The organism is Acidovorax sp. SUPP3434 (assembly GCF_030159015.1).
GTDB lineage: Bacteria > Pseudomonadota > Gammaproteobacteria > Burkholderiales > Burkholderiaceae_C > Paracidovorax.
On the sequence record NZ_BQXL01000001.1, the window covers coordinates 1 to 225202 of the forward strand.

Genomic DNA, 225202 nt, shown 5'->3' on the forward strand with positions numbered 1-225202 from the left:
ACGAGCAGCGGCCCCACCTGTCCCTAGAATACAAAACGCCCGATGCGGTGCACCGGGCGTCTCTTGCAAGCCAATTACGGCTAGGGTTCAGTCCCGCATAGGTGTCAACCTATTCCAGGACGGGTCAAAAGCCACTAACGCAACGTCGCCGCAGAACTTGGTGTATGGCGGGGGAGATTTTCCAGGTGAAGCCGTGCGCAAGAGCCTTCTTGCAGAGCAGTTCCATCTGTGCGCCTACACCATGCGGCAACTCAAAAGCTCAGCCGATTGCGATTCGCAGGGCCAAGACACGCGCGCCTCGTGCCACATCGAGCATCTCCTTCCACAATGCCGAAAGGTCCAGGGTGAGGATATTGACTACCAGAACATGGTGGCCTGCTACCCACCGAGTCAATCCCAAATTGCTTGCGACTTTGGAGCTCAGGTCAAGGCCGACTTTGACCCGAGCGCAGGTGGCTTAGTGTCGCCACTCTCTCCCGCCGTTGAATGCCACTTTCAGTTTGATGAGCGGGGCGGCATCACCGGTCTGACTGCCGATGGCGTGTCATCAATCAAGGTGTTAAAGCTCGACCACAAGACATTGGTTCACGACCGAGCAGCAGTGATTAAGGGCTACCTGCAACCAAAAGGCAAGAAGGTGTCTGCCCAGGCGGCGCGTCGCATAGCTCAGGAGATATTGAAGGCTGACGCGCAAAAGCGCCTTAGTGCTTATTGCGTGGCTGTCGCTCAGACGGCATTGCAGTTTGCGTATCGCGAAGAGCGCCGCTCAGCCAGGCTGCAGAAGAAAGGTGCACCGTGAGTTCGAGCAGTATGAATCTTTCCGTCAGTCGTGATGTGGGGCATGCGCTGGTGGATGCTGTGCAATCGGCAGCCAAAGGCAATTCGCACACGGCCGATAAGGCTGCTGCAGTTCTGTGGCCCGACGAGGAGAGGCAATGGCAGGCCGCCTTACCCGCCTTGAAGAAGCTGATTCCGAGCCTATGCGAGCTAGGCATCTACGCCCCTGACGAGCGTCGTGGTCCGGCTGTCTGGCTCAAATGCGCCATTGCGGGCGCACTTCCCGACGTTGAGGTTCGGGGCATTCCGGTGATCTATATGCCGGGCGTCAGCCGAGCTGAGCTGCGAGCCATTGAGAGCTGCAGCCAAATCCGGCGCTAAGACTAGCGTCTCTGCCCTTATTGTCTTGTCCAGTGCTTTGCTCAAGAAGTCCGTCAGAGGCGGCTTGGTCGTGGCCGGTGAAGTGACCCTAGGCGGTACCATCGAGCTCATCCACAACGCGGTGACGCTCGCTGAAATCGCCGTCGAGAAGGGCGCAAAGTCTCTGCTGCTGCCGGTTTCCTGCCGTCGGCAGCTGTTCGATCTTTCGGATGACATGGCAACCAAGCTCGACATCGAGTTTTACCAGGATGGTCGGGACGCGCTACTGAAAGCACTTTCAGATTGATCGCGAAGAATGGCAACCCGGGGACAACCCTGGGGCGCTGCTGGGGCAGTAGGGGGTTGTCCAAGGGCATCTCCCTGGGGCGGAGGGTTGAGAAAGTCCCCGGAAAGCCCCTTGAAATCCCTCATTTCCGGTTCGAGCCCCATCAACCGATGCAGGTGGTGCTTTATTTAAGCGATGTCGGCTGCTGTCCATATGTGGACTCTTTTCACTGGTCGGTGGGCGCCTACGTGGGGTTTTATTTGGGGTTTTACTGACTTCTCCAGGCGGTCACTGGCGGGTGGTTACCGAGGCGCCCCACAGTGAAGCTCTAGGAGCCCACACATTCGAGTCCAATCGCGCCTACCAACTAACCATTGGTAAAAGCCTTTCAAATCATCGATTTGGAAGGCTTTTTTTATTTCCGAAAAGGTTTGGGCTTTCGGCTACCCAATGGCTGCAATAGCGGCCCCTTATGGAGTGGGCCCTAGGTCCCTGAGGCGTCCACAAAGGTCGTCTGCCGCAGCCTGATATCGCTGTGATGCGTCTCTGCTGGGTCGCCAGAGACGGTGCATGAACCACCATGAAAAATGCCAGTCAGCATGGCTGACTGGCATTTGATGTCGCCCGTTGCATTCTGGAGAAAGGGTGCTGCATCGCAGGCCCCCTCCAGAAGCGCGGATTCGGCTCAGCGCTTGTCCAGCGGCTGCACGTCGCGGCGCTCTGCGCCCACGAACAGCTGGCGGGGGCGGCCGATCTTGTACTCGGGGTCGCCGATCATCTCGTTCAGCTGGGCAATCCAGCCCACGGTGCGGGCCAGCGCGAAGATGCCGGTGAACAGGTTCACCGGGATGCCGATCGCGCGTTGCACGATGCCGGAGTAGAAGTCCACATTCGGGTAGAGCTTGCGCTGCACGAAGTAGTCGTCTTCCAGGGCGATCTTTTCCAGCTCCTTGGCCAGGGCGAACAGCGGATCCTTTTCGAGGCCCAGTTCGGCCAGCACTTCGTTGCAGGTTTCCTGCATGAGCTTGGCGCGCGGGTCGTAGTTCTTGTACACGCGGTGACCGAAGCCCATCAGCTTCACACCGGAGTTCTTGTCCTTGACCTGCTTGATGAACTCGCCGATCTTCTCCACGCCGCCCTGCGCCTGGATGTCGTGCAGCATGTTCAATGCGGCTTCGTTGGCGCCACCGTGGGCGGGGCCCCAGAGGCAGGCCACGCCCGCGGCGATGGCGGCGAACGGGTTGGTGCCGGAGGAGCCGCACAGGCGCACCGTGGAGGTGGATGCGTTCTGCTCGTGGTCGGCGTGCAGGATGAAGATGCGGTCGAGCGCGCGTTCGAGCACCGGATTGACCTTGTACTCTTCGCACGGCGTGCCGAACATCATGCGCAGGAAGTTGCCGGCATAGCTCAGGTCATTCTGCGGGTACATGTAGGGCTGGCCCACGCCGTACTTGTATGCCATCGACACCAGCGTCGGCATCTTGGCGATCAGGCGGATGGCCGAGATCTCGCGGTGCTGCGGATTGTTGATGTCCGTGCTGTCATGGTAGAAGGCCGAAAGCGCACCCACCAGGCCCGTCAGCACGGCCATCGGGTGGGCGTCGCGGCGGAAGCCGCGCAGGAAGAACTGCATCTGCTCGTTGACCATCGTGTGCTTGGTTACGCTGTCGCTGAACTCGGTCTTCTGTGCGGGGTTGGGCAGTTCGCCCTTGAGCAGCAGGTAGCAGGTTTCCAGGAAGTCGCACTGCGTGGCCAGCTGCTCAATGGGGTAGCCGCGGTAGAGCAGCTCGCCCTTGTCGCCGTCGATGTACGTGATCGAGGACTGGCATGCCGCGGTGGAAAGGAAACCGGGGTCATAGGTGAACATGCCCGTCTGCGCGTATAGCTTGCGGATGTCGACCACGTCGGGGCCGATGCTGCCTTGGTACACGGGAAGTTCCACGCTGGGGCTGCCGTTGCTGAACGATAGCGTTGCCTTGTTGTCTGCCAGTTTCATTTCCAGTTTCCTTCTGTTGTTAGCCCGCAAGCGGTGGAGGGGGTGCTGACGCTCTGCGGCGCAGCTGTTCAAGCACTTCCTTGACGTCCCTGGTATCGATCTCGCCCGTGGGTTCCTTGCGCCGCAGCAGCAGGTCCAGCAGGTCGTTGTCGGAAAGGTCCATCAAGGTCGTGAGACCTTGTGCCTGGCGCTGGGTCAGGCGCGAGCCGTAGGTGGCGAAGAACTGCTCGATGAACAGATCGTTCTCCACCAGGCCGCGGCGGCTGCGCCACTTCAGCTTGGCGGCCTCGCGTTCGTCGAGCAATTCGTCGTCGGCCATGGGGGTCAGATGGCGCGACGCACCATCAGTTCCTTGATCTTGCCGATGGCCTTGGTGGGGTTGAGACCCTTGGGGCACACGTCCACGCAGTTCATGATGGTGTGGCAGCGGAACAGGCGATAGGGATCTTCGAGGTTGTCCAGACGAGCGCCCGTGGCCTCGTCGCGGCTGTCCGCAATGAAACGGTACGCCTGCAGCAGGCCGGCGGGGCCCACGAACTTGTCGGGGTTCCACCAGAAGCTGGGGCAGCTCGTCGAGCAGCTCGCGCACAGAATGCACTCGTACAGGCCGTTGAGCTCATCGCGCTCTTCCGGGCTCTGCAGGCGTTCCTTCTCGGGCGTGATGCCTTCGGTGATGAGGTACGGCTTGATCGAGTTGTACTGCTTGAAGAACTGCGTCATGTCCACGATCAGGTCGCGGATCACGGGCAGGCCGGGCAGGGGCTTGAGCACGATGGTGCCCTTGAGCGTGTTCATGTTGGTGAGGCACGCCAGGCCGTTCTTGCCGTTGATGTTCATCGCGTCGGAGCCGCAGACGCCTTCGCGGCACGAACGGCGGAACGAGATGGACGGGTCCTGCGCCTTGAGCTTCACCAGGGCGTCCAGCAGCATGCGCTCGTGGCCGTCGAGTTCGATCTCCACGGTCTGCATGTAGGGCTTGGCGTCCTTGTCCGGATCGTAGCGGTAGATTTGAAAGGTGCGCTTCATGGTGTTCTTTCTCGTGGGCTTGTAGGGTCAGAACGTACGGACCTTGGGAGGCACGCTGTCGACCGTCAAAGGCTTCAGGTTCACGGGCTTGTAGGTCAGGTTGTTGCCTGCGCTGTGCCACAAGGTGTGCTTCATCCACTCTTTGTCGTTGCGGCCCAGCGGGAATTCCGCGTGGTCGGCCGGATGCTCGTAGTCATACACGGTGTGGGCGCCGCGGCATTCCTTGCGGGCGGCGGCGGAGGTCATCGTGGCCTGGGCCACTTCGATGAGGTTGTCCACTTCCAGCGCTTCCATGCGCGCGGTGTTCCAGACCTTGGACTTGTCCTTGAGCGTGACGGAACCCACGCGCTCGCGGATGGCGTTGATCTTGACCACGCCTTCATCCATGCCTTCTTGCGTGCGGAACACGCCGGCGTGCTGCTGCATCGACGCGCGGATGTCGTTGGCGACGTCCTGGGCGTAGGTGCCTTCGTTCGAATCCTGCAGCTGGTTCAGGCGCGCCAGGGTGCGGTCGGCGGCGTCGGCCGGCAGGGGCTTGTGCTCGCCGCTGCCCTTGATCATGTCCACGATGTGGCGGCCTGCGGACTTGCCGAAGACCAGCAGGTCGAGCAGCGAGTTCGTGCCCAGGCGGTTGGCACCGTGCACCGACACGCACGAGCATTCGCCCACGGCGTACAGGCCGTTGACGACCTGGTTGTGCACGTCGCCGTTCTGGATCACGACCTGGCCGTTGATGTTGGTCGGAATGCCGCCCATCTGGTAGTGGATGGTGGGCACCACGGGGATCGGTTCCTTCGTGATGTCGACGTTGGCGAAGTTGACGCCGATCTCATACACCGAAGGCAGACGCTTGTGGATCGTCTCGGCACCGAGGTGGTCGAGCTTGAGCAGCACGTAGTCCTTGTTGGGACCGCAGCCGCGGCCTTCCTTGATTTCCTGGTCCATGGAACGCGAGACGAAGTCGCGCGGCGCCAGGTCCTTCAGCGTGGGCGCGTAGCGCTCCATGAAGCGTTCGCCGTTGCTATTGAGCAAGATGGCGCCTTCGCCGCGGCAGCCTTCGGTCAGCAGCACGCCGGCACCGGCCACGCCGGTGGGGTGGAACTGCCAGAACTCCATGTCTTGCAGCGGGATGCCGGCGCGTGCCGCCATGCCCAGGCCGTCGCCGGTGTTGATGAACGCGTTGGTCGATGCCGCGAAGATGCGGCCCGCGCCGCCGGTGGCCAGCAGCACGGCCTTGGCCTGCAGGGCATACAGCTCGCCGGTTTCGAGTTCCAGGGCGGTCACGCCGACCACGTCGCCAGAGGCGTCGCGGATCAGGTCGAGCGCCATCCACTCCACGAAGAAGTTGGTCTTGGCCTTGACGTTCTGCTGGTACAGCGTGTGCAGCATGGCGTGGCCGGTGCGGTCGGCCGCGGCGCAGGCGCGCTGCACCGGCTTTTCACCGTAATTGGCCGTGTGGCCACCGAAAGGGCGCTGGTAGATGGTGCCGTCGGGATTGCGGTCGAACGGCATGCCGAAGTGTTCGAGCTCGTACACGACCTTGGGGGCTTCGCGGCACATGAACTCGATAGCGTCCTGATCGCCCAGCCAGTCGGAGCCCTTGATGGTGTCGTAGAAGTGGTAGTGCCAGTTGTCCTCGCTCATGTTGCCGAGCGACGCGCTCACGCCGCCCTGCGCCGCCACGGTGTGCGAGCGGGTGGGGAACACTTTGGACAGCGAGGCCACGTTCAGGCCAGCGCGGGAGAGTTCGAGGGCGGCGCGCATGCCGGAGCCGCCGGCGCCGACGATGACGACATCGAACTTGCGCGTGGTGATGTTCGCTTTGGTGTAGCTCATTGTTATTTGCCTTCAGTCGCGGGGGATTGGATCAGAGACGCCAGAGGATCTGGATACCCCAGCCGGCGCAGCCGACGAGCCAGAAGATCGCGATGGCTTGCAGGGCGAGGCGCAAGCCCACGGGCTTCACGTAGTCCATCAGCACATCGCGCGTGCCCACCCAGACGTGCCAGGCGAGGGCCACGATGACGGAGAAGGTCAGCACCTTCATCCATTGCGCCGAGAAGATCGAGGCCCAGCGGTCGTAGCCGATGGGACCTTTGGTCAGCAGCACCTGGGCGAGCAGCACCACGGTGAAGAGCGCCATTAGGGCGGCGGTCACGCGCTGGCTCAGCCAGTCGCGCACTCCGTAGTGGGCACCGACGACGATGCGCTTGGAGCCGTAGTTCACGGACATAGGAGATCCTTTTTTTGTGGGGTTCGTGGGATGGCCGGCGCGGCTCAGTACAGGCCGAACAGCTTGGCGCCGAGCACGACGGTGAGGGCGATGCTGATGACGAGGGTGGCGGTGGCGGATTTGCTGCTGAAGTCCTTGTTCACCGCGTCATGGCTCACGTCCATCCACAGGTGGCGCAGGCCGGCGGTGAAGTGGTGCAGGTACGACCAGATGAGGGCCAGCACGACGAGCTTGAGGAACCAGCCCGGCACGAAGCCCAGGCCCACCGTGAAAGCGGCCTTGAATTTGCCGAAGGAGATTTCGGAGGACACCGAAGTGTCGAACATCCACAGGATGAAGGGGAGCAGCACCAGCATGATCACACCGCTGACGCGGTGCAGGATCGACACCCATCCTGCGGCAGGAAGGCGGTAGGTGGGCAGGTCCGTGAGGGCATTGATGTTGCGGAATTCAGGCCGCTTTTTGGCGATCTCGGTCATGGCGGTGCTTTCGTGGATGTAACTGCTTTGTAATTTCGCGCGAACGAAACAACCCAAAATTCTATTGCAATGCAACAACCGCAGTGTTTCGGTACGGCGTAATTTCACCGCGCGGTATCGGCATGGTCGGGCAGCCTCAGCTCAGTTCGTTGTGGTAGTGATGCGTATCGGTGCGATACAGGCCTTTGCGTAACTCCATCGGAACTTCGTTGTAGGTGTAGGCGATGCGCTCCACGCTGAGCAGCGGCGTACCGGGTGCCACCTGCAGCAGCCGCGCCTGCTCTCCATCGGGCTGCACGGCCCGCAGCTTCTCGTCGGCGCGCACCATTCTCACGCCGAAATCGATTTCGAACATGGCGTAGGTGGGGCCCTGGTAGCTGGACATCTGCTCGGCGGTCAGCCCCTTGAAGGCCTGCCCGGGCAGCCAGATGTCTTCCAGGATGGTGGGAACGTCGCCGAACGACAGGATGCGCCGGGCATGCACCACGGCGTCGCCGCTGCGCAGCGCCAGAGCGCGAGCGATCTCGGCGCTGGCACGGATGCGGCGGCATTCGATGATGTGGCGCTGGGCCGGCCCCTCGACCCGGGCGTCGCCCGAGTCGGGCATGAGCTTGAGGAACCGGTATTGCACGTGCCGCTCGGCATGCGTGGCGACGAAGGTGCCCTTGCCCTGGCGGCGAACGACGAGGTTCTCCGCCGCCAGTTCATCGATGGCCTTGCGCACCGTGCCCTGGCTCACGCGGAAGCGGGCGGCCAGTTCCATCTCGCTCGGGATCGATTCGCCCGGCTTCCATTCGCCATGCTGCAGGCTGTGCAGGATGAGTCCCTTGATCTGCTGGTACAGCGGGCTGAAGGCCGGCGTGGGTGCGCCCGCGCTTCCTGCGGGGAGCGCAGGGCTGTCGGAGGCGGCAACCGGAAGGGTGGACATGGCGGCGGATCGAGGGGCGGCTGGCGCGCGGGGCAAAGGTGGGGTGTTTTCGCGCGTCGGCGAGGTCGGATCATATCTTATATAAGACATAAGACAAATTGACCGGATCCGGATTTCAGCGGTACACTCGGGAGCTGTTCTGCAGGGCACGGGCTGCTTGGTTTGACTGGCGCTGGTGCATCGACTGCACCGACACCCGTTTTTCCACTTTCTGGAGTTTTTCATGAGCAAGAAGCCCGTCCGCGTTGCTGTTACCGGCGCCGCCGGTCAAATCGGTTACGCCCTGCTGTTCCGCATTGCCTCCGGCGAAATGCTGGGCAAGGACCAGCCCGTCATCCTGCAATTGCTCGAAGTGCCCGTCGAAGGCCCGCAAAAGGCGCTCAAGGGCGTGATGATGGAACTCGACGACTGCGCCTTCCCGCTGCTGGTCGGCATGGAAGCCCACAGCGACCCCATGACGGCATTCAAGGACGCGGATTACGCCCTGCTGGTGGGCTCGCGCCCCCGCGGCCCGGGCATGGAGCGTGCCGAGCTGCTGGCCGTCAACGGCGCCATCTTCACGGCCCAGGGCAAGGCGCTGAACGCCGTGGCCAGCCGCAACGTGAAGGTGCTGGTCGTGGGCAACCCTGCCAACACCAACGCCTACATCGCCATGAAGAGCGCGCCGGACCTGCCGCGCAAGAACTTCACCGCCATGCTGCGCCTGGACCACAACCGTGCTGCCAGCCAGATCGCCGCCAAGACCGGCAAGCCCGTGGCCGCCATCGAAAAGCTGGCCGTGTGGGGCAACCACTCGCCCACGATGTATGCCGACTACCGCTTCGCCACCATCGATGGCGAAAGCGTCGCCAAGACGATCAACGACCAGGAATGGAACGCCAACACTTTCCTGCCCACGGTGGGCAAGCGCGGTGCCGCCATCATCGAGGCGCGCGGTTCCTCCTCGGCCGCTTCGGCAGCCAACGCCGCCATTGACCACATGCGCGACTGGGCCCTGGGCACCAATGGCAAGTGGGTCACCATGGGTGTTCCTTCGGATGGCCAATACGGCATTCCCAAGGATGTGATGTTCGGTTTCCCTGTCACCTGCGAAAACGGCGAGTACAAGGTCGTCGAAGGCCTGGAAATCGACGCTTTCAGCCAAGAACGCATCGACAAGACGCTGGCCGAGCTGCAAGGCGAGCAAGACGGCGTGAAGCACCTGCTGTAATTTTTTCGGGTTCCGTTTTTTCATGCTCGACTGGAATCCCGCGCTCTACCGCCGCTACGAGGACGAGCGCACGCGCCCGGCCCAGGAGCTGCTCGCGCGGGTGCCCCATCCCGCGCCGGTCCACGTGGTGGACCTGGGCTGCGGGCCGGGCAATTCCACCGAGCTGCTGGTCCGGCGCTTCCCGCAGGCGCAGGTGACCGGCATCGACAATTCCGAAGCCATGCTGGCCAGCGCGCGCGAGCGCCTGCCCGGCGTGTCCTTCGTGCTGGGCGACATCGCCCGCTGGGTGCCCGACACGGCGCCCGACCTCATTTACGCCAATGCCTCCCTGCAATGGGTGGGAGGGCATGGCGACCTCTTTCCGCGCCTGTTCGACAGCCTCGCCCCCGGCGGCGTGCTGGCGATCCAGATGCCCGACAACCGCCAGGAGCCCACGCACCGCCTGATGCGCGAAGTGGCGGCCGAAGCCCTGTGGCGCGAGCCCATCGGCGATGCCGACGCGCTGCGCACCGAGCTCCTGAACATCGGCGGCTACTACGACCTGCTGGCCACGCGCGCCGAGCGCATCGACGTGTGGCACACCGTCTACCAGCATGTGATGGCGTCGCCCGCGGCCATCGTCGAATGGGTGCGCGCCACGGGCCTCAAGCCCTTCATCGACCCGTTGGGCGATGCGTTGCGTGAGGGCTTCCTGGCCGAGTACGAGCGCCGCATCGCCGCGGCCTATGCCGTGCGCAGCGATGGCCGCCGTTTGCTGGCGTTCCCGCGCATGTTCATCGTGGCGCAGCGCCCGTCATGAGCGCGACTGGTGCCCACCCCGCGGCGGTGCTCATGGGCGCCCAGGCCAGTGCCATGCGCTTGCCGGTCTGCGACCATTACAGCGGCGTGGAAGCGCGCATGCGCAAGAGCCTGGAACTGCAAGCCGCCATGGCGGCCGAGCTGGGCCGCTGCGTGTTCGATGTGACCCTCGATTGCGAAGACGGTGCCCCCGTGGGCCGCGAGCGCGAGCATGCCGCCCTCGTGGCGCATTTGGCTCGCACCGCATCCCCCGGTGCCCGGGTGGCCGCGCGCGTGCATGCCGTGGACCACCCCGCCTTCGCCGAAGACATGGCCACCATCGCCGGCGAAGCCGCCACGCGGCTGTGCCACATCATGGTGCCCAAGGTCGAGTCGGTGGACGACGTGCTGCATGCCGAAAAGGCCCTGCTCGCCGCATCGGCAGGGCAGGTGCCGTTGCACGTGCTGCTGGAGTCGCCCGCGGCCGTGCAGCGGGCCTTCGAGATCGCCGCCCATCCGCGCGTGCAGTCGATCAGTTTCGGCTTGATGGATTTCGTCTCGGCGCATGCCGGTGCGATTCCCGCGAGTGCCATGGGATCGCAGGGCCAGTTCGAGCACCCACTGGTGGTACGCGCCAAGCTCGAGATCGCCGCGGCATGCCACGCCCACGGCAAGGTGCCGTCCCACTGCGTGGTGACCGAGTTCAACGATGCCGATGCCCTGCGCACGGCGGCCGGGCGCGCCGCGCGCCAACTGGGCTACACGCGCATGTGGAGCATCCACCCGGCGCAGATCCGCCCCATCCTGGAAGCCTTCGCGCCCGCGCAGGACGAGATCGCGCAGGCGGCCCAGCTTCTTTCCACCGCCGCGCACGCCGACTGGGCCCCCGTCAGCGTCGATGGCGTATTGCACGACCGCGCCAGCTACCGCTATTTCTGGCAGGTGCTGGAGCGTGCGCACCAGACCGGCCGCGCGCTGCCCGCCGCGGCGCAGGCCTGGTTTGCCCAGCCGGCTGCGGGTCCAGAGGACTGAGCCGTCCCACCATCAAGTTCCCCACACCTCCTTTTTCGTCGGAGTTCCCATGAAAACCTTCATCGCTTCTGCCCTGATGCTGCTGGCCCCTGCGCTGGTGATGGCGCAAGACGCCACTCCCGCCAAGCCCGCACCGGCCAAGAGCACGGCCAAGGCCGCACCTGCCAAGGCGGCCGCCAAGGAGAAGTCCGCCGAGGCCAAGTCCGCGGCCAAGCCGGCCGCCAAGAGCGCGGCAGCCAAGCCGGCCGCGACCAAGAAGGCCACGAGCAGCCGCACGCAGCTCAAGAGCGCCACCAACCAAGTGGCCACCGGCATCATCGCGGCCGAGGCCGCCCTGACGCCGCAGGAACTGGCCATTGCCGAACGCGTGCACACCGGCCACATTCCCTGCGAACTGGGCGCTTCCGTGCATGTGGAAGCCGATGCCAAGTCGCCGGGCCACTTCCGCATCGACGGCAAGGGCTTCAACTACTACATGTCGCCCATCGCGACCAGCACGGGCGCGGTGCGCCTGGAGGACCAGAAGGCCGGCGCCGTGTGGATCCAGATCGCCAACAAGTCCATGCTCATGAACCAGAAGCTCGGCCAGCGCCTGGCCGACGAGTGCATGAGCCCGCAGCAGGTCGCCGTGACCGAATCCATCAAGAAGAACCCGCAGCCCAGCCTGCTGGAAGCCCTGCCTGCCTCCGCCAATGCACCTGCCACCGTGGCGGCACCGGCGGCTGCATCCGCACCGGCCCAGTGATTCTTCTTGCCCGGGCGCACCCGCTGCGCCCGGACCGCAGGGCCTGCCATGGCCCGCCCCACACACCAAAAACCCACCGGAGAAAAATATGTTGAAAGCCTACCGTGACCATGTGGCCGAGCGCGCCGCATTGGGCATTCCGCCCCTGCCTCTCACGGCCAAGCAGACCGCCTCGCTGATCGAGCTGCTGAAGGCTCCGCCCGCCGGCGAAGAAGCCACGCTGGTGGACCTGATCACCTACCGCGTGCCGGCCGGTGTGGATGATGCCGCCAAGGTCAAGGCCAGCTACTTGGCGGCCGTGGCCCACGGCACGGAAAAGTGCGCACTCATCGGCCGCGAGAAGGCCACCGAGCTGCTGGGCACCATGCTGGGCGGCTACAACCTCACGCCGCTGATCGACCTGCTGGACGATGCGGCCGTGGCATCCGTGGCGGCGGAAGGCCTCAAGAAGACGCTGCTGATGTTCGACCAGTTCCATGACGTCAAGGAAAAGGCCGACAAGGGCAACGAATTCGCCAAGGCCGTGCTGCAAAGTTGGGCCGATGCCGAATGGTTCACGAGCCGTCCCGAAGTGCCGCAGAGCATCAAGCTCACGGTGCTCAAGGTCACGGGCGAAACCAACACCGACGACCTGTCGCCCGCCCCCGATGCCTGGAGCCGCCCCGACATTCCGCTGCATGCGCTGGCCATGCTCAAGAACAAGCGCGACGGCATCACGCCCGAGGAAGACGGCAAGCGCGGCCCGGTGAAGTTCATCGAAGACCTGCGCGCCAAGGGCAACCTCGTGGCCTACGTGGGTGACGTGGTGGGCACGGGTTCCAGCCGCAAGTCGGCCACCAACAGCGTGCTGTGGTTCACCGGCGAAGACATCCCCTACGTGCCGAACAAGCGCTTCGGCGGCGTGTGCCTGGGCTCCAAGATCGCCCCGATCTTCTACAACACCATGGAAGACGCGGGTGCGCTGCCCATCGAGCTGGACGTGAGCCAGATGAACATGGGCGACGAGATCGAACTGCTGCCCTACGCCGGCAAGGCGCTCAAGAACGGCCAGGTCATCGCCGAGTTCGAGGTCAAGAGCGAAGTGCTGTTCGACGAAGTGCGCGCCGGTGGCCGCATTCCGCTGATCGTGGGCCGTGGCCTCACCGCCAAGGCGCGCGAGGCCCTGGGCCTGGCGCCCTCGACGCTGTTCCGCCTGCCGCAGAACCCCGCCGCCACCGGCAAGGGCTTCACGCTGGCGCAAAAGATGGTCGGCCGCGCCTGCGGCCTGCCCGAGGGCGAAGGCGTGGTGCCCGGGACCTACTGCGAACCGCGCATGACCTCGGTCGGCTCGCAGGACACCACCGGCCCGATGACGCGCGACGAACTGAAGGACCTGGCCTGCCTGGGCTTCAGCGCCGATCTGGTGATGCAGTCCTTCTGCCACACCGCGGCGTACCCCAAGCCCGTGGACGTGAAGATGCACCACGAACTGCCCGACTTCATCAGCACGCGCGGCGGCATCTCGCTCAAGCCCGGTGACGGCATCATCCACAGCTGGCTCAACCGCATGCTGCTGCCCGACACGGTGGGCACGGGCGGCGATTCGCACACGCGCTTCCCGATCGGCATCAGCTTCCCCGCCGGCTCGGGCCTGGTGGCGTTCGCCGCCGCCACGGGCGTGATGCCGCTCGACATGCCGGAATCGGTGCTGGTGCGCTTCAAGGGCGCGATGCAGCCCGGCGTGACCTTGCGCGATCTGGTGCACGCCATTCCGCTGTACGCCATCAAGGCCGGCCTGCTGACCGTCGAGAAGAAGGGCAAGAAGAACATCTTCTCGGGCCGCATCCTCGAAATCGAAGGCCTGCCGGACATGAAGGTGGAGCAGGCGTTCGAGCTGTCCGACGCCTCGGCCGAGCGCTCGGCCGCCGGCTGCACGGTGCGCCTGAACAAGGAGCCGATCATCGAGTACATCAACTCGAACATCGTGCTGCTCAAGAACATGATCGCCCAGGGCTATGCCGATGCGCGCACCATCACGCGCCGCATCAAGGCCATGGAAGCTTGGCTGGCCAATCCGCAGCTGCTGCAGCCTGACGAAGATGCCGAGTACGCCGCCGTGATCGAGATCGACCTGGCCGAGATCACCGAGCCCATCGTCTGCTGCCCCAACGACCCGGACGACGCCAAGACGCTGTCCGACGTGGCAGGCGCGACGATCGACGAGGTGTTCATCGGCTCGTGCATGACCAACATCGGCCACTTCCGCGCAGCCTCCAAGCTGCTGGAAGGCAAGAAGGACATCCCGGTCAAGCTGTGGATGGCGCCGCCGACCAAGATGGATGCGCACCAGCTGACCGAGGAAGGCCACTACGGCGTGTTCGGCGCGGCCGGTGCGCGCATGGAAATGCCGGGCTGCTCGCTGTGCATGGGCAACCAGGCACAGGTCAAGGAAGGCGCCACGGTGATGTCCACCAGCACCCGCAACTTCCCCAACCGCCTGGGCAAGAACACGAACGTGTACCTGGGTTCCGCCGAGCTGTCGGCCATCTGCTCCAAGCTGGGCCGCATTCCGTCCAAGGAAGAGTATCTGGCGGATGTGGGCGTGCTCAACCAGAACGGCGACAAGATCTACAAGTACATGAACTTCGATCAGATCGAGGAGTACAAGGAAGTCGCGGACGGCGTCGCCGCCTGATCGGCGCCTGCCACCCTGAAGAAAAAGCCCGCTTCGGCGGGCTTTTTCTTTTGCTACTGAAATGATAGCGACATGCCGGGACTTTGATTGCCCTGGAGGCCGTTTTGATGCTGAACGGTCTGGTTGCGTCCGAATGGCGCTTTCGCCCGGCGCTACGATCGGGCGCAAACCCATCAATGGCGCAGCGGAGCGCCGCATTCCAACCCCGCAGCCGAAAGCCCTCCCGCCATGCCATCCCATCGCCTGACCCTTTTCGCCGATTACCACCAGTTCTATCTGCAGGACGAGGTGGCGCCAGGCGACCTGGCAAGCGCCTGGGACGAGGCCGCGACGCTTCGCATGCTGGCCGTGTCGCAGGGCGTCGTCGGGTTTGGCACTGCTCGGAACATGCCGGTGCCGGTGACCCTGGAGTTGCTTGAGGCCGAGCCGCAGACCGACCTGGCCCGGTTCGACCATGTGGTCGATGGATCGGTGGCCATTGCCACAGGCCCGCTCGTCGTGGCGGGGTGCACGGACTACTTGCCCGATGCGGCCCGGTTCGATGTGCCGCCTGGAACGTACCGGGTCAGGCTGTCCAGCGCGGGTCTGGATTCGCTGTCTCCCGATGGGCTGGAAGGCGAAGACCGCTATCTCGTGCAGATGTGGCCGGGTGCGCTGTTGGAACCGACGGTGCTCAAGCAGCATGCCGGCTGACCTGAGCGTCAGGGGAGGCTGCCTTTTGGATGGCCCGTGTATTGGCCGCTGCGTGAACGCGCCTGGGGCAGGGGCCGGCGCGCCCTGTAGCGGCTTGGCCTGAGCCATTGGGCAAAAGATGGCCGGCCGCATCGACCAGGCGCCCATGGCGTTCCGATTCAGGCCCACCGCCACCTCATGGCAGTGCTTCGAGGCGCTCGCAGGGGGCTTCGGCAAGGGTTGGCCGGTCCGGGCTCAGAGCGGCGGCCGAAAGCCCGCGTTCGACGAAATGGTCCGGCAGGCCCCCCGTGAGGACCAGGGAGGCCAAGGCTTGTCCCACCGCCGGTGCGATCTGGATGCCGTACCCGCCCAACGCGGCGGCCCAGAAGAAGCCGGGCGCATTCCCGGCGGCCCCGAGCACGGGCGAGCCATCGGCAACAAAGCTGCGAAGGCCTGCCCAGCGGTGGGCCACGCGACGCACCGCCAGGGTGGTGGCCTGTTGCAGCCGATCGACCGCAACGGCCACATCCCACTCCTCGGGCTGCACGTCGCAGGGCGGCATGGGGGTTTCATCGCTGGGGCTGACCAGCAGGCGCCCGGCCTCGGGCTTGAAATAGAAGGTGTCGGCAAGGTCCGTCACCATCGGCCAGGACGCCAGCGCGAACTGGCCGGGCATGCCGTCGGGCAGATCCACGATCACGGCGGTGCGCCGCTTGGGCACCAGGTCGATGGCCGCCACGCCGGCCTGGCGCGCGACCTCGTCGGCCCAGGCGCCTGCGGCGTTCACCAGGCAGGGCGTGTGAAACCGGCCCGCCACCGTGCGGACGGTCCAGTGGCCCGACGCATCGCCCTCGGCGCACTCGACCGCCGCGGCGGTCTGCACGCGGCCGCCGGCGGCCCGGATGCCGCGCAGGTAGCTCTGGTGCAGTGCATCGACGTCGATGTCCATGACCGAGGGGCGCCACACGGCGCAGCGGTAAGGCCTCGGGTCGATGACCGGGCAGCGCGCCAGCGCCGCGTCCAGCCCGATCACGCGGGCGGGTTGGTGGGCATGGTGGCCGGCAGCCAGGGCGGTGTCGATGCGGCCGCAGTCCACGTCGTCCTGCGTTGCCAGCGCCACCACGCCGCGCGGCGCCACGAGCGGCACTGAAGCAAAGCCGACAGGGGGTGCTTCGAAAAACGGGCGGCTGGCCTCGGTGAGCGCGCGGACCGTCCGGTTACCGAAATATTCTGAAAACAGGGCGGCCGAACGGCCGGTTGCGTGGTAGCCGCAGTGCGCCTCGCGCTCCAGCAGCAGCACCCGCCGGTGCTGCGCCAGTGCCCAGGCGCAACTGGCCCCGGCCATGCCCCCGCCCAGGACGATGGCGTCCCAGTGCGACTCGGCGCCCGTGCCGGCAGAGCCGGTGCGGCTCATGCGGCGGCGGCGGTGCGCGCCGCCGAGGGCGGCACCACCAGCCCCGCGGCGATGAGCCGGGAGACGATGCAATCGGCGGCCTGTTCGGGCGACATGTACGCCGTCTGGATGTGGATGTCCGGCTGCTCCGGCGGCTCGTAGGGCGAGTCGATGCCGGTGAAGTTCTTCAGGGCGCCGCTGCGGGCCTTTCGGTACAGCCCCTTCGGGTCGCGCTGCTCGGCGAGCTCCAGCGGCGCGTCGATGAACACCTCCAGGAACTCGCCAGCCTCCAGCAGCGCGCGCGCTGCACGCCGTTCGGCACGGAACGGCGAGATGAAAGCCACCAGCACGATCAGCCCGGCATCCACCATCAGCCTGGCGACTTCGCCCACCCGGCGGATGTTCTCGACCCGGTCGGCATCGGTGAACCCCAGGTCTTTGTTGAGGCCGTGCCGGACGTTGTCCCCGTCCAGCAGAAAGCTGTGGCAGCCGCGCCGGTGCAACTGCTGCTCCACCCGATTGGCGATGGTCGATTTGCCGGCGCCGGAAAGCCCGGTGAGCCACAGCACGCAGCCTTTCTGGTGCTTGATGGCGGCTCGCTGCGCCTTGCTGACCTGGGTGTGGTGCCAAACGAGGTTGTCGGCATCGCGCAGGGCACGCACGAGCATGCCCGCCCCGGAGGTCTCGTTGTCGATCCGGTCGATCAGCAGGAACCCGCCGGCGTCGCGGTTGAGGTCGTAGGCGTCAAAGGCGATGGGCTGGTCCAGGGTCAGCTCGACCAGGCCCACCGCGTTCATGTCGAGCTGGTCCGCAGGCAGCCGGTCGAAGGTTTCGATGTCCACCCGGTGGACGATGCGCGTGACGGTGGCACCCACGGTGCGGGGGCCGCATTTGAGCCAGTACCCGCGGCCAGGAAAGAGAGGGGTTTCGCTGAACCAGACCATGTCGGCTTCGATGCGGTCGGCCACTTCCGCGGGAGAGGCCGGGTCGGCGATGAGATCGCCGCGCGAGACGTCGAGCTCGGCATCCAGCACCAGGGTGACCGACTGGCCCGCCGTGGCGGCCGGGAGATCCCCATCGTACGTGACGATGCGCTTCACGCGTGCCAGCTGGGCGCGGGGCTGCACCACCACCGCGTCGCCCACGCGTACGCTGCCCGCTGCCACCGTGCCTGCCAGGCCCCGAAAGTCTTCGCTCGGCCGGTTCACCCATTGCACCGGAAACCGAAGCGGCTGTCGCGCGGCGCCTGCCTCGTCGACCTCCGTGGCCTCCAGCCACTGTCCGAGCGTGGGCCCCTGATACCACGGCGTTTGAAGGCTGCGCTCGACCAGGTTGTCCCCTCGCAGGGCCGACATAGGAATGCACACCGGGGCAGGCAGGCCCATCTGCTGCGCCAGCGCGCAGAACTCCGCTTCGATCTCGGCGAAGCGGTCTTCGCGGTAGTCCACCAGGTCCATCTTGTTGACCACCAGGGCCAGGGCCCGGATGCCCAGCAGCGCGGCGATGTAGGCATGCCGCCGGGTCTGGCTGAGCACCCCTTTGCGCGCATCCACCAGCACCATCGCCGCGCCGGCGTTGGAGGCCGCGGTGGCCATGTTGCGCGTGTACTGCAGGTGGCCCGGTGTGTCGGCCAGGATGAATTTGCGCGTGGGCGATGAGAAGTAGCGGTAGGCCACGTCGATGGTGATGCCCTGTTCCCGCTCGGCCACCAGGCCATCGACCAGCAGCGCGAAGTCGAGCGCACCGCCCTGCGTGCCCGACTTGCGGGAGTCGGCGGCCAACGCCTGCAACTGGTCCTCGTAGAGGCTCTTGGATTCGTACAGCAGGCGGCCGATCAGCGTGCTCTTGCCGTCGTCCACGCTGCCGCAGGTGATGACACGCAGCAGGCTGCGCTGCGGCGCGGGAGAGGGTTGGGTGCCGCTCATCAGAAATACCCCGCCTGTTTCTTCAGTTCCATGGAGCCTTTGCCATCGTGGTCGATGGCCCGGCCTTGCCGCTCGGAGGTGTGCGCCGCCAGGGTCTCGGCAATGATCGCCTCCAGCGAATCGGCATCGCTTTCGATGGCGCCGGTGAGCGGGTAGCAGCCCAGCGTGCGAAAGCGCACCCGCCGCATCCGGGGGTGTTCGCCCGGGGCGAGGGGCAGGCGCTCGTCGTCCACCATGAGCAGCATCCCGTTGCGCTCCACCACGGGCCGTTCCTTGGCGAAGTACAGCGGCACGATCGGAATCTGCTCGCGTGCGATGTATTGCCAGATGTCCGCCTCGGTCCAGTTGGAGAGGGGGAACACGCGGATGCTCTCGCCCTGGTGCTTGCGGGTGTTGTAGAGCCGCCAGAGCTCGGGCCGCTGTCGCCGCGCATCCCAGCGGTGGTGCACCGACCGCAGCGAGAACACGCGTTCCTTGGCGCGCGATTTTTCTTCGTCGCGGCGCGCTCCGCCGAAGGCGGCGTCGAACCGGTGGTGGTCCAGCGCCTGCTTGAGCGCCTGGGTTTTCATCAGGTCGGTGTGCACCGCCGATCCATGCACGAACGGGTCGATGCCCATCGCGATGCCGTCGGGGTTGCTGTGCACGAGCAACTCCATGCCGGTGTCCCGCGCCCGCTGGTCCCGGAAGGCGATCATCTCGCGGAACTTCCAAAGCGTGTCCACGTGCAGCAGCGGGAATGGCGGCCGTGCGGGGTAGAACGCCTTCATCGCGAGGTGGAGCATCACCGAGCTGTCCTTGCCGATGGAATACAGCATGACGGGGTTGTCCGCCTCCGCGACCGTCTCGCGCAGGATGTGGATGCTCTCGGCTTCCAGCCGCTGCAGATGATCGAGAAACATGTCGTCGGCTCCTTGAAAAAAGAGGTGTCTGAATATGAGGGTGTGGCCGGAGGGCGTGCCTCATGACGGCAGCGATGGCCGCCCGCGAGCGCGCAGCGGCATCCACAGCAGCATCACGCCGACCGTGCTGGCCAGCGTGGCCGCCAGCATCACGCCGTAGATCTCGGCATAGCCGAAGCGGGCCGCAACGAACCCGGCCACGACGCCCCCGGCAGCGATGCCCAGATCCCAGAACGAGGTGAACATGCCGAGCGCGGCGCCGTGGTGGGCCGGCTCGGTCTTCTGGATGACGATCAGTGCCAGCGAGGGGTAGAACAGCGAGAGTCCGAGCCCCATCGCCAGCCCACCCAGCACCGCCACCATGAGGTTGGGCGCGATGGCGAGCAGCAGCAGGCCCACGGCCTCGCCCAATGCCGCCCACAGGGCAACGCGATATGGCCCGAACTGGTCGGGCCAATGGCCAAGAAAAAGCCGTGATCCCACATATGCGAAGCCGAACACGTTGAATGCCAGGATGCCGTTGTCGATGCCCTTGGCCGCCATGTACAGCGAGACGAACGAGGCCAGCGCGGCATACCCCATGGACCCCAGCGCCAGGGTGACGCCGGGAAGGCATGCCGACCGAGGAAAGAGGGCGCTTTTGGCCGCCGCGGGCACCTTTGGGGGCGCGGGCTTGGCCATGACGAAAGCGAAGCCGGCCAGGGGCGCGGCAACGCAGAGCATCCAGACGGCGGAGAACCCGGCTGCCTGCATCAGCGCCGCGCCGGCCAGTGCCCCCAGCGTCACGCCCGACCACATGCTCACCCCGTAGAGCCCGATGATCTTTCCGCGCCGGGCTGTGGGCGCAAGCCCCACCAGCCAGGTGGCCCCGGCGGTGAAGGCGCAGCCTTCGCCCATGCCGTGCAGCACCCGTACGGCAGTCAGCACATCCACCCGCTGCGCCATGGCGTAGCCGGCGCCGGCCAGCACGCAAAGGAGGGCGCCCAGCAGCATCAGCGTCCGGTGCCCGATGCGGTCCGACAGCCGGCCGGCGACGGGCCGGGTGAGCACCACCGCCACCGCGATGGCGGCGATGACGGTGCCCACGTCCACATCGCTGCCGCCGAGCGCGTCCTTGACGTAGAAGGGCAGCACCGACAGCGTGGCGCCGATGCCCAGATGGCAAAAGAAAAGGCCGAGGAAGATCGGCATGAAAGGCCGGTAGAAAGCCAGGCCGGTCTGTGGGGCGTTCATGGGGGCGGTCCTTGTCGGTGGGCGCGCGGGCCATCCCGCGCGCGGTGCTGCGGGGCTCAGTCGGCCTTCACGACATGGAAGAAGTGCGTGGGCAGGTGCACTGCCAGCCCTTCGTAGATCTCCGCGCAGACCGCCGTGCCTTCCGTGGCGAAGGTGCCGGCGGGTGGCGTGCCCACGCGGATGACCGACTTGCCCGTGTGCAGGATGCGCGCCGCAACCGCGAAATCGCCGACCAGCGCACAGCCCGGGGCCACCATGCGGGTGCGCACGATCTTCGTGCCGTTTTGCTGCAGGTCGCCCAGGATGCCTTTGCCCAGAAGGCCGTGGTAGTAGTCCACCGGGTTCACGATCATGGCGTGCGCGGTGGCACCGTTTTGCTCGATCGCGTTGCAGGCGGCCATGATGCCGTCGAAGTAGCTGGTGGCGTAGGGCAGCCGCGTTACGCCGGGATGGTTGAGCAGGCCGTGCGGGCCGAAGGTGAGCGCCTGGTTTTCCGCCGTGGCCAGGCGCACGAGAAGCCGGTAGTCGATGAATTCGGCGATGCCGCGCTCGTCGCCCGCCAGTTCCGGCGGCAGCTGGACCCAGGCCGAGATCGGGCGCACGATGCCTTCGCCCATGCCGAAGCGGAAGGTGGCCTCCTGGCGCAAGTCTCCTTCGTGGATGCCGCCGGTCTCCACTTTGGGGGGGCGGCTCTCGGACCAAAAGCGGTTGTGCGTCTCGCTCACCAGGCGCTTCCTGAAGAGCTGGCTCACCATCAGGCGGGGCCGGTCCTGCGTGGGCTTGAAGGCCTCGGTGATGGTGAAGTCGAAGTGCACTTCGGTCGTGTCCCCTTTTTTCAGGTACGCCTGGGCGAACTGTTCGCCGGAGGACAGGGCCTCTACGGGGCGGAGGGGGGCGATGGCATTGGCTTGGATCGACGACATGGTGTTGGCTGCTTTCTCTCGGTTGGGAAGGGGTGAGAACGACGTGAAAGGCGGAACGTGTCTGGAAGGGAACTGGGTGGCAATCGCGCGGACGCGCGAACCTCAAATGGCGTGCTGTACGAGCTGCTGGTAGAACGGGTAGTGGTGATCGAAGTACCCCTTCAGCAGCGGGTTGTTGGCGACGGTGTCCGGGTACGCCTTGGCGGTGGCCGCAAAGCCCGAACTGCGCATCGCGTCCAGATGCCATTGGCGGGTGCGGCTCCATTCCGGCCGATCGCCGGGCTGCCATTGAAGGGCCGAGGCGATGAAGGGCAGGCCGACTTCTTCGCAATAGCGCTGCACCACCGCCTGCGGTGTCTTGACCAGGCGGTCGGCATCGACGAGCACCGGGGCCGACCCCTTGAGCCGGGTGGCCAGCTCGAAGATCTCGAAAAGGTGTTCGTAGCCCACCTCATGCAAGGCGATGGTCGGCTTCATGTGGTACATCGAACTGATCGTCGGCGCAGGGTCGCGCACGATGAAGGTGTGTTCGATGTCCGCCACCTCCTCGGGGTGGTCGAACAGGTACCGGTAGCGGTGCTCCACCGTGTCCTTGAAGAACACGGGGCGATGCGCTGCCAGCGTGCGCAGGTGGTCGAAGAAGGCGCGCTCGGACCGCACCACCACCTGGCCGCCCGAACCATCGGGCAGGGGCACTTCGCCCGTGTCGAGCAGTGTCACCAGGGGCTCATGGATCACGGTGACGTCGTTGCGCTCGATCATCATGCGCAGGAAGGCGGTGGACAGCGCGCGTTGATGCGCCCACAGGGCAATGATCTGTTTCATGCAAGGCTCCGGAAAAAGGGGGCGAGAGGGGGCTCGGCCGGATGGCCCTTCACTGGGACCACGCGGTGGGCGAGCGGTCCCAGCGGTGCGCGCGCAGCGTCTGCAGCAGCGGAGCCTCCATCCGGCGCCCGTCGCTCACGCTCAGATTGGCCTCGACGTTGCGCAGCTGGCGCATGCCGGGAATCACCGTCGAGACTGCCGGGTGGTGCAGGATGAAACGCAGCGCCATCTCGGGCAATGCCATGCCCTCGGGCAACACCGTGCGCAGCCGCTCGGCGCGGTCCACGGTGGGGCCAAGGTTTTCCGGCCCGAAGTAGGTCGATCGCCAGTCCTCGGCCGGGAACACCGTGTCGTGGGACAGCGTTCCCGTCAGCCCGCCCTCATCGAAAGGCACCCGCGCGATGAGGCCGATGTCCTTCTGAGCAGCCACCTGGAACAGCCGGTCTTCCGGGGCCTGATCGAAGATGTTGTAGATCACCTGGATCACGTCGATCAGCCCGGTGTCGATGGCCCGCAGGCAGTTGTCCGGCTCCCAGCGGTTGACGCTGATGCCGATGCCCTCGATCAGCCCTTCGGCACGCAGGTCCCCCAATGCGCGCTGCCATTCTTCTTCGTCCGCCCAGCGATCTTCCCAGACGTGCAGCTGCATCAGGTCGATGCGATCCGTGCCCAGGTTTTCCAGGCTCTTCATCGTGAACTCGCGGATGTGATCGGCCGGAAAGACGTCCTGCAGGCGGTCACTCGGTCGAGGCGGCCATTCAAGGTTCTTCGGCGGGATCTTGGTTGCCACGTACAGCCGGTCGCCCGTGTGCGCACGCAGCAGGCTGCCCAGCATCTGCTCGCTGATGCCGCGCCCGTACACCCAGGCGGTGTCGAAGAAGTTGCAGCCCAGTTCCACCGCGCGCTCCAGGCAGCGCGGCGCCGTTTCGTAGTTGGCGCCAGTGAAGTTGCCCGGACCTCCCGCGATCCCCCACATGCCATAGCCCACTTCGCTCACCTGCCAGCCAAGCCGGCCCATCCGTCGATAGTGCATCGCGCCCACTCCTGTCGATCAAAGAAAAGAAATACGGGAAACCAAAGCAGTTGAGGGGATCAGCCCACGGCCGATGGCGCTGCGGCACCGGACCGGAGCAACTGCCGCGCGTAGCGGCCGATGGAGGCTGAGAAGTCCCTGCCGTCTTCCGCGGCCATGGCCTGCTCCAGCCCCGCACATTCGTCGCGCCGGAAAAGACGGGGGTTGTCCGTCAGCAGTGCGGACAGGGCGTCGGCGAAGGCCCGTTCATCGCCTGCGGCTGGCAACAGGCGGCGGACCACGGTGAGTGCCCGCGGGCCGCCCGCTGCCACGGCCGCATCGAGCCGCTCCATCCAGGCCGTGCAGGACACCTGCGGCATCGGGGTGCCGGCGGCTTCGAAGATCGTCGGAAAGGCCATTCGCTGTGGATGCAGCAAATGGAAGGTGCGGCCCCATGCCTGGGGCGAACGCATGGCGAGCACCACGCGGCGCGCCACGTAGTCCGCAGGCGACCAGTCGGAGACGATCTCCGCGGCCGGCCGGACCCCCAGGTGCGCGATGGCCGTCAGCAGAAAGTGGGTCAGCGCGCGCTCATTGGGCCGCTGAAGCATGCCCTCTGCGGCGGCCGGCATGACCTCGCCCAGCCGGTAGATCGATATATTGGCGCCTTGCCTTCGCGCTGCGTCGAGCAGGCGCTCTGCGGCCCACTTGGAGCGGCTGTAGCCACTGGCGGGCCGGACGCCCTGAGCGAGGTCGAAGTCCTCGGCGAGCGGCGAAGCCTGCAGCGCGGCGTGCTGGTCCAGCGTCCCGAGGGTGGAGATGTGGTGCAGCGGCTTGGCCCGGCCCTCCAGGGCCAGGCGCAGCGCCTCCCGGGTGCCCAGAACATTGGTCGCGCGGTGGGCGCCGTAGTCGTACAGAAAGTTGACCATCGCCCCGCAATGCAGCACGGCGTCGCACGATTGCGAGAGCTGGCGCCAGGCGGCCGCTTCCAGGCCGAAGGCCGGCTGGCCCAGATCGCCCGGAACGGCCACCAGCCGGCCTGCAAAGTCCGGCCGCCACAGGCCTCGTTCCTGCAAGTCTTTTTCCATTGCCGACTGTGCGTTGCCGGCATGCCGGCACAGGGCATGCACCGTCGCGGTGGCGTCGCTCGACAGGATTTCGCGAACCAGGTGGCTGCCCACGAAACCGGTGGCACCCGTCATGAAGATGCTGGAAGGCCGCCTTGGTGCGTTGTGGTCCGACCGGCGCGCTGCGACCCAGCCGGCGGGCAGCGTGGCATCGCGTTCCATCGCCTGTTCGTCCTGGGGTTCCTGGCTTTCTTCGCGGCCTTCGCAATGGCCCGGGGTGGCGCTGCGCTGTTTCGCTTCGATGCAGCCAGCGATCTGCCGCGCGGTCGGCTGCGCCATCAGTTCCGCGATGCGCACGGGCACGCCAAAGCGTTTTTCCAGCGACACGATCAGCGACACGGCCTGCAGCGAATCGCCGCCATGGTCGAAAAATGGATCGTCCGCGCCCAGGGCCGGCTGGTGCAACTGACGGCGAAAGACCGCCAGCACGGCATCGGCCAGCGAAATGGCCGCGTCTTGCTGCACGGACGTGTCCGCCGCGGTGTCCAGGGCAGGGCGCTCGAGCTGGCTCAGCAGCGCCCTGCGGTCGAGCTTGCCGTTGTCGGTGGTCGGCATCTCTGCCAGCAGCACGATGTGCCGCGGCACGGTGTGGCGCGGCAATGCCCCCCGCAGGTGGGATTCCAGCGCGTCGCGTGTCAGGCCGGCATCGCCGGCGGCAAACAAGGCCAGTGCCCGGTCGTCACCCTGGCCCACGGTCATCGCCTTGGCGTGGTTCACGCCAGGGCATTGCTCCGCGGCGCTTTCGATTTCGCCCAGTTCGATGCGCACCCCACCGACCTTCACCTGAAAATCCCTGCGGCCCGAAAAGCGCAGCCGGCCCAGGCTGTCGAAATAGCCGAGGTCGCCGGTGCGGTAGAGCTTGGCCCCCGCAATCGAGGCAAAAGGGTTGTCCACGAAGGCGGCCGCCGTGCGCTGTGCATCGTGCAGATAGCCGTTACCGACGCACACGCCGCCCACCAGCAGTTCGCCCCGGGCGCCGGGCGGCAAGGGCCGAAGCGCCGAGTCCACGACGACGACATTGCAGTTGTCGATCGGCCGTCCCAGCGGGATCGACAGTCCGTCGGCATCCTCGACCGGGTGGAACACCATTCCGATCGAGGTTTCCGTCGGACCATACGCATTGGTGATGCGCAGCGCTGGCAGGATGGCACGCAGCCGGTGCACCATTTGCGGCGTGATCTCTTCGCCACCCACCACCAGTTCACGCAGCGTGGCGAGCCGACGGCGGATGTCATGGCTGTGCTCTGCCAGCACCACCAGTTGGTTGAACACGCTGGGCACGAAATCCGTCATGTCGACGCCGTGCCGTGCAATCGTCTCTACCGTGCCTTCGAGGTCGAGGTGGGCCCCCTCCTGCGGAATCACGGTGCTGCCCCCGGCCGTCAGCGGCCAAAACAACTGCCATACCGACGAGTCGAAGGTGTGCCGCGTGTTCTGCAGCACGCACCGTATGCCGCCGTCGCGGTGGAAATAGCGCGTCATGAACTGGAACCGGTTGGTCAGTCCCGCATGGTTGTTCATGGCGCATTTGGGCCGTCCGGTCGTTCCAGAAGTGAAGATGCCGTAGATGGCCTGTTCAGGGGCAATAGGAGCCTGGATGCGGGCGGCCGAGGTGCCGTCGAGAAGGGCGACGTCGACCGCCACCGCACGGTTCCGGTGGCTGGCCGGTACGTTGGAAGCGTCGGTGCACAGCACCGTGTGGCTGTTCAGCGCCTCCAGGGCTTGCTCGCGACGCTCCATCGGCCAGCCCGGGTCCAGAGGAACGAACGCAGCGCCCAGCTTCATCAGCGCGAAGTAGCAGACGGGCAGCTCCAGGCTGTTGCCCAGCAGCACCGGAACGGGCGTGGCCGACCCGGTTCCCCGGGCTGCCAGCAGGCCGGCCAAAGCGTTGGCTTTGCCGTTGAAGTCCCGGTAACTGAGCGCTGAATTGCCGAAAAAATACGCTACCTTGTCCCTGTGGCGATCCGCCGATTGTTCCAGCCAATCGGGAATAGAAAGAAACGGTCCATATTCGTGTGAATGGCCGGAGAGCATATTGATTGCATATTGAAGCGATGCAACTCCAATGCCCGCTGCCTGCGACGCGGATATATTCTTGTCCCCCATCATGGTGCACAGGATTTCCAGATACATCTCGGCAATGGCATTGCAGGCCGGTGCTGCAAAATCGCGGGCATTGGCAATCACCACGGCGGACGCTATTTCATTTTCCAGTTGGCAGTGGATCAGAATTTTGGCGGATCCGATTTCAATGGGAGTGGTGTGGTCCGCCAGTTGCACCATAAGTGCACCATTTTCGGGAATTTTTCTGGATAAATCGATGAATGCACCAACTTGGTTGGCGGGGCATTTTCTCCATTGGGCATCGGTATTGGCAGGCCACAAGGCACGGAACATCGGTTGATGCACTGCCGGCCGCACATCGAAGCCCGACGTGCGTGGCACGCGGCTGCGCCAGAAGTCCAGCACCGCGACGGGGATTTGCAGGTCGAGCCGATCGCAGAGCTCGAATGCGGCCACGGCAGCCAACGCCCTGAAGTCCATCCGCGCTTCGCCGTCCGGCACAACCTCTGCCCGACGCGAGTACTGCCCCAGAACGTGGCTGCCGAGGGCGTAGGTGCCACCGGACATTTCTTTTTCTGTGGGACTTTCTGAAGGCTGCCTTGGTGCTTGGGGCTTTGCGCTGTTCACCGTTTCAGGAGCGATCGAAAAATGGCTTGAATCCACCCGCATTGGAATTCCCCTGTTTGTTTTCCATGTTCGCAACCCCATGCCTGCAGTGCTTTCGCAATGGGTGGATACCCATTGCGAAAGCAAAAGACAAAGCTTCGCCCAACTGGATAAATCCAGCGGATTAAAGCGATTCCTTTTTCTGAAGATCCCCGATCCCGTGCTTTTGGTCGATCTGAATTTTTTCGGGGGTTTTTGTTGCGGATTCAGTTTCTAAAAAAACAGGTTTGTTTGTCGATGCTTTTTTTGATCTTTATTTGTATGGTGTGTAAATTATTGTTTCTTTAACTGCTTTTTAATTCGCATTTTTATATTTCGGATAAAAGCCCGGCTGCTTTGCCGCATTAACCGTGGGTTTTTGGGGTTTTTTTAGAGGATTCGAAGCCGTGCGTTCGCTTTGCTTGCGTTATCTGCTCAGCCACGCCGCTTGCTGGCGAAGCTAAAAACACTCGCATCGATATTGGTTCATGGCGACCTGCAGGATCGCCTTCCCCTCGGCTGAGCAGACGGATTTGGGCATGGGTGGGCCTGAGAAACCGCTTTTGGGAGCCTTGAACTCAGGAATGGACGGCCGCGACGGGCATGGAGGCGGCGCAAGCGCTCCGCTTTCGATGGAGCGGCTTGGGATGAACCTGCTGAAGCGGCGTCGGGCAACGCGCAGATGGCTGCCGCTCCGGCTGCTGGTGCCGCGCGTGCGAACGTGTGAGTGGGGCGCCTCGTCGATTCCAGGGCGCTGGGCGGGCGACTCAGGGCGATGGCATTCCGGTGCCAGATCAGCACCCACGGCCCTTGGACAGATCTGCCCAGGGGGCAGATGGATCGGTGGTGGCTAAGGCTTTGCCTCGGCGGCAGGGGATTGCGCCGCCGGTGCCAGCGGGTAGCGGATCGCATCAGGGGGACCGAGCACCGCCATCTGGTCGATCACCGTGACCACATCGGCCGTCTCTGCCAGTTGTTTCACGAATGCCTCCCGGTCGAAGTCGGCGGCCACGCAGCCCTGTACGTAGATGATGCGTCGCTGGAGCATGAGCCACAGGGTCGACTTGAGGTCCCATTGCGTCTGCTCCGCGATGTGGGTAAGTCGCCGTTTCACGGCCTCGCTGATTTCGCCGTCGTACCGATAGCCGCTGGACAGGCGGCAAGTGCCCTGGATGTAGCAGCTGTTGCCGCGTTCGGCGCGGTAGTGTTCCTCGCGCTGCCATTCCTGCCGGGTCAGCAGCGGCCCCAGGGGTTGCGGGCAGTCCGCCACGGCGTGGGAGATCTGAAAGAAAGGGTCGTTGCCCCAATTGCGCAGGTCTTGGTCTGCGCGTGCGGGCGCAATGAAAGCCAGAGCCAGCATGGCGCTGGCAGCCCAACGCGCCTTTTCGGATTGCCGCATGGTGTTTGTTCTCCCTTGGTGTCGATGAGCCTCGCCGGCCTTCAGCGGCGGCCTGCGCTCTCCTGCCTGCGCCAGATTTGGCCAAGGCCCCGCTGTCAGGTCAGCGTGAGCGTACCAATGCTTCCGATCGGTGTCGATGCTTGTACAGGCAGGCATGGCCGGCATCCCTCTGAGCAGGGTGTCCGGTGGAGCGGGACTCAGTTCACGCGCCGCTTGTCCAGCTTGCGTGCCAGGGTGCGCCGGTGCATGCCGAGGCGCCGCGCGGTTTCCGAAATGTTGAAGCCGGTTTCGGCCAGCACCTCGTGGATGCGCTCCCATTCCAGCGTCTTGATCGAGCTGGAGCGGTTGGTGAGTTCCACTTCGATGTTGCCCTCGGTCAGGCCGAAGGCGGCCTCGATGTCGTCGGTGTTGGAAGGCTTGGCGAGGTAGTGGCATGCGCCGAGCTTCACGGCCTCCACGGCCGTGGCGATGCTGGCGAAGCCCGTCAGCACGACGATGAGCATGTCTTCGTTGGCGGAGTGCAGTTTCTGCACGCAGGCCAGGCCCGAGGCCTCGCCCTTGAGCTTCAGGTCCACCACGGCGTAGCCCGGCGTGTGCCCGTCCAGCAGCGCCTCCACCTCGGGCAGGTTGGCCGCATGCAGCACGTGGTAGCCGCGCCGTTCGAACGAGCGCGCCAGCGTGCGTGCGAAGGCCTCGTCGTCCTCCACGATCAGCAACAGGCGGTCAGCGTCCATGGTCCGGGGTCTCCTGCAGCGCGACGGCTGCCAGCGGAAGGGTGATGGTGACGGCGGCGCCGCCGGCCGCACGGTTGCGCGCGGTGATGGTGCCTCCCAGGGTGCGCGCCACGTTGGTGGCCAGATACAGCCCCAGCCCGCCGCCCGGCCGGCCCTTGCTGGACTGGTAGGGCTTGCCGAACTGCTCCAGCATGGCCGGGGTGAAACCGGGGCCGGCATCGGTGACGGTGATGAGCAGGGCACCGGCCTCCTGCTCAGCCGCCAGGCCCACCCAATGCGGCGACGCATCCCGTGCATTGTCCAACACGTTGAAGACCATCTGCTGCAGGGTGACATCCGAGACCATGGGGCGGTCTTCGCCGAACTGGTTGTCGTAGGCGAACGTGCCCACGGGCCGCGTGCTGCGCCACTCCTCGGCCAGTTGGTCGAGGAAGGTGCACACGGTGGTCTGCATCGATTCCTCGCCCCGGGTTTCTCCGGCCGACAGCAGGATGCCGCTCACGATGGTCTTGCAGCGCCGCACCTGGGCCTGCATCTCGGCGATCTCGGCCTGCAGCTCGGCATCCTGCGCCAGGGCCGGCATGCGGCGCCAGTCGCCCAGGATCACGGCCAGGGTGGACAACGGCGTGCCCAGCTCGTGGGCCGCACCCGAGGCCAGCAGCCCGGTGCGCACGATGTGGTCTTCTTCGGCGGCGCGCTGGCGCATGGTGGCCAGCCGGGCATCGCGCTGGCGCAGGTTGCGGCCGATGCGCGTGATGAAGATCACCAGCAGCACGGCGTTCAGCATGAAGCACACCAGCATGCCCAGCACGTACGGGCTGTACAGCCCCCGGTCGTGGTCCAGCGGCAGGGCGAGCGGGCGGCTGAACAGGGCCAGCCCGCACAGGCAGGCCACCGTCATGGCGACGATGGTCCAGGTGTAGCCCGCTCGCAGCAGCACGGCGGCCAGCGTGACCTGCAGCAGGTACAGGAAGACAAACGGGTTGGTGGTGCCGCCGCTCAGGTAGAGCTGGGCGGTGAGCATAGCCACGTCCACCACCATGGCGAAGAACAGCTCCACGTTGCGCACGCGGCGGCCGATGCGCCAGCGCAGCAGGCTGGCCGTGTTGAACACGACCAGGGCGCCCAGCACCATCAGCATGGCCTGCAGCGGCAGGATGATGCCCAGGCTGTAGTGCACCACCTCGATGGTGAAAAGCTGCCCGATCACGGCGATCCAGCGCAGCTGGATCAGCTGCTGCAGGTTCTTGAGCCCGGTGGAGTCCGCCACCGCCGCCCGCGTGCGCGGCGCGGGCCGTTCGGCCGGGGCGTCAGGGGAGTGCGGCATCGGTGGCGGGCGAAGCGTGATGCTGGCGGCGCCTGCGGTCGTCGCGCCATACGTACCAGGCACCCGCTGCCACCATCAGGGCCAGCGTGTACCAGGTGATGGCATAGACCAGGTGGCTGTTGGGGAAACGCACCACCGTCAGGCCGCCGACGGGCCATTGGAGGGCGTCCGCTGACGTGCCCGTACCCGTGCCCGTGGCGGTGGCGGTGGCGGTGGCGGTGGGTGCAGCGGAGCGGGGTGCGGCGTCCTCGTCCACGAAATAGGGCGCGATGCCTGCCACCCCGCGTGCGGCGGCGATGGCGGCCACATCGCGGGAGAACCAGCGGTCGGCGGCGGGGTCGTTGTGCCGCAAAAACCCGCCTCCGGGCTCGCTCAGTCGCAGCAGGCCGGTCACCTCGGTCTCGCCCTGGGGCGCGGGGGCGGTGCGTGCGGCAGGATCGCGGGCCTCCGGCGGCACGAAGCCCCGGTTGACCAGCACGGCCGTGCCATCGGCCTGCCGCAGCGGCGTCACCACCCAGAAGCCGGCGCCCAGGGTGGTGTTGGCCTGTACCAGCGCCTCCTTGGCGTGGTCGAAGGTGCCGCGAAGGCGCACATGGCGGTACTCGGCGTCGCGCGCCGCATCGGGGCTGCGCTGCCATTCGGCGGGGGAGGGGGGGGCGGTGGGAGCGGCATGGATGCGTTGCTCCACGCGCTCGATGAGATCCAGTTTCCAGGCGCGGCGTGCCACTTGCCAGCTGCCCAGCGCCACGAGCGTGGCGAACACCAGCAGCGCGCACACCCCCATCACGGCCAGTCCGGCCCGGGAGCGGGGCGGGGCGGGCCTGTCCGCGCCCGTGCCGGGCGCGGGAGGGGATGCAGTCGCGCTGCCGGAGATCGGGGTCAAGGCATGTTCTTCATGTCGTGGATCGACATGGGCATCATGTTGTGGTTAAGGTGGAACATCACCCACAGCGAGCCCGCCAGCGTGATGACCACGAGCACGACGGTGAAGACCAGCGCCAGCATGTTCCAGCCGCCTTCGGACTTGGTGTTCATGTGCAGGAAGTACACCATGTGCACCACGATCTGCACCGCGGCGAAGCCCAGGATGACCAGGGCCGTGGTGCTCGACTGCTCGAACACCTTGCCCATCACGAGCCAGAACGGAATGGCGGTCAGGATGACCGATGCGACGAAGCCGATCACGTAGTCGCGCATGGAGCCGTGGCTGGCGCCATCGTCTTCATGGTGGTGATCGTGGTGGTCGTCGTGGCCGTGGTGGCCATCGTGGGTGTCGGTGAGGTTCTGGTGGTTGTGGGGGGTGCTCATGGCAGGACTCCCATCAGGTAGACGAAGGTGAAGACGCCGATCCAGACCACGTCCAGAAAGTGCCAGAACATGGAAAGGCACAGCAGGCGGCGGCGGTTGGCGGGGGTCAGGCCGTGCTTCTTGAGCTGGAACAGCAGCACGACGAGCCAGATGATGCCGAAGGTGACGTGCAGGCCGTGCGTGCCCACCAGGCCGAAGAAGGCCGACAGGAACGCGCTGCGCTGCGGGCCGGCGCCTTCGTGGATCAGGTGGTTGAACTCGTACAGCTCCAGGCCGATGAAGGCCGCGCCCAGCAGGCCGGTGATGGCCAGCCACACGATGGTGCGGTTGACCTTCTTCTTTTGCATCTCCAGCATGGCGAAGCCATACGTGATGGACGACAGCAGCAGCATGGACGTGTTCAGCGCCACCAGCGGCAGGTCGAACAGGTCGGCGCCGGACGGGCCGGCGGCGTAGCTGCGGCCCAGCACGCCGTAGACGGCGAACAGGCAGGCGAAGATGAGGCAATCGCTCATCAGGTAGATCCAGAAGCCCAGCAAGGTGCCGTTCTGCGGATGGTGCTCTTCCGTGAGGTGGAAGACCGGTTTCGCCGGGGCGCCCGAGGCGCCGGGGTGGTGGAGTGCGGTGGTATCAGACATGGCTGGCCAGGAGACGGGTGCGATCGGCTTCGGTGCGGGCAACGGTTTCCGCATCGATGTAGTAGTCGCGTTGGTAGTTGAAAGTGTGGGCGATGCTCACGACCAGCAGGGTGGCGAAGGACACGCCGGCCAGCAGCCACATGTGCCAGATCAGCGCGAAGCCCAGCACCGTGCAGATGCCGGCGATGACCACGCCAGCGGCCGTGTTCTTGGGCATGTGCACCGGGATGAAGCCGCCCAGCGGACGCTCATAGCCGCGCTGCTTCATGTCGTGCCAGGCATCGTTGTCATGCACTTGCGGCGTGAACGCGAAGTTGTAGGCAGGAGGGGGCGACGACGTGGACCACTCCAGCGTGCGGCCGCCCCATGGGTCGCCCGTCGTGTCGCGCAGGGCTTCGCGGTTGCGCCAGCTGACCACCAGCTGGATCAGGAAGCTGCCGATGCCCAGGGCGATCAGCACGGCGCCGAAGGCGGCGATCTGGAACCAGATCTGCAGCGACATGTCCTCGAAGTGGCTCATGCGGCGCGTGACGCCCATCAGGCCCAGCACGTACAGCGGCATGAAGGCCATCCAGAAGCCGATCAGCCAGAACCAGAACGAGCACTTGCCCCAGAACGGGTCGAGCTTGTAGCCGAAGGCCTTGGGATACCAGTAGTTGATGCCGGCGAACAGGCCGAACACCACGCCGCCGATGATCACGTTGTGAAAGTGGGCGATCAGGAACAGGCTGTTGTGCAGCACAAAGTCGGCCGGTGGCACCGCCAGCAGCACGCCGGTCATCCCGCCGATCACGAAAGTCACCATGAAGCCGATGGTCCACAGCATGGGCACCTCAAACTTGATGCGGCCCTTGTACATGGTGAACAGCCAGTTGAAGATCTTCGCCCCGGTCGGGATCGAGATGATCATGGTCGTGATGCCGAAGAACGAGTTCACGCTGGCGCCCGAGCCCATCGTGAAGAAGTGGTGCAGCCACACCAGGTACGACAGGATGGTGATCACCACCGTGGCATAGACCATGGAGGCGTAGCCGAACAGCTTCTTGCGGCTGAACGTGGAGACGACTTCGGAGAACACGCCGAACAGCGGCAGGATCAGGATGTAGACCTCAGGGTGGCCCCAGATCCAGATCAGGTTCACGTACATCATCGAGTTGCCGCCGAAGTCGTTCGTGAAGAAGTTGAAACCGGCGTAGCGGTCCAGCGACAGCAGCGCCAGCACGGCCGTCAACACCGGGAAGGCGGCGACGATCAGCACGTTGGTGCACAGCGAGGTCCACGTGAACACGGGCATCTTCATGAGGCTCATGCCGGGCGCGCGCATCTTCACGATGGTCACCAGCAGGTTGACCCCGGACAGCAGCGTGCCCACCCCCGCGATCTGCAGCGACCAGATGTAGTAGTCCACCCCCACGTCCGGACTGTGCAGGATGCCCGAGAGCGGCGGATACGCCAGCCAGCCGGTCTTGGCGAACTCGCCCACGAACAGCGAGGCCATCACCAGCACGGCGCCGCTGGTGGTCATCCAGAAGCTGAAGTTGTTGAGGAACGGGAAGGCCACGTCGCGCGCGCCGATCTGCAGCGGCACCACGTAGTTCATCAGGCCCGTGACCAGCGGCATCGCCACGAAGAAGATCATGATCACGCCGTGGGCGGTGAAGATCTGGTCGTAGTGGTGCGGCGGCAGGAAGCCGGGGTTGTCGCCGAAGGCGATGGCCTGCTGCATCCGCATCATGATCGCGTCGGCGAAGCCGCGCAGCAGCATCACCAGCCCGAGGATGATGTACATGATGCCGATCTTCTTGTGGTCGATGCTGGTGAACCACTCGCGCCACAGGTAGCCCCATAGCTTGAAGTAGGTCAGCGCACCGAGCACGGCGATGCCGCCGAGCACGACGGCGGCGAACGTCGCGATCAGGATCGGTTCGTGCAGTGGGATGGCCTCCCAGGAGAGGCGGCCAAAGATAAGTCGGGTGAGGTCTGTAGGATCGGACATCGGAGGTCGCGTGCCGTTGGCGCGTGAAAAGTGAGGGGTCTGAACGCGTGCCGCTTAGATCGGCTGCGTGGCAGGGGCCGGGGAGGCCGTCGCGGCGCCCTCGGGGTTCGTGACGGTGCACATGGCGCCCACGTAGCTGCGGGCGGGCGTGTCGGCCAGGCCCAGGCGCGAGCGGGTGGCGTCATCCAGCGAGGCCACGTTGAACGAACCGGGCTTGCCCAGGCCGCCATTGGCATCGATCGCCATCATGTCCTTCATGCACATGCGGTTGGCTTCCACGCAGCGGTTCAGGATGGCGTCGTACAGGCCGGGGGCCACGGTGGCCCAGCGGCGCACGGGGTCGCGTTCGCTGGGCTTTTCCAGCTGCAGGTAGCCGTCGCGGCCCAGTTCGCCGCCGGCGTCCTTGGCCTGCTTGACCCACTGGTCGAAGCCCGCCTGGTCCACGCCATGGAAACGGAAGCGCATGCCCGAGAAGCCCGCGCCGCTGTAGTTGGCGGAGAAGCCCTCGAAGTTGCCCTGCGCGTTGATCACGGCGTGCAGTTTGGTTTCCATGCCCGGCATGGCGTAGATCTGGCCGGCCAGGGCCGGGATGTAGAACGAGTTCATGACCGTCGAGGCGGTGATCTTGAACTGGATCGGGCGGTCCACCGGCGCTGCGATCTCGTTCACCGTGGCGATGCCCTGCTCGGGATACAGGAACAGCCACTTCCAGTCCAGCGCGACGACCTCGATCACCAGGGGCTTGGCGCCTTCCGGCACGGCACGGCCTTCGCTGATGCGGTCCAGGGGGCGGTAGGGGTCCAGCTTGTGGGTGCTCACCCAGGTGATGGCCCCCAGGGCGATGATGATCGCGAGCGGCGCCGACCAGATGATGAGCTCCAGGCCCGTGGAGTGGTCCCAGTCCGGCTGGTACTCGGCCTCGGTGTTGGCCTGGCGATAGCGCCAGGCGAACAGGAAGGTGAGGAAGATCACCGGCACGATGATCAGCAGCATCAGAACGGTCGAGACGATGATCAGATCGCGCTGCTGTGCGGCGATGTCGCCGGAGGGGCTGAGCACGACGGCATTGCAGCCGGCGAGCAGCGCGGCCGCGGGCACTGCGAGCAGTCCGCGAAGTCGGTGGGTGGAGGGCATACCGGGCAAGAAAGGTGGAAGGCGGCACGGATGGCCGCGGGAAGGCGTCGAATCTACGTGAAAACCATTGTGGTGTGAATGGGACGTTTTGTCCTACAGTGGGTTGCGGCTGCCAGAGACAGTTCACTGGCCCGCCAAAGCAAAAACTGCTGGTGCATTCAAAAAGGAGCACGCCGATGACCACATTGACACAGCATTTTCCCGGATCTTCATCGCGCGCCACCACGGAAGAAGACTCCCGGCCCGTACAGAACGGACACTCCCCCGTCGCTCCCGAGGAGATAGCGATCGGCGTGGTGATCGGCCGCGCTTCCGAGTATTTCGACTTCTTCGTCTACGGCATCGCTTCGGTGCTGGTCTTTCCCACCGTGTTCTTTCCCTTCGTGGACCGGCTGCAGGGCACGCTCTACGCCTTCGCCGTCTTCTCGCTGGCCTTCGTCGCACGCCCCTTCGGCACCGCGCTGTTCATGGCCATGCAGCGCCGCTGGGGCCGTGGCACCAAGCTGACGGCCGCGCTGTTCCTGCTGGGGTTTTCCACAGCCGGCATGGCTTTCCTGCCCGGGTATGAAAGCCTGGGGGCCTATTCCATCGTGCTGCTGGCGCTGTTCCGCATCCTGCAGGGGGTGGCGATGGGCGGTTCGTGGGACGGATTGCCCTCGCTGCTGGCGCTGAACGCGCCGGCCAGCCGCCGCGGCTGGTACGCCATGCTGGGCCAGTTGGGCGCGCCCACTGGCTTCATCATCGCCAGCGCCCTGTTCCTGTTCCTGCATGCCAGCCTGTCGACGGAAGACTTCATCTCGTGGGGCTGGCGCTATCCGTTCTACGTGGCCTTCGCCATCAACGTGGTCGCGCTGTTCGCCCGCCTGCGCCTGGTCGTGACGGATGAGTACACCAAGCTGCTGGAAGAGCGCGAACTGGAACCCACGCCCATCGGCGAGATGGTGCGCACCCAGGGCTACAACGTCTTCATCGGCGGCTTCGCGGCGCTGGCCAGCTACGCGCTTTTCCACCTGGTGACCGTGTTTCCCCTGTCCTGGGCGGCCCTGTACCCCGAGCAGCCGATCAACGACGTGCTGTTCGTGCAACTGATCGGCGGCGTGCTGGCCATCGGCAGCATGATCGCTTCCGGCGTGATCGCCGACCGCCTGGGCCGGCGCACCACGCTGGGCGTGCTGGCGGTGATGATCGCCGTGTACAGCGGGTTCGCGCCCGCGCTGATCGGCGGTGGCGCCGTGGCGTTGGATGCGTTCATCCTGATCGGTTTCGTGTTGCTGGGCTTGTCGTACGGCCAGGCGGCCGGCGCGGTGACGGCCAATTTCGCGTCCAAGTACCGCTACACCGGCGCGGCCTTCACCGCCGACCTGGCCTGGCTGGTGGGCGCGGCGTTCGCACCGCTGGTGGTGCTGGGCCTGTCCGCACACTTTGGCCTGTTTGCGGTGAGCCTGTACCTGCTGTCGGCTGCGGCCTGCACGCTGGGGGCCTTGAGCGTCAACCGCATGATCGAACGGCGCGACTGAGATCGGGCCCACGCGGAGGGAGGGCCGGCGCACGGCGCTGTTCGCCAACGTGGGTCAGTGGTATTTGCTATTGAAAAAGTAGCAGAATGCCCTAGAAGAATATGGGTTTCAGGCCATTTTGGCTTGAAACCCTTTTTTGTTGCTGCTTCCCTGGCGCCTTTGGCTGAGATGGCAGATGGCCCGCCCGGGCGCGCGCCTGAAGAGCATCCCGGGCAACCGGCAACGGCCAGCCTCAATCCCGCGGTCGGAACCCGATGACGAGGGACGAGGGCACCCGCCCGTCCACATCGCGCGGCAGGGTCTCGGTCTTGTCCAACGCGCGCATTACGGCGTCGTCCCAGGCCTTGTTGCCGCTCGATTTGGTGATGCGGGTGCCCACGATGGTGCCGTCGGGCGAGGCCCGCACTTCCACCTCGGTGCGCAGGTTGTCCGAAATGGCGTCGGGATAGACGATGTTCGGCTTGACCTTGGCGGCCACCTTGCCGCCGTAGCTGCCGGACGGGCCGGCACTGCGCTGGGCATTGCCCGTGGCGGTTTCGCCGCCCGTGGCGCCGGCCAGGCCCTGCATGCGGCGCAGGTTTTCCTGGCGCAGGGCTTCGGCCTGCTTGTTCTGTGCGGCTTCGGCCTTGCGCTTTTCTTCCGCCTTGCGCTTGTCCTCGGCCTGTTTCTTCTGCTGCTCCTGGCGGTCCTGCTCGGCCTGCTTTTCGCGGCGCTCTTTCTCCGCCTTTTCGCGTTCTGCCTTGTCGGCCTTCTCGCGCTGTTCCTTCTCTTTTTCCTTTTGCAGGCGTTCCTTCTTGTCCTGCTCGGCCTGTTCCTTGCGCTCACGCTCGCGCTTTTCGCGCTCGGCCTGCTGCTGGCGTTCCTTCTTTTCCTGCTCCAGGCGCTTTTTCTCGCGCTCGATGGCGATGTCGGCTTCGCGCGTGTCGGGCTCCGCCTTCGGTGGCGGGGGCGGTGGGGGCGGTGGCGCCGGCACCGGGGGGGGTGGAGGCGGAGCGGGGGTGGGCTCGGGCTGTGGCGTCGGCGGTGGCGGCACGTCGCGGGGCGCGGCCTGCTGCGGAATCCGATCCCAGATTTCCGCTTCCACGGCAGGCATGTCCGCGCTGGTCTTCCAGTTCACGCCCCAGGTCAGGGCGCCCAGCAGCGCCGCGTGCACGAGCACGGCCAGCGCCACGGCGCGCAGGCGCCCGGGCGGACGGGTGGGGGCGAACTGGTCGCGGTCGTTGGAGGCGTGCATGCGATCGAAAAAAGGCGAAAACGGTGCGGAGGATCGAGGGCGGCGAGGGCCCCGTCAGCCGCCGGACTTGACCGACAGGCCCACGCGCTGCACGCCCGCCCTCTGCAACGCATCCATGGCCTTCACCACGGTTTCGTACGTCACGGTCTTGTCGGCGCTGATGAGGATGGGCGTATCGGGCGGCTGCGTGGCCTGCCAGGCCTTGGCGGCGGCGCCCAGGCCCTGCAGGGTGATCGGGCGCTCGGCGTCGCCGGTCTTGAGCTGCAGGCTGCCGTCCTTCTGGATGATGACCTGGCCGAACGACTTGGGCGGCTTGGCGCCCTTGCCCACGGAGGGCACGTTGATGGCGCTGGGCGTGAGCATGGGCGCGGTCACCATGAAGATGATCAGCAGCACCAGCATCACGTCGATGAAGGGCACCATGTTGATTTCGTTGATGGTGCGGCGCCGGCCGCCGCCACGTGAAGCCATTGCGGGCATGCTGCTGTCTCCTGTGCTGCTCAGTGGCCCGAGGCGGACGACGTGGGCTGCGCGCCCAGGTTGCGCTGCAGGATGTTGGAGAACTCCTCGATGAAGGTCTCCTGCTGAATGGCCACGCGGTCGATGTCGCGCGCGAAGCGGTTGTAGGCGATCACGGCGGGAATGGCGGCGAACAGGCCGATGGCCGTGGCGACCAGCGCTTCGGCGATGCCCGGGGCGACGGTGGCCAGGGTGACCTGCTCCATGCCGGCGAAACCGGTGAAGGCATGCATGATCCCCCACACGGTGCCGAACAGGCCCACGTACGGCGAGACGGATCCCACGGAGGCCAGGAAGGACAGGCTGGACTCGACCACGTCCATCTCGCGCTGGAAGCTGGCGCGCATCGCGCGGCGGGCGCCGTCGAGCAGCGTGCCGGCGTCCGAGATGCGGCGCTCTCGCAGTTTCTGGTACTCGCGCATGCCGCTGGCGAAGATGCGTTCCATGGGGCCGGCGTTCTTGGCGTTCTGCGCGGCGCTGGAATACAGGTCGTTCAGGCTGGTGCCCGACCAGAACTCGCGCTCGAAGTCTTCGTTGAGCGACTTCACGCGCTTCAGGGCGAACAGCTTGCGGAAGATCGCGGCCCAGCTGGCCACCGATACGCCGATCAGCAGCAGCATGACGAGTTGCACCACCCAACTGGCGTTGAGCACCAAATTCAGGATGGACATGTCTTGGGAGTTCATGATGAGAGTTGTTCCAGAAGGGAGCCCGGGATGCGTGCGGGACGCAGGGTGGCGGCATCGACCCATCCGATGCGGATGGTGCCTTCACACAGTAGCACGGGCTGGGATTCGATCATTTGCTCTGGTTTCAGGAGCGCTTGCTGGCGTATTGTCAGGGATGCGCGGCCACCCTCTTGCAAAGAGGCCGTAACAATCAGTTCATCGTCGAGGCGCGCCGGCCGCAGGTAGCGCAGGCGCGCGTCCGTTACGACAAACATGCCGCCCGTGAGTTCCCGCAGGTTCTGCTGCCCCAGGCCCAGCGAACGCAGCCATTCGGTGCGGGCACGCTCGAAGAACTTCAGGTAGTTGGCATAGAACACGATGCCACCGGCGTCGGTGTCTTCCCAGTAGATGCGCAGGGGCCACTCGAACGGGGCCGAGGCCCGAGGGGGGGCGTTCTCCGTTGCCATGCCGGCCTTCATCCGAGCAGCGTGCGCAGGCGGGCCACGGATTCTTCCAGCTGCGCCATCGAATTGGCCGTGGAAAAACGCACGAAGCGCTGCGGCTCGAACGCGCCGAAGTCGCGGCCCGGCGTCACGGCCACATGGGCGCGGCGCATCACCTCGTAGGCGAAGTCCCAGCTGCCCGAGACGCCCAGGCGCTCGGCGGCCTGCGTGCAGTCGGCCCAGGCATAGAAGGCGCCGTCCGGCACCACGGGCACCGGCAGGCCCAGCGCCTGCAGCGCGGGAATGAAGTAGTCGCGTCGGGCCTTGAACTCGGCGCGGCGGCGCTCGTATTCGGCGATGCTCTCGGGCTCGAAGCAGGCGAGGGCGGCATGCTGCGACACGGTGCTGGCGCAGATGAACAGGTTCTGCGCCAGCCGCTCGACCACCGGCACCATGGCCTCGGGCACGACCATCCAGCCCAGGCGCCAGCCGGTCATGTTGAAGTACTTGCTGAAGCTGTTGATGCTGATGACGTTCTCGTCGATGGCCAGCGCCGTGTGGCCGAAGCGTTCCTCGTACGACAGGCCCAGGTAGATCTCGTCGATCAGCGTCACCCCGCCGCGCGACTGCACGGCCGCATGGATGCGGCGCAGTTCCTCGGGCGCAATCGAGGTGCCGGTGGGGTTGGAGGGCGAGGCCAGCAGCACGCCGCGCGTCTTCGGCCCCCAGGCCGCCTCGACCTTGGCGGCGCTCAGCTGGTAGCGCTCTTCTGCCGTGGTGGGAATGAGCACCGCCTTGCCTTCCGCCGCGCTCACGAAGTGGCGGTTGCACGGGTAGCTCGGGTCGGGCATGAGGATCTCGTCGCCCGCATTGATGAGGGCCAGGCAAGCGAGCTGCAGCGCGGCCGAGGCCCCCGCCGTGACCACGATCCGCCGGGCCGGCACCTGCACGCCGAAGCGGTCGGCATACCAGCCGCTGATGCGCTCGCGCAGCGGCTCCAGGCCCAGGGCGTTGGTGTATTGCGTGGTGCCGCGCTGCACGGCGCGGGCGGCCGCCTCCTGCACCAGCGGCGGCGCGGTGAAGTCGGGCTCGCCGATGTTCAGGAAGATCATCGGCTCGCGCGTGCCGGCGACCTCGCGCGCCAGGGCCTGGGCGGCCTTGGCCACTTCCATCACGTAGAACGGTTCGATGCGCTCGGCGCGGGAGGAAAACTGCATGGAAAAGGTTCCTGCCCGCGCGGCGCGGGCGTGGGGATGGGATGCCCGCCGGGGCACGGCGCGGGGGCGGGGCCGGACCGGCCCCGGGCGCTCAGGCGCCGTCCGCCGGGGCCTGCGGTGGCTGCACCGGGTTCGCGCCCTTGTCGGCCGCGACTTCGGTGGCGCGCAGCGTGGGGGCCAGGCCGTTGAGCACGCCGTTCACGTACTTGTGGCCGTCGGTGCCGCCGAACTCCTTGGCCAGCTCGATGCATTCGTTGATGACCACGCGCCACGGCACGTCCAGGCAGTGCTGGAACTCGTACACGCCGATCCACATGGCCGCGTGCTCGATGGGCGAGATCTCGGCCATCTTGCGATCGAGCTGCGGGGTGATCAGGGCGTCGAGCGCCTCGGCCGATTCGATGCAGCCGTGCAGCAGCGCGTCGTAGTGGGCGGCATCGGCCTTGTGAAAGCCCGCCAGGTCGCGGGTGAAGGTGTCGATGGCGGTGGCGTCGTTGCGGCCCACCAGGTGCTGGTAGAGCGCCTGCAGCGCGAACTCGCGGGCGCGGCTGCGGTTGGATTTGGAGGCGGCCTTGCGGGCGCCGGTGCTGGTCACGCCGGTGCGCGCCTGCCGTGGCGGGCGCTTGGCGCCGCCGGGATGCGAAGAGGTGGAATCGCTCACGACAGCTCCTCCAGCAGGTTGGCCATTTCCACGGCCACGCGGGCGGCGTCCTGGCCTTTTTCGGTCTGGCGGGCGATGGCCTGCTCCATGTTCTCGGTGGTGATGATGGCGTTGGCCACCGGCACGTGGTAGTCGAGCGAGATGCGGCTCACGCCCGCGCCCGATTCGTTGGCCACCAGTTCGAAGTGGTAGGTTTCGCCGCGGATGATGCAGCCCAGGGCGATCAGCGCGTCGTATTCGTCGCGCTCGGCCATGGCCTGCAGGGCCACCGGCACTTCCAGCGCGCCGGGCACCAGCACGTGGTGGATGTGCTTTTCCTGCACGCCCAGCGCCAGCAGTTCGGCACGGCAGGCCGCGGCCAGGGTGTTGGTGATGCTCTCGTTGAAACGGGCCTGCACGATGCCGATGTGCAGCTTCTTGCCGTCGAGCTTGTCCGCTGTTCCTTTGTCTGCGCCAAACATGTCTTATTCCTTGGGAAGGTATCCGGTGATCTCGAGGCCGTAGCCCGCCATGCTGGGCATGCGGCGCGGCGGGCCCATCAATTGCATTTTGTGCACGCCGCATTCGCGCAGGATCTGCGCGCCCACGCCGTAGGTGCGCAGGTCCATGCGGCCGCGCTCGGGCGCGTGGGCCGAGCGGGCGCGGCCTTCGAACTGCTCCAGCAGCTGCTCGGCGCTTTCGCCGCAGTTGAGCAGCACGGCCACGCCCTGGCCCTGGGCGGCGATGTACTGCAGGCTGCTGTCCAGGCCCCAGGAGTGCATGGAGCGGTTGACCTCCAGCGCGTCCAGCACCGACAGGGGCTCGTGCACGCGCACGGGCACGCTGTCGTCGGATCCCCACTGGCCCTTGACGAGCGCCAGATGCACGGCCTGGCTGGGTTCGTCGCGGAAGGCGTGGGCGGTGAACTCGCCGAAGGCGGTCTGCAGCGGGCGCGTGCCCACTTTCTGCACCAGCGATTCGTTGCGGCTGCGGTATTCGATGAGGTCGGCGATGGTGCCGATCTTGAGGCCGTGCTCGGCCGCGAAGATCTGCAGGTCGGGCAGGCGGGCCATGGTGCCGTCGTCCTTCATCACCTCGCAGATCACGGCGCTGGCGCTGCAGCCGGCCATGGCGGCCAGGTCGCAGCCGGCTTCGGTGTGGCCGGCGCGCATGAGCACGCCGCCGTCCACCGCCTGCAGCGGGAAGATGTGGCCGGGCTGCACCAGGTCTGCGGCCACGGCGTGGGGCGCCACGGCGGCCTGCACGGTGCGGGCGCGGTCGGCGGCGGAGATGCCGGTGGTCACGCCCTCCGCCGCCTCGATGGAGGCGGTGAACGCCGTGCCCATCTTGGTGCCGTTGCGGGCCACCATGGGGGCCAGCTTCAGCAGTTCGCAGCGTTCGCGGGTGAGGGTCAGGCAGATCAGGCCGCGGCCGAAGCGCGCCATGAAGTTGATGGCCTCGGGGGTGACGTGGTCGGCGGCCAGGACCAGGTCGCCTTCGTTCTCGCGGTCTTCCTCGTCCACGAGGATGACGATGCGCCCGGCGCGCATCTCGGCCACGATGTCTTGCACCGGCGAGATGGGCGCAGGGGTCAGGGGGGTGTTCATGGAGGGCAGGGCTTTCGGTGGGCCGCGCGGGTGGCGTGCACCGCACGCTGGTCCGGCCACGGCCCGGACGGAGCCGCCTCCAAAGAGCGGGCGGTGCGGCGCTGGCCGCACGGTGCGGGAGCGCTACGCGCCCCAAAGGCGGCGATTTTAGTCCACTTAGCGGACTTGGGGCGCGGGCGAGGCGGGCCGCGTCCGGCCGCCCTCGCGCCCGGCCAGGGCACCGGCCACCATCACCCACGCCAGCAGCAGCAGGGACAGCAGTTTGAGGCCGCTGGCCACCGTCAGCACCGTGGGCCAGTGCGGCTGGTGCATGTGCAGCGTGGCGTAGTTTTCCACCAGGTCCGACAGCACCAGGGCCAGCATCGTCCAGTGGGCATGGCGGTAGAGCCAGCCCAGGGCCCAGCCCGGCGGCACGGCCCGCGCGATCAGCCGCCGCAGGGCCCAGGCCACCGGGTAGGCCAGCCACAGGGCGTAGCTGGCGAGCAGGGCCCAGTCCCAGGCGATGGCGCGGCGCACGCTGTCGGTGCCGCCGCAGACCACGCCCCAGCCGGCGTGCCAGTGCGCCGTCACCTGAAAGCCCGAGGGCAGGCCCTGCACCCACCCCGGCGCCGACTGCAGGTCGCAGGCGGCCTGGCCGAGCTGGAACGTGATGGCGAACAGCACGGCGGTGACGACCGCCAGCGCCACGCCCAGCCAGCGCCAGGGCTGCGTGCGCGGCACGGTGTTGGCGGGCACGGCGCCGTCCACCGGGCGGGCCGTGGGGTCGATGAAGTCGCTCGGAAAGCGCTCGCGTGCATTGAGGCCGGTCCAGACCCAGTAGGGGCAGTCGTAGGCCTGGTCGTGCATGGCCGTGAGCGGGTCGCCGGGCTGCAGCTGGCCCCGGTCCACGCGCAGGCCCTTGGCGAAGGCCTCGTCCACCATCCATTTCAGCGTGAGGTTGGACAGCCCGTCGCGCGCGTACGAGCCGCCCACGTCGCTGTGCACGCCGCGGAACCAGCGCTGGTCGTAGCTGCGCCATGGGCGCTCCCGCTCGGTGAAGTGCGGATCGGCGTAGCGCCGGGGCGAGTACTTGCTGCGCGATTCGTACAGCGACATGGCATGGCGCACGTTGGCGAACCGCTTGCGGGCGAACTCGGTGGAGTTGGTGATCTTGATGCCGCCCAGCAGCCCGCTGCCGATGGCCTCCACCGTGTCCCACACGCCCACGAAGTGCACGAGCGGCGTGCGGCCCAGCGAGAAGTTGTCGATCACGTCGCGCGCGAAGGCCTCGCGGCTCTTGGTGCCGGCCTGGTTCTTCTGGCCGCTCGGGGCGAAATAGGTGCGCACCAGGGTTTCGATGAGCGGCAGGCCCTCGGTGTGGATGAGGCCGTACATGTTGATCATGCCGGCCACCGCCCGCGCGGTGAACGCGCCGCGCGAGAAGCCGAACAGGTAGATGCGGTCGCCTGGCCGGTAGGTGTGCACGAGGAACTTGTAGGCCTCGGCAATGTTGGGGAACACGCCGCTGCCCAGCGCCAGCCCGGCCAGTTGCCGCAGCTGGTTCCTGGCCTTGGACAGGAGGCCGTCCGCCGGGAATTCATTGGTGGTGCCCACGCCGGGGTCGTAATAGACCAGTTGCGTGGGCTCGCTGCCCGATGCGTCCCGGCCCTTGCCAAGCATGCGCAGCAGCTTCACCACGTTGGTGTCCTGCTGGTTGCCCAGGATGTTGCCGGTGCCGTCGAACAGCAGCACGAGGTTGCGGCCGGGCTGCGCGGCCCATTGCTCGTCCGCTGCGATGCATTCGGCCAGGATGGCCTCGCGCGTGGGGGCGCGGTCGGCGGCGTCCGGGGCCGTGGCGTTGGCATGGGCGGCCGGTGTGGCCGGCGTGTCTTTGGCGTTCATGGTGTCCTCCCTCCCTTGGCGATGCGTGTCCGGGAGATTCTGGGCGAGGAACGCGCGCCGCAGCAAGGGTGCCCGCCCCATGGGGGCGCGGGGCGGGCCCGGGTTCAGATCATTTCAGCCGGCTTCAGATGCCGGGCGCTTCCAGCCGCACGTCGCTCACCGGGTAGGCCACGCAGGGCAGCACGCAGCCCTCGGCGCGCTCCTCCGGGGACAGGCCGGGCCATTCAATGGCGTAGCGCACCTCGCCTTCGGCCAGCAGGCCGATGCAGGTGCGGCAGGTGCCGTTGCGGCACGAACTGGGCCAGTCGATGCCGCCTTGCTCCAGCGACAGCAGCAAGGGCTGCTCGGGCCAGGCATCGCACTGGGTGCCGTCGTCGCCGACGCGGGCGGTGAAAAAGGGAACGGAAGAAGGGTCACTCATGGCGAACGGCCACAGGAGGGCGGTGAACGAGAGGGTTAGGGATGAAAAAGGCCTCCAGTGCAATCAACACTAGGGCATGTCGCTATGTTTTTAATAGCATTCATGGGCCGTAGCGCTGAGCACACTGGGTTGCCTAAAAAGAAGGCAGTCGAGCGGTAGGCGTTCAAAATCAACGACTTGGCGTCGCCATACAGGGCTTGTCCCGAGTTATCCACATGATTGTCCAGCGGCACCAGGGATAACCACAGCCCTGTGGGCAACCGGGTGCCTAAAAATGAGGCGGCGCATCGGTTTCCTTGCAAAATCAAGGGCTTGGCGTCGCCATACAGGCGTTGTCCCGGGTTATCCACATGATTGTCCAGTGCGGGCAGGGATAACCCGAGGGGCCCGGTCAGGCGCCGACCTTGACGCCTTTCCAGAACGCGAAGCGGCCGCGGATCGATTCGGCTTCGGGCTTGGGGTCGGCATAGGTCCAGACGGCGTCGGGGTTCAGTTCGCCGTTGACCAGCAGCGACCGGTAGGTGGCCTGGCCCTTCCAGGGGCACATGGTCTTGTGGTTGCTGAAGGTGAAGTATTCCGGCTTCAGCGCGCTCTCGGGGAAGTAATGGTTTCCCTCGACCAGCACGGTGTCGTCGCTCTCGGCGACGGTCACGCCGTTCCAGATGGCTTTCATGGGGGTGTTCCTTTGCAATCAAAAAAATGCGGGCTGCGCTGATGGGATGGAGGTCGCGCGAGCAGCCATCCCATGAATCGCAGGCCATGGGCCGGGGCGCGGCAGCGCGTTGAAGGCCGGACGATGGGCCGTGGCAACGCGTCGCGGCCTTGCCGGAAGAGCACCTTACCCGAATTTGCCTGCTTCCTTGTCGTCGTCGCCGCCACGCGGCGGCAGTGCACCGCCCCCGTTCCGCCCGGCTCAGGGCCGCAGGTCGGGCGATGGCGTGAGCGGCACCCCTTGCGCGCGTGCCGCCGCCTCCTGCGTCGCCATGGCCCGGCCGAATGCGGGCCGCTCGCGCAGGCGTGCCCAATAGGCCGTCACGGCGGGTGTGAACGCGGCGGCCAGCGCCAGGTGTTCGGCCAGCAGCAGCGCATAGCCCACCGACACATCCGCCGCCGTGAAGCGCCCGGCACACAAGTAGGGCTGCTGTGCCAGCCGGGGTTCCAGCGTGCGCAGCCGCGCCAGGAACCAGCGGGCGTAGTCGTCGGCCACCTGGGGGCTGCGGCGCTCGGCCGGCTCGAGATACCGGTAGCGCAGCACCAGGGTCTGCGGGAAGGTGAGCGTGGCTTCGCCGAAATGCAGGTCGTTGAGATAGCGTCCGAAATCGCGCTCGCCCACCTCGACCTGCAGGGGAGTGGGGGCATGGCGCGCGCACAGGTACTGGCACATGGCGGCGGATTCGGTCATGCGGGTCTCGCCATCGACCAGCAGCGGCACGGTGCCCAGCGGGTTCTCGCCGAGAAATTCGCGCGCGTGGACACGCGGCGGGAAAGGCAGCACCTGCAGCGCATACGGCGCATTCAGCTCCTCCAGCATCCACAAAGGGCGGAAAGAGCGTGCACTGAGGCAGTGATGGAGCGTGAGCATGGACGTGTTCCCGGCGGTGCCGCCGCCATCGAGGAAGAAGGGGTCCCCAGATTAAGGGCGGTGCCGGGTGCTTTAGCGACAACGCGTTCGCAAAAGCTGCCAATGTGTTGGCAGGGCGCCGCGTGCCGGGGCGCCGGTCCGCGCCGTCCAGGGGATCAGGGGATCAGGACAGGCCGTGGCTGTCCACCCACGCGGCCAGCGCCTGCGCGCTGCGGAACTCGTCGCAGGCGCGGGCCGGCACGCCGGGGTAGCGTGCGTTCCACATCTTGGCGAGCGCCTGGCCCGGGCCCACCTCGACCACGCAGCGCACGCCGCGCGCATGCAGGTTGTCCATGCATTCGTCCCAGCGCACGGTGCGGGCGATCTGCGCCGCCAGTGCCTCGCGGGCCTGCGGCACGCTGGCGATGCGGTCGGCCGCGTTGCTGAACAGGGCCGTGCGCGGGCGAGCGAAAGCCGTGCCCTCCAGCACCTGGCGAAAGGCATCGGCCGCCGGTTGCAGGGCCGGCGTGTGCGAGGCCACGCCCACGCGCAGGCGCGTGCAGTGGCCGCCTTGGGCCGTGGCCAGCGCTTCGGCGCGGTCCAGCGCGGCCAGCGCGCCGCCCAGCACCACGCTGTCCGGGCCGTTGCGGATCGCCACGGCCAGGCCGGTGTCGCGTACCAGGGCGTCGATGGCGGCCGGTGCCATGCGGCTCACGCCGATCAGGCCGCCGGGGTGGCCGGCGGCGCAGCGGTCCATGGCCTCGGCGCGCGCCTGGGCGAGCGACAGCGCGGTGCCGGCATCGAACACGCCGGCTGCACTGAAGGCGGCCAGCTCGCCCACGCTGTAGCCCGCGACGGCGGCCGGCGGTGGCAGCAGCGGGGACAGGGCGTCCCATGCAGCCAGGGACAGGCCGGTGAGCAGCACCTGGGCGTGGGCATTGCGCGCGGCCCAATCGGTGTCCTGCAGCGCGGCGCGCCAGTCGCGCACGCCGAGGCGTTCGTTCACCGCGCGCACCGGGGCGCCGTCGGCCAGCCAGGGCAGCATGTCGGGGTGCTGCATGCCCTGACCCGAAAACACCAGGGCATAGCTCATGGTGCGCTGCCTGCCGGCGGCGCCATGCGGACCACCCAGCAGGCGGCGGCCAGCAGGTCGGCCGAACCGCCGGGGGACAGGCGCCGCGCGACGAAATCACGGCCGATGGCGTGGGCGGCCTCCAGGCCGCCGGGCCGCCCGGCGCCCCCCGCGGCCAGAAAGCCCCGCGCACAGGCCTGGGCGTGGCGCAGGCCTTCCAGGCCGCCCCGGTGGGCGAGGTTGCTGTCGTCCAGCACGGCCATTACGGAAAACAGCGTGTCCACGCGCGCCTGCTGCACGCCGAGCCCGCGGGCGAGCGCATGGCGCAGCGCGGGCACCGCGGTGTCGAACAGCACGGGAAAGCCGAGCGCGGCCTCCTGTGCCGCGCCGCGCAGGCCGTGGCGCGCCGTGGCGATGCCGCCGGGCAGCCGCGGCGCGCGCAGCGTGCGTTCGGCGCGCTCTGCCAGCGCCGCGCCCCAGTGGCGGCGCAGCGCCTCGCGCAGCGCGGTGGGCTGCAGGGGCGTGCCCTCGCGCGCCAGGGCCCCCGCCGCGGCGCACAGCAGGCCCAGCGTGAAGATCGCGCCCCGGTGGGTGTTGACGCCGCCGGTGGCCGCCGCCATGCGCGCTTCGGCCTCGATGCCGCAGCGCTCCAGCGCCGGGAACCCTTCGCCGGCATGGCCCAGCGCGGCGATGCGCACGAAATAGCCGCGCAGCGCGAACAGGCTGCGCATGAAGGTGCGGGCATCCATGTCGGCGTGGCTGCCGTTGTCGGTGAGGGTCACCAGCCCAGGCTTGGGCGACAGGGCCAGCTCGTCGTAGAGCGACAGCGTGGCGGCGCGGCCGATGGTGTGCGGGGCCGGGCCTGGGCCTGGGCCTGGGCCGGGGCGCGGGGCACTGGCGGGCCGGCGCAGTGCGTTGGCGGTCATGGCATCGGTTCCTGCACCGGTTCCTCTGCCGGTTCCGTGGCCGGCCAGAAGGGGGCCTGCGCCAGCGCGGCGCCGGCCAGGCGCTTGACCATCACGGCCTTGCCGCGGCCTGCACGCCAGGCGCTCCACTCGCGCCAGGCCACGGCGGCGCCGTTGGCGAACAGCAGTTCCCCGTCGAGCCGGGGCTGCGCCTTTGGGAAGGCGAGCAGGCAGGCGGCGACGGCATCGGCCTGCGTGGGGCCGGCCACGCCGATGCACAGGTCGGCGTCGGAGCCGCTGCGCAGGTGGTCCAGCCCGGTGATGAGCTGCCAGCCGTGGCTGCCGTAGATGCGGGCGGCCACGCCGCAGGCCTGCAGCGCCTCGCACAGGCGGCCCCAGGCGGCCTTCGATCCGGTCGGCATCAGCGGCTGGGCCAGCAGGGCCGGGGGCAAGGCGTCGAAGTAAAGGATGTCTTCGCGCGCCACGCGCAGCGCCAGGCGGCGCCATGCCCAGCGGCCGGGGGCCGGCAGGCCCAGCGCGATGCTGCCGTCCGGGCCGGGCGGCTGGGTGGTCACCACGAGCGGAAAGCGCCGCGCGGCCCAGTGATCGAGGCATTCGCGGGCCTCGCCGTCCCAGGGCAGGGCGAGCTGGCGCTGCCAGCCGGCGTCGGACAGGCAGGCGAGCTGATGGCGCTGCAGGGGCAGGGCGGTGGCCATGGGCGTGGGTGCGTGAAGGGGGGGCGTCCCGTGCTCAGACCGCGTCCAGCACGCGCTGCGCCACGGCGGCGGCGAGCTGGCGGCCGCCGCGCGCGGCGCCGTCCCGGGCTCGCACGTCGTCGGTGGGCGTGTGGGCCAGGGCCTCGCGCAGCGCGGCGGCCAGGTCGCATTCCCACAGCGCGCGCACGCCGCCCATGGCCACGTAGTTGTCCACGCCGGGGGCGAACACGGGGTTGGACTGCGACAGCTCCGTGAGCCGGGCCTCGGGCAGCTTGGTCACGCGCGCCATGGCGGGAATGCGCATCACGCGGATCTCGGCCTCGGGCAGCGCGTAGCAGGCGTCGGCGATCAGGCCCGAGGTGATGAAGCCGCCCGAGAGCGCCTGGTCGTAGACCAGCCCGACCACGCGGTGGCCATGCCGGCGCGCGAGGTCGATGGCCATCCCCAGGTGTGCCATGGCGCGGTTGATGCCCAGCAGCTCGTCGCGTCGGCGCAGTTGCTGGCCCTGCGTGTCGATGAGCAGCAGGATGGCGCGGCCGGGGTGCTGCGCCACGGTGTCCAGCACCGCGCGGGCCTGGGCCAGCGCCAGCCGCACGCCGATGGGCGCATGGTTTGTGGTGCCGATCACGGCCAGGGGCTGGCCGTCGAAGGTGGGCGTGCCCGAGAGCAGGTCGCCATCGGCCACGATGCCGTGCTGCGCGCCGAAGAGCCTTTCGGCCAGGGTGTTCCATTGCATGTCGGTTCCTTCTCGTTCGTTGCTGCGGGTTCAGGCCGGGCGCAGGCCCTGCACCGCCGCCACGTCCAGCTCGGGCACGTGGGCGGCATCGGCCACGCCCAGGGCCTGCCACAGCGCGGTGGCGTCGTCGGCGTGGGCATCGTCCGGCAGGTGGTCCAGCGCGGCCATGCGGGCGGCCAGCAGCGCGTGTTCGGCCTCCAGCGCCGCCGGCGTGACGGGCCGCGCAGCCCCGAGCGCGGCGATGGCGGCGGCCCGGAAGGCGGCCACGTCGTCCTCCACCAGCGCGTCGCAGTCGCCCGTGAGCCAGCGGTGCTTGCCGCCGCTGGTGCGCCACACCAGGGCGCGGTCGCGCGCGTCGTATTCCTCCACGCCGTGCGAGGCCTCGATCACCTCGGGGCCCGACATGGCGAGGCGGCCCATGTCGCTCATCACCACGTGGTCGGCGCAGCGCGCCACGATGCCCATGCCGCCGAAGCAGCCGTTGGCGCCGCCGATCAGCACCACCACCGGGATGCCGGCGGCGCGCACGTCCAGCACGGCGCGCATGACCTCCGAGACGGCGATCAGCCCGGCGTTGGCCTCGTGCAGCCGCACGCCGCCGGACTCGGCCAGCAGCAGCACGGCCGTGGGCCGGTCGCGCAGCGCGCGCCGCAGCAGGCCCACGAGTTTGGCGCCGTGCACCTCGCCCACGCCGCCGCCCATGAACTCGCCCTCCTGCGCGGCCACGAAGATGAGCCGCCCGCCCAGCGTGGCGCGGCCGACGGCCACGCCGTCGTCGAAGGCCGAGGGCACCCCCAGTTGCGCCAGGTGCGGGCTGGTCACGCGCTCGGCCGGCGGCAGCCATTCATGGAAGCTGCCGGGATCCAGCAGGTGGGCCAGGCGCTCGCGCGCGCTGCATTCCGCGTAGCTCAAACTCATGATCGCGCTCCCGGCAGTTCGGCCACGGCCTGGTCGAGCCGCAGCCCCACCACAGCGGGCGTGGCGCCCATGTCGTTGATGGCGATGCGCACGCCGGCCAAGGCATGGCGTGCATGGAAGTCGTCCAGCACCGCCTGCCAGATCGGGCCGAAGCCGCGCGCGGAGGTTTCCACGCGCACCGAGCAGCCGGTGCCGCTGTCGGGCTCCAGCAGCACCTCGAGGTTGCCGGAGCCGACCACGCCGACCAGCACGGGGGCGAAGGGGCCTGTGGGGCGGCCGCCGGGGAAGGAAAAGTCCAGGGTTTCGAGCCCTGCGGGAATGTCGCTCATGGGGTGCCTCCTACCAGTTCCGGAATCTCTTGGGCGGCTGGTACAGCCCGCCCGACGCGCGCACCAGGTCGCGCATGCTGCGCGCGGCCAGCAGGTTGCGCGTGGCATCGCGCGGGTCTAGCCCCAAGTCCTGCGGGCGGTGGATCACGCCGCGGTCGCGCAGGTTCTCCACCGCGCGCCGGTCGCGGGCCAGGCCCACCGCGGTGTAGCCCGCCACGCCGCGGATGGCCTGCTCGCGCTCTTCGTCGCTGCGGCACAGCAGCAGGTTGGCAATGCCTTCCTCGGTGAGGATGTGGGTCACGTCGTCGCCGTAGATCATGATGGGCGGCAGCGCCATGCCGGCCTGCTCCTGCAGCGTCCAGGCGTCGAGCCGTTCCACGAACGCGGGTTGCATGTGCTCGCGGAAGGTCTCCACCATCTGCACCACGAGCTTTTGCCCGCGCGGCGTGCCGGCCGCGCCGGTGCGGCCCGCCCGCGCCTGTTCGCCGGCCTTGAGCCAGGCGGGGCTGGCATGGCGCCGGCCGCGCGCATCGGCCCCCATGTTGGGCGCGCCGCCGAAGCCCGCGATGCGTCCCAGCGTGGCGGTGGAGCTGTTGCCGTCCAGGTCGATCTGCAGGGTGGAGCCGATGAACAGGTCGCAGGCATAGTGGCCCGCGGCCTGGCAGAAGGCGCGGTTGCTGCGCAGGCTGCCGTCCGGCCCGGTGAAGAAAACGTCCGAGCGCGCGCGGATGTAGTCCTCCATGCCCAGCTCGGAGCCGAAGGAGTGCACCGATTCCACCCAGCCGGCCTCGATGGCCGGAATCAGCGCCGGGTGCGGGTTGAGCGCCCAGTGCCGGGCGATCTTGCCCTTGAGGCCCAGCGACTCGCCGTAGGTGGGCAGCAGCAGTTCGATGGCGGCGGTGTCGAAGCCGATGCCGTGGTTCAAGCGCTGCACGCCGTACTCGCCGTAGATGCCCTTGATCGCCATCATGGCCATGAGCACCTGGATCTCGCTGATCTGCGCCGGGTCGCGCGTGAACAGCGGCTCGATGAAATGCGGGCGCGGGGCCTGCACGACGAAGCTCACCCAGCCGGCCGGGATGTCCACGCGCGGCAGCGTGGTGGTGCGGCCGTCCACCATCTCGTTGACCTGCGCGATCACGATGCCGCCTGAGAAGGCCGTGGCCTCCACGATGGCGGGCGTGTCCTCGGTGTTGGGCCCGGTGTAGAGGTTGCCCTCGGCATCCGCCGCCTGCGCGGCGATCAGCGCGACCTGCGGCGTGAGGTCGATGAAGTAGCGCGCGAACAGCTCCAGGTAGGTGTGGATGGCGCCAATCTCGATGCGCCCAGCCGACACCAGCCGCGCGATGCGCGCGCTCTGCGGGCCCGAGAAGCTGAAATCGAGCCGCGAGGCGATGCCGTTCTCGAACACGTCCAGGTGCTGCGGCAGCGCCAGCACCGACTGCACCATGTGCAGGTGGTGCACGCGCGCCGGATCGACCTGCACCAGCGCATCGGCCAGGAAATCGGCCTGCTTCTGGTTGTTGCCTTCGAGGCAGACGCGGTCGCCGGGCTCCAGCACGGCTTCGAGCAGCGTGCCGATGGCGGCGGCATCGACCCGTTTGCCGGCCAGCGGCATGCCGTGCGCAGCCAGCGCGCGGTCGGCCCGCGCGAGCCGGGCGGCGCGGCGGTCCGCGCGGGTGTTCCAGTCTCTGGGGTTCATGGGAGTTTGTGGTGGGTTGGAAGATTGGACGGCAGGGGCCGGCGGCCGGTCAGAGCACCACGAACAGCAGCCACACCACCACGGGTGCGATCAGTGTGACAGCGGCGCCATACACCATGAGCTGGCGGAAGAACACCTCGCGGTTCACGCCGCGCGCATTGGCCAGCACCAGCGCGCCGTTGGTGGAGAAGGGGCTCACATCGACGATGGTGGACGACACGGCCATGGCCGCGATGAACCCCACCGCGCCCACGCCGGCATCGCCCGAGCCGCCGCCTTGTAGAAACGGCACGGCCAGCGGGATCAGCGAGCCCAGCACCGCCGTGGACGAGGCGAAGGCCGAGATCACCGCGCCGACGAAGCACAGCAGCAGCGCCGCCATCAGCGGCGAGGTGAGCGCGGCCACGCTGTGGCCCACGAAGTCGATGGTGCCCATCTTGTCCATCACGCCCACGAAGGTGCTGACGCCCACGATCAGCATGATCTCGGGCCACGACACCTGGCCGAGCGCGCGCTTTTGCAGGTTGGGCGCCATCAGCGTGAGCAGCAGGCCGATGGTGATGGAGACGAAGCCGATGTCCTGCTTGAAGAACAGCGTCAGCACGGCGAGGGTGAGCAGGCCGATGACGGTGACCGCCTGGTACCAGCGCGCCCCCTCCGCTTGCAGCGTGGACGGGGCGGCGTTCATGAGCGAGTCGTCGGTCTGGGCGGCGGTGCGGCGTTCCTCGGCCAGGGAGTCGCCCTCGGCGTTGCCATAGACCTGGGCGCCGCCCTGGCCGTGGGCGACCTGCGGCAGGTCGAACGGGGTGTTGCGGGCGCCGGTGCGCTGGCGCGCCAGCTTCAGCCCGCCCATGGCCACGAACAGCGCCATGGCCACGGCCAGGTTCACCGCGAGGCTGGCCGCCATGGTGGCGATGGGGTTCAGCGGCAGGCCGGCCGTGGCCACGATCTTGTTGGTGATGCCGCCGTAGATGCTGATCGGCGAGAAACCGCCGCCCTGCGCGCCGTGGATGACGAGCAGGCCCATCATCAGTGGGTTGATGCCGTACTTGGCCGCGAAGCCCAGCGCGATGGGCGCGATGATCGCGACCGCCGCCGGGCTGACGGCCCCCACGCCCGTGAGCGCCGCGGCGATGAAGAACATGATCCACGGGATCGCCGCGATGCGCCCGCGCACCGCGCGCACCGCCAGCTTGACCAGCCAGTCGATCGTGCCGTTGTTCTGCGCCAGCGCGAACAGGTAGGTGATGCCCACCAGGGTCAGGAACAGGTCGGCCGGAAAGCCCGCCATGATGGCCTTGGCATTCATGCCGGCCACGAGCGTGCCGACCAGGAAGGCCCCGACGAAGGCGATGACGCCCATGTTGATGGGCAGCACGGTGGCGATGACGAACATGCTGGCGAGCGCGCAGATGGATATCCAGTGGGAAGTCATTGAATTTGTCTCCTGTCCGTGGCGCCCCGCGGCGGCACATGCCGGTGGCTGTGCTCATGGATGCGGGGCTTTGTTCTTGCAGGGGACGATACGCAGCCGGGCGGCGCGGATCAATGCCAGCGGCGTGCCGACACTTACGCTAATCGAAACGATCCAGGGTTACCCCGTAGGGTTGCCCCAGACGGTCGGCAGGGCGGTTCAGGACAGCGCCGCCTTGGCGGTGCGGCAGACGGCCAGCAGGGCGAGCAGGTTGGGGTCGCGCTCGCGGGTGCGCAGGAAGTGCAGCGCGATGGTCTGGCGCATGCGGTAGCGCGGCTGCAGCGCGATGAGCCGCACGTTGGGCGGCAGCACGCCGCGCACCCGCCCGGGCAGCAGGGTGCAGCCCACGCCGCCGCTCACCAGGTTCATCAGCGAGAAGATGTCCTCGGTCTGCATCACCACGTCGGGGGTGAAGCCGGCCACCCGGAACGTCTCCATGAAGCCCTGGTAGGTCACGAAGCCTTCCGTGAGGCTGACGAAGCGCTCGCTGGCGCAGGCGGCCAGGTCGATGGGCTCGTCGGGCGGGTAGGGCGAGTCGGCCGGCGCGGCGAAGTGGATGTCGTCCTCGAACAAGGGCTCGCACTCGAGGTCGGGCATATCGCCGGACGAGCCCATCAGCGCGGCGTCGATGGCGCCGTTGCGCAGCTTTTGCCGCAGGTCGGCGTCCGAGCCCAGCACCAGTTCGGTCTGCAGTTCGGGCAGGCGCCGTTTCATGCCCATCACGAGGGTGGGCACCGTGCGGCTGGTCAGCGAATAGAGCGATCCGATGCGGATGCGGTCGGACGAATACCCGGCCACCGCCCGCGTGGAGCGGATGCCCTCGGCCAGCGTGCCCAGCAGCTCGCGCGCGACCTCCGCCAGGTGGTGAGCGGCCTCGGTGGGGTGCAGGTGGCGGCCTTCGTGGCGGAACAGGGGGCAGCGCAGCGCGTCCTCCAGCGAGTGCAGGGCGCGGTGCACGCTGACCGCGCTGATGTCCAGGCTCTCCGCCGCACGCGCGAGGTTGCCCGCCTCCAGGAAGACCCGCAGGATGTGCAGCTTGCGAAGGGTGATGTCGTCATCGGGACGGTGGGGCATGGCCATGCGGTGGGGGCTCGATCAGAATTCGTGCTGGGCCGATTGCAGCACATTGCGCGGCCGCTTTTGCAAAACCATCCACTGGCCCGCGGGGCCCACAGGAGAGAGAAACCCATGGCAATCGATTTCAAGGGCCGCGTGGCCATCGTGACGGGCGCGGGCGGCGGCCTGGGCCGCCAGCATGCACTGGCGCTGGCGGCGCGCGGCGCGAAGGTGCTGGTCAACGACCTGGGCGGTGCGGTGGACGGCAGCGGCGCGGCCGTGGGTGCGGCGCAGGCCGTGGTGGACGAGATCCGCGCGGCCGGCGGCGAGGCGCTGGCCAACGGCGCCTCGGTGACCGACTTCGCGGCCGTGCAGGGCATGGTGCAGCAGGCCGTCGATGCCTGGGGCCGCGTGGACATCCTGGTCAACAACGCCGGCATCCTGCGCGACAAGTCCTTCGGCAAGATGGACATGGACGATTTCCGCCTCGTGGTGGATGTGCACCTGATGGGCGCGGCCCACTGCTGCAAGGCCGTGTGGGCGCACATGGTGGCGCAGCAATACGGCCGCATCGTGATGACGACCTCGTCCACCGGCCTGTACGGCAACTTCGGCCAGGCCAACTACGGCGCCGCCAAGCTGGCGCAGGTCGGGCTGATGCAGACGCTCGCCATCGAAGGGGCCAAGCACGGCATCCACGTGAACGCGCTCGCGCCCACCGCCGCCACCCGCATGACCGAGGGCCTGATGCCCGAGGAGGTGCTGGCCGCCCTCAAGCCCGAGGCCGTGGTGCCGGCCATGCTGGTGCTGGCGCACGAAAGCGCGCCCACGCGCACCATCCTGTGCGCGGGCGCCGGCACCTTCGAGGCGGCGCACGTCACGCTCACGCAGGGGGTGCATCTGGGCATCGGGTCCGATGTGCCCGAGCAGCTCGCCGCGCGACTGGCCGAGGTGACCGACCGCACCGGCGAACAGGTGCCGCAAAGCGGTGCGGCCCAAGGGACCAACGAGGTGCGGCTGGCCCAGCAGCGCTGAGCGTCCGGGGCCCGCGTCGCGTCGCGCCGGTGGTTCAGCGCACCGGCTCGGCCGCGAGCGCCTCGCGCAGGATGCGGCGGATCTCCAGGATCGCCCGGGGGTTCTCCTGCACGCTGTGGTGCGAGGTCAGCACCAGCTCCGACTCGGCACCTGCCAGGTGGGCGCTGTCGTAGGGCACGATGCCATCGCTCGACTGCGCCAGCGGGGTGCCCGGGTCTTCGCGGCCCATGATGGAGTGGTAGCGCACGCGCGGGCCGATCGGCAAGTTGGCGGCGGCGCGCACGAACGGGTCGGTGTCGGCCAGGTTGTCGATGCTGTTGGGCAGGCGCGGCGGAACGCCTCCGGACGAGGGCTGCGTGGCCTGTGCCCTGGCCAGCGTGCGGGTCGCATCGCCGAAGCGCTCCAGCACGGCCAGCGGCAGCGTCACCATGTTGGCCAGCCAGCGCGAGAGGGTCTTGTTGGCGAACGGCGTGCCCCGGTGGGGCGCGGCGATGAAGACCGCCCGGCTCACCTGGGGCATGGGGTGGAACACCAAGAAGGGGCCGAGGTCCTCGCGCAACCGGGCCTGGTCTTCCGGGGGCAGCACGGGGCGGCCGATGACCTCGTCCCACAGCGTGTCGCCGGATTCGGACACCAGCAGCCGCGCCAGCACGCCCCCCATGCTGTGACCGACCAGCACGATGTCGCGCGATGCGCGCGCCGTGCCGGCGGGATCGAAGTGCGCCAGCGTCTGCACCAGAGCCTCCCGGATGTCGTGCTGGTTGAGGGCCAGCGGTGCATTGGTGGGGTAGTACACCTGCCACACCTGGTAGGCGTCCCGCAACTGCGCATCGCCCAGGACTTCGTTGGCCACGTTGATCCAGGCCTCGGGGCTGCTGGCCAGCCCGTGCAGCATGACGATGGTGCGGCGGTTCGGGTCATAGGGCTGCATGAGGTGGATGCGCGGCGCGTCCAGCCGGTCGCTCCAGCCCAGCAGTGTGCGCATGGCCTGCGTGGCAAAGCCAGAGCGGGCCAGCCACAGGCCGTACCCCGCGGTGAAGTTGCCCGCCAGCGGCACCTGCTGCCCGCCCAGTTCCACCCGCGCGGTGTGGTAGGGGTCGTAGATCGCCACCTGCACCTCCTGCGTGCGCAGCACTTCGCCCAGCGTCTTGCCGGGAAACCGCAACAGCGCGGTGGCCGCGGGGTAGGGCATTTCCTTGAACGGTGCGGGCGCTTGCTCGCCCGGCTCGGGTACCGACGCCGCCACCAGTTCCGTGCCGAATCCGTCTCGCCGGTAGGTGTTGCGAACGCCGGAAAACCGCAGCGTGGTGGCCGGGATCAGTTCCTCGGGCAGCGGGGCGTCGCTGGGCAGTCGGATGTCCGAGGCGTCGCTGGAAATCCGCCAGGCGCCGAGGGTGCGCGCCTCGTCCGACCGGCGCCCTTCGGCGCGGTAGCGCTGGAACAGCAGGGACACCACGCGCTGCGTGGCGAAGTTGTAGTAGTCGCGCACTTGCGTCTGCCGGTCTTCGAATGCGCGCTCGCCGGGGGAGCGCTGCGTGAAGAACAGATAGGCCCAGGCGTAGCGGGCCGACTCCATCCAGGCATCAAGCGCCTCGTCCTGCGGCAACGGCGCGCTGCGGTCGCGTTCGCCTTCGAGGCCCACCTGCAGCCAGACCTCGGCCAGCGCCGACAGGCGCTGCTCCTCGCTGATGCCGTTCGAGGCGGCCAGCTGGTTGCGGCAGTCGGCCAGGTCGTCCGCGCAGGTGTCGGCATCGCTGCCGATCACGCGCAGCACCTCTTCGGTGGCCTCGCTCACCCGGCCGCTGGTGAGCACGTCGCCGCGCCGCTGCGACAGGTATTCGCGCGGCGACATCGACGACACCGTCACCCCCGCGCAGCCGCACAGCACGGCCGCTGCGCACAGCGCGGCGAGCCCCCGCAACACCGACCAGGGTGTGCGGCGAGGGGCAGGGGACCAGGTGCGGTGGAATGGCGACGGGGTGGGTGGCGACATGGGGCGGGCCGGGCGGCGACGGGGTGGCCGATGTTACCCGGCGGCCCTGCAAATGGGGCGCTGCCTGACGCCGCGGTGCGCAGCGCTGCGGTACGCTCGCCGGCTTATGAGGATCTCTCCGGAACACCGCCTGCGGGCCGCCTTGCGCGTGGCGCTGAGCCACTATGTCTTCAACGGCCTGTCGGTGGCCTTCGGCCTGCTGCTCATCTCGGCCGGGGTGCACGGGTGGCTGGGCGCGGCGGCGGCCGCCTCGGCGTCGGTCGGGGTCATCGTCACGGCGCCGCCCGACCTGCCCGGCCCGGCTCGGGGCAAGTTCTGGCAGATGCTGCCGGCGCCCCTGCTGGGCGTGCCGCTCTTTTTCGGGGTGCAGATGCTGCACCCTTCGGAGCTGGCCCTGGGACTACTGATCGTGCCGGCCAGTTTCGTCGCGTTCCTGGCCATGGCCTGGGGCAAGCGCGGCGTGCCGATCGCGGTGGCCGTGATGTTCTCCATGGTGTTCTCCATGGCCGTGCCGCCCACGCCGGGCGTGGACCCGCTGACGGCGGCGCTGGCCACCACCGGGCATTTCGCGCTCGGGGCGGCTTTGTACGTGGTGTATTCGGTGGTGGCCAACCACGCGCTCAACGCGCGCTACCGCGTGCAGTCGGTGGCGGATGCGCTGCTGGCGCTCGCCGCGCTGATGCGCGTGCAGGCACGGCAATTCACGCCCGTCGATCTGCAGGGCCCCCCCGCGCCCGCCTTGGCGGGGGCCTTGCTGCACCGGCAGGCGGCCCTGGCCGAGCAGTTGCAGGCCGCGCGCAACATCGTGCTGGAGTCGCCCCGCACGCCGCGGCGCCAGCGGCTGGCCGGCATGCTGCTGCTGGTGCTGGAAATGCGCGACCACCTGCTGGCCTGCGAGCTGGACCTGGACACGCTCAAGGCCCACCCCGGCCATGCGCCCGTGGTGGTCGGACTGCGCGACGTGCTGCACCACGTGGCCGACGAGATGGAGCGCCTGGCCGACGCCATGCTCATCGGCCGCAGGCCCACCGCCTTTGCCGACCACCGGCCCCACTTGGCGGCCCTTCGCTGGGACGAAGTGCCTCAGCCTCAGCCCCAGCCCGGGCCCGAGGGCGCCAACCCGTCGCCCCGCCTGCTGGCGCGCGGGCTGGCGGACCGCATCGGCCACATCAACGACGAGGCGCTGCGCATGATCGCCCTGGCCCGCGGCGAGGCCGAGCCCAACCTGGCCGTGGTGCGCGCGAACTGGCAGATGTTCGTGAGCCCCACCGCGTGGTCGTGGCACCCGTTCAACGGCCTGTGGCGCTGGGATGCGCCGCCGCTGCGCCACGCCATCCGCGCGGCACTGGCCATGGGCGTGGGCTACGCGGTGGCGCAAGCGCTGCCCTGGGGCACGCACGCCTACTGGATCCTCCTGACCATCGTGGTGGTGTTGCGCGGCAGCCTGGCGCAGACGCTGGAGCGGCGCAACAGCCGCGTGGCCGGCACGCTGCTGGGCTGCGTGCTGGCGCTGGGGCTGCTGTCCATGCACCCCACCGCGCTGGGCCTGATCGTGTGCCTCACGCTGGCGCAGGCCGTGGCCCATGGCTTTGCCGTGCGCCGCTACCTCATCACCGCGGTGGCGGCCACGGTGCTCGGGCTGGTGCAGTCGCACATGTTGCATGCGGGCAGCAGCACGGCCTTCGCGCTGTTCGAGCGGCTGGCCGATACCCTGATCGGCACCGGCGTGGCCTGGGCGTTTTCTTATGTGCTGCCCTCGTGGGAGCGCACGCAGATCCCCGCGCTCGTGTCGCGCACCCTGGCTGCGCAGGCGCTGCATGCGCGCGAGGCGCTGGCCCTGGGGCAACTGCAGGCGGTGGACAACGCGCCCGAGCTGGCCTGGCGATTGGCGCGGCGCGAGGCCTACGACAGTCTCTCGGCCCTGGTGCAGGCCACGCAGCGGTCGCTGTCGGAGCCGCGTGCCGTGCGCCCGCCGCTCGAACCCCTGGAACGGCTGCAGGTGCATTGCTACCAGTTGCTCGCCCAGCTCACGGCCGTGAAGACCATGCTGCTGCTGCGCCGCGGCCACCTGGAGCCCGAGCGGTTGCAGGCGCCGCTGGCCACCACGGCCGAGGCCATCGGCAACGCCCTGTCCGCGCCCCGTGCTGCGGCGGATGCCGCCATGCCCCCGCGCATCTCGCCCGGCCCCGAGCCGCTGCCCGACCCGTTCGATGCCCAGCTCGGCCCGTGGCTGTTGCGCCGCCTGGGCCTGGCGGTGGGGCTGGCCGAGGAGCTGCGCAACGACGCGGACCAGGTGCTGCAAAGCATGAACACGAAGGCGCCGGACGCGCCGCCCGTGACCGAACGCAGCGCCTGAGGGCGGCCGAGGGCGCGGCCCCCGGGAGCGCGCTCAGTCCCGGTGGACCTGGATCTCGCCTTCCTCATCGCCTTCGGGCACGGTGGCCAGGCGCGCTTGCGCAGGCGCGGCTGCCGTGGCCTTCCATTGCCCGGCCGGCTCCACCTCGTGGCCGGGGTCCGCGCGCAGCACGGGCTCGTACAAGATCCACTGCGCTACCGTGCGCATGGCTTCGGCGCCCCGGTTGTTCTGGCGCTTCAGGAAGAAGTCCAGGCCGCGCTCGCGCAGGATCTTGGCCTTTTCGCGCAGCAGCAGCAGCGTGGGCTCCCACAGTTCGTCCTTCACCACCAAGTCGTCGAAACCCTGCGCATGCCCCTGGGCTTCCCGCAGGCGCGTTGCTCCCTGCTCCCGGCACAACGCGGCCTGCTTCATGTGCGCCACCCCTTCGTCCCGCCGACGCGCCATCACCGGCGACCGGCCGGTCTTGCCCATCGCCTTGCGCTGCATGCGCGCTGCGGCCTGTTCCAGGTGCTCCGCTGCGGCGGCCGTCTGGTCCGCCTCCAGCGCCGTGCGGGCCTGCTGGAGGTGCGCGCGGGTGGAGCGCAGGTCCATGCCGGCCGCCTCGAATGCCGTGGCCGCACTTTCGTATTCCGTGCAGGCCGTCTCGAACTTCGCCTTGGCGGCTTCGCCATCCATGCGGGCGAGTGCGCGGAACATGTCCAGCGCGGGGGCGGCGGGCGCCTTCATCGCCTTGTCGGCGAACATGGCCGCCAGGCCGTTGCCTTGGGCGAACGCCTGGGTCTGCTCCATGAAGTGTTCGAGCTGCAGTTCGGACGCGACATGCTTCAAGTCGTCGTCCACCGCAGCGCCCAGCTTGCCCACCCCGTAGGCCGACCAGCTGTCCCACTCGTCGCGCACGAGCTGCTGGAACACGTCGAACTCCGAGACATCGGTGGCGCGGTCGCTGCGCATCGGGTCGATCTCGTCGTCGAACACGAACAGCGTGCAAAAGTGGGTCACGGCCTTGGAGACCAGCTCCCGGCCGTAGCTGGCATCCAGCAGCCCCAGGCTGCCGCTGGCCTTCTGGCGCGGGCCGTTCTTCGGATCGTCTTGCACGGATTCCGCGAACTGCACTCCCAGCGTGGCGCGCCCCGACACCTCCACCTTCATCTGGGCCGTGGCATCGCGGTAGATGGTGGTCATGTAGCCGGCCACCGTGGTGCGGGTCTGGCCGTTATCCTGCCGGGATTTAACGCCCACGCCGGCTGACACGCCGGCCCGCCGCCCCTTGCCCGCCACCTCGCCCACCCGCACGCCCGCGCTGAGCGACACGTTGGTCTCGGTGCCCATGCTGCTGCGCTGCGCGTCGTCGATGATCCCCATGCTCAGCTCGGGATGGTGGGCCAGCAGCTCCCGCATCCAGTCCCGGCGGGCCGGCTGGCCATCCCCGGTGGGGGCGGCCATGTCGAACAGATGCTCCAGCGCGTCGATGAACTGCGCGTCCAGCTGGGGCTCGCGGTTCTTGGTCAGCCGGGGCATGCGCATCTGCACGCCGTTCTCCACGCCCCGCTCGCCGCGCCAGCGCCAGTCGGCCCCGCCGGTCACGCCGAAGCTGGCCTGATCGGTGTCCATCGCGACCGAGTAGCCGGTGTTCACCCCGGCACCGGCCTGTACCTGGTTGGTGGACTGGGACGTGATCTGCAGGTACATGCCGGTGCGGCCGCGGTACAGCTCCAGGATGCGGTCCTCGTTGTGCTGCACCCCGCCGATGAGCTTGACGCCCAGGCCCACGGCGCTCGTGATCGCCGCGGCCGCCGACAGCGGACCGAGGTTGACGCCGTAGGTCTTCTGGCCCAGCAGCTTCATCCGGTCGCGCCATTCGAGGTGCTGGGCCACATCGCGCAGCAGGTTGAACAGCGCCCGGCTGTTGGTGGCGTTGGCCGGGTCCCCGTCGTGCAGCAGGTTGAGGGCTTTGTACAGCGCCACGTGAAAGGCATTGACCTGGGCCTGCACGTGTTCCCCATCGGCGCTGACCGGTGGCGGGGTGGATCCGTTTTTCGCCTCTTGCAGCGGCTCGCTCAGCAATGCGTGCTGCAGCAGGGCGAGGGCTTGCGCGCCGGTGTGCGGCTCGGCGCGCAGTTGCTCCCATGCGGAGCGCATCGCGGGGGATTCGGTGGAGGTGGTGATCTCGCCGCCACGGCGGGCGGTTTTTCGCGCCGCATCGCGCCGTGCGGCATCGCATTGCGCGCGGATGCCGTCAAGCAGGGCGGTGTCCAGCACCATGGAGGCGCGCTCGGTGCCCTCGGGCGCCCAGCGTATCTTTTCGGCGATGGCCTGCCAGGCCAGTTCGGATTCGGAGGGCACCTCGGTCGCCGGCCGTTGCGCGCGCGCGGCCCTGAGGTACTGGGTGAGGTGGTCCACCGCTTTCTCCAGTTCGTCTTCCGCCCGGCGGTTCGGGGTGGGCAAGGCGGTGGCCGATCCCACCTGCAGGGCCTGCGGCAGCGAGCGCAGCGGGTTGATCTTCTGGCCCCGCCGGCTCTTTGGCGTAGCGGGGCTGGCCGCATCGGCCTCGGTGTGGTCGATGTCGTGCAGCCAGTCCGCGATTTTCTGCAGGTGCTGGTTGGCGCGGTCGTAGGGGGAGCCCTCGGCGTTGCTGCGGTAGCCGTTGCGGATGGCGTGGTAGGCCGCGCGCTCGTCGTCCGTGCAGGCGGCCAGGGCTTGGGCCGGGTCGGCGGCGTGCAGGGCCGTGCGGGCGGCATGGGAGGCGGCGGCCAGCCATTCGCGCAGCTGCGGTGTGGGCGCGGTCCGCATCGCGGCCTCGGTCTGCAGGGCCAGGCGCGCCGTGTGGCGGCGGGTGTGGTCGGGCATGCCTTCGGCCGCCGGTGCCAGCAGGTGGCCCAGCGCCTGGGTGCCGCGCGGCATGCGGGCCAGCAGGTCCACCGTGCGCTGGGTGACATCGTCCAGCGCGGGCGCTGCGTGCGGGCCTGCGGCCGGGGCTGGCAGCAGTGTGCCCCAGGTGTGGTTGCGCAGGGCCTGCAGCGTCTTCAGCGCCACCTCGGCATTGCCCTCGCTGGTATCGGCCAGGGCCTTGATCGCTATCGTCAGTGCGCCCGCGGGCTCGATGGCTTCGGCGCCGTGGCGGGTGGGGTCGATGGTCTTCACCCAGTCGCGGAGCGCCTCGCGCAGGGCCTCGATCTCGGGCGAGCTTCGGTACACCTCGAAGCCGGGCAGGCGCCGCAGCTGCAGGTCGATGACCTCGCCATAGGTCTTTTGCAGGGCTTCGGTCGCAATCCGGTGGCGGCGCTGGGCATGCTCCAGCTGCACTTCGGCCTCCTTGCGGCGCTGGGCCAGGGCCGGCTGCAGCGACTTCAGGTCGGCGGCGCCGGCTTCGAACTCGAACATTTCTCGCGCGGCGGTCTGGGCCAGTCGCTGGGTGTGTTCCAGCGCGGCCTCCTTGTCCTGGCTGCGCAGCACCAGTTCGGCGTGCTTGTCGGCTTGTCGGCTTTTCAGTGCCTGCAGTGCCTCGATGTGCTCGGCCAGCCCGTCCAGCTCGCCCCGGCGGCTGCCGCCCGCCTCTTCGCTGTCTGCGCGCAAGCGCTCGAGCGCCTGGTCCAGTCGCTGCTGCGTGGCCTGCAGTTCCTTTTGCGCGGCGGCTTGCTGCGCATGCAGCGCGGCCTGCCAGATGGCCAGGGATTTCTTTTCGCTGGTGAGCTGGTGCGCCTGGTCGGCCATGTGCGCGGCCCGCTGGCCGCGCAAGCCGGCCTCGGTGGCCTGGTGCGCTTCGTGGTGCTGCACCAGCCGCTCCATCGCGATGGCTTTGTCCACGGCGATCTGTGCCAGCCGCACGGTTTCGCCGGCCTTCATCTGGCCGGCCAGCACCGGCGCCACGCTTTCCCACTGGCCGCGGCTGCGCGGCGGGATGCGCGAGGGGTCCTGCGGGGTGTTCTGGTAGCGGAGCATTTCCTCGACGGGCTTCGGGTTGCCCCGCGCCATGCCGAAGCAACTGCCCACCTTGTTCGCCAACTGGCCCAGCACTGATCGGGGCTTGCGCGGGGGCATGGCCGCGGCATCGGCGACGGGCAGCGGCTGCGCGAGGTATTTGCGCGCTGCCCGGCCCGCGTCGTACAGGGGCGACAGCAGTTCGTTCTGCGCGGCCCGCGGGTCGAGCTGGTGCAGCTTGTGGTGGGCCTGCTTTTGGCTGGCCGGCGCACCGGCGTGGGCACTCGATGTCGAGTTGCCGGGCACGCCTGCGGACGAGGTGGTGGGACGCACTGAGAATTTGGGCATGGTGTCCAGTCGTTCATGGGCGTCGTGTGCGTTCCGCGGGCGAGGGCTTGCCTGGGAACAGTGGCTGGACCGGGCGCATTGCACGCCCTGCGTTGGCTGGCCACGACACGCGCGATGGTGCAATGCGGCACCCGGGGCCGCGGGCCGGCCTGCGAAGGGCGGTGCAGCCGCGCGAAGCCAAGGTCTTGATCTGGTGCGCCAGCGAGAGTGTGCCGGCCGTGCTAAGTTCCGGGCCGAACCGACGATCAGGTTATAAAGAAACGACCAAATGATGATGAGCCATCTGCAGCGGAAAATCCACGCGCAGCCCGCCAGCCGACTGGCTGGCATGCGCCGTGGCATCGAAAAAGAGGGACTGCGGGTGCTGCCCACGGGAGGCTTAGCGCTCACGCCGCACCCGGCGGCGCTCGGCTCGGCGCTGACCCATCCCCACATCACCACCGACTACAGCGAGTCGCAGATCGAGCTGATCACGGGCGCGCGCCTGGGTGTGCAGGAGTGCCTGGACGAACTCACCGAGATCCACCAGTTTGTCTACCGCAGCCTGCAGGCTTCGGGCGGCGAGATGCTGTGGCTGTCCAGCATGCCCTGCGGCCTGCCCACCGACGAGACCATTCCCCTGGCGCGCTACGGCTCGTCCAACGTGGGGCGCGCCAAGAGCGTGTACCGCATGGGGCTGGGCCACCGCTACGGCCGGCGCATGCAGACCATCTCGGGCATCCACTACAACTGGTCGCTGCCCGATGTGACCAGCGACGAATACTTCGCGCTGATCCGCAACTTCCGCCGCCATGCCTTCGTGCTGCTGTACCTGTTCGGTGCCTCGCCCGCGCTGTGCCCGTGCTTCGTGCAGGGGCGCGAGCACGGCTTGCAGCGCCTGGGCGGCGAGGCGCTCTACCTGCCGCACGCCACCTCGCTGCGCATGGGCCGCCTGGGCTACCAGAGCGATGCGCAGGCCACGCTGGCGGTGAGCTACAACGGCCTGGACGGCTACGCCGCCTCACTGCGCGAAGCCCTGAGCCGGCCATACCCCGCCTACGAGGCGCTGGGCGTGCGCAACCCCGGGGGCGAATACAACCAGCTGGGCACCAGCCTGCTGCAGATCGAGAACGAGTTCTACGGCACCATCCGCCCCAAGCGCACCGTGCGCTCGGGCGAGCGGCCCCTGAACGCGCTGCGCGACCGGGGCGTGGAATACGTCGAGGTGCGGCTGATGGACCTGGACCCGTTCGCGCCATTGGGCATCGAGACGCAGACCATGCGCCTGCTGGACGTGTTCCTGCTGCACTGCCTGCTGTCCGACAGTCCGCCCGACACGCCGCAGGAGATCGCCGAGCTGCAGCGCAACCAGCACCTGACCGCCGAGCGCGGCCGCGAGCCGGGCCTGTTGTTGCAGCGTGCCGGGCGCGAGATCCCCCTGGCCGAATGGGGCACGCAGGTGCTGGCCGAATGCGAGCCACTGGCCGCGGCGCTGGACGCCGCGCACGGCACCGGCGACTACGGCAGCGCGTTGGCCGATGCCCGGCGCCTCATGCAGCAGCCACAGGCCACGCCGTCGGCGCGCGTGCTCGAGCGCATGGCGGAGGCGCACGGCAAGAGCTTCAGCGCCTTCGCGCTGGAGCGATCGCAATGGGCGCGCGACACGCTGCTGGCCATGCCCTGGACCGAGGCGCAGCAGGTCCGGTTCGAGGCCGCCGCGGCGCAATCGGTGGCCGAGCAAAAGGCTATCGAATCGGCCGACACCCTGCCGTTCGAAGCCTGGCGCGAGCAGTACATGGCGGTGCCCGTCCACGGCTGACACTCGCGCGGCCCGGGCATCCCCGGGACGGCCGCCCGCGCTGAGCGCCTAGCCCGGCTTGCGGGCCTGCGCCGCACTGCGGATGCCCTGCAGCGTGCCCGTGGGCGTGATGGCCTCCGGGTCCAGCAGGCAGTGCAGCACGCAGGGCAGGCCGCTGGCCCGCGCGCGTGCCAGCGCCGGGGCGAACTCCGCCGTCGTCTCCACCCGCTCGCCATGCCCGCCGAAGGCCGCGGCATAGGCCTTGAAATCGGGGTTCTTCAACTGGGTAGCGCTCACGCGGCCGGGGTATTCGCGCTCCTGGTGCATGCGGATCGTGCCGTACATGGCGTTGTCCAGCAGCACCACGATGATGGGCAGGCCGTACTGCACGGCGGTGGCGAACTCCTGGCCGTGCATCAGAAAGTCGCCGTCGCCCGCGAACACCACGACCTCGCGCTGCGGCCACAGCCGCTTGGCCCCCACGCCGGCCGGCAGGCCGTAGCCCATCGATCCGCTGGTGGGCGCCAGCTGGCTGGCATAGGCGGTGAACGGCCAGAAGCGGTGCACCCAGGTGGCGAAGTTGCCCGCGCCGTTGCAGAAGATCGCATCGGCCGGCAGCACGTCGCGCAGGTGGCGCATGACCTCGCCCATCTGCAGCGGGCCCGGGATGCGGATCGGGTCCGGATCGCTCCAGGCCAGGTACTCGGCGCGGGCGGCCTGCGTGTGCGCCGCCCAGCGCACCGCGGCGGGCGGCTGCAGCGCAGCGAGTGCGTTGGCAAAGGCCTGCGGCGTGGCGTGGATGGACTGCGTCGCCCGGTACAGGCGGCCCAGTTCGTTGGCATCGGCATGCACGTGCACCAGGGGCTGCGCCGGCACGGGAATGTCGAACAGCTCGTAGCCCTGCGACGGAATCTCCGACAGGCGCCCGCCCACCACCAGCACCAGGTCGCTCGCGCGAATGCGCGCCAGCAGCTTGGGGTTCACCCCCAGGCCCAGGTCGCCGCCGTAGCTTTCATGGCTGGCCGGGAACAGCATCTGCCGGCGGAACGAGCAGTACACGGGCAGCGACCAGGCCGTGGCGAACGCCACGAAGTCGCGCACCGCCTGCTCTGACCAGCGGCTGCCGCCCAGGATGGCGACGGGGCGCTCGGCGGCGGCCAGGCGCTCGGCCAGTTCCTGCAGCGCGGTGGCGCCGGGGTGGGTTTCCGGCACCGTGTAGGGCAGGGCGTCGGCCACCTGCACCGCATCGGTCAGCATGTCCTCGGGCAGCGCCACCACCACCGGGCCCGGGCGGCCCGACGTGGCGACGTGGAAGGCGCGCGACACCAGCTCGGGCACGCGGCGCGCGTCGTCGATCTGCACCACCCACTTGGCCATGGTGCCGAACACGGCGCCGTAGTCCAGCTCCTGGAACGCCTCGCGGCCCAGCGCGCCGCGCGCCACCTGGCCCACGAACACGATGAGCGGCGTCGAATCCTGGTGCGCGATGTGGATGCCGGCCGAGGCATTGGTCACCCCCGGGCCGCGCGTCACGAAGCAGATGCCGGGCTGCCCGGTGAGCTTGCCCTGCGCCTCGGCCATCATGGCCGCGCCGCCCTCCTGGCGGCACACGGTGACGGCGATCTGCGCGTCGTACAGGGCATCCAGCACGGCCAGGTAGCTTTCGCCGGGCACGCAGAAAAGCTGTTGCACGCCGTGCAGGATGAGCTGGTCCACGAGGACCTGGCCGCCGGTGCGGGGAGAAACGGTGGAAGTCATGAAGGCGTCGATCAAGGGCGTTGAAGGAATGGAAACATGGCGGGCCGGCTCACCGCAGCGCCGCGCAGGCGTCCTGGATGCGCTGGCAGGCCGTCTGCAGCTGTGCCATCGAGGTAGCGTACGAGATGCGAAAGTACGGCGCCAGACCGAAATACGTGCCCGGTACCACGGCCACCTCGTACTCGGCCAGCAGGTACTGGCAAAAATCCACGTCGGTCTTGAGCAGCGCTCCGCCCGGCGTGGTGCGGCCCAGCGTGCCGGCGCAACTGGCATAGGTGTAGAACGCGCCCTCGGGCGTGCGGCAGCGCAGGCCGGGCGCCTGATTCAGCGCCTGCACCACGAAATCGCGTCGGGCCTGGAAGTCCGCGCAGCGCTCGGCCACGATGGCCTGCGGCCCGGTCAGCGCCTCGATGGCCGCCGCCTGGCTGATGGAGGAGGGGCACGAGGTGCATTGGCTCTGCACCACCGCCATGGCGGCGATCAACTCGCGCGGGCCGCCGGCAAAGCCGATGCGCCAGCCCGTCATCGCGTAGGCCTTGGACACGCCGTTCACCGTGAGGCAGCGGTTTTTCAGGCGCGGCTCCAGCGCGGCCGGCGTGGCGAAGGCCGCGCCGTTATACAGGATGTGCTCGTAGATGTCGTCCGACAGCAGCCACACCTGCGGGTGGCGCAGCAGCACGTCCAGCAGCGGGCGCAGTTGCGCGGCGGTGTAGGCGGCCCCGGTGGGGTTGGAGGGCGAGTTGAGCAGCAGCCAGCGCGTGCGCGGCGTGATGGCAGCCTCCAGCGCGGCCGGCACCAGCCGGAAGCCGTCCGCCTCGGTGCACGGCACGGTGACCGGCACGCCGCCCGCGATCGTCACCACGTCCGCATACGACGACCAGTAGGGCGCGGGCAGGATCACCTCGTCGCCCGGGTCCAGCGTGGCCATGAACGCGTTGTAGAGCACCTGCTTGGCCCCCGTGCCCACAGTGATCTCGTCCAGGGCGAAGTCCAGGCCGTTGTCGCGCCGGAACTTCTCGCGCACCGCCTCCTTCATCGCCGGGCTGCCGTCCAGCACCGTGTAGCGGGTCTCTCCGCGCGCCAGCGCCCGGCGCGCCGCCTCCAGGATGTGGTCGGGCGTGTCGAAGTCGGGCTCGCCCGCGCCCAGCACGATCACCGGCCGGCCCGAGCGCTTGAGCGCGTTGGCGTGGTCCGTGATGCGCAGGATGGGCGACACGCCCAGCGCCGCGATGCGCCGCGCGGGCGTGAACGCGCCAGGCGGGGCTGTGCCATTGGCAAGGGCGGTGGGCAGGGTGGCGGTCATTTGAGGTAGGCCTCCAGCGGCTTGTCGTTGGGCGCCGCGATCAGTTGCCGCAGCGTGCCGCTCATGGGCAGGTTCAGGCTCAGGTTGCGCGGCGGGATGGGGCTGGTGAACCACTTGGCGTAGATCTTTTCCAGCTCGCCGGTCTGCATCAGCCGCACCAGCACGCCGTCCACCCCGGCCTTGAACGCGGGGTCGTCCTTGCGGAACAGCAGCGCGATCGGCTCCGATCCCATCGGCTCACCCGCAATGCGGTAGGCCGCCGGGTCCTTGGAGGTGGCAATGGCGCCCGCCAGCAGGTTGTCGTCCAGCACGAAGGCATCGGCGCGGCCCGACTCCATCAGCAAAAAGCTCTCCTGGTGGTCCTTGCCCAGCAGCGTCTTGATGGGGGCGCCCAGCGCGCGCTCCTGCTTGCGCAGCATCTGCACGGCGGTGGTACCGGCCGAAGCGGCCACGGTGCGCCCGCCCAGTTGGCTGACCGAGTTCAAATCCGAATCCGCGCGCACCGCCATGCGCACCTCGCTCACGTAGGTGGTCACGGCAAAGGCCACCTGCTGCTGGCGCGCCGTGTTGTTGGTGGTGGGCCCGCAGCCGATGTCGATGGTGCCGTTCTGCACCAGCGCCAGCGTGTTCTGCGCCGTCACCGCCATGTATTCGAGGCGGGCCTGCGGCGCGATCTCCTTCATCACGCGCTCGCACAGCTCCACGTGGTAACCCACGAACTTCTCGTTCGCGCCCAGGGCGTAGGCCATGGGCGGCGAGGCCTCGCGCACCCCCAGCACCACCTTGCCGGCGGCCTTGATCTTCTCCAGCGTGGGCTGCTGCGCCGATGGGTTGGCGGGCGGTGCGGACGCCTGCGCGGCGGCTGCGCCGCACCAGAAAAAGGCCGCAGCGGCCGTGGCCGCGCCAGCCAGGGCCTTGAGGGGGAATGCCATGGGTGCTTGTCTCCTGTGTGAATGGGCCTGGCCCGTTGGGGCCAGGCCGGGGGGGCGCGGCGGCGGGGATCTAGTGCGCCGCGGCCGATCGCTCAATCGGCGATGTCGAAGGTCACGCCCTGCGCCAGTGGCAGAGCGGTGGAGTAGTTGATGGTGTTGGTCGCGCGGCGCATGTAGGCCTTCCAGCTGTCCGACCCCGCCTCGCGGCCGCCGCCGGTCTCCTTCTCGCCGCCGAAGGCCCCGCCGATCTCGGCGCCGCTCGGGCCGATGTTCACGTTGGCAATGCCGCAGTCCGACCCCGCGGCCGACATGAACTGCTCAGCCTCGCGCACGTTCAGCGTGAAGATCGACGACGACAGGCCCGCGCCCACCGCGTTGTTCATGGCGATGGCCTCCTCCAGCGTGCCGTAGCGCACCACGTACAGGATGGGCGCGAAGGTTTCATGCAGCGCCGGGCCTTCGTGCTTTGGCAGCTCCACCAGCGCCGGGCGCACGTAATACGCCTCGCTGCCCGCAATGCCCTCCACCCGGTCGCCACCGTGCACCGTGGCGCCCAGCGCGCGGCTTTGCGCCAGCGCCTTCTGCATGCCCTCGAAGGCCGGCCGGTCGATCAGCGGACCCACCAGCGTGCCGGGTGTGCGCGGGTCTCCCACCTGCACGCTGGCATACACCTTGGCGAGCTGGGGCACCAGCTGGTCGTAGATGCTCTCGTGCACGAACAGCCGGCGCAGCGTGGTGCAGCGCTGGCCCGCCGTGCCCATGGCCGCGAAGGCGATGCCGCGCAGCGCCAGCCCCAGGTCGGCCGTGGGCGCCACGACGGCCGCGTTGTTGCCGCCCAGCTCCAGGATGCCGCGCGCAAAGCGGGCGGCCAGGCGCAGGCCCACGGCCCGGCCCATGGCGGTGGAGCCCGTGGCCGACAGCACCGGCACGCGAGCGTCATCCACCAGCACCTCGCCCAGGTCGCGTTGGCCGATGATCAGCTCCAGCAGGCCCGCGGGCGCATCGGCGCCGAAGCGGGCGATGGCGCGCTGCGCGATCGCGTGCGTGGCCAGCGCGGTGAGCGGGGTTTTTTCCGACGGCTTCCACACCACCGGATCGCCGCACACCAGCGCCAGCGCCGCATTCCACGACCACACCGCCACGGGAAAATTGAACGCCGAGATCACGCCGCACACGCCCAGCGGGTGCCACGTTTCCATCATGCGGTGGCCGGGGCGCTCGGTGGCGATCGTCAGGCCGTAGAGCTGGCGCGACAGGCCCACGGCGAAGTCGCAGATGTCGATCATCTCCTGCACTTCGCCCAGCCCCTCGGACGGCACCTTGCCCGCCTCGATGGTTACCAGCAGGCCCAGGTCGGCCTTGGCCGCGCGCAGCTCTTCGCCCAGCAGGCGCACCAGTTCGCCCCGGCGCGGAGCCGGCACATTGCGCCAGCTTTGGAAGGCCGCATGCGCCCGCCCGATGGCCGCCGTGGCCTCGGCCGCGCTGTGCTGCGCCACCGCGCCGATCGCCTCGCCCGTGATGGGCGAGCGCACCGGCAGGCTGCCGCCTGTGTAGGCCGTGCGCGGCACGCCCAGGCGTTGCAGCAGTTGATCGACCTCCGCCGAGACGGCAGGGGCGTGCGTGGCGGGGACGGATGGGTTGGCGGCGTTGGCAGACATGGCGGTAGTGCTCGCAGTCAAAAAACAAGAACGGTAAAACGCGACAAAGAAAAGAAGCAGGAAAGCGTGCGCCAATATCCCCCAATCGCGCCCGCCTGCATAGCAAAATAACGGAACGACTTGATGTAAAAATGGAATCAAGTCCAGGGTTGGTAAAAACCCTTGCCCTAGTCAAATCTGCGCTGGCCGGCAATGCCCCGCGCAGAGTCATTCCCTTGAAGCATGACCTTACTGCGCCGCGCCTTTCTCCCCTCCATGGCCGACCTGCTGGCCTTCGAAGCCGCCGCCCGCCACCACAGCGTGTCGCGCGCGGCCGAAGAACTGCACCTGACCCAGAGCGCCGTCTCGCGCCAGATCCGCCAGCTGGAGGCGCAGCTGGGCACCGCCCTGTTCCACCGCGTGCGCCAGCGCGTGGTGCTCACCGACGCCGGCCGCGTCTACGCCGCCGACTTGCAGGGCGTGCTGCAGCAGCTGTCGGCCATCACGCAAAAGGCCATGGCCTTCAGCAGCACCGACGGCCTGCTCAACCTGGCCGTGCTGCCCACCCTGGGCACTCGCTGGCTCATCCCGCGCCTGGGCGGCTTCATGGCGCTGCATCCGGAGGTGACGGTCAATTTTGCGGCGCGCTCCGAGCCGTTCGACTTTGCGGGCACCCCGTTCGACGCCGCCATCCACTTCGGCACGCCCCACTGGGCCGGCGCGGTGTGCGAATACCTCATGCACGAAGAAGTAGTGCCGGTGTGCAGCCCCGGCTACCAAAGCCAGCACGGCATCCACACCCCGCAAGACCTGGCGCGCGTGGTGCTGCTGCAGCAAAGCACGCGGCCCACGCAGTGGTCGGAATGGTTCGAATTGGTGGGCGCCCCCACCAGCCTGGCGCTGCGCGGGCCACGGCACGAGCAGTTCGCCATGATTGCGCAGGCGGCGGTGTCGGGGCTGGGGGCGGCGCTGCTGCCGCGGTTCTTGATCGAGCCGGAGCTGGCGACGGGGAGCCTGGTGGAGTTGTCGGATACCGTGCTGACCAGTGGCGATGCGTATTACTTGGTGTATCCGGAGGCGCGGGCGGAGGCACCGTTGGTGAAGGCGTTCAGGGATTGGGTGGTGGGGGAGAGTGGGGGAGTTAATGTAAGAAGTTAGATTGGCCTGAATGATTAGCGGTTTCAAGGTCTGTCACGTATGGCCAATTTCGGTTGAGACGGATGTTCGCTTTGGCCCCAAGCCGTCGTTCATAGACCGTCCGGACGGGGCTATAGCCAGTCCGTAAAGCGGGCGCGAAGCTCTTCGGGTGCGATGGAGTGCGTGAAGACGTCCATCCCACCGTCGTAGGGACAGAAAATGTTTTTTGTCGCCGGAGAAACAAACGAGATGCCCACCACTTTCCAGTCTGCGAGTAGGCGAATCGCAGCTTCGAAAAAATCGGGTTTCCAGTGGGAAACCAAAGCCCGGACATACATTCGATCCTCTTCGTCCTGCCCAAGACTTTCGGGCTGCATCACAGCAACGGACTCTCTGAATTGGCGCCCGGCAAGCTGATGCTTGGCCTTTCCACGCAGCCTGGCTTCCTCGCCAAGCGCACGAAAGACATACAAGGGCTCGTTGGCGCTGAAGAGCGCTGATGCGACGACACAATGTCGATGTTCAACTTCGGCGTATTCCTCCAGCGACGCTGCGTACCGCTTCGATTCAGGAAGTGAATGAAACCGCACCCATTGCGCGCTGAGAGCGCGACGCAGAAGATGCCCACGAGGCGCAATCTCGCCGAACTCAGAATGCCACCAGGCAAGGGGGTCAGGGTGCATATCCGTCACTCTAAACGAGCGTCTTTTGTTGATGGAGTCCCCTGAATGGGGCCAATGCCAAGTGTCGGCCGGTGGTTGGTCAATTCTGCCAATGGCTTAGCCGCTTGAGCTGCGGCATCGCTGCCACCGCTGAAATTACCCCGCGGCCAACGAAAGCGTTCGACGGCTGTTGGAGCCCTTCACAATCAAGACCTGCCCACCGCTCGTTCGACATGCCTCACTTTGATCATGGATAAATTTTTGCTGCAGCAGCAGGTTTTGGAACGGCTCGCACAAGACCTGCTGCAAACCGAGCAGGCAATGCGGGCGGCCCATGAAACGGCGACCCACGAAGAAAACATCGCCGAGAACAAATACGACACCTTGGGGCTTGAAGCCGCCTATCTGGCGACCGGCCAGGCTCGGCGCGCCGAAGCCATCCGCCAGGCGCTGGCCCATTGGCGCCAATTCCGCCCGCGCCCCTACGACGCCAGCAAAGGCATACAGCTCGGCGCGCTGGTCTGCCTGGTCGATTCCGACGACAAGGAGCAGCAGATCTTTCTCGGCCCGGATGGGGGCAGCATGAAGTTGGTCAGCGGCGGTCAGCTCGTTCAGGTCATCAGCTGCGAAGCCCCTTTGGGCAAGGCCATGCTGGGTAAATGCGAGGGGGATGAAGTGTCGATACAGCTCGCTCCGAGCCGGCAGCAGTTTGAGGTGCTTCGGGTGCATTGAGCCGTTGCAAGGTCAAGCAGAATCAACACGAGGTCAGCAGACGTTCAGACCTCATGCACGCATCGGCTGGCAAAAATGATGTTCAAACAGGAGTGGAGCGACGTGAAAACAGACCAGGGCGACCTCATCCTCGAAGCATTGCAGCAGCGGTTCCAGCAGAACACTCACAGGCACCCCGGTGTCGATTGGGCCCACGTCCATGCGCGTTTGCAAAGCAACCCCGAAAAGCTGAAGGCGCTCCACGCCATGGAGGCCACAGGAGGCGAACCCGATGTCATCGGAACAGCGGATGCCACTGGCGCCTGCGTTTTCTGCGACTGCGCCGCTGAAAGCCCCCAGGGTCGCAGGAGCCTCTGCTATGACGCAGCGGCATGGAATGCCCGCAAGCAGAACAAGCCAGAGAGCAACGCGGAGGACGTGGCCGCTGCCATGGGGATTTCGCTGTTGACGGAGGACCAATACCGGACGCTTCAGCAGTTCGGGGAGTTCGACCGCAAGACGTCCAGCTGGGTTGCCACGCCGCCGGAAATCAGACAACTCGGCGGTGCGCTGTTTTGCGACAGGCGTTATGGCAGGGTCTTCGTGTACCACAACGGGGCCGAGTCTTACTACGCTGCCCGAGGGTTCAGGGGCTCGGTGAGCGTGTGAGGCAGCCTTTGAGTTGGCGCGCAGCGATAGAAACCCGGACCTGCTGCAGGCGTCGTTATCGTGGCGTGCATCGTTGCCTGCGACTGGACTGAACGATGGAAATTTTGGAGGGCCATGTGACCCGTCTGTGCAAATGGGATAGCAAGGCAATGCCTCGCCCAACCGATGAAGACATGAAGCGCTTGTCAGCCATGGTCCAGCGCGGGGAGCTGTATCCGGCGCTCAATCACACCAAATGGGCGGAGCTGCGTGCGGAGATGCTCGCGGCACCGGTCGAGCAGCATCCCCAGTTCCGGGGCCGCAGCGTTTTCGCACCACCGGGGTTCTGTACTGCATGGGACGGCGAGTTCTATTACCACCTTCATCCGGTCGCTGAGTGGGAGTGGATCGAGCTTCAAGCGGCCTCGGCACAGTGGCTGCAAGAGGTCCTCAAGCGCCACGGCATTCCCTATTCCGTGGAAGCGGGAGTCATTCGGGTGTGGGGCTATACCCGGCCTGGGCCGCAGCCAGATTGGCGTGAGAGGGGCGGCGGTCCATCACCGAAGTCGAACGCTGTCTGACGGGTGGACGGGAAAGGCCCTGGCCGCGCCGTTGAACACATTGGCGGCAAAGATCGCTCGCCCGGCTCAATGGTCCCGCATCAAATCCACCGACTTGCCCAACTGCGCGAACATGAAATTCGGTGCGATGCGCGATGCGATCTTCAAGACGTTGCTCAACCCCGGCCGAATCTCGAGCTTGTCTTTCCGCAGCCCGGCCAAGGCATGTTTCACCAGGGTTTCGACCGGCATCGGGGTGACGCCGCCCACATCTTCCTTCGTGAAATCGCCCGAGAACAGCGACGTGTCCGTGCCTGGTGGCGCCAGTTCGAAGACCTGCACGCGGGTGCGTTTGAGCTGCAGTCGCAGCGACCGTGTATAGGCATGCAGGCCCGCCTTGGTCGCGCAGTAGATGGGCGCGATGGCCATGGGCACGAAGGCCAACCCCGAAGACACATTGACGATCGCCGCGCGTGGCTGCTTTTCAGGTGGGGCAGGAACATCTGGTTGACCCAGAGGGTGCCTTTCAGATTCGTTTCGACTTCCTGGGTCAGGGCTTGCAGATCGTCCGTGGGGCTCTGGAGATTGATCTTTCGCATGATGCCGGCGCAGTGGATGACAACGTTCAGTGCCGGAAACTCCTGGGGCAGCGTCTGGTGCATCGCGCGGATGGACGCGGGGTCGCCCACGTCGCAAACCCGGGTGTGGATGCCGGTTAGCGAGCGGCTCACGGCCGCCAGCTTGGTGGGGTTGCGGCCGGTGACGATCACGGTGTTGCCGAGGTGCAGAAGCTGCTTCGCCAGTTCCAGCCCGATGCCGGACGAACCGCCGGTGATCAGGACGGTGTTGTTGCTGATGTCCATGGTGTGGCCTTGTTGCCTGACGGTTGAAGGTGGAGGTTGACGGTCATTGGATTCCGCACGCAGCCTTCCAGGCGCCGCTGGGGAAATCGATGGGGTTGAAAGAGGCCAGGCCGTGAGGGCCCGGCCTCCGATCCGTCAGTTCATGGTGATGACGAGCCGTCCGGTCACGTGGCCTTGCGCGCTGAGTTCATGCGCGGCGGCGATGCGGTTGAGCGGAAAGGTTTGCTCGACGGGCAATTGGAATGCGCCGGCGTTGAACAGCGATGCCGCACCCGCCAGCGCCTTGTTGGCCAGGGCCGCGTCCATGGGTTCGAACGAGGTTTTGGCGCCGTGTTGCGGGGCCGACAGGTCGGAGATCGACAGCACTTTCGATGCATCGCCGGTGATCGCTACCAGTTCCGGAATGACGCCAGAGCCGGCAATGTCGAGTGCGGCTTGCACGCCTTGCGGCGTCAGTGCGGCCACGCGATCGGCCAGCCCGGGCCCGTAGGTCGTCGGGGTGGCGCCCAGCGAGCGCAGGTAGTCGTGCTTGGCGGCGCTGGCGGTGCCGATCGTGCGGATGCCGGCGGCTTTGGCCAGCTGGATCACGGCCGATCCCACGCCCCCGGCGGCGCCGCTGACCAGGAGCGTCTCGCCCGGCTTCACGCCCACTTCGGCAATGATGCGCGTGGCCGTTTCGACCGCGACCGCGTAGCCTGCGGCTTCTTCGAAAGACAGGCCCTGCGGCTTCGCGGCCCATTCCTGCAGGACGGCGTATTCGGCCATCGTGTCGATGCCCTTGCCGAAGACGGCGTCGCCCACGGCCACGCCGGACACGCCTTCGCCCACGGCATCGACGATGCCTGCCGCGTCGAACCCGCTGCCGGCGGGCATGGCGATGGGCATCATCGCGTGCATGTAGCCGGCTCGCAGTTTCCAGTCGATCGGATTGACGCCTGCCGCCTTGACCGCGATGCGCACCTGGCCGGGGCCAGGCGCGGGCTTCGCGATGTCTTCGATGGCCAGAACCTCTGGGCCACCGTATTGGTGAAACCGTACTGCTTTCATGGGGGCATTCCTTGCTGATGGGGTGATGGGAGCGGGCGGTGAAGCGGGCCGGTTGGCGGCCAGTGCTTGCCCACGCCGTGATTGTTCAGTGGCTCATTAATGGTGCATAGTCCAGGAAACATGGACATGGCGTCTCATCAATGGAACAAAACATCGACATCACGGCATTGGCCGACTTCAACCGGGTAGCGACCCACGGCGGGTTCGGCAGCGCCAGCCGCGCCAGCGGCGTGCCGAAGGCCACGCTGTCCCGACGCGTGCGGGCGCTGGAGGATGCCCTGGGCGTGCGCCTCGTCGAGCGGGGCACCCGCAAATTGCAATTGACGCCGGAGGGCGCCATCTTGCATTCGCGCACGGCCGATCCTTTCGGCGAGATCACGCAGGTGGTCGATGAGCTGAAGTCCGGCATCGGCCGGCCGCGCGGCGTGCTGCGCGTCAGCACACCGCTGCTGTTCGCGCACGTGGCGATGGGACAACTGGGCGCGGCATTTTTGCGCGCGCACCCCGAGGTGCGGCTGGAGGTCACGGCGGAAGACCGCCTCGTCGATCTGGTGGGCGACGGGTACGACATCGTCGTGCGCTTCAATCCGCGGCCGGACGACACGCTGGTCGGCCGCTGCTTTTTGCGCGATCAGTTGCTGCTGGTCGCGCCGCCGGACTGGCCCCTGCCGCCAGCGAATGCCGCAGCACCCGGTGGCGGCATCGAACTCCCGGCGGTCATGCGCACGGGCCGCACCGTGGCGAAGCCCTGGACGGTGGTCGACCAGGCCGGCAGCGTGCGCACGTACCTGCCCAAGCCGCTGTTGCGCTACTCGACCCCGCTGCTCATCCGAAACGCGGTGCTCGCGGGCGCAGGCCCGGCCCTGGTGCCCCGGACCGCCGTGGCGCCGGACCTGGCCGCCGGGCGCATCGTCGAGTGGGGCGTGGTGCAGGGGGCTCAGCCCGAAGGCTGGGTGCTGCACGCGTCACGCCGGCTCGTGAGCCCCAAGGTCACCGCCTTCGTGGATTTCCTCTGCAATCATTTCGCCGCCTGAGGCGGGCAGGTGGGGGCCAGGCGCTCTGCACCGCGAATTTTTGTGGAATGCGATGCTTGGTGATCCGTTTCGACGGGCCTGAGCCGGTCAGTCGGATGCGCCCACGCCGGCTGAACGGTCCGCCCCGGGCACGAACTGCTGCTCGGCCGGCGAACTCGCCAGACTCTGCGCCGGCCGCCGCAGCGTGGCATCGAACGGGTTGATCTTCGGCCCGATGGCCGCCGCCTCGCGCTTGAGCAACTCGACCACGGTCGGCATGCGGTCGGTATTGAGCCGGTCGGCGATGGTGCCCACGCTCAGGGCGGCCACGGCCCGGCCTTCCCGGTCGCAGATGGGCACGGCCACGCCGGCCATGCCTTCCAGCAAGCCCGTGTTGCGCCCGGCATAGCCCAGCTGGCGCACGCGCTCGATTTCGGTGCGCAGGTACACCTCGTCGAACACGCCGTACTCCCGCACGCGCGAGAGGTTGAAGCGGATCACTTCTTCCCGCTCGGCCTCGGGCAGAAAGGCCAGGATGGCCAGCGCGCCCTGGCCCACGCCCAGGGCCACGCGGCCGCCGATGTCGCCGGTGAAGGAGCGGATGGGGAAGGGGCCTTCGCTGCGGTCCAGGCACACGGCGTCGAAGCCGCTGCGCACCAGCAGAAAGATGCTGTCGCCCAGGCTGGCGCACAGGCGCAGCAGCACGGGCCGGCACAGGCTGCGCAGGTCGCCGGGGTTGCCGGCTTTGGCGGCCAGGGCGAAGAAATCCATGCTCAGGCGGTACAGCTTGGTGCGCTCGTCCTGCTCGGCCATGCCTTCGGCCACCAGCGATTGCAGCAAACGGTGCGTGGTGCCCTGCGTGAGGCCGACCGCGCGCGCCAATTGGGTGACCCGGCCGCCCTCGGCCTGCACGGCCGACAAGGCCCGGATGACCGCGAACACGCGGGGGACGCCGCCCGTGGCGGTGGCTGGTGCTTGCATGCATCGCTCCTGTGGAATTTTGGGTTCAATGGATCGGGATGATATTTCATTGAATGGAATAAATTCAAGAAAAGTTCTGATTAATGGAATACCAGAAGTGCCTTGGTTTGTTTATTGCAATAGAGTGAATTGAAATCAGTGGCTGCTTCGACTTTGCGCGGCTGGCGCACCACCCGGGTGCACCAGCGCAAGAAGGCAGTGGCCGGTGCCGCTCTACAGCAGGTTTGCAAGCATCGGCAGGGCCCGGCGGCCCGCGCGATGCAGCTCCCGGAAAGGCTTCTTCCATGTCGTTTCTCAAGCTCGCGGATATCACCAAGTTCTATGGCAGCACCTGTGCGGTGTCGGCCATGAACCTCACGGTGCAAAAGGGGGAGTTCGTCTCGTTGCTGGGCCCCTCGGGCTGCGGCAAGACGACCACGCTGCAGATGGTGGCGGGGTTCGAGGCGGTGACCAGCGGGCGCATCGAGCTGGACGGCCGAGACATCACCCATGCCAAGGCCAACACGCGCGGGCTGGGCATCGTGTTCCAAAGCTATGCGCTGTTTCCGCACATGACGGTGGCGGCCAACGTGGCCTTCGGCCTGGAGATGCGCAAGATTCCGAAGGCCGAACGCGCCGAGCGCGTGGCCCACGCCCTGGCGCTGGTGCACCTGGAGCAGCACGCCACCCGCTACCCGCGCGAGCTGTCGGGCGGGCAACGCCAGCGCGTGGCCCTGGCGCGTGCTTTGGTGATCGAGCCGCCGGTGCTGCTGCTGGACGAGCCCTTGTCCAACCTCGACGCCAAGTTGCGCGAGGAGATGCAGTTCGAGCTGCGGCAGATCCAGCGCAAGGTGGGCACCACCACGATCATGGTCACGCACGACCAGAGCGAGGCGATGTCGATCAGCGACCGCGTGGTGGTGATGGAGGCCGGCCGCGCCACCCAGATCGACCACCCCCACCGCGTGTACGAGCACCCGCGCACGCGCTTCATCTCCACCTTCGTGGGCAAGGCCAATCTGCTGCCCGGCAAGGTGACGCATGCCAACGGCACGCACACGCATGTGTCGGTGGGCCCGCTGGCGGTGGAGGTGGATGGCCCGCGCTTTCGTCCCGGCGCCGCCGTGCTGCTGAGCGTGCGCCCTGAAAAAGCCCAATTGGTGCCCGCCGTGCAGGGCCGGCTCGACGGCGAGGTGTGCGAGCGGTTCTTTCTGGGCAGCCAGTGGCTCTACCGCGTCGCCACGCCGGTGGGCGACCTGATGGTGCTCGCGCCCAACGACGGCCGCGCCGCGCTGGCCGAGGGCGAGCGCACGGGTGTGGATTGGCCCGACCACTGCATGCGCCTGCTGCCCGCCGACGAGGCCGCTCTGGCCGAGCTGGAGACCGAGGCCGCCGCGACCGAGGTGGCGCCATGAGCGTGGCCGCCACGTCGCTGCAAAGGAGGGCCGCGCCCTGGTGGCTGTCGGGCCCGGCGCTGGTGATGTTCACCGTGCTGCTGCTGGTGCCGCTGGCGCTCACGGCGGTGCTGTCGTTCAACGCGTTCGACCCGGCCACGGGCGTGAAGGCGGGCGAGTTCACGCTGGAGCACTACGCGCACGTGTTCACCGACTCGTACTACCACGCGATCTTCTGGCGCACGTTCTGGATCGCGGGCGTGGTCACGCTGATTTGCGTGGCCATCGGCGCACCCGAGGCCTACATCCTGAGCCGCATGGGCAACCCCTGGCGTTCGATCTTGCTGCTGGTGGTGCTGGCGCCGCTGCTGGTGTCGGTGGTGGTGCGGGCCTTCGGCTGGAGCATGCTGCTGGGCCCCGAGGGGCTGGTGAACGGTGCGCTGCAACTCTTCGGCATCGGCCCGCTCAAGATGCTCTACACCGAGGTCGCCGTGGTGGTGGCGCTGGTGCATGTGATGCTGCCGTTCATGGTGATCCCGGTGTGGACATCGCTGCAAAAGCTGGATCCGGGCGTGGCGAACGCCGCGCTGTCGCTGCAGGCCACGCCGTTCACCACGCTGCGGCGCATCGTGCTGCCGCAGGTGATGCCGGGCATCTTGTCGGGCAGCCTGATCGTGTTCGGGCTGGCGGCCAGTTCGTTCGCCATTCCCGGCCTGCTGGGCGGGCGGCGGCTCAAGATGGTCGCCACGGTGGTGTACGACGAGTACCTGCACGAACTGAACTGGCCGCTGGGCGCGGCGATCGCGCTCACGCTGCTGGTGGCCAATCTGGTGGTGATGCTGAGCTACAACCGCCTGGTCGAGGGCCGCTACAAGAAAGCGCTGGGTTGAACATGACGAACCCCACGCTCCATCACTTCGTGCATTTGCTGCCCCCCAAGGGCGCGCAGGCCTGCCTTCGGGCGGCCCGGCGGGAGTCCTGATCCATGAACAAGAACGGCCCCATCGCCTTGGCGTTCAACGCCCTGGTCATCACCTTCATGCTCGCCCCGCTGGTGGTGGTGTGCATCGTGGCGTTCACGCCGCACAACACGCTCACGCTGCCGACCACCGAGTTCTCGCTGCGCTGGTTCAGGGCGGTGTTCGAGCACCCGGACTTCATGCAGTCGTTCTGGAACAGCCTGTGGCTGGCGCTGGCCTCGGCCACGCTGGCGACCGTGCTGGCGGTGCCTGCGGGCATCGCCATCATCCGCTACGAGTTCGCGGGGCGCGGGTTCCTGAACGGATTGTTCCTGTCGCCGCTGATCATTCCGCACCTGGTGCTGGGCGTGGCGCTGCTGCGCCTGTTCGCGCTGACGGGCGGCACGGGCAGCTTCGGCTGGCTGGTGGCGGCGCATGCGCTCATCGTCACGCCCTACACGCTGCGGCTGGTGGTGGCGGCGCTGGTGGGCTTCGACCGCAGCGCCGAGCACGCGGCGCTGTCGCTGGGCGCGAGCCAGGCCACGGTGTTCACGCGCATCACGCTGCCCATGATCCTGCCGGGCGTGACGGGGGGCTGGCTGCTGGCCTTCATCAACAGTTTCGACGAGGTGACCATGTCGATCTTCGTGACCTCGCCCAGCACGGTGACGCTGCCGGTGCGCATGTACATGTACGCCACCGAATCGATCGACCCGCTGATGGCCGCGGTGTCGGCGCTGATGGTGGCCCTTACCGCCTGCGCCATGGTGCTGCTGGACCGGGTCTATGGCCTGGACCGCGTGCTGGTAGGGCGCAAGTAACGCCATGGCTGCGACCTCTGCCGCACTGATGCACCGCGTGGCCGAAACGCACCGCGCGCCCGTGCCCTTCACCCTGGACGGCGAGCCCGCCACCGCCTTGCAGGGCGACACGGTGCTGACCGCCATCCTGACCCACCGCGCCCGGCTGCGCCGCAACGAGTTCAGCCACGAGCCGCGCGCGGGCTTTTGTTTGATGGGCGCCTGCCAGGACTGCTGGGTGCAGACCGCCGCCGGCGAGCGCCTGCGCGCCTGCTCCACCTTCGTGGTGGCGGGCATGGCCCTGACCACCGGCGAGGACGCGGCATGAGCACGAACGCCCGCGACCCCTTGCCCCCCGTGATCGTGGGCGCTGGCCCCGCCGGCATTCGCGCCGCGCAGACCCTGGCCGCGCACGGCCTGCGGCCCGTGCTGATCGACGAGGCCGCGCGCGGCGGCGGGCAGATCTACCGCCGCCCGCCTGCCCATTTCGAGCGCAGCGCACACACGCTGTACGGCACCGAGGCCGCCCGCGCCACCGCGCTGCACGGCACGCTGGACGGCCTGCACGGGCACATCGACTACCAGCCCGACAGCCTGGTGTGGAACGCGCACGGCGGCGTGCTGGACGTGCTGCACGGCCCCACGCAGACCACGCGCTCGGTGGCGCACGGCCCGCTCATCGTGGCCAGCGGCGCCACCGACCGCGTGCTGCCTCTGCCAGGCTGGACGCTGCCCGGGGTGTACACGCTGGGCGGCGCGCAGGTCGCACTCAAGTTCCAGGGCTGCACCATCGGGCGCAGCGTGGTGCTGATGGGCACCGGCCCGCTGCTGTACCTGGTGGCCTACCAATATGCGAAAGCCGGCGCCAGCGCGGGCGTGAATGTGGCCGCCGTGCTGGACACAGCGCGCTTCGCCGACCAGTGGGCCGCGCTGCCCGGCATGCTGGCGCAGCCGGCCGTGCTGGCCAAGGGCCTGTATTACGTGGGCTGGCTGCGCGCGCATGGCGTGCCGGTGCACACCGGCGTGCAGCCCGTTCGCATCCTGGGCGGCAAAGGCCCTGCCGATGCCGCGCGCGTGGCGGGCGTGGTCTGGGGCGACGGCCATCAGGAGCACACGGTGCCCTGCGACGCGGTCGGCTTCGGCTACGCCCTGCGGTCCGAAACGCAACTGGCCGACCTGCTGGGCTGCCGCTTCGCCTGGGCCCCCCTGCAGCGCGCCCACCTGCCCGAGCGCGACAGCGCAGGCCGCTCCAGCGTGCCCGGCGTGTACCTGGCGGGCGATGGCGCGGGCATTCTGGGGGCGGACGCCGCCGAGTGGGCGGGCGAACGCGCCGCGCTGGCGTTGCTGGCCGACCTGGGCATGGCGGTGGACCCGGCCCGCGCTGCCACCCTGGAGCGCCAACTGGCGGGCCTGGTGCGGTTCCGGCGCGGGCTGGAGCGGGCGTTTCCTTTTCCCATCCAATGGGCGGCGCAGGCGCCCGACGACGTGGTGGTGTGCCGCTGCGAGCACGTCACTGCGGGCGAGTTGCGGGCCTGCGCCCGCGATGCCGGGGCCGACGAGATGAACCGATTGAAGGCGCTGACCCGCGTGGGCATGGGCCGCTGCCAGGGCCGCATGTGCGGCGTGGCCGCCGCTGAAATACTGGCGCAGGCCACGGGCCGGCCGGTGGAGCTGGTGGGCCGTCTGCGCGGGCAGGCGCCGATCAAGCCCATTCCGATTCACCTGCAAGCCCGCGCTGCAGAGCAGGGCGGCGCCGTGGAGCCCGCTGCATGACCGCCGCCCATACGACAGCGATCCGCACCGTGGACACCGATGTCGCCATCGTGGGTGGCGGCATCGTCGGCGCCTCGGCTGCGCTGGCGCTGCGCCGCCGGGGCGTGGCCGTGGTGCTGCTGGAGCGCGACCTGTGCGGCTCGCGCTCCAGCGGCGTCAACTACGGCGGCGTGCGCCGCCAGGGCCGGCCCTTGAGCCAACTGCCGCTGGCCCAGCGCGCGCACGGGATCTGGGCCCGCCTGCCCGAGCTGGTCGGCACCGACGGCGAATACCTGCGCAGCGGGCATTTCAAGATCGGGCGAAGCGAGGCCGACATGGCTGCGCTGGAGCAATACGCCGACCTGAGCCGCGATTTCGGCCTCGGCATTCAACTGGTGTCGGGTGCCACGCTGCGCGAGCGTTGCCCCTGGCTGGGCGGGCGCGCCGTGGGCGGGTCGCTCTGCCCCGACGACGGGCAGGCCAACCCGCGCCTCGTGTCGCCCGCGTTCGCGCTGGCTGCCCGGCGCGCGGGCGCGCAGATTTTCGAGCGCACCCCGCTGAGCGAGGTCGCGCACGACGGGCAGCGGTTCACGCTGCGCTCGGGCACCGCGCTGCAGGTGCGCGCGCCGGTGCTGCTCAACTGCGCGGGCGCCTGGGCCGGGCCGCTGGCCGCGCAGTTCGGCGAGGCGGTGCCCCTGCATTCCGGCCATCCGGCCATGGCGGTGACCGAGCCGCTGCCGTTCTTCATGCACTGGAGTCTGGGCGTGGAGGGCGGCGGCATCTACTGCCGCCAGGTGGCGCGGGGCAATCTGGTGCTGGGCGGTGGATCGGGCTTTGCGGTGGATGCCGATCGCGCCCGTTCGGAGCGCAGCGCCATCGCCGTGCTGGGCGTGCAGGCGGTGGAACTGCTGCCTGCCCTGAAGAACGCGCACTTCATTCGCACCTGGAGCGGCACCGAGGGCTACCTGCCCGATCGCCAGCCGGTGCTTTCGGCGAGCCGCACCACGCCGGGGTTGATCCACGGCTTCGGCTTTGCCGGCGCGGGTTTCCAGATCGGCCCCGCCGTGGGCGAGGTGCTGGCCGAACTGGCGCGCGACGGACGCAGCACCACACCCATCGAAGCCTTCGCCATCGACCGTTTCGGCATGCAAGCGGCGGCCGAGCCGGACCGCCCGCCGCAGAGCGCCGCGCCGACTGAACCGACCCCAGCCCCCTCCGTTCCCCACTGAAAGGAAAGACCCATGACCTTCGCCATCCGCTCCTCCCGCACGCTGCGCCGCCCACTGGGGGCTGCCGCCGTGCTGGCAGTCCTCGCCGCGGGGGCCGCCGCGCAGACCAAGACGCTCTACATCGGCATGAACGGCGGCACCATGGAGAAGGCCTATACGCAATACGTCTTCCCGGCCTTCGAGAAGCTGCATGGCGTGAAAGTCGTGGTGGTGCCGGGCACGTCCTCCGACATCCTGGCCAAGGCGCAGGCCAACAAGGACAGGCCACAGATGCACGTGATGTTCCTGGACGACGGCATCATGGTGCGCGCCATGGGCATGGGCCTGTGCGAAAAGCAAAGGCCCAACCCCAACCTGGCCGACCTGTACCCCGCCACGCGCTTCAAGGACGACCTGGCCAGCGGCGTGAGCGTGGGCATGACCGGCATCGCCTACAACACCAAGATGTTCGCCGAGAAGGGCTGGGCGGCGCCCACGTCGTGGATGGACTTCGCCGACCCCAAATACAAGGGCAAGGTGGTGTTCCAGTCGATGCCTTCGTCGTCGTTCGGGCTGCACGGCTTTTTGATGTTCAACCGCATCCAGGGCGGCAACGACAAGAACGTGGAGCCGGGCTTCAGCAACTGGGCCAAGACCATCGGGCCGAACGTGCTGGAGTACATCCCCAGCTCGGCCAAGATTTCCGAGATGGTGCAGACGGGCGAGGCCGCGATCTTCCCGCTCACGCCCACCGCGGTGGAGGCGCTCAAGACCAAGGGCATTCCGGTGGAATACGCCCAGCCCAAGGAGGGCTCGGTGGTGCTGCTCACCGCCCAGTGCGTGATCGCCAGGAACAGCGAGCCGGAACTGGCGCAAAAGCTCGCCGAGTTTCTGCTGAGCCCGCTGGCGCAGGCCAATGTGCTGCAGTTCGGCGCGCAGATCCCCACCAATCCCAAGGCCCCCGCCGTGGGCGAGAGTGCCGGGCAGGTGGCCAAGATCAATCAGTGGATGAAAACCGCCGTGACGCTGGACTGGGACAGCGTGAACGCCAGCCGCCCCGCATGGAACGCGCGCTGGAACAAGACGATCGAGCGCTGAGGCGGGCCATCGCCCAGGCCGAGGGCTGTCAGGGGCGCTGTCAGCCCGGGTGAGCGGCCCCCGGGGCCGTGGCTTGCAGCGCCCCCAGCGCATCCTGGCGCCACCATTCGGCCGCGGCGTAGAAGCCCTCCCAGACACAGCCGTTGCAGCCGCGGCCGCAGCAGGTGGTGGGCTCCGCCGGGGGCGGGCGCAGCGCCACCGCATGGGCCTGCGCGCGGGCCTGCAGCGCGGCGAACCCCGCGCGTGCGCGATCCAGGTCAGTGGCGACTTCGGTCATCGCATCGTCCCGCGCCCTCAGTAGCGGCGGCGGCCTCCATAGCGGCGCATGGCGTAGCGCACGAGGAACGCGCCGCCCAGCACCAGGGCGAACCAGCCCACCAGGGAGGCCTGCCGCATCATGTCCGCCACGCTGGACGACCGCGCCACGTAGGGTGCCAGCAGCACGATGAGGCCGATGAGCGCGCAGGTCACACCCTTGAACAGCAGTTCCTTGTCGTGCTTGCTGTCGGGGCGGTGAACGGGGGGTGGGGGAAGGGGCATGTAGGCCAATGCGGAAGGTGAAGACCGGGCCGATTATCCTTGTCGCCCTCGAACCCCCTCAAAAAAGCGAAAGACTCTCCATGGCCATCCAGTGGTTTCCCGGTCACATGCACCTCACGCGCAAGGCGATCGGCGAGCGCATCAAGGACATCGACGTGGTGATCGAACTGCTGGATGCGCGCCTGCCCGGCTCCAGCAGCAACCCGTTGCTGGCCGAGCTGACCGGGCACAAGCCGGCGGTCAAGGTGCTCAACAAGCAGGACGTGGCCGACCCCGCGCGCACGCCGCTGTGGCTCGACTGGTACAACGCCCGGTCGGAGACGCGCGCCATCGCGCTCGATGCCTCCGAGCCCGCGCCGGCGCGGCGCCTCATCGACGCCTGCCACCAGCTGGCGCCGCAGCGCGGCGGCATGGCCAAGCCGATGCGGGTGCTGATCTGCGGTATTCCGAACGTGGGCAAGTCCACGCTCATCAACACGCTCAGCCAGAAAAGCCAGGCCAAGACGGGCGACGAGGCCGGCATCACCAAGCTGGAGCAGCGCATCACGCTGGCCGACGACTTCTACCTGTGGGACACGCCCGGCATGCTGTGGCCGCGCATCACCGTGCCCGAAAGCGGCTTCAAGCTGGCCGCCAGCGGCGCCATCGGCCGCAACGCCTACGACGAGGAGGAGGTGGCGCTGGAACTGATCGGCTACCTCAAGCAGCATTACGTGCCGCTGATGGAGGCGCGCTACAAGCTGGGCCTGCCGGCGGGCGCGGTGGGCAACCTGCAGGACGAAGAGATCCTGGAGGCCGTGGCCCGCAAGCGCGGCGCCATCATGGCGGGCGGCCGCGTCAACCTGCAGAAGGCGGCCGAGCTGGTGATGACGGACTTCCGCACCGCCATCCTGGGCCGCATCACGCTGGAGACGCCCGAGGAGTTCGAGGTCTGGCAGGCCGAGGGCGCCCGGCAGGAAGCCTTGCGCGCCGCCAAGAAGGAAGCCCGGGGCCGCAAGCGCGGCAGCCGGGGCGGCGACGATGGCAATGGCCAGGGCGATTCGCAGGCGCCGGAGAGCGATGGCGATGGGGGCGGGGACGGCGGCGGGGATTGACGCCCAGGCCTGCCGGTTTTGAGTCAAGACCGGCCGATGCCCTAGTATCAATTGCCTGCGTTGCTATTAAATATATAGCAAATCACGGGGCGTTACCGCTTTGCGCCGTACCCCCGTGCGCCGCATGCAGGCGCTGCTCCAGCACCGTGAACCAGCGCAGCAGGCGCGCCGCATGGTCCACGGCGTGGCGCGGCAGCGGGTGGCGCGGATCGGACTGCCGCTGGGCGCAGGTGATGCGCACCACCGGCGGCGCGCCGGGGGCGGCGGCCTCGATCTCCAGCTGGTAGGCGGCGTGTGCGTCGTCGGGCGCGTCGCCCGGCGCCTCGGTGCCGTTGCGCCAGCTCAGCTTGAGGGCCAGGCCCCAGGGCTCGCCCTGGTGCATGCAGGGCTGGCGCACGCCGACCCACACGTCGCCCTCCCACCAGCCGTTGCGCTCGCTGCCCCACCAGTCGTTGTATTGCTCGGTGAACACGGGCAACTGCGCCAGTGCCTCGATGCGCGCGGGGGACAACGCCGCCTCCAGCCGCCGCCACACGGGGTGGCCGGCGCGTGACTGGGCCGCGGCCCGGCGGGCGTGGTCGAGCACGCCGTGCCATGCGTGCAGGCAGGCCTGCAGCGCGGCCGGGTCCCCATCCTCGGCCAGCGGTTCCCAGGGACCCGGCACGCCTGCGGCATAACGCCGGTGCATGACGGCCAGGCCGTCGCTGCGGGGCGGTGGCGGCGGCGTGCGCAGGCGGGCGGTCAGCCGCTGCCACCAGCCCTGGCGTGCGGTGCCGTCGTCGATGGACAGGTGAAAGTCCCAGGTCTTCCAGACGGTCATGAACAGGCCGTCGCCGTAGGTGTCGCCCTCGTCGTCCACGTGCTGGCGGCACAGCAGGAAGTCGGTCTGGCCGAACCAGCCGGTGGCTTTCTTGTGGGCGGCATCGAGCAGGCGGGAGCGCAGCAACTGGCGCAGGTGGCTGGCGTGCATGGCGCCGCCCGGGCACAGCGCGGTGTCGCTCGCCAGGTCGGCGGCGATGGCGTCGGGGCTGCGCAGTACGGGCCGGCCGGCTTGCAGCGCGGCCCGCACGGCGGCGCGGTCGGGCAGGGCGCCCAGGCGGCCGTCCTCGCCCACGGCCAGGCCGTGCAGGCAGGCCGGATCGAACACGGCGGCCAGTGGCTCTGCAGAGAATGCCGCCAGGTCGTGGCCGCCGAACGGGGCGCCGAAGGGGTAGGCCACCCGGTCCTCGCCGCCCGTGCGCAGGCCATAGCCGCCGGTGAACAGCGCCACCTGTGCGCCGAGCGAGCCGCCTACGTCCAGGCCGGGTCCGGCTGCCCCCGCCTCGGCCGGATCGGCACCGCCGCCCCACAGCAGCCCGTCCACCTGCAGGTCGCCGGTGATGACCACCGGCATGTTTTCCAAGACCGCATGCCCCCAGTGCGCATCACCGCACACCACCAGGGCCGGGGCGGCCATGCCCGGTGCGGGGGCGGTGACGGCGCCCGCCACGTGCAGGTCGCCCTGCACCAGCAGCAGTGCGGGCGCGGGGGCGCCGGCAGGCAGGGCAAAGGCATCCGCCCACGTGCCGGGCGGCCAGGGCGCTGTCCCGTCCCAGGCCAGTTCGGGCAGCGACAGAGGGCCCTCCACGCAGCACACCCGGCTGGCGTCCGCGAGCGGCGGGGCCGTGCCGTGCGCCTTGGCCAATGCCTCGCGCCAGCCGCCGGGCCAACGCGCATGTGCTTGCGCGAGCGGGAGCCACGTGATGGAGGGCGGGGTCATGGACAGGGGGGTGGGTTGCGCGGACCGCTCCCAGGGGCGGGGGCCGGTGCCGGCGATCGTACAAGAGCGCCATTCCGGTGTCCGGCATGGGATGACGGGGACCGCGCCGGGCCCTGCAAAGGCCGCGCGGTGCGGCTACGATGGCCGGCTTCCCCACCACCTTCAACCCGGACGGGCCGCCGCAGCCGATGGCGCCCTCCGCCGCACCGCGATGACCCTCACCCCGCCCCTGTTCGAAGTCCTGCCCCGCGATCTGTCCGCCTACCGCGAAGGCAACACCGGCATCCCCTATGTGCACCGTTTCGCCTCGGGCCAGCCCGGGCCGCACGTGCTCATCAATGCGCTCACGCATGGCAACGAGATCTGCGGCATGGTGGCCGCCACGCACCTGCTGGACAGCGGCGTGCGCCCGTTGAAGGGCACGCTCACCATCAGCTTCGCCAACGTGCAGGCCTACGAATCGTTCGACGAGAGCCGGCCGTTCGACAGCCGCCAGATCGACCACAACCTCAACCGCGTGTGGTCGGCGGCCGAGCTGGACGGCAGCCTGGACAGCATCGAGATGCGCCGCGCGCGCGAGCTGCGCCCCGTGGTGGCCGCAGCCGACCACGTGCTGGACATCCACTCCACCAGCCAGGACGTCGAGCCGTTCTGGGTGTACCCCGCCTATTCGCGCAATACCGAAGTGGCCTGCGCCATCGGCCGGCCGGGCGTGCACCTGCTCATGCCCAGCGGGCTGGGGTCGGGCACGCCGCTGATCCAGCACGGCCGCCTGGGCGAGGCGGGCGGCGCGGGCACCGGACTGGTGGTCGAATGCGGGCAGCACTTCCTGAAGTCCGCGGGCGAGGTCGCGACCACGGCGGCGCTGGATTTTCTGGGGTACTTCGGGCTGATCGAACGCGAGCGCCCTGCGCCCGGTCCGCAGCGCCGCTACGAACTGCTCCAAACCTGCATGGTGACGACGCCGGAGTTCCGCTTCACGCGGCCGCTGGTGGGGTTCGAGGTGTTTGCCGAGGGCGAGCTGATCGCCACCGACGGCGCGCAGGAGATCCGCGCGCTGTGCGACGGCTGCACGGTGATGATGCCCACGCGCGCGCCCATCGTGGGCCGCGAGGCGGTGTACCTCACCCGCCCCGTGCCCCGTGCCCTGAGTCTGAGGTCGTAAATGGCGTGCAGCGGCGGCGGGGGCGGCCGCCGCTGCAGCGGTTGGGTCATGAAATGGCGGGGGAGGTCAGGCGCTGGCCGGGGCCACGTGGTCTTCCTGCTCCGCCTGGCCGCCCTTGGGCAGGATCTTGCCGTCCTGCACGTAGAGCTCGTACTGGTCGCGCGGCATGGCGGCCAGGCCGGCGGCGTCGTTGTCCGCCGTCCAGCTCAGTGTCACGCTGTCGGGGGCGTGGGCGAGTTCGACCGGGCCCTCGGGAATGGCGATCGGCATGCCGTCGCCTTCGCGGTACGTGACTTCTCCGCGGATGGTGGCGTGTTGCTTCATGGGATGGTCCTCCTCGGGGTTGCGGGGGCTGCACGGAACCCGCGCAGCTGAAACCCATTACATGGCAGGCGCCAGGGCCGGCGTGTCGGACCCGTTCCCGAATTGCTGCGGTGCAAGAATCGCCGCTTGAAGGCGTCAGGCCGGTGGCGCGGCCGGAGCCGTCGCACCCCGCGCCAGCCGGGCGTCGTGCACCATCGCCAGGGCGTTGAGCCCCGCCACCCCCACGCCGGCCAGGCACGCGGCGCTCCACCCGCCGCGCTGCCAGGCGGCGGAGCCGAGCGCCGAGCCCAGCGCCGCCCCGGTGAAGTAGGTGGTCATGTAGACCGCGTTCAGGCGCGAACGGGCCTCGGGGGCCAACTGGTAGATCACGTTCTGGTTGCTGATGTGCACGCCCTGCAGCGCCAGGTCGATCGCCAGCATGCCCACCAGGAACCAAACGATGGACGTGCCCCCGAGCCACAGCGCCGCCCAGCTGGCCAGCACCAGCAGCACCGACACGCGGGTGGTGAGCTGCTCGCGCCCCTGGTCCGCCAGTCGGCCGGCCACGTTGGCCATCAGCGCCCCGGCCACGCCCGCCAGCCCGACCAGCCCGATCTGCGCATCGCCCAGGCGGTGGGCGGGGCCTGCCAGCATCAGGGCCATGGTGGAGAACAGCACGCTCACCGAGGCGAACGACAGCCCGCCCAGCAGCGCCCGGCTGCGCAGCCGCGGGTGCCGCCGCGCGAGCGTGCCCAGCGAGCGCAGCACCTGCCCGTAGCTCGGCGGGTGGGGGTTGCGCAGCGTGGGCAGGGCGAACCACAGCGCCGCGGCTACCACCAGCAGGGCCACGCCGCCCACGCGGTAGACCAGGTTCCAGCCGCCCAGGCCCGACAGCAGGCCGGCCACGCTGCGCGCGGCCAGGATGCCGGTGAGCAGCCCGCTCATCACCAGGCCCACGGCCTGCCCGCTGCGCCCGGGCGCGGCCAGCGCGGCCGCCATGGGCACCAGTACCTGGGCGGCCACCGAGAACAGCCCCGTCATGAGCGTGCCCAGCGCCAGCAGCGCGAAGCGGTCGGCAAACCCGCTCAGGAACAGCCCCGCCGCCGCCAGCACCATGAGCGTGGCGATCAGCCGCCGCCGTTCCAGCTTGTCGCCCAGCGGCACCAGCAGCAGCAAGCCGACCGCGTAGGCTACCTGCGCGAAGGTGACGGTCAGCGCGGCCGTGCCTTCGGACACCTGCAGGTGCACGGCGATGGAGTGCAGCAGCGGCTGGTTGAAGTAGTTGGCGCCCGCGCACAGGCCGCAGGCCACCGCCATCAGCAGCAGCACGGGGGTGGACAGGCCCGCCGAGGTGTCGGGGCGGGAGGAGGATGGGGCGGCGGGCAGGGTACGGGGTGGCATGCGGTGCGGGATTCTCGGTGGCGGGCGCGAAGGTGGCGGGATGGAGTGGCTGGAAGCGGCGGCCGGTCAGCCGGCAGGCACGTAGGCGAGGGCGTCGATCTCGAACAGCATGCCGTCGAGCGCCAGGCGCGGCACGGGAATCAGCGTGCAGGCGGGCGCCGGGGCGCCGGCCCACATCGCCATCAGGGCCTGGCCGAAGGTGTGCAGCCGCTGCTCGCTGTGGTCCACGATGAGCACCGTGAGCTTGGCCACGTCCCGGGGCCGCGCGCCGGCCGCGGCGAGCGCGGTGCCGAGGTTGGCCAGGGCCTGGGCGACCTGCTGCGCGAAACCATCGGCCAGCCGGCCCTGCGCATCTTCACCGCCCTGTCCGGCCACGTGCACCGTGCGCGCCGCGCCTTGCGCCACGGCCAGGTGCGAATAGCCATTGGGGCGCGGGTCGTACAGGCCGTCCGGGTTGAGGAAGGACAGGGCGAGCGGGTCGGCGCGCTGGCCGCCGGGTGGCGGAACATACGCGGCCGCGGCCGGGCCGTGGGGCTGCAGCGCGGGGGCGGATGTGTTGGCGGCGGACGGAGCGGATGGGGCAGGCGCGGTGGCGAGGGACATGGACCGGTGGGGATGAAGTGGAAAGTGGGCAGTATCAAACCTCAACTAAACTTGAGGTCAACCCTGGGCGACTTTTCGACTTTTGCCGTCGCCGCTTCGCTCCGACGCTTGCCATGCCACCAGCCCACTCTGCCCGTCCGCCCCGTGCCACGCTCCCACCGGCATCCCCCGCCGCGCCCGGTCCCACCCCCGAACTGACGGTCGGCGAAGTCGCCGCGCGCAGCGGGCTGGCGGTGTCGGCGCTGCATTTCTACGAATCCAAGGGGCTCATTGCCAGCGTGCGCAGCACGGGCAACCAGCGGCGCTATCCGCGATCGGTGCTGCGGCGCGTGGCGGTCATCAAGGTGGCCCAGCGCATGGGCGTGCCGCTGTCGGGCATTGCCGAAGCCTTGCAGGCGCTGCCGCAGGGGCGCACGCCGACGGCGGCGGACTGGCGGCGCATGTCCGCGGCGTGGAAGAGCGATCTGGAAGACCGCATCCGCATGCTGACGCAACTGCGGGATCAGCTCGACGGCTGCATCGGCTGCGGGTGCCTGTCGCTCAAGGACTGCCCGCTGCGCAACGCGCAGGACCTGCTGGCCCAGGCCGGCCCGGGGCCGCATTTCGAGGCGGCCGCGGCCCCTGCGGCTGCCGTTGCGGCGGCCGCCGCACCCGAGGCACCCGCCATGCCGCAGTGGATCTGGCCCGCGCCCAAGAAGAAAAAACAGCGGCCTGCGCTGTGAAACCAGGGCAGGCCGCTGTGGGTGGGCCGGGCGGCAGGGCCCGGCTCCGTTGGGGCCGTGGCCCGTTGCCGCTATTTGTTCTTCAGTTTGCCGCGCGGCATCACCGCGGTGATGGGGGCCATGGGGCGGTCGGAACCGCTTCCTTCCTTGGGGGGCGAAGTGTCCTTCTTGGGTTTCTTCGCCATCTTGTTGCTGCGCTGTTCGCCTTTGGCCATGGAGTGCTCCGTTGCGGGTCGCCGGATGGGACCGTGGCGCGATGGTACACGCCGAAGGCCGCTACTTGGTGTCCGGGTGGCTGTCGCGTTCGGTCAGGCGCTGGACCAGCGGCACGGCGCTGAAGATCGCCAGCGCCAGCAGCGTGCTGAGCACCGCCGTGGCCTCCAGACCCAGGCCGGCCGCCACGCCGATGGCGGCGGTGAGCCAGATGCCGGCAGCCGTCGTCAGGCCCTTGACCTGGCTCTCGCCGTCGCCCTTGAGGATGGTGCCCGCGCCCAGGAAGCCCACGCCAGCCACGATGCCCTGCAGCACGCGGCTGTTGTCCCCCGCGCTGATGCCGGCCTGCTGCGCCACCAGCACGAACATCGCCGCGCCCATCGACACCAGCATGTGGGTGCGCACGCCGGCCGCCTTGCCCTTGTTCTCACGCTCCCAGCCCAGCAGGCCGCCCAGCAGGCCCGCGATGCCCAGGCGCACCACGATGCGCGTGGCCTGGCCCAGGTCGGTGAGGTCGGAGAATTCGGCAGCCACGGTGGTGGCGATCTGGTCCCACCAGCCCATCATCGACGGGCCCCGTGCAGGAGGAGGGAAAGGGGGCGGGTCTGGGTCATCCGGAAATACCTCATGAAAAATGAAAGGGGGGCGCGGCGCGCGTCACCGCCGACCAATGTCGGCGCCGAACCGCACCCCTTCCAGCGGCCATGGGCGACACATCAGGTAGGACGCAGCCGGTGGCACCGGGCGATCATCCGGCAGATCGCCAGGGCAGGGCGAACACGCGCTGCTGCCAGTCGATCGCATCGCTGGCGGTGTCCGAACCCGTGGCGGCGGCCGAGGGGGCTGCCGCCCAAGGGTCGGGCAACCCACTGTCCAGGGCCAGCCATTCGCCTGTGGCCGGGTGCGCCAGGCCCAGGTGCCAGGCGTGCAGCCACAGCCGCTGGCGGCCCAGGCGCTCGGCCCACCAGCGGTTGAGGGGGCCCTTGCCGTGCGTGGCATCGCCCAGGATGGGGTGCGCCAGGTGCTTGAGGTGGCGGCGGATCTGGTGGCGCCGCCCGGTGGTGGGCAGGGCCTCCACCAGCGACGCCCGCGTGCCGGGAAAGCGCGGGTCGGCGGCCTCGGGCAGTTCCAGCCGGGCCAGGCAGCGCAGCGTGGTGTGGGCGTCCTGCACGGGGGCGTCGGGCGGGGCGTCGTCGGGGCGCAGGGCGTGGTCCACCTCGGCCGCATCGGGCATCCAGCCGCGCACCAGGGCGAGGTAGCGCTTGCGCACCGCGTGGTGCTCGAAGGCCTGCGACAGCGTGCGCGCCGCGGCCGGGTGCAGCGCCATCACCAGCACGCCGCAGGTGCCCTTGTCCAGCCGGTGCACCGGGTACACGTGCTGCCCGATCTGGTCGCGCAGCGTTTGCATGACGAAGCGGGTCTCGCCTGCGTCCAGCCCCGTGCGGTGCACGAGCCAGCCGGCGGGCTTGTACACGGCGACGAGGTGCTCGTCGCGCCAGAGAATGTGCAGGGGGGACATGCAGTGCGGAAAAAGGAAATGGGGCCGGGGCGGGGTCGGCGGGCAGGATAACCGCACCCTCCGCTTGTCGGCCCGGCCCTCAATGCGGTGGCACCGGGGCGGGCGCCCCCGCGCCCCAGGCGGCCACGATGCGCCCCAGGATCCGGATGCCCTGCTCGATCTGCTCCACCGTGAGGCTCGCATACCCCAGCACCCACCCGCCGGGCCGCGCCGGCCCGCCGCGCTGCGCGTCGGCGAACAGCGGCGACACGGGGTAGATGCCCACGCCCTGCGCGCGCGCGGCCTCGGCCAGGGCGGGTTCGTCCTGCGGCCGGACGAACGGCAGCCACAGCACGCCGTGCAGTCCCGCGGCCGTGCCCGCCAGCTCCGCGGTGGGCGGCAGGTGGCGGGCGATGGCATCGGCCAGCGCGGCGCGGCGGCGTTCGTGCTCGCGCCGGGTGCGCCGCACGTGGCGCTCGTACGCGCCGGTTTCGATCAGCGCGGCCAGCGTGCGCTGCTCCAGCACCGGCGCATGCCGGTCGGCCATGCGCTTGGCCTGGCGGAACACCGCCACCAGGGCCGTGGGCAGCACGAGGTAGCCCAGGCGCAGCTGCGGCGACAGCGCCTTGGAGAAGGTGCCCATGTAGATCACGCGGCCATCGGGGTCGATGGACTGCAGCGCGTCGATGGGGCGCTGGCCGTAGCGGAATTCGCCGTCGTAGTCGTCCTCGACGATCCACGCGCGGTGGCGCTGCGCCCATTGCAGCAGCGCCATGCGCCGCCCGATGGGCAGCACGCCGCCCAGGGGAAACTGGTGCGAGGGGGTCACATAGGCCAGGCGCACGCGGCCGTCCTCGGGCAGCTGCGCGGTGTCCAGGCCGTGCGCGTCCACGGGCACGGCCCGCAGGCCCGCGCCCGTGGCCTCGAAGCACCGGCGCGCCATGAGGTAGCCGGGCTCTTCGAACGCGAAGGCATCGCCCGCGTCCAGCAGCAGGCGCGCGCACAGGTCGATGCCTTGCTGGGAGCCGTGCACCACCAGGATCTGCGCGGTATCGCAGGCCAGCCCGCGCGCGCGCCGCAGATAGCCCTGGATGGCGCGGCGCAGGGCGGCGTCGCCTTCGGGCGGGATGTAGCGCAGGCTGTGCTGGTGGCGCAGCAGTTCGGCCTGGTAGGCGCGGCGCCAGGCCAGCGCCGGGAAGTCGCGCGAGGCCACCGCGCCGTACAGGAAATCGATGAGCGCGGGCTCCGCAGCGGGCAGCGCGGGCAGGTCCATGCCGGCCAGGCGCTGCCCGAAGGTGGACAGCGCCGGGGCGGGCGGGCCCCCGCCGCCCGGGTCGGCCCGGGGCCGGGCGACGGCGGCGGGCGCCAGGGCGACGCGGGCCGCCCGCCCCGGGGCGGTGACCAGAAAGCCCTCTGCCGCCAGTTGCTCGTAGGCCGCGGTGACCGTGGTGCGCGACACCGCCAGGTCCGTGGCCAGGGCCCGGGTGGACGGGGCCCGCGCGCCGGCTGCCAGCGTGCCGTCGGCGATCTGCGCGCGCAGCAGGTCGTAGATGCGGCGGCCGGTGCCGGGCGGGGCAGGGGGGTGGAACTGGTCCATTGAAATGGTGAAGAACTGGCTCTTCGGATTGTGCCGGTTCTGCATGACAGTCTCGTGCACCGCATTCCGACCGAGCCCCACCCATGTACATCCCACCGCATTTCGCCGAAAACCGGCCCGAAGCCCTGCAGCGCCTCCTGCGCGAGCACCCCCTGGGCACGCTGGTCACCCACGGCGAAGGGGGCCTGGACGCTGACCACCTGCCGTTCGAGTTCGACCCGGAGGTGGGCCCGTTCGGCCGGCTGTCGGCCCATGTGGCCCGCGCCAATCCGCTGTGGCAGCGCTGCCCCACGGGCACGCCGGTCATGGTGGTGTTCCACGGCCCGCAGTCCTATATCTCGCCCAACTGGTATCCGAGCAAGCACGAGTCGCACCGCCTGGTGCCGACCTGGAACTACGAGGTGGTGCACGCGCACGGCGTGCTGACCGTGCACGACGACGAACGCTTCGTGCGCCGCATCGTGGCGCGCCTGACGCGCCAGCACGAGGCCGCCGAGCCCCGGCCCTGGAAGATGGGCGATTCGTCGCCCGAGTTCATCAACGGCCTGCTGCAGCACATCGTGGGCATCGAGATCGCGCTCACCGCGCTGGTGGGCAAGTCCAAGCTGAGCCAGAACCGCGAGGCGCGCGACATCGCCGGCGCCGCCGACGCGCTGCAGTCGCGCGGCCAGGGCGACCTGGCCGGGAGGATGCGCCCGCCGTCCGCCCCCTGACGGGTGGGTGGCCGCGAGCGCCCCCGGCCGCTTGACCTGGGCGCTCATGGCACCATGTGGTCCATACCACCCCGGGCATTTCGCCACGGGGGTGCCCGCATGGCCCCTGCCCAGGAATCGGATTGCAATGAAGACCATCGACGAGATGCTGAACCTTGACCTGCTGACCCACGAGCAGCATTTCCAGATCAGCGCATGGATCGCGCGCTCCAGCTCACCGGAGGAAATCCTGCAGATGCCCGCGCCGTTGTGGCAGGCGGTGGAGCGCGCCAGCCAGACCATGGGCGTCAACGAAGACCTGCTGCGCCCTCCGGCGCTGGATGCCGGAAACGCCGCGCTTCCCTGACGTGCCGCGGGCCCTGCGCTACCGGCCGGGCCTCAGCGCAGCACCCGGCATTGGCCGAATTCGCAGCGGATCGCCAGGGCGTCGCCGTTGCTGCAGGGCACGGTGTAGGTCTCGAAACCCGGTCCCTTGGCGGCCAGCCAGGCCATGGGCGTGGCGGTGCAGGACTGGTCGCGTGCGAGGCGCTCGGCATTGAACGTGTCGGTGCCGATGGCGCGCGCGGGCAGGGGCGTGTCGTCGGCGTGTGCCGAGCGGGCGGGCTGGTTGGGCTCCGGCACGGCGGCCACGGCCGGGTAGGTGCTGCCGGCGTATCCGCGCCCGGCCATGCAGTTGGCGACGATGCCCTGGCGCCGCTCCAGCGCCTGCACGCCCTGCGTGGCGCCGAGCGCCCCGCCGATCAGCGCCGAATCCTGCACCGCGTTGCGGCTGCCGCCCAGCGCCCAGACCACGGTGGCGGCCAGCACGGCGCCGGCGACCAGGCCGTCCACGGTCTCGCTGGCCACCCCGATCTGGCTGGCGTAGCGCTGGCAGTCGGCCAGATCGGCCGCCTGGCGCGCGGGATCGGCGGGATGACCCGCGCTGCCGGGCGCGCCGAGCGAGAGGCTGTCCGCGCCGCGCGTGGCGCAGCCGGCCAGGAACAGGGCCAGGACGCAGAGGGACAGCTTGCGCATCGAAAACTCCTTGCGGATCGGTCGTACACCCGGCAGCAGGCCCGCATGGCACCGGGCGCCGGCCCAGGGGCATTGGACAGCCAAACCGCTCCCGCTGCCAAGCCCCCGCCCCGGGGGCTCCGTGCCAGTGCCCAGGCCCGGGTCCAGTGCCCGACAATGCGCCCCATGACGATCCCCACGAAGAAAACCCTCCTGCCCCTGCAACTGCTGGTGCACCCGGACAAGAACGATCCCAACCCCCTGGTCCTGTACCACGGCCGCTGCGCCGACGGCTTCGGTGCCGCGCTGGCTGCCTGGCGCTACTACGGCGGCCAGGCCGAGTGCGTGGGCCTGTCGCACGGGCAGGTGCAGTCGGTGGACGACCTGCCCGCGCTCGAAGGCCGGGCGGTGTACATCCTCGACTTCTCTTTCGCGCCGGACATCCTGGGCGCCATCGACGAACGCGCCGCCAAGCTGGTCATGCTGGACCACCACAAGAGCGCTGCCGAAAAGCTCACCGGCTTTGCCTGCCGCTGCGGCGTGGTGCACTTCGACATGGACAAGTCCGGCGCGCGGCTGGCGTGGGAGTTCTTCTACCCCGACACCCCGCTGCCCGACCTGGTGCGCTACGTGGAGGACCGCGACATCTGGGCCTGGGCCTACCCCGAGAGCGCCGGCTATCTGGCCGCGCTGGACATGGAGCCGTTCGACTTCGCGCGCTGGGAGGCCATCGCCGCGTTCACGCCCGAGCAGTCCGCCGCCTTCGTCGCCCGCGGCAACGCCATGGACGAGAAGTTTCGCCATCTGGCCGCTGACGTGGCGGGCGGCGCGCAGCCGATCACGTTCAACGGCAAACAGGGCCTCATGGTGAATGCCCCGGGCGCCTTCCACAGCCTGATCGGCGAGATGCTGTCCAAGCAGTGCGGCACCTTCGCGCTGATGTGGATCGTCAGCAAGGAGGGCAAGGTCAAGGTGGGCCTGCGCTCGCAGCGCAACTTCGACTGCTCGGTGCTGGCCGAGAGCATGGGCGGCGGCGGCCATGCGCAGGCCTGCGGGTTCCGCATGGGGGCGGAGCGCCTGCCCGAGCTGCTGAGCGGCGTGTTCGATGCAGCGGCGTTCCCCGCTCCGGCGGCCGTGGCCGGAACGGCCGCCTGAGCCGGACCCCAGGTGCGCCGGCCCGGCCTCAGGCCAGCTTGAGGTCGCGCGGCCGGGTCTGCGGGAACACGCGGGCCAGGGCCGCGGGCGACAGCCCGTAGGTGCGGGCGAACAGGCCGCCCAGCACGGCACGGTAGTCGTTCAGCACCGGGTAGTCGCGGTTTTGGAACAGGGTGGTGGCCGTCAGCGCCTGCTGCTCGCCCGCGATGCGCCCACCCGCGATGCCCCCGCCCAGCACCCACATCACGCTGCCGTGGCCGTGGTCGGTGCCGCGGTTGCCGTTCTCGCGGAAGGTGCGGCCGAACTCGCTGATGGCGACGACCGTGGTGCGGTTCCACGCCGGCCCCATCTCGTCGGCGAAGGCCGCCAGGCCCCGGCCCAGCTCCTCGAAGCGGTTGGCCAGCGCGCCCGTGGCGTTGCCCTGGCCCACGTGCGTGTCCCACCCGCCCACGTCCACGAACCCCAGGTTGTAGCGCGACTGCATCAGCCGGGCCATGCGGCGTGCCGTGCCTTCGAAGCCCTTGGTGCTCAGCGCGTTGCGGCTGGCGGCGTCCATCTCGCCCTGCATGGTGCGCGCCACCTCGTCGCGCGTCTGAAAACCCTCGGCCACGGCGGCGGCCAGCGGCGTGCCGCCGTACATCGAGGCGATCAGCCCGGCCTGCCGGTCGTCGATGCCGGGCTTGGCCGCGCCCGCGGCGCCCAGGGCGGTGTTGGGCACGTCATAGCCGCCGCGCAGCACCAGCGGCAGCGTGTCGGTGAAGGCCATGGGCGACAGGTGGTCGTGCCAGCGCGGCTGCACGCCCAGTTCGGTGGCCAGGCGGTTGAGAAAGCCCGATCGGTAGTCGCGCCGCCCGCCCACGGGCTGGCCCAGCTCGATGCTGTCCTGCGTGTCGAAGTGGCTGCGCGTGAGGTCTTCGGTGCCCGAGAACGGCACGAACGCCACCTGCTTCTTCTCGTACAGCGGCATCAGCGAGCCCGCCAGCGCCGGATGCAGGCCCCAGTCCGCGGTGAGCGGCAGCGCGCCCCCGGCGTCGCCTGGCTTGGCGATGGCGATGTTGGGCCGCGTCTCGTAGTAGTAGCTGCTGGAGGTGGGCACGAGCAGGCTGGCGCAGTCGTACCCGCCGCGCAGGAAGACCAGCAAAAAGCGTGCGTCCACCGCCTGCGGCGTGGCCGCGAGGCTGGCCTGCAGCACGCCCGGCGCGGCGAGCGCGGCCAGGGCCTGAAGGCACTGGCGGCGGGTGGGGGCGGGGCCGGCCCCGGAAGGGCCGGGGCGGCGGGGGGCGAAGAAGTGCGTCATGGCGAAGCCTTTCAGCGGAACAGCGGAACAGCGAAACGGGGGGGGGGGCGAGGCGGGCGATGGGCTGCGGGTGGCGGAGCGCGCCGTGCGGCCGGGCCGCTCAGGCGTACATGAACTCCGGCGCGCTGAGCAGGAAGGTGTTCCATTCCAGCGGCGAGGCCGCGCGCGCCAGCGCCACGCGGGTGGCCGGGGCCAGCTGCGGCTCCAGCGCGCGGTAGTAGGCGCTCTGTGCCAGCGCCGGGGGCGCCACGCGCGGCGGCGGCGCGCCTTCGGGGCGGTAGAGCGCGGCCGCGCCCGCGCCGGCCAGGGCCCGCGCCACCTCGAAGCGCACGGCCATCTGGCCCGAACTGGTCCACGCGGCCGAATCGAGCGGGTAGCCGTCGGGCGTGGCGCGGCCATACAAGGGCTCTGCCAGGCGCTGCAGCCACGACAGGGCCGGATCGGGGTTGGCCAGCACGCGGTCGGCATAGCCCATGCGCAGGCCGGCCATCACGTACTGCACCGGGTCGCGCAGCCGCTTGCCCAGCGAGGCCTGGAACGGCGCGCTGGCGAACAGCGTCTGCAGCACGGCGGCGATGTGGCCGTCGCTGCGGGTGAACGACTCGGCCATGGCCTCCAGCAGCGCGGGCGGCGGCGCATCGCCCACGAGGTAGGTGGCGAGCTTGCGCGACACGAAGCGCGCCGTGGCCGGGGCGCGGGCCAGGCGGTCGAGCGCCTCGTCCAGTTCGGCCATGCCCTGGCCCTGCAGCGGCTGGCCCAGCAGCTCCTTGGGGCCCCAGTCGTGGCGCTGGGGATGGAATTCGTACAGGCCGTGGCGCACGTACTGGCGCGTCCACTCGGCTTTGAGCTTCGGCGGCGGCTCGCCCAGCGGGCGCAGCGACACGCCGTGGCCGGTGAGCACGCGCGCCATCTCCTGCACGTCGCGCTGGCTGTAGCCGCCGTCCACGCCCAGGGTGTGCAGCTCCATCAGTTCGCGCGCGTAGTTTTCGTTGATGCGGTTGGCGGCGTTCTGCGCGTTGTCCAGGTAGCGCAGCATGGCGGGGTGGCGCACGGTGGCGCCGAGCAGGTCCCGAAAGCGCCCCAGCGCGTGCGGGCGGATGGCGCGGTCCTCGTAGTCGCCCACCATGGCGCGGATGTCGGCCTTGCCGGCGAAGACGCTGAAGTGGTTCATCCAGAACCAGGTCATCTTCTCCTGCAGCTGCGCGGGCGAGTACACGGCCCGCAGCACGAAGCGGCGCTCGGCCTCGCGCTGCAGGGCGCGCATGTCGCGCTGGTAGGTCTCCTGCGCGGCCTTGCGCGCCTCCTCGTCGGGCAGGTCCTTGATGGCCTGCTGGCGGCCCTGCATGTCGATGGCCAGCACCTCCATGGGGGTGCGGGTGATGGCCATGGCGTCGATCTGGGCCTGGGCCTCGGGCGGCAGGGCCGCGGGGGCGGAGCGCAGCTGGGCGGCCAGGTAGCCCGCCGTGCCGGCCTCGGCCAGCGCCTGCTGCGAGGCCGCCGTGGCGCCCCACGAAAGGCGGTCCAGCAGGCGCACGCTGCCGGCATCGTCCAGCCCGGGAGGCGCGCCCCCCGGACTGCCGGCGGCCCAGGCACTGCCGCCGGCGGCGGCGAGCGACACGGCGGTCCATCCCAGCCAGTGCCTGCGGGTGAGGGGCAGGGCGGTCGAAGCGGAGGGCGAGGGGGTCATGGCAGGGCTCCATGGGGAAAACGGTGCCCATGGTGCAGCGCGGCGCGGGGCGCGGCAAGGGGGGCCGCAGGGGTTTTACGCCCGGGATACAGATGTATCCGCGGCGGCCAAAAAAGCTTCAAGCCAAAACCGCCCGCAGCACAATATCCACTAGGGCATATTGCTATCGAAATATGAGCGAATGGGTGGGCTGCGGACTTTTTGGTAACCGCTGTCAACCGCCGGGCGTTCAGCGTCAGCGGCGCTGGCGTTCCTCGCTCGCTTCCTCGAAGCGGTCCACGTCGCGCAGGGGCTTGAACAGGAGCGTCCAGGCGCCCACCACCGCCAGGGTGCACAGCCCGCCCGCCACCGCGGCCGGCACGGCGCCCAGCCACGCCGCGCTGGTGCCGGCGCGGAACTCGCCCAGCTCGTTGGACGAGCCGATGAACAGCATGTTGACCGCGTTCACCCGCCCGCGCATGGCATCGGGCGTGGAAAACTGCACCAGCGCCCCGCGGATGTACACGCTCACCATGTCGGCCGCGCCGGCCACCATCAGGGCCAGGAACGACAGCAGGAACCAGTGCGACAGCGAGAACACGAGGTTGGCCGTGCCGAAGATCGCCACCGCGATGAACATGCGCCGCCCCACATGGCGGTTGAAGGGCCGCAGGGTCAGGAACAGCCCCGCGCCCACCTCGCCGATGGCGATGGCGCTGCGCAGCGCGCCCAGGCCCTGCGGACCCACGTGCAGCACCTCGTGCGCATAGATGGGCAGCAGCGCCACCACGCCGCCCAGCAGCACGGCGAACAGGTCCAGCGAGATCGTGCCCAGGATGATCGGGCGCGTGCGGATGAAGTGGATGCCCGCGCCGAAGCGGTCCCACATGCGGCCCTGCGTCGGCGAGGGCGGAGCGGCATACGCCACCGTCACGCGCGACAGCAGCAGCGCGCCCAGCGCGAAGCCCGCGCAGCACACGGGGTAGGTGAGCGAGGCGCCGCCGGTGGCATACAGCACCCCGCCGATCAGCGGGCCGGTGATGCTGGCCAGGCGCATCAGCATGCTGTTGGTGGCCATGGCCTGCGCCAGCTGGGCGCGCGGCACGATCTGCGGCAGCAGGCTTTGCAGCGCCGGTCCCGAGAACGCCCGCGAGCAGCCAAACAGCACCAGCGCCGCATAGATGCCCGCCACGCCCGCCGTGCCGTGCCCCGACAGCCACCACAGCAGCGCGCTGCACACCGCGCCCACCGACCAGCTCACGGCCAGGATGTGCCGGCGGCTGGCGCGGTCGATCAGGTCGCCGGCCGGCAGCAGCAGGCACAGCATGGGCAGGAACTGCGCCAGGCCCACGCAGGCGAGGGCGATGGGCTCGCGCGTGAGGTCGTACACCTGCCAGGCCACGACCACGGCCTGCACCTGGGTGGCGAACACGGCCACCAGGCGGGCGATCAGGAAGGCGAGGAAGCCGCGGTGCCGGTAGACGCTTTCGGTGGCAGGAACGGGGGGAGCGGGGGAGGCGGTGGGAAGGTCGGGCACGGCGCAGGGTGGCTGGAGGGTGGCTGGCCGGAGCCTGTCCGGCCAGCGGACGGGCGGACGCGGCGGGCGGCTCCAACGGTGGGAAGTCAGCGCCGCATGCTACCGGTTTATCCGTGCGGGTGCTGTCGCCGGTAGTCCCAGGGGGCGCGCGGGCGCTTTTGCGACCACAGCCCGGTGTGGCTGGCCTGGGCCTGGCGCTGCAGCGCCGCCAGTTGCGGGTAGGCGGCCGCGCGCGGCGTGTACACCCAGGCGAGCCCGGCGCGCACCTGGGCCGTGGCCGCATCGCCCTGGCCGCAGCGCACGTGCGCCACGGTGCGGCCGTAGGCGTCGCGGGCCACGGTCTGCAGCGTGGCTTTCTGCCGCAGGCACAGGCGCGCGAGGTTCTGGCGGGACGGCGGGCCGAACGCCTGGCGGCGCTCGGGCGCATCGATGGCGGCCAGGCGCACCTGGATCGGGCGGCGGTCGCCGCAGCGGGCGGTGAGGGTGTCGCCGTCGCTGACGGCGACGACCAGGCAGAGCAGGGTGGCGATGGGCACGGGGGATCGGAGCGGGGGAGGGGATGCAATGAAGGCGGGCGCAGGGGCCGTGCCGGCCGCGCACTATAGCCGCACCCCGGAAAGGCGCCGCCCGCGCCCGGCCGCCACTGCCCAAAATGCAGGCACCGGGCTGCAAGCCACTGCCTGCGCCGATCCGGCGGGTTGTCCCTGGGGTTGTCCACAGAACGGCCCACAGAGGGCGGGCATAACTTCGGCATGCGGTGTGGAGGCGCTCCCAACGCAGGCGATCAAGGCGAAAAATGCTCCCAGGACAATCAGTACTAGGGCATTGCGCTATCAAAAAGGTAGCGTTTTGCCGGCCAGCCTGAAACCACTGGATACACTGCCGTCCGCATGCGCCGCCGGACCTGGCGGCGCAAGGCCGACAGCACACGACACCAAGGACACGAGGGCATGGCAACGGGGCACGACACATCCACATCCACATCCCCATTCGATTTCGCGCGGGCGGCGTGCCGCCGTGGCAGGGCCCGAGCGGCCGGCATCGCGCTGGCGGGCCTGGGCGCGCTCGGTACGGCGTCGCTGCCCGCCCAGGCCAGCGGCGCACCCCAGCCCTGGGGCCAGCGCCTGGTGCAAACCCAGGAACTGCCGGCCGAAGCGCTGGCGAAGTTCGCGCTGTTCCAGGACCGGAAAGACACCGCCGATGCGGACCGCTCCGCAGGCGCACCGCCCCAGACCCAGGCCTGGACGGGCGAGGAGATGGCGCTGCCCCGCAGCGGCAACCCCTACACGCTGGTGGTGCGGGTCTCGGGCGTGGCGCTGGCCGACGGGGATGCCAGCGCGCGCTGGATGGCGGGCTGGTCCATCCATGGCGCATCGCGCGGGGGTGCCGTGCCCCAGGTCGCCGCGCGGGGCGTGCGCGCCGGCCAGGTCGTGGAGATGGCCGGCGCCGCGGCGCCCTTGAGCTTCAAGGAAGACCGCACGGTCCCGCCGGTGCTGGAGTTCGCAGGGGTGAGCAACCTGCGCATGGACCGGGTGCGGCTGGAGGTGTGGTCGGGCATGCGCTCGTCCAACCCGGTGGAACGGCTCATGCCGTGGATGCCCCTTTTCACCGGGGCCGTGTTTCTGGGCCTGATGCTGTGGTGGCGCCGCCGTTGAGCGGGCGGTGGGACAGCGACGGTGGGGCAGCGGCGCCGGGCCTTGGGGCCCGCGCGCGTCCAGTCACAGGTCCAGCGGCTTCCCGGGCTTCCACGCATCGGCGCGCCGCCGCGCTTCGGCGATATCGACCGGGCCCATCCTGCGGGCCAGCAGCTGAAGGTGCACAGCCCCGTAGCGGGGCAGGGTGAGCGGGTCTTCCGGGTTGCCGCGGCCCAGGCGGTCGGCCAGTTCCAGCAACATGTAGGCGGCAACGGGCCGCTGGGCCACGGTGGCCGCGCCGTTGGCATAGAGATCGCCCAGCCGGTACAGCCCAGCCGCATCGCCCTGGCGCGCCGCGCGCAGGTACCAGTTCTCGGTCAGCGACATCTGGCGGGGTTCTCCGCCGCGGCCCTCCTGGTAGATGGCGCCCAGCCGCACCGCCGCCAGGCTGGAGCCCTGGTGGGCGGCCCGGGTCAGCCACTGCATGGACTCGGCATGGTCCCTGGGGATGCCGTTGCCCTCGTCCAGCATGGCCGACAGCAGCACCATGGCTCGCAGGTGCCCTTGCTGGGCCATGGCCCGCACGGTGGGCAGAACGTCCAGGCCCTGGCCGCGGCGCCACTGGGTCTCGGCCGCACCGAGCCGGGCCAGTTGTTCCATGCCTTCCCGCTGCGCCGCGATCTGCAGGGCGCGCGCATCGCTTTCGGCGCGGGCGATGCGTTCGGCGGCCTGGGCCTTGTTGTGGTTCCACTTCCAGCCCATCAGCGCCATCAGCACCACCACGCCGCCGGCCAGGACGATCAGGGTCCAGGGCTTGTCGCCGGGGGCGGCGGCCGGCTGGGCGCGGGCGCCCTCGGGCTTTTGCCGCGCCGCCACGCTGGTGGGAAGCACCTTGTCGTAGGCCACCTCGCACCGGGGGCATTGCCAGGCCGGTGCGGTATCGGTGGCCTGGCGGGTGTGGCTGCAGCGCGGGCACACGCGCACGGCAGCGGCGCGGGCGGCCTCGGGCGTCTCGACGGGTTCGAGCGAAAGATCAGGGGCGTTCACGGTTCCATTCCTTTTGGGGGAGCGATTGTGCTGCGCCTGCCCGGCCCGAAGCGCCAGCGGCTCGAATATTCGGCAAAAAGGCCGCCAGCACAATGAAATCTAGGGCATATCGCTATCAATTAAATAGCAATTCATGCGCTATCCTCCAGGCTCTGCGGGCACCGTCGCCGCCTGCCAGGTCCCCGGCGCCAGCCCGTCCAGCGAATAAGGCCCGATGGCGGCGCGGATCAGCCGCAAGGTGGGCAGGCCGATCGCCGCGGTCATGCGCCGCACTTGGCGGTTGCGGCCTTCCCGGATGACCAGTTCGATCCAGGCGGTAGGAATGCGCTGGCGCACGCGGATGGGCGGGTCGCGCTCCCACACGGCGGGCGGCGGCTCCATGCGGCGTGCCCGGGCCGGGCGGGTGGGGCCGTCGTTCAGCCGCACGCCGTCGCGCAGCGCGGCCAGGGCGGCTTCGCCGGGTGTGCCCTCCACCTGCACCCAGTACGTCTTTTCCATCTTGAAGCGCGGATCGGCAATGCGCGCCTGCAGCGCGCCGTCGCTGGTGAGCAGCAGCAGCCCCTCGCTGTCGGCGTCCAGCCGGCCCGCCACGTACACGCCGGGCAGGTCGATGAAATCCTGCAGCCCGCGCCAGCGCCCCTCGGGCGTGAACTGGCTCAGCACGCCATAGGGCTTGTGAAAGCGGATGAGGCGGGGCGTGCCGGGGGCGGCGGTGGCTGCCGCAGCGGTCGCAGGGGATCGGGCGAGAGTGCGTGCGGCCGGCGGCCGCAGTGGCAGGAGTGGGCGGGATGGGCGCGAGGGGCCAGGAGCGCGCGGGGAGCGGGGCGGGGTCGGCATGGGGCGGCAAGCATAGCGCGGTGGGCGGCCAACGCCGTGGCGACCGGCGCGGCATGGCGGGCCGTGCCGCCCGCGCAGGCTTTCAGTCGCTGCCGCCCGCCACGGCGCGCACGCCGGCCGCGCCCACGTCCACTGCCGTGCCCACCACGGTGACACCGACCTTCACCGTGGTCGCCACCACCGTCACCGCGGCATCGCCCACGGCCACCACGGCGCAGCCGCTGCACAGCACCGCCATCGCCGCGAGCGCGGCACCCAGAAAAGATCGCATGGAAACCACCCAAAAAGGCCAGGGGATCGAAGGCGGAAATTGTCGCTGCCCTCCGCGAAGCGGCCCCTTCTTTACCTGCCCGTGTCGGCCCGGCGCAACGCCCGTCCGGCTCAGACGGGCAGGAAGAGCGCCGGGTCCACCATCGTGCGGTTGAGCATCACGCCCCAGTGCAGGTGCGGCCCGGTCACGCGGCCGGTGGCGCCCACCGCGCCCAGGCGGTCGCCGGTCTGCAACTGGTCGCCCACCTTGGCGTTGATGGCGCTCAGGTGGGCATAGACGGTGAGCAGTCCGCCGCCATGGTCCAGCCACACGGTGCCGCCGCTGAAGAAATATTCGCCGGTGTCGATCACCCGGCCCGGCAGCGGCGCGACGATGGCCGTGCCCTTGGCTGCGGCGATGTCCATGCCGCTGTGCGGATTGCGCGATTGCCCGTTGAACACCCGCCGCAGCCCGAACGAGCTGGACCGGGGCCCCGGCACCGGAACGTGCATGCGCAGGTCGGCCGGCTTGGGCAGCGGTGTGGAAAACGCCGCCGTCACCTGCCGCTGGTGTTCGCGCTTGCGCTCGAAGCGGGCGTTGTCCTCGGCGGAGAGGTCCACGGTGCGCGGCGCGACGCTCAGGCGCTGCTCGCGGTACTTCTTGGGCGCGACGGTGTAGGGCACCTTGCGCGCTGCATCGCCCTCGGTGGCCGAACCCCGCACCACGATCCCGGCGGCGCCCGCCTGGGCCGCCAGCGGGATGCCGACGATGGCCGTCCACTCGATGGCATCGCCCAGCACGAGCACCGGCACGTCGCCCGCGCCTTCGTCCACGTGCGCCACCGGCCGCGTGGCTGCCGGCCCCAGCGACAGGCGCGCCACGCCGCCGGGCACTTGCGATGCACGGGGCCAGACGGACGGGGAGGGCGCTGGCGAAGGCGCGCTGGCCCGGGGCTTGGCCGCTTGGACGGGGCCCTGCCAGGCCAGCAGGCCCAGCGTGGCCACGAGGGCGGTGCGCCGGCTGGCCTGCAGAGAAAGGGAGGGGGGAGTGCGGTGGTCTGCCATGGCGCGGGCGAAGGAGGGGAAGAGGGGAAGCCGGCAGTTTAGCGACGGCGCCTGCGCCCGCGCCCGCGCTCGCCCGAAGCCCTGGCAGGCGCGGACGGCTCGGGAGATACCCTGCCTTGGCCACGCCAGGGCCGCCGGGCGGCGCCGGCCCCGTTACGATGGCCTGCATGCGCCCCGCATGCCCGCTTCCGCCCTGCCATCCGGTTGCCGCGGGCCCTTGGCCGGGTCCGCTGGCACCGCCGTCACCGGCGCAGGCGCTGCCCTCCGGCCTTCGCCCCTTCAGCTCCTGAATTGCTGCGCCATGCCGCCTGCCGCCCGCCCCCATTCTCCACCGCCCGGCGGATCACCGGCGCGCCGCGCGGCCGATGGCGTCCTGCCACCGCCCCCGGGCCTGCGGGGCCGGATCGACCGGGCGCTGTTCGGCCAGAGCAAGCAGGTGCGCATCCGCATGTCGCAGTGCCTGCTGGCGTTCGGCCTGCTGTGCCTGATCGCCCTGGTGCAGCAGGCCGAGGTGATGCTGGGGCTGGTGGACGCCAGTCAGGCCTGTCCGCTGACCGCCTTCGCGCTGGGCACCAGCTTCGTCTGCTGCCTGCTCGTGCGCAGCGGCCAGGGCCGGCGGCTGGCGCCGCACGATCCGTCGCTCTCCATGCTGCAGTCGGTGCTGGCGGCCACGGCGCTCGGCTGGGCCTATGCCATCACCGGGCCCGCGCGCGGTGCGCTGCTGGGCCTGCTGGCACCGCTGTTCCTGCTGGGCGGCATGTTCCAGCTGCGGGCGGGGCAGACGCGTGTGCTCATGGCGTACTGGCTGGTGCTCGTGACCGGGGTCATGCTGTGGCGCACGTCGGGCGATTCGCCGCGCTACGACCCGCGCGTGGAGGTCATCCACTGGGCCTTCTCGCTCATCGTGGTGACGGCGGTGGCCGCGCTGGCCATCCGCATCGGCCGCCTGCGCAGCCGCCTGGCCCGGCAGAAGGCCACCCTTACCGAGGCGCTGGAGCTGAGCCGCAAACTCGCCGAGCAAGATGCGCTGACCGGCCTGCTGAACCGGCGCGCCATGGGCGACCTGCTCACCCTGCACTGGACGGTGGGCGCCGCGGTGCACCCGCAGGACGGCCGGCCGGGCGAGCCCGCCACGGCGCCGATGGCCATGGCCATGATGGACATCGACCACTTCAAGCAGGTGAATGACACGCACGGGCATGCGGTGGGAGACGCCGTGCTGCAGCGCTTCGCCGAGATCGCCCAGGCCGGCGTGCGCGGGCGCGACGTGCTCTCGCGCTGGGGCGGGGAAGAGTTCCTGCTGCTCATGCCCGGTACCGGCCAGAGCGGTGCGATGCGCGTGCTGGAGCGGCTGCGCGGCCAGATGGAGCGCGGCGGCTTCGAGGCGCTGGCCCCGGGCCTGGCGGTGACGTTCTCCGCCGGCGTGGCCGAGCGCGTGCCCGGCGAGCCCCACGCCGCCACCGTGGAGCGGGCCGACAAGGCGCTCTACCGCGCCAAGCACAACGGCCGCAACCGCTTCGAAGCCGGCTGACCGCCGCAGGCCGGCGGCACGCACGCCGCCGCGCAGTGCGCTGCCACGGCCCCGTGCGCTGGCAGAGTTGGAGGCGTGGGCTTACAAGCGCGCACCCGGCGCCCACCCACAATCGCGCACATGAAAAAAACAGGCCGCACCCTGCTCACCGTAGCACTCACCTTCGTGGCCACCACCGCCATCGTGCTGTTCGCGCTGAACTTCACCGCCGGCGAGAAGAAAGTGCAGCACCAGATCCCGCGCCTGTACACCACCGCCCACCCGCAGTACGAACGCGCCATGGGCAGCCTGCTGGGCCCGGGCATCACCAGCGGCAACGAGGTGGTGGAGCTGCTCAACGGCGACCAGATCTTTCCGCCCATGCTGGCCGCCATCCGGGCCGCGCAGAAAAGCGTCACCTTCGAAACCTACATCTACTGGTCCGGCGACATCGGCAAGCAGTTCGCCGATGCCCTGAGCGAGCGCGCCCGTGCCGGCGTGAAGGTGCATGTGCTGCTGGACTGGGTGGGCAGCTCCAAGATGGACGAGAGCTACTTCACCGAGATGAAGGCGGCCGGCGTGGAGGTCGAGAAATTCCACAAACCCCACTGGTACAACCTGGCGCGCCTGAACAACCGCACCCACCGCAAGCTGCTCGTCACCGACGGACTGGTGGGCTTCACCGGCGGGGTGGGCATCGCACCCGCATGGACCGGCAACGCGCAGGACCCCGACCACTGGCGCGATTCGCACTACCAGGTCAAGGGCCCGGCGGTCGCGCAGATGCAGGCCACCTTCCTGGACAACTGGCTCAAGGTCACGGGCAAGGTGATGCACGGCGAGGCGTATTTTCCCGCCATCGCCCAGAGCGGCACGCAGAAGGCGCAGATGTTCTCCAGCTCGCCCTCCAGCGGCAGCGAGAGCATGCAGCTCATGTACCACCTGGCCATCACCTCGTCCGAGCACAGCCTCGACCTGTCGGTGGCGTACTTCGTGCCCGACGACCTGACCCGGCAACTCATGCTGGACGCCCTGGCGCGCGGCGTGCGCATCCGGCTCATCACGCCCGGCGAGCACACCGACACCGAAACCGTCAAGGCCGCCTCCCGCGCCACCTGGGGCGAGCTGCTGCAGGCCGGCGCCGAGATCTACGAGTACGAGCCCACCATGTACCACTGCAAGGTCATGATCGTGGACCAACTCATGGTGTCGGTGGGCTCCACCAACTTCGACAACCGCTCGTTCCGGCTGAACGACGAGGCCAACCTGAACGTGTACGACGCCCCTTTTGCACAGCGGCAGACGGTGGTGTTCGAAGATGATCTGAAGCGGTCGCGGCGGGTAACCCATCAGGACTGGCTGGATCGGCCGATGAAGGAGAAGCTGGCCGAGCGGATGGCGAGTTTGCTGGAGACGCAGCTGTAGGCTGCATGACACCGCTGCAAAACAGTTTTCCTCGGGCGTTGCATCTAGGGCTTTGAGTACACTTTGTGACAATAAAGCAAGTTGCAAAAGGGAGGTTTCATGAATGACGTGTATGGCAAAACTGCGCTCGATGGATCGATTTCTCAGCTGGAATCCGTCACCGCCAATTTTGCCCAGCGTTTCATTCAAGACGGGAAAGTGCGGCAGAGTTACATCGAGAAAACCCGCCAATTGGCGCAGGAGTACCGCGCCCGGATGGCATCAGGAGCACTCTCGGCCGACGATGCGACGCGGCAGGTTCAATCCATTCGCAACGGGCGTGTTCGTCGGCGGTGCCTTGGGTGCGCTGGGGGCCGATCTTTCGTTTGGATGGATTTTCTGATGGCGCTCCGACCGTCGCAGGCTTTTCAGTTGGAACATCGCCGCCCGGCTGAAAAAGAAGCGCCAGCCCTCGTGTTAATGCATGCGCCCAGCGCACGCACGGTCGAACTGCAAGGCGGGGTTCTGGAAGCGCAGTTCGAAGACGAACGCGGATATCTGGTTATCACGACGGAAGGCAATCCGCAGGAAGAGGCGCTTTTCGTCCATTGGCTGAATCCAGCCTTGCATATCGAGGATTCGCTGGAAATCTCTGTCGACTACACCCCAGGCATCTTTAAAAACCCGGAGGTCGCACCAGCAGCGCAGGCCATCATTTTTTCTTTTTTTGACGATGGAAAGCGCTGGTCGGTGACCGTTCTTCAAACGCCTCGGTGGCTGAGGCACAAATACCCCGTCAAGCGCAAAACGCCGTTCTGGAACCGGTCTTGGCTGATGGTGCGAAATGGGCTCGACGATTGATCATTGGTTAATTTGTCCTCCTGTTGAATAGGGCAGTGCAGGCCGTCGAGGCGAGTTCACTGAGCCGGCGGCACTGCCTGGATGAACGCCTCCACATCGTCCACCACCGGCGCAACCCAGCGCAGCGGCCACGCGAATGCGCCGACGAGCGTGGTGTGGCTGGCACGGGGATACGACTTCAGCGTGACCGGCACGCCAGCGGCCTGCAGCTTCTGCGCCATCTGCTGGGTGCTGCGCTCCGGGCTCACCAATCGGTCGTTGACCGGGGCCGCCAGGAAGGTGCGCGGCGCGCCAGGGTGTGCGAACTCGATGGGCTGGGCCTTGGGCGGGTAGTTCGGGTGGAAAAACACCGGCTGCGCTTGCGGGTTGTCGGTGGGAAAGAAGTCGTACGGCCCCGCCAGACCGATCCAGCCGGCAAGCTCGTTCGGCGTGTGGCCCGTGGGCTGCAGCCAGCGCGGGTCCAGCGCCAGCATCGCCGCGTTGTAGCCGCCGGCACTGTGGCCCATGGCGAACACCCGTTTCGGGTCGCCACCCCACTGCGCCGCATGGTCCAGGCCATAGGCCACGGCCAGTGCGCTGTCCTGCAGGAATTCGGGGTAGCGCACCTCGGGGTAGAGGCGGTAGTCGGCCACCATCGTCAGAACGCCCCGTGCCGCGAGCGCTTCGCCCAGGAACAGGTAGTCGCCGCGCTCGCCGCTGTTCCAGGAGCCGCCATAGAAGAACACCGCGACCGGCCAGCCGGCCGCTGGCGCCGTCGTTTTCGGCCGGTAGATGTCCAGTTGCTGGCGCGGCAGAGTGCCGTAGGCCACGCCGGCCTGGACGGTATGGCTGTCCTTGGCCGTGAGTGCATTGAGCGTGCCGACGGCGGAGCAACCGGTCAGCCACGCCGCCAAGGCCAGGATGCCGGTGACTTGCCATGCCGCGCGGGCCCATGAACGGTGAGGGTGTTTCAATCGCGCCTCCAAGTGGGTGGTCCGGCGATCGGGCCGGGACACAGGCGACAGGCTTGTGTCGGGCGGATTATGGTTGGCGCGCCAGCGCCGTGGCCGTCAGAGATGACGCCGCCATGGAGAGGGTGTCACTGCCGAAATCGCGATGCTTTCGAGCCGGCCTTGCCCGGATGTCAGGCGGCGGGCGGGAGCGCTGGTACCCGCTGCGCACGGTAGCTGGCCGTGCCGGACGCCCAGGCCACCAGGCGGTCGATATTGGGGTGCTTGCCGGGATGGGCGTGTGCATCGGCCGTGTGCTCTGCGTACCACTCCAGGCCCAGGCTGGCCGCTGCAGGCGTGATGGTGCCGCCGTGCAAGGCAGACAACGCGTTGTAGACGGCCAGGGAGCCTGCTTGTCCGGGCTTGTTTTCCAGCGTGGCGATGACCTGTCCGTCCGGGCCCAGCAGGTGCAGGGCGGAGAGGTCGGCAACGGATGGGAGTTGTTGAAGGCGCGAGGAAAAGTTCATTCTCGAAATCGGGAGTGCGATGCGTCCCTGGCGCTGGATGGCCAGGGACTTCCATCGTTGGATAACGGGACCGGCCCGCGACGGCGATGGCCGCCGTCGCCCGGGTCGGCTGTTGCGTTGGCTTACTTGCCCCAGGAGTCCTTCAGGCCTACGGCCAGGTTGAACACCGGCTTGCCCGCCGCGTGGTCCTTGCTGTCCGCCACGAAGTACCCGTGCCGCTCGAACTGGAACTGGTCGCCCGGTCGGGCGTTGGCCAGCGAGGGCTCCACGATGGCCGTCACGACCTTCAGGCTGTCCGGGTTCAGCAGCGTGAGGAAGTCTTTCCCGCCGGCATCGGGCTGCGCATCGGTGAACAGCCGGTCGTACATGCGCACCTCCGCCTTCACGCCATCGGCCACGCCCACCCAGGTGATGGCGGCCTTCACCTTCACGGTGTCGGCCCCGGGGGTGCCGCTCTTGGTGTCGGGCACCACGGTGGCCAGCACTTCGGTGATCCGGCCATCGGCGTCCTTGTTGCAGCCCGTGCATTCGATCACGTAGCCGCCCTTGAGGCGCACCTTGTTGCCGGGGAACAGGCGCTTGTAGCCCTTGGGGGGCACTTCCTCGAAGTCTTCGCGCTCGATCCACACTTCCTTGCCGATCGTGAAATGGCGCAGGGGCGATTCGATGCCTTCGGGCGGGTGGGGCAGGGCGGGCAGGCTGCAGGGCTCCAGGTGGCCGGCACCCATGACCTCGTCCCAGTTGGTCAGCACCAGCTTGACGGGGTTGAGCACCGCCATGCCGCGGTGGGCCTTGGCTTCCAGGTCTTCGCGCAGGCAGCCTTCCAGCGTGCTGTAGTCGATCCAGCTGTAGTCCTTGGTCACGCCGATGCGTTCGCAGAACAGGCGGATCGATTCGGGCGTGTAGCCGCGGCGGCGCAGGCCGACGATGGTGGGCATGCGGGGATCGTCCCAGCCGGTCACGATGCCGTTGTCCACCAGGTGCTTGAGCTTGCGCTTGCTGGTGACCACGTAGGTGAGGTTCAGGCGCGCGAACTCGTATTGGCGCGGCTGCGGCGCGGCGATGAGGCCGCCTTCCACCAAGCGGTCCATGAGCCAGTCGTAGAAGGGGCGCTGGTCTTCGAATTCCAGCGTGCAGATGCTGTGGGTGATGTGCTCCAGCGCGTCCTCGATGGGGTGCGCGAAGGTGTACATGGGGTAGATGCACCACTGGTTGCCGGTGTTGTGGTGCTCGGCGTGCTTGATGCGGTAGATGGCCGGGTCGCGCAGGTTGATGTTGGGCGAGGCCATGTCGATCTTCGCGCGCAGCACGGCGGCGCCGTCGGGCAGCTTGCCTTCGCGCATTTCGCGAAATCGCGCGAGGTTCTCGGCCACGGTGCGGCTGCGAAAGGGGCTGTCCACGCCGGGCTTGCCGAAGTCGCCACGGTTGGCGCGCATCTCGTCGGGGGTCTGCTCGTCCACGTAGGCCTTGCCGCTTTCGATCAGGTACTCGGCCGCGCGGTACATGAAATCGAAATAGTTGCTGGCGTAGTACAGGTGGTCGGCGCCGTCGCCGCTGGCCTTCCAGTCGAAGCCGAGCCAATGCACGGCATCGATGATGGCGTCCACGTACTCCTGGTCTTCCTTCTCCGGGTTGGTGTCGTCGAAGCGCAGGTGGCACACGCCGCCGTAGTCGGCGGCCAGTCCGAAATTCAGGCAGATGCTCTTGGCATGGCCGACGTGCAGGTAGCCGTTGGGTTCGGGGGGGAAACGCGTGCGGATCTTCGCCGGGTCGGGCTGCCCGCCGGCATGGTGGGCCGCATCGCCGGGCGTGCCGCCCCAGCGCGCCTGGGCATGCGTGCCCTTGGCGAGATCGCTCTCGATGATCTGGCGAAGAAAATTGCTGGGCTTGGCCGCGGCGTTGGAGGAGGGGTCGAGGGGGGCTGGGGAACTCATGGCGGCATTCTAGGCGGCGGTGCCGGGGGCGTTACCGGGTGAAACACAGCGCGCTACGTCCAGAAACAACATTGCAGGGGGTTTGTGCCATCCTTTCGGACATGTGATGCGTTGAGCATCCACGGGAGTTCCGCGATGGCGGGGCTCCCATCCAAAGGAGATTTCCATGACGAACAGCCGCTCTCTCTCAGCCATGGCCGCCACCGCCGGCGTGGCGCTCGCCCTCCTGGCGGGCACCGGTGCCGCCCAGGCACGCGATATTTCCTGGTCTGTGGGCATCGGGGCGCCCGGCGTGGCGGTCGGTGTCGGGGGCGGTGGTTACCCCGTCGTGGTGGCCCCGCCAGCCTATTACCCACCGCCCCGTCCCGTTTATTACGGCCCGCCCCCGGTGGTCTATGCACCCCCTCCCGTCTACTACCCGCCGCCACGGCCGGTGTACTACGCGCCCCCGCCTCCGGTGGTGGTCGCCCCCTACGGGTACTACGGCGGCGGCCGCCACTGGCACGGACGGGACCGGGGCTACTACTACGGTCGCTGAAACCCATCGCTGTCCCCTGGCTGCTCATGCAGTCCCAACGGCCCCTCGGGGCCGTTTTCTTTGGGAGCGCCACGCATAATTCGCCCTGTTCGCGTTCGCCGACTGGCGGCGACGCCTTGCCTGGAGTGCTGGCCCTGTGAAAACCGTCTTTGTCCTCAACGGACCCAATCTGAACCTGCTCGGCACGCGCGAGCCCTCGGTGTACGGCGTGCACACGCTGGCCGATGTGGAGCGGCTGTGCGCCCAGGCGTGCGAGCGCCACGGGTTTGCGCTGCAGTTCCGCCAGAGCAACCATGAGGGCGACTTGGTGGACTGGATCCATGAGGCTGGCCGCCTCCACGGTGCTGGCGAACTGGCCGGCGTGGTGCTGAATGCCGCGGCCTACACCCACACCAGCGTGGCACTGCTGGATGCCGTCAAGGGCACGGGCGTGCCGCTGGTGGAGTTGCATATCAGCAACGTGCATGCCCGCGAAGCCTTCCGCCACCATTCCTACCTGTCCGGCGTGGCGCGCGCGGTGATGTGCGGGTTCGGCGTGCAGGGCTATCCGCTGGCCATCGACGGCCTGGCGGGATGGTGACGGTGCCCTCCGCCCCAGCGGTCCACCCCGGACCTGCCGGGGCTGCGGCGCCCGATGGCACCCCGCCCGAAGTGCGGCGCCTGCAGGCGCTGGCCGCGCGGCACACCACGCCTTGCGGCGACGGCGATCTGGTGTGGCACGCCTGGGGACCGGCCGTGCCGGAGCAGCCGCCTCTGGTGCTGCTGCACGGCGGCAGCGGCAGCTGGACCCACTGGGTGCGCAACATCGAAGACCTGGTCGCGGCGGGCTACCAGGTCTGGGTGCCGGACCTGCCCGGTTTCGGGGAGTCCGCTCTGCCCCTGGCCGGCGCCGATGCCGACGCGCTGGTCGAGCCGCTGTGCGAGGGCATGCGCGCGCTGTGGGGGCCGCAGCCCTGCGATCTGGTGGGGTTCTCTTTCGGCGGCATGGTGGGGGGCCTGCTGCTGGCCGACCACCCCGAGCTGGCCCGGCAATTGGTCATCGTGGGCGCGCCGGCCATGGGCGTGGTGCCGCACCGCCAGTTCGAACTGAAAGCCTGGCGGCACCTGCCCGCGGACCAGCAGCCGCAGGTGCACCGCCACAACCTGGCCGTGCTGATGCTGCAGGACCCGGCGCTCATCGAAGGCCTGGCGCTGGGCCTGCACGTGGCCAACGTGGTGCGCGACCGCATGCCGCGCCGCCGGCTGGCGCACACCGACATCCTGGCGCGCTCGCTGCCCCGGGTGACCTGCCCGGTGCACGCCATCTATGGCCGCAACGATGCCCTCTACAAGCGCTGGATCGTGGAGCTCGAGGCGGCGTTCCGGGCGGTGGTGCCGGACTTCCGCGGCCTGGACTTCATCCCCGAGGCCGGCCACTGGGTGCAGTTCGAACAGCCCCGGCCCTTCATGGCCGCGTTGCTGGCCGCGCTGGCGGACGGGGCGCAGCCGGCGGCCAGCCGATGACCGCGCCGCCGACCGCCTTCGTGCCCCAGGTGGATGAGCGCGAGGTGGAGATCACCGCCATGCGGGCGCAGGGCGCTGGCGGGCAGAACGTCAACAAGGTGTCGAGCGCGGTGCACCTGCGCTTCGACATCGCGGCGTCTTCGTTGCCCGACGGCGTGAAGGAGCGCCTGCTCGCCCTGCGCGACAGCCGGATCACGCAGGAGGGCGTGCTGGTCATCAAGGCGCAGCAGTACCGCAGCCAGGAAGCCAACCGCCTCGACGGACTCCAGCGCCTGCAGGCCCTGGTGGCCAGCGTGGCGCAGCCGCCGCGCACCCGCCGGGCCACGAAGCCGACCTACGGCTCCAAGCAGCGGCGCCTGGAATCCAAGAGCGTGCGCTCGGGCATCAAGGCGCTGCGCGGCCCGGTGCGCGACTGAAAAGGCGGGCAGCGCCACGGCGGGCGTTCGCTGCCCGGTGGCGGCACAGGCTGCGCCGATCGCCCAGGGGGTTGGAACCGCCGCCACCGACCCCATCTGTCGGCAACCGAGGAATCTTCATGTCCGATCTGGAACGGGCCCGCGCACCCACCGACAGCGGCAGGAATGCCGAACTCCCCGCGCTGTATCTCTCCCATGGCGCCCCGCTGTTCGCGGTGGATGCCGGCGAAACCGGCCCGGCCCTCACCCGCTGGGGCCAGGAGGTGCAGGCGGGCTTTCCGCACCTTCGCGGGGTGGTGGTCATGTCGCCGCACTGGATGCCGCGATCCCCGAAAGTGATGACCGGGCCGCAGCCCGCCACCTGGCACGACTTCGGAGGATTTCCGCCGGCCCTGTATGCCTTGCGCTACCCGGCCGCAGGCGCGCCGGCCCTGGCCGAAACGGTGCTGGCGCGCCTGCGTTCGGCCGGCATCGCGGCCGAAGGCGATGCGGAGCGGCCCTTCGACCATGGCGCCTGGGTGCCGCTGATGCACCTGTTTCCCGACGCCCGGCTGCCCGTGGTGCAGGTGGCGCTGCCGTCCACCGCCGGCCCAGCCGAGGTCTACGCCATGGGCGCCGCGTTGCAGGGCCTGCGCAGCGAAGACGTGCTGGTGGTGGGCTCCGGCAGCATGACGCACAACTTGGCCGAGTTCTTCGGCGGCGCCAACGAGCCCTTGCCCTATGTGACCGAATTCAGCCGCTGGATCGAAGACGCCGTGCGGCGGCGCGACTGGCCCGCGCTGCTGGACTACCGGCGGCAGGCCCCACATGCCGAGCGCGCCCACCCCAGCGAAGACCATTTCCTGCCCTTGTTTTTCGCCCTGGGCGCCGCCGGCCCCGAGGCGCAGGCGCACTACCTGAGCCGGGAGGTCCGCTATGGTGCCCTGGCCATGGACGCCTTCGCCCTGCAGTCCGCGGCATGAACTCCCCGGGCCCCGTTCCACTCCAACCCCGATTCGCAACCCTTCATCCCTGCCTTGAACGCCTTTTCAAGGCACCCATCGATGCTTGATCTGCCGCTTCCCTTTTTGAACCGCCCCGCCGCGGCCCACACCACCTCTCCCTGGCTGCTCGTTCTCATGCACGGCGTGGGCAGCAACGAGGGCGACCTGTTCGGCCTGGCCCCCTACGTTCCCCCGCATTTCCATGTCGTGAGCCTGCGCGCGCCGCATGCCATGGGGCCGGGCGCCCATGCGTGGTTCGAGTTTTCCGTGCTGCCCGATGGCAGCCGTTCCATCCACGAGCCTCAGGAGGCGGCCAGCCGCTCGCTGGTGGCGCTCACGGTCGAGGCCGCTGCGCTGCAGTTGGGCGTGCCGTCCGAGCGGGTGGTGGTGGGCGGTTTCAGCCAGGGCGGCATCATGGCCTTGTCCCTGCTGTTCACCCGGCCGGAGCTGCTGCACGCCGCCATGGTGTGGCACAGCCGGCTGCTGCCCCAGGCGATGCCGTTCGCCGCCGCGGCCGAGAGCCTGCACGGCAAGCCGCTCTGGGTGAGCCATGGCGTGCAGGACAACGTGATTCCCCTGGCCCAGGCCCACGCCATCCGTGACCATGCCCGGGGGCTGTCGCTGGACCTGACCTACCGCGAATACCCCGGCGCGCACGAGATCCGGCAGGCCGAACTGACCGATGCCATGCGATGGCTGGGCGGCCTGCAGCACCCGCAGCCGCAGGCCGCGCGCTGAGCGGCTGACCGATGGGCCCCGCGGGCCCACCGTTCCTTGCGTGGACCCCGGCCGGCTTGCATCGGCCACCGTGCGGTGCACGACACCCCCCATGCCAGCGGTGACCGGACCCGTCACACGGCGTTACGGCCCGGTGGAGTCCATCGCTTCCAATCGATGGGCGGCCGCGGGGCATCTTGTCTTTCTACCGCGGCTTTCCCGAAACCCAAGAAAAGGAGGCATTCATGCCTGAACGTGACACGGTGGAGTTGCGGCCCGCGCAGCAGGCTTCGCGCGCCTGGATTCCATGGGTGCTGGTCGCTGGCGCGCTGGGCGCCGGCGCGGCCTGGTGGTTCTTGGGGCGCACGGCGTCCGAACCGGTGGCGTTGCCGCCCGTGGCCAGCCAGTCAGCGTCCGAAGCCGCCGCGCCGCCCGCATCCGCGGCCTCCGGCCCGCAGAACCCCATGGACACGGTGCAGCCGCCCGATGCCAAACTCCCCACCCTGGCCGAATCGGACCGCCCCCTGACCGAGGCGGTCACGGGATGGGTGGGGGCGGACTCGGTCGCGGCGCTGCTGCGCATGGACGGCTTCGTGCAGCGCGCGGTCGCCACGGTGGACAACCTGTCGCGCCAGAGCGCGCCGTCCCGCCTGTGGCCCGTGCAGCCCATGCCGCAGCGGTTCCTGGTGGATGGCGAGGGCAGCGAGACGGAGACGATCGCCGCCACCAATGCGGGCCGCTACCGCGCCTTCGTCATGCTGGCCGAAGCCATTCCGCAGGACCAGGCCGTTGCGCTGTACGCCCGGCTGTACCCGCTATTCCAGCAGGCGTACGAAGAACTGGGCTTTCCGCGCCGCTACTTCAACGACCGGCTGGTGGCCACGCTGGACAACCTGCTGCAGGCGCCCGAGCCCACCGGCCCGGTGCAGGTGCAGCTCACCAAGGTGGCCGGTGAGGTGCCCTCCACGCGCCCCTGGGTGCGCTACGAGTTCGCCGACCCGAAGCTGCAGGCCCTGTCCAGCGGCCAGAAGATCCTCGTGCGCATGGGCGTGGAGAACGAGCGGCGGATGAAAACCGTGTTGGCCGAGCTGCGCCGCCGGGTCGCGACGGGCGAGATGGCGCGCAAGCCCTGAGCGCCACGGGCGCGCCGACCCTGCTGCGGCAGGCGCGCGCCGCGCCTCGCCGTCCGGTGAACGCGGCCCCTCCTGCGGTTTCACTTCTGCGGTTTCATTTCTGATCTTTCACTTCAGGGAGCTTCCCACCATGTTCGTTGCCATGAACCGTTTCCGCATCGCCCCCGGCCGTGAGGAAGAGTTCGTCGAGATCTGGCGTCAGCGCGACAGCCATCTGGCGCAGGTGCCGGGCTTCCAGGCCTTCCACCTGCTGCGGGGCGACACGACGCCCGAGCACACGCTGTTCGCATCGCACACCGTCTGGGCGTCGCGCGCGGATTTCGAGGCGTGGACCCGCTCCGACGCCTTCCGTGCCGCGCACGCGGGCGCGGGGCAAAAGCGCGATCTGTACCTGGGGCCGCCGCAACTGGAACTGTTCGAATCCGCGCTGTGAGCACCCGCGCCGGCCAAGCTGGCGATTGCTATATAAATAATAGCAATGAGGGCAATGAAATCTAGGGCGTGAAGGGGTTTTGACTCACAATCCCCGGCGGTAGAAGGCGTCCAGCGTGGGCATCAGGTCCGGGAACTCGGCGGCGAACGTCGCCCGGTCCACGAAGTACGCCTCGCACGCCACGGCGAAGAATTCGGCCGGGGCCGTCGCGCCGTAGGCATCCAGCCAGGGCCATTCGCCGCCAAAGCGCTCGGCGATGATCACGCGCTCCCGGAAGGCGTCGTAGGCCGGCTGCCACGCCGCGCGCCAGGCCTGCCGCGCCGCCTGCGGGCCGTTGGTGCCCAGAAAGCCCGGCGGCAGGGGCGGGTAGCCGTCGGCATTGCCGTTGCGCATGTCCAGCTTGTGGACGAACTCGTGGATGACCACGCTCATGCCCCGGTCCTGGCCGCTGCCCGCGCTGTCCACGGCCGGCCAGCTCAGCATGACGGGGCCCCGGTGCATGGCCTCGCCCAGCAGCACCTCGGTGTAGTCGTGCACCACGCCGGCCTCGTCGGTGGACTGCCGGCGCGCCACGGCCTCGCCGGGGTGGACCACGATGCCCACGAAATCGTCGTACCAGTCGAGTGCCTGAGCGGGCGTGCCCCAGTGCAGCACGGGCAGGCACGCCTGGGCTGCGATGGCGACCGCCATGGCATCGGTGACCTGCAGGCCGTGCGCGCCAGTGAATTCCTTGCGCTGCAGAAAGAGGGCGCTCAGCGCCCTCAGCTTGGCCTGGTCCTGCAGCGGCAGGGCGGACAGGAACGGGTAGCGCTGCAGGGTCTGCAGCCAGAGCGAGGCCGAGATCTCCGGCACGGGGGCGACGGTCGCGCGCACGCGGTGCCAGAGTTTGTTCCAGAGAGCAGGCATGAAAGAGGGGGAGGGCCTGCTCGCGCACTCCCTGGCGGAAAAAGAGATGCCGCCTACATGGGGACGGCGGCGAGCCGTTCCAAGCCCCGGCCGGGCGACAGGCGCAGCACCTCGGCGCGCGGCGGGCGGGCGGCCGCGTCCCAGTCGCTCAGCACCACGCGCTGCAGGCCCGGCCCCACGGCGTGGACGGCGGGGCGGTGCGTGTGGCCGTGGATCAGCGTGCGGGCGCCTGCGGCCTGCAGCCACTGCTGCGTGGCCGGGCCGTCCAGATCGGCGTAGGCGGCATCGCCGGACTGCTTGCGCGCCTCGCTCTGCTCGCGGATGCCGCGGGCCTGCGCGCGCCGCACGGCCAGCGGCTGGGACAGGAACCGCTGCTGCCACTCCGTGCTGCGGGCCTGCGCGCGAAAGCGCTGGTAGTCCACGTCGTCCAGGCAGAGCAGGTCGCCGTGGCTGAGCACGGTGCGTTCGCCGCCGAACTGCAGCACCGTCGGGTCGTGCAGCCCCGTCAAGCCGCAGTGGGCCAGAAAGCGCGGCCCGACCAGGAAGTCGCGGTTGCCGTGCATGAAGAACACCGGCCGCTGGCGGGCCGCCTCGCGCAGCAGGGCGCCGCATTCAGCCTCGAAGGCGCCCTCGGCATCGTCGATGCAGTCGTCGCCCACCCACACTTCGAACAGGTCGCCCAGGATGAACACCGCGCTCGCGTCGGTGGTCCGCAGATAGCGTCGCCAGGCCTCGAACGTGGCGGGCTCGCTGGCCTGCAGGTGCAGGTCGGAAATGAATTCGACCGTGCGCCAGTCCGAAGGAGCGGCAAGCTCCTCGAACCGGGGCACGGTCGTGGTCACGGGGCGGGCGGGGATGGGTGCGCCGCGGTCGCCGCGATTACAGGGCGACGGCCTTCTCGATGATCACGTCGTCCTTGGGCACGTCGTCATGAAAGCCCTTGCGGCCGGTCTTCACGCCCTTGATGGCATCGACCACTTCGGTTCCCTGGACCACCTTGCCGAACACGGCATAGCCCCAGCCCTGGGCGGACGGCGCGGTGTGGTTCAGGAAGCCGTTGTCGGCCACGTTGATGAAGAACTGGGCGGTGGCCGAGTGCGGATCGCTCGTGCGGGCCATGGCCACGGTGTAGTTGGCGTTCTTCAGGCCGTTGTTGGCCTCGTTCTCGATCGGGGCTTCGGTACCCTTTTGGTTCATGCCGGGCTCGAAGCCGCCGCCCTGCACCATGAAGCCGGGGATCACGCGGTGGAAGATCGTGTTGTCGTAGTGGCCCTTCTTCACGTAGGCCAGGAAGTTCTCGGTGGACTTCGGCGCCTTTTCGGCATCGAGTTCGAGGGTGATGACGCCGTGGCCGGCGATGTGCAGTTCGACTTGGGGGTTGCTCATGGGATTCCTTGGAAAGCGTTGGGGGCCGGGAGGGCCGTGGTGAAGAGGGGCCGCGGGCTCTTACTTGACCACGGTGGCGGAGGTGATGACGACGGGCGTCGTGGGCACGTTCTGGTGCATGCCCTTGTTGCCCGTGGACACGGCCTTGATCTTGTCCACCACGTCGGTGCCCGAGACCACCTTGCCGAACACGGCGTAGCCGTTGCCTTCACCGGTGGCGTTGAGCATGGCGTTGTCCTTCACGTTGATGAAGAACTGCGAGGTGGCCGAGTCCGGGTTGCCGGTGCGGGCCATGGCGATGGTGTAGTTGTCGTTCTTGAGGCCGTTGTTGGCCTCCAACGGGATCGGTGCCTTGGTGGGCTTTTGCTGCATGTCGGGCGTGAAGCCGCCGCCCTGGATCATGAAGCCGTTGATCACGCGGTGAAAGACGGTGCCGTCGTAGTGCTTGTCCTTCACATAGGACAGGAAGTTGTCCACCGTCTTCGGGGCCTTGGTGGGGTCGAGCTGGACCACGATGTCGCCCAGCGACGTGGCGAGCTTCACCTTGGGGGCCGCCGCATCCTGCGCCTGGGCGGGTGCGACGGAAACGATAGCTGCCAGCGCCATGCCGGCCAGCGCCAGGGTCGAATTTCTTCTGGAAATCATCCAATCACTCCTTCGAAAAATATCTGCCATTGGTTGCCCTTGCGGGTCCAGTACTGGCGCTTGACGGGGCCGGTGCGGGCCCCTTCGATGACCTCGCCGAACGTTACCACCATGGTGTCGGAGGCATCCGTCCAGCGCAGCAGGGTCTTGTCCTTGAGCTGGATCGGCCGCCCGCGCAGCGCGCGCGTTTCCGCGCCCAGCTGCTTGGAAAACTCCTGCAGCGGCATCTTGCCGTAGCTCTGGAACGTGGGGGCGTAAAACCCCATCAGGCGCTGCAGGTCGCCCTGCGACTTGGCGGTGCGCCAGGCATCCAGCACCGCATCGAACGCCTTGCGGTCGGCCTGCACGCTGTGGGGCGGCACCCATTGCAGCTGCCGTGCGATCACCACCGGTGTGGAGCGTGGCTCCACCGTGCGCAGGATGCGCTCCAGGTCCGGGTTGGCCAGGGCCAGGCACCCGTCGGTGGCCAGCGGCGCGCGCGAGAACTGGTCCGGCGGCGTGCCGTGCAGCCAGATGCCGCTGCCCGTCTTGCCGCGGCTCTGGTCCAGCGGATTGGGGTAGTTGATGGGCAGGGCGCCGGCGCCGTAGAAGTCCTTGAGCGTGGCCGGGTCCAGGCGGCTCGTGATGAAGTACACGCCCAGCGGCGTGCGCTGGTCGCCCTCGATGAGCTTTTCGATGCCGAGCTTGCCCACCGAGGCGTAGTAGTCGGCCACGAGCTCCAGCCCGTTGGGCGTGTTCTCGAACAGGTAGAGCCGTGAGCGCGACGCATCGACCGCGATCGCGTGCCGCGAGCGCAGCGACAGCTCGATGAACTGGGCGGGAATGGTGCGCGCCTGGGGGCGCACCCGCAGGGCGTCCGTGCGCTGGCGCGACTCCGCGCGCAGCTCGGCCAGCACGTCGGCGGCTTCCTGGGGTGGCGGGGCATCGCCCTGGCCGGCCGGCACGTCGCCCATCTGCCGCAGCGGCCGCGTGCGGGCCGACAGCAGGTCGCCCAGCGCCAGTTGCGCGAGCTGGAAGTTGGGGTGGTCGCGCACCAGGCTCTCGGCCTTGGCCAGGGCTTCCCGGCCCTTGCCTTCGCCGGTGAGGCGATAGACCTCCATGAGGCGCTTTTCTGCCTGCCCATCGGCCAGCGGGGCGACGCGCACGGGCGCCGTGCGCGCGTTCTTGCCCACGCCGCGCAGCTTGTCGCCCTGGGCGTGCGCGGGCCAGGCTGCCGCCAGCAGCGACAGCGCCATGCCCGCCGCAATGCCGCGGCTCCAGGGGGAACGTCCCGCAGGCATGCGAGGCTTCAAGCGGGAACGAATGCGGCGCGGTGCGCCAGCAGAGGGCAAGGGAGCATCCCGAAGGCGATGGTGGAGCGCGTCACCGAAACGATCGCCATCAACCGCCGGTGGCCTCGCGCACGATGGTCCACTGGCCGCCGGTGTTCACCAGGTCCAGGGTCTTGCGGCTGTTCACGCTGTAGCTGCCGGAGCTGTAGCCCTGGCGAAAGCGCGCCTGCGCCTTGTTGCCGTTCACGGAAATGCGCAGATCGTTCACGCTGACGTTGATCTTGGCGCGGCCGACGATGCGGTCGCGGCGCTCTTTTTCCCAGGCGGCGTGGCTTTGCTTGCCGTTGGGCGTGTAGTTCTTGTCGTAGGCGCCCAGGTAGGCGTTCATGTCCTGGCTCTCCCAGGCCTTGGCCCAGGCGTGCACTGCAGCGGACACTTCCCGTTCCGCCGCGGCGGCGCTGGAGGCGGTGTTGCCCGTCACTGCGGGAGCGGGGGCCGGAGCCGGGGTGGGCGCCGGTGCAGCGGCCACGGCCGGTGCGGCCGGGGTGGGCGCGGGGGCCGGCGCAGGGGTGGCAGGCGCCGGGGAGGCCGCCACGGGCGCGGGTGCCGGGGCAGGGCGGGGAGCCGCCGCGGCAACGGGCGCAGCTGCGGGCGCCTTGGCGGTGGAGGCCTTGGCCTCGGTCGAGAACAGGTCGCGGATCAGTGCCAGCTTGGGCTTGACCGAGCTCGCGTGCGTGGCATCGAGCTGCAGCGCCTTGTTGTAGGCCTGGCTGGCCAGCTTGGCGTAGATGTCGCCCAGGTTTTCATGCGCGGTGGCATAGCTGGGGTTGGTGCGGATGGCCATCTCGAGCGCGGTGCGCGCCTTGTCGAGCTGGTTCTGGTTGGCGTACAGCACGGCCAGGTTGTTGTAGGGCTCGGGCAGCTCGGGATAGTCTTCCGTGAGCTTCGTGAAGGTGGCCACCGCTTCGGTCTGCTTGCCCGAATCCGCCTGGGCCACGCCGCGCAGGAAGCGCAGTTGCGGGTCGCGGGGGTTGGCGGTGAGCCGCTGATCGGCCTTGGCCAGGGCATCCGCCGGCTTGCCCGCCTTGAGCAACTGGGTGATCTCGGCATAGTCGTCCGCGTGGGCCAGCGGGGCACCCAACAAGGCCGACAGGGCAATCAGGCGCAGGAGATGGGCAAGGGTGCGTTGTGGATGCTTCATGGGCGGACGGGAATGGTTGGAGGTGTCAAGCCGTAACGGGGGCTTATACTGCGGCGGATTGTAGCTGAGGGGTTTGTCATGCCGGTACGCTGTTGCCGCTCCTGATTTTGCATGTGCGCACCGCCGCGCACGGCCCTTCCGGGAGGCTCCCGCCTCTTTGCGCAGCCCTTGCCAGGGCGCCGGCTGCACCATCCACCCCTTGACTGAATTTCCATGAGTTTGCGTATCTACAACACGCTGTCGCGTGCGCTGGAGCCTTTTTCTCCGCTGGAGCCCGGACATGTGCGCATGTATGTCTGCGGCATGACCATTTACGACCTGTGTCACATCGGCCACGCCCGCATGATGATGGCGTTCGACGTGGTGCAGCGCTGGCTCAAAAGCAGCGGCCTGCGCGTGACCTATGTGCGCAACATCACCGACATCGATGACAAGATCATCCGGCGCGCGGTGGAGCGCGGCATCACCATCCGCCAGTTGACCGACGAGATGATCGCCGCCATGCACCAGGACATCGGCGCTTTGGGCATCGAGCCGCCCTCCATCGAGCCGCGCGCCACCGAATACGTGCCGCAGATGCTCGCGCTGATCGGCGCGCTGGAAGACAAGGGCCTGGCCTACCGTGCCAGCGGCGGCGACGTGAACTACGCGGTGCGCAAGTTCGCGGGCTACGGCAAGCTGTCCGGCAAGTCGCTCGACGAGTTGCGCGCGGGCGAGCGCGTGGCCGTGGCCGACGGCAAGGACGATCCGCTGGACTTCGTGCTGTGGAAGTCCGCCAAGCCCGAGGAGCCGCCCGAAGCCAAGTGGGACAGCCCCTTCGGCGCCGGCCGGCCGGGCTGGCACATCGAGTGCTCGGCCATGAGCTGCGCCACGCTGGGCGAGAGCTTCGACATCCATGGCGGCGGCGCCGACCTGCAGTTTCCGCACCACGAAAACGAGATCGCGCAGAGCGAAGGCGCCACCGGCAAGCCACTGGCGCGCTTCTGGGTGCACAACGGCTTCGTGCGCGTGGACAACGAGAAGATGAGCAAGTCGCTCGGCAACTTCTTCACCATCCGCGACGTGCTGGACAAGTACGACGCCGAGACCGTGCGCTTTTTCATCGTGCGCGCCCATTACCGCAGCGCCCTCAACTACAGCGACGCCCACCTGGACGACGCGCGCGCCGCGCTCAAGCGCCTGTACACGGCATTGAGCCTGGTCGCGCCGGCGCCCACGGCCTCGATCGACTGGACCGATCCCTACGCGGCGCGGTTCAAGGCCGCCATGGACGAAGACTTCGGCACCCCCGAGGCCGTCGCCGTGCTGTTCGATCTGGCCGGCGAGGTCAACCGCACGCAGTCGCCGCAGACGGCCGGGCTGCTGAAGGCGCTGGCCGGGTGCCTGGGCCTGCTGCAGGGCGATCCGCAAGCCTTCCTGAAGGCCGGCGCCACGCTGGACGAAGCCGCCATTCAGGCGCAGATCGCCGCGCGCGCTGCCGCCAAGGCCGCGAAGGATTTCGCCGAGGCCGACCGCATCCGCAAGGCGCTGCTGGAGCAGGGCATCGTCCTCAAGGACTCCGCCGCCGGCACGACCTGGGAGGCGGCGCAGTGAGCGGTTCCTGGATGAAGCGGCCTTTGGCGCCGGTGAAATTTCTGGTGCGGGCGGGATAAGCGGTGGCTGCGACGAAAAAGACAGCCCATGACGGGCCGCAACTGATCGCGCCCGCGTATTGGGCCGAGGCCTGCAAGCACCTCGTCAAGAAAGACCGCGTGATGAAGCGGCTCATCCCGCAACTGGGCGACGTGGCCCTGCGCCAGCGGGGCGATGCGTTCACCACGCTCGCGCGCAGCATCGTCGGCCAGCAGGTGTCGGTGGCATCCGCGCAGAAGGTATGGGACCGTTTCGCGGCCCTGCCGCGCACCATGACGCCGGCCAGCGTGCTCAAGCTCAAGGTGGACGACATGCGCGGTGCGGGCTTGTCCGCGCGCAAGGTGGACTACCTGGTCGATCTGGCGCTGCACTTCGATACCGGCAAGCTGCACGTCAAGGACTGGGATGCGATGGACGACGAGGCCATCACGGAGGAGCTGATCGCCATCCGCGGCATCGGCCGCTGGACGGCGGACATGTTCCTCATCTTCCACCTGGCCCGCCCCAACGTCATGCCGCTGGACGATGCCACCCTGATCCAGGGCATCAGCCAGCACTATTTTTCGGGCGATCCCGTGAGCCGCAGCGATGCCCGCGAAGTGGCAGAGGCCTGGAAACCCTGGTGCAGCGTGGCGAGTTGGTATATTTGGCGGTCGCTCGCCCCGTTGCCGGTGGACTATTGACGCCCTCGCGGGAGGGCGCGGCAACCGATGCTGCGTCCGTGCCCGTGGTGCTGGCCTGAACAGGGCGAGGAGCCCAAGGAGAATTACGTTGGCGAAAAAAACCTTTCTGGATTTCGAGCAGCCGATTGCCGAGCTCGAAGGAAAAATCGAAGAACTGCGCTACGTGCAGACCGAAAGCGCGGTCGATATTTCGGAAGAGATCGACCAGCTGAGCAAGAAGAGCCATCAGCTCACCAAAGACATCTACAGCGATCTGTCGCCCTGGCAGATCACCAAGATCGCCCGCCATCCCGAGCGCCCCTACACGCTCGACTACGTGCGCGACATCTTCACCGACTTCGTCGAACTGCACGGTGACCGCCACTTCGCCGATGACCTGTCCATCGTCGGGGGCCTGGCCCGCTTCAACGGGCATGCCTGCATGGTGCTGGGCCACCAGAAGGGCCGAGACACCAAGGAGCGCGCCGCGCGCAACTTCGGCATGAGCCGCCCCGAGGGCTACCGCAAGGCCCTGCGCCTCATGAAGACGGCCGAGAAGTTCAAGCTGCCGGTGTTCACCTTCGTAGACACGCCCGGCGCCTATCCCGGCATCGATGCCGAAGAACGCGGCCAGTCCGAGGCCATCGGCCGCAACATCTTCGAGATGGCGCAACTGGAAGTGCCCATCATCACCACCGTGATCGGCGAGGGGGGCTCCGGCGGCGCGCTGGCCATCAGCGTGGCCGACCAGGTCGTGATGCTGCAGTACTCCATCTACTCGGTGATCAGCCCCGAAGGCTGCGCCTCCATCCTCTGGAAGACCAGCGACAAGGCGCAGGACGCGGCCGATGCCATGGGCATCACGGCCCACCGCCTCAAGGCCCTGGGCCTCGTGGACAAGATCGTGAGCGAGCCCGTGGGCGGCGCCCACCGCGACCACAAGCAGATGGCCGCCTTCCTCAAGCGCGCCCTGGGCGATGCCTTCCGCCAACTGGCCGATCTCAAGCCCAAGGAACTGCTGGACCGCCGCTACGAGCGCCTGCAAAGCTACGGCCGCTTCACCGACACCAAGGCCGAGACGCGCTGACGCGACGGGCCCCGGCACCACGCCCCATGCCATGAACCCAGCGGCCCTTCGGGGCCGTTTTGCATGGAAGACGCCGCCATCGCCGGCCCCTGAAACGCCCCTTCTGCATGACGCAATCCTTTGACGCCGCCATGGAGGCCTTTTTACCGGCCTTGCCGCTGGCCGTGGGGCTGAGCGGCGGGGCCGACTCCACCGCGCTGCTGCTGGCCTGCGCAGGGCGGTGGCCCGGTCAGGTGCATGCGTTCCATGTGCACCATGGGCTGCAGGCGGCGGCCGATGGCTTCGAGCGCCACTGCGCCGACCTGTGCCAGCGCCAGGGCGTGCCGCTCCAGGTGGCGCGCGTGGACGCACGCCCCGCGCCGGGCCAAAGCCCGGAAGACACCGCCCGCCGGATGCGGTACGAGGCTTTTTCGGGTCTGGCACAAGTAACACTAGGGCATGATGCTATAAAATCAATAGCATTGGCCCAGCATGCGGACGACCAGGCGGAGACCCTGCTGCTGGCGCTGTCTCGGGGCGCCGGTGTGCCGGGGCTGGCGTCCATGCCTGCGCACTGGCAGCGCGATGGCCTCGACTGGCATCGGCCCCTGCTGCGGGTGGCGGGCGCCGATGTTCGCGCCTGGCTGGTGGCGCGGGGCGAGGCGTGGGTGGAAGACCCCACCAATGGCGATGAGCACTACACGCGCAACCGCATCCGCCACCGGCTGCTGCCGGCGATCGATGCCGCTTTTCCCCAGTTCCGCGACACCTTCGCCCGCAGCGCCGAGCATGCCGCGCAGGCCAGCGAACTGCTTCAGGAACTGGCCGAGGCCGATCTGTCCGCCGTTGGCGTGCCGCCGCGGCTGGCGGCCTTGCAGGCGCTGAGCCGGGCCCGGCAGGCCAACGTGCTGCGCCACTGGCTGCGCAGCGTGCACGGCACCACGCCGGCCGCGGCCCAACTGGCCGAGCTGCTGGATCAGATCGCCGCGTGCACCACGCGGGGGCACCGCATCCGCATCAAGGTCGGCCGCGGCTTCGCCGTGCGCGAAGCCCAGGTGCTCGGTTGGTACAATTCCTAGGTTTTGGTCCCCATCCCTGCACGAAAAACGGCGGCGCGCCAGAACAATTTTTCTCCTTTCCCTGCGCCGTCTTGCGTTTCGTCATTCCAGATATCCAATGGCACTGATCGTTCATAAATACGGCGGCACGTCGATGGGCTCCACGGAGCGCATCCGCAACGTCGCCAAGCGCGTGGCCAAATGGGCGCGGGCCGGCCACCAGATGGTGGTGGTGCCCAGCGCCATGAGTGGCGAAACCAACCGCCTGCTCGGGCTGGCCAAAGACCTGGCCCCCTCGCGCGCCACGTCCGCCTACCACCGTGAACTCGACATGCTGGCCTCCACCGGAGAGCAGGCGTCTTCCGCGCTGCTGGCGATCGCGCTGCAGTCCGAAGGCATGGAGTCGGTGAGCTACGCCGGCTGGCAGGTGCCGATCCGCACCAACAGCGCCTACACCAAGGCCCGCATCGAATCCATCGACGACCAGCGCGTGCGCGCAGACCTGGCCGCCGGCAAGGTCGTGATCGTGACGGGCTTCCAGGGCATCGACGAGCACGGCCACATCACCACGCTCGGCCGGGGCGGCTCCGATACCTCCGCCGTGGCCGTGGCCGCGGCGATGAAGGCCGCCGAATGCCTGATCTATACCGACGTGGACGGCGTGTACACGACCGATCCGCGCGTGGTGCAGGAGGCGCGCCGCCTGGCCACCGTGAGCTTCGAGGAAATGCTGGAGATGGCCAGCCTGGGCAGCAAGGTGCTCCAGATCCGCTCGGTCGAATTCGCCGGCAAATACAAGGTGCCCCTGCGCGTGCTGTCCAGCTTCACGCCCTGGGACATCGACATCAACGAAGAAGCCCGCTCCGGCACGCTGATCACTTTTGAGGAAGACGAAAAAATGGAACAAGCCGTTGTATCCGGCATCGCATTCAACCGCGACGAGGCCAAGATCTCCGTGCTCGGCGTGCCCGACAAGCCCGGCATCGCCTACCAGATCCTGGGCGCCGTGGCCGATGCGAACATCGATGTCGACGTGATCATCCAGAACCTGAGCAAGGACGGCAAAACGGACTTCAGCTTCACCGTGAACCGCTCGGACTACGCGCGCACGATCGATCTGCTCAAGGAAAAGGTCGTTCCGGCACTGGGCGCGCAGGAAGTGGTGGGCGACGCCAAGATCTGTAAGGTCAGCATCGTCGGCATCGGCATGCGCAGCCATGTGGGCGTGGCCGCCAAGATGTTCCGCGTGCTGAGCGAAGAGGGCATCAACATCCAGATGATCTCGACCTCCGAAATCAAGACCTCCGTCGTGATCGACGAGAAGTACGTGGAACTGGCGGTGCGCACGCTGCACAAGGCGTTCGAACTGGACCAGTCGCCCGCTTAACGAGTCAAAACCGCCTTCAATCTGAGGCATAATAGTCGGATTGGAAACGTGACCGAGTGGCCGAAGGTGCTCCCCTGCTAAGGGAGTATGGGGTGTAGAGCCTCATCGAGGGTTCGAATCCCTCCGTTTCCGCCAGGTACAAAAGCCCCAAGTGATTTTTCACTTGGGGCTTTTTCCTTTTGCGCGGTGGCATCAGCGCAGGACGGCATATCGATGCCGCTCCCTGCGCCCTCGATGGCGTTCTTTTCAAAACCCGCTTCGGCGGGTTTTTCGTTTCGACGGGGCTGCCGTTTTGAACGCGCCCATGCATGCGCCGTGGCGCAGATTTCGATCCGCACCCTGTCAGAAATGACCTGGGTCAAGTAATTTGCCGCGATTGCGTGTCGTCCGACATCCACGCGGTGTTCGGGACGGCGAGGCGGGGGTGATGGGCTCTTTACAACGGAATGGCAGCGGGCATTTCGCCTGCGAAGCGACAACCTCAAAGGAGTCCACCATGAACGCATCCCATACGCCCCTGGCTGAAACAAGACCTGCCGGCTCTGACCTGGCTGAGCAGGCCCGTCCCGGTCACGGCATTCCTTCGCAGGACCCAGCCGTGGCGGCTCAATATGCGCTGTCGCCTGAGGAGGCCGAGCGCGAATCGAAATCTTCGCTGATGGGCGGCGGTGTCATGGCCGGTACGGCCGCAGGCGCGGCCGTTGGTGCGGCCGTGGCAGGGCCTGTCGGAGTGTTCGTGGGTGGCACCGTCGGTGCCGTGGCGGGCGCGTTGGGCGGGGCGGCCGCGGGAAGTCTGGTCGAGCCCGATGCCCCGTCAGCCGACGAGCAACCAACGCATGACGCGGGCAAGACCCCCAATACCGTTTTGCCTCGCTGAAATTGCACACATCTGAATCCATGGGCAGCCACCATCAATCGGTGGCTTGTCCATTGGGAATGAGTGCTCCGGCGAGGCGCCGCAGAGCGTGTGGATTCCGTTGCGCTCAGTCGCCCCGGGGCGCAGTTTCCTGTTCCAGTTCCTCCAGAACCTGGATCGCTCCACGGATGCGCATCAGGGTATGGCTGAGTTCAGCTTGCCGCGCTTCCAGTTGCCGGAGTTGCTGCTCGCCTGCAGAAAGCTCGCTCTTGAGTTGCGCAAGCCGTGCTGTCAGTTGTTCACGCATCGGAGTGGGGTGGAGAGTGGTTGAAGCCTTGCATTGTGGATGCGCTTTATCAGGCCACAAAAAAAGACAGGGTGAATGCGCTCGACGCGCGCGCGCTAAGCACAAACGCCTTCACCGCGAGTGGACACGGCGTTGGCCTGAGACCCCGTCACCTGGCCAGGCGAGGCGATGATAGTTCGAGGGTGTGGATACACCCTGTGAGATGCGGTAAGTGCGGCCAGCGCATGTCAGTTCCACCCATTGGCCGCTGGCTTTGCGCATGTTTTTTGCGACCGAAGACGGCCTCAGGTGGCAGACGTCAGGTACAGCGAGGCCGCATCCGTGGCCAGTGCATTGAGCATTCCATCCGCACCGATGCGAAAGTGGGAGCCAGTCGTGTTTGCAATCGCTGCATAGGCGGCAAAACAATGGACCGGCAGCGTCATCATTCCGACAGCATCGCCCGACAGGATTTCGAACGCGGGTGGCGGTGCCGCTGCATCCAGGGTGAATCCGATCATCAGCATGGTGCCGTGCACCCCGACTTTTCCGCCGGTGATCTCGATGCATCCGGCTGCGTTCTGAACGGTGTAGCCATTGGCGGAGTAGGCAGCTTGGCCGGACAACGCCACGATGCGGACCCCGCGGGCTTTGATCACGTTGTATTCCGCCCAATCGGTGGAGAGGTTCAAGGGGGTGAACTGTTGCATGAGGCCGCGATGTTTCGCGCTCCTTGCCGGGTAGTTGTCCATGGGATGGGGTGGGTTGGGCAATGACTTACGCCTTTTGGCCAAGTCTTTAATTTGTGGGTAAAAAAGGGTTCAGGGCGGAGGCAGCGAATCACCTGCTGATGGGCGGTTGAGCGTGTGAGGCGCTCCGGTTGAACTGCCTGTTTTGGTTGTCTTGCGGAGGAGGGCTCATCGGCATCGCTTTTTCCTTGTTGCTGGGGTTCACAAACAAACGCACTTGAAACGTCCTGTGCGTTCAAGGTTGCGCTTTCACCACGGAAAAGGGCGTAGGAGAAACCTGAGTCGGAAGTCAGGGATGCATGGTTTGATGTAACTTTTTGCGTCTTTTGTGGCGATGTGAAAAATTTGGCGCGCGTGGCGCTTGCATCGCGGCAAATCAGCGCAGGTGACAAAAGCCGTGAACTTGGCGTCTCGATTTGTGCGGAATCGACGTCAGGAATAGCATATTTCTCAAATTCCATCAGGCGAAACGATAGACCTGCTTTTTTCGAACGTGAAAGGGTTATGATTCATCCCGTCGGCACCTCCAGCCGACACCTCCCTTTCTTGCTCTTTAGCAAGTTTTGCCCGCCTCGTGCGGGCATTCTTTTTTGTGCTGTCAGCGGAGAGTAAGGGTCGTGCTCAAAATGGATTCCACCGGACGGGGCATCGCCTCCCCTAAGGAATTCGGGCTGTGACCAGGCCGCAATGCCTGCCCGACTTTGCCCGCCCCTGTGCGGGCATTTCTTTTGGCGCAGCAGCGTTCCCTTGGCAAGTCGCCGAGCAACCGCAGGTCAATCGTCGGCGGACGCGCTCCATCGGCTGCCCCAATCACGCGCCTGGTCGATGTTGCGGCGATCCCGCTTGGTCGGCCGGCCTTCGTGCAGGCTGGCGGCAGGCTCGGGTGCCAGACGGCGCTGTTCCGCGGCTTTCTCGCGGGCAGCGATGCTTTCGGGCGTTTCTTCATAAAGCAATTGCGCCACGGGTGCAGGACCGCGCATGCCGCTGAGCGCGCGCACTCGCACCGTGCGCTGCATGGGACCTTGGCGCAAATCGACGGTATCGCCGGCCCGCAGTTCTCTGGCGGCCTTGGCCGCCTGGCCATTGACGGTCACGCGGCCTTTGCCGATCTCTTCCACGGCCAGCGAGCGGGTTTTGTAGAAACGGGCGCACCACAGCCATTTGTCCAGGCGCATCGATTCGGGAGGGTTCATGCGGCCATTTTCTTCCGATCCGCGGGCGGCGGATTGTCGGCCGATGCCAACGGAAGGCGCACCACCGCATCCAGCCCGACAACCCGTGCGCCGTCCATCCGGTTGGACAGCTCGATCTGTCCGTCCAGCGCCTGCACGATCTCCTGGCAGATGGCCAGCCCCAGTCCGGACCCGGTGCGCACGTCGCCGGCCGAGAACGGCTGGAACAGGCGCTGCGCCAGCTCGGCATCGATGCCAGGGCCGCTGTCGGCCACGGTCAGCGCCACGTGGCGACCGTCCGTGCGCAATTCCACCGACAGCACGCCGGACACCGGTGTGTGGCGGATCGCGTTGTGCAGCAGATTGCGGGTGAGTTCACGCAGCATCCATTCGTGCGCCTGCACGGGGGCCGGGTCGGTGTGGATGCCGAAGTCCAGGTCGCGCTGGGCGATGAGGGGCGACAGTTCCAGGGCGATCGCCCGCAGCTCGTCATCCAGCCGGGTGACGGGTGGGGCGCTTTGCTGGCGCAGTTGCTCGACCTTGGCCAGCGCGAGCATCTGGTTGGCCAACTGGGTGGCGCGCTCGACGGTGTCGCTGATCTCATGCAGCGCCTGCTCCGGGGGCGCGTCGCCACGCAGCGCGGACTGCACCTGGGTCTTGAGCACGGCCAGCGGCGTGCGCAACTGGTGCGAGGCATCGCGCACGAAGCGTTTCTGGTGCGCCAGCAGGTACGACAACCGCAGCATGACGTGGTTGGTGGCGTCGATGAGCGGCTGCAGTTCGCGCGGCGCGGATGGCGCGGAGATGGGGCGCAGGTCGTCCTCGGGCCGGTTCTGCAGCCGCGCGCTGAGCTGCCGCACAGGGCGCGTGGCCTGTTGCACCACCAGCACCACGATGACACCGATGGCCACCACCAGCAGTGCCTGCCGCGCCAGCGTGGTCCACAGGATCTGCAGGGCCAGGGTCTGGCGCAACTCCAGCGTTTCCGCCACCTGGATCACGGCCATGCCGCGGCCCTGGGGCGTGGCGACGGGCTGCAGCAGCACGGCCACGCGCACGGGGCGGCCGCGGAACTGGTCGTCGTAGAAGTCCACCAGCGCGGCATAGGGCGGGCGGGCAGGAATGCTGCCGTGCCAGAACGGCAACTCGGCAAACCCCGATACGAGGCCGCCGTGCAGGTTGGACACACGGTAGAACATGCGACTCTGGTTGTCTGCCTCGAAAGCCTCCAGCGCAGAGTACGGAACGATGGCACGCAGCTGGGCCGCGTCGTCGTAGCCGGTCACGTCGATCTGCTCGCTGATGCTCTTGGCCGAGGCGAGCAGCGTGCGGTCATAGGCGGTGTGCAGCGAGGCCAGTGTCTGCCGGTACAGGCTGTGGGTGTTGTAGGCGATGAACAGCGAGGCGGGCACCAGGATGCCCACCAGCAGTTGCCGGCGCAGCGATCGCGTGCGGGGGCGCGCGTCGGCGCGCTTCATGCATCGGCCTTGAGCAGGTAGCCCAGCCCCCGCAGGGTCATGAGCGTGAGGCCGGTGCCCACCAGCTTCTTGCGCAGGCGGTAGACGACGACCTCGATGGCCTCGTACTGCACGTCGAGCTGCCCGGGAAAGACCAGTTCGTACAGGCGCTCCTTGGTCACCGCATGGCCGGGCTGGGCGAGCAGGGCGTGCATGAGGGCCAGTTCGCGCGGGGTGAACTCCATGACCTCGTTGTCCAGGTAGATGGCGCCGCTATCTTTTTCATAGCGCACTGCCGCGATGTTGATTGTGCTGGAGGCCGATTTGGCTTCAGGTGCCTCGCCGGTCCGGCGCACCAGCGCGCGCAGCCGTGCCTCCAGTTCGTCCAGGTCGAAGGGCTTGGGCAGGTAGTCGTCGGCGCCGGCATTCAGGCCGAGCACCCGGTCCCCCACGGTGCCGCGGGCGGTGAGCAGCAGCACGGGGGTGCGCAGCCCCTTGGCACGCGCCTGCTGCAGCACCTGCAGGCCGTCGAGGCCGGGCAGGGTGAGGTCCAGCACGACGGCATCCGGGGCACGCGCGGTCCATTGCGCGAGGGCGGCGCGGCCGTCGCCGAGGGCCGTCACCTCCATGCCGCGGCGGGTCAGGGAGCGTTGCAGCGTGGCCTGCATGGCCGGGTCGTCTTCCACGAGAAGCAGTTGCATGCGCGGCACCTTAGCACCGCTCGCAGCGGCGCCGAAGATGGGTGTTTACCCTGAGCGCGCGGACAGCCGTTTGACAGGAACGGCGCGCATCATCGGCCCGTTCGTACAACTATTAATCCAGGAGACAACGATGCGTCGTGACACCTTCCTCAAATCCCTGGCGGCCCTGGCCGCGGCCGGTGCGCTGCCGTTGTCGGCCCGCGCTGCCACCGCCGTCAAGATGATGCTGCCGGCCAACCCCGGCGGCGGCTGGGACACCACGGGCCGTGCCCTGGGCCGCGCGCTGCAGGACGCCGGCGTGGCCTCGTCCGTCACCTACGACAACAAGGGCGGCGCGGCCGGCGCCATCGGCCTGGCGCAGTTCGTCAACTCCAGCAAGGGCGATCCGAACGCGCTGATGGTGATGGGCTCGGTGATGGTGGGCGGGATCATCACGGGCAAGCCGCCCGTGAACCTGTCGCAGGCCACGCCGATCGCGCGGCTGACCAGCGAATACAACGTGTTCGTGCTGCCGGCCAGCTCGCCCTTCAAGACCATGGGTGATGTGATCGCCCAGCTCAAGAAGGACCCTGGCAGCGTGAAGTGGGGCGGCGGCTCGCGCGGCTCCACCGAGCACATCGCCGCGGCGATGATCGCCCGCGAAGCCGGTGTGGACCCGGCCAAGATCAACTACGTGGCGTTCCGCGGAGGCGGCGAGGCGATCGCGGCCATTCTGGGCGGCAACGTGACCATCGGCGGTGGCGGCTACAGCGAGATGGCGGAGTACATCAACACCAAGAAGATGGTGCCGGTGGCGGTGACCTCGGGCCAGCGCCTGAAAGGCTCTTCGGTGCCCACGCTCAAGGAGCAGGGCATCAACGTGGAGATCGGCAACTGGCGCGGCGTGTATGCCGCCCCGGGCATCTCGGCCGAGCAGCGCAAGGGCCTGGTGGACATGGTGGCCAAGGCGCTCAAGAGCAAGAGCTGGGCCGAGTCGCTGGAGAAGAACGACTGGACGCCCGCATGGCTGGCCGGCGATGAGTTCGGCGCGTTCGTCGATGCCGAGTTCGCCAGCCTGCGCGCCACGATGGTCAAGACCGGGATGGTCTGACCCCCGGTGTTGCCCACGCGGTGCGGCGCCCTGCCCGGGTGGCGCACCGCCGTGACCTGCGCGGCCGCCGAACCCCAGCGCTGAAATCAATGCACCCCGTGCCGGTGGCCCCGGGGGATGACGAGGACACAAGCATGTCGGAGCCTATCGCTTCTTCCCCCCCTTCCCTGGCCGAGCCCGACCCGGGGCCCAGCACGGTGCCCGGCGCGCGCATGCAGGCGGCCGTGGGCGCCGCCGTGGTGCTGATCGCGGGCGGCCTGGCCTTCGGCGCCGTGAGCATTCCCTCGAACGCGGGCTACGGCGGCGTGGGCCCGAGCTTCCTGCCCTGGCTGGTGGCAGGGGTGCTGGCCTTGTGCGGCGGGGTGCTGCTGTGGGAGGCGCTGTCGGGCGGCTTTCGCTCCATGGACGAGCCCGGCGGCGCCGCGCGCGCCAACAAGGTGGCGTTCGTCTGGGTGTCGGCCGGACTGCTGCTGAATGCGGCGCTGATCGCCACGGTGGGCTTCATCTTGAGCTGCACGCTGTGCTACGTGCTGGCGGTGCAGGGGCTTCGCCGGGCGGCCGGGCAGCCGTCGGCCGGTGCGGCGCGCACCTGGGCGATGGACGTGCTGACCGGCGCGCTGATCTCGGCGCCGGTCTATTGGGCTTTCACGCAATTCCTGGCGATCAACCTGCCGGGTCTCACGCAAACAGGGTGGCTGTGATGGAAATCTTCGACGCATTGCTGGCGGGCTTCGCCACCGCGGCCACTCCGGCCAATCTCCTGTGGGCCCTTGTGGGCTGCGCGCTGGGCACCGCCGTGGGTGTGCTGCCGGGCATCGGCCCGGCCGTGGCGGTGGCCATGCTGCTGCCCATCACGGCCAAGGTCGAGGTCACGGCCTCGATGATCTTCTTCGCCGGCATCTACTACGGCGCGATGTATGGCGGATCGACCACTTCGATCCTGCTGAACACGCCCGGGGAGACGGCGAGCATGGTCACGGCCATGGAGGGCAACAAGATGGCCAAGAGCGGGCGCGCGGGTGCGGCGCTGGCCACGGCGGCCATCGGCTCGTTCGTCGCCGGCACCATCGCCACCGTGGTGGTGACGCTGTTCGCGCCCTACGTGGCCGACTTCGCCGTTCGCCTGGGGCCGCCGGAATATTTCATGCTGATGGTGCTGGCCTTCACGACCGTGAGCGCGGTGCTGGGCAAGAGCACGGTGCGCGGCCTCACGGCGCTGTTCGTGGGCCTGGCAGCCGGCCTGGTCGGCATGGACCAGATCTCCGGCGCGGCGCGCTACACGGCCGGCCAGCCCGAACTGCTGGACGGCATCGACATCGTGCTGGTGGCCGTGGGCCTGTTCGCCGTGGCCGAGGTGCTGTATGCCGCCATGTACGAAGGCCGGGTGGTGGACACGCAAAACCGCATGGGCCGCGTGCACATGACGGCGCGCGACTGGAAGCGCTCCATTCCCGCCTGGCTGCGCGGCACGTTGATCGGCACGCCGTTCGGCTGCATTCCCGCCGGCGGCACGGAGATCCCGACCTTCCTGAGCTACGCCACCGAGAAGAAGCTGGCCAAGGGCGATGACAAGGCCGAGTTCGGCAAGGAAGGCGCCATCGAAGGCGTGGCGGGCCCCGAGGCCGCCAACAACGCCACGGTGACGGCCGCGATGATCCCGCTGCTCACGCTGGGCATCCCGACCTCCAACACGACGGCCGTGCTGCTGGGCGCGTTCCAGAACTACGGCATCAACCCCGGGCCGCAGCTGTTCACCACGTCGGCCACGCTGGTGTGGGCGCTGATCGCCTCGCTGTACATCGGCAACGTGATGCTGCTGGTGCTGAACTTGCCCATGGTGGGCCTGTGGGTCAAGCTGCTCAAGATTCCGAAGCCCCAGCTGTATGCGGGCATCCTGATCTTCGCCACGGTGGGGGCCTACGGCATGCGCCAGAGCGCGTTCGACCTGTTCCTGCTGTATGGCATCGGCGTGCTGGGCGTGCTGATGCGCCGGTTCGATTTCCCCACCGCACCGGTCGTCGTGGGCATGATCCTCGGGCCCCTGGCCGAAGCGCAGATGCGCAATGCGATCTCGATCGGCGAGGGCAGCTGGTCGATCTTCGTCACGCGGCCCATGTCGCTCACGCTGATGGTCATCGTGGTGGCGGTGCTGGTCGTGCCCCGCCTGATGCGCGGGTGGGCCGCGCGGCGCCTGGCCCTGGCTACCGCTTGATCGGTGCGCGTGCCGTCGTCAGCGGAGAGGCCAGAGCGGCTTCTCCGCTGACGGTTTTTCCGGGGGAATTGGTCGCCGGGCTGGCGGCCCTGCGGCCCAGCCAGAGATAGAGCCCGCTGCCCAGCACGATGATGGTGGCGATGTCCAGCAGCGCCCAGAGGATCTTCATCGGCATGCCGCCGTAGTCGCCGAAGTGCAGCGGCTGCGACACCAGCAGGGCCACGAGGTACCAGGGCAGCTTGGGTGCGGCGGTCACCTCTGCCGTCTTGGCATCCACCAGCACCGGCTGCAGCAGCCGCGACGTGAGCGGCTCATTGCCGCGCAGGAAGAACGTGTGGTGGTGCGGGCTGGAAAACGACGTGCCCGGAAACGCGATGAACGACAGCTTGGTGCCCGGTGCGCGGGCCAGGGCCGCGTCCAGCGACTTCTGCACCGAGGCGCGCTCGGCCACGGGCGTGATCAGCTGGCCGTTGTAGGGCGCCAGCAGCGCGCTCAGTTCGTCGTACTGCCAGTATTTGACGAGCAGGTCGGCCCAGGTGTTGATCATGCCGGTGCCGCCCACCACGAAGGCCCACACCAGCGTGACGATGCCCAGCAGGTTGTGCAGGTCGAGCCACTTCACGCGGGTCGAGCGTTCGCGCCGCACCTCGCCGAAGCGCAGCTTGCGCATGAAGGGTGCATACAGCACCACGCCCGTGACGATGGCCACCAGCAGCAGCAAACCCATGAAGCCCAGGAACAGCTTGCCCGCCAGGCCCGCGAACAGGTCCACGTGCAGCTTGAACATCACGTACATGAACCCCTCGTCAAAGCGCGGCTGCGCCAGCAGGGCGCCGGTGCGCGCATCCACCGCCACCGAGCGGAAATCCTCGGTGGGGGCGGGCGTGGGCGTGAGGGTGGCGAACCACAGGTCGGTGCTGTCCTCGGGCTGTGAGGCGAACTGCACCACCCGGTCCGGGTGCTGTGCACGTGCCACGTCCAGCACGCGGTCCAAGCTGACGTGCGGCGTGCCGGCGGGCATGGGCGGGGCTTCCACCTCGGTGCCCAGCAGGTGCCCGATCTCGTGGTGGAAGATCAGCGGCAGGCCTGTGAGGCACAGCAGCAGCATGAACACGGTGCAGACCAGGCTGCTCCACTTGTGCAGCCAGGTCCAGGTCTTGAGGGAGCGTGCAGTCAGCATGGTCGGGGCAATGGATGGGTGCGTCGCGGCGCGATCAGAAATCCACGCTGGCGCTCAGCGTGAACGTGCGGGGCGCCGCCACCACGAGGTAGCCGGAGCCCGGGTAGCCGCCGGCGGAGGCCCAGTAGTTGCGGTCGGTGGCGTTGTCCACGCGGGCGCGCAGGGTGACCAGGCGGCCGCTCCACTCGGTGGCGTAGCGCACGCCCAGATCCAGGCGCGTCCAGGCGGGCACGCGCAGGGTGTTGGCGTCGTTGGCATAGGTGGCGCCGGTGCGCACCACGCGCGCGTCCAGGGCCAGGCCCTGCGCGCCCGGCACGTCCCATTCCGCGCCCAGGTTCGCCTGCAGGCGCGGCACGCCGATCACGCGGTTGCCATTGAGCGCGGCATTGCCGGTCTCGCGCTGCTTGGCATCCAGCCACGTCATGCCGCCGAGCACGCGCAGGCCGCGCGTGGCCTCGCCGTACACGTTGAGCTCCACGCCCTGGTGCCGGTCCTTGCCAGACGAGGCGAACACGTTGGCCGCGTTGACGATGGCGCGCGGCTTGGTCGTGCTGAACAGCGCCAGCGAGCCGCCGATCCGGCCAGCGTCGTACTTGAGGCCGATCTCCTTTTGCTTGGCGACGTAGGGCGACAGCTGCTCGCCGCGGTTGACCACCGGCGTGCCGTTGGCCGTGGCGGGCGCGGTTTCGCCCTTGCTCAGGCTCTCGACATAGTTGGCGTACAGCGACAGCTGCTTGCTGGCCTTGAACACGGCGCTCGCCAGGGGGCTGGTGCGGCTTTGCTCGTAGCGGTTGGTCAGGGCCGAGGTGCCGTAGGCATAGTCGGCCACGTCGAGCTTCTGGTGGCGCAGGCCCAGCGTGACGAGGACGGTGTCCTGCACGAAGGACATCGTGTCGCCCACCGCGAAGCTGGTCATGCGGGTGCGGCCGTTCAGGTTGGGGCTGGCGAGCGTGCCGCCGTAGCCCGCATTCGCGCTGAAGGCGGGCTGTGCGTAGGGCGTGTAGGCATACAGGCTGCCCGGGCGGGTGTTCAAAAAGTCGAACGCGTAGGCGTTGTCTTTCTCGGCATCGAAGTACGAGGCCGAGGCCACCCACTCATGGCCCACGCTGCCCGTGCGGGCCTTGCCGCGCACGCCCAGCTCGCCCGTGTTCACCCGGTCCTTGCGGGTGTTGTCGAAGCGGTAGGTGCTGCCTTCGCCGGTGGTCGAGTTGCTCACGCTGAGGTTGGCCAGCGAGTTGGACTCTTCGCTGCGGCGCAGGCCCCAGGCGCCCCATGCGGTCACATCGGGGCTGATGTCCACTTCGCCGCGGAAGGTGCCGAACAGGTCGCGTTCGTTGGAGTACGTCCAGGGCTGCGAGAAGTTGGCCGAGGCGTCCGGCGCGGCGGGAATGAAGTTGGCGTTCGCGCCGTTGAGGGTGACGTTGGTGCGCGTGCCCTTGAGCTTGTTGTCCTGCCAGCCGAGGTCGCCCGACAGGCGCACGTCGCGGCTGCGCCAGTCGAGGCCCACCGAGACCAGGCCCAGCTGGCTCTTTTCATGGTCCACGGCGGTGTCGCCGTCGCGGTAGGCGGCATTCAGGCGGATGCCGGCGCTGTTGTCGGGGCCGAAGCGGCGCGCGATGTCGGTGGACACCTGGCCGTACCCGCCCGAGCCCGTGCCCACGGTCACGCGCGACAGCGGTTCGTTGGGCGCGCGCTTGGGCAGCAGGTTGATCGCGCCGCCGATGCCGCCGCCGTTGGGTGCCGCGCCGTTCAGGAACGCCGAGGCGCCACGCAGCAGCTCCACGCGCTCGAAGAGCTCGGTCGCGATGTACTGGCGCGGCAGCAGGCTGTACAGGCCGTTGTAGGCCACGTCGTCCGAGTCCAGCAGAAAGCCGCGGATGAAATACGTTTCCTGGAAGTTGCCGAAGCCGCGCGCCAGCCGCACGCCGGCATCGTTTTGCAGCACCTCGCCCACGCTGCGCGCCTGCCGGTCCTGGATCAGTTCGTTGGTGTAGCTGGTGATGCTGAAAGGCGTCTCCATCGCATCGCGCGTGCCCAGGATGCCGGCCCGCCCGCCGCGGGCGACCTGGCCGCCGGGGTAGGCGGGCGACAGGCCTTGTGCCGATGCATCCGCGCTGGCGCCCACCGTCACCGTGGGCAGGGTGGGGGCATCCGCAGGGGTGGCCGTGGTCTGGGCATTGGCCTGAAGGCCGAACGTGGCGAGGGCCATTGCGACGGCCAGGGCGATGGGGGTGTGCTGGTTCATGGGCATGGGAGGGGCAAGGTCAGGAAGGGCGTGAATGAATGAAAGGGGCGGCGCGGCCTGGACAAGTCCGTCCAGGAGCCAAGTGCATCGGGCCACGGAAAATCGGGACCGGGCTCAAGCCGAGGGCGGGCGGCGGCGAAGGCCGAACCAGGCCATGGTGGCCACCGGCACCCCCAGCGCCACCCAGGACCAGACGTCTCCCCAGCCATCGCTGACCAGGGCGCTCAGCAGGCCGGTGGCGGTGAGCACCCCCAGAGCGATGGGCCAGCCCCACAGCGGAAAGAAGCCGCCAGGGGTCGGGCGGAGGTCGGACGGTGGTTCGATCGGTGGTGGCATGGGCGCAATCGGGAGGGGCGGTGGCGACGGCGGGGGCCGCCACGCAGGGCCAGCGAGGCGCAGCGAGCGCCCCGGGGAGAGGCTCTCCCCGGGGCTCCCCACCAGGGCGCTGTTTTTCAAGGCGGCATGTTAAATGATATTGCGAATGGTTCGCATTGTTTTTGGGCGAGATTCCTCACCGTGGCATGATCCGCACTTGAAAACATTGCAACGCCTTGTGGATGCCGCCATTGGCAACGCCCCGCACGGCCATTGCATACTCTCCACGACAATTTCATTCCGTTTCCCCGCTGCAGGAGATTTCCGATGCGACCGCTCATTCCCCGCGCCATTGCCCTCGCTGCCCTGACCGCCGCCCTCCTGGTCGCCTGCGGTGGTGGCGGCGGCAACACCGTGGACTTCGATTTCAACGTGCGCCCGTCCTACCTGGCCAGCCTGCGCCAGGCGACCTACGACGGCGTGGACGACGATCTGCTGACCGCCGGCCTGGGCCGCACCGGCCTGGCGGACCCCGATGCCCCCGGCTACGAAGGCGCCCAGCCCACGGCGGCAGAGTTGCGCCGCAACGCCATCTATACCAATTACCGCGCGCTGCTGGACATGACGGCCGCTGGCGGTTACGGCACGCTTTACGGACCCAACGTGGACGCGCAGGGCCGCGTGACGGCGGGCGAGGGCAAGATCGCCGGCACCGAAACCATCGCCTACTACGACGACGGCTCGGGCCGGCAGAACGTCACGCTGATGGTGCAGGTGCCCGACACCTTCAACCCCGCCAAGCCTTGCATCATCACCGCCACGGCCTCGGGCTCGCGCGGCATCTACGGCGGCATGTCCACCGGCGAGTGGGGCCTCAAGCGCGGCTGTGCCGTGGCCTACACCGACAAGGGCACGGGCGCGGCCCCGCACGATCTGCAGGCCGACACCGTGCCGCTGATCGACGGCACCCGCACCTCGGCCACCTCGGCCGGCACCAGCGCCGCGTTCAACGCCGGGCTGTCGGCCGCCGACCTGGCCGCGTTCAACACCGCCACGCCCAACCGCTTCGCGTTCAAGCACGCCCACTCGGGGCAGAACCCCGAGAAGGACTGGGGCCTGGCCACGCTGCGCGCGGTGGAGATGGGCTTTTACGTCATCAACGAACGCTTCGGCGATCTGTCCCCGGGCGGGCAGCGGCTGCGCACCTTCAAGCCATCCAACACGATCGTCATCGCCTCCAGTCTCTCCAACGGCGGGGCCGCCGCCATCGCCGCGGCCGAGCAGGACACGCAGGGCCTGATCGGCGGCGTGGCCGTGTCGGAGCCCGCGGTGGAGCTGCCGGCCAACCCCGGCGTCACCGTGCGCCGCGGCACCACCGACGTGGCCGTGAACAGCCGCACCCTCATCGACTACACCACCTACGCGCAGCTGTACCAGGCCTGCGCCGCGCTGGCGCCCTCCATCAGCGACAGCCCGTACGCCAGCACGTTCGCGGTGGGCTTCGCCAGCCCGTCGCTGCCGATCGCCTCCAACCGCTGCGAGGCGCTGCGCGCGCAGGGGCTCATCACCGGCGGCAGCACCGTGGCCCTCGCCGAACAGGCGCTGGCCCGGCTGCGAGCCTACGGCTGGGAGGCGGAATCGGTGGCGCAGTACCCGTCCCTCGCCGGCTTCGAGGTCGTGCCCGCCGTGGCGGTCACCTTCGCCAACGCGCTCTCGCGTTCGAGCGTGAAGGACAACCTGTGCGGCTACAGCTTCGCGGCAACCACGGCGCAGGGCGCGGTGACGCCGCTGGCGCCCGCCGCGCTTGCCGACATGTTCGCCACTGGCAACGGAGTGCCACCCTCGGCCGGCGTGCAGCTCGTCAACAACCGCAGCCTGGGCGGCGCCACGCGCGACGTGCTGTCGCAGAGCGCCACCGGCGCGCGCGACTGGAACCTGAGCGGCGCGCTGTGCCTGCGCAACCTCGTGACGGGCACCGACGACGCGGCGCAGCGGCTGCAGGCCGGCGTGGACGAAACCCGCCGCAGCGGCAACCTGCGCGGCAAGCCCGCCATCATCGTGCACGGCCGCTCGGACGCGCTGCTGCCCGTCAACCACACCTCGCGCCCCTATGCGGCGCTGAACCGCCGGGTGGAAGGCGCCTCCAGCCGCCTGCGCTACATCGAGGTGACGAACGCACAGCATTTCGACAGCTTCATCGGCCTGACCGGCGTGCTGCCGGGCTACGACACGCGCTACATCCCGCTGCACGTCTACCTGAACCGTGCGCTCGACGCCATGTACGACCACCTTGCCAACGGCACCGCCTTGCCCGCCAGCCAGGTGGTGCGCACGGTGCCGCGCGGCGGCCAGCCGGGCAGCGCGCCCGCGATCACGGCGGCCAACGTGCCGGCCATCGCCGCCACACCGGTGAACGGCAACGCCATCACCGTGACCAGCGGCGCGATCAGCGTGCCGGAGTGAGCGGGGCCGCACTGCGGCCCGTGGCGGGTGGCCCGTGTCGCATGCGGCAGCAGGTTTGCTATTTAATCGATAGCGCGATACCGGCGATTTGATTGCGCTGAAGGCCTGTCGGGCTGTGTTGCCGGGCCCTTCAGCGCTCGGCGGATCGCGCCGGCCCCTGCGCGGTGGGAGGCGGGCCATGCGTGGCCCACAGCGCCTCGACGCAGGCCTGTACCGAGGCCCCCGCCGTGTCGATCTCGAAGTCCGCATCCCGGGGCTCGTCGTAGGCCCCTCCCACGCCCGTGAACCCCGGCAACTGGCCGGCACGGGCCCGCGCATACAGGCCCTTGGGGTCCCGGGCCTCGCACACGGCCAGGGGCGTGCGGACCCACACCAGGCGGCAGCGGTCCTCGCCCACGATCTGGCGCATCCGCTGGCGGTCGCTCTCCTGGGGCGAGATCAGGGCGGCGACCACCCACAGCCCGGCCTCGTTGAACAGGCGCGCCACCTCGGCCGTGCGGCGGATGTTCTCGCTGCGGTCGGCGGCGCTGAACCCGAGCGAGGCGTTCAGGCCGCCGCGCAGCACGTCGCCGTCCAGCACCGTGCAGGCGATGCCGCGGGCCTGGAGCCGGCTGGCGAAGGCCTGCGCCAGCGTCGTCTTGCCCGCGCCCGACAGGCCGGTGAACCAGAGCGTGCGGGTATCGGAAGGGGCGGAAATCTGCATGGCGGGCCGTCCGTGCTCGGCGTGCCTCAGTGCCTGTCCCAGCCCTGCAGGTGCTGCTGGGCGATCTGGCTGAGGCCGGTGATCCAGGCGTTGTCGTCGTTCATGCAGGGGATGTAGTGGAACGCCTGGCCGCCCGCGTGCAGGAACGCCTCGCGCGCCTCCTGGTTGATTTCCTCCAGAGTTTCCAGGCAGTCGCAGGGAAAGCCCGGGCACATCACGTCCACGCTGCGCGTGCCCGACTGGGCCATCTGGATGAGCGTGGGCTCGGTGTAGGGCTCCAGCCACCGGGCCTTGCCGAACCGCGACTGGAAGGTCACCCGGTACTGCTCGGGCGACAGGCCCAGGGCCTGCGCTACCAGCGTGGCGGTGGTCAGGCATTCCTGCTGGTAGGGGTCGCCCAGCTGCACGTTGCGCGCCGGAATGCCGTGAAAGCTCATGACCAGTTGCTCGGCGCGGCCGCCCTCGCGCTTCCAGTGCGCGCGCACGCTCTGCGCCAGCGCCTGGATGTAGCCCGGGTGCGCGTGGTAGCTGTTCACGAAGCGAAACTCCAGCAGCCGCCGCTGCCTGCGCGTCCAGGCCTGCACGTCGTCCACCACGCTGGCCGTGGTGGTGGACGAATATTGCGGATACAGCGGCAGCACCAGCACGCGCTCCACGCCTTCGGCCTGCAGGGCATCGAGCTGCGAGGCGATCGACGGCTGCCCATAGCGCATCGCATGGCGCACGCGCACGCCCAGGCCCGCCTCGCCCAGCCAGCCGCGCAGCAGCGTGGCCTGTTTGGCCGTCCACACGGCCAGCGGGGAGCCTTCCGGCATCCACACGCTCGCGTACTTGGCGGCGGATTTGGCGGGGCGGATGCGCAGGATGATCCCGTACAGGATGGGCAGCCACGCCACGCGGGGAATCTCGACCACGCGCGGATCGCCCAGGAACTGCGCCAGGTAGCGGCGCAGCGCCGGTGCGGTGGGCGCCTCGGGCGTGCCCAGGTTGCACAGCAGCACGGCGGCACGGGACAAGCCGGCGGATTGCGCGGCGGCAGGGGGGAGGGGAGTCGGGGCGCCGGACACAGGGGCAAGCGAAGAGGGCGCGGAGGTGGGGGAGGGCATGCCCGCATTGTGGCAAAGGCCACGCACCCTTTCGGCGGGTCGCGCGCGAAACCCCTGCGCTATCCTCCCCGCATGCTCGACACCCAACGCATCCGCGCCGTCACCCTCGATCTGGACGACACGCTCTGGCCCATCTGGCCCACCATCGCCCGCGCGCAGGCCGTCCTGTGCGCCTGGCTGCAGGACCGGGCGCCCGCCACGGCCGCGCTCCTGGCCGACCCCGAAGCCGCCGCCGTGTTGCGTAGCCAGGTCGTGCAGGCGCATCCGCAGCTGTCCCACGACCTGAGCGCCCTGCGCCGCGAGAGCATCCGTGCCGCGCTGCGGCAGGCGGGCGACGACACCGGCCTGACCGACGGCGCCTTCGATGCCTTCTTCGCCGAGCGCCAGCGCGTGGAGCTGTACGACGACGCCATCGCGGCGCTGGAATTCCTGGCCGTGCGCTATCCCATCGCGGCCCTGTCCAACGGCAATGCCAACCTGGACCTGATCGGCATCGGCGCCTATTTCCAGGCCCGCATCAGCGCACGCGAGTTCGGCATCGCCAAGCCCGATCCGCGCATCTTCCATGCGGCGGCCGAGGCCCTGGGCGTGCCGGCTGGCAGCGTGCTGCACGTGGGCGACGATGCCACGCTGGACGCGCACGGCGCGCTGGGCGCGGGCATGCAGGCAGTGTGGATCAACCGCGCCGAGGCGGCCTGGCCGCACGACGGCGAGCCGCACGCCACGGTCCCCGATCTCACCGAGCTGTGCCGGCTGCTGGCGTGACGGCCGCGCTCGCGGCCTTGTGCGCATGAACGCCCGGGCTCTGGCGGCAAGGGTGTGGATCCACCGCTAACCGACCAATGGAGGCGCCGATGCGAGGCCGCGCAGGGTGGGGCGGGTAGGCCCGATGGCTTTCCCACACGGGCATCCGCACGGGGGATGATTGCTGCATTGCTATGAAATCAATAGCTGAAAGGGCAATGACTACTAGGGAATGGAGCGCTTTTTACTCGAAATGGCAGTGCGCGGCATGAAAGCGCCTGTGCGGCGGGCGAAACACTACGCCGGGTCCAAACGGGCGAGATATGCCGCGACCAAATCATCATGATCGGCAGTGGCCCCGCCACCGAACCAGAAGGCTCGGGCGGCGCCGAGGGGCTGGCGGACGGGCACGAGCGCGCGGGCGACCGTTCGGAACGGCCTCAACGCATCGGTTTCGTCAGGCGCGCCCCAGATCGGGCGATCGCCGGCCGTGATCGAGAGAAGGTGGGTGGATCGCTCGATCGCGATGTCGGGGTCGAGGGCCAGCGCAGCCAGGGCGGGTTCGATCCGATCCCAGTATTCGCGGCCGATGAACGTTCGCCAGCCCACATCGGCAATACCGGCGTCTTCTCCCGCCTTCCACCGATGCGGTGAACCTTCCCTGCGAAGCGCGGGCTCCACCATGTCGGCGTCGGTGCTGAATGCGGCACGATGGCGCTCCGGATCGGCGCTCAACAGGAATCTGAGGCTGCTTTTGTGGGGTGGGAGAAATCGTCCCATGCCCATCGTGCCGCTGATAGTGGGCAGTTCCATCAAGGTCGCGCTGACTTCCTCCGCGAAGCCGTGCCAATGGGGCGAGTCTTGCGGTATCGCGGTCTCCAGAAAGAAACGGTCGCTGCGCTGCTCCATGCCGAAGAACGGCAAGCCGGGGTGAGGGAAGTCGGCGAGCGCGTGGCCGTAGCGGCGCAGGCCCTCGCCATACGGGGTTCCGCCGTCCCGGGCGAGGTAGGCACGGCCATCGTTCAGGATGCGCTGCGTCGCCGGGCGGATCTTGCCCTTGTAGCCAGGAAAGTGGTACGAGGTTTCGTTCGCCGACGTGCCGAAGCGCGCTTCGAATTGGGCGTAGAGCTTGCGAAGGTGCGGGGCGATGGTCGGGGCGTGGATCGTGCCCTCCACGATCGCGATCGACCGGAAAGCGGGCACGGCCACCGGTTCGTTTTCCCACATCAGAAACTCACGCATCGGTTGCCTCCCTCAACAGTTTTCCGTACCTGCGGGTGCTGTTCGGAATGGCGGAATCTATCGCAGATCTTTCGGCGGGTGTTACGCAATCCCACACAACGCAAGCCCGCGGAGTGAAACCCAGCGACCAGCCATGCAGAATGTCCGGCAAGGTTTTTCAATCAACGGAGGGGTTTGGCATGCATCGACTCGATACGGGGCGTATTCTTCAACGCCCGGCACACAACGTCTGGCTGGCGAGTTGCCTGGTGGCATTCGGGTTGACGGCCTGTGGCGGCGGATCGGGATCCACCACGGTCACTCTGTCCGATGCCCTGAAGGTCGACACCACGTACGGCGAAGCCGGGGTGGCCACCTTCCCGCTCGGCACGCCATCCTTCGCCAGCCTGGGCGTGCAGCCGGATGGCAGGTTGCTGATTGCAGGCAGCAGGGTCGCGGTTCCCGCAGCCCCTTCGGGTTTCGGATCACTGCTCGCCACGCAGACCTTTGTCGTCCGAATGAGCGCCGACGGAAACGTCGACAGGGGCTTCGGCCAAAATGGCGAAGCACGGTTTTCCGTCAAGGGGTACGAGTCGATCAGCGATGTTCGACTCCAGGCCGACGGCAGAATCCTGGTGGCGGTTCCGGCGCACGAGCCGTGTTTCTCACCGTCCTACCAGACCCGGTGCCTGACGGCGTCCGGGGAGCCCGGCACATGGCACAACACCGTGGTCGGCCTCACCGCGAACGGGGCGGTCGACGGCACGTTCGGCACCCAGGGCATTGCGGAGGGCTTCGTCTCCACCAATCTCAACACCCTCGCGCTGGCGATCCAGCCTGATCAGAAACCCGTTTTGCTGACGTCCAACGACCGCCCCATCGTGCAAGTGTTCGGCCGCTCTTTGCGCCGCCTGTCTGCGGACGGAATCCCCGATGCCGCGTTCAATCAACCGACCGCATCGCAGCCGCCTGCGCCCTGCGAGGCCAGCGGCGCGGCGGTGCTGGCGCTGCGCAACGGCAGCATCATCACCGCAGGCCAATTGGGTGGCCGGCTCTACGCAGACCCCCGATCCGACCCCGGGCTTTGCGTCGCGGTGCACGCGGGCGGGACGCAAGCGCAGACCTCCGGTGGCTGGACGTCCTTCGGGGCGGATTTGGAGGAATACAAGCTCGCGTCCCATCCCGATGGCGGATTTGTCGTCGCTGCCAGAACCTGCGCGGGCAGCGACTGCCATCTCAGCGTCGCCAAGTTCAGTGCCAATGGCGCGCTCGACACGTCCTTTGGCGACAAAGGCATCGAGCGCGTGGCGCTTCCTGCCAACTATCGCCTCAAATCCTTCTTCGTCCAGAGCGACGAAAGCATGAAGGCCTTCGGCGCCATTGAGGAAGCCGCGGCAGCGGGCACCACTGCACGCCGGTTCCGTGCGGTGTGGACGAGCCTGACGGGCAACGGTGCACTGGCCAACAATGACACCAACGTGGCGACTTCCATTCAGGACCCACCGACCAGCGCAGAGCCGCGCGAGGTGCTCCGGGACGGCGCGGGGCGTTGGCTCGTGATCAGCTCGGAGGAAGACAGTGCGCGCAATCTGGTGCTGAAGGTCGTGCGCACGCTGGGCACGTCCACCGGCCGTTCGTAAAACCGCTAGGCCGCGAGGAAGTCCCGGATCGCGAACAACGTGGCGTCCGGCGCCTCCGTCATCTGGTGGTGGCCGACCGGCAGGCTTGCCACCTGCACCGCCTTGCCGGCCGCGCGCGCCGCCGCGATCAGGCCCTGCGCCGCCTTCGGGTTCGTCATCTGGTCGTGCGCGCCCAGGGCGAACAGCACCGGGCAGGTGATCTGCGTGATGGCCGCCTCGCCGCCTGCATAGCGGTCGCAGGCCAGAAAGCCGCGGTGGAACACGTTCACGGCCGGGTTGCTGCGCAGCACGCGGCGACCCAGGGCCATGCCCGCGCCATAGGCCCAGAAGCCCGCGCCCGATGGCGAGGCCAGCGTGCTGCGCGAGAACACGTTCACCATGCGCAGCGCCTTCTCGGGCGTGTTCAGGGCCGACTCGATGAGGGCGGGGGACACCTTCATCGGGTAGGCGGTGCCCACCAGAACCAGGTGCGTGATGCGGTCCTGCAGGCGGGCGGCGGCCTCCAGCGCGATCAGCGATCCCCAACTGTGGCCCACCAGCGCGGCGCGGGCCACGCCGGCCGCATCCAGCAGCGCGGCGATGAAGCCGGCCGCCTGCTCGACGCTTTCGGGCGCATCGCCCTCGCTGCGGCAGTGGCCCGGCAGGTCCACCGCCAGCACGTTCCAGCCGTGGTTGGCGAAGTAGCGGCTTTGCAGCGCCCACACGCTGTGGTCGTTGAGCACGCCGTGGATGAAGACGACGGTCGGCTTGGCCGCGTCGAACGCCTTGCCGCCGGTGTAGCAATAGGTGCCGTGGCCATTGACGGTGATGCGCATCACGCACCTGCCTTTTCTGCGGCTTTCAGCGCGCGCTGCAGGTCGTCGATGAGGTCGTCCGCGTCCTCCAGGCCGATCGACAGGCGGATCGTGCCCTGCGAGATGCCGGCCTGGGCGAGCGCCTCGTCGCTCATGCGAAAGTGCGTGGTGCTGGCCGGGTGGATCACCAGGCTGTGGCAGTCGCCCACGTTGGCCAGGTGGCTGAAGACCTTCAGCGTCTCGATGAACTTTTTGCCCTGCGCGCGGTTGCCCTTCAGGTCGAAGCTGAACACCGATCCCGCGCCGCGCGGCAGCAGCTTTTGCGCCAGCGCGTGGCTGGGGTGCGAATCGAGCATCGGGTGCCCCACGCGCGAGACGAAGGGGTGGCTGGCCAGGAACTCCACCACCTTCTGCGTATTGCGCATGTGGCGCTCCATGCGCAACGGCAGCGTCTCGATGCCCTGCAGGATCAGCCAGGCCGTGTGCGGGCTCATGCATGCGCCGAAGTCGCGCAGGCCCTCGCGCCGTGCGCGCAGCAGGAAGGCGCCCACGGTGCTTTCCTCGGTGAACACCATGTTGTGAAAGCCGTCGTAGGGCTGGGTCAGTTCGGCGAAGCGCCCCGCGGTGCGCGGGCCCTCCCAGTCGAAGCTGCCGCCGTCCACCACGATCCCGCCGATCACGGTCCCGTGGCCCGACAGGAACTTGGTGGCCGAGTGGTACACCAGGTCCGCACCGTGCTCGAAGGGCCGCATGAGCCACGGCGAGGTGAGGGTGGAGTCCACCAGCAGCGGCACGCCGGCCTCGTGCGCGATGGCGCTCACCGTGGGAATGTCCAGCACGTCCAGGCCCGGGTTGCCCACGGTCTCGCCGAAGAACAGGCGGGTGTTGGGCCGCGCCGCGGCGCGCCAGCCGTCGATGTCGCCCGGGGCGACGAAGGTGGTCTCGATGCCGAAGCGTGCCAGCGTGTAGTGCAGCAGGTTCTGCGATCCGCCATACAGCGCGGTGCTGGCCACGATGTGGCCGCCCGCGCCCATCAGCGTGCAGATCGCCAGGTGCAGCGCGGCCTGGCCGCTGGCCACCGCGATGGCGCCCACGCCGCCTTCCAGGGCGGCCACGCGCTGCTCCAGCACGGCGTTGGTGGGGTTGCTGATGCGGCTGTACACGTGGCCCGGGCGTTCCAGGTTGAACAGCGCGGCCGCGTGGTCGCTCGACTCGAACACGAACGACGTCGTGAGGTGGATGGGAACGGCGCGCGCCCCGGTGGCCGGGTCGGGCGAGGCGCCCGCGTGCAGCGCCAGTGTGTCGAAGCCAGGGTCTGAGTAACCGGGCATCCGTGTCTCCTCTGTAGGGGGGTAAGCGCCGCATTGTGGGCTATATTGCGCAGGATTCAGCCAGCAGCGCCCTGGCGCGCACCACGGAGACCTCCCCCATGAAAGTCAGCGACATCCTTCGCGTCAAAGGCAACACCCTCTACACCGTCAACGCCGACGAGCCGCTGTCCCAGGCCGCTGAAATCATGTCCGAAAAGGACATCGGTTCGCTCGTGGTCATGGACCTGGGGGACCTGGTGGGCATGCTCACCTTCCGCGAAGTGATCCAGGCCGTGGTGAAGAACGGCGGTTCGGTCGGCACCCTGCTCGTGCGCACGGCCATGGACGACGCCCCGCTCACCTGCACGCTCGAGACCGACATGGACGAGGTGCGCCGCATGATGCTCAATCGCCATGCCCGCTACATGCCGGTGATGGACAAGAAGATGCTCATGGGCGTGATCAGCTTCTACGACGTCGCCAAGGCCGTCGTGGATGCCCAGAACTTCGAGAACAAGATGCTCAAGGCCTATATCCGCGACTGGCCCGAGGAAGACGCCCGCCCGGCGGTCTGATCGCTCCCTTCAAGCCCAACAGGCCCCATGCCGGGGTATCGATTGCCTGGATTGCTATGTTTTCAATAGCATTCAGCGCGAGGTGGGATGGATCGGGCCGGGCCGCAAGGCTCGGTGATAATCGCGCCCCATGAGCGGCAACACACTCGGCACCCTATTCGCAGTCACCAACTTCGGTGAATCCCACGGCCCCGCCATCGGCTGCGTGATCGACGGCTGCCCCCCCGGCATGCCCCTGTCCGAGGCGGACATCCAGGCCGACCTGGACCGCCGCCGTCCCGGCACCAGCCGCCACGTCACCCAGCGCAACGAGGCCGACACGGTCGAGATCCTCTCCGGCGTGTACGAAGGCAAGACCACCGGCACGCCCATCGCCCTGCTGATCCGCAACACCGACCAGCGCAGCAAGGACTACTCCAACATCGCCGAGAGCTTTCGCCCCGGCCACGCCGACTACACCTACTGGCACAAGTTCGGCATCCGCGACCCGCGCGGCGGCGGGCGTTCGTCGGCGCGGCTCACCGCCCCCACGGTGGCGGCCGGTGCGGTCGCCAAGAAGTGGCTGTCCGAGAAATACGGCGTTCGCTTTCGCGCCTGCATGACGCAGATCGGCGAACTGGCCATTCCGTTCGAAAGTTGGGACCACGTGCCCCAGAACCCGTTCTTCGCGCCGGTCGCCGACGTGTCCGCGTACGAGGACTACATGGACGCGCTGCGCAAGTCGGGCGATTCGTGCGGCGCGCGCATCCGCGTGCAGGCCACGGGCGTGCCGGTCGGCCTGGGCGAGCCGCTCTACGACAAGCTCGATGCCGACATCGCCCACGCCATGATGGGGCTCAATGCCGTCAAGGGCGTGGAGATCGGCGCGGGCTTTGCCAGCGTGGCGCAGCGCGGCACCACGCACGGCGATTCGCTCACCCCCCGGGGCTTTGCCAGCAACAACGCCGGCGGCGTGCTGGGAGGCATCAGCACGGGGCAGGATATCGAGGTGTCGCTGGCCATCAAGCCCACCAGCTCCATCATCAGCCCGCGCGAATCCATCGACGTGCACGGCCAGAGCACCGAGGTCATCACCAAGGGCCGGCACGACCCCTGCGTGGGCATCCGCGCCGCGCCCATCGCCGAGGCCCTGCTGGCGCTGGTCGTGATGGACCATGCCCTGCGCCATCGCGGGCAGTGCGGCGACGTCGAGCCGCCGGTGCCGCCGATCCAGGCATCGTTTCTCTGAGCCTGAGGCCCTCGGGCCGCCTGCGCCTCAGCGCGCGGCCGAGGCAGGCACGGGGGGCGCCACAGACACCGACGCTGCCGGCGCACCGGGGGCTGGCGTGGCCGGTGCGCTGCCCGTGGCGGCAACGGGGGCGGCGACAGGGACCGGTGCCGGCGCATGCTCCAGCCGGTACCAGCGCCAGGCGGCCACCGCCAGCAGGGCGACGACCAGCAATCCCCCCGACGCCAGCCACACCGGCCGGCGCGACTCGGCGAATGGGTCGTCCAGCAGTCGTCGCGCATTGGCCGGTACCCGGGCCGTCTGCGACAGCGAGCCTCCCAGCCGGGTGTTGATGCGCATGCGGCCGTTGATGGCCCAGCCGCTCGCGTCCAGGATCGGCCCCAGGCTGCGCTGGCGCAGCTTGAGCCACGCGATCAGCATGCTCGGCCCGGAAATGGCCAGCACGATGCCGACGAGCGCCAGTGGAATCCACACCCCCAGGTCCACGAACTTGCCGAAGATGCCAACCAGCACCGCGCTGATGCTGCCCAGCGCCACGCCGATCGCCGCCACCGTGCCCACGTCGGTGCGGCGCCCGGGCTCCACCACGGTGGAGGCGGCGGGCGTGGTGCCGCCAGCCTTGAGCGGCGTGTTGGCCAATTGCCCGGCCGTGGCGCCCAGGGACTTTTCCACCCGCGCATCGCTGGCCGAGGCCCGCTTGGCCACCTGCTCCTCGATCATCCGCAGGAATTTCTTGTAGGGCGAGAAGAACGCCTGCGCGATGCTGGTCGGGTTCTCGATCAGCTTGGTGATGGTGGCGTCCCAGTCCTGGCCCTGCCGGTCGTAGAAGACGCCGTTGCGCCCCACGAACAGAAAGTCCACGTCACCCGCCGTGAACGCCGCCACGATGGTCATCTTCTGTCCCTTGCGCGTGCAGTCGCAGTAGGCCAGGTAGGTCTTGGCCAGCCCGGCGAGCTTGGCGTGCTTGCCCGCATCCGCCACCTGCACGGTCAGGTCGCAGCTGCGTGCGTCCAGGTACAGCGTGCCGGCCTGGAAGATTGCGCCTTCGCGCTGGTAGAACGCCGAAAACGAGACGAAGTTGTTCAGCAGCACGAGCAGGTCGCGCCGAAAGCGCAGCAGCTTCTCGAGGTCCAGCATCTGCGTGTTGTGCGCCTTCTCGGCCTCGTCCTGCTCGATCAGGGCCATCACGCGCTCGCGCACGCCGCTCTCGTGCAACTGGCGGATGGCATCGTCCTTGAGCGCATCCAGCCGGGTGGCCGGCTTGTCGGCCAGCCATTGCTGGCAGGGGGCCAGGGCCTTCTGCACCTGCTCCCACTCTTGTTCGGTCAGCGCTTCGGCGGGGCGGCCGAGCAGCGGCTCCACCGCCTGGTCCCGGAAGGTCTGTAGGGCCTGGGCCCAGGCGGGATTGGTGCCGCGCGCCAGGTGCAGGGCGCCATGGGGCGCGATGGGCGCCAGGGGCAGGGCGGCCACCGCGGGGGACGATGCATCCAGATCGACCCCGGCCATCGCGGCGTATTCCTCCTGTGTGGGGTTGAGTGCCGCCGCCGCGCGCGGATCGTAGGCGGCGAGCCGGGACCGCGCGAAGAAATCGTCGATTTTGTGGCGCACCGCGTTCATCGCCTGCGTGGCGGCGAGCGTGCGATCGCCGAGCGCCAGTCCGGCGGTGCGGTCATTGGCCTGGGCCGACCAGGCGTGCCATTTCGCCACCTCGGTAAAGAAGGCTTCGGCATGCGCGCGGTCCACCCCTTTCAGGGCCTCCTGGGGGACGCCCTTCACGGGTTTCTGCTCGATGGGCACGCTGCCGTGCGTGGCGATGATCTGCTCGATCGCCTCCCGCGCCGGCGTGTCATCCTGCGCCGTGTCCGGCGTGATCGCGCCATCGCCGTTGAAACGCATGGCGCTCAGCTGTTCGCTGCGTTCCAGCACCTGGGCCAGCGTGATGGTGGTGGCCTCGGGTTGGTCGGCCAGCGCGAGGATGCGCCGCGCCTGCGCCACCAGCGCGGCACCCTCGTCCGTGGTGGCGTCGATGGCTTCCAGATCCAGTGCATCGGCCGGCCGGGCCAGCAGGTCGGGGTCGCCCAGCCGGGCACAGGCCCAGGCGCAGGCCGCCAGCAGTTCTGGCGGGCGGATGCGCCCGTCCTTGTCGGTGTCGATCAGGTCCAGCGTGCGTGGGTCGAACTCGATGCCGCGCGTGGGGCAGGCCAGGGCCACCCAGAGCTTCTGGTCCAGCTCGGCCAGGTGGGCGATGTCGGCGCCGGTGCGGATGGTGACCTGGTCCACGCCACCGGCGCGAAAGAATTGCCAGGTGTGGCGGTGGGCAGGCCCGCTGGGGGTCTGGGCAGCGGATGCGGGCGAAGTGGGATGGTTGGAAATCGGCGGCTGGGATTCCATGGAGCGAGGGCGGCGGGCGCGGATCGTAGCGAGGACGCCGGGCACGCAGACCGCTCCGGCGGACGAAGCGGTCCAGTTTAGAACGCAGAGGCGGCCACGTGGCCGCCCGCCTTGTCAGACAGCGCGCCGTTTTTCGTTTGCTATGAAATCGATAGCTGTCACCACATGGGAGTCATGCGGTGAGGGCCCGAAAGACCCCAGGCCATCGATTCTTACTTGCGCACTTCGTCCACCAGCGCGCGGAAGTCGTCGATGTCTTCGAAGCTGCGGTACACGCTGGCAAAGCGGATGTAGGCCACCTTGTCGAGCTTCTTGAGCTCGCGCATCACCCACTCGCCGATCTGGCTGGAAGGCACTTCGCGCTGCCCCAGGTTGAGCAGCGTTTCCTCGATGCGCTCGATGGCACTGTCGATCTGCACCGTGCTGACCGGGCGCTTGCGCAGCGCCAGGTTGAACGAGGCCAGCAGTTTGGCCCGTTCGTATTCGATGCGCCGGCCGTCCTTCTTCACGATGGACGGAAAGTTCACTTCCGGCCGCTCGTAGGTGGTGAAGCGCTTGTCGCATGCGCCGCACTGGCGGCGGCGGCGCACGAAATCCCCGTCCTCGGCCACCCGCGTTTCCACCACCTGCGTTTCGGGGTGGCTGCAAAAGGGGCACTTCATCGGAAGGCCCCTCCATCATGCCGGCGGAAAAGGGCCGCCGAGCGGGCCGAGGCTGGCGCCAGCGCCCGTTTTGCCCCGGTTGGGCCAGGGCAGGCGGCGCTGAGCGGAGAGCGGGGCATTGGTCAGCCGTAGACGGGAAAGCGCGAGGTCAGCGCGTGCACCTTGGCCCGCACCGCGGCCAGGTTGGCCTCGTCGCGCGGGTTGTCCAGCACGTCGGCCAGCAGATGGGCCGTGAGGCGCGTTTCCTCTTCCTTGAAGCCCCGCGTCGTGATGGCCGGCGTGCCCACGCGGATGCCGCTGGTCACCATCGGCTTCTCAGGGTCGTTGGGGATCGAGTTCTTGTTGATGGTGATGTGGGCGTTGCCCAGGGCGGCTTCGGCTTCCTTGCCGGTGATACCCTTGGCGCGCAGGTCCACCAGCATCACGTGGCTTTCGGTGCGGCCGCTCACGATGCGCAGGCCGCGCTCGATCAGCGTCTCGGCGAACACCTTGGCGTTCTTGGCGACCTGTTCCTGGTAGGCCTTGAAGCCCGGCTCCAGCGCTTCCTTGAAAGCCACGGCCTTGGCGGCGATCACGTGTTCCAGCGGGCCGCCCTGCAGGCCGGGGAAGATGGCGCTGTTGATGGCCTTCTCGTGCTCGGACTTCATCAGGATGATGCCGCCGCGCGGGCCGCGCAGGCTCTTGTGCGTGGTGGAGGTGACCACGTCAGCATGGGGCACGGGGTTGGGGTACTGGCCCGCGACCACGAGGCCGGCGTAGTGGGCGATGTCCACCCAGAAGATCGCGCCGATTTCCTTGGCGATCTTTGCGAAGCGCTCGAAGTCGATGCGCAGGGAATAGGCCGATGCGCCAGCGATGATCAGCTTGGGCTTGTGCTCGCGGGCCTTGGCTTCCAGTGCGTCGTAGTCGATCTCTTCCTTGTCGTTGAGGCCGTACGAGACGATGTTGAACCACTTGCCGCTCATGTTCAGCGGCATGCCGTGCGTCAAGTGGCCGCCTTCGGCCAGGCTCATGCCGAGGATGGTGTCGCCGGGCTTCAGGAAGGCCAGCAGCACGGCCTGGTTGGCCTGCGAGCCGGAGTTGGGCTGCACGTTGGCGGCTTCGGCACCGAAGAGCTTCTTCACGCGGTCGATGGCCAGTTGCTCGACCACGTCCACGTTTTCGCAGCCGCCGTAGTAGCGCTTGCCGGGATAGCCTTCGGCGTACTTGTTGGTGAGCTGCGAGCCCTGGGCGGCCATGACGGCCGGAGAAGCGTAGTTTTCGCTGGCGATCAGCTCGATGTGCTGTTCCTGGCGAACGTTTTCGGCCTGGATGGCGGCCCAGATTTCAGGGTCGGCCTGGCTGACGAGGATATTGCGTTGGTACATGTTGGCAGTCCTATGAACTGGTGTCCCTTGAAACAAGGGCTGCCCAGGCGAACGGCGGAACACAGCAGGCCTTTCAGCCCGTGCGGCACGCTCCCCAGTGGTTCACAGGGGGTGAACCCCTGTCGGTTTCCACGTCAGCGGCGGCAGTGGAGTGCCGCGCCTATCGCCAGTTGCGTACCCCGCGAGTGTAGCTGACCGCACCGGGCCTGGAGCCCGAGGATGAATCGATGCCCCAAGTCGGGCACCGTCGGTTCAAAGGTCGGAGAGAAGCGCGACCTTGTCGGCGCTGGCCTTGGGGGCTTCCGCTTCGGCGGCCGCCTTGGCGGGAACGGTCTGTGCCGGCGCCTGCGTGGAGAGCATCGGCGGGGCAGCCGGCGTGGCGGGAGCCGGCGGTTGCAAGGGCACAGAGCGGCCGCTGGCCACCTGGCGCAGGCGGAAGTGCTCGGCCAGCACCTTGGCGGCGTACCCGCCATCGTCGGGCAGATTGGCCGCGCCGACGTAGTAGCGCAAGCCGCCTTCGAGGGACCCGGCGCGGGTGATGCATTCCTGCAGCACCTTCACGCCCACGCGCAGGTTGCTCACCGGATCGAAGGCCGCGAAGTGGCCACCGAAATTCTGGTACTTGTCGGTGTGCACATTCGTCATGACCTGCATCAGGCCCTGGGCGCCCACCGCGCTCTGGGCGAAGGGGTTGAAGCTCGATTCCACGGCCATGATCGACAGGATCAACGTGGGGTCCAGCTTGGTCTTGCCGCCGATTTCATAGGCTTCGGCCACCAGCACTGCCAAAGGCTCCGGCGCCACACGGTACTTCTTGCTGAGCCAGTAGGTGACGGCTGCCTGCTCCTTGGGCAGTTCCTTCGGATTGCTCGCCGTGGCGCGCTCGCTGGCTTCCGGCTCGATGGGCGTGCCCATGACCGCGACCTGGCGGGCTTGCAGCCAGCCCATCAGCTTTTCCTCTCCGGTCTGGCGCAGGTCGGGACGCGCGGTCAAAGTGATGACGGCAAAAGCGACAGCCAGGCCGAGGAGGGCGAAGCTGCTGTGGGTGATTTCAAGAAAACCGTCGATCACATCGGATGCGAACGTTCGCACTCCGGCGACCACTGTTCCTAACGCTGTCATGTAGCTTTTCCTTTCTGAGTCGAGGCCTGAGCAAGGTGGCCCACAAGGGGCCAGGCCGTGCCAGGCATCTCGCCTGGATTGGTACGCCATCAGGTTCGCATTGCCTCCGGAGAGCGTTCAATGACCGAACTGACTTAGCCGGGATCGGCAGCGGATGGAAGATCGTCAACCCCGTTTTTCAGGGCTCGCGGATTCTAGGAGGGCTCTTAATACAGAGTCAATACTAACAAAACCGATCATTAGATCAATTCGATCTTAAAAATCTGGTAGGAAACACAGGTTTATAGGGTGCATCGGCACTCTTGCATGAGGCATCGTTACCGCTTCTGCAGCCCCGCCGTGATGAATGCAATCGAGGCATGGAGGGCGATTGAAAATCCAGCTTGTGGTGGTCCGCCAACTTGGCTAAAGTGGCCTTGCCTGAGTGATTCAGGCATCGCCGGACGAAGCGGAGCCGCCCTCCAGACGCATGCAGTGCACTGAAGGTGACTGGGCAAACTTCCAAGGCAGACCCCGGAGGCAATACCTTGCCTCCTGCCCCGTGGACGTTCAAGCTCCAGGGTGCAAATGATGGCAAAAGACCGTTGTGTCAGCCGTCAAGCCCGGTGCGGATCGACAGATCCCACCGGGCTTTCTTTTTTGCGACTGGTTACATGTTGACCCGGCCGATTTCTGCTCGAATCCCATGATCTGTGCAATGAAAACCGGACTCTGACGTGCCCCTGCAAGCGCTTTCGATCATCAAAAACCCGTGGGTGCGCCGCGTGGCGTGGACGTTGCTGGCTTGGCTGGGATTCTGGGCGCTGGCCTGGGCCGTGGTTCCGACCGTGCTGCGCTACGTGCTGCACACCAAGGTGTCCGAGCAATTGGGGCGAGAACTGTCTGTCGGGAAGATCGATTTCAAGCCATGGACCCTGGAGCTGGAACTGCGGGATCTGAGGATGGCTGCAGACACTTCGGGAAAGGAGCCCCAGTTAGAAATTCAGCGCCTCTATATAGATGCAGAATTGCAGTCCCTTTGGCATCTGGCGCCGGTGATCGACGCGCTGCAGATCGATGGACCCACATTGCGTCTGTCGCGCACGTCGGCTGGGCAGACCGACTTCGATGACCTGCTGAAAAAGCTCTCGGCACCATCCTCGGCGACGGCCGCGCCCGATGCGCAGCCCCAGCGGTTTTCGTTCTACAACATCGTGGTGAGGGACGGTGCCGTGGATTTCGGCGATGCGCCACAAAAGCGGGTCCACACCGTGCGTGGATTTTCCCTGAGCGTGCCGTTTCTGAGCAACCTGCCGGCAGACCGCACCGTGAAGGTCGCGCCCCATCTGGCCTTTCAACTCAATGGCACGGCGTTCACGACCGGGGCTCAGAGCACGCCATTTCTGGACAGCCGGGACACCGAAGCCACGCTGCAGTTCAAGGGGCTGGATCTGCAGCCGTTCCTGGCCTACCTTCCTCCCGGCATGCCGGTGCGCATCGAGCAAGGCACGCTGGACGCCGATCTGCGGCTGACGTTCCAGAAACAGTCCGAACCCGCTCTCTCGGTGAGCGGCGTCGTGCAGCTCCATGGTGCACGCGTGAGCGATCGACAGGGTGGCCCACTGCTGTCGTTCGACATGGCCACCGCCCAGGTAGCGGCGCTGCAGCCCTTCCAGCGGAAGGTGCATGTGGCCTCGCTGGAGTGGCGCGGGCCGCACGCGACGGTGCGGCGTGACCGGGAAGGGCGCATGGCCCTGCTGGGCGGCGCGGCACAAGGCCAGGGTGCCACGAAGGCGGGGACCACTGCGGCTCCCGATGCGCCGTGGGATATGGTTGTGGATCGGGTGACCATCAACGGGGGGCAGGTGGACTGGCTGGACGAGGGTACGGCGGTGCCCGCCCGTATCTCGGCACGCGACCTGCGGGTGCGCGCGACCCAGCTGGCCTTGCCACTCACCCGGCCAATGCAGTTCACCGCGGATGCCCGGCTGTCATCGGAAGCGGGGAGCGACGCCGCGACCTTGTTGCTTCAAGGGGAGGTGCTGGCGCAATCGGGCCGCGTGGCCGTGTCCGCCCGCGGCTGGCCGCTGTCCATGGCCCGGCCGTACCTGGCCAACCTGGTCCAGCCCCAACTGGACGGAACGCTGGATTCCGATGGGGGCGTCGCCTGGAACGGCTCCGCATGGGCGGTAAAGATCGCCAAGCTGTCGGTGGACCGCGCCGAATGGGCCTGCGTTCCGGCTGGGCGGGACTGCCCAGCGGGGACCGCCACGGTCTTGGGCCTGCGCAACAACGCGGCCTGGGCTGAAATCGGCCGCCTCGAGGTCGAGGATGCGTTGATCCGGATGCCGCAGCGAACCGTTGCCATCGCGCGGGTGGCAACATCGCAGCCCAAAGTGCGCCTGGAGCGCGCTGGGGACGGGCGCTGGATGGCGGAGCGCTGGCTGACGCCGCTGCCCGACACCGCAGGGAAAGGCCGTGCGCCAGTCACCGCCGCAACGCGGACGGATGCCGCCCCCGGCTGGAGCGTGCAACTGGCCGAAGTGTCGGTGGACGGCGGAGCGCTGGCGTTCAACGATGCGGCCAAGGCACAGCCTGTGGCGGTACTGCTCGACACCTTCCAGATGCGGGCCAAGGGCTTGGCATGGCCTATGAATGCCGGCGCACCTCCAGTGTCGTTGTCGCTGTCGGCACGCCTGGGGGCCGGGCGGACAGATCCCGGCAACCTGGCCTACGAAGGAACGGTGCAGATGACGCCCCTGCTGGCACAGGGCAAGGTGCAGGCGTCCCGCCTGCCACTGCATCCTTTCAAGCCGTATGTGGACAACCCGTTGGCGGTCGATGTCGTGCGTGCCCTCGGCAGCTTCAATGGCGAGGTGCGTTATGCCGCGCAAGCCGACGGACCGGCCGTCGGCGTGCGGGGCAATGCTGCACTGGACGACGTGCGGGTCAGGGCCCTGGCCGTTCGCCCAGCCGCGAATGGACCGGTCGACGGTGCCGCACCCATCCGTGGGGAAGAACTGCTGAACTGGAAGTCGCTGGCTCTGCAGGGGGTGGATTTCACCCTGGCGCCCGGAAAGCCAACCGCGCTCGACGTCAAGGAAACGGCGTTGAGCGACTTTTTTGCCCGCATCATCGTTCAGCCGAATGGGCGCATCAATCTGCAGGACCTTGCTCAGCCTGCCCAGGGGCCACCCGGTGTATCGGCAACAGCGGAGGCTTCCCCCGACATCACCGCAGCGGCCGGCTCGACGCCGCCCCAGGCCGCCAATCCGGCAATGGCACCGGTCATGCGTTTTGGCCCCGTGGTGCTCACTGGCGGTTCGGTGCGTTTTACCGATTCGTTCGTTCGGCCCAACTATTCAGCGGACCTGAGCGAATTGAATGGTCGCCTGGGAGCTTTTTCCTCCGCGCCCCCCGCAGAGGGTGGTGAGCCCGCCATGGCCGAACTTCAACTGCGCGGACGGGCGCAGGGCTCCGCCTCGCTCGACATCACGGGGCGCCTGAATCCGCTGGCCAAGCCCTTGGCACTGGACATCCAGGGACGGATGCGCGATCTGGAACTGCCTCCTCTCTCGCCCTACAGCATCAAGTACGCGGGCCATGGCATCGAGCGGGGCAAGCTGAGCATGGACGTCAACTATCGTGTTCTGCCGGATGGTCAATTGACGGCCAGCAACAAGCTCGTGCTGAACCAATTGCGTTTTGGCGAGCCGGTGGAGGGTGCTCCGGCCAGTTTGCCTGTGCGTCTGGCGGTTGCCTTGCTGGCCGACCGCAATGGTGTGATTGACGTCGAGCTGCCGATCAATGGCTCGCTGAACGACCCCCAGTTCCGCCTGGGGCCGGTGATTTTTCGTGCGGTGGGCAACTTGATGATGAAGGCGATCACTTCGCCCTTTTCCCTGCTGGCCGGATGGAGGGGGGGCAGTTCTGAGCTGGATCGCGTCAACTTCGCCTCGGGCAGCGCGGCACTGGACGATGAAGCCCGAAAGACGCTCGACAAGATCGGACAGGCACTCTCGGACCGACCGGGACTGAACATGACCGTCGCTGGCCACGCTCAGCGAGCGGCCGAACAAGAGGGCTGGAAACGGGCCGCGCTGCAGTCCCGGGTGGCGGCACAAGCGCGCCGCATGGCTGCGCGGGGCGATCAAACGCCTTCGGAACTCCAGGCGCTGGCGCCGGATTCGCCGCAGTACGCTGACTCGCTCAAGGAGGTGTATCGCCGCACCGACATGGCCAAGCCCCGCAATCTGGTCGGCATGGCTAAGGATCTGTCCGTGCCAGAAATGGAAGCCTTGTTATTGGCGGACATGGCGATTCCCGATGACGCGATGAGAGAACTGGCACAGGCACGGGCGGTAGCGGTCCGTGACTATCTGGCGGGGCGGCAAGTCGCGCTGGGACGATTGTTCGTCGGCGCACCGAAAATCGATTCGGAGAGTGCGAACGGCGCACCCCACGCCGAACTCACTTTGTCCACTCGCTGACAGGGCGCATCCGGTGGAAACAAGCTTTTTCATCCATCCATGGCCGTTGGCTACATTGCCGTATTGCAGTTGCAGCGCGGCACCCCATATTCAGCCCTCCAGTGTCTGAACCACGGCCCCATGTGCCCGCTGAGTCCGAATAAAAACGTCCCATGTAGGGGACTTGCTAAAACCGGGCGAAAATAGCGCCCTTGTCGGCGGCGTCATCTGCGCTGCCTGTAGGCGCTGGCTCCCTCGGCCACGGCCTTTTACCCCCTGAATCCATGTTTCCCTTTTCTTCTCGCAACAAAATGTCTGACGCACCCGAAGTGAACCCGGCCCCGGCCAAGCACACCGAGCCGCATCCTTTGGATGCGCTGACGGGCGGCGCGTTTTCCGCCGCGACCTCGGGAGAGAGGGCATCGCGCATCCGCGAATGGCTGCAGACCCAGCCGTCGCCGGAGCAGTTGCAGGAGGTGTTCAAGGAACTGAGTGGGCGCGACAAGGGCGCGGCCCGTGCCGTTCGCGAGCGCCTCGATGAAATCCGGCGTGCCAAGGGCCAGGAGGCAATCGCTGCGGAGTGGGCCGAAAAGGCGCAGGGTTTGCTGGCTGCCGCCAAGCTGAACATCGCCGACGCGCTGGCTTGGCAGCGCGACGCGGCCAAGGCGGGTGCCCCTTTGTCGCGGGAACCTTTGGCGTCGCTCAAGGTGCAATTGGCAGAGCGCATGAAGGTCATCGAAGATCTGCAGCACCGTGTGCAGGTACAGCGGGAGGCCGCAGTGTTGCTGGCCCAGCGCATCGAGGTGCTTTCCACCAAGCCCTGGCGTGATGCCCAGGCCGCATTGGAGGCGCTGCGCACCGACGTGGGCCGCTGGCAGCAACAGGCTCAGGAATTGACAGACGACCCATCCTGGGTCAGCGTGGAAGCGCGTTTCCCGCCGCTGCTGGATGCCTCGCGCACCCAGCTTCTCGTGGTGTGGGATGCATTCCAGCCGGCAGTCGCTCAGGCGGTGGCGGCGGCGGAAGATCCTGCGGCAGCCTTGCCTCCGGTTCCCGTGTGGGCGGATGAGCTCCGTGTGGCCCGTGGTCAACCATCGGAAGCCGCCGCGGCGCAGCCGGCCGCGCGGCCACCTGCACGCTCCAAGGTGGATCCTGAAGTGCGAGACAAGGCCGTGCAGGCCGTGCGCGACGCATTGGTCAAACTGGAGCGTGAGACGGCGGAAGGCCACGGCAAAGCCAGCGCAGGCGCTGCGGCTGCTTTGCGCAGCGTGCTGAAAACCCATGGCAAGCACATCGACGCGGCATTGGAGCAGCAGGTGCACACGGCTTTGGTCGCGGCGGGTGAACTCGAAGGCTGGCAGCGCTGGAGCGCAGACCAGGTTCGTGAAGACTTGGTGGCCCGTGCGGAAGGGTTGCTGCAACGTCCCGAAGGCCAGGCTTTGGGCGGTCGCAAGATGCAGGAAACGCTGCGCCAGTTGCGCGAGCAGTGGAAACAGGCCGACCAAGGGGGGCCGGCCAACCATGCGCTGTGGAAAAAATTCGACGAGGCTTGCAATGCCGCCCACAAGGTGGTCGAGGCGTGGCTGGAAAAGGTGCGGGCCGATGCGGCTGAACACAAAGCCCAGCGTGTGGCCTTGCTGGACGAGGTGAAAACTTGGACGGTGGCCCAGGCAACGGCCGGACAGCCCGACTGGAAGGCGGTCAACCGTGCGCTCCACCAGTTCGGCGATCGGTGGCGCGATGGCGGTCATGTCAGCGAAAAAGTGTTCGCCGAACTGCAGCCCCAATGGAAAGAAGCCATGGCCGCCGCCGCCGCGCCGCTGGAAACTGCGCAGAAGGACAGTCTGGCACGTCGGCACGCGCTGATCGACGAGGCAATCGCCTTGGGTGCTGCGCCGACACTGCGGGTCGACGCGGTGAAGGCACTGCAGCAGCACTGGCAGGTCGAGGCGCAGTCTGTGCCACTGGACCGCAAGCACGAACAGAAATTGTGGGATGCTTTCCGCAAGCCGATTGACGAAGCGTTCAATCGCAAATCTGCTGATCGGGACAAGATGGCTGGCGAGATCAGCGCTCGGGACCGCGTCGTGTTGGAAGCCTCCAAGGCGCTCGAGGAGGCGAATGCCAGCGGCGATGCGCAAAAGATCCGTGGCGCAATGGTCGCTCTGGAAACTGCACTTCGTGGACAGGCATTGGCCAATGAAGCGGCAGCCTCCGCTGCGCAGAACAGGCCAGCCGCTGCGTCGGACAACGTGACTTCCGCACCCGCAGAGGGGGCCGCGGCTTCGGAAGGAGAGGGCGCCGATGCAGATCAGGCTCCGCCGCCTGCCGCGGCGCCGAAGCCTGCACCACGTCCCGTGGTGGCTGTGCGTGGTGACGATCGCCCGGGTATGAAGAAAGATGCGCCTGCACTACCGGGCCGTCCGGCACGGCCGGGAGACCGCAAAGACGGACGTGGTCCGCGCGATGCCTCCGGCCCGGGCCGGGGTGGCGATGCTCGGGGCGACCGGTTCGGGGATCGGGGTGATCGGTTTGGGGACCGTTCGGAAGCCCGCGGTCCTCGCTTGGGCGACAGCGCTTTCCGTGCCCAGCGCGAGGCATTCGAACATGCGCAACTCACATTGCGCAAACTGGCTGCGCAAGCACATGGCGAGGCACTCACCCAGCTAATTGCCGCTTGGCAAAAACGGGACGCAGCCCAATTGCCCAGCGTGCAGGAACTGGGAGTGCAAGCGTCCGTCCGCACGGCATGGACCCAGGCGGTTTCTGCCGCGCCCCAAGGGGATGCATCGGAGGCTTTGCTGAGGCTGGAAATGGCGGCCGAGGTGCCGACCCCTGCGGAGCAGTTGCAGGCCCGCCGTGCACTCCAACTGCAGTTGCTCACCCGCCGAAATGATCCCACGCCCGTCCAGACTTGGGGGCAGGATGTGGCTCGGGTGCTTGCAAGTGCAACCGACGAAACCAGCGCCCGCAGGTTGCAGAACGCGTTGAAGACCCTGCTGCGTAAATAATAAGCGCGAAGCACAGCAAGGCCGTTTGGCCCAATCGGCCTTGCTGTTCCACCAAACCGCCGATGGAGGACTGCGGGTTGGTGGTTGGTAGAAATTTCCAGCCTCCGGTTGCGCAGCCACGCTGATGGCGTAGCGGCCCATCACGGAATGAGCCGAGCCATGACGTCAGGTTCATGGTGCATCGGGCAAAAAAAAGCCGCTGTTTTCACAGCGGCTTTTTTGAATTTGGTGCCCAGGAGAGGACTCGAACCTCCACGATGTTACTCGCTAGTACCTGAAACTAGTGCGTCTACCAATTCCGCCACCTGGGCATTTCAGGAAAGACTCGAATTATAGAGTGTTTTTTGAAGGCTCTGGCTGAGTTGCGAAATTTATTGTTGAGACCATGCCATGCGCCGGGAATGCGGGCAATAAAAAAAGCCGCTTCAAAAGAAGCGGCTTTTTTGGCCGACAACCCTGCAGGTTGTCGTTAAACTTGGTGCCCAGGAGAGGACTCGAACCTCCACGATGTTACTCGCTAGTACCTGAAACTAGTGCGTCTACCAATTCCGCCACCTGGGCATTTCAGGAAAGACTCAGATTGTATATCAAAAAAACGACCCCTGGCGCACCTGCTGCGCGCAATGAAGACGAGATCGAAGGCAGTGTGCAGGGGCATCGCGACGGGCATGGATTTGTGCAGCGAGACGACGGCGAATCCGATATCTATATTCCCCCCAACGAGATGCGGGCCGTGCTCCACAAGGATCGCGTGCGTGTCCGGATCGTTCGCCAGGATCGCCGGGGCCGTCCGGAAGGGCGCGTGGTTGAAATCGTCGAGCGGCCCGACCAGCCCATCATCGGGCGATTGCTTCAAGAGAGCGGTGTCTGGCTCGTGGCCCCGGAAGACAAGCGGTATGGCCAGGATGTTTTGATCCCCAAGGGAGCCACCGGAGCGGCCAAGCCAGGGCAGGTGGTTGTGGTTCAGCTGACCGAGCCTCCAGCCCTGTTCGGGCAACCGGTCGGTCGAATCACCGAGGTGCTGGGAGAGGTGGACGATCCGGGAATGGAGATCGAGATCGCGGTGCGCAAATACGGTGTGCCGCACGAATTTTCGGTCGATGCTTTGGCTCAGGCCAAGGCACTGCCCGATAAGGTCCGCGCGCAGGACAAGCGCAGCCGGGTGGATCTCACGGACGTGCCGCTGGTCACCATCGATGGCGAAGACGCGCGTGATTTCGACGATGCCGTGTACTGCGAGCCCGCCAAGGTCGGGCGTGCCAAGGGGTGGCGCCTGCTGGTGGCCATCGCGGATGTGAGCCACTATGTGGAGACCGGAAGTGCGATCGATATCGACGCCTATGACCGGGCGACGAGCGTGTATTTCCCCCGGCGCGTGATTCCCATGCTGCCCGAGAAACTGTCCAACGGTTTGTGTTCGCTTAACCCTGAGGTCGAGCGCCTGTGCATGGTGTGCGACATGCTCATCACGGCCAAGGGCGATGTGCATGCATACCAGTTCTATCCCGCGGTGATGTTCAGCCACGCCCGCTTCACCTACACCGAGGTGGCCGCCATCCTGGCCAACACCCGTGGACCGGAGGCGACGAAGCGCAAGCCCCGCGTCAAAGACCTGCTCAATCTGCACGATGTCTACAGGGCCCTGTTGGCTGCGCGGCATGTGCGCGGTGCTGTGGATTTCGAAACGACCGAGACGCAGATTATTTGCGACGATAACGGCCGCATCGAGAAGATCGTTCCACGCACCCGCAACGACGCGCACCGCCTCATCGAAGAAGCCATGCTGGCCGCCAACGTCTGCAGTGCCGATTTCATCGCGCAAGGTGGCCAGCCTGGCTTGTTTCGGGTGCATGAAGGACCGACGCCGGAGAAGCAGGAGATCCTGCGCAATTACCTCAAGGCCATGGGGGTGGGTATGTCCATTGGCGACGATCCGAAGCCTGGCGACTTCCAGGCCATCGCTGACGCCACCAAGGACCGTCCGGACGCTCAGCAGATCCATACGATGCTGCTGCGATCGATGCAGCAAGCCATTTACACGCCGATCAACAGCGGCCATTTCGGGCTTGCATTCGAGGCCTACACCCACTTCACCAGCCCGATACGCCGTTACCCCGATCTGCTGGTTCACCGGGTGATCAAGGCCATCCTCGGTAAAACCAAATACCGGTTGCCGGCATTGCCCACGCCTGGCGAAGCCCATGCCAAGCTGGCCAAGCGTCTGGCTGCGCGCGTTGCTGCGCCCACCATGCAACCACGCAAGGAAGCACCGGTGAGTACCCGTGAAACACAGGCCTGGGAAGCGGCAGGGCTGCACTGCAGCGCCAATGAACGCCGGGCGGACGAGGCCAGCCGGGATGTCGAGGCCTGGCTCAAATGCAAGTACATGCGTGAGCACCTGGGCGAGGAGTACAGCGGCGTGGTCAGCGCGGCCACCAGCTTCGGCATTTTCGTGACGTTGGACGCCATGTATGTCGAAGGCCTCGTACATATCACCGAGCTGGGAGGTGAATATTTCAAGTTCGATGAGGCCCGCCAGGAATTGCGCGGCGAACGCACCGGAATACGTTATGCGATCGGCTCGCGCGTACGGGTGCAGGTGAGCCGTGTGGATCTCGATGGCCGCAAGATCGATTTCCGGCTCATGCGGGAAGGTGAAGACCTTGCGCCCCCTCGGCCAACGAAGGGCAAGGCAACCGCGGGCGCAGGCTCCTCCGACAACCGCGCTGCGCATGCGGCCAGCCCCTCGAACAGAAAATCCCCTGGCAAATCCGCCACCCGGGCGTCGACCGACGAGCGCTCCTCGCGCAAGCAGTCGCCCAAGGCGACTGGCAAGCGTGCCGGACCGCCCGCCAAGGGCCGCAAATCCCGCAGATGAACGTTATGCGCAGCTACGTTGAAAAAAGTCGCATGAGGAATGGTCGATGAGTGATGTATCCAAAGTAGCCATCGTGACCGGCGGCGGGTCGGGCATTGGCAAAGCCGCTGCGTTGGCCTTGCTGAAGGACGGATGGCGTGTGGTCCTGGCTGGGCGCCGGGAATCGTTGCTGCATTCGGTGATTGCCGAAGCCAGTGCCGGGGGGCAAGCCTTGGCGGTTCCGACCGACGTTGCGGACCCCGTTGCAGTTCGGGCCTTGTTCGACCGAGCGGTGGAGGCCTTCGGACGAGTGGACTTGCTGTTCAATAATGCTGGCGTTGGCGCGCCGGCTGTGCCCATTGACGAGCTGCCGCTGGAGCAATGGCACAGGGTGGTCGGCACCAATCTCAACGGCATGTTCTATTGCCTGCAGCAGGCCTTTCGTGTGATGAAGGCGCAGCAGCCGCCAGGCGGTCGTATCATCAACAACGGTTCCATCTCTGCGCATGCTCCCCGCCCCCATTCGATCGCCTACACGGCCACGAAACACGCAGTTTCCGGACTCACCAAAACCGCGTCTTTGGACGGCCGCAAATACGACATTGCAGTGGGCCAGATCGATGTGGGCAATGCGGGTACGGAGCTTGCCCAGCGCATGACGCAGGGGGTGCAGCAGGCCAACGGGCAGATAGCGGCTGAGCCGCTGATGGACGTGCATATCGTGGGCCAGTCGGTGCTCTACATGGCCAATCTGCCTCTGGAGGCCAATGTCATGTTCCACACGGTGATGGCCACCAAGATGCCATTCGCGGGGCGAGGGTAGAACCTTCTGACCGATGGGATGAGGCCGCAAGTTGCGGCCTCTCCTCCTTAGGCAACCGAAGGCGAAAGATTGCCGATGGTGAAGTCAGAGCAGCGAAGGGGCGTGTGGTTCATCGGTGATGAAGCAGTGCCTACCCGTTCCATGCCCAAGGAAATAGCGCTTTGCCCGGCTGAAGACTTGGTCGCATCGGCAGATGAAAAGGCCACGTTCTGTTCAGGACTGCGCTCTTGGTATGTGGACAGGAAGGGCCAGGATTTACGGGTCATTTCTATCTCCTAGAAAAGTGCAGGCGCCGGGTTGGCGATGCCTTGTTGCCAATCGCTCGACAAGTATTTCCGCAGCCTCTTTCGCTTTTTGTAGGACAGAACAGAACGATGATCTCGGCCTGGCGCTCAGGGCTGAAGCAATTGACCGTACAGATCTGAATAGACCCTGGCCGATGCGTCCCAACCGAAGGTTTGCCGCATTCCGGCACGTTGAAGCGATTCCCAGGTGACGGGTGATTGCCATGCCGCGATGGCCCGCTGCACCGCTTCGTCAAACATTTCCTGGGTGGCGGCCGGCATGATGAATCCGGTGCCTGCCGACTGAGATGAATCAGCGTCCACGACGGAGTCCGCGAGTCCACCCGTGTTCGTCACGATCGGGGGGGTTCCGTAGATCTGGCTGTACATCTGGTTCAGTCCGCATGGCTCGAATCGTGAGGGCATGAGGAAACAGTCCGCGCCCGCCTCGATCTGGTGGGCCAACGATTCATCAAAGCCCAGCGTCACGCTGATGTGCTCAGGGTGCAGGGCCGCCAGATGTGTGAAGCGGGACTGGATCGCAGCATCTCCATTGCCCAAGACGACAAGCTGTGCCCCTTGCTGCACCAAACGCTCCGCGCCCTCCACCACGAGATCGACGCCTTTTTGCTGGGTGAGCCGTCCGACCAGGCCGAACAGCATGCGGTTTTCCGCAGTATCCAGCCCGCATCGCTGGCGCAACGCGGTTTTGTTCAGCGCCTTGCCCGATGGGCTTTCCAAACTGTATGGCGCAGCGATGAGAGGATCGCTCGCCGGGTTCCATGTGTTCGTGTCGACACCATTGAGAATGCCGTGCAATGCGTCGGCACGCTCCCGCAGCACCCCGTCTAAACCGAATCCAAGTTCGGGGCCCTGGATTTCGCGTGCGTACGTGGGGCTGACGGTGGTGATGGCGTCTGCAAAATTCAGGCCGGCTTTGAGCATCGACATGCCACCCCAGAATTCGACACCCGCGATGCCACGATGCTCCGGCGGAATCTCCAGCGCATGGCATGTCTGCATCGGAAAGATGCCCTGGAATGCCAGGTTGTGCACGGTGATGATGCTGCGTGCCACTGGGGCGCCGTCGGCCGTGGCACGCGCTTGCGCCAGATAGAACGGCGCCAGCCCAGTGGGCCAATCGTTGGCATGCACGATGTCGGCCTGCCATCCACAGGGCGTGGCCTGTGTTCCCATCATGGCCGAGACGCGGCTGAGCAGGCCAAAGCGCAGCGCGTTGTCATCGTGATCCGTGCCGTTGGGTGCGCCGTAGGGTGTGCCAGCGCGTGCATAGAGTTGAGGGCACGAAAGCAGGTAGAGGATGAAACCGTCTTCCTGGCGCAGTTGCAGCAATTGCGCTGCCGGCCAGGCACCCTGCGGCGCAATGGCGAACAAGCCCACGATCTGGCCGGTGATGGCCATATCGCCGTAGGCCGGCATGAGCAAGGCAACATCGTGCCCCAGGGCGGCCAACGCACGGGGCAGGGCGGCACTGACATCGCCTAGCCCACCGGTTTTGACCAGTGGGGCGCATTCAGGCGTGACGAAGAGGACTTTCATTCGACATCCTCGGGCACCAACACCACGAATGGCAAGGTACCGCCCTCTGGTTGCAACTCGCCCATCAGCATGTCCAGTTCCAGGCCTTCATCTTTGTCGGATATCAGGGACACTCCCGTCATCCAGTTTTTCCACCTTGGAATTTTGTCCAAGGCAGGATGTACCGCGGCAAGCGCGACGCGGGTTCCACGCCAACCCATAGCGGTCAGCCCGTACAGCAACCGCGAGCAGACAACCACAATGGCTTTGCCTTCCCGGATGCGTGCAAACGCGACGGCATGTTCGGCGCTCGGCCCCTCCAGGGTCAGAGGAAGGTAGGTGGCGTTCAGGAACAGTTCCGGCATTTTCTGCCGCAACTGCAGCAGCCGCCATGTGACCAGTTGCTTGACCAGCGGCGCCGGAGATGCACCCAGCATCTCTCGCCATGCGGCGGTCTTGGGATACCCCAGGGCGTAGTGCGAACGCACCGTTTCCAATGAACGCTCCAGTTCCGTGAAGTCGACGGGTCTGCGGTTGTCCGGGTCCACGAGGCTGAAGTTCCACTGCTCGCAGCCTTGGTAGATGTCGGGCACGCCGGGGACCGTCAGCTTCAGCGCGAGCTGGCACAGGCTGTTGCGAAATCCGTAGGGGGCGATGGACTGGACGAATTTCTCCAGCTCGCGCACGAAACGATCCGTGGAGAGCACGCCGTCGATGTAGCGGTCAACGGCCGCCTCATAGGCCTCGTTGGGAAACAGCCAGTTGGTCGCCTGCTTGGCCTCGCGCATGGCTTTGACCATGTACTGCTTGGCGCGGTCTCGCAAGCCGATCCGCTCCTCCTCATCGGCGCCTTCTGCCGGCCAGATGCCGACCAGGGCTTGATAGAGCGCCCAGAGATCATGGGGGCTGGGAACCACCGCACCGTCGATCTCCGTCGTGAAACGGGTGCCGAGTTCGCGCAGTTGAATCGCCGTGTCTTCCCACAGCGCTGGAATCTCGGACAGCACGTTCAGGCGGGCGCGCAGATCTTCCGAACGCTTGCTGTCATGCGTGGAGGTCGCCAGCAGCCCATGCGGCAATCGCCGCGATCGTTGCAGGTTGGCCTGATGGAATGCGGCGCCGGACAATCCGAAACGCCGCGGCTCCGAGCCGACATCGTTCAGCGACACCAGGCGCACATAGCGGTAGAACGCCGTGTCCTCTACGGACTTTGCCATCACCGGCGCCGTGAACTGTTGCCAGCGGCGCAGGAACGCACCCCGCAACGCGGGCAGGTGCTGACCTTCCGTGCCGACAAAGACGCCTTGCAGGTACGCGAGCACGCCGCCCTCGGCGGTGCCCATGCGGCGACGTGCCGCCGCAATGGCCCACTCGATGTGTTGCCGATCCGTGTCGGACAGCCCCGTACCGTCGGGCGCGATGTAGGTGCGGTAGACCGGAAAGACCGCGGCCACCTCCGTCAGCGCGATGCGCAGCTGATTGCGCGTGAAATCGCAGGTCTTGCGATCGGTGCGGCTGATGCGGTAGAGCGTGTCGGCCAGCCACCCCAGGTCACTGAACAGCGAGGTTTCGATGATGTGCTTCTTGCACTCGTGCACCGCCTCTTCGAATTCCTTGCGATCGCCGGTGAATGCGGAGTACGCATCGTCGAAGGCCGCTTGAGAGGCCGGCTCGACGAATAGCCCGTTGACCAGGCTGCTGAACCGGTATCCTGTGGCTCCATGCACGGGCCAATCCTGCGGCAGCGGCTCATGGTCCGCCAGGATCTTTTCCACGATGAGGTATAGCGCACGGGGCTCCCGCCCCGCGGCCCGCGCCAGCGACGCATAGCGCTTTTGCAGCCGGTCGAAGTACTGGGTGGGGTCGGCCAATCCATCCGGATGGTCGATGCGCAATCCGGAGATCTTTCCCTCAGCCAGCCAGCGGAAGATGCAGGTGTGGGTTGCCTCGAAGACGGCTGGGTCTTCCATGCGAACGGCAGCCAAGGAATTGACGTCGAAGAATCGTCGGTAGTTGATGTCGTCGCCTGCCACACGCCAGTCCGCCAAGCGGTACGCCTGATCGCGCAGCAATTGGTCCAGCGCGTCGAAGCTTTCCGGACTGTCCTTTTGGCCGTTCCACTGTGTCAGAAGCGCTTCGATCCATTGGCGCACCCAGGAGTGCTCGCCGGCCAATTCCGCAAGCCGCCGCTGATGCAGCGGCGCGTCCCTTTGGCGCATGGTGCGCTCGTTCTCGTCACTGGTATTGCGAGAGGGCAGATTGCCGAACGCATCCACCAACGATTGCATCTGTGCCAGGCTGTCGCCATCGCGTTCGCTGCGGGAAACCGGGGCCGGCACGGCTGCAAAAATGCGCGCGTAATGCTGTGGGTCGATGGGAAGCTGGTGGTCCCAGTAGCGGATGCTGAACCGCCCCCCTTGAGGGTCGAATGCCACCTGAAGTTCGCCGGATTCGAGAACGCGGCCGTAATGACCGCCCAGCATCGGCAGAAGCACGCGCCCGTGCATTTCTGGCGCGGTCGGCTCCCACTCGATGTCGAAGGTGCCTGCATGGGCGGAGGCCCGCCCATGCTCGAGCACGTCCTGCCACCAGGGGTTACTGGAATCCAGCACCCCCATGTGGTTGGGCACGATGTCGAGCACCTGGCTGAGCCCGTGCGCCTGCAGCGCTTCGCACAAGGCGGTGTGCGTGGCCTCCGATCCGACTTCGGGATTCAGACGGGTCGGGTCCACCACGTTGTAGCCGTGCGTGCTGCCCGGCGCGGCCTTGAGATACGGCGAGCTGTAGAGGTGGCTGATCCCCAGTGCATGGAGATAGGGCACGGCCCGGGTGACCTGCTCGAAGGTATTGCCTTCGTGGAACTGCACCCGGTACGTCGCCAGGGGAATATCGGCGGTGTCGAGCGGCGGCAGTGCCTCGCTGAAGGGCAGGGCTGCGCCGCCGCGCTCGGCGCGCATCGCGGCCGCAATGTCCGAAAAGCAGGGATGGGTCGCTAGCTTTTCCAGCGGCACGCTCAGGCGCCGGCGCCAGTTGGGCTGCATGGCCTCGGTGGAGCCCGGCACATTGACCTGCTCCAGTTGGCCTGTCACGTCTTCCAGTTGCACTGCCGCCAGCCAGCAGGGTGTTCTGGCGAGATAGCGATGCACGGCGGCCACGAAGTCCGCGTTGGCTTCGGGCACCGATTGCGGGTCCGCAGTGGCGCCGCTCGGAAGCAGCCCTTCCTCGTTGAGCGCGATGAGCAATCTCACGCGGTCCTGGGCGCGCTCCATCAAGGCGCGGGCGTGGGCGTCCGGGGCGGACAGCCAGCCCAGGCGCGACTGCACCTCGATGTCTTCGGCCGCCCAAAACCCACGCAGTGTGGGCAGGTCATGCGTGCTGACCACTGCCAGGGCCTGGTGAGGCCAATGGGCCGGCGTGCGGAACGCGCCGCCGTCGGCACGTTCGAAAATCAAAGGCCGATAGGACAACAGCGTTTTGTGCGCCATGGCCTCCCGCATCTGCGGCGCGACGTTGCCCAGGTCTTCGCCGATCACCAAGCATTGGTGGCGATGGCTTTCAATGGACATGATGGCCAGCAAGGCGTCCAGAGGGTAGTAAACGTAGGCACCGCCGTCCGCACTGGTCCAGAACAGGCGCATGAGTGCCATGACATGGTCCATCCGCAAGGCGCCGGCCGGGCGCATCACGCTCGTCAGCAATCGGCGCATGGGCAGGAAATGCGCCGTCGCCAACGCACAGGGATTCATCGGAGGAAGGCCCCAATCCTGTCCCTGGTGGTTGAGCGGGTCCGGTGGAGCCCCCACGTTCATGCCACGCGCGTACAGGCCCTGGCCGGTCCAGGTCTCCGAGCCCCCGTCGTTCGCTCCGACCGCCAAGTCGCAATACAGACCCAGCGGCATCATCGAACGCGCCCGTTGGCTCACCCGATCGAGTTGTGCATGTGCCAGCCACTGCAGCCAGAAGCGGTACTGCACTTGATCCGCATGGTCCTGGGCAAAGGATTTCACCTCGGCACCCTGGGGGTCGCGCATCGCTTCGGGCCATGCAGGCCAACCCCAGACACTGGGGTCGATGGCGTTCAAATGGCACTGGATGGCCTCGTACAGCGCGTGTTGCCCGAGGATGTCGGCTTGACCCCTCATGAAGTCGCGGAAAGCCGCCGCTCGCGGCGAGTCGGTGCTCGATTCGCTGCGCTGGAACTCGTCCCACAGCAGCCCCAGCACCTCCTGCTTGGCGGCTGCGACTTCGGCATAGCGCACTTCGCTCGAAGCCCGCAACGCACCCAGCCGCTGCTGGAAAGCGGCGTCCGAGAACAGTGTCTGCGCAGCCGAACTGCGCATGAATTCAGGCACCGCCGCCACATCGATGAAGAGCGTGTTCAAAGCCATCCGGCTTGACGGGCTATAGGGGCTTGCAGCCTCTGGCTGATCCGCGCGCAAGGCATGCAACGGGCTCAATCCGACGAAAGCCGCGCCTTGCCCGGCAGCAATGGACACGAGGTCAGCCAGATCGGTGAAATCGCCAATCCCCCAGTTTCGTTCCGAGCGCAGGGCGTACAGCTGGGCACTCAGGCCCCACCAGCGTTCGCCTTGCCGCAGGGGCTCCGGGGACCAGCAATGCTCGGGCGCCACGATGACCAGCCGTTCGGCCGATGCCCCCGGTGAATGGAGGGCGTAGTAGCCCATGGACAGCGAAGCGGGTACCTCGGCGACGGTGCCTACGCCCTCGCACACCAGCGTGCGTTCCGCCGTCTCAGCGGTGAACAGGCGCCAGGGCCCTTCGTTGTGAAGCGGCACGGTGGCCGCGCTGCCCTCCGATACCAGCACGGGGGAAGGCACGGCGCTGGTATCTGCATGGCTTCCCATGGCGGCCAGCGCCCGCTCGATGACGGAGGCCGGCACGTCGCGGTGCTCGCCCCAGAAGCTGGTGTAGTTCAGCGCAATGCCGGCCAAGTGGGCGCGATGGCGCAGTGCTTCGCCGGGGGTAGGGTCCGTCATGCGTTGGGCTCCAGAAAACACCAGCGGGCGGACCAAGGTGCCCATTGGGTCGTGTCATTGCTCCAGCGGTGTGAAAACCGCGGGGTTCCCTGGGGGCCGTCGGGTATCGGCGCCTCGACGGGCATTTCGCTCAGGTTGATATCCATCTGCCATTGCGCGCCATCGTCGTAATGCCACCGCACCTGCAGGCCGCGGGCGCCCACCACCCGGGCCACGTGGCCCCGTGGTACCAGCCGGTGCTGGCGTGGGTTGAGCCACTGCCTGCGCGCTGCGAGCGCCTCACGCAGCAAGGCTTGTCGCGCCAGGCCTTGCGGGCTGTCGGCTTGCTGCCAGTCGAGGCGGCTGTGTGCGAAGGTGACCGCATCGCAAGGATCCGGAAGCGTGCCGCCCGGCGGGACTTCGTGGCCGAATTCGCGCAACCGGCCCTGGCGCACGGCATCGCGCAGTTCCCCTTCCCAATCGGCAAAGTAGAGAAACGGTGTCTGGGCGCCGAATTCATCGCCCATGAAGATCAGCGGCGTCGCCGGGCCCAGCAAAGTCAGCAGCATGGCCAGTTCGGCAGCGGGCGCTGGAACCAATTGCGCCAGCCTTTCACCGAACGCGCGATTGCCGACCTGATCGTGGTTGCCGAAGAACTGGACCATGGTGGAAAGGGGCTCGGGCGCCGCAGCCACCACCTGGTGCCTGCGACCTTGTCCGTCGCGATCGCTGTGGGCAAAGACATAGCCGTTCGTCAGCGCGCGCGCCAACAGGGCGGTTGGCTCAATGCCGTAGTCGCCGTAATAGCCCTGCGTTTCGCCAGTCAGCAGCACATGCAGTGCATGGTGAAAATCGTCATTCCATTGCGCGTCATAGCGGGAGGGCTGGGGGCTGGGCGCCAGATGCTCCGGCTGGTTCTTCTCGTTTTCGAGGACGAGGTGTACATGCCGGCCAGCGCATGCGGTTCGCACGCGCTGCGAAAGTTCGGCGAGAAAGTCGGGCTCGCTGTCGTCGATGATGGCATGCACCGCGTCCAGGCGGAGTCCGTCGAACCGGAATTCCTCGATCCAGTACATCGCGTTGTGGATGAAGAATTCACGCACGGACCCGCTCTGGGCGCCGTCGAAGTTGATGGCGGCGCCCCAAGGGCTGGTGTGCTTTTCAGAAAAGAACTGCGGTGCGTAGAGGCCGAGGTAGTTTCCGTCCGGTCCGAAGTGGTTGTAAACCACGTCGAGCATCACCATGAGGTCCAGCGCATGCGCCCCATCGATGAAGCGTTTGAGGTCATCGGGGGTTCCGTAGTCAGGGTGCGGAGCGAAGGGCAGCACGCCGTCATATCCCCAGCCGAACCGGCCCCCGAAGCATGCCAGGGGCATCAATTCCACTGCGGTGATGCCCAAGTCTTTCAGGCGCGGCAACTGCTGCAGCGCGGCTTGCAGGGTGCCTTCGGGCGTGAACGTGCCCACATGCAGTTCATACAGAACCACCTCGCTCCAGGGCCGCCCTTGCCAGTCCACCTGCCAGTCGAAGTCCTTGGCATCGGTGATCTCGCTGGCGCCATGCGGGCCGTGGGGATTGCTGCGCGATGCCGGGTCCGGCATCAGCGGGCCACCGTCCACCTGCCACTGATAGCGGGTGGCGCGAGAGGCTGCTTGCAATTCCACGTGCCACCAGCCGTTCGGACGGGATTGCGCCGGGAGCGGCACCATGGGCGACGCTGGCGCCGTGCCATGGTGCAAAACCACTTCGCGGGCGTTGGGCGCCCAAAGGCTGAATCCGGCGCCGCCGTCGGCCGTGAGCCGGGCGCCGAACGGCATGTCATGCCGGTACTTCATGACAGGTCGGTGCGTGAGGGTGTGGTCAGAACGGCCATGGAATGCGGCTGCAGCGTCCACTGCCCGCCCGCAGCGATGTCTGTCGCGTCGGTTGGTGGCACGGCAGCGGTGCGGGTGTCCACCCGCACGGTCCACACGCGGCCATGCTCGTCCTGAGGCAGGGTGAAGACCGCATCGGCAGGGGTCGCATTGAACAGCAACATCACCGACTCGCTGTCGCCGTGGCCCTCCATCAGCGCTGCTACGCAGCGCACCTGGGGATCTTCCCATTCCTCCTGGGTCATCGCCAGGCCCCAGACGCTGTGCCAGTTCAGGGCCACGCAAGCAGGGTGTCCGGTGGTGCCTGCCGGGTGCACGGCAGGACGCAACACAGGCAATGCATGCCGTAGTGCCAGCAGGGCCCGGGTGAATCCCATCAACTCGGCCTCGCTCGTGGCCTGGTTCCAGTCGTACCAGGACAGGGCGCTGTCCTGACAGTAGCCGTTGTTGTTGCCGTGCTGGGTGCGGGCCATCTCGTCGCCGCCCAGCAGCAATGGCGTGCCGTGCGAGACGAACAGAGTGGCGATGAAATTGCGCATCTGGCGCGCGCGCAGGGCCTGGATTGCGGGATCGTCCGATGGGCCTTCGGCACCGCAGTTCCAACTGCGGTTGTGGTTTTCACCGTCGCGGTTGTCTTCCTTGTTCGCGTCGTTGTGCTTCTCGTTGTAGCTCACCAGGTCGGCCAGACTGAAGCCGTCATGCACCGTCACGATGTTCACGCTGTCCACCGGCGGTCGCTTGCGTGCGGCGAGCATGTCGGCGCTACCGCACAGGCAGGCGGCGAACGAGGGTAGGCTGCTGTCGGCGTTGCGCCAATAATCGCGCACGGCGTCGCGGTAGCGGCCATTCCATTCCATCCATCCCACCGGGAATCCGCCCACCTGGTAGCCGTCCGGGCCCAGGTCCCAAGGCTCGGCAATGAGCTTGACACCCGACAGCACGGGGTCTTGCGCCACGGCCGCGAAAAAAGCGGCACGGTGCGTGAAGGCGCCCGTGGGGTCACGGCCCAGTGCGCAGGCCAGGTCGAAGCGGAAACCATCCACGTGCATTTCCGTCACCCAGTAGCGCAGGCTGTCGAGCACCAGGCGCAACGCGGCCGGGCTGCTTGTATCCACCGTATTGCCGGTGCCGGTGTAGTCCACGTAGTAGCGCGCGTCTTCCGGAGACAGCCGGTAATAGGCGGCGTTGTCGATGCCCTTGAAGCTGATGGTCGGCCCCAAGTGATTGCCTTCTCCCGTGTGGTTGTAGACCACGTCCAAAATCACCTCCAGCCCGGCAGCGTGCAGCGCCTTCACCATGGCCTTGAATTCGTCCACGCCGCCGTCTGACTTGGAGGCGCTGTAGCGTGGCTCCGGCGCGAAGAACGCAACGGTGTTGTAGCCCCAGTAGTTGGTGAGGTCGTTGTCCACCAGCCGCTTGTCGTCCAGAAATGCCTGGACAGGCAACAGCTCCACGCTGGTGATTCCCAGCTCGCGCAGGTGGGCAATGGCGGCATCGCTGGCCAGTCCGGCATACGTGCCTCGCAGGGGCTCGGGCACGCCGGGCATGGTCTGGGTAAAGCCCTTCACATGCACTTCGTAGAACACGGTGTCTTTGGCAGAAACGCGGGGTGGCGCATCGTCACCCCAGTCGAAACGCGATTTGACGACGCGGCATTTGGGCGCCACCGCACCGTTGTCCACGGTGCTGGGCTGCAGGTCTTCTTCTTCCTGATCCAGTTCGTAGCCGAATTGCTCCGCATGGCCGAGCACCGGCCGATCGAGGGCGAGCGCGTACGGGTCCAGCAACAGTTTCGCGGGGTTGAAGCGATGTCCGTTGCCAGGCTCGTAGGGGCCGTGCACCCGCAGTCCGTACTTCTGACCGACCTTCAACCCCTTCACCAATCCGTGCCACGTGTCCCGGCTCAGGCAGGGCAGCGTGATGCGCGCCGTTTCCTGATCGTCCTCGGAGAACAGGCAGATCTCCACCTTTTCGGCCGATGGCGCATAGACGGCGAAGTTCACGCCGTGCCGGCTCGCCGTGGCCCCCTGCGGCCAGTGGCGGCCCGGCTCGACGGTATAACGGACTTTCTTGTGGCGGGATGCAACGGGAGCGGAAGGCGTATTCATCAGGTCGGGTTTCATGCAGCTACTTTGCGGTCGCTTTCGGGGGCCATGGGGGCCGGTGGCCGGGCACGGCCGATGCTGGGGGTGTTGGTGCCGGAATCCTGCTGGGTCGTGAAGAACTTGCGTGGGACCACCACGATGCCGCTTTCGGTGACATGGAAGCGCTTGCGGTCTTCTTCCAGATTGAAGCCGATGCGTTCATGGGCGGGCACGTCGTTGTCCTGGTCGATGATGGCGCGCCGGATCTGGGCGCCGCGGCCAATGCGGGTGCGCTCCATCACGATGCAATGCTCCAGACGGGCATCGCGCTCGACGACGACCGAACGGCGCAGCATGGCATGGTCGAGGGAGGCCCCGTCCACGATGCTGCCCGAGCCCACTACCGACCGGTGGATCACGCCATTTTCGATCTGGGCGGATTCCGCCTGGTCGGGGCTGGCGTAGATCGGCCACTGGCGGTTGGTCATGCGAAAGCGCGGCGTCGCGCCCAGCGTGTCGAAGTGGGCGTCGAAGTACGAATCGATGGTGCCCACATCGCGCCAGTAGCCGTGCTCTTCGTAGGGCTCGGTTCCAGGGATGGTGTTGGTGTCGAAGTCATAGGCCATCAGGCGGTGCGACTCCAGCATGGTCGGCAGGATGTGCTTGCCGAAATCGCTGTGACCGGTCTCGTGCGCTTTCTTGAGTGCGTCGAGCAGCACGTCCGCATTGAAGAGGTAGTTGCCCATGGAGGCCAGCGCATGCGTGGAACTGCCGGGCATGGGGTGCGTGGATTTCGGCTTCTCGACGAACTGCGTGATGCGGTGGTTCTCGTCCGTTTCCACGATGCCGAATTGGTCGCACTGCGAAAGCTTCACCGGCAACGTGGCCACGCTGACATCGGCGTTGTTGGCCACGTGGAAATCGATCATCTGGCGCACGTCCATGCGATAGATGTGATCCGCTCCGAACACCGCGACGATGTCGGGCCGGAAGCTTTCGATCAGGTGGATGTTCTGGTAGACCGAATCGGCCGTGCCTTGGAACCATTCGGGGCCGTTGCGCATCTGGGGCGGCACCACCGTCACGAAATGCTCGGGAATGAAGCGGGCCATGGTCCACGACTGGCGGATGTGCTCGATGAGCGACTGCGACTTGTACTGCACCAGCAGGTAGATGGAAAAGATCTCCGAGTTCACCAGGTTGGACAGGACGAAGTCCACGATGCGGTGCTTGCCGTTGAACGGCACGGCCGGCTTGCAGCGCTCCGCGGTTAGCGGATGAAGGCGGGAGCCTTCACCGCCGGCCATGACGATGGCGAGGACATTTTTGGTGCGTGACATGGTGGGAACTCCCAGATGGATCAGACGTGGAAAGGTGAGGTGGAGACAATCAGGGTGGGCTGCGGAGATCGACATCGGAACGCGGGGATGCTGGGCAGCCCGGTGGCTGCCAGCACATGCGCCATGCGGATCGATCCGGGCCATCCTCCTCTTGCATCCCTTTTCACGCGCGACGGAGCCCGGCTCGGAGCCTTGCCTGGAAGGCAGGGGGCTCCGGAGGCCGGGTCATGGAGGGAGTTGGGGTGCATGCAGGTGGTCCTGGACGCATCTTCTGTTGCGATGCAACAAGAGGTTGCAGGAAGTTCCTACCTGCCTATGTAGGCACTTGCCTACATGGTTCTGCGGTCTTGCCACGGTGCTTGGTCCGGGCGCCGGCACGGCTGCGAATTGTCACGGCCACCATCGCAGCGGACACCCGCGCTGGTGTCACATGCCGCTTAAGCAGCTACGCGTCGGGGACGCCAGCGTACAGCCGAATCTCGCGTACGGCGAATGGCGTGCTGGCCGTGGCCTTCTGGATGTTTGCTATTTAATTGATAGCTATATGCCGTTGATATTGTTGCGCTGGTGGCCGATGGGGGCACGGGTCGCCTGCCGCTGGGCTGCCCGCGCCGGCTCCTCGTTGGCCGACTGCGCGCCGGGGCTGACGCGCTGCAGCAACTCCAGCAGCAGCGCCCATTCGGCCGGCGAGTACAGCTGGCGCATGCCTGCTTCCATCTCCAGCGAAATGGCATGCGCCTGCCGGGCAATGGACAGGCCCTCGGTCGTGAGGCGGATGGCCTGTGCCCGGCGATCGGTGGGATTGCGCTCGCGCACCAGCAGGCCCCGGCTCTGCAGTCGGCTCACCACCAGGGTGAGGTTGGGCGCACTCAGGTTGAGCGCCTGCGCCAGCTGCCGTTGGGACAATCCTTCGCCGGGCATGAGCAGCATCAACAGGGAAAACTCGACGGTGCGCAATTGCATGGGCTCGCCGATCGCCTGGAAAAAAGCGCGGTTGGCCGCTACCCGTGCCTGCGCCAGGGCGTAGCCGAGCAGGTGTTGGACGGTGGATGGATCGACGGGAGATTCATGCATGGAGGGTTTCCGGGCGGTCGAGTGTAAGAGTCCTCGCAATCCCTGCCAGTCCAGCATAAGACACCTGAACGGATTGCTCTGACACTCGGGGCAGTCCTGGCCTCGTGGGCCAAAGCCGCTGTTTTATGGGTAAAGGCGAAGTGCTTGGCGGCGGCTGGAGCCCCTGAAGCCCGTACATTCCCCGACATTCACGTGCACTCGCCATGGAGCGAGGCATTATCGCCACGCGCATGCCGGCCGACGGGTGGTTGGCTTGTCGCAGCATGGCCGCGTGTGCCCGGGGGGAGCGGGGTCGTCAGCTATCCGTCAGCGCTCGGCGTCACCTTGCTGGTCCAGCTGGTCCAGCTGGGCTGCGCAGGCAGCGATCAGGGCGTCGAACGCATCGAAGGCCAGCGGTTTGGCCAGCACGTGATCGAAACCGATCAACTGCGCCCGGTCCGAAACGCCCAATCCCGTGATGGCGATCGCGATGCAGGGCCGGCCGGCCGCTGCAGCGCGCAACTGCGGAACGAGCTGGGTGCCGAGCATGTCGGGCAATTGCTGGTCCACGAGGAACAACGAGGCGGGGCGCTGCGCCATGTGCCGCAGCGCTTCGCTGCCGCTGTGGGCGACGCGCACCGTGTAGCCCTGCAGATCGAGCAGGTCGCTCAGCAGTTCGGAGGCATCGCGGTTGTCGTCAATGATGAGAATGTCTGCAGGCATGCGGGGCTTCGCTGACGGTACAGTGTTTTTTTTAAAGACCATCGAACGATCAAGCCCAATAGTCTTCTTCTTAAGCCTCTATTGTGCCCGGCCTCTGCACCGGCAACTGGACCGAAAAGACAACATGGGGTGCGCGGTATTCGTATCCGATGCTGCCCCCGTGCCCCTGGACGATCTGGTGGGCGATGTACAGCCCCAGTCCCATCCCCGACCGATTGCGCGCGTTGCCGACCGAAGAAGCCTTGAACGGGCTGAACAGATTGCGGGCGATGTCTTCCGGAATGGGGGCGGCGACATTGCGCACGGCGATCTCGTGCCATTCACCGGTGGCGCTGGCATGCACCTCGATGGGATGTCCGCTCTGGCCATGGTGCCGCGCGTTGCCGATCAGGTTGACGACCACCTGGGCAATGCGATCGGCATCGACCTGGGCTTTCAGGGCAGCGGGGATGGTGCCCACGATCTCGGTACCGGGGTGCGCCGTGCGGGCCTCGTCAATGAGGTCGTTCAGCAGGGCGACCAGATCCACGTCCGTGCGCTGCAGATCCAGTCCCAGGCCGCTCTGCAGGCGCGACATGTCCATCACCTGGCTCACCAGCCGCTGCATGCGGCTGCTGGAGGATTGGATGCGCTGGCCGATCCTGCCGGCCCGCCCGCCGTCGGTGCCGCCCTGTTCGAGCACGCGCGCGGCCATGCTGATGGAGTGCAGCGGGTCACGCAGATCGTGGCCCAGCACGGCCATCAGCTGGTTGCGCGTGCGATTGATCTCGGCGGTGCGCGCGTTCTGCACGCGCACGAGTTCGTCCATCAACTGCCGGGCGGCGTCCAGTTCCAGCGTGCTCCAATGCTCGGCGGTGGACCGGACGGTTTCCTTCCACAGATCGAACGAGCCGCGCGGGGTGAGTCGCGGGCCCAGGGGGCCGTGGCGGATGTCCTTGTCCGGCTTGCCGCCCCAGTGGATGGTCTCGATCTGCTCCTTGCGAAGAAAGATCAACCAGCCGTTGCGGTCCCGGTCGAAAGGAATGCCCAGCACGCCGCACCAGGGCGACGTCACGGCGGCCAGGTCGGGGGCAAGCTGCGGCAGTGACTGGGTCTGGAACAGGCGCTGCCGGTCCTGGACCGGCTCGGCGGCCAGCCATTGCACGATGGCGCTGCCCGCCGCTTCCGACACCTCGCCGAAAACGGTCAGCTTCGCGCCATGGGCCACCAGCGCCGCATCGGCCTGCAAGATGGCGGCCATCTCGGCCGTGTGCTGGGTCAGGGCGGTGAATTCGTCGTCCGCGTGCAGCAACTCTTCGATGAGGTGGGTGCGCGCACCGGCCAGTTGCTGCAAGCGCTCCGCCTGGGAGCGCGAGAGCGTGCTCTGAATGTTGGCCGACAGCACCTGGGCGATCACGTCGCAGGCCATGCGCACGCTGTAAGGCACCTGGCGTGGACCCATGTGGTGGCAGGCGATCAGGCCCCAGAGCTGTTCGTTGATCACGATGGACACGCTCATCGAGGCACCCACGCCCATGTTGGACAGGTATTCGATGTGGATCGGCGACACGCTGCGCAGGATGCTGCCGCTCAGGTCCAGCGGGGGCGCGCCGGCCTCCTGCAGCAGGGGCACCGCGGCCGAGCGCACGTCGGCGATCAGCCGCAGAGTGTTGGCCACGTAGAGCCGGCGTGCCTGCGCTGGAATGTCGCTGGCCGGATAGCGTCGGCCCAGGTAGGGGTCGAGCGTGTCGACACACGATTCGGCGGCCACTTCGCCGCTGCTGTCGTGGCGAAAGCGATAGGCCATCACCCGGTCGAAGCCGGTCAGGGCCCGCAGTTCTTCGGTGGCCAGCTGCAGCAGTTCATCGATGGCCCGGGGCCGGCGCAGCTTTTCCATCGCGCGGTGGGCCTGCACGGCAAAGCCTGCCAGCTCGCTGTGGGTCTGGTGGCGCAGTTCGAATTCGGCCACCAGCATCGCGCTGCCGACATGCAGCACCACGTCGAACTGGCGGTCTTCCACCTGCAGCTCGCTGGGCATGGGCACATCCCGCTCGCCCCGCAGCGCCTGCAGGCCGTCCTGCAGGAGCGCGGCAATCAGCGGGCACACGGTGCCCGGGTTTTCGGGCAGGGGCTTGCCCACGGTCACGCCGCAGTGCAGAAGGGCCTGCACGTTGGCGCCGACATAGCGGACCACGCCTTCGCGGTCCACCGCGATCAGGGTGCCATGGCTCTGGATGCTGCCCGGCACGTGGATGGGCTCGCGATCGCAGTTGTCCAGCGTGGTGGCGGTGCCGGGTGTGAATGACTGGATCATGCGAGCACCCCCTGGCCCTGCAACTGTTGCCGCAGGCCATCGAAGCCGGCGCGTGCGCCGGCGCAGGCCGCCTGGATATCGAAACGGCTCTGCACGTGGGTGTCGAGCAGCCTGGTGAAATGTTTCCAGCGCGAACCCGTGCCGGCACCCAGGCCCTGCAAATAGCGCAGCGGATGCGGCGCCAGCCGGGGCGCCAGGCGCTGGTACAGGAACTGGCCGCCCAATTGCGAGCCTTCCACCACATAGGCCAGGCCCCAGCAGACGGCGGCATGGCCTGGCGCCCCGAAGGCGGAAAACGCCTGCGACGCCACCTCCTGCGTGCAGCCGCTGGTATCACCGAAGCCGTCTTTGGCGTGCGCCGGCGCGGCGTGCGTTGCCAGCCAATCCGCGTGCAAGGCGTGCAGGCGGGCGGGGCGCGCAAAGTCGAAACCGGGCACCAGCGACTCCAGGGCCGCCAAGTGCGGCTGCAGCGCCGTGAGCCAGGCGCTCAGCGCCAGGGTGTGGTGGCGGTAGTCTTCCAGGCTGGCATCGGCCCTGCCGAGTGGCAGGCTGGCATCCAGCTGCGCGTGCGATTCCTTCGTGGTTCGTCGCAGCGCCGAAAGGCAGTCGGTCTCCGGCACCGGGGTGCCGGAAGGGAGAGGGGATCGCTGTGACACGGAAGAAGGGCAGGGGATCGGGATGGGCAGAAAAGACTGCAGCAAGATTCTAGGGGCTGGATCTGCCCATGGCAGCGGGCAGGTTAACCGTCTGTTTTGTGCCTGCAACACCTGTGCTTGCAGAGGGCGGGGCCGGTACGGCCCGAGGCCGCTGCTGCGGCGGCAGCGATGGCGAACCTCGTGCCTCTCGGCTGCAGTGGGATGGCTCAACGGGCAGGACCTCAGGGCGGGGCGATGAGCCCTTGCACCCGGCGCGCGAGCGCATCCAGCGTGAAGGGTTTGGTGAGCACCTGCATGCCCCGCTCCAGGTGGCCGTTGCCCACGGCCGCGTTCTCGGCATAGCCGGTGATGAACAGGATCTTCAGGTCCGGCCGGTAGACCCGGCCGCTGTCGGCCATCTGCCGCCCGTTCATTCCACCGGGCAGGCCCACGTCGGTGATCAGCAGGTCGAGGTGGGTGCTCGATTGCAGCACCAGCAGCCCCGATGCCCCGTCCTGAGCTTCGATGGTGTCGTAGCCCATCTCCTGCAGCACCTCCACCACCAGCGACCGCACGCTCGGCTCGTCGTCCACCACCAGCACGGTGCCCGAGCCCTGGCCTCCCGCGATCGACGGCACCGAGGGCAGGTCGATGTCCTGGGCTGGCGCCTCGTGCCGCGGCAGGTAGATGCACATGGTCGTGCCCATGCCGGGCTCGGAGTAGGCGCGCACCTGGCCGCCGGACTGCCGCGCGAATCCATAGACCATCGACAGCCCCAGGCCCGTGCCCATGCCGATCGGCTTGGTGGTGAAGAAGGGCTCGAACACGCGGTGGATGATCTCGGGCGCCATGCCGGTGCCGGTGTCGGTCACGCAGAGCGACACGTACTGGCCCGGGGGCAGGTCGCGGTCCAGGGAGGCACGCTCGTCCATCCACTTGTTGGCGGTCTCGATGGTGAGCCGGCCGCCGCCCGGCATGGCGTCGCGCGAGTTGATGCACAGGTTGAGCAGGGCGCTTTCCAGCTGGTGGGGGTCCACGTGCGTGGTCCACAGGCCGACGGCGCCCACCACCTCCAGCTCGTTTTCAGGCCCGATGGTGCGCCGGATCAGCTCTTCCATGCCCTTCACGAGCCGGTTCACGTCCGTGGGCTTGGGGTCCAGTGTCTGCCGGCGCGAGAAGGCCAGCATGCGGTGGGTGAGCGAGGCCGCCCGCTTGGCGGCGCCCTGGCCGACGCTCACATAGCGCTCCAGGTCGTCGTAGCGGCCCTGGCCCACGCGGCGGTGAAGCAGTTCGAGGCTGCCCGTGATCGTGGCCAGCAGGTTGTTGAAATCGTGCGCGAGCCCGCCCGTGAGCTGCCCCACGGCCTCCATCTTCTGCGACTGGCGCAGCGCCTCCTGCGCGGCTTCGCGCTCGCGCGATTCGGTGGTGAGTCGCGCGAGCGCGTTCTCGACCTCCTGGGTGCGCTCGACCACGCGCGCTTCCAGGTGGCTGTTCAGCGCGCGAAGCTCCTGTTCGGCCACCACCTTTTCCGTCACGTCGTAGCCCTCGGCGAACACGCCGGTGACCTCGCCCTGGCCGTCGGTGGTGGGTTGGTAGATGAAATCCAGGTAGCGCTCGGCCAGCGGCATGCCGGGCTTTTGCTGGATGAGGACCTTGAGGCCCTGGGCCAGGTACGGCTGCCCGGTGCGGTAGACCTCGTCCAGCAGTTCGTACAGCCCCTGGCCTTCCAGCTCGGGCAGGCCTTCGCGCACCGTCTTGCCTTCCACGCTGCGGTGCCCGATCAACTGCACATAGGAGTCGTTGACGAACTCGAACACATGCTCCGGGCCGCGCAGCACGCACATGAAGCCGGGCGCCTTCTGGAACAGGCTGCGCAGGCGATCGCGTTCCGCCGTGCTTTCCTCCAGCACCCCGGCGCTGGCCAGACGCGAGGCGATCTGACCGGCCAGCAACTGCACGAACGCCATGGCCTCACCGTCGTGCATGGGCCGGTGCGGATTGGCCCCGCAGACCATGAATCCCGCCGACCGGGCGCCGCCCTGCGCCGGCAGCGCCACGACGAACGCGGCCCGCGCCGGCGTATCCCAGTCGCCGGTGGGCACGTCGTGCGCCGCATCCAGCGGCACGGCGAAGGCCGCGTCGCCGGCTTGCAGACGGTGGACCTGCCAGGGCTCCCGGGAGTTCATATCCAGCACGGTGGGCGCCAGTCGATGGCCCTGTTCGATGCCTGCGTTGCAGCTCAGACGGGCCACGCCCGAGGGTTCGTACAGGTAGATGAGTGAAAACGGCAGGTCCCGTTGGGCCTGCCCCATCCGCTCGCAGGCGGTGTCGAGCACGGCCCGGCGGCTGTTGACCGCCGACAGCGCCGCGCCCAGTTCGCGCAGCAGGCGCAGGCGCCGCTCGTTGAGCACGCGGCCCGTGTCTTCCGATACCGCGCAGAACAGGCCGAAGACCTGGCCGTCGTCGCCGTGCAAGGGGCTGTATGAAAACGTGTGGTACGTCTCCTCCAGGTAGCCCGCGCGGTCCAGCAGCAGCATGAGCGAGTCGTCCCAGGTGGACTCGGCCCGCTCGTACACGGCGTGCATGCGGCCCTTCACCTGGTCCCAGATCTCCGCCCAGACCTCGGCGGTCGGGCGAGCGAGCGCTCGCGGGTGCTTGGCCCCCAGCGTGGGGCGATAGGCGTCGTTGTAGAAGAAAGCGATGTCCGGCCCCCAGCCCAGCCACATCTCGAAGCGCGAGGTGAGCAGGATGCGCAGCGCCACTTTCAGCGGTTCGGGCCAGAACGCCGGCGATCCGAGCGGGGTGGCCTCCCAGTCGTGGGCGCGCATGAGTTGCGCCATCTCGCTGTCCCCGACGAAGATGTGCGCGAAGCGGTCGCTGTCGGCGGTGGTGGCGGAGGCAGGGGAGGAGGTCATGCAAAAAGTCAGCGTGAATCGGCCAGTCGGTTGATGGTGGCCATCAGGGCATGGGGCTGCAAGGGCTTGCCCAGGTGCGCGTCAAATCCCGCTTCCAGGGCCCGCTGCGCGTCCTGCGCGCGGGAGAAGGCGGTCAGCGCGATGGCAATCGGCTGGACCTTGCCTTCGGGCAGGGGCAGCGAACGCAGGCTGCGGACCAGGTCGTAGCCGTCGCGCCCGGGCAGTCCGATGTCGCAGACCAGCACGTCGGGCCAGCGTTCGGCCAGGGCCTGCATGGCCGCGTCGTAGTCGCCGGCTTCGCGCAGGCGCGCGCCGCCATCGGTGAGCACCACGGTGAGCATTTCGCGCGCATCGGGGTGGTCTTCCACGATGAGGATGTCCAGGCCCGCCAGGGGCCGGTCGTTCATCGGCGGATCGGCCGGGGCATCGTCGCCCCGGGGCGCGGCGCGGGCCGTGTCACCCCCTTTGTGGTCCACCGGCAGCATCACCTGCATGGTGGTGCCCTGGTCAAGCCCGGCGCTCACAGCGGTCGCACGGCCGCCGTGCAGTTCGGCCAGCTGCTTGACGATGGACAGCCCCAGGCCCAGGCCGCCGTGGCGGCGGTTGTCGGGCGAGTCGCTCTGCGTGAACCGGTCGAACAGGTGGTCGATGAATTCGCTGGCGATGCCGCGCCCGTAGTCCCGCACGGACAGGGTGAGCAGGCCCTTCTCGCGCCGTAGCGACACATCGATGCGCGCGCCGTCGTTGGAGAACTTGATGGCATTGGTCAGCAGGTTCCAGAAGATCTGCTGAAAGCGCGTCGGGTCCAGCCAGGCGGGGGCATTCGCGTCCTGCACGGCCAGCACCACGTCCAGACGCTTTTCGGCGATCGAGGCCTGCAGCGCGTCGATGGAGGAGCGCACCGATTCGACGGGGTCGATCCATTCCCGCTCCAGGTGCAGTTTGCCGCTGTTGATGCGCGACACGTCGAGGATGTCCGAGATGATGCGCGCCTGCGCCTTCACGTTGCGGTGGATGGAGTCCAGGCCCTTGAGCAGTTCGGGCGTGCCGCCGCGGCGCTTGAGGATGTGCACCCATCCGGCGATGGCGTTCAGCGGAGTGCGCAGTTCGTGCGAGAGCACCGCAATGAAATCGTCCTTGGTGCGGCTCAGCCGCTCGGCGGTAGCGCGGGCCGCCTGCTCGCGCTCCAGCACGTCCTGGCGGCGGGAGTCGAGTTCCATGCGCTCGGAGATGTCGGCCGCGATCGCCATGCGCAGGCCGGGCTCCACGTGCGCCGAGATGCTCCACTCCAGGTACACCCATGCGCCGTCGGGGCGCTGCAGCGGAAACTCGCCCTGCCAGGGCTGGCCCCGCTCTCCCCCCACGGTTTTTTCGGTGATGAAGTCCAGCCAGCCGGGCGGCGCGAAGTCGCTGATGGGGTGGCCCAGCAGCTCCTCGCGCGAGCGGTCCAGCAGCCGCATCATGGCGGGGTTGACGTCGGTGAAACGGCCGTCGGGCTGGATCAGGCCGATGCCCGCCAGCGCCTGGCTGTAGATGGCGCGAAAGCGGCGGTCGCTGCGGCGCAGGCCGTCTTCGGCCATGCGCGCACGGATCAGCGCCTGCAGCGTGCCCACCAGCAGCGCCGGCTCCACCGGGTGCGTGAGGTAGGCGTCGGCCCCCGCGTTCAAGCCGGTCACCCGGTCTTCGCTGTGCACGTGGGCGGCGGACAGGTGCGTGACCGGCAGCAGGACGGTGGCTTCCTGCTGGCGGATGATGCGGCAGACCTCGAAGCCGTCGATGTCGGGCAGGTGCACGTCCAGCACCACGGCCGACACGCCAGTGGCCGCCAGGCGGATGGCCTCGGTGCCGTTGTCGGCCTCCACGGTCTGAAAACCGGCAGCGCGGATGACCCGGACGGTGGAGTAGCGCGTGACCGGGTTGTCGTCCACCACCAGCACCGTGTGCGCGGCGCGGTCGATGGTCGTGTGGATGGCGCTGACGTCCTGCATGCCGTTACCCATGGGGACCGCCCTCGGTGGTTGCGGGAGCCCCCGTGGCCGCTGCTTCGTTGCCCGGCAGCCGCAGCGGCAGCGTCAGCGAGAACACCGAGCCGCTGCCCAGCGCGCTCTCCAGCGTGACCGTGCCGCCCAGCAGCTCGGCCAGCTGGCGGCTCACGGCCAGCCCCAGGCCGGTGCCGCGCAGGCGTTTTTGCAGCGACGAGCCGATCTGCGTGTAGTCGTCGAACACGCTCGAATGGAATTCGGGCGCGATGCCGATGCCCGTGTCCGTCACCGAAAAGCGCACGCGGTCGCCTTCCACGGCGTGGGCCGATACCCGCACTTCGCCCCGGGGCGTGAACTTGAGCGCATTGGAAATGAAGTTGCGCAGGATCTGCGACAGCTTGCGGTCGTCCGTGTACAGCGGCGCGATGCCCTGAGGCTCGTCGAAGAACAGGTTGACGTCCGGGTTGGTCAGCACCGGCCGGAACATCCCGCGCAGGGCCTGGAACAGGTCCAGCATGTCGAACCAGGCGGGCGAGATTTCCACGCGGCCGGCCTCGATCTTGGCCAGGTCGAGCAGGTCGTCCACCATGTCGGCGAACTCGCTGGCCGTGCTCTGGATGAATCCCACCTGGCGGGCCTGCTCTGCGTTGAGCGGCCCGTCCACGTGGTCTGCCAGCAGGCGGGCAATGCTGCGGATGGAGTTGATGGGGGTGCGGAACTCGTGGCTCATGTAGGCCAGGAAACGGCTTTTCATCTCCGTGGCCTTTTGCAGCTGGTCGGCCTGCGCGTCCAGTTCGGAATACAGCGCGACCACGCCGCGGTTGGTTTCCTCCAGCTCGGCGCTCAGCTCCTGGACTTCTCGCTGGCTGTCGGCCAGGGCGGCGCGCAGCGCCTCGATGGATTCCTGGGGCGCAGCGGCGGGGGCCGGCGTCGGTGCCGGCGTGGCGGGTTCCTCGGAGGTGCGGTCGGAAATGAGGTCGGAGGTGCGGTCCATGGTGTCTTTCGTGCTTCGGGTCAATCGATGCACTGCATCACCACCACGGTCGCGTCGTCGCGCGCCCGGTGGTGATCGCGCAGCAGCACGGCGGCCACCAGGGTGGGATCGCTGCCCAGCAGGCGCTGGATGCTGGCGGGATGCCAGCGGGTTTCGATGCCGTCGCTGTGCACCACCAGCAGCGCATACGGCGGCAGCTCGGTGGTGGTCTCCTGCGGCCGGCGCATGGTCAGGCCCACCGTGCCGTGCTGCGTGACGACCGAGCGGTCCGACAGGCCCGTGACCACGCGGGCCACCACGTTGCCCACGCCCGAACTGCGCACGGTGGCCGCCGTGGCATCCAGCCGCAGGCTGCAAACGGCGGCGCCCCGCGTGGATTGCAGTTCGGCATGCATGCTTTCGATCTGCTCGCGCAGGTCGCCGAAGGGGGCCTGCAGGAACAGGTCCGCCGCCGCGCCGGACGCCTTGGCGGCCTCGCTGCCATGGCCCAGGCCATCGGCCACGAGCAGCGCGGCCCGGGGGCCGTCCAGGGCCGCGGCCCAGGCGTCGCCGCACACGGTCTCGCCCGCCAGCGGCAACCGGATGGCCCCCACCCGCAGGGTCTGAGGCAGGGCGGCTGGCGCATCGCCCGCCTCCCGGTGCTGGCGCACGCGGGCCACGCACACCGTGCCCTGCGGCACGGACGAGTGGATATCGAAATCGTCCGCCAGCCGCCGGACCGCACCCAGCCCGGCGCCCTGCGTGCCACCGGTGGAGTAGCCGTCGCGCATGGACAGCGGCAGATCCTCTATGCCGGGCCCGTGGTCGATGGCGATCACCTCCACCAGGTCGAGCGCCGGCACGGCCGCGATCAGCAAGCGGCCCTCGTGGGCGTGCAGGTGCAGGTTGTTGGCCAGCTCGGTCACCACGATGGACAGGCGCCCGCTGTCGGTGTCGCCCCATTCCATCTCGGCACTCGCGTGGGCGGCGAAGCGCCGTGCTTCACCCACGCAGCTGGTGTCACCCATCGCGAAGGCCGTGTGCGTCCATCCCATCAGCAACTGGGGGGCGTTGCCCGTGGGGGCGGCTACTTCCATTTGGTGATGCTCACGCGGGTGCCTTCGCCAGGGGCCGTGTGAATGTCGAACTCATTGACCAGGCGCCGGCTGCCCGGCAGCCCCAGGCCCATACCGCCGCCCGAGGTCCAGCCATCGGTCAGGGCGAGCTTCAGGTCGGAGATGCCCGGCCCCTCGTCTTCGAAATGCAGCTGCAGGCCATGGCGGCCCTGCCGCTCCAGGGTTTCCCAGCGCATGCGGCCACCGCCACCGTGCACCAGGGTGTTGCGCGACAGCTCGCTGGCCGCCGTGATGAGCTTCGTCTGGTCCACCAGCGAGAACTTCAGCTGCGTGCACAGGACGCGGACCGTCTGCCGGCAGGCGACGATGTGCTGCTCCGACGCGATCGGCAACGTGCCGGCGGGATCAGCGGACAAGGGGTGGCTCCTGGCGGATGCGCTCCAGCAATTGCATTCCGCGCTCCACGTTGAGTGCGGTGCGCACGCCTTCCAGCGATAGGCCCAGTTCCACCAGGGTGATGGCCACGGCGGGCTGCATGCCCACCACCACCGTGTGGGCCGAGAGAATGCGCGCGATGCCGGAGATGCTGCTCAGCATGCGCCCGACGAACGAGTCCACGATCTCCAGGCCCGAGATGTCGATCATGACGCCCGTGGCGCCCGTCTTGGCGATGCGGTCGGCCAGGTCGTCCTGCAGCTGCATGGCGGTGCGGTCCTGCATGTCCACCTGAATGGTGACCAGCAGGGTTTCGCCCATGCGAAGAATGGGAATGCGGTCCATGGGGTGCCTCGGATCAGGCGGCGCGCGTGATGCGCCAGCCGGTCTTCTGCAGCGCCAGCGACAGCGCGTCCGCCAGATTGGCGCGCGTGTAGATGCCTTGCAGGTCGATGCCCAGGTGCACAATGGTCTGTGCGATCTGCGGGCGGATGCCGCTGATGATGCAGTCCGCGCCCATGAGCCGGATGGCTGCCACGGTCTTGAGCAGATGCTGCGCCACCAGCGTGTCCACGGTGGGCACCCCGGTGATGTCGATGATGGCGAGTTCCGACTCGGTCTCCAGGATGCGCTGCAGCAGCGTTTCCATGACCACCTGGGTGCGGTTGCTGTCCAGCACGCCGATCATGGGAACGGCCAGCACGCCGTCCCAGAGCTTCACCACGGGGGTGGACAGCTCCAGCAACTCTTCCTGCTGGCGGCGGATGATGTCCTCGCGCGCCTGCTGGAAGGTGTTGGCCGTGCGCTGGGCCAGTTGGTCGACCAGCGCCGTGGCGGACCACAGGGCCGGAACGAGGTCGGCGGTGGCGGGCACCGTTTGCTGCAGCAGCGTGAAGAGGGGTTTTTTCATGGCCTGGACGAACACGCTGGTCTCGCCAGCCGTCTGGCCGCGCGAGGCCCGCGAGCGCGAGAGCGCTTCGAGCGCCTCGTTCATGCCTTGCCAGGCCGGGCCATTGGGGCCTTGCGCGTCGCCGCCGGCCTGCAGCGCGCTGCGCAGCAGCTGCAGCAGTTCTCGCGCTTGCGCCGCCGTGGCGCGCTGGTGGGTGGGATCTTGGGCGCCTGCCTCGGCCAACCACTCGTCCAGGATGGCGGCTTCGTGGGTTTCCAGAAGGGAAAGAAGGGCCGGGTGTTGCTGCTTCATGGCAGGGCGCTTTTCTAGATAAAAACAAATTCTAACGGGCGGGGCCCCCGTGCCACGCCGGCTTGCCCTGCGCGGGCACCGGGCTTGTACCTACTTTCCGCGGCAAGCGCGCCCGGGACGCACAGCGCTGGGGCAGTCGGTGGGATGGCGATGCGCGGGGTGCACCAGGCCGGGCCCTTCGGTGCGGGCCTGCGCCGGTCGCCGCAGCGGTGGCGCCGGTGGCCGCCTGCCGCCGGCGATGGGGCCTTTGGGATCGAAACAGGGCCGTTGCCGGGATATTTCATGCCTTCTTTGCTATGAAAATGGTAGCGTTTGCCGGAATGTCGTCGGATCGGCTCGCCTGGGCGCCGGCCGGGCCCCGATCTTGCAAGCCCACCCGTCACCCGGACCGGCGCGAGAAATCGACCGCCTCCGGGGCTCCCGCCCGGTGGGAATGTGCGTGCCCAAATCAGGGCTTGTGCGTAGTAACCCTGTATAGACAGGCCTGTCGCACCGCCATCATTCCGGGCGTCGGAGCAATGCGGCGCGTGCCTTCCAGGTGCGCGACTCGATCTTTTCTTGTGAGGAGCAGATGATGGGCCGATCGGTTTTGAAAATGGTGTCGCTGGCGGTGGCGGGCGTTTGTGTGGCGGGGGTGTCCCTGCAGGCCCAGGCGCAGAACGTGAAGATTGCGCTGGGCATGTCGGGCTGGACGGGCTTCGCGCCGCTCACGCTGGCCGACAAGGCGGGCATTTTCAAGAAGAACGGCCTGGATGTGGAACTCAAGATGATTCCGCAGAAAGACCGCCACCTGGCCCTGGCCTCCGAGGCGATCCAGTGTGCGGCCACGACGGTGGAAACGCACGTGGCCTGGAACGCCAACGGCGTGCCCATCGTGCAGATCTTCCAGATGGACAAATCCTACGGCGCCGACGGCTTGGCCGTGCGCAACGACGTGAAGGGCTTCGCCGACCTCAAGGGCAAGACCATCGGCGTGAGCGCGCCGGGCACCGCGCCGTACTTCGGCCTGGCCTGGATGCTGAACAAGAACGGCATGACGCTCAAGGACGTGAAGACCGTCTCGCTCGAACCCCAGCCCGCTGCGCAGGCCTTCGTGTCCGGCCAGAACGATGCCGCCATGACCTACGAGCCCTACCTGTCCACCGTGCGCGCCAACCCGCAGGCCGGCAAGATCCTGGCCACCACCATCGACTACCCCATGGTGATGGACACCGTGGGCTGCGCGCCCACCTGGCTCAAGGCCAACGCCAAGGCGGCGCAGGCCCTTGCCAACTCGTATTTCGAGGCGCTGGAGATGATCAAGGCGGACCCGGCCAAGGCCAACGAGATCATGGGCTCGGCCGTCAAGCAAAGCGGCGAGCAGTTCGCCAAGTCTTCGGCCTACTTGCGCTGGCAGGACAAGGCAGCCAACCAGAAGTTCTTCGCCGGCGAGCTGATGCAGTTCATGAAGGAGTCGGTGCCCATCCTGCTGGAGGCCGGCGTGATCCGCAAGGCGCCTGAAAAACTCGAAGCCACCTTCGACGCCAGCTTCATCCAGTGATGCCACGGGAGCCTGCCACCATGCCCGCGACGACTGCCGCCCACCACCCTGCCGCGGGGCCGTCCGCCAGCGCCCCTGCCGCGCTGCGGGCGGGGCCTGCCCTTAATCCCGTTCGCCGCCGCGCCATGGCGCCGCTCGAGCCCGTCAGCCCGCGCGCCCGCTGGGTGCTGGGCCTGGCGTTCTTCGTGGTGTTCATCGCCGTGTGGTCGTTCTTCACGCTGGGCGGCTTCGTGTCGCCCACCTTCCTGGCCAGTCCGGCCACCATGCTCAAGGAAGGCGGCCTGCTGTTCACCGAATACGGCTTCCACAAGGACATCGGCATGACGGTATGGCGCGTGCTCGGCGGCTTCGTGCTGGCGGCCGTGGTCGCGGTGCCGCTGGGCATCGCCATGGGCGCCTGGAAGCCGGTGGAGGCGTTCTTCGAGCCCTTCGTGTCGTTCTGCCGCTACCTGCCGGCCTCGGCCTTCATTCCGCTGCTCATCCTGTGGGCGGGTATCGGCGAGGCGCAGAAGCTGCTCGTCATCTTCATCGGCTCGGTATTCCAGATCACGCTGATGGTGGCCGTGACCGTGGGCGGCGCGCGGCGCGATCTGGTCGAGGCGGCCTACACGCTGGGCGCGGGCAACACGGGCATCGTGCGGCGCGTGCTCATTCCCGGCGCCGCGCCCGGCATCGCGGAAACCCTGCGCCTGGTGCTGGGCTGGGCCTGGACCTACGTGATCGTGGCCGAGCTGATCGGCTCGTCGTCGGGCATCGGGCACATGATCACCGACAGTCAGGCACTGCTGAACACGGGGCAGATCATCTTCGGCATCATCGTGATCGGCGTCATCGGGCTGGTGTCCGACTTCGCCTTCAAGGCGGCCAACCGCCGCCTCTTCGCCTGGAGCACGCTATGACCGCACCGATGCTTTCCGTTCGCGGCGTATCGCGCACCTTCGCCGGCACGCGCGGCCAGGCCACCCAGGCGCTGCTGCCGGTGGATTTCGAAGTGCGCGAGAACGACTTCGTCACCATCCTCGGACCGTCCGGCTGCGGCAAGTCCACGCTGCTGCGCATCGTGGCGGGGCTGGACTTTCCCACCGCGGGCGAGGTGCTGCTGGACGGCCAGCGCATCGACGGCCCCGGCGCCGACCGCGGCATGGTGTTCCAGAGCTACACGCTGTTTCCGTGGCTCACCATCGCGCAGAACATCCGCTTCGGCCTGCGCGAGCGCGGCATGCCCGAGGCGCAGCAGAAGGAGCGGGCGGCGTACTTCATCGCCAAGGTCGGCCTGCGCGGCTTCGAGCAGCACTACCCCAAGCAGCTGTCGGGCGGCATGCAGCAACGCACGGCCATTGCCCGGGCCCTGGCCAACGACCCCAAGATCCTGCTGATGGACGAACCCTTCGGCGCGCTCGACAACCAGACCCGCGTGCTCATGCAGGAGCTGCTGCTGGGCATCTGGGAGACCGAGCGCAAGACGGTGATGTTCGTCACCCATGACATCGACGAGGCGATCTTCATGGCCAACCGCGTGGCGGTGTTCAGCGCCCGGCCGGGCCGCATCAAGACCGAGCTGGCGGTGGACCTGCCGCACCCGCGGCACTACCGCGTGAAGACCTCGCCCGAGTTCATGGACCTGAAGGCGCGGCTGACCGAGGAGATCCGCGCCGAGTCCATGGCGGCGGACCTGCATTGAGCCGCTTGAAGAAACCGGCCGACATGAACGCCGCCGCCCTCCGTGCCAACGCCGAAGCCGAATCCGCTGCCGCGGCGCCGGTGGAGCCCGCGCTGGCGCTGTACCAGCAGGTAAAAGAGTTCATCGCCCGCAAGATCCAGGATGGCTCCTGGCGCGCGGGAGACCGGCTGCCGTCCGAGAGCGAATTGGTGCTGCAGTTCGGCATGTCGCGCATGACCGTCAACCGCGCGCTGCGCGAGCTGTCCGAGCAGGGCCGCATCGTGCGCGTGGCCGGGGTGGGCAGCTTCGTGGCGGAGGACAAGCCGCAGTCCACGCTGCTGCAGATCGCCAACCTGGCCAGCGAGATCCGCCAGCGCGGGCACGACTACCGCTGCGACGTGCTCACGGTGGAGCGCGTGTCGGCCGCGATGGAGGTGGCCGCGGCGCTGGACCTGCGCACGGGCGAGTCGGTGTTCCATGCCGTGTGCGTGCACCGCGAGGATGGCGTGGCCGTGCAGCTGGAGGACCGCTACGTGAACCCGCGCGTGGTGCCCACCTTTGCACAGCAGGACTTCACGCAGCTGCAGCCCTCGGAATTCCTGGTGCGCAACGTGCCGTTCGACCAGGTGGAGCACGTGGTCGATGCCGTGCTGCCCACGCCGGAGCAGGCGCTGCTGCTGGGCATGGAGCCCGCCCAGCCGTGCCTGCTGCTCACCCGCCGCACCTGGAGCCGCGGCGTGCCGGTGACCCTGGTGCGCTGCCTGCACCCCGCCTCGCGCTACCGCCTGGGCAGCCGCTTCCGGGCCGACGGCAATCCCGTGTTCGGATAGCCGCCGCTTCATTTGCTTCCTTTTCGCTCGAACCTACTTGTATAGACAGGATGAACTTGATGACCGATTCCTCCCCTGAAACCCTGGTGCTGCACCCCGGCCGCGTCACGCTGGGCGAACTGCGGCGCTTGAGCGCGGGCGGCGTGCGCCTTTCGCTGGACCCGGCCGCGCAGGCCGGCATGCAGGCCTCGCTGGCCACGGTGCAGCGCATCGTCGAAGAAGACCAGGTGGTCTATGGCATCAACACCGGCTTCGGCAAGCTCGCCAGCACGAAGATCGCCCACGGCCGGCTGGCCGAACTGCAGCGCAACCTGGTGCTGTCGCACAGCGTGGGCACCGGCGATCCGCTGCCCGATGCGGTGGTGCGCATGGTGCTGGCCACCAAGGCGGTGAGCCTGGCGCGCGGCCACTCCGGCGTGCGGCCCGAGATCGTCGATGCGCTGCTGGCCCTGGCCAATGCCGACGTGCTGCCCGTGATCCCGGCCAAGGGCTCGGTCGGCGCCTCGGGCGACCTGGCGCCGCTGGCCCACCTCGCCTGCGTGCTGATCGGCGAGGGCCAGGCCAAGATGCAGGGCCGCACGGTGCCGGGCCGAGAGGCCATGGCGGCCATCGGCTGCGAGCCGTTCGTGCTCGGCCCCAAGGAGGGGCTCGCGCTGCTGAACGGCACGCAGGTGTCCACGGCCCTCGCGCTGGCCGGGCTGTTCGGCGCCGAGAGCGTGTTCGCGGCCGGGCTGGTGTCGGGCGCGCTGTCGCTCGAAGCCATCAAGGGTTCGGTCAAGCCGTTCGATGCGCGCATCCACGAGGCGCGTGGCCAGCCGGGGCAGATCGCCGTGGCGGCCGCCGTGCGCGCGCTGCTGGAGGGCAGCGAGATCGATCCGTCGCACCCGCACTGCGGGCGCGTGCAGGACCCGTATTCGATCCGCTGCGTGCCGCAGGTGATGGGCGCGTGCCTCGATAACCTGCAGCATGCCGCGCGCGTGCTGCAGATCGAGGCCAATGCCGCCTCGGACAATCCGCTGGTGTTCTCCGAAACGGGCGACGTGATCTCGGGCGGCAACTTCCACGCCGAGCCGGTGGCCTTCGCCGCCGACATCATCGCGCTGGCGGTGGCCGAGATCGGCGCCATCTCCGAGCGGCGCCTGGCGCTGCTGCTGGACACGGGCCTGTCGGGCCTGCCGGCCTTCCTCATCCGCGACAGCGGCGTGAATTCGGGCTTCATGATCGCGCAGGTCACGGCCGCGGCGCTGGCGTCCGAGAACAAGTCGCTGGCCCACCCGGGCAGCGTGGACAGTCTGCCCACCTCGGCCAACCAGGAAGACCATGTGTCCATGGCCACCTACGCCGCGCGGCGCCTGACCGACATGGTGCGCAACACGGCGGTGGTCGTCGGCATCGAGGCCATGGCCGCCACCCAGGGCATCGACTTCGATCGCGTGCCCGCACCGGGCGCCGCCGCTACCCCGTGGCTGAAAAGCTCGCCGCTCATCGAAGCGCAGATCGCCGCCATCCGCGCGCGCGTTGCCTTCCTGGAGCAGGACCGCTTTCTCGCCACCGACATCGAGGCGATGCGCGGCTGGGCCCAGGAATCCGCCTGGCCCGCGCCCGTGGCCGCCCACCTGCCCAGCTTCGTTTCCCAGATTTCGTGAAGGAGCCTTTGCCATGAACGCCAACGACGCCATCCTCTCCACCGCCGCAGCCCCGCTCGCCGACCCCCGCCACGACCCCCGCCACGACCCCACGCGCGTGATCCGCGCTCCGCGCGGCAGCCAGCTGAACTGCAAGAACTGGCTGGCCGAGGCCGCCTACCGCATGATCCAGAACAACCTGGATGCCGAGGTGGCCGAGCGCCCGCAGGACCTGGTGGTCTACGGGGGCATCGGCCGCGCCGCCCGCGACTGGGCCTGCTACGACCAGATCCTGTCGTCGCTCCAGGTGCTGGAGGCCGACGAAACCCTGCTGATCCAGTCCGGCAAGCCGGTGGGCGTGTTCAAGACGCACGAGAACGCGCCGCGCGTGCTGCTGGCCAACTCCAACCTGGTGCCGAAGTGGGGCACCTGGGAACACTTCAACGAACTGGACCGCAAGGGCCTGTTCATGTACGGCCAGATGACGGCCGGCAGCTGGATCTACATCGGCAGCCAGGGCATCGTGCAGGGCACGTTCGAGACCTTCGTCGAGGCCGGCCGCCAGCACTACGACAACGACCTCTCCGGCAAGTGGATCCTCACGGCGGGATTGGGGGGCATGGGCGGCGCGCAGCCCCTGGCCGCCACGCTGGCCGGCGCCGTGTCGCTCAATATCGAGTGCCAGCAAAGCAGCATCGACTTTCGCCTGCGCACGCGCTACGTGGACAAGCAGGCGCGCGACATCGACCATGCGCTGGAGTTGATCCAGCAGCACTGCAACGCGAAGGAGGCCGTCTCCATCGCGCTGCTGGGCAACGCGGCCGAGGTGCTGCCCGAACTGGTCCGCCGTGCGAAGGCGGGCGGATTGAAACCCGACCTGGTGACCGACCAGACCTCCGCCCACGACCTGATCCACGGCTACCTGCCCGCCGGCTGGACGGTGCCGCAATGGCAGGCCGCGATGAAGGACCCGGCGCAGCATGCCGCCCTGAAGAAGGCCGCCGCCCAGTCGTGCGCGGTGCACGTGCAGGCCATGCTGGACTTCCAGGCCATGGGCATTCCCACGGTGGACTACGGCAACAACATCCGCCAGGTGGCGTTCGACGAGGGCGTGAAGAACGCCTTCGACTTCCCCGGCTTCGTACCCGCCTACATCCGCCCGCTGTTCTGCGAAGGCAAGGGGCCGTTCCGCTGGGTGGCGCTGTCGGGCGACCCGGAGGACATCTACAAGACCGATGCCAAGATCAAGGAGCTGTTCCCCGACAACCACCACACGCACCGCTGGCTGGACATGGCGCGCGAGCGCATCGCCTTCCAGGGCCTGCCCGCGCGCATCTGCTGGCTGGGCCTGGGCGAGCGCCACAAGGCGGCGCTGGCCTTCAACGAAATGGTCAGGAGCGGCGAGCTGAAGGCGCCCATCGTCATCGGCCGCGACCACCTGGACACCGGTTCGGTGGCCAGCCCCAACCGCGAGACCGAGGCCATGAAGGACGGCACCGACGCGGTGAGCGACTGGCCGCTGCTGAACGCGCTGCTCAACACGGCGGGCGGCGCCACGTGGGTGAGCCTGCACCACGGCGGCGGCGTGGGCATGGGCTATTCGCAGCATGCCGGCGTGGTCATCGTGGCCGATGGCACCGATGAGGCTGCCGCGCGCCTGGGGCGCGTGCTGTGGAACGACCCGGCCTCGGGCGTGATGCGGCATGCCGACGCGGGCTACGACATCGCGGTGGCCACCGCACGCAGGCAGGGCCTGAACCTTCCCATGGTGCGCTGAGGCATCCTCAGGGCCGCCGGAAAACGGAATTTCGCCATTCCGCGAGAAAAAGGGGAACCCCATTCCCAATGGCCGGGAATGGGGGCGTGTGATCCCGGGCCGCTTCCTTCGATACTGAACGCATGACCCGAAGTGCATTGCCCAGCGCCGTTGCGACGTCCGACCGAGTGCTCCAGGTGCTGGCCGTGCTGGCCCAGCAGGGCAGGGCGATGGCCGCGACCGAGCTCATGGAGCACACCGGCATGGCGCGCAGCACGCTGTACCGCCAGCTCGCGCGCTTGAAGCGCTGGGGCTTCGTGCTGGAAAGCGATGGCGGCTATGCGCCGGGCCCTTTGAGCCTGCAGCTGGCCCTCGGCTTCGACCTGGCTTCGCACCTGGTGCGGCAGGCGCGCCCCGGCATGGTGGAACTGTCGCAGCAGTCGCAGGAAAGCGTCGGCCTGATCGTCGCGGTGAACGACCAGGCCATCTGCCTGGACATGGTGGAAAGCCACCATTCGCTGCGCTGCTCGTTTGAGAAGGGGCGCAGCGTCCCGCTGCGCACGGGCGCCTCGGCCAAGTGCGTGCTGGCCCATCTGCCGCCCGCCGCGCGCGATGCGGTGCTCGACAGCCAGTGGGGCACGGGCACGCCCGAGCGCGAGGCCGCCCAGCAGGCGCTGGAGGCGATCCGCAAGGCGGGCTTCGCCACCAGCGAGAGCGAAGTGGACCCCGGCGTCTGGGGCTGCAGCGTGCCGCTGTTCGGCGCGTCCCGCCAGGCCGCGGGCGCCATCACGCTGATGGCGCCGGTGATGCGGGCCCAGGGCCAGGAGGCCGCGCTGATCCGCATGGTGGTCGTGGCGGCCGCCCGCATCTCGCGCCAACTCGTTCTGCACTGAACCCGGCCGCATCGTTTTTCTTTTTCCCTCGAGTGCCTTTCCCTTCCTCCCACCCCCACCGGAAACTCCCATGAACATCCGACGCAATCTCCTCCTGGCCAGCCTGGCTGCCGTGTTCGCCCTGGGCGCCGGCGCCGCCCGCGCGCAAGACAACGTGCTGCGAGTGGCCACCGATGCCACCTTCCCGCCGATGGAGTTCGTCGAGAACGGCAAGCGCACCGGCTTCGACGTGGAGCTGGTGGAGGCCGTCGCCAAGAGCATGGGCAAGCAGGTCGAGTGGGTGGACATCGACTTCAAGGGCCTGATCCCCGGCCTGATCTCGCGGCGCTTCGACATGGCCGTGTCGGGCATCTACATCACCGACGAGCGCAAGAAGGTCGTCGATTTCACCGAGCCCTACTACGCCGGCGGCCTGGTCGCCATGGTCAAGGAAGGCAACACCACCATCCGCAAGCCGGCCGACCTGGACGGCAAGAAGATCTCGGTCCAGGTGGGCACCAAATCGGTCGCCTTCCTCACGCAGAACTACCCCAAGGCGCAGCGCGTGGAGGTCGAGAAGAACCAGGAAATGTTCAACCTGGTGGACATCGGCCGCGCCGACGCCGCCGTCACCGGCAAGCCCGCGGCCTACCAGTACGTGCGCACCCGGCCCGGCCTGCGCGTGATCGAGGAGCAGCTCACCACCGAGGAATACGGCATGGCGCTGCGCAAGGACACGCCCGAGCTCACCCGCGCGGTGAACGCCGCGCTGGCCAAGCTCAAGGCCGACGGCACCTACGCGGCCATCGTGAAGAAGTGGTTCAGCGGCAGCGCCGCCACCACCGCGGCCACGCCGGCTGCCAAGTGAGCCGGCGGACCACCGCCGCCGACCGAATCGACAAGCACTGAACCCGAGCGATGGAACTCGACTTTTCCCCCGTGTGGGCCGGCTGGCCCCAACTGCTGGAGGGCGCGCTGGTGACCGTGGAGATCACGGCCGCCTCGCTGCTCCTGGGCTGCGTGATGGGGTTGCTGGTGGGCATCGGCCGCCTCGACCCCCGGCGCCGCATCGTGTATGGCCTGTGCACGGCCTATGTGGCGGCCATCCGCGGCACGCCGCTGCTGGTGCAGCTGTTCATCCTGTTCTTCGGGCTGCCGCAGTTCGGCATCCTGCTGCCGGCGTTCCTGTGCGGCGTGATCGGGCTGGGCATCTACTCGGGCGCGTACGTGTCCGAGATCGTGCGCGGTGCGATCCAGTCCATCGACCGGGGCCAGATGGAGGCCGCGCGCTCCATCGGCATGTCTTCGGGCGTGGCGATGCGCTGGGTGGTGCTGCCCCAGGCCGTGGTGCGCATGATTCCGCCGCTGGGCAACGAGTTCATCGCGCTCATCAAGAACTCGGCGCTGGTGTCGCTGCTCACCATCCACGACCTGATGCACGAGGGGCAGAAGATCATCAGCGTGTCGTACCGCTCGCTGGAGGTGTACCTGGCCATCGCGGTCGTGTACTTCCTGCTCACCGGCGCGACCACGCTGGTGCTGCGCCACATCGAGTTGCGCCTGCGCGCCGGGGGGATGGTGCAATGACGCAGTCCCCATCGACCCAGGCATCCGCTGCGGATGCGGCACCCATCGTGCGCATCCGTGGCCTGCGCAAGGCCTTCGGCGAGCACGTGGTGCTGAACGGCATCGACTTCGACGTGCAGCCGTCGCAGGTGGTGGTCGTGATCGGGCCCAGCGGCTCGGGCAAGAGCACCTTCCTGCGCTGCTGCAACGGGCTGGAGCAGCCCCAGGGCGGGCGCATCGACATCTGCGGGCGCACCCTGGTGGACGAGGGCCGCATGCTGCCCGAGCGCGAGCTCAATGCCCTGCGCGAAGAGGTGGGCATGGTGTTCCAGTCGTTCAACCTGTTCCCGCACCTGTCAGTGCTCGACAACGTCACCCTGGGCCCGCGCAAGCTGCGCGGCGCTTCCCGAACCGAGGCCGAGAGCCAGGCGCGCGCCTTGCTGGACAAGGTGGGCCTGGGCCACAAGGCCGCGGCCATGCCGGCCAGCCTGTCGGGCGGCCAGAAGCAGCGTGTCGCCATCGCCCGCGCCCTGGCCATGCAGCCGCGCGTGATGCTGTTCGACGAACCCACCTCGGCCCTGGACCCGGAGCTGGTGGGCGAGGTGCTGCAGGTCATGAAGCTGCTGGCGCGCGAGGGCATGACCATGATGGTCGTCACGCACGAGATGGACTTCGCGCGCGAGGTCGGCGACACGGTGGTGGTGATGGACGGCGGCGGCATCATCGAATCGGGCCCGCCCGCCAGGATCTTCACCGAGCCCACGCAGGAGCGCACCCGCGCGTTCCTGCAGGCCGTGCTGTCGCGCGCCTGAGCGCCCCCACCAAGCCGCCGAGAGTGAGGCCTTCGCCATGACGCTTTCCACCCCCCTGGTGCCACCGCACGACCTGCAGCAGCGGCTGCGCGAGCGCGTGACCGACGCCCTCGTGGCCGATTTCGCCCGCGACGGCGCGGTGTGCATCCGCCAGTTGCTGACGCCCGGCGAAGTGGCCCTGCTGCGCAGCGGCATCGACGCCAACCTGGCCGCGCCCAGCCCGCGCGCCAAGGTGGCGAGCCGCCCGGACGATCCGGGCCGGTTCTTCGAGGACTTCTGCAACTGGCAGGACATTCCCGCCTTCGGCCGCTTCATCGCCGAAACGCCCGTGGCCTGGGCCGCCCAGCGGCTCATGCAATCGGCCAGCGTGCGGCTGTACCACGACCATGTGCTGGTCAAGGAGCCGGGCACGCGCCAGCGCACGCCCTGGCACCAGGACCAGCCCTACTACAACATCGACGGCACCCAGAACGTGAGCCTGTGGATTCCCGTGGACCCGGTGGCGCGCGAGGCCACGCTGGAGTTCGTGGCCGGCTCGCACCGGGGGCCGTGGCGCATGCCGCGCACCTTCATGGACCAGCAGGCGCGGTGGTTTCCCGAAGGCTCGCTGGCCGAGCTGCCCGACATCGAGGCCGACCGCACGGCGTTTCCCATCCTGGGCTGGGAGATCGCGCCCGGCGACGTGGTGTGCTTTCACATGCTGGCCCTGCATGCCTCGGGCGGTGTGCCCGGGCCGCAGCGTCGCCGCGTGTTCTCGGTGCGCTTTCTGGGCGACGACACGCGCCATGCGCCGCGCGCCTGGAAGACCTCGCCCGATTTCCCCGGCTTGGCCGACACCCTGCCGGCCGGCGCACCCATGGCGCACCCGCTCTTTCCGTTGCTGGTGGGGGAGGCGGGATGACGGCGGCGCTGCAGCGGTTCGACCTGTCGGCCATCGCGCCCACACCGTGGAAGAACGGCGGCGGCGACACGCGCGAGCTGGCCTGCTGGCCGCCGGGCGCCGGCATGGACGCCTTCGAGTGGCGCGTGAGCGTGGCCACCATCGCGGCGCCCGGGCCGTTCTCGGCCTTCCAGGGCGTGCAGCGCCAGATCATGCTGCTGGACGGGGCCGGCGTGCGCCTGCGCGCCGAGGACGAGGGCATCGACCATGCGCTGGACGAGCGCTGGCAGCCCGTGGCGTTCGCGGGCGATCAGGCCATCGACTGCATCCCGCTGGGTGGCGCATCGACCGACTTCAACCTCATGCTGCGGCACAGGCGCTGGCAAGGCGCGGTGCAGGTGCTGCAGAACGCGTGCGTGCCGGGCAGCACGCCCGCCGGCCTGTGCATGGTGCTGTCGGGCCGGTGGCATCGGGGCGGCGAGGTCTTCGGGCCGGGGCAGGGCCTGTGGTGGGCCACCGCCGCGCCCGCCGGCGCCTGCGCCGCGCTCCAGCCGCAGGCCGGCGGGGCCGACGCGCCGGCCATCGCCTGGGTGGCGCTGGTGCCGGGGTTTCAGCCAAATCGGGCACTGGCGCAATAATCACTAGGGCATACTGCTATGCATTTAATAGCAAAAGGGAGAATCGCATGACCGTGCCGCACCAGGACTTCGCCCACGCGCCCAGCGCCGATGGGGTCTGGCACACCCTGCACCTGGCGCCCGGGCTGGCGGTGGCCGACGTGCCGGTGCCCGATGGCGTGCCGGCGGCGCTGGTGGTGGAGCAGGGCGTGGTGCGCTGGGTGGGCCCGGAGGCCGCGGTGCCCGCGGCCCATGCCGCCTTGCCGCGCCACGCCGCGCGCGGCGCGCTGGCCACGCCCGGGCTGGTGGATTGCCACACCCACCTCGTCTACGGCGGGCAACGCGCCAACGAGTTCGCCATGCGGCTGGCCGGCGCCTCGTACGAGGAAGTCGCCCGGGCCGGCGGCGGCATCGTCGCCTCGGTGCGGGCCACGCGCGAGGCCAGTGAAGACGAATTGTTCGACCTCGCCCTGCCGCGCCTGTCGGCCCTGCTCGACGAAGGCGTGTGCGCCATCGAAATCAAGTCCGGCTACGGCCTGGCGACCGCGCACGAGCGCAAGCAGCTGCGCGCGGCCCGCCGCCTGGGCGAGGCCACCGGCACCACGGTGTGCACCACGTTCCTGGGCGCGCACGCGCTGCCGCCCGAATACGCCGGCCGCAGCCAGGACTACATCGACCACGTGTGCCAGGAGATGCTGCCTGCGCTGGCCGCGGAAGGGCTGGTCGACGCGGTGGATGTGTTCTGCGAGCGCATCGCCTTCACGCTGGCCGAGACCGAGCAGGTCTTTCAGGCGGCGCAGCGGCTGGGCCTGCCGGTCAAGCTGCATGCCGAGCAGCTCTCCGACATGGGCGGTGCGGCGCTCGCTGCGCGCTATGGCGCCTTGTCATGCGACCACATCGAGCACCTGTCCGCCGAGGGCATCGCCGCCATGCGGGCCGCCGGCACGGTGGCCGTGCTGCTGCCCGGCGCCTACTACACGCTGCGCGACACGCACCTGCCGCCCATCGCGCTGCTGCGCGAGGCCGGCGTGCCCATGGCGGTCTCCACCGACCACAACCCCGGCACCTCGCCCGCTTTGAGCCTGCTGCTCATGGCCAACATGGCGTGCACGCTGTTTCGCCTGACCGTGCCCGAGGCGCTGGCCGGCATCACCACCCATGCCGCGCGCGCGCTGGGGCTGCAGGATTCGCACGGACTGATTGCCGCGGGGCGGCCGGCGAACTTCGTGCTGTGGCCCTTTCAAGAGGCGGCGGAGCTGGCCTACTGGTTCGGGCACAAGCCGGCGCACACCATCGTGCGGCAGGGGCGCATCGCCCGGGCGACGGTTTGATGCACCGGTGGCCCAAGACCTTTTTCTCATGTCCCATCTGCCCCGAGGCCATTGACTGATGAGCACCACCGTTTCATCCCCGCCTGCCGAGTCCTCTGCACCGCGGACGCCTCCCGCTGGCGCCCTGTTCGCGCAGGACGCCTTGCTGCCCGGCGGCTGGGCGCGCGACGTGCTGCTGCAGTGGGATGCAGCGGGCCAGCTCACCGCCGTGGCGCCGGGCAGCGCCGCCGGCACCGCGCCGCGTGCGCCGGGCCCGGTCCTTCCCGGCATGCCCAACCTGCACTCGCACGCCTTCCAGCGTGCCTTCGCCGGGCTGACCGAATACCGCGCGCCCCAGCCCGACGGCGGGCAGGACAGCTTCTGGAGCTGGCGCAACCTCATGTACCGCTTTGCCGCGCGCACCACGCCCGAGCATTTGGAGGCGATCGCCACCTGGCTCTATGTGGAGATGCTGGAGGCGGGCTACACCGCGGTGTGCGAGTTTCACTACGTGCACCACGACGCGGCAGGCCAGCCCTATGCCGACGACGCCGCCATGTCGCTCGCGCTGCTGCGTGCCGCGCAGGCCGCGGGCATCGGCATCACCTTGCTGCCGGTGCTGTACCAGACCAGCGGCTTCGGCGGCCGCGCGCCGCGCGAGGACCAGCGCCGCTTCATCCGCAGCACCGACAGCATGCTCGCGCTGCTGGAGCGCCTGGCGCCCGTGGTGGCCGCGCAGGGCGGCATCCTGGGCCTGGCCCCGCATTCGCTGCGCGCCGTGCCGCCCGACAGCCTGCGCATTGCGGTCGAAGGCCTCACGGCCCTGAACGCAACGGCGCCGGTGCACATCCACATCGCCGAACAGACGCAGGAGGTGGACGACTGCATCGCCTGGAGCGGCCAGCGCCCGGTGCAATGGCTGCTGGAGCATGCGCCGGTCGATGCGCGCTGGTGTCTGGTGCATGCCACCCACATGACGCCCGACGAATACGCGGGCGCCGCCCGCACCGGCGCGGTGGCCGGCCTGTGCCCCACCACCGAGGCCAACCTGGGCGATGGCCTGTTCGACCTGCCGCGCTGGCTGGCGGACGGCGGCCGCTGGGGCGTGGGCTCCGACAGCCATGCCTGCGTGAACGCGGCGGAAGAGCTGATGCTGCTCGAATACGGGCAGCGCCTGTCCCTGCGCCAGCGCAACGTGCTGGCCAGCCGCGCCCACCCCGAGGTCGCCACCGCCATGGCGCTGCAGGCGGTGCAGGGCGGCGCGCAGGCCAGCGGCCGCTGCACGCCCGGCGCTCCAGCCGGCATCACGGTGGGCGAGCGCGCCGATCTGGTGGCGCTCGATGCGCAGCACATCGCACTGCAGGGCCTGCCGCCCGACAGCATGCTGGGCGCGCACGTGTTCGGCAGCCATCGCACCTCGGCGCTGCACAGCCTCTGGACCGCCGGCACGCCGCGCGTTGTCGCGGGGCGCCACGCGCTGCACGACCGTGCTGCCGCCGCCTTCGTGGCGGCCCGCACGGCCACCATCACCCGCGCCGGGCATTGACCGACCGGCCGGCCCTCGGCTTTCGAAGCCCCCAACGCAGACCCGATCGCATGACCGCCACCCATTCCCCGCCACCCTTCACCTTCCACCAGGGCACCGCGCCGCTGCTCGTGTCCATGCCCCACGTGGGCACGCACGTGCCCCCGGACATCGCTGCGCGCTTCACGGACGAGGCCCGCCAGGTGCCGGACACGGACTGGCACCTGGAGCGGCTCTACAGCTTTGCCCGCGACCTCGGCGCCTCGATCCTGGTGGCCACGCATTCGCGCTATGTGATCGACCTGAACCGGCCGCCGGACGGCGCCAGCCTGTACCCCGGCCAAAGCGTCACGGGCCTGTGCCCGGTGGACACCTTCGACGACACGCCGATCTACGCGGAGGCGGGCGATGTGCCGGACGACGCCGAGATCGCCGCGCGCCGCGATGCCATTTGGGCGCCGTACCACGCGCAACTGGTCGCCGAGCTGGAGCGCCTGCGCGCCGCCCATGGCGTGGCCATGCTGTGGGATGCGCATTCCATCCGCTCCATGCTGCCGCGGTTTTTTGCGGGCAAGCTGCCGGACCTGAACCTGGGCACGGCCGAAGGGGCCAGCTGCGACCCGGCGCTGGCGCAGGCGCTGCTGCGCATCGGGCAGTCCGACCCTGCGTACACCGCGGTGCTCAACGGCCGGTTCAAGGGCGGCCACATCACGCGGCACTACGGCGATCCTGCGCGCAACGTTCACGCGGTGCAGCTGGAGATGACGCAGTGCAGCTACATGCAGGAAGCCTTGCCGTTCGACTACCTGCCCGAGGTGGCGGCCGGCGTGCAGCCCGTGCTGCACCGCATGCTGGAAGCGGTGCTGGAATTTGCTAGCACCCGGGCTCGGGCGTAAGGCCGCGCCAAGAGCGGCCTTACGCGCCCCCCGCACCGGGGGAAGGGCGGCGCGGCGCCCGCGGCGTCAGGCCGCCGCGTCGATCCGAAGCTGCACGGAATCGTCCAGATAGATGGGCGTGACCTTGAAGCCGTTGACCGTGATGCTGCCGAACGTCCCGCGCACAGGGGCGCCGCGCACCAGCGTGAGGGTCGATCCGACCGTCGGCGTGAAGCCCGAGCGGAAGGCGATGCGCAGGGTGCCCGCCAGCGTGACCGGGCCGGCGGCCTGCAACTGGCCGGCGCCGTTGGCGCCCACGCGCAGTTCCAGCGTGCTGCTGCTGCCCAGGGTGAAGGCACCGCCGATGGCCAGCTCCGCCGCCGTGTTGCCGATCAGCGTGCCGCCGCTCAGGTACACGTCGCCTTGTCCCAGCGCATTGCTGCTGTCGGCCCGCACGGCACCTGCGGACACTTCCGTGCCCCCGGTGTAGCGGTTCGCGCCTGCCAGCACGAGCGTGCCGCTGCCGCGCTTGGTGAGCTTGCCGGCGCCCGCGATGGGGTTGCGCCAGGCGTCCAGCGCGTTGAAGCCGCCCTGCGCCGCGTCCATGGTCACTGCCACGTCGCCGTTGAAGGCGCCGTAGCCGTCGCCGGCCGCGAACAGGTTCAGGCGACCCCAGCCTTCGGCGTCGTCCAGCACCGGGTAGCCCGAGGCGATCGCGGTGGTCTTGAGCACCACGCGGCGCTGGCCCGCATCCAGGTAGGGGAAGCGCGTTTCCAGCAGCACCTCGGCGCTCTTGGGCACGACGGCCGGACGCGTGGTGTCGCCGATGGGAGCGAAGCCGAACGTCATCCGGCGCAGGTACTCGGCCTGGTTGGTGGCGCGGTCGGCGAAACGGTCGGCGGTGGTGGCCTGCGAATGAGCGATCTGCAGGAATTCCTCCGGCGTGCGCGCCCCGACGGCCGCCATCAGCGTGCTGCGGGCCTGAGCCACGGCAGCAGCCTTGCGCGGCGCGTTCACGCCGGTGGCGATGCTGGCGGCGGCCACGGCCTGGCCGTGCACACGGCCGCTGATCACATCCAGGGGCGAGTGCATGCCGGCCAGGATGCGGCTTTCGCCCAACTCCAGCCCGCGCGCCAGCATTTCCTGGAACCGCTCGGGCACCAGGTAGGCCATGGCGATGGCATCGCGCACGCCCTCGGCGGTGTGGCCGCTGGTGAAGCCGCCATCGGTGGCCGGGGTGGTGCTCCTGGCAGGCACCAGGGCCGGCACGATCTGCACATTGGCGCTCCAGCGCCACGGGCGGGCGTATTTGTAGAAGCGCTTGGCCGGCTCGGTCGAGCCGTTGTCGCCGATGCCGCCGATGAAGTCCACCACCGTGCCGAAGCCCGCGTTGGCGCTGCCGCCCACACCGGCGTTGTTGCCGGTGTCGTTGTAGAGCACCGTGGTCGCATCCGCGGGAATGCCCGAAATGCTGGTCTTTTGCTGCGCCGCGGTGCGCCATGCATTGGTCAATGGGCCCAGTCCATCGGTCACGCTGTAGGCCTTGCCGCGCCGGTCGTCTTCGTAGGCCAGGAGTTCCTGGGCCGCGGTGCGGCGCGCCGTGGCGTCCACCACGTACTGGATGTTGCGGGTGTGCACCTGCGCGTTCAGCACCGTGCCGTCAGTCGCGTCACCGGGAATGCCGGTCCAGGCCGCCGGCTTGATCGCAGGGAAGGCGCCGTTGGCATCGGCCGTCACGCTGGCATCCACCAGCAGCGTGCTGGGCTTCCAGATGTCGAGAAAGCCCGACAGCACCCGCACGCCGGCGTTGGTGGCCAGCGTGGCGTAGCGGGCATCGCCGCGCTGGTTGGTGAAGGCGAAGTCCACGAACGGCGGCGTGGTCGATTCGTTGGGCACCGGTGCGGAATCGGCAAATCCCAGGCCGCGCGGCGCATCGGGTGGTGCGGCATCGGAACCCCCGCCGCCACAGGCGGAGAGCGCGAATGCGGCGGCGAGCGCCAGGATCAGGGTGCGTCGGGGCAGGGGCAGCGTCATGGGGAGCAGGCAGGTTGGAAAGGCGGGAGCGAAACGGGTGCGCGCAGGCCGCTTGCGGCCTGCTGCGGCTGCACTCTAGGGTCGCGCTGTGACAGCGCCGTGACGCCGCACGCCAATCATTTCCCCGCTGGAGCCCGCGGCGGGGTAGCATGCGCCATGGACATCGCCCCCACCCTCGCGCCTGCGGTCGCGGAAAAGCCCGCAGCCCTGCCTGGATGGGGAGAGTTCTTTCACATGCCGCTGTTTCGGCCCGGCACCTCGGTGCGCATGGGCGACCAGTGGGAAACCGTGAGCCATGTGGCCCTGCGCCGCCAGGAACTGGCCATCTACCTCGTGGGCCACGAGGCGTCCGTCTCCCCCAGCCGGCTCTTCCTGGCACCCAGCGCGTTCACCACCGTGCGCAAGCGCTGAAGTCCCCCGGCATCCCGCTTCATGCAGGAGCCGGGCAGGGCGCGTCGGCCGGAGGCCGACTCAGGCCTGGGTCATCCAATCGCTCAGCCGGCCGACTGCTCGGCCATCGCCTCGCCCAGCCGCACGGGCCGGGCAGGGGCCCATTGCTCCGAAAACCGCACCGCGCCGCGCTGAAACAGAAGCACCACGGTGGAGCCCAGCAGGAAGCGGCCCATTTCCTCGCCCTGGCGCAGCACGATCTGCCGGTCGGCATAGTCCCAGTGGCGCAGCTCGCCGCTGCGCGGCGGGTTGACCTGACCGTGCCACACCGTGGCCATGCTGCCCACGATGGTCGCGCCCACCAGCACGAGCACCATCTTTCCCAAAGGCGTGTCGAACACGCACACCACGCGCTCGTTGCGCGCGAACAGGCCGGGCACGCCCCGTGCAGTGACCGGGTTCACCGAAAAAAGGTCGCCCGGCACATGCACCATGCGCAGCAAGGTGCCATCGCAAGGCATGTGGATGCGGTGGTAGTCGCGGGGGCTCAGGTAGATCGTCGCGAAGCTGCCGTTGTCGAACTGCGCGGCCAGCGCCGCATCGCCGCCCACCAGGGCCGTGGTTGAGTAGCGGTGGCCCTTGGCCTGGAAGATCTGGTCCTGGTCGATGGGCCCGAACTGGCTGACCGCCCCATCCACCGGGCAGACCGCGGCCGCCGCGGCGAGCGGGCGCACACCGGGGCGCAGGGCGCGGGTGAAGAAGTCGTTGAACGTGGCGTATGCGGCCGGGCGGGGCTCGACCGCCTCGCTCATGTCCACCCGATAGCGGGCGATGAAACGCTCGATCGCGGCAGTGGTGCGGGGGCCTCCCTGCGCCCGTGCAAGCCGCCCCGCCAGCGCCGTCAGCGCTTGTTTGGGAAGTAGATATTGAGGCAGTACGGCAAGGCGGTCTGACAAGGTGGACTTCCTGAGCGGTTGGGGTGCGAGGCATTCTACCGAGCGCGCCTGCGGGGCCCGGCCGTGCGCCTTGACGCTGCATGCGCAGGCCATCTGGCGCCAGATGCCGGAACGAAGTCAGTCGGGGCCGCTGCGTCAAATCGATGCCATTCACCACAGGGCGCAACCGGCGCGGTGCATGGGCCGGCGCGCGGCGCAGTGGTGTATCGGCACTATTCCACACGATTCCTTACTACGTTACAATGGTGCGGTTTTGCGCAGCGCCTCGCTGCCGCTGCTGTGTGTGGAAGCCGCCCCGCCGGCCTTTTCCGACCGATGCGCCATGGGGCGCAGTGACCACCCCCGCTTGCTGTGCACCGCGCCTGGATCTCTTGCGAGATGGGCCGACATTCCGGTTGCAGTTTCGCGCAGGCCCCGATACCTCCTATTACTGTTTGAAGATTGACTTGAAATCATGGCCAAAGAAGAACTGATTGAAATGCAGGGCTCCGTGACGGAAGTCCTGCCCGATTCCCGCTTTCGCGTCACGCTGGACAACGGCCATCAACTGATCGCCTACACCGGCGGCAAGATGCGCAAGCACCACATCCGCATTCTTGCTGGCGACAAGGTCTCGCTGGAAATGTCCCCCTACGACCTGTCCAAGGGCCGCATCACCTTCCGCCACCTCCCAGGCCGTGGCCCGGGCCCCTCGTCGCGGTGAGTTTGAAAAAAACTGGCAAATTTCCTTGAATCTTCCAAATATGGCTGTGATGCAAGGTTAGAATACTAGTTGTCGGAGCGTAGCGCAGCCTGGTAGCGCATCTGCTTTGGGAGCAGAGGGTCGCGAGTTCGAATCCCGCCGCTCCGACCATTGATTCAAGGGGTTAGGTCATTTGACCTGACCCCTTTTGTCTTTTTGGATTTACCTTCCCCTCCGGTATTTCCTTCGCTGCAGTTTTCCGCGTCCATGGCAGGCGCAGGAAAATCAACCCCGGCTTCGCAGCAGCCTCAAGATCCACTCGCGTTGGTGCGCCAGGCGTTCCACGTCTTCCTCTTCCATGAGGAAGGGTAAATCCGGCACGTTGGCTTCGGGAATCGCATGCTCGAACACCATGCGCAGTGCAGCAGGTTCCTGGTGCAATATCACCAAGGCCTGGGCCAGCATATTCAGCGGTTGTACCTGGGTCGTGACGTTGGCGAGTGCGCTTTTGAGCGTTCTGATTTCCTCGCGCAGCAGTTCTATTTCTGCTTGTGGATGATTGTCCATAATGCCTCCTCGGTCCCATGCTAGAACGGGGCCATACGGCCAACAAGCTGAAATTGCATCCAGCACCGCGGTAGGCCCATGCTCAGGCTCAGCCATGGCAGCGCCTGGGCCGATCGCTCCACCATTTCCCATTCTTCCAAAGCACATGGCAACGTCCCGTCCGTTTTCCCCCTTTGGCTCTTCTCCGCGCACCGGCGGGGCGCGCATGGAGGGCGTGGACGCCTTGCGAGGCGTGGCCATGGTGTGGATGACGGTCTTCCATTTCTGTTTCGACCTCAGCCACTTCGGGTACTGGCCGCAGAATTTCCGTGCCGATCCTTTTTGGACGACCCAGCGGACAGCCATCGTGGCGCTCTTTCTTTTCTGCGCGGGGCTGGGGCAGGCACTGGCCTGGCAGCAGGGCCTCGGATGGGCCCGCTTCTTCAAGCGCTGGCTGCAGATCGTGGGATGCGCCTTGCTGGTCACCGCAGGGTCGTCACTGATGTTTCCGCAAAGCTTCATCCATTTCGGCGTTTTGCACGGGATGGCTGCCATGCTTCTCGTCGCGCGATGCACGGTGGGGTGGGGTGCCTGGCTCTGGCCTGCCGGTGCAATGGCCGTGGCGCTTCCCTCCATCGCCGGGTGGGCGCTGACGGAGGGGCCGCTGGCGGCCTGGGCTTCCACGTTCAACGGCTATGCGCTCAACTGGCTGGGACTGGTGTCGCGCAAGCCTTTCACCGAAGACTATGTGCCGGTGCTGCCCTGGCTGGGCGTGATGTGGTGGGGACTGGCGAGCGGGCAATGGGTGCTGCGACGGCGCCCGCAATGGATGAAGGTGGCGCTGCCCCGGGCGCTGTCACCGCTGGCGGTGTTGGGCCGCTGGAGCCTGAGCTATTACATGCTGCACCAGCCGGTCATGATCGGTCTGCTGATGGCGGCATCTTGGATGCTGGGCCGTGTTTAGGAAAAGGCACAAGGCCCGTCCCAAAAGCAGAACGCGGCCCGTGGGGCCGCGTTGAGACTTGAAGCTTGGTGGATCGGCAGGGTGTCGCCGGTCCACCGACCGTGAGCGATTACTCGATCTTGGCCTTCGTGCGCAGTTCTTCCTGGAACTTCGCCAGCTTCTGCTGCTGCAGTTGCTGCGCCACCTGGGGCTTCACTTCTTCCAGCTTGGGCAGCTTGGCTTCGCGCACGTCGTCCAGGCGGATGATGTGCCAGCCGAACTGGGTCTTGACCGGCGTCTGGGTCATCTGGCCCTTGTTCAGCTTGACCAGCGCTTCGGTGAACTCGGCCACGTAGCTGCTCGGAGCCGACCAGTCCAGGTCGCCGCCGCGGGCGCCGGATCCGGGGTCCTTCGACTGCTTCTTGGCGATGTCTTCAAACTTGGCGCCCTTCTTGATGGACGCGATGATGGCCTTGGCTTGGTCTTCCTTTTCCACCAGGATGTGGCTGGCCTTGTATTCCTTGCCGGTGTTGGCGGCAACGAACTTGTCGTACTCGGCCTGGATTTCGGCGTCGGTGACGGGGTTGGCCTTTTGGTAATCGGCGAACAGTTCGCGGATCAGGATGGTCTGGCGGGCCAGTTCCATCTGGACCTTGTAGTCGGGCGAGGCTTCGAGGCCGCGCTTCTGGGCTTCCTGCAAGAAGATTTCGCGGGCGATCACTTCTTCCTTGATCTGGCCTTCGACCTCGGGGGTCACGGGGCGGCCGGAGCGTTCCACTTGCTGCTTCAGGGCTTCGGCGCGTTCCTTGGGAACGGCCTTGCCATTCACAACGGCGAGGTTTTGAGCGTAGACGGGAAAGGCCGTCGCGCTCAGCACGGCAGCGGCCACGAGGCCGGACAAAAGCTTTTTCTTCATTGGGGAGTCCACAAAAAGGAAATGAGTTGCGGCCGTTTTGACCGCAAGTCCGACAAATAGGGCCGGATCAAAGAACTTCAATGGCTATGGCGTGAGCGCCCTGGTCAATAAATTCTTGCAGCGCATCATACACAAGGCGATGTTGTGCGACGCGGGGTCTTCCTGTAAACAAAGGTGACGAAATCCGCACCCGGAAATGGGTGCCGAAACCCGTTCCGTTGGCCCCCACATGGCCTGCATGGGCGGCGCTTTCGTCCAGCACCTGCAGCGCGGAAGGGCTCAGCCGCTCCTGCAGCCGGGTCGCCATGGCCTCGGCGGTGATGGCCAGCGCCGTCATGGCTGCACGTCCTTGTGGGCCGCCTCGGGCGTGGCGTTGGGCACGGCCTTGGTGTCGTCTTCCTTCATGTAGCGGCTCAGGTACAGGGCCTGGCCGATGACGAACACCGCCATCAGCCCGATGCCGCCGAACAGCTTGAAGTTGACCCAGGTGTCGGTGTCGAAGCGGTAGGCCACCCACAGGTTGACCAGGCCCATCACGGCAAAGAACCCGGTCCAGCTCCAGTTCACGGTGCGCCAGGCGGCGTCGGGCAATTCCATCTGCGCGCCCATCAGGGAGCGGATCAGGTTCTTGCGGAAGAACAGCTGGCCGATCAGCAGCGCCGAGCCCATCAGCCAGTACAGCACGGTGGGCTTCCACTTGATGAAGGTCTCGCTGTGCGAGAGCAGCGTGGCGCCGCCGAACACCACGATGACGCCCAGGCTGACCCACTGCATGGGCTCGACCTTGCCGTTCTTGTAGCGCAGGTAGCCGATCTGCAGCACGGTGGCGGCGATGGCCACGGCCGTGGCCGTGTAGATGCCCCACAGCTTGAAGGCCGCGAAGAACAGGATGATGGGAAAGAAGTCGATCAGCAGTTTCATGGGGGAGGGCTGGAGCGTGGGCGGGCGTTGCCGCCGTTCAGGGGGAGCCGGGCTCGAAATCGAGCGATGCGGAGTTCATGCAATAGCGCAGGCCGGTGGAGGCGGGGCCGTCCTCGAACACATGGCCCAGGTGCGCCCCGCATTGTGCACAAACCGTCTCCGTCCGGACCATGCCATGGCTGCGGTCCACGATCTCCTTGATCGAGCCCGGCACCGCCTCGGAAAAGCTGGGCCAGCCGCAGCCGGCGTCGAATTTGGTGCCGGAGTCGAACAGCTTGGCGCCGCAGCACACGCAGTGGTAGCTGCCGTCGGCCCAGTGCGCTTCGTACTTGCCGGTGAACGGGCGCTCGGTGGCGGCGTGGCGGGTGACTTGCCAGGCCACG

Annotated in this window: 200 protein-coding genes, 4 tRNA genes, 2 pseudogenes and 1 riboswitch (1 of these 207 cut by a window edge); of the genes and pseudogenes, 81 read left to right on the plus strand and 125 right to left on the minus strand. The window is 68.1% G+C overall.

Features of this window, described 5'->3' with window-relative positions:
* Window positions 1-193: 193 nt before the first annotated feature.
* From AVKW3434_RS00005 to AVKW3434_RS00015, 3 genes are read left to right on the plus strand one after another with little or no spacing between them, the layout of a single operon-like run.
* Window positions 194-799 (plus strand): hypothetical protein, encoded by a 606-nt coding sequence (locus AVKW3434_RS00005; protein ID WP_284403340.1) that lies wholly within the window; start codon window positions 194-196, stop codon window positions 797-799.
* Between the two features lie 11 nt (window positions 800-810).
* On the plus strand, window positions 811-1158 hold the full coding sequence (locus AVKW3434_RS00010; protein WP_284403342.1) for a hypothetical protein: 348 nt from the start codon (window positions 811-813) through the stop codon (window positions 1156-1158).
* Window positions 1159-1183: 25 nt separating this feature from the next.
* Complete coding sequence (locus AVKW3434_RS00015) at window positions 1184-1444, plus strand: S16 family serine protease (RefSeq protein ID WP_284403344.1); 261 nt, start codon at window positions 1184-1186, stop codon at window positions 1442-1444.
* Window positions 1445-2108: 664 nt separating this feature from the next.
* Here the strand turns inward: AVKW3434_RS00015 and AVKW3434_RS00020 are convergent.
* The 7 genes from AVKW3434_RS00020 to AVKW3434_RS00050 form a co-directional block, all read right to left on the minus strand.
* On the minus strand, window positions 2109-3419 hold the full coding sequence (locus tag AVKW3434_RS00020) for a citrate synthase (RefSeq protein ID WP_284399417.1): 1311 nt from the start codon (window positions 3417-3419) through the stop codon (window positions 2109-2111).
* A 19-nt stretch (window positions 3420-3438) separates the two neighbouring features.
* Window positions 3439-3738, minus strand: a complete 300-nt coding sequence (locus AVKW3434_RS00025) for a succinate dehydrogenase assembly factor 2 (protein ID WP_284403346.1) — start codon at window positions 3736-3738, stop codon at window positions 3439-3441.
* Window positions 3739-3743: 5 nt separating this feature from the next.
* Window positions 3744-4445: a succinate dehydrogenase iron-sulfur subunit gene (locus AVKW3434_RS00030; RefSeq protein WP_272548188.1), complete on the minus strand. Its 702-nt coding sequence runs from the start codon at window positions 4443-4445 to the stop codon at window positions 3744-3746.
* A 27-nt stretch (window positions 4446-4472) separates the two neighbouring features.
* A complete protein-coding gene (gene sdhA, locus AVKW3434_RS00035; protein ID WP_272564086.1) occupies window positions 4473-6281 on the minus strand; it encodes a succinate dehydrogenase flavoprotein subunit in 1809 nt (602 codons plus the stop codon).
* Between the two features lie 31 nt (window positions 6282-6312).
* Window positions 6313-6678, minus strand: a complete 366-nt coding sequence (gene sdhD, locus AVKW3434_RS00040) for a succinate dehydrogenase, hydrophobic membrane anchor protein (RefSeq protein ID WP_272564085.1) — start codon at window positions 6676-6678, stop codon at window positions 6313-6315.
* 44 nt (window positions 6679-6722) lie between these two features.
* The gene (gene sdhC, locus AVKW3434_RS00045) at window positions 6723-7157 is read right to left on the minus strand and encodes a succinate dehydrogenase, cytochrome b556 subunit (protein ID WP_284403348.1); all 435 of its coding nucleotides are present in this window, start codon (window positions 7155-7157) and stop codon (window positions 6723-6725) included.
* Between the two features lie 136 nt (window positions 7158-7293).
* Window positions 7294-8085 (minus strand): GntR family transcriptional regulator, encoded by a 792-nt coding sequence (locus tag AVKW3434_RS00050; protein ID WP_284403350.1) that lies wholly within the window; start codon window positions 8083-8085, stop codon window positions 7294-7296.
* Between the two features lie 223 nt (window positions 8086-8308).
* On the opposite strand from AVKW3434_RS00050, the gene AVKW3434_RS00055 reads away from it, so the two are divergent.
* From AVKW3434_RS00055 to AVKW3434_RS00080, 6 genes are all read left to right on the plus strand, one after another.
* Window positions 8309-9295 carry a malate dehydrogenase gene (locus AVKW3434_RS00055; protein ID WP_284399433.1) on the plus strand — a complete coding sequence of 329 codons (987 nt, stop codon included), beginning with the start codon at window positions 8309-8311 and terminating at the stop codon, window positions 9293-9295.
* Window positions 9296-9317: 22 nt separating this feature from the next.
* A complete protein-coding gene (gene tam, locus AVKW3434_RS00060; RefSeq protein WP_284403352.1) occupies window positions 9318-10094 on the plus strand; it encodes a trans-aconitate 2-methyltransferase in 777 nt (258 codons plus the stop codon).
* Window positions 10091-11104, plus strand: coding sequence for an HpcH/HpaI aldolase/citrate lyase family protein (locus tag AVKW3434_RS00065; protein ID WP_284403354.1), 1014 nt, complete (start codon window positions 10091-10093; stop codon window positions 11102-11104). The genes tam and AVKW3434_RS00065 overlap by 4 nt, the downstream gene beginning before the upstream one ends.
* 49 nt (window positions 11105-11153) lie before the next feature.
* The gene (locus tag AVKW3434_RS00070; RefSeq protein WP_284403356.1) at window positions 11154-11849 is read left to right on the plus strand and encodes a hypothetical protein; all 696 of its coding nucleotides are present in this window, start codon (window positions 11154-11156) and stop codon (window positions 11847-11849) included.
* Window positions 11850-11937: 88 nt separating this feature from the next.
* Window positions 11938-14523, plus strand: coding sequence for a bifunctional aconitate hydratase 2/2-methylisocitrate dehydratase (gene acnB, locus AVKW3434_RS00075; RefSeq protein WP_272564078.1), 2586 nt, complete (start codon window positions 11938-11940; stop codon window positions 14521-14523).
* A gap of 228 nt (window positions 14524-14751) precedes the next feature.
* Window positions 14752-15216, plus strand: coding sequence for a hypothetical protein (locus tag AVKW3434_RS00080; RefSeq protein WP_284403358.1), 465 nt, complete (start codon window positions 14752-14754; stop codon window positions 15214-15216).
* 175 nt (window positions 15217-15391) lie between these two features.
* On the opposite strand, the gene AVKW3434_RS00085 is transcribed toward AVKW3434_RS00080, so the two are convergent.
* The 16 genes from AVKW3434_RS00085 to cyoA form a co-directional block, all read right to left on the minus strand.
* Entirely contained in the window at window positions 15392-16609 is a 1218-nt protein-coding gene (locus tag AVKW3434_RS00085) for an NAD(P)/FAD-dependent oxidoreductase (protein WP_284403360.1), read from the minus strand.
* On the minus strand, window positions 16606-18513 hold the full coding sequence (gene cysN, locus AVKW3434_RS00090; RefSeq protein WP_284403362.1) for a sulfate adenylyltransferase subunit CysN: 1908 nt from the start codon (window positions 18511-18513) through the stop codon (window positions 16606-16608). The genes AVKW3434_RS00085 and cysN overlap by 4 nt, the downstream gene beginning before the upstream one ends.
* Window positions 18513-19412 carry a sulfate adenylyltransferase subunit CysD gene (gene cysD, locus AVKW3434_RS00095; RefSeq protein ID WP_284403364.1) on the minus strand — a complete coding sequence of 300 codons (900 nt, stop codon included), beginning with the start codon at window positions 19410-19412 and terminating at the stop codon, window positions 18513-18515. Before cysD ends, cysN begins: the two co-directional genes overlap by 1 nt.
* A 60-nt stretch (window positions 19413-19472) precedes the next feature.
* Window positions 19473-20645, minus strand: coding sequence for an MFS transporter (locus tag AVKW3434_RS00100; RefSeq protein ID WP_284403366.1), 1173 nt, complete (start codon window positions 20643-20645; stop codon window positions 19473-19475).
* A 56-nt stretch (window positions 20646-20701) separates the two neighbouring features.
* A complete protein-coding gene (locus AVKW3434_RS00105) occupies window positions 20702-21568 on the minus strand; it encodes a family 3 encapsulin nanocompartment shell protein (protein ID WP_284403369.1) in 867 nt (288 codons plus the stop codon).
* Between the two features lie 102 nt (window positions 21569-21670).
* Window positions 21671-22393, minus strand: coding sequence for a sulfotransferase-like domain-containing protein (locus AVKW3434_RS00110; RefSeq protein ID WP_284403371.1), 723 nt, complete (start codon window positions 22391-22393; stop codon window positions 21671-21673).
* Between the two features lie 49 nt (window positions 22394-22442).
* Window positions 22443-23426, minus strand: coding sequence for an aldo/keto reductase (locus AVKW3434_RS00115; protein ID WP_284403372.1), 984 nt, complete (start codon window positions 23424-23426; stop codon window positions 22443-22445).
* 59 nt (window positions 23427-23485) lie between these two features.
* The gene (locus tag AVKW3434_RS00120; protein ID WP_284403374.1) at window positions 23486-27304 is read right to left on the minus strand and encodes a non-ribosomal peptide synthetase; all 3819 of its coding nucleotides are present in this window, start codon (window positions 27302-27304) and stop codon (window positions 23486-23488) included.
* Between the two features lie 787 nt (window positions 27305-28091).
* Window positions 28092-28640 (minus strand): BON domain-containing protein, encoded by a 549-nt coding sequence (locus AVKW3434_RS00125; protein WP_284403376.1) that lies wholly within the window; start codon window positions 28638-28640, stop codon window positions 28092-28094.
* Between the two features lie 197 nt (window positions 28641-28837).
* Window positions 28838-29374: a response regulator transcription factor gene (locus AVKW3434_RS00130; RefSeq protein WP_284399448.1), complete on the minus strand. Its 537-nt coding sequence runs from the start codon at window positions 29372-29374 to the stop codon at window positions 28838-28840.
* Complete coding sequence (locus AVKW3434_RS00135) at window positions 29364-30701, minus strand: ATP-binding protein (RefSeq protein ID WP_284403378.1); 1338 nt, start codon at window positions 30699-30701, stop codon at window positions 29364-29366. The genes AVKW3434_RS00130 and AVKW3434_RS00135 overlap by 11 nt, the downstream gene beginning before the upstream one ends.
* Window positions 30685-31584 (minus strand): SURF1 family protein, encoded by a 900-nt coding sequence (locus AVKW3434_RS00140; protein WP_502869003.1) that lies wholly within the window; start codon window positions 31582-31584, stop codon window positions 30685-30687. The genes AVKW3434_RS00135 and AVKW3434_RS00140 overlap by 17 nt, the downstream gene beginning before the upstream one ends.
* Entirely contained in the window at window positions 31581-32009 is a 429-nt protein-coding gene (gene cyoD / locus AVKW3434_RS00145) for a cytochrome o ubiquinol oxidase subunit IV (RefSeq protein WP_272564074.1), read from the minus strand. Before cyoD ends, AVKW3434_RS00140 begins: the two co-directional genes overlap by 4 nt.
* Window positions 32006-32647, minus strand: a complete 642-nt coding sequence (gene cyoC / locus AVKW3434_RS00150; protein WP_284403380.1) for a cytochrome o ubiquinol oxidase subunit III — start codon at window positions 32645-32647, stop codon at window positions 32006-32008. Before cyoC ends, cyoD begins: the two co-directional genes overlap by 4 nt.
* Window positions 32640-34643, minus strand: a complete 2004-nt coding sequence (cyoB, locus tag AVKW3434_RS00155; protein ID WP_284403382.1) for a cytochrome o ubiquinol oxidase subunit I — start codon at window positions 34641-34643, stop codon at window positions 32640-32642. The genes cyoC and cyoB overlap by 8 nt, the downstream gene beginning before the upstream one ends.
* 54 nt (window positions 34644-34697) lie before the next feature.
* Entirely contained in the window at window positions 34698-35777 is a 1080-nt protein-coding gene (cyoA, locus tag AVKW3434_RS00160) for a ubiquinol oxidase subunit II (RefSeq protein WP_272564071.1), read from the minus strand.
* Between the two features lie 176 nt (window positions 35778-35953).
* Between cyoA and AVKW3434_RS00165 the strand changes: the two genes are divergently transcribed.
* Window positions 35954-37294 (plus strand): MFS transporter, encoded by a 1341-nt coding sequence (locus AVKW3434_RS00165; RefSeq protein ID WP_284399458.1) that lies wholly within the window; start codon window positions 35954-35956, stop codon window positions 37292-37294.
* Between the two features lie 232 nt (window positions 37295-37526).
* Here AVKW3434_RS00165 and tolA read toward each other — a convergent pair whose 3' ends face one another.
* The 21 genes from tolA to AVKW3434_RS00270 all read right to left on the minus strand — a co-directional run bounded on the left by tolA (window position 37527) and on the right by AVKW3434_RS00270 (window position 56411).
* Complete coding sequence (tolA, locus tag AVKW3434_RS00170; protein WP_272564069.1) at window positions 37527-38528, minus strand: cell envelope integrity protein TolA; 1002 nt, start codon at window positions 38526-38528, stop codon at window positions 37527-37529.
* Window positions 38529-38582: 54 nt separating this feature from the next.
* Window positions 38583-39008, minus strand: a complete 426-nt coding sequence (locus AVKW3434_RS00175; RefSeq protein ID WP_272564068.1) for an ExbD/TolR family protein — start codon at window positions 39006-39008, stop codon at window positions 38583-38585.
* Between the two features lie 20 nt (window positions 39009-39028).
* On the minus strand, window positions 39029-39733 hold the full coding sequence (gene tolQ / locus AVKW3434_RS00180; RefSeq protein WP_272564067.1) for a protein TolQ: 705 nt from the start codon (window positions 39731-39733) through the stop codon (window positions 39029-39031).
* Window positions 39730-40182, minus strand: a complete 453-nt coding sequence (locus tag AVKW3434_RS00185; protein ID WP_284403384.1) for a YbgC/FadM family acyl-CoA thioesterase — start codon at window positions 40180-40182, stop codon at window positions 39730-39732. The genes tolQ and AVKW3434_RS00185 overlap by 4 nt, the downstream gene beginning before the upstream one ends.
* An 8-nt stretch (window positions 40183-40190) precedes the next feature.
* On the minus strand, window positions 40191-41375 hold the full coding sequence (locus tag AVKW3434_RS00190) for a pyridoxal phosphate-dependent aminotransferase (protein WP_284403386.1): 1185 nt from the start codon (window positions 41373-41375) through the stop codon (window positions 40191-40193).
* A gap of 91 nt (window positions 41376-41466) precedes the next feature.
* The gene (nusB, locus tag AVKW3434_RS00195; protein ID WP_284399471.1) at window positions 41467-42036 is read right to left on the minus strand and encodes a transcription antitermination factor NusB; all 570 of its coding nucleotides are present in this window, start codon (window positions 42034-42036) and stop codon (window positions 41467-41469) included.
* On the minus strand, window positions 42033-42497 hold the full coding sequence (ribH, locus tag AVKW3434_RS00200) for a 6,7-dimethyl-8-ribityllumazine synthase (protein WP_284399473.1): 465 nt from the start codon (window positions 42495-42497) through the stop codon (window positions 42033-42035). Before ribH ends, nusB begins: the two co-directional genes overlap by 4 nt.
* A 3-nt stretch (window positions 42498-42500) precedes the next feature.
* Entirely contained in the window at window positions 42501-43622 is a 1122-nt protein-coding gene (ribBA, locus tag AVKW3434_RS00205) for a bifunctional 3,4-dihydroxy-2-butanone-4-phosphate synthase/GTP cyclohydrolase II (RefSeq protein WP_284403388.1), read from the minus strand.
* A 156-nt stretch (window positions 43623-43778) separates the two neighbouring features.
* Entirely contained in the window at window positions 43779-45503 is a 1725-nt protein-coding gene (locus AVKW3434_RS00210) for a T6SS phospholipase effector Tle1-like catalytic domain-containing protein (protein ID WP_284403390.1), read from the minus strand.
* Window positions 45504-45627: 124 nt separating this feature from the next.
* Complete coding sequence (locus AVKW3434_RS00215; RefSeq protein WP_284399480.1) at window positions 45628-45924, minus strand: 2Fe-2S iron-sulfur cluster-binding protein; 297 nt, start codon at window positions 45922-45924, stop codon at window positions 45628-45630.
* A gap of 391 nt (window positions 45925-46315) precedes the next feature.
* Window positions 46316-46597, minus strand: a complete 282-nt coding sequence (locus AVKW3434_RS00220; protein ID WP_092739949.1) for a DUF427 domain-containing protein — start codon at window positions 46595-46597, stop codon at window positions 46316-46318.
* 240 nt (window positions 46598-46837) lie between these two features.
* Entirely contained in the window at window positions 46838-47506 is a 669-nt protein-coding gene (locus tag AVKW3434_RS00225) for a glutathione S-transferase family protein (protein WP_284403392.1), read from the minus strand.
* Window positions 47507-47669: 163 nt separating this feature from the next.
* Window positions 47670-48578, minus strand: a complete 909-nt coding sequence (locus tag AVKW3434_RS00230; RefSeq protein WP_284403394.1) for an ACP S-malonyltransferase — start codon at window positions 48576-48578, stop codon at window positions 47670-47672.
* Entirely contained in the window at window positions 48575-49483 is a 909-nt protein-coding gene (gene mdcB, locus AVKW3434_RS00235; protein WP_284403397.1) for a triphosphoribosyl-dephospho-CoA synthase MdcB, read from the minus strand. The genes AVKW3434_RS00230 and mdcB overlap by 4 nt, the downstream gene beginning before the upstream one ends.
* Window positions 49480-50178: a malonate decarboxylase holo-[acyl-carrier-protein] synthase gene (gene mdcG, locus AVKW3434_RS00240; protein ID WP_284403399.1), complete on the minus strand. Its 699-nt coding sequence runs from the start codon at window positions 50176-50178 to the stop codon at window positions 49480-49482. Before mdcG ends, mdcB begins: the two co-directional genes overlap by 4 nt.
* 34 nt (window positions 50179-50212) lie before the next feature.
* Window positions 50213-50914 carry a biotin-independent malonate decarboxylase subunit gamma gene (locus AVKW3434_RS00245; RefSeq protein WP_284403402.1) on the minus strand — a complete coding sequence of 234 codons (702 nt, stop codon included), beginning with the start codon at window positions 50912-50914 and terminating at the stop codon, window positions 50213-50215.
* Between the two features lie 30 nt (window positions 50915-50944).
* A complete protein-coding gene (locus AVKW3434_RS00250) occupies window positions 50945-51832 on the minus strand; it encodes a biotin-independent malonate decarboxylase subunit beta (protein WP_284403404.1) in 888 nt (295 codons plus the stop codon).
* Window positions 51829-52161 (minus strand): malonate decarboxylase acyl carrier protein, encoded by a 333-nt coding sequence (gene mdcC / locus AVKW3434_RS00255; RefSeq protein ID WP_284403407.1) that lies wholly within the window; start codon window positions 52159-52161, stop codon window positions 51829-51831. The genes AVKW3434_RS00250 and mdcC overlap by 4 nt, the downstream gene beginning before the upstream one ends.
* A 10-nt stretch (window positions 52162-52171) precedes the next feature.
* Window positions 52172-53863 carry a malonate decarboxylase subunit alpha gene (gene mdcA, locus AVKW3434_RS00260; RefSeq protein WP_284403409.1) on the minus strand — a complete coding sequence of 564 codons (1692 nt, stop codon included), beginning with the start codon at window positions 53861-53863 and terminating at the stop codon, window positions 52172-52174.
* A 49-nt stretch (window positions 53864-53912) separates the two neighbouring features.
* A complete protein-coding gene (locus AVKW3434_RS00265; protein ID WP_284403411.1) occupies window positions 53913-55298 on the minus strand; it encodes an SLC13 family permease in 1386 nt (461 codons plus the stop codon).
* Window positions 55299-55496: 198 nt separating this feature from the next.
* Window positions 55497-56411 (minus strand): LysR family transcriptional regulator, encoded by a 915-nt coding sequence (locus AVKW3434_RS00270; RefSeq protein WP_284404557.1) that lies wholly within the window; start codon window positions 56409-56411, stop codon window positions 55497-55499.
* Between the two features lie 114 nt (window positions 56412-56525).
* Here AVKW3434_RS00270 and AVKW3434_RS00275 point away from each other — a divergent pair, with 114 nt between their 5' ends.
* Window positions 56526-57428, plus strand: coding sequence for an SDR family NAD(P)-dependent oxidoreductase (locus AVKW3434_RS00275; protein ID WP_284399521.1), 903 nt, complete (start codon window positions 56526-56528; stop codon window positions 57426-57428).
* Between the two features lie 34 nt (window positions 57429-57462).
* On the opposite strand, the gene AVKW3434_RS00280 is transcribed toward AVKW3434_RS00275, so the two are convergent.
* Window positions 57463-59421 carry an esterase/lipase family protein gene (locus AVKW3434_RS00280; protein WP_284403413.1) on the minus strand — a complete coding sequence of 653 codons (1959 nt, stop codon included), beginning with the start codon at window positions 59419-59421 and terminating at the stop codon, window positions 57463-57465.
* A 106-nt stretch (window positions 59422-59527) separates the two neighbouring features.
* Here AVKW3434_RS00280 and AVKW3434_RS00285 point away from each other — a divergent pair, with 106 nt between their 5' ends.
* Window positions 59528-61777 carry an FUSC family protein gene (locus AVKW3434_RS00285; protein ID WP_284403415.1) on the plus strand — a complete coding sequence of 750 codons (2250 nt, stop codon included), beginning with the start codon at window positions 59528-59530 and terminating at the stop codon, window positions 61775-61777.
* Between the two features lie 33 nt (window positions 61778-61810).
* On the opposite strand, the gene xopZ is transcribed toward AVKW3434_RS00285, so the two are convergent.
* Complete coding sequence (gene xopZ / locus AVKW3434_RS00290) at window positions 61811-66043, minus strand: XopZ family type III secretion system effector (protein WP_284403417.1); 4233 nt, start codon at window positions 66041-66043, stop codon at window positions 61811-61813.
* A gap of 274 nt (window positions 66044-66317) precedes the next feature.
* Here xopZ and gshA point away from each other — a divergent pair, with 274 nt between their 5' ends.
* Window positions 66318-67841, plus strand: coding sequence for a glutamate--cysteine ligase (gshA, locus tag AVKW3434_RS00295; protein WP_284404558.1), 1524 nt, complete (start codon window positions 66318-66320; stop codon window positions 67839-67841).
* A 48-nt stretch (window positions 67842-67889) separates the two neighbouring features.
* Here the strand turns inward: gshA and AVKW3434_RS00300 are convergent, their stop codons facing one another.
* The 4 genes from AVKW3434_RS00300 to amaB form a co-directional block, all read right to left on the minus strand.
* Window positions 67890-69578 (minus strand): thiamine pyrophosphate-binding protein, encoded by a 1689-nt coding sequence (locus AVKW3434_RS00300; protein ID WP_284403420.1) that lies wholly within the window; start codon window positions 69576-69578, stop codon window positions 67890-67892.
* A gap of 49 nt (window positions 69579-69627) precedes the next feature.
* Window positions 69628-70881: a pyridoxal phosphate-dependent aminotransferase gene (locus tag AVKW3434_RS00305; protein ID WP_284403422.1), complete on the minus strand. Its 1254-nt coding sequence runs from the start codon at window positions 70879-70881 to the stop codon at window positions 69628-69630.
* The gene (locus tag AVKW3434_RS00310; RefSeq protein ID WP_284399537.1) at window positions 70878-71813 is read right to left on the minus strand and encodes an amino acid ABC transporter substrate-binding protein; all 936 of its coding nucleotides are present in this window, start codon (window positions 71811-71813) and stop codon (window positions 70878-70880) included. Before AVKW3434_RS00310 ends, AVKW3434_RS00305 begins: the two co-directional genes overlap by 4 nt.
* 92 nt (window positions 71814-71905) lie before the next feature.
* Window positions 71906-73471, minus strand: a complete 1566-nt coding sequence (amaB, locus tag AVKW3434_RS00315) for an L-piperidine-6-carboxylate dehydrogenase (protein ID WP_284403425.1) — start codon at window positions 73469-73471, stop codon at window positions 71906-71908.
* A gap of 222 nt (window positions 73472-73693) precedes the next feature.
* On the opposite strand from amaB, the gene AVKW3434_RS00320 reads away from it, so the two are divergent.
* Window positions 73694-74608: a LysR family transcriptional regulator gene (locus AVKW3434_RS00320; protein WP_284403427.1), complete on the plus strand. Its 915-nt coding sequence runs from the start codon at window positions 73694-73696 to the stop codon at window positions 74606-74608.
* 110 nt (window positions 74609-74718) lie between these two features.
* On the opposite strand, the gene AVKW3434_RS00325 is transcribed toward AVKW3434_RS00320, so the two are convergent.
* The gene (locus AVKW3434_RS00325; RefSeq protein ID WP_284403429.1) at window positions 74719-75270 is read right to left on the minus strand and encodes a DUF3885 domain-containing protein; all 552 of its coding nucleotides are present in this window, start codon (window positions 75268-75270) and stop codon (window positions 74719-74721) included.
* Between the two features lie 228 nt (window positions 75271-75498).
* Here AVKW3434_RS00325 and AVKW3434_RS00330 point away from each other — a divergent pair, with 228 nt between their 5' ends.
* The 3 genes from AVKW3434_RS00330 to AVKW3434_RS00340 all read left to right on the plus strand — a co-directional run bounded on the left by AVKW3434_RS00330 (window position 75499) and on the right by AVKW3434_RS00340 (window position 77189).
* Entirely contained in the window at window positions 75499-75981 is a 483-nt protein-coding gene (locus AVKW3434_RS00330) for a GreA/GreB family elongation factor (protein ID WP_284403431.1), read from the plus strand.
* A 75-nt stretch (window positions 75982-76056) separates the two neighbouring features.
* Window positions 76057-76629 carry a DUF4256 domain-containing protein gene (locus AVKW3434_RS00335; protein ID WP_284403432.1) on the plus strand — a complete coding sequence of 191 codons (573 nt, stop codon included), beginning with the start codon at window positions 76057-76059 and terminating at the stop codon, window positions 76627-76629.
* A 95-nt stretch (window positions 76630-76724) separates the two neighbouring features.
* On the plus strand, window positions 76725-77189 hold the full coding sequence (locus tag AVKW3434_RS00340) for a DUF6678 family protein (protein ID WP_284403433.1): 465 nt from the start codon (window positions 76725-76727) through the stop codon (window positions 77187-77189).
* Between the two features lie 66 nt (window positions 77190-77255).
* Here the strand turns inward: AVKW3434_RS00340 and AVKW3434_RS24200 are convergent.
* Both AVKW3434_RS24200 and AVKW3434_RS00355 read right to left on the minus strand, forming a co-directional pair.
* A pseudogene (locus AVKW3434_RS24200) lies at window positions 77256-78031 on the minus strand (SDR family oxidoreductase).
* A 135-nt stretch (window positions 78032-78166) separates the two neighbouring features.
* Window positions 78167-79078: an NADP-dependent oxidoreductase gene (locus tag AVKW3434_RS00355; protein WP_284403438.1), complete on the minus strand. Its 912-nt coding sequence runs from the start codon at window positions 79076-79078 to the stop codon at window positions 78167-78169.
* A 140-nt stretch (window positions 79079-79218) separates the two neighbouring features.
* Between AVKW3434_RS00355 and AVKW3434_RS00360 the strand changes: the two genes are divergently transcribed.
* Window positions 79219-80112 carry a LysR family transcriptional regulator gene (locus AVKW3434_RS00360; RefSeq protein WP_284403440.1) on the plus strand — a complete coding sequence of 298 codons (894 nt, stop codon included), beginning with the start codon at window positions 79219-79221 and terminating at the stop codon, window positions 80110-80112.
* 87 nt (window positions 80113-80199) lie between these two features.
* Here the strand turns inward: AVKW3434_RS00360 and AVKW3434_RS00365 are convergent, their stop codons facing one another.
* On the minus strand, window positions 80200-81072 hold the full coding sequence (locus tag AVKW3434_RS00365; RefSeq protein ID WP_284403442.1) for an IclR family transcriptional regulator: 873 nt from the start codon (window positions 81070-81072) through the stop codon (window positions 80200-80202).
* Window positions 81073-81356: 284 nt separating this feature from the next.
* Here AVKW3434_RS00365 and AVKW3434_RS00370 point away from each other — a divergent pair, with 284 nt between their 5' ends.
* The 7 genes from AVKW3434_RS00370 (at window position 81357) to AVKW3434_RS00400 (ending at window position 88262) form a co-directional block, all read left to right on the plus strand.
* On the plus strand, window positions 81357-82466 hold the full coding sequence (locus AVKW3434_RS00370; RefSeq protein WP_284403445.1) for an ABC transporter ATP-binding protein: 1110 nt from the start codon (window positions 81357-81359) through the stop codon (window positions 82464-82466).
* Window positions 82463-83335 carry an ABC transporter permease gene (locus AVKW3434_RS00375; protein ID WP_284402600.1) on the plus strand — a complete coding sequence of 291 codons (873 nt, stop codon included), beginning with the start codon at window positions 82463-82465 and terminating at the stop codon, window positions 83333-83335. Before AVKW3434_RS00370 ends, AVKW3434_RS00375 begins: the two co-directional genes overlap by 4 nt.
* A 95-nt stretch (window positions 83336-83430) precedes the next feature.
* A complete protein-coding gene (locus tag AVKW3434_RS00380) occupies window positions 83431-84225 on the plus strand; it encodes an ABC transporter permease (protein WP_284403447.1) in 795 nt (264 codons plus the stop codon).
* Between the two features lie 4 nt (window positions 84226-84229).
* Window positions 84230-84532, plus strand: a complete 303-nt coding sequence (locus tag AVKW3434_RS00385) for a (2Fe-2S)-binding protein (protein ID WP_284403449.1) — start codon at window positions 84230-84232, stop codon at window positions 84530-84532.
* A complete protein-coding gene (locus tag AVKW3434_RS00390) occupies window positions 84529-85977 on the plus strand; it encodes an NAD(P)/FAD-dependent oxidoreductase (RefSeq protein ID WP_284403450.1) in 1449 nt (482 codons plus the stop codon). The genes AVKW3434_RS00385 and AVKW3434_RS00390 overlap by 4 nt, the downstream gene beginning before the upstream one ends.
* Window positions 85974-87185 carry an NAD(P)/FAD-dependent oxidoreductase gene (locus AVKW3434_RS00395; RefSeq protein WP_284403452.1) on the plus strand — a complete coding sequence of 404 codons (1212 nt, stop codon included), beginning with the start codon at window positions 85974-85976 and terminating at the stop codon, window positions 87183-87185. Before AVKW3434_RS00390 ends, AVKW3434_RS00395 begins: the two co-directional genes overlap by 4 nt.
* 12 nt (window positions 87186-87197) lie before the next feature.
* Window positions 87198-88262: an ABC transporter substrate-binding protein gene (locus AVKW3434_RS00400; RefSeq protein ID WP_284403453.1), complete on the plus strand. Its 1065-nt coding sequence runs from the start codon at window positions 87198-87200 to the stop codon at window positions 88260-88262.
* Window positions 88263-88302: 40 nt separating this feature from the next.
* On the opposite strand, the gene AVKW3434_RS00405 is transcribed toward AVKW3434_RS00400, so the two are convergent.
* Both AVKW3434_RS00405 and AVKW3434_RS00410 read right to left on the minus strand, forming a co-directional pair.
* Window positions 88303-88539 carry an oxidoreductase-like domain-containing protein gene (locus AVKW3434_RS00405; RefSeq protein WP_284403455.1) on the minus strand — a complete coding sequence of 79 codons (237 nt, stop codon included), beginning with the start codon at window positions 88537-88539 and terminating at the stop codon, window positions 88303-88305.
* Window positions 88540-88556: 17 nt separating this feature from the next.
* The gene (locus tag AVKW3434_RS00410; protein WP_284403457.1) at window positions 88557-88802 is read right to left on the minus strand and encodes a hypothetical protein; all 246 of its coding nucleotides are present in this window, start codon (window positions 88800-88802) and stop codon (window positions 88557-88559) included.
* An 80-nt stretch (window positions 88803-88882) separates the two neighbouring features.
* Between AVKW3434_RS00410 and ylqF the strand changes: the two genes are divergently transcribed.
* Window positions 88883-89896 carry a ribosome biogenesis GTPase YlqF gene (gene ylqF, locus AVKW3434_RS00415; RefSeq protein ID WP_284403458.1) on the plus strand — a complete coding sequence of 338 codons (1014 nt, stop codon included), beginning with the start codon at window positions 88883-88885 and terminating at the stop codon, window positions 89894-89896.
* An 82-nt stretch (window positions 89897-89978) separates the two neighbouring features.
* On the opposite strand, the gene AVKW3434_RS00420 is transcribed toward ylqF, so the two are convergent.
* Window positions 89979-91655 carry a hypothetical protein gene (locus AVKW3434_RS00420; RefSeq protein ID WP_284403459.1) on the minus strand — a complete coding sequence of 559 codons (1677 nt, stop codon included), beginning with the start codon at window positions 91653-91655 and terminating at the stop codon, window positions 89979-89981.
* Between the two features lie 211 nt (window positions 91656-91866).
* Here AVKW3434_RS00420 and AVKW3434_RS00425 point away from each other — a divergent pair, with 211 nt between their 5' ends.
* The gene (locus AVKW3434_RS00425) at window positions 91867-92820 is read left to right on the plus strand and encodes a M14 family metallopeptidase (RefSeq protein ID WP_284403461.1); all 954 of its coding nucleotides are present in this window, start codon (window positions 91867-91869) and stop codon (window positions 92818-92820) included.
* Window positions 92821-92886: 66 nt separating this feature from the next.
* Here AVKW3434_RS00425 and AVKW3434_RS00430 read toward each other — a convergent pair whose 3' ends face one another.
* From AVKW3434_RS00430 to AVKW3434_RS00440, 3 genes are all read right to left on the minus strand, one after another.
* The gene (locus tag AVKW3434_RS00430) at window positions 92887-93144 is read right to left on the minus strand and encodes a hypothetical protein (RefSeq protein WP_272564030.1); all 258 of its coding nucleotides are present in this window, start codon (window positions 93142-93144) and stop codon (window positions 92887-92889) included.
* 135 nt (window positions 93145-93279) lie between these two features.
* On the minus strand, window positions 93280-94524 hold the full coding sequence (locus AVKW3434_RS00435) for an MFS transporter (protein WP_284403463.1): 1245 nt from the start codon (window positions 94522-94524) through the stop codon (window positions 93280-93282).
* Between the two features lie 66 nt (window positions 94525-94590).
* Entirely contained in the window at window positions 94591-95127 is a 537-nt protein-coding gene (locus tag AVKW3434_RS00440) for a RidA family protein (RefSeq protein ID WP_284403465.1), read from the minus strand.
* 113 nt (window positions 95128-95240) lie between these two features.
* Here AVKW3434_RS00440 and soxR point away from each other — a divergent pair, with 113 nt between their 5' ends.
* Window positions 95241-95849 (plus strand): redox-sensitive transcriptional activator SoxR, encoded by a 609-nt coding sequence (gene soxR, locus AVKW3434_RS00445; RefSeq protein ID WP_284403467.1) that lies wholly within the window; start codon window positions 95241-95243, stop codon window positions 95847-95849.
* Between the two features lie 71 nt (window positions 95850-95920).
* On the opposite strand, the gene AVKW3434_RS00450 is transcribed toward soxR, so the two are convergent.
* The 4 genes from AVKW3434_RS00450 to pdxR all read right to left on the minus strand — a co-directional run bounded on the left by AVKW3434_RS00450 (window position 95921) and on the right by pdxR (window position 99157).
* Window positions 95921-96064, minus strand: coding sequence for a hypothetical protein (locus AVKW3434_RS00450; protein ID WP_272564027.1), 144 nt, complete (start codon window positions 96062-96064; stop codon window positions 95921-95923).
* A 61-nt stretch (window positions 96065-96125) separates the two neighbouring features.
* Entirely contained in the window at window positions 96126-96629 is a 504-nt protein-coding gene (locus tag AVKW3434_RS00455) for an MgtC/SapB family protein (protein ID WP_284403469.1), read from the minus strand.
* A 181-nt stretch (window positions 96630-96810) separates the two neighbouring features.
* Window positions 96811-97581, minus strand: a complete 771-nt coding sequence (locus AVKW3434_RS00460; protein ID WP_284403471.1) for a pseudouridine synthase — start codon at window positions 97579-97581, stop codon at window positions 96811-96813.
* A gap of 79 nt (window positions 97582-97660) precedes the next feature.
* Window positions 97661-99157 carry a MocR-like pyridoxine biosynthesis transcription factor PdxR gene (pdxR, locus tag AVKW3434_RS00465; protein WP_284404559.1) on the minus strand — a complete coding sequence of 499 codons (1497 nt, stop codon included), beginning with the start codon at window positions 99155-99157 and terminating at the stop codon, window positions 97661-97663.
* Window positions 99158-99240: 83 nt separating this feature from the next.
* Here pdxR and AVKW3434_RS00470 point away from each other — a divergent pair, with 83 nt between their 5' ends.
* Together AVKW3434_RS00470 and AVKW3434_RS00475 are read left to right on the plus strand one after the other, a co-directional pair.
* Complete coding sequence (locus tag AVKW3434_RS00470) at window positions 99241-99870, plus strand: FMN-binding negative transcriptional regulator (protein WP_284403473.1); 630 nt, start codon at window positions 99241-99243, stop codon at window positions 99868-99870.
* A gap of 127 nt (window positions 99871-99997) precedes the next feature.
* Window positions 99998-100216 (plus strand): hypothetical protein, encoded by a 219-nt coding sequence (locus AVKW3434_RS00475; RefSeq protein WP_284403476.1) that lies wholly within the window; start codon window positions 99998-100000, stop codon window positions 100214-100216.
* 32 nt (window positions 100217-100248) lie between these two features.
* Here the strand turns inward: AVKW3434_RS00475 and AVKW3434_RS00480 are convergent, their stop codons facing one another.
* The gene (locus AVKW3434_RS00480; RefSeq protein WP_284403478.1) at window positions 100249-100884 is read right to left on the minus strand and encodes a glycine zipper family protein; all 636 of its coding nucleotides are present in this window, start codon (window positions 100882-100884) and stop codon (window positions 100249-100251) included.
* Between the two features lie 165 nt (window positions 100885-101049).
* Between AVKW3434_RS00480 and AVKW3434_RS00485 the strand changes: the two genes are divergently transcribed.
* Window positions 101050-102018, plus strand: coding sequence for a DHH family phosphoesterase (locus tag AVKW3434_RS00485; protein ID WP_284403480.1), 969 nt, complete (start codon window positions 101050-101052; stop codon window positions 102016-102018).
* Window positions 102019-102046: 28 nt separating this feature from the next.
* Here AVKW3434_RS00485 and AVKW3434_RS00490 read toward each other — a convergent pair whose 3' ends face one another.
* The 4 genes from AVKW3434_RS00490 to AVKW3434_RS00505 all read right to left on the minus strand — a co-directional run bounded on the left by AVKW3434_RS00490 (window position 102047) and on the right by AVKW3434_RS00505 (window position 107054).
* A complete protein-coding gene (locus AVKW3434_RS00490) occupies window positions 102047-103315 on the minus strand; it encodes a DUF1501 domain-containing protein (protein WP_284403483.1) in 1269 nt (422 codons plus the stop codon).
* A gap of 100 nt (window positions 103316-103415) precedes the next feature.
* A complete protein-coding gene (locus AVKW3434_RS00495; protein ID WP_284403485.1) occupies window positions 103416-105002 on the minus strand; it encodes a DUF1800 domain-containing protein in 1587 nt (528 codons plus the stop codon).
* A 235-nt stretch (window positions 105003-105237) separates the two neighbouring features.
* Window positions 105238-106518 (minus strand): MFS transporter, encoded by a 1281-nt coding sequence (locus AVKW3434_RS00500; protein WP_284403487.1) that lies wholly within the window; start codon window positions 106516-106518, stop codon window positions 105238-105240.
* A 107-nt stretch (window positions 106519-106625) separates the two neighbouring features.
* On the minus strand, window positions 106626-107054 hold the full coding sequence (locus AVKW3434_RS00505) for a thermonuclease family protein (RefSeq protein ID WP_284403489.1): 429 nt from the start codon (window positions 107052-107054) through the stop codon (window positions 106626-106628).
* 414 nt (window positions 107055-107468) lie between these two features.
* On the opposite strand from AVKW3434_RS00505, the gene AVKW3434_RS00510 reads away from it, so the two are divergent.
* Window positions 107469-108173: a hypothetical protein gene (locus tag AVKW3434_RS00510; protein ID WP_284403491.1), complete on the plus strand. Its 705-nt coding sequence runs from the start codon at window positions 107469-107471 to the stop codon at window positions 108171-108173.
* A 63-nt stretch (window positions 108174-108236) separates the two neighbouring features.
* On the opposite strand, the gene AVKW3434_RS00515 is transcribed toward AVKW3434_RS00510, so the two are convergent.
* From AVKW3434_RS00515 to AVKW3434_RS00530, 4 genes are all read right to left on the minus strand, one after another.
* Entirely contained in the window at window positions 108237-109199 is a 963-nt protein-coding gene (locus AVKW3434_RS00515; protein ID WP_284403493.1) for a tetratricopeptide repeat protein, read from the minus strand.
* Between the two features lie 138 nt (window positions 109200-109337).
* Window positions 109338-110036, minus strand: a complete 699-nt coding sequence (locus AVKW3434_RS00520; protein WP_502869004.1) for a pseudouridine synthase — start codon at window positions 110034-110036, stop codon at window positions 109338-109340.
* A gap of 82 nt (window positions 110037-110118) precedes the next feature.
* Window positions 110119-110307, minus strand: coding sequence for a hypothetical protein (locus AVKW3434_RS00525; RefSeq protein ID WP_284402576.1), 189 nt, complete (start codon window positions 110305-110307; stop codon window positions 110119-110121).
* Window positions 110308-110417: 110 nt separating this feature from the next.
* Window positions 110418-111350 (minus strand): M23 family metallopeptidase, encoded by a 933-nt coding sequence (locus AVKW3434_RS00530; RefSeq protein ID WP_284403495.1) that lies wholly within the window; start codon window positions 111348-111350, stop codon window positions 110418-110420.
* Between the two features lie 301 nt (window positions 111351-111651).
* On the opposite strand from AVKW3434_RS00530, the gene AVKW3434_RS00535 reads away from it, so the two are divergent.
* From AVKW3434_RS00535 to AVKW3434_RS00545, 3 genes are all read left to right on the plus strand, one after another.
* A complete protein-coding gene (locus tag AVKW3434_RS00535) occupies window positions 111652-112881 on the plus strand; it encodes a GGDEF domain-containing protein (protein ID WP_284403496.1) in 1230 nt (409 codons plus the stop codon).
* Window positions 112882-113001: 120 nt separating this feature from the next.
* Window positions 113002-114285 carry a phospholipase D-like domain-containing protein gene (locus tag AVKW3434_RS00540; RefSeq protein WP_284403498.1) on the plus strand — a complete coding sequence of 428 codons (1284 nt, stop codon included), beginning with the start codon at window positions 113002-113004 and terminating at the stop codon, window positions 114283-114285.
* A gap of 99 nt (window positions 114286-114384) precedes the next feature.
* Window positions 114385-115125 (plus strand): hypothetical protein, encoded by a 741-nt coding sequence (locus AVKW3434_RS00545; protein ID WP_284403500.1) that lies wholly within the window; start codon window positions 114385-114387, stop codon window positions 115123-115125.
* Window positions 115126-115181: 56 nt separating this feature from the next.
* On the opposite strand, the gene AVKW3434_RS00550 is transcribed toward AVKW3434_RS00545, so the two are convergent.
* From AVKW3434_RS00550 to AVKW3434_RS00560, 3 genes are all read right to left on the minus strand, one after another.
* The gene (locus AVKW3434_RS00550) at window positions 115182-116078 is read right to left on the minus strand and encodes an alpha/beta hydrolase (RefSeq protein ID WP_284403502.1); all 897 of its coding nucleotides are present in this window, start codon (window positions 116076-116078) and stop codon (window positions 115182-115184) included.
* Between the two features lie 170 nt (window positions 116079-116248).
* Window positions 116249-116581 (minus strand): DUF2322 family protein, encoded by a 333-nt coding sequence (locus tag AVKW3434_RS00555; protein WP_284403504.1) that lies wholly within the window; start codon window positions 116579-116581, stop codon window positions 116249-116251.
* Window positions 116582-116703: 122 nt separating this feature from the next.
* The gene (locus tag AVKW3434_RS00560; RefSeq protein WP_284403506.1) at window positions 116704-118515 is read right to left on the minus strand and encodes a glutamine--tRNA ligase/YqeY domain fusion protein; all 1812 of its coding nucleotides are present in this window, start codon (window positions 118513-118515) and stop codon (window positions 116704-116706) included.
* A gap of 166 nt (window positions 118516-118681) precedes the next feature.
* On the opposite strand from AVKW3434_RS00560, the gene AVKW3434_RS00565 reads away from it, so the two are divergent.
* From AVKW3434_RS00565 to hmuQ, 8 genes are all read left to right on the plus strand, one after another.
* On the plus strand, window positions 118682-119053 hold the full coding sequence (locus tag AVKW3434_RS00565; protein ID WP_284403508.1) for a hypothetical protein: 372 nt from the start codon (window positions 118682-118684) through the stop codon (window positions 119051-119053).
* Between the two features lie 136 nt (window positions 119054-119189).
* The gene (gene aroQ / locus AVKW3434_RS00570) at window positions 119190-119633 is read left to right on the plus strand and encodes a type II 3-dehydroquinate dehydratase (RefSeq protein WP_272564006.1); all 444 of its coding nucleotides are present in this window, start codon (window positions 119190-119192) and stop codon (window positions 119631-119633) included.
* Between the two features lie 2 nt (window positions 119634-119635).
* Window positions 119636-120556: an alpha/beta fold hydrolase gene (locus tag AVKW3434_RS00575; RefSeq protein ID WP_502869005.1), complete on the plus strand. Its 921-nt coding sequence runs from the start codon at window positions 119636-119638 to the stop codon at window positions 120554-120556.
* Window positions 120553-120972, plus strand: coding sequence for an alternative ribosome rescue aminoacyl-tRNA hydrolase ArfB (gene arfB / locus AVKW3434_RS00580; RefSeq protein WP_284403511.1), 420 nt, complete (start codon window positions 120553-120555; stop codon window positions 120970-120972). Before AVKW3434_RS00575 ends, arfB begins: the two co-directional genes overlap by 4 nt.
* A 119-nt stretch (window positions 120973-121091) precedes the next feature.
* Window positions 121092-121934, plus strand: coding sequence for a DODA-type extradiol aromatic ring-opening family dioxygenase (locus tag AVKW3434_RS00585; RefSeq protein ID WP_284403513.1), 843 nt, complete (start codon window positions 121092-121094; stop codon window positions 121932-121934).
* A gap of 81 nt (window positions 121935-122015) precedes the next feature.
* The gene (locus tag AVKW3434_RS00590) at window positions 122016-122693 is read left to right on the plus strand and encodes an alpha/beta hydrolase (protein WP_284403515.1); all 678 of its coding nucleotides are present in this window, start codon (window positions 122016-122018) and stop codon (window positions 122691-122693) included.
* Between the two features lie 224 nt (window positions 122694-122917).
* Entirely contained in the window at window positions 122918-123805 is an 888-nt protein-coding gene (locus AVKW3434_RS00595; protein ID WP_284403517.1) for a DUF3014 domain-containing protein, read from the plus strand.
* 130 nt (window positions 123806-123935) lie between these two features.
* Window positions 123936-124238, plus strand: a complete 303-nt coding sequence (hmuQ, locus tag AVKW3434_RS00600) for a heme-degrading protein HmuQ (protein ID WP_284403518.1) — start codon at window positions 123936-123938, stop codon at window positions 124236-124238.
* Between the two features lie 84 nt (window positions 124239-124322).
* Here the strand turns inward: hmuQ and AVKW3434_RS00605 are convergent, their stop codons facing one another.
* The 6 genes from AVKW3434_RS00605 to AVKW3434_RS00630 form a co-directional block, all read right to left on the minus strand.
* The gene (locus AVKW3434_RS00605; protein ID WP_284403520.1) at window positions 124323-125144 is read right to left on the minus strand and encodes a M90 family metallopeptidase; all 822 of its coding nucleotides are present in this window, start codon (window positions 125142-125144) and stop codon (window positions 124323-124325) included.
* Window positions 125145-125197: 53 nt separating this feature from the next.
* Window positions 125198-125986 carry a UDP-2,3-diacylglucosamine diphosphatase gene (locus AVKW3434_RS00610; RefSeq protein ID WP_284403522.1) on the minus strand — a complete coding sequence of 263 codons (789 nt, stop codon included), beginning with the start codon at window positions 125984-125986 and terminating at the stop codon, window positions 125198-125200.
* Between the two features lie 37 nt (window positions 125987-126023).
* Window positions 126024-126530: a peptidylprolyl isomerase gene (locus tag AVKW3434_RS00615; protein WP_284403524.1), complete on the minus strand. Its 507-nt coding sequence runs from the start codon at window positions 126528-126530 to the stop codon at window positions 126024-126026.
* 60 nt (window positions 126531-126590) lie between these two features.
* Window positions 126591-127175 carry a peptidylprolyl isomerase gene (locus AVKW3434_RS00620; protein WP_284403526.1) on the minus strand — a complete coding sequence of 195 codons (585 nt, stop codon included), beginning with the start codon at window positions 127173-127175 and terminating at the stop codon, window positions 126591-126593.
* Window positions 127172-128455 (minus strand): L,D-transpeptidase family protein, encoded by a 1284-nt coding sequence (locus AVKW3434_RS00625; RefSeq protein ID WP_284403528.1) that lies wholly within the window; start codon window positions 128453-128455, stop codon window positions 127172-127174. The genes AVKW3434_RS00620 and AVKW3434_RS00625 overlap by 4 nt, the downstream gene beginning before the upstream one ends.
* A 100-nt stretch (window positions 128456-128555) precedes the next feature.
* On the minus strand, window positions 128556-129647 hold the full coding sequence (locus tag AVKW3434_RS00630; RefSeq protein ID WP_284403530.1) for a L,D-transpeptidase Cds6 family protein: 1092 nt from the start codon (window positions 129645-129647) through the stop codon (window positions 128556-128558).
* 213 nt (window positions 129648-129860) lie between these two features.
* On the opposite strand from AVKW3434_RS00630, the gene cysS reads away from it, so the two are divergent.
* The 7 genes from cysS to AVKW3434_RS00665 all read left to right on the plus strand — a co-directional run bounded on the left by cysS (window position 129861) and on the right by AVKW3434_RS00665 (window position 136329).
* Window positions 129861-131240, plus strand: a complete 1380-nt coding sequence (cysS, locus tag AVKW3434_RS00635; protein WP_284403532.1) for a cysteine--tRNA ligase — start codon at window positions 129861-129863, stop codon at window positions 131238-131240.
* A gap of 62 nt (window positions 131241-131302) precedes the next feature.
* Window positions 131303-131962 (plus strand): DNA-3-methyladenine glycosylase family protein, encoded by a 660-nt coding sequence (locus AVKW3434_RS00640; RefSeq protein ID WP_272563992.1) that lies wholly within the window; start codon window positions 131303-131305, stop codon window positions 131960-131962.
* An 88-nt stretch (window positions 131963-132050) separates the two neighbouring features.
* Complete coding sequence (locus tag AVKW3434_RS00645; protein WP_272563991.1) at window positions 132051-133028, plus strand: acetyl-CoA carboxylase carboxyltransferase subunit alpha; 978 nt, start codon at window positions 132051-132053, stop codon at window positions 133026-133028.
* Window positions 133029-133135: 107 nt separating this feature from the next.
* Window positions 133136-134086, plus strand: a complete 951-nt coding sequence (gene tilS, locus AVKW3434_RS00650; RefSeq protein WP_284403534.1) for a tRNA lysidine(34) synthetase TilS — start codon at window positions 133136-133138, stop codon at window positions 134084-134086.
* 97 nt (window positions 134087-134183) lie between these two features.
* Window positions 134184-135452 (plus strand): aspartate kinase, encoded by a 1269-nt coding sequence (locus tag AVKW3434_RS00655; RefSeq protein WP_272563989.1) that lies wholly within the window; start codon window positions 134184-134186, stop codon window positions 135450-135452.
* 42 nt (window positions 135453-135494) lie between these two features.
* Window positions 135495-135587 (plus strand) — tRNA-Ser (locus AVKW3434_RS00660).
* A 361-nt stretch (window positions 135588-135948) separates the two neighbouring features.
* Entirely contained in the window at window positions 135949-136329 is a 381-nt protein-coding gene (locus AVKW3434_RS00665) for a hypothetical protein (protein ID WP_284403537.1), read from the plus strand.
* A gap of 106 nt (window positions 136330-136435) precedes the next feature.
* Here AVKW3434_RS00665 and AVKW3434_RS00670 read toward each other — a convergent pair whose 3' ends face one another.
* The 5 genes from AVKW3434_RS00670 to AVKW3434_RS00690 all read right to left on the minus strand — a co-directional run bounded on the left by AVKW3434_RS00670 (window position 136436) and on the right by AVKW3434_RS00690 (window position 140673).
* A complete protein-coding gene (locus tag AVKW3434_RS00670; RefSeq protein WP_272563984.1) occupies window positions 136436-136615 on the minus strand; it encodes a hypothetical protein in 180 nt (59 codons plus the stop codon).
* Window positions 136616-136899: 284 nt separating this feature from the next.
* Window positions 136900-137346, minus strand: a complete 447-nt coding sequence (locus AVKW3434_RS00675; protein WP_284403539.1) for a hypothetical protein — start codon at window positions 137344-137346, stop codon at window positions 136900-136902.
* 770 nt (window positions 137347-138116) lie between these two features.
* The gene (locus AVKW3434_RS00680; RefSeq protein ID WP_284403541.1) at window positions 138117-138536 is read right to left on the minus strand and encodes an RNA-binding S4 domain-containing protein; all 420 of its coding nucleotides are present in this window, start codon (window positions 138534-138536) and stop codon (window positions 138117-138119) included.
* Complete coding sequence (locus AVKW3434_RS00685) at window positions 138533-139993, minus strand: sensor histidine kinase (RefSeq protein ID WP_284403543.1); 1461 nt, start codon at window positions 139991-139993, stop codon at window positions 138533-138535. The genes AVKW3434_RS00680 and AVKW3434_RS00685 overlap by 4 nt, the downstream gene beginning before the upstream one ends.
* On the minus strand, window positions 139990-140673 hold the full coding sequence (locus AVKW3434_RS00690; RefSeq protein ID WP_284403546.1) for a response regulator transcription factor: 684 nt from the start codon (window positions 140671-140673) through the stop codon (window positions 139990-139992). The genes AVKW3434_RS00685 and AVKW3434_RS00690 overlap by 4 nt, the downstream gene beginning before the upstream one ends.
* A 130-nt stretch (window positions 140674-140803) precedes the next feature.
* On the opposite strand from AVKW3434_RS00690, the gene AVKW3434_RS00695 reads away from it, so the two are divergent.
* From AVKW3434_RS00695 to AVKW3434_RS00705, 3 genes are all read left to right on the plus strand, one after another.
* On the plus strand, window positions 140804-141763 hold the full coding sequence (locus AVKW3434_RS00695) for a Bug family tripartite tricarboxylate transporter substrate binding protein (protein WP_284403548.1): 960 nt from the start codon (window positions 140804-140806) through the stop codon (window positions 141761-141763).
* Between the two features lie 134 nt (window positions 141764-141897).
* A complete protein-coding gene (locus tag AVKW3434_RS00700) occupies window positions 141898-142464 on the plus strand; it encodes a tripartite tricarboxylate transporter TctB family protein (protein WP_272563978.1) in 567 nt (188 codons plus the stop codon).
* Window positions 142464-143975 carry a tripartite tricarboxylate transporter permease gene (locus AVKW3434_RS00705; RefSeq protein ID WP_284403549.1) on the plus strand — a complete coding sequence of 504 codons (1512 nt, stop codon included), beginning with the start codon at window positions 142464-142466 and terminating at the stop codon, window positions 143973-143975. The genes AVKW3434_RS00700 and AVKW3434_RS00705 overlap by 1 nt, the downstream gene beginning before the upstream one ends.
* Here the strand turns inward: AVKW3434_RS00705 and AVKW3434_RS00710 are convergent.
* The 3 genes from AVKW3434_RS00710 to AVKW3434_RS00720 form a co-directional block, all read right to left on the minus strand.
* A complete protein-coding gene (locus tag AVKW3434_RS00710) occupies window positions 143965-145155 on the minus strand; it encodes a PepSY-associated TM helix domain-containing protein (RefSeq protein WP_502869006.1) in 1191 nt (396 codons plus the stop codon). The genes AVKW3434_RS00705 and AVKW3434_RS00710 overlap by 11 nt on opposite strands.
* Before the next feature lie 34 nt (window positions 145156-145189).
* Complete coding sequence (locus AVKW3434_RS00715) at window positions 145190-147400, minus strand: TonB-dependent receptor (protein ID WP_284403551.1); 2211 nt, start codon at window positions 147398-147400, stop codon at window positions 145190-145192.
* A 114-nt stretch (window positions 147401-147514) separates the two neighbouring features.
* Window positions 147515-147736 (minus strand): hypothetical protein, encoded by a 222-nt coding sequence (locus AVKW3434_RS00720; RefSeq protein ID WP_272563976.1) that lies wholly within the window; start codon window positions 147734-147736, stop codon window positions 147515-147517.
* A 306-nt stretch (window positions 147737-148042) separates the two neighbouring features.
* On the opposite strand from AVKW3434_RS00720, the gene AVKW3434_RS00725 reads away from it, so the two are divergent.
* Window positions 148043-150178, plus strand: coding sequence for a D-(-)-3-hydroxybutyrate oligomer hydrolase (locus tag AVKW3434_RS00725; protein WP_284403555.1), 2136 nt, complete (start codon window positions 148043-148045; stop codon window positions 150176-150178).
* Window positions 150179-150308: 130 nt separating this feature from the next.
* Here the strand turns inward: AVKW3434_RS00725 and cysC are convergent, their stop codons facing one another.
* The gene (gene cysC, locus AVKW3434_RS00730) at window positions 150309-150881 is read right to left on the minus strand and encodes an adenylyl-sulfate kinase (RefSeq protein ID WP_284403557.1); all 573 of its coding nucleotides are present in this window, start codon (window positions 150879-150881) and stop codon (window positions 150309-150311) included.
* A gap of 26 nt (window positions 150882-150907) precedes the next feature.
* Window positions 150908-151987 carry a ferrochelatase gene (gene hemH / locus AVKW3434_RS00735; protein WP_284403560.1) on the minus strand — a complete coding sequence of 360 codons (1080 nt, stop codon included), beginning with the start codon at window positions 151985-151987 and terminating at the stop codon, window positions 150908-150910.
* A 72-nt stretch (window positions 151988-152059) separates the two neighbouring features.
* Between hemH and AVKW3434_RS00740 the strand changes: the two genes are divergently transcribed.
* The gene (locus AVKW3434_RS00740; protein ID WP_284403562.1) at window positions 152060-152752 is read left to right on the plus strand and encodes an HAD family hydrolase; all 693 of its coding nucleotides are present in this window, start codon (window positions 152060-152062) and stop codon (window positions 152750-152752) included.
* A gap of 276 nt (window positions 152753-153028) precedes the next feature.
* Here the strand turns inward: AVKW3434_RS00740 and AVKW3434_RS00745 are convergent, their stop codons facing one another.
* On the minus strand, window positions 153029-153973 hold the full coding sequence (locus AVKW3434_RS00745; RefSeq protein WP_284403564.1) for a hypothetical protein: 945 nt from the start codon (window positions 153971-153973) through the stop codon (window positions 153029-153031).
* Window positions 153974-154152: 179 nt separating this feature from the next.
* On the opposite strand from AVKW3434_RS00745, the gene AVKW3434_RS00750 reads away from it, so the two are divergent.
* Window positions 154153-155592, plus strand: coding sequence for an NHL repeat-containing protein (locus AVKW3434_RS00750; protein WP_284403565.1), 1440 nt, complete (start codon window positions 154153-154155; stop codon window positions 155590-155592).
* 5 nt (window positions 155593-155597) lie between these two features.
* Here AVKW3434_RS00750 and AVKW3434_RS00755 read toward each other — a convergent pair whose 3' ends face one another.
* Window positions 155598-156407 (minus strand): alpha/beta fold hydrolase, encoded by an 810-nt coding sequence (locus AVKW3434_RS00755; protein WP_284403567.1) that lies wholly within the window; start codon window positions 156405-156407, stop codon window positions 155598-155600.
* Entirely contained in the window at window positions 156407-157717 is a 1311-nt protein-coding gene (locus tag AVKW3434_RS00760; RefSeq protein ID WP_284403569.1) for an O-acetylhomoserine aminocarboxypropyltransferase, read from the minus strand. The genes AVKW3434_RS00755 and AVKW3434_RS00760 overlap by 1 nt, the downstream gene beginning before the upstream one ends.
* A 98-nt stretch (window positions 157718-157815) precedes the next feature.
* Between AVKW3434_RS00760 and AVKW3434_RS00765 the strand changes: the two genes are divergently transcribed.
* Both AVKW3434_RS00765 and aroC read left to right on the plus strand, forming a co-directional pair.
* On the plus strand, window positions 157816-158271 hold the full coding sequence (locus tag AVKW3434_RS00765) for a CBS domain-containing protein (RefSeq protein ID WP_272563967.1): 456 nt from the start codon (window positions 157816-157818) through the stop codon (window positions 158269-158271).
* Between the two features lie 130 nt (window positions 158272-158401).
* Window positions 158402-159499 (plus strand): chorismate synthase, encoded by a 1098-nt coding sequence (gene aroC / locus AVKW3434_RS00770; protein ID WP_272563966.1) that lies wholly within the window; start codon window positions 158402-158404, stop codon window positions 159497-159499.
* A 27-nt stretch (window positions 159500-159526) separates the two neighbouring features.
* Here the strand turns inward: aroC and AVKW3434_RS00775 are convergent, their stop codons facing one another.
* The 4 genes from AVKW3434_RS00775 to AVKW3434_RS00790 all read right to left on the minus strand — a co-directional run bounded on the left by AVKW3434_RS00775 (window position 159527) and on the right by AVKW3434_RS00790 (window position 165041).
* The gene (locus AVKW3434_RS00775; protein WP_284403571.1) at window positions 159527-161890 is read right to left on the minus strand and encodes a hypothetical protein; all 2364 of its coding nucleotides are present in this window, start codon (window positions 161888-161890) and stop codon (window positions 159527-159529) included.
* 212 nt (window positions 161891-162102) lie between these two features.
* Window positions 162103-162552, minus strand: coding sequence for a transcriptional regulator NrdR (gene nrdR, locus AVKW3434_RS00780; RefSeq protein WP_272563964.1), 450 nt, complete (start codon window positions 162550-162552; stop codon window positions 162103-162105).
* A gap of 122 nt (window positions 162553-162674) precedes the next feature.
* Window positions 162675-163919: a serine hydroxymethyltransferase gene (glyA, locus tag AVKW3434_RS00785; RefSeq protein WP_272563963.1), complete on the minus strand. Its 1245-nt coding sequence runs from the start codon at window positions 163917-163919 to the stop codon at window positions 162675-162677.
* A gap of 34 nt (window positions 163920-163953) precedes the next feature.
* Window positions 163954-164103: riboswitch (ZMP/ZTP riboswitch) on the minus strand.
* A 68-nt stretch (window positions 164104-164171) separates the two neighbouring features.
* A complete protein-coding gene (locus AVKW3434_RS00790; RefSeq protein ID WP_284401787.1) occupies window positions 164172-165041 on the minus strand; it encodes a lytic transglycosylase domain-containing protein in 870 nt (289 codons plus the stop codon).
* A gap of 716 nt (window positions 165042-165757) precedes the next feature.
* Here AVKW3434_RS00790 and AVKW3434_RS00795 point away from each other — a divergent pair.
* Entirely contained in the window at window positions 165758-169510 is a 3753-nt protein-coding gene (locus AVKW3434_RS00795; RefSeq protein ID WP_284403573.1) for a DUF748 domain-containing protein, read from the plus strand.
* A 263-nt stretch (window positions 169511-169773) separates the two neighbouring features.
* Window positions 169774-172500 (plus strand): DUF349 domain-containing protein, encoded by a 2727-nt coding sequence (locus AVKW3434_RS00800; protein WP_284403576.1) that lies wholly within the window; start codon window positions 169774-169776, stop codon window positions 172498-172500.
* Window positions 172501-172726: 226 nt separating this feature from the next.
* Here the strand turns inward: AVKW3434_RS00800 and AVKW3434_RS00805 are convergent.
* A tRNA-Leu gene (locus AVKW3434_RS00805) sits at window positions 172727-172811 on the minus strand.
* Between the two features lie 165 nt (window positions 172812-172976).
* Window positions 172977-173061: transfer RNA gene (locus AVKW3434_RS00810), tRNA-Leu, on the minus strand.
* Between the two features lie 19 nt (window positions 173062-173080).
* Here AVKW3434_RS00810 and rnr point away from each other — a divergent pair.
* Together rnr and AVKW3434_RS00820 are read left to right on the plus strand one after the other, a co-directional pair.
* Window positions 173081-175378, plus strand: a complete 2298-nt coding sequence (rnr, locus tag AVKW3434_RS00815; protein ID WP_284403579.1) for a ribonuclease R — start codon at window positions 173081-173083, stop codon at window positions 175376-175378.
* Between the two features lie 46 nt (window positions 175379-175424).
* A complete protein-coding gene (locus AVKW3434_RS00820; RefSeq protein ID WP_284403581.1) occupies window positions 175425-176180 on the plus strand; it encodes an SDR family oxidoreductase in 756 nt (251 codons plus the stop codon).
* 47 nt (window positions 176181-176227) lie between these two features.
* Here AVKW3434_RS00820 and AVKW3434_RS00825 read toward each other — a convergent pair whose 3' ends face one another.
* The 17 genes and pseudogenes from AVKW3434_RS00825 to AVKW3434_RS00905 all read right to left on the minus strand — a co-directional run bounded on the left by AVKW3434_RS00825 (window position 176228) and on the right by AVKW3434_RS00905 (window position 201563).
* A complete protein-coding gene (locus tag AVKW3434_RS00825) occupies window positions 176228-176446 on the minus strand; it encodes a hypothetical protein (protein ID WP_284403583.1) in 219 nt (72 codons plus the stop codon).
* Between the two features lie 64 nt (window positions 176447-176510).
* A pseudogene (gene glgA, locus AVKW3434_RS00830) lies at window positions 176511-178024 on the minus strand (glycogen synthase GlgA); the annotation flags it as partial.
* Window positions 178021-183000, minus strand: a complete 4980-nt coding sequence (locus AVKW3434_RS00835; RefSeq protein WP_284403585.1) for a malto-oligosyltrehalose synthase — start codon at window positions 182998-183000, stop codon at window positions 178021-178023. The gene AVKW3434_RS00835 and the pseudogene glgA, both read right to left, overlap by 4 nt.
* Window positions 182997-184814, minus strand: a complete 1818-nt coding sequence (treZ, locus tag AVKW3434_RS00840; RefSeq protein ID WP_284403589.1) for a malto-oligosyltrehalose trehalohydrolase — start codon at window positions 184812-184814, stop codon at window positions 182997-182999. The genes AVKW3434_RS00835 and treZ overlap by 4 nt, the downstream gene beginning before the upstream one ends.
* Window positions 184811-186961, minus strand: a complete 2151-nt coding sequence (glgX, locus tag AVKW3434_RS00845; protein WP_284403590.1) for a glycogen debranching protein GlgX — start codon at window positions 186959-186961, stop codon at window positions 184811-184813. The genes treZ and glgX overlap by 4 nt, the downstream gene beginning before the upstream one ends.
* An 11-nt stretch (window positions 186962-186972) precedes the next feature.
* On the minus strand, window positions 186973-188277 hold the full coding sequence (gene glgC / locus AVKW3434_RS00850) for a glucose-1-phosphate adenylyltransferase (RefSeq protein WP_284401806.1): 1305 nt from the start codon (window positions 188275-188277) through the stop codon (window positions 186973-186975).
* A 540-nt stretch (window positions 188278-188817) separates the two neighbouring features.
* Entirely contained in the window at window positions 188818-189351 is a 534-nt protein-coding gene (locus AVKW3434_RS00855) for a MarR family winged helix-turn-helix transcriptional regulator (RefSeq protein WP_284403592.1), read from the minus strand.
* Between the two features lie 306 nt (window positions 189352-189657).
* Window positions 189658-190053, minus strand: coding sequence for a response regulator (locus AVKW3434_RS00860; RefSeq protein ID WP_284403594.1), 396 nt, complete (start codon window positions 190051-190053; stop codon window positions 189658-189660).
* A 70-nt stretch (window positions 190054-190123) separates the two neighbouring features.
* Window positions 190124-192346 (minus strand): ATP-binding protein, encoded by a 2223-nt coding sequence (locus AVKW3434_RS00865; protein WP_284403596.1) that lies wholly within the window; start codon window positions 192344-192346, stop codon window positions 190124-190126.
* Window positions 192343-192966 carry a biliverdin-producing heme oxygenase gene (locus tag AVKW3434_RS00870; RefSeq protein ID WP_284403598.1) on the minus strand — a complete coding sequence of 208 codons (624 nt, stop codon included), beginning with the start codon at window positions 192964-192966 and terminating at the stop codon, window positions 192343-192345. The genes AVKW3434_RS00865 and AVKW3434_RS00870 overlap by 4 nt, the downstream gene beginning before the upstream one ends.
* A 257-nt stretch (window positions 192967-193223) precedes the next feature.
* Window positions 193224-195896, minus strand: coding sequence for an ATP-binding protein (locus AVKW3434_RS00875; protein ID WP_284403600.1), 2673 nt, complete (start codon window positions 195894-195896; stop codon window positions 193224-193226).
* Between the two features lie 8 nt (window positions 195897-195904).
* The gene (locus AVKW3434_RS00880; protein WP_284404569.1) at window positions 195905-197884 is read right to left on the minus strand and encodes a hybrid sensor histidine kinase/response regulator; all 1980 of its coding nucleotides are present in this window, start codon (window positions 197882-197884) and stop codon (window positions 195905-195907) included.
* Window positions 197885-197888: 4 nt separating this feature from the next.
* Window positions 197889-198872, minus strand: coding sequence for a sensor histidine kinase (locus AVKW3434_RS00885; protein WP_284403602.1), 984 nt, complete (start codon window positions 198870-198872; stop codon window positions 197889-197891).
* A gap of 20 nt (window positions 198873-198892) precedes the next feature.
* On the minus strand, window positions 198893-199948 hold the full coding sequence (locus tag AVKW3434_RS00890; protein WP_284403604.1) for an ATP-binding SpoIIE family protein phosphatase: 1056 nt from the start codon (window positions 199946-199948) through the stop codon (window positions 198893-198895).
* Entirely contained in the window at window positions 199939-200343 is a 405-nt protein-coding gene (locus tag AVKW3434_RS00895; protein WP_272563946.1) for an anti-sigma regulatory factor, read from the minus strand. Before AVKW3434_RS00895 ends, AVKW3434_RS00890 begins: the two co-directional genes overlap by 10 nt.
* Entirely contained in the window at window positions 200333-200707 is a 375-nt protein-coding gene (locus tag AVKW3434_RS00900; RefSeq protein WP_284401825.1) for an STAS domain-containing protein, read from the minus strand. The genes AVKW3434_RS00895 and AVKW3434_RS00900 overlap by 11 nt, the downstream gene beginning before the upstream one ends.
* Before the next feature lie 13 nt (window positions 200708-200720).
* On the minus strand, window positions 200721-201563 hold the full coding sequence (locus AVKW3434_RS00905) for an STAS domain-containing protein (RefSeq protein ID WP_284403607.1): 843 nt from the start codon (window positions 201561-201563) through the stop codon (window positions 200721-200723).
* Window positions 201564-202137: 574 nt separating this feature from the next.
* On the opposite strand from AVKW3434_RS00905, the gene AVKW3434_RS00910 reads away from it, so the two are divergent.
* The 15 genes from AVKW3434_RS00910 to hutG all read left to right on the plus strand — a co-directional run bounded on the left by AVKW3434_RS00910 (window position 202138) and on the right by hutG (window position 217452).
* A complete protein-coding gene (locus tag AVKW3434_RS00910) occupies window positions 202138-203103 on the plus strand; it encodes an ABC transporter substrate-binding protein (protein ID WP_284403609.1) in 966 nt (321 codons plus the stop codon).
* A gap of 20 nt (window positions 203104-203123) precedes the next feature.
* Window positions 203124-204002 carry an ABC transporter permease gene (locus tag AVKW3434_RS00915; protein ID WP_284403611.1) on the plus strand — a complete coding sequence of 293 codons (879 nt, stop codon included), beginning with the start codon at window positions 203124-203126 and terminating at the stop codon, window positions 204000-204002.
* Entirely contained in the window at window positions 203999-204784 is a 786-nt protein-coding gene (locus AVKW3434_RS00920) for an ABC transporter ATP-binding protein (protein ID WP_284403613.1), read from the plus strand. The genes AVKW3434_RS00915 and AVKW3434_RS00920 overlap by 4 nt, the downstream gene beginning before the upstream one ends.
* 23 nt (window positions 204785-204807) lie before the next feature.
* Window positions 204808-205593, plus strand: coding sequence for a histidine utilization transcriptional repressor HutC (gene hutC / locus AVKW3434_RS00925; RefSeq protein ID WP_284403616.1), 786 nt, complete (start codon window positions 204808-204810; stop codon window positions 205591-205593).
* 59 nt (window positions 205594-205652) lie between these two features.
* Window positions 205653-207239 (plus strand): histidine ammonia-lyase, encoded by a 1587-nt coding sequence (gene hutH / locus AVKW3434_RS00930; protein WP_284403618.1) that lies wholly within the window; start codon window positions 205653-205655, stop codon window positions 207237-207239.
* A 13-nt stretch (window positions 207240-207252) separates the two neighbouring features.
* Window positions 207253-208995: a urocanate hydratase gene (gene hutU, locus AVKW3434_RS00935; RefSeq protein ID WP_284403620.1), complete on the plus strand. Its 1743-nt coding sequence runs from the start codon at window positions 207253-207255 to the stop codon at window positions 208993-208995.
* Window positions 208996-209117: 122 nt separating this feature from the next.
* Entirely contained in the window at window positions 209118-209867 is a 750-nt protein-coding gene (locus AVKW3434_RS00940) for an IclR family transcriptional regulator (protein WP_272563939.1), read from the plus strand.
* A gap of 70 nt (window positions 209868-209937) precedes the next feature.
* Window positions 209938-210714, plus strand: a complete 777-nt coding sequence (locus AVKW3434_RS00945; RefSeq protein ID WP_284401839.1) for a glutamine ABC transporter substrate-binding protein — start codon at window positions 209938-209940, stop codon at window positions 210712-210714.
* 50 nt (window positions 210715-210764) lie between these two features.
* A complete protein-coding gene (locus tag AVKW3434_RS00950) occupies window positions 210765-211433 on the plus strand; it encodes an amino acid ABC transporter permease (protein WP_284401841.1) in 669 nt (222 codons plus the stop codon).
* Window positions 211430-212224 (plus strand): amino acid ABC transporter ATP-binding protein, encoded by a 795-nt coding sequence (locus AVKW3434_RS00955; protein WP_284403623.1) that lies wholly within the window; start codon window positions 211430-211432, stop codon window positions 212222-212224. Before AVKW3434_RS00950 ends, AVKW3434_RS00955 begins: the two co-directional genes overlap by 4 nt.
* A 37-nt stretch (window positions 212225-212261) precedes the next feature.
* On the plus strand, window positions 212262-213125 hold the full coding sequence (locus AVKW3434_RS00960) for a phytanoyl-CoA dioxygenase family protein (RefSeq protein WP_284403625.1): 864 nt from the start codon (window positions 212262-212264) through the stop codon (window positions 213123-213125).
* Window positions 213122-213742, plus strand: a complete 621-nt coding sequence (locus AVKW3434_RS00965) for a HutD/Ves family protein (RefSeq protein ID WP_284403627.1) — start codon at window positions 213122-213124, stop codon at window positions 213740-213742. The genes AVKW3434_RS00960 and AVKW3434_RS00965 overlap by 4 nt, the downstream gene beginning before the upstream one ends.
* A gap of 47 nt (window positions 213743-213789) precedes the next feature.
* Window positions 213790-215052, plus strand: a complete 1263-nt coding sequence (gene hutI / locus AVKW3434_RS00970) for an imidazolonepropionase (protein WP_284403629.1) — start codon at window positions 213790-213792, stop codon at window positions 215050-215052.
* Between the two features lie 58 nt (window positions 215053-215110).
* The gene (locus AVKW3434_RS00975) at window positions 215111-216577 is read left to right on the plus strand and encodes a formimidoylglutamate deiminase (protein WP_284403631.1); all 1467 of its coding nucleotides are present in this window, start codon (window positions 215111-215113) and stop codon (window positions 216575-216577) included.
* Window positions 216578-216627: 50 nt separating this feature from the next.
* On the plus strand, window positions 216628-217452 hold the full coding sequence (hutG, locus tag AVKW3434_RS00980; RefSeq protein ID WP_284403634.1) for an N-formylglutamate deformylase: 825 nt from the start codon (window positions 216628-216630) through the stop codon (window positions 217450-217452).
* A gap of 66 nt (window positions 217453-217518) precedes the next feature.
* Here hutG and AVKW3434_RS00985 read toward each other — a convergent pair whose 3' ends face one another.
* The gene (locus AVKW3434_RS00985) at window positions 217519-219465 is read right to left on the minus strand and encodes a phosphatase PAP2 family protein (RefSeq protein ID WP_284403636.1); all 1947 of its coding nucleotides are present in this window, start codon (window positions 219463-219465) and stop codon (window positions 217519-217521) included.
* A gap of 156 nt (window positions 219466-219621) precedes the next feature.
* Here AVKW3434_RS00985 and AVKW3434_RS00990 point away from each other — a divergent pair, with 156 nt between their 5' ends.
* Window positions 219622-219876 carry a hypothetical protein gene (locus AVKW3434_RS00990; RefSeq protein WP_284401863.1) on the plus strand — a complete coding sequence of 85 codons (255 nt, stop codon included), beginning with the start codon at window positions 219622-219624 and terminating at the stop codon, window positions 219874-219876.
* An 83-nt stretch (window positions 219877-219959) separates the two neighbouring features.
* Here the strand turns inward: AVKW3434_RS00990 and asd are convergent, their stop codons facing one another.
* Complete coding sequence (gene asd, locus AVKW3434_RS00995) at window positions 219960-220811, minus strand: archaetidylserine decarboxylase (RefSeq protein WP_284403638.1); 852 nt, start codon at window positions 220809-220811, stop codon at window positions 219960-219962.
* A gap of 454 nt (window positions 220812-221265) precedes the next feature.
* Between asd and infA the strand changes: the two genes are divergently transcribed.
* Complete coding sequence (gene infA / locus AVKW3434_RS01000; protein ID WP_092739728.1) at window positions 221266-221514, plus strand: translation initiation factor IF-1; 249 nt, start codon at window positions 221266-221268, stop codon at window positions 221512-221514.
* Between the two features lie 73 nt (window positions 221515-221587).
* Window positions 221588-221664, plus strand: a tRNA-Pro gene (locus tag AVKW3434_RS01005).
* Between the two features lie 114 nt (window positions 221665-221778).
* On the opposite strand, the gene AVKW3434_RS01010 is transcribed toward AVKW3434_RS01005, so the two are convergent.
* On the minus strand, window positions 221779-222060 hold the full coding sequence (locus tag AVKW3434_RS01010) for a hypothetical protein (RefSeq protein ID WP_284403640.1): 282 nt from the start codon (window positions 222058-222060) through the stop codon (window positions 221779-221781).
* Window positions 222061-222205: 145 nt separating this feature from the next.
* On the opposite strand from AVKW3434_RS01010, the gene AVKW3434_RS01015 reads away from it, so the two are divergent.
* On the plus strand, window positions 222206-223003 hold the full coding sequence (locus AVKW3434_RS01015) for a heparan-alpha-glucosaminide N-acetyltransferase (RefSeq protein WP_284403643.1): 798 nt from the start codon (window positions 222206-222208) through the stop codon (window positions 223001-223003).
* Between the two features lie 109 nt (window positions 223004-223112).
* On the opposite strand, the gene AVKW3434_RS01020 is transcribed toward AVKW3434_RS01015, so the two are convergent.
* From AVKW3434_RS01020 to msrB, 4 genes are all read right to left on the minus strand, one after another.
* Entirely contained in the window at window positions 223113-223898 is a 786-nt protein-coding gene (locus AVKW3434_RS01020) for a foldase protein PrsA (protein ID WP_272563926.1), read from the minus strand.
* Between the two features lie 67 nt (window positions 223899-223965).
* Window positions 223966-224235, minus strand: coding sequence for a BolA family protein (locus AVKW3434_RS01025; protein ID WP_284403647.1), 270 nt, complete (start codon window positions 224233-224235; stop codon window positions 223966-223968).
* Entirely contained in the window at window positions 224232-224819 is a 588-nt protein-coding gene (locus tag AVKW3434_RS01030; protein WP_284403649.1) for a septation protein A, read from the minus strand. Before AVKW3434_RS01030 ends, AVKW3434_RS01025 begins: the two co-directional genes overlap by 4 nt.
* Window positions 224820-224856: 37 nt before the next feature.
* Window positions 224857-225202, minus strand: partial view of a peptide-methionine (R)-S-oxide reductase MsrB gene (gene msrB / locus AVKW3434_RS01035; protein ID WP_284403652.1) — the 3' portion only. It continues 68 nt past the right edge of the window; only the last 346 of its 414 coding nucleotides appear in the window; its start codon lies off the right edge, out of view; it ends in the stop codon at window positions 224857-224859.

Coding starts and splice junctions, on each gene's coding strand:
- AVKW3434_RS00010 (WP_284403342.1), top strand. CDS start 811: ATGAATCTTTCCGTCAGTCGTGATGTGGGGCATGCGCTGGTGGATGCT.
- AVKW3434_RS00020 (WP_284399417.1), bottom strand. CDS start 3,419: ATGAAACTGGCAGACAACAAGGCAACGCTATCGTTCAGCAACGGCAGC.
- AVKW3434_RS00025 (WP_284403346.1), bottom strand. CDS start 3,738: ATGGCCGACGACGAATTGCTCGACGAACGCGAGGCCGCCAAGCTGAAG.
- AVKW3434_RS00030 (WP_272548188.1), bottom strand. CDS start 4,445: ATGAAGCGCACCTTTCAAATCTACCGCTACGATCCGGACAAGGACGCC.
- sdhA (WP_272564086.1), bottom strand. CDS start 6,281: ATGAGCTACACCAAAGCGAACATCACCACGCGCAAGTTCGATGTCGTC.
- sdhD (WP_272564085.1), bottom strand. CDS start 6,678: ATGTCCGTGAACTACGGCTCCAAGCGCATCGTCGTCGGTGCCCACTAC.
- sdhC (WP_284403348.1), bottom strand. CDS start 7,157: ATGACCGAGATCGCCAAAAAGCGGCCTGAATTCCGCAACATCAATGCC.
- AVKW3434_RS00050 (WP_284403350.1), bottom strand. CDS start 8,085: ATGTCCACCCTTCCGGTTGCCGCCTCCGACAGCCCTGCGCTCCCCGCA.
- AVKW3434_RS00055 (WP_284399433.1), top strand. CDS start 8,309: ATGAGCAAGAAGCCCGTCCGCGTTGCTGTTACCGGCGCCGCCGGTCAA.
- tam (WP_284403352.1), top strand. CDS start 9,318: ATGCTCGACTGGAATCCCGCGCTCTACCGCCGCTACGAGGACGAGCGC.
- AVKW3434_RS00065 (WP_284403354.1), top strand. CDS start 10,091: ATGAGCGCGACTGGTGCCCACCCCGCGGCGGTGCTCATGGGCGCCCAG.
- AVKW3434_RS00070 (WP_284403356.1), top strand. CDS start 11,154: ATGAAAACCTTCATCGCTTCTGCCCTGATGCTGCTGGCCCCTGCGCTG.
- acnB (WP_272564078.1), top strand. CDS start 11,938: ATGTTGAAAGCCTACCGTGACCATGTGGCCGAGCGCGCCGCATTGGGC.
- AVKW3434_RS00080 (WP_284403358.1), top strand. CDS start 14,752: ATGCCATCCCATCGCCTGACCCTTTTCGCCGATTACCACCAGTTCTAT.
- AVKW3434_RS00085 (WP_284403360.1), bottom strand. CDS start 16,609: ATGAGCCGCACCGGCTCTGCCGGCACGGGCGCCGAGTCGCACTGGGAC.
- cysN (WP_284403362.1), bottom strand. CDS start 18,513: ATGAGCGGCACCCAACCCTCTCCCGCGCCGCAGCGCAGCCTGCTGCGT.
- cysD (WP_284403364.1), bottom strand. CDS start 19,412: ATGTTTCTCGATCATCTGCAGCGGCTGGAAGCCGAGAGCATCCACATC.
- AVKW3434_RS00100 (WP_284403366.1), bottom strand. CDS start 20,645: ATGAACGCCCCACAGACCGGCCTGGCTTTCTACCGGCCTTTCATGCCG.
- AVKW3434_RS00105 (WP_284403369.1), bottom strand. CDS start 21,568: ATGTCGTCGATCCAAGCCAATGCCATCGCCCCCCTCCGCCCCGTAGAG.
- AVKW3434_RS00110 (WP_284403371.1), bottom strand. CDS start 22,393: ATGAAACAGATCATTGCCCTGTGGGCGCATCAACGCGCGCTGTCCACC.
- AVKW3434_RS00115 (WP_284403372.1), bottom strand. CDS start 23,426: ATGCACTATCGACGGATGGGCCGGCTTGGCTGGCAGGTGAGCGAAGTG.
- AVKW3434_RS00120 (WP_284403374.1), bottom strand. CDS start 27,304: ATGGGGTTGCGAACATGGAAAACAAACAGGGGAATTCCAATGCGGGTG.
- AVKW3434_RS00125 (WP_284403376.1), bottom strand. CDS start 28,640: ATGCGGCAATCCGAAAAGGCGCGTTGGGCTGCCAGCGCCATGCTGGCT.
- AVKW3434_RS00130 (WP_284399448.1), bottom strand. CDS start 29,374: ATGGACGCTGACCGCCTGTTGCTGATCGTGGAGGACGACGAGGCCTTC.
- AVKW3434_RS00135 (WP_284403378.1), bottom strand. CDS start 30,701: ATGCCGCACTCCCCTGACGCCCCGGCCGAACGGCCCGCGCCGCGCACG.
- cyoD (WP_272564074.1), bottom strand. CDS start 32,009: ATGAGCACCCCCCACAACCACCAGAACCTCACCGACACCCACGATGGC.
- cyoC (WP_284403380.1), bottom strand. CDS start 32,647: ATGTCTGATACCACCGCACTCCACCACCCCGGCGCCTCGGGCGCCCCG.
- cyoB (WP_284403382.1), bottom strand. CDS start 34,643: ATGTCCGATCCTACAGACCTCACCCGACTTATCTTTGGCCGCCTCTCC.
- cyoA (WP_272564071.1), bottom strand. CDS start 35,777: ATGCCCTCCACCCACCGACTTCGCGGACTGCTCGCAGTGCCCGCGGCC.
- AVKW3434_RS00165 (WP_284399458.1), top strand. CDS start 35,954: ATGACCACATTGACACAGCATTTTCCCGGATCTTCATCGCGCGCCACC.
- tolA (WP_272564069.1), bottom strand. CDS start 38,528: ATGCACGCCTCCAACGACCGCGACCAGTTCGCCCCCACCCGTCCGCCC.
- AVKW3434_RS00175 (WP_272564068.1), bottom strand. CDS start 39,008: ATGCCCGCAATGGCTTCACGTGGCGGCGGCCGGCGCCGCACCATCAAC.
- tolQ (WP_272564067.1), bottom strand. CDS start 39,733: ATGAACTCCCAAGACATGTCCATCCTGAATTTGGTGCTCAACGCCAGT.
- AVKW3434_RS00185 (WP_284403384.1), bottom strand. CDS start 40,182: ATGGCAACGGAGAACGCCCCCCCTCGGGCCTCGGCCCCGTTCGAGTGG.
- AVKW3434_RS00190 (WP_284403386.1), bottom strand. CDS start 41,375: ATGCAGTTTTCCTCCCGCGCCGAGCGCATCGAACCGTTCTACGTGATG.
- ribH (WP_284399473.1), bottom strand. CDS start 42,497: ATGTTTGGCGCAGACAAAGGAACAGCGGACAAGCTCGACGGCAAGAAG.
- ribBA (WP_284403388.1), bottom strand. CDS start 43,622: ATGAACACCCCCCTGACCCCTGCGCCCATCTCGCCGGTGCAAGACATC.
- AVKW3434_RS00210 (WP_284403390.1), bottom strand. CDS start 45,503: ATGAACGCCAAAGACACGCCGGCCACACCGGCCGCCCATGCCAACGCC.
- AVKW3434_RS00215 (WP_284399480.1), bottom strand. CDS start 45,924: ATGAGTGACCCTTCTTCCGTTCCCTTTTTCACCGCCCGCGTCGGCGAC.
- AVKW3434_RS00220 (WP_092739949.1), bottom strand. CDS start 46,597: ATGAAAGCCATCTGGAACGGCGTGACCGTCGCCGAGAGCGACGACACC.
- AVKW3434_RS00225 (WP_284403392.1), bottom strand. CDS start 47,506: ATGCTCACGCTCCATCACTGCCTCAGTGCACGCTCTTTCCGCCCTTTG.
- AVKW3434_RS00230 (WP_284403394.1), bottom strand. CDS start 48,578: ATGAGCTATGCCCTGGTGTTTTCGGGTCAGGGCATGCAGCACCCCGAC.
- mdcB (WP_284403397.1), bottom strand. CDS start 49,483: ATGACCGCCAACGCACTGCGCCGGCCCGCCAGTGCCCCGCGCCCCGGC.
- mdcG (WP_284403399.1), bottom strand. CDS start 50,178: ATGGCCACCGCCCTGCCCCTGCAGCGCCATCAGCTCGCCTGCCTGTCC.
- AVKW3434_RS00245 (WP_284403402.1), bottom strand. CDS start 50,914: ATGCAATGGAACACCCTGGCCGAAAGGCTCTTCGGCGCGCAGCACGGC.
- AVKW3434_RS00250 (WP_284403404.1), bottom strand. CDS start 51,832: ATGAGTTTGAGCTACGCGGAATGCAGCGCGCGCGAGCGCCTGGCCCAC.
- mdcC (WP_284403407.1), bottom strand. CDS start 52,161: ATGAGCGACATTCCCGCAGGGCTCGAAACCCTGGACTTTTCCTTCCCC.
- mdcA (WP_284403409.1), bottom strand. CDS start 53,863: ATGAACCCCAGAGACTGGAACACCCGCGCGGACCGCCGCGCCGCCCGG.
- AVKW3434_RS00265 (WP_284403411.1), bottom strand. CDS start 55,298: ATGACTTCCCACTGGATATCCATCTGCGCGCTCGCCAGCATGTTCGTC.
- AVKW3434_RS00270 (WP_284404557.1), bottom strand. CDS start 56,411: ATGCCCCACCGTCCCGATGACGACATCACCCTTCGCAAGCTGCACATC.
- AVKW3434_RS00275 (WP_284399521.1), top strand. CDS start 56,526: ATGGCAATCGATTTCAAGGGCCGCGTGGCCATCGTGACGGGCGCGGGC.
- AVKW3434_RS00280 (WP_284403413.1), bottom strand. CDS start 59,421: ATGTCGCCACCCACCCCGTCGCCATTCCACCGCACCTGGTCCCCTGCC.
- AVKW3434_RS00285 (WP_284403415.1), top strand. CDS start 59,528: ATGAGGATCTCTCCGGAACACCGCCTGCGGGCCGCCTTGCGCGTGGCG.
- xopZ (WP_284403417.1), bottom strand. CDS start 66,043: ATGCCCAAATTCTCAGTGCGTCCCACCACCTCGTCCGCAGGCGTGCCC.
- gshA (WP_284404558.1), top strand. CDS start 66,318: ATGAGCCATCTGCAGCGGAAAATCCACGCGCAGCCCGCCAGCCGACTG.
- AVKW3434_RS00300 (WP_284403420.1), bottom strand. CDS start 69,578: ATGACTTCCACCGTTTCTCCCCGCACCGGCGGCCAGGTCCTCGTGGAC.
- AVKW3434_RS00305 (WP_284403422.1), bottom strand. CDS start 70,881: ATGACCGCCACCCTGCCCACCGCCCTTGCCAATGGCACAGCCCCGCCT.
- AVKW3434_RS00310 (WP_284399537.1), bottom strand. CDS start 71,813: ATGGCATTCCCCCTCAAGGCCCTGGCTGGCGCGGCCACGGCCGCTGCG.
- amaB (WP_284403425.1), bottom strand. CDS start 73,471: ATGTCTGCCAACGCCGCCAACCCATCCGTCCCCGCCACGCACGCCCCT.
- AVKW3434_RS00320 (WP_284403427.1), top strand. CDS start 73,694: ATGACCTTACTGCGCCGCGCCTTTCTCCCCTCCATGGCCGACCTGCTG.
- AVKW3434_RS00325 (WP_284403429.1), bottom strand. CDS start 75,270: ATGCACCCTGACCCCCTTGCCTGGTGGCATTCTGAGTTCGGCGAGATT.
- AVKW3434_RS00330 (WP_284403431.1), top strand. CDS start 75,499: ATGGATAAATTTTTGCTGCAGCAGCAGGTTTTGGAACGGCTCGCACAA.
- AVKW3434_RS00335 (WP_284403432.1), top strand. CDS start 76,057: ATGATGTTCAAACAGGAGTGGAGCGACGTGAAAACAGACCAGGGCGAC.
- AVKW3434_RS00340 (WP_284403433.1), top strand. CDS start 76,725: ATGGAAATTTTGGAGGGCCATGTGACCCGTCTGTGCAAATGGGATAGC.
- AVKW3434_RS00355 (WP_284403438.1), bottom strand. CDS start 79,078: ATGAAAGCAGTACGGTTTCACCAATACGGTGGCCCAGAGGTTCTGGCC.
- AVKW3434_RS00360 (WP_284403440.1), top strand. CDS start 79,219: ATGGAACAAAACATCGACATCACGGCATTGGCCGACTTCAACCGGGTA.
- AVKW3434_RS00365 (WP_284403442.1), bottom strand. CDS start 81,072: ATGCAAGCACCAGCCACCGCCACGGGCGGCGTCCCCCGCGTGTTCGCG.
- AVKW3434_RS00370 (WP_284403445.1), top strand. CDS start 81,357: ATGTCGTTTCTCAAGCTCGCGGATATCACCAAGTTCTATGGCAGCACC.
- AVKW3434_RS00375 (WP_284402600.1), top strand. CDS start 82,463: ATGAGCGTGGCCGCCACGTCGCTGCAAAGGAGGGCCGCGCCCTGGTGG.
- AVKW3434_RS00380 (WP_284403447.1), top strand. CDS start 83,431: ATGAACAAGAACGGCCCCATCGCCTTGGCGTTCAACGCCCTGGTCATC.
- AVKW3434_RS00385 (WP_284403449.1), top strand. CDS start 84,230: ATGGCTGCGACCTCTGCCGCACTGATGCACCGCGTGGCCGAAACGCAC.
- AVKW3434_RS00390 (WP_284403450.1), top strand. CDS start 84,529: ATGAGCACGAACGCCCGCGACCCCTTGCCCCCCGTGATCGTGGGCGCT.
- AVKW3434_RS00395 (WP_284403452.1), top strand. CDS start 85,974: ATGACCGCCGCCCATACGACAGCGATCCGCACCGTGGACACCGATGTC.
- AVKW3434_RS00400 (WP_284403453.1), top strand. CDS start 87,198: ATGACCTTCGCCATCCGCTCCTCCCGCACGCTGCGCCGCCCACTGGGG.
- AVKW3434_RS00405 (WP_284403455.1), bottom strand. CDS start 88,539: ATGACCGAAGTCGCCACTGACCTGGATCGCGCACGCGCGGGGTTCGCC.
- AVKW3434_RS00410 (WP_284403457.1), bottom strand. CDS start 88,802: ATGCCCCTTCCCCCACCCCCCGTTCACCGCCCCGACAGCAAGCACGAC.
- ylqF (WP_284403458.1), top strand. CDS start 88,883: ATGGCCATCCAGTGGTTTCCCGGTCACATGCACCTCACGCGCAAGGCG.
- AVKW3434_RS00420 (WP_284403459.1), bottom strand. CDS start 91,655: ATGACCCCGCCCTCCATCACGTGGCTCCCGCTCGCGCAAGCACATGCG.
- AVKW3434_RS00425 (WP_284403461.1), top strand. CDS start 91,867: ATGACCCTCACCCCGCCCCTGTTCGAAGTCCTGCCCCGCGATCTGTCC.
- AVKW3434_RS00430 (WP_272564030.1), bottom strand. CDS start 93,144: ATGAAGCAACACGCCACCATCCGCGGAGAAGTCACGTACCGCGAAGGC.
- AVKW3434_RS00435 (WP_284403463.1), bottom strand. CDS start 94,524: ATGCCACCCCGTACCCTGCCCGCCGCCCCATCCTCCTCCCGCCCCGAC.
- AVKW3434_RS00440 (WP_284403465.1), bottom strand. CDS start 95,127: ATGTCCCTCGCCACCGCGCCTGCCCCATCCGCTCCGTCCGCCGCCAAC.
- soxR (WP_284403467.1), top strand. CDS start 95,241: ATGCCACCAGCCCACTCTGCCCGTCCGCCCCGTGCCACGCTCCCACCG.
- AVKW3434_RS00450 (WP_272564027.1), bottom strand. CDS start 96,064: ATGGCCAAAGGCGAACAGCGCAGCAACAAGATGGCGAAGAAACCCAAG.
- AVKW3434_RS00455 (WP_284403469.1), bottom strand. CDS start 96,629: ATGATGGGCTGGTGGGACCAGATCGCCACCACCGTGGCTGCCGAATTC.
- AVKW3434_RS00460 (WP_284403471.1), bottom strand. CDS start 97,581: ATGTCCCCCCTGCACATTCTCTGGCGCGACGAGCACCTCGTCGCCGTG.
- pdxR (WP_284404559.1), bottom strand. CDS start 99,157: ATGGACCAGTTCCACCCCCCTGCCCCGCCCGGCACCGGCCGCCGCATC.
- AVKW3434_RS00470 (WP_284403473.1), top strand. CDS start 99,241: ATGTACATCCCACCGCATTTCGCCGAAAACCGGCCCGAAGCCCTGCAG.
- AVKW3434_RS00475 (WP_284403476.1), top strand. CDS start 99,998: ATGAAGACCATCGACGAGATGCTGAACCTTGACCTGCTGACCCACGAG.
- AVKW3434_RS00480 (WP_284403478.1), bottom strand. CDS start 100,884: ATGCGCAAGCTGTCCCTCTGCGTCCTGGCCCTGTTCCTGGCCGGCTGC.
- AVKW3434_RS00485 (WP_284403480.1), top strand. CDS start 101,050: ATGACGATCCCCACGAAGAAAACCCTCCTGCCCCTGCAACTGCTGGTG.
- AVKW3434_RS00490 (WP_284403483.1), bottom strand. CDS start 103,315: ATGACGCACTTCTTCGCCCCCCGCCGCCCCGGCCCTTCCGGGGCCGGC.
- AVKW3434_RS00495 (WP_284403485.1), bottom strand. CDS start 105,002: ATGACCCCCTCGCCCTCCGCTTCGACCGCCCTGCCCCTCACCCGCAGG.
- AVKW3434_RS00510 (WP_284403491.1), top strand. CDS start 107,469: ATGGCAACGGGGCACGACACATCCACATCCACATCCCCATTCGATTTC.
- AVKW3434_RS00520 (WP_502869004.1), bottom strand. CDS start 110,036: ATGCCGACCCCGCCCCGCTCCCCGCGCGCTCCTGGCCCCTCGCGCCCA.
- AVKW3434_RS00525 (WP_284402576.1), bottom strand. CDS start 110,307: ATGCGATCTTTTCTGGGTGCCGCGCTCGCGGCGATGGCGGTGCTGTGC.
- AVKW3434_RS00530 (WP_284403495.1), bottom strand. CDS start 111,350: ATGGCAGACCACCGCACTCCCCCCTCCCTTTCTCTGCAGGCCAGCCGG.
- AVKW3434_RS00535 (WP_284403496.1), top strand. CDS start 111,652: ATGCCGCCTGCCGCCCGCCCCCATTCTCCACCGCCCGGCGGATCACCG.
- AVKW3434_RS00540 (WP_284403498.1), top strand. CDS start 113,002: ATGAAAAAAACAGGCCGCACCCTGCTCACCGTAGCACTCACCTTCGTG.
- AVKW3434_RS00545 (WP_284403500.1), top strand. CDS start 114,385: ATGAATGACGTGTATGGCAAAACTGCGCTCGATGGATCGATTTCTCAG.
- AVKW3434_RS00555 (WP_284403504.1), bottom strand. CDS start 116,581: ATGAACTTTTCCTCGCGCCTTCAACAACTCCCATCCGTTGCCGACCTC.
- AVKW3434_RS00560 (WP_284403506.1), bottom strand. CDS start 118,515: ATGAGTTCCCCAGCCCCCCTCGACCCCTCCTCCAACGCCGCGGCCAAG.
- AVKW3434_RS00565 (WP_284403508.1), top strand. CDS start 118,682: ATGACGAACAGCCGCTCTCTCTCAGCCATGGCCGCCACCGCCGGCGTG.
- arfB (WP_284403511.1), top strand. CDS start 120,553: ATGACCGCGCCGCCGACCGCCTTCGTGCCCCAGGTGGATGAGCGCGAG.
- AVKW3434_RS00585 (WP_284403513.1), top strand. CDS start 121,092: ATGTCCGATCTGGAACGGGCCCGCGCACCCACCGACAGCGGCAGGAAT.
- AVKW3434_RS00590 (WP_284403515.1), top strand. CDS start 122,016: ATGCTTGATCTGCCGCTTCCCTTTTTGAACCGCCCCGCCGCGGCCCAC.
- AVKW3434_RS00595 (WP_284403517.1), top strand. CDS start 122,918: ATGCCTGAACGTGACACGGTGGAGTTGCGGCCCGCGCAGCAGGCTTCG.
- hmuQ (WP_284403518.1), top strand. CDS start 123,936: ATGTTCGTTGCCATGAACCGTTTCCGCATCGCCCCCGGCCGTGAGGAA.
- AVKW3434_RS00605 (WP_284403520.1), bottom strand. CDS start 125,144: ATGCCTGCTCTCTGGAACAAACTCTGGCACCGCGTGCGCGCGACCGTC.
- AVKW3434_RS00615 (WP_284403524.1), bottom strand. CDS start 126,530: ATGAGCAACCCCCAAGTCGAACTGCACATCGCCGGCCACGGCGTCATC.
- AVKW3434_RS00620 (WP_284403526.1), bottom strand. CDS start 127,175: ATGATTTCCAGAAGAAATTCGACCCTGGCGCTGGCCGGCATGGCGCTG.
- AVKW3434_RS00625 (WP_284403528.1), bottom strand. CDS start 128,455: ATGCCTGCGGGACGTTCCCCCTGGAGCCGCGGCATTGCGGCGGGCATG.
- AVKW3434_RS00630 (WP_284403530.1), bottom strand. CDS start 129,647: ATGAAGCATCCACAACGCACCCTTGCCCATCTCCTGCGCCTGATTGCC.
- cysS (WP_284403532.1), top strand. CDS start 129,861: ATGAGTTTGCGTATCTACAACACGCTGTCGCGTGCGCTGGAGCCTTTT.
- tilS (WP_284403534.1), top strand. CDS start 133,136: ATGACGCAATCCTTTGACGCCGCCATGGAGGCCTTTTTACCGGCCTTG.
- AVKW3434_RS00655 (WP_272563989.1), top strand. CDS start 134,184: ATGGCACTGATCGTTCATAAATACGGCGGCACGTCGATGGGCTCCACG.
- AVKW3434_RS00665 (WP_284403537.1), top strand. CDS start 135,949: ATGAACGCATCCCATACGCCCCTGGCTGAAACAAGACCTGCCGGCTCT.
- AVKW3434_RS00670 (WP_272563984.1), bottom strand. CDS start 136,615: ATGCGTGAACAACTGACAGCACGGCTTGCGCAACTCAAGAGCGAGCTT.
- AVKW3434_RS00675 (WP_284403539.1), bottom strand. CDS start 137,346: ATGGACAACTACCCGGCAAGGAGCGCGAAACATCGCGGCCTCATGCAA.
- AVKW3434_RS00680 (WP_284403541.1), bottom strand. CDS start 138,536: ATGAACCCTCCCGAATCGATGCGCCTGGACAAATGGCTGTGGTGCGCC.
- AVKW3434_RS00685 (WP_284403543.1), bottom strand. CDS start 139,993: ATGAAGCGCGCCGACGCGCGCCCCCGCACGCGATCGCTGCGCCGGCAA.
- AVKW3434_RS00690 (WP_284403546.1), bottom strand. CDS start 140,673: ATGCAACTGCTTCTCGTGGAAGACGACCCGGCCATGCAGGCCACGCTG.
- AVKW3434_RS00695 (WP_284403548.1), top strand. CDS start 140,804: ATGCGTCGTGACACCTTCCTCAAATCCCTGGCGGCCCTGGCCGCGGCC.
- AVKW3434_RS00700 (WP_272563978.1), top strand. CDS start 141,898: ATGTCGGAGCCTATCGCTTCTTCCCCCCCTTCCCTGGCCGAGCCCGAC.
- AVKW3434_RS00705 (WP_284403549.1), top strand. CDS start 142,464: ATGGAAATCTTCGACGCATTGCTGGCGGGCTTCGCCACCGCGGCCACT.
- AVKW3434_RS00710 (WP_502869006.1), bottom strand. CDS start 145,155: ATGCTGACTGCACGCTCCCTCAAGACCTGGACCTGGCTGCACAAGTGG.
- AVKW3434_RS00715 (WP_284403551.1), bottom strand. CDS start 147,400: ATGAACCAGCACACCCCCATCGCCCTGGCCGTCGCAATGGCCCTCGCC.
- AVKW3434_RS00720 (WP_272563976.1), bottom strand. CDS start 147,736: ATGCCACCACCGATCGAACCACCGTCCGACCTCCGCCCGACCCCTGGC.
- AVKW3434_RS00725 (WP_284403555.1), top strand. CDS start 148,043: ATGCGACCGCTCATTCCCCGCGCCATTGCCCTCGCTGCCCTGACCGCC.
- cysC (WP_284403557.1), bottom strand. CDS start 150,881: ATGCAGATTTCCGCCCCTTCCGATACCCGCACGCTCTGGTTCACCGGC.
- hemH (WP_284403560.1), bottom strand. CDS start 151,987: ATGCCCTCCCCCACCTCCGCGCCCTCTTCGCTTGCCCCTGTGTCCGGC.
- AVKW3434_RS00740 (WP_284403562.1), top strand. CDS start 152,060: ATGCTCGACACCCAACGCATCCGCGCCGTCACCCTCGATCTGGACGAC.
- AVKW3434_RS00745 (WP_284403564.1), bottom strand. CDS start 153,973: ATGCGTGAGTTTCTGATGTGGGAAAACGAACCGGTGGCCGTGCCCGCT.
- AVKW3434_RS00750 (WP_284403565.1), top strand. CDS start 154,153: ATGCATCGACTCGATACGGGGCGTATTCTTCAACGCCCGGCACACAAC.
- AVKW3434_RS00755 (WP_284403567.1), bottom strand. CDS start 156,407: ATGCGCATCACCGTCAATGGCCACGGCACCTATTGCTACACCGGCGGC.
- AVKW3434_RS00760 (WP_284403569.1), bottom strand. CDS start 157,717: ATGCCCGGTTACTCAGACCCTGGCTTCGACACACTGGCGCTGCACGCG.
- AVKW3434_RS00765 (WP_272563967.1), top strand. CDS start 157,816: ATGAAAGTCAGCGACATCCTTCGCGTCAAAGGCAACACCCTCTACACC.
- aroC (WP_272563966.1), top strand. CDS start 158,402: ATGAGCGGCAACACACTCGGCACCCTATTCGCAGTCACCAACTTCGGT.
- AVKW3434_RS00775 (WP_284403571.1), bottom strand. CDS start 161,890: ATGGAATCCCAGCCGCCGATTTCCAACCATCCCACTTCGCCCGCATCC.
- nrdR (WP_272563964.1), bottom strand. CDS start 162,552: ATGAAGTGCCCCTTTTGCAGCCACCCCGAAACGCAGGTGGTGGAAACG.
- glyA (WP_272563963.1), bottom strand. CDS start 163,919: ATGTACCAACGCAATATCCTCGTCAGCCAGGCCGACCCTGAAATCTGG.
- AVKW3434_RS00790 (WP_284401787.1), bottom strand. CDS start 165,041: ATGACAGCGTTAGGAACAGTGGTCGCCGGAGTGCGAACGTTCGCATCC.
- AVKW3434_RS00800 (WP_284403576.1), top strand. CDS start 169,774: ATGTTTCCCTTTTCTTCTCGCAACAAAATGTCTGACGCACCCGAAGTG.
- AVKW3434_RS00820 (WP_284403581.1), top strand. CDS start 175,425: ATGAGTGATGTATCCAAAGTAGCCATCGTGACCGGCGGCGGGTCGGGC.
- AVKW3434_RS00825 (WP_284403583.1), bottom strand. CDS start 176,446: ATGACCCGTAAATCCTGGCCCTTCCTGTCCACATACCAAGAGCGCAGT.
- AVKW3434_RS00835 (WP_284403585.1), bottom strand. CDS start 183,000: ATGACGGACCCTACCCCCGGCGAAGCACTGCGCCATCGCGCCCACTTG.
- treZ (WP_284403589.1), bottom strand. CDS start 184,814: ATGAAGTACCGGCATGACATGCCGTTCGGCGCCCGGCTCACGGCCGAC.
- glgX (WP_284403590.1), bottom strand. CDS start 186,961: ATGAATACGCCTTCCGCTCCCGTTGCATCCCGCCACAAGAAAGTCCGT.
- glgC (WP_284401806.1), bottom strand. CDS start 188,277: ATGTCACGCACCAAAAATGTCCTCGCCATCGTCATGGCCGGCGGTGAA.
- AVKW3434_RS00855 (WP_284403592.1), bottom strand. CDS start 189,351: ATGCATGAATCTCCCGTCGATCCATCCACCGTCCAACACCTGCTCGGC.
- AVKW3434_RS00860 (WP_284403594.1), bottom strand. CDS start 190,053: ATGCCTGCAGACATTCTCATCATTGACGACAACCGCGATGCCTCCGAA.
- AVKW3434_RS00865 (WP_284403596.1), bottom strand. CDS start 192,346: ATGATCCAGTCATTCACACCCGGCACCGCCACCACGCTGGACAACTGC.
- AVKW3434_RS00875 (WP_284403600.1), bottom strand. CDS start 195,896: ATGACCTCCTCCCCTGCCTCCGCCACCACCGCCGACAGCGACCGCTTC.
- AVKW3434_RS00880 (WP_284404569.1), bottom strand. CDS start 197,884: ATGCAGGACGTCAGCGCCATCCACACGACCATCGACCGCGCCGCGCAC.
- AVKW3434_RS00885 (WP_284403602.1), bottom strand. CDS start 198,872: ATGGACCGCACCTCCGACCTCATTTCCGACCGCACCTCCGAGGAACCC.
- AVKW3434_RS00890 (WP_284403604.1), bottom strand. CDS start 199,948: ATGGAAGTAGCCGCCCCCACGGGCAACGCCCCCCAGTTGCTGATGGGA.
- AVKW3434_RS00900 (WP_284401825.1), bottom strand. CDS start 200,707: ATGGACCGCATTCCCATTCTTCGCATGGGCGAAACCCTGCTGGTCACC.
- AVKW3434_RS00905 (WP_284403607.1), bottom strand. CDS start 201,563: ATGAAGCAGCAACACCCGGCCCTTCTTTCCCTTCTGGAAACCCACGAA.
- AVKW3434_RS00910 (WP_284403609.1), top strand. CDS start 202,138: ATGGGCCGATCGGTTTTGAAAATGGTGTCGCTGGCGGTGGCGGGCGTT.
- AVKW3434_RS00915 (WP_284403611.1), top strand. CDS start 203,124: ATGCCCGCGACGACTGCCGCCCACCACCCTGCCGCGGGGCCGTCCGCC.
- AVKW3434_RS00920 (WP_284403613.1), top strand. CDS start 203,999: ATGACCGCACCGATGCTTTCCGTTCGCGGCGTATCGCGCACCTTCGCC.
- hutC (WP_284403616.1), top strand. CDS start 204,808: ATGAACGCCGCCGCCCTCCGTGCCAACGCCGAAGCCGAATCCGCTGCC.
- hutH (WP_284403618.1), top strand. CDS start 205,653: ATGACCGATTCCTCCCCTGAAACCCTGGTGCTGCACCCCGGCCGCGTC.
- hutU (WP_284403620.1), top strand. CDS start 207,253: ATGAACGCCAACGACGCCATCCTCTCCACCGCCGCAGCCCCGCTCGCC.
- AVKW3434_RS00940 (WP_272563939.1), top strand. CDS start 209,118: ATGACCCGAAGTGCATTGCCCAGCGCCGTTGCGACGTCCGACCGAGTG.
- AVKW3434_RS00945 (WP_284401839.1), top strand. CDS start 209,938: ATGAACATCCGACGCAATCTCCTCCTGGCCAGCCTGGCTGCCGTGTTC.
- AVKW3434_RS00950 (WP_284401841.1), top strand. CDS start 210,765: ATGGAACTCGACTTTTCCCCCGTGTGGGCCGGCTGGCCCCAACTGCTG.
- AVKW3434_RS00955 (WP_284403623.1), top strand. CDS start 211,430: ATGACGCAGTCCCCATCGACCCAGGCATCCGCTGCGGATGCGGCACCC.
- AVKW3434_RS00960 (WP_284403625.1), top strand. CDS start 212,262: ATGACGCTTTCCACCCCCCTGGTGCCACCGCACGACCTGCAGCAGCGG.
- AVKW3434_RS00965 (WP_284403627.1), top strand. CDS start 213,122: ATGACGGCGGCGCTGCAGCGGTTCGACCTGTCGGCCATCGCGCCCACA.
- hutI (WP_284403629.1), top strand. CDS start 213,790: ATGACCGTGCCGCACCAGGACTTCGCCCACGCGCCCAGCGCCGATGGG.
- AVKW3434_RS00975 (WP_284403631.1), top strand. CDS start 215,111: ATGAGCACCACCGTTTCATCCCCGCCTGCCGAGTCCTCTGCACCGCGG.
- hutG (WP_284403634.1), top strand. CDS start 216,628: ATGACCGCCACCCATTCCCCGCCACCCTTCACCTTCCACCAGGGCACC.
- AVKW3434_RS00985 (WP_284403636.1), bottom strand. CDS start 219,465: ATGACGCTGCCCCTGCCCCGACGCACCCTGATCCTGGCGCTCGCCGCC.
- AVKW3434_RS00990 (WP_284401863.1), top strand. CDS start 219,622: ATGGACATCGCCCCCACCCTCGCGCCTGCGGTCGCGGAAAAGCCCGCA.
- infA (WP_092739728.1), top strand. CDS start 221,266: ATGGCCAAAGAAGAACTGATTGAAATGCAGGGCTCCGTGACGGAAGTC.
- AVKW3434_RS01010 (WP_284403640.1), bottom strand. CDS start 222,060: ATGGACAATCATCCACAAGCAGAAATAGAACTGCTGCGCGAGGAAATC.
- AVKW3434_RS01015 (WP_284403643.1), top strand. CDS start 222,206: ATGGCAACGTCCCGTCCGTTTTCCCCCTTTGGCTCTTCTCCGCGCACC.
- AVKW3434_RS01020 (WP_272563926.1), bottom strand. CDS start 223,898: ATGAAGAAAAAGCTTTTGTCCGGCCTCGTGGCCGCTGCCGTGCTGAGC.
- AVKW3434_RS01025 (WP_284403647.1), bottom strand. CDS start 224,235: ATGACGGCGCTGGCCATCACCGCCGAGGCCATGGCGACCCGGCTGCAG.
- AVKW3434_RS01030 (WP_284403649.1), bottom strand. CDS start 224,819: ATGAAACTGCTGATCGACTTCTTTCCCATCATCCTGTTCTTCGCGGCC.